General features: G+C 66.2%; 204 protein-coding genes, 8 tRNA genes, 3 rRNA genes and 3 riboswitches (2 of these 218 only partly in view). Of the genes, 62 read left to right on the top strand and 153 right to left on the bottom strand.

The window, feature by feature from the left end; all coding sequences use genetic code 11:
* Window positions 1-532: the 5' portion of a c-type cytochrome gene (locus WS51_RS12345; protein ID WP_059505751.1), read on the bottom strand. The gene continues 122 nt to the left of window position 1, outside the view; only the first 532 of its 654 coding nucleotides appear in the window; the start codon lies at window positions 530-532; its stop codon lies off the left edge, out of view.
* A 218-nt stretch (window positions 533-750) separates the two neighbouring features.
* Here WS51_RS12345 and yihA point away from each other — a divergent pair, with 218 nt between their 5' ends.
* On the top strand, window positions 751-1,410 hold the full coding sequence (gene yihA / locus WS51_RS12340) for a ribosome biogenesis GTP-binding protein YihA/YsxC (protein WP_059505749.1): 660 nt from the start codon (window positions 751-753) through the stop codon (window positions 1,408-1,410).
* Between the two features lie 253 nt (window positions 1,411-1,663).
* Window positions 1,664-2,662 (top strand): porphobilinogen synthase, encoded by a 999-nt coding sequence (gene hemB, locus WS51_RS12335; RefSeq protein ID WP_059505746.1) that lies wholly within the window; start codon window positions 1,664-1,666, stop codon window positions 2,660-2,662.
* A 112-nt stretch (window positions 2,663-2,774) separates the two neighbouring features.
* Here hemB and dsbD read toward each other — a convergent pair whose 3' ends face one another.
* The 55 genes from dsbD to WS51_RS12055 all read right to left on the bottom strand — a co-directional run bounded on the left by dsbD (window position 2,775) and on the right by WS51_RS12055 (window position 49,510).
* On the bottom strand, window positions 2,775-4,622 hold the full coding sequence (gene dsbD, locus WS51_RS12330) for a protein-disulfide reductase DsbD (protein WP_059505744.1): 1,848 nt from the start codon (window positions 4,620-4,622) through the stop codon (window positions 2,775-2,777).
* On the bottom strand, window positions 4,615-4,941 hold the full coding sequence (cutA, locus tag WS51_RS12325) for a divalent-cation tolerance protein CutA (protein ID WP_069229257.1): 327 nt from the start codon (window positions 4,939-4,941) through the stop codon (window positions 4,615-4,617). The genes dsbD and cutA overlap by 8 nt, the downstream gene beginning before the upstream one ends.
* Before the next feature lie 207 nt (window positions 4,942-5,148).
* The gene (gene rplQ / locus WS51_RS12320; RefSeq protein WP_006477175.1) at window positions 5,149-5,544 is read right to left on the bottom strand and encodes a 50S ribosomal protein L17; all 396 of its coding nucleotides are present in this window, start codon (window positions 5,542-5,544) and stop codon (window positions 5,149-5,151) included.
* Between the two features lie 136 nt (window positions 5,545-5,680).
* Entirely contained in the window at window positions 5,681-6,658 is a 978-nt protein-coding gene (locus WS51_RS12315) for a DNA-directed RNA polymerase subunit alpha (protein WP_006477176.1), read from the bottom strand.
* A 124-nt stretch (window positions 6,659-6,782) separates the two neighbouring features.
* The gene (gene rpsD / locus WS51_RS12310; RefSeq protein ID WP_059448622.1) at window positions 6,783-7,406 is read right to left on the bottom strand and encodes a 30S ribosomal protein S4; all 624 of its coding nucleotides are present in this window, start codon (window positions 7,404-7,406) and stop codon (window positions 6,783-6,785) included.
* Between the two features lie 154 nt (window positions 7,407-7,560).
* Entirely contained in the window at window positions 7,561-7,962 is a 402-nt protein-coding gene (rpsK, locus tag WS51_RS12305) for a 30S ribosomal protein S11 (RefSeq protein WP_004197937.1), read from the bottom strand.
* 28 nt (window positions 7,963-7,990) lie between these two features.
* Window positions 7,991-8,356 (bottom strand): 30S ribosomal protein S13, encoded by a 366-nt coding sequence (gene rpsM / locus WS51_RS12300; RefSeq protein WP_039323572.1) that lies wholly within the window; start codon window positions 8,354-8,356, stop codon window positions 7,991-7,993.
* A gap of 38 nt (window positions 8,357-8,394) precedes the next feature.
* A complete protein-coding gene (rpmJ, locus tag WS51_RS12295; protein ID WP_004199844.1) occupies window positions 8,395-8,511 on the bottom strand; it encodes a 50S ribosomal protein L36 in 117 nt (38 codons plus the stop codon).
* 20 nt (window positions 8,512-8,531) lie between these two features.
* Window positions 8,532-8,750 (bottom strand): translation initiation factor IF-1, encoded by a 219-nt coding sequence (gene infA, locus WS51_RS12290; RefSeq protein ID WP_004521905.1) that lies wholly within the window; start codon window positions 8,748-8,750, stop codon window positions 8,532-8,534.
* Window positions 8,751-8,759: 9 nt separating this feature from the next.
* A complete protein-coding gene (gene secY, locus WS51_RS12285; protein ID WP_006400642.1) occupies window positions 8,760-10,109 on the bottom strand; it encodes a preprotein translocase subunit SecY in 1,350 nt (449 codons plus the stop codon).
* 42 nt (window positions 10,110-10,151) lie between these two features.
* Entirely contained in the window at window positions 10,152-10,586 is a 435-nt protein-coding gene (rplO, locus tag WS51_RS12280) for a 50S ribosomal protein L15 (protein WP_006482880.1), read from the bottom strand.
* A 26-nt stretch (window positions 10,587-10,612) separates the two neighbouring features.
* Window positions 10,613-10,795: a 50S ribosomal protein L30 gene (rpmD, locus tag WS51_RS12275; RefSeq protein WP_006400644.1), complete on the bottom strand. Its 183-nt coding sequence runs from the start codon at window positions 10,793-10,795 to the stop codon at window positions 10,613-10,615.
* Between the two features lie 15 nt (window positions 10,796-10,810).
* The gene (gene rpsE, locus WS51_RS12270; protein WP_006752931.1) at window positions 10,811-11,329 is read right to left on the bottom strand and encodes a 30S ribosomal protein S5; all 519 of its coding nucleotides are present in this window, start codon (window positions 11,327-11,329) and stop codon (window positions 10,811-10,813) included.
* A gap of 14 nt (window positions 11,330-11,343) precedes the next feature.
* Window positions 11,344-11,709, bottom strand: coding sequence for a 50S ribosomal protein L18 (rplR, locus tag WS51_RS12265; RefSeq protein WP_006477183.1), 366 nt, complete (start codon window positions 11,707-11,709; stop codon window positions 11,344-11,346).
* A 12-nt stretch (window positions 11,710-11,721) separates the two neighbouring features.
* On the bottom strand, window positions 11,722-12,252 hold the full coding sequence (gene rplF / locus WS51_RS12260; protein ID WP_006758786.1) for a 50S ribosomal protein L6: 531 nt from the start codon (window positions 12,250-12,252) through the stop codon (window positions 11,722-11,724).
* Window positions 12,253-12,270: 18 nt separating this feature from the next.
* Entirely contained in the window at window positions 12,271-12,666 is a 396-nt protein-coding gene (rpsH, locus tag WS51_RS12255; RefSeq protein ID WP_006477185.1) for a 30S ribosomal protein S8, read from the bottom strand.
* Between the two features lie 14 nt (window positions 12,667-12,680).
* Entirely contained in the window at window positions 12,681-12,986 is a 306-nt protein-coding gene (rpsN, locus tag WS51_RS12250; RefSeq protein WP_006482884.1) for a 30S ribosomal protein S14, read from the bottom strand.
* Window positions 12,987-12,993: 7 nt separating this feature from the next.
* Window positions 12,994-13,533, bottom strand: coding sequence for a 50S ribosomal protein L5 (rplE, locus tag WS51_RS12245; protein ID WP_006482882.1), 540 nt, complete (start codon window positions 13,531-13,533; stop codon window positions 12,994-12,996).
* A gap of 16 nt (window positions 13,534-13,549) precedes the next feature.
* Window positions 13,550-13,858, bottom strand: coding sequence for a 50S ribosomal protein L24 (gene rplX / locus WS51_RS12240; protein ID WP_006477187.1), 309 nt, complete (start codon window positions 13,856-13,858; stop codon window positions 13,550-13,552).
* Window positions 13,859-13,867: 9 nt separating this feature from the next.
* On the bottom strand, window positions 13,868-14,236 hold the full coding sequence (gene rplN, locus WS51_RS12235; protein ID WP_006752929.1) for a 50S ribosomal protein L14: 369 nt from the start codon (window positions 14,234-14,236) through the stop codon (window positions 13,868-13,870).
* A gap of 309 nt (window positions 14,237-14,545) precedes the next feature.
* Complete coding sequence (rpsQ, locus tag WS51_RS12230) at window positions 14,546-14,818, bottom strand: 30S ribosomal protein S17 (protein WP_006752928.1); 273 nt, start codon at window positions 14,816-14,818, stop codon at window positions 14,546-14,548.
* Window positions 14,815-15,009, bottom strand: a complete 195-nt coding sequence (gene rpmC / locus WS51_RS12225; protein WP_006400652.1) for a 50S ribosomal protein L29 — start codon at window positions 15,007-15,009, stop codon at window positions 14,815-14,817. The genes rpsQ and rpmC overlap by 4 nt, the downstream gene beginning before the upstream one ends.
* A gap of 9 nt (window positions 15,010-15,018) precedes the next feature.
* Complete coding sequence (gene rplP / locus WS51_RS12220; protein WP_040143049.1) at window positions 15,019-15,435, bottom strand: 50S ribosomal protein L16; 417 nt, start codon at window positions 15,433-15,435, stop codon at window positions 15,019-15,021.
* 2 nt (window positions 15,436-15,437) lie between these two features.
* Window positions 15,438-16,238, bottom strand: coding sequence for a 30S ribosomal protein S3 (rpsC, locus tag WS51_RS12215; protein ID WP_006482899.1), 801 nt, complete (start codon window positions 16,236-16,238; stop codon window positions 15,438-15,440).
* Window positions 16,239-16,249: 11 nt separating this feature from the next.
* Window positions 16,250-16,579: a 50S ribosomal protein L22 gene (gene rplV / locus WS51_RS12210; protein ID WP_004199272.1), complete on the bottom strand. Its 330-nt coding sequence runs from the start codon at window positions 16,577-16,579 to the stop codon at window positions 16,250-16,252.
* A gap of 12 nt (window positions 16,580-16,591) precedes the next feature.
* On the bottom strand, window positions 16,592-16,867 hold the full coding sequence (gene rpsS / locus WS51_RS12205) for a 30S ribosomal protein S19 (RefSeq protein ID WP_004199273.1): 276 nt from the start codon (window positions 16,865-16,867) through the stop codon (window positions 16,592-16,594).
* A 10-nt stretch (window positions 16,868-16,877) separates the two neighbouring features.
* On the bottom strand, window positions 16,878-17,705 hold the full coding sequence (gene rplB / locus WS51_RS12200) for a 50S ribosomal protein L2 (RefSeq protein WP_040143048.1): 828 nt from the start codon (window positions 17,703-17,705) through the stop codon (window positions 16,878-16,880).
* A gap of 2 nt (window positions 17,706-17,707) precedes the next feature.
* Window positions 17,708-18,022: a 50S ribosomal protein L23 gene (gene rplW / locus WS51_RS12195; protein ID WP_004199275.1), complete on the bottom strand. Its 315-nt coding sequence runs from the start codon at window positions 18,020-18,022 to the stop codon at window positions 17,708-17,710.
* A complete protein-coding gene (gene rplD, locus WS51_RS12190; RefSeq protein ID WP_040143046.1) occupies window positions 18,019-18,639 on the bottom strand; it encodes a 50S ribosomal protein L4 in 621 nt (206 codons plus the stop codon). The genes rplW and rplD overlap by 4 nt, the downstream gene beginning before the upstream one ends.
* Window positions 18,639-19,289 carry a 50S ribosomal protein L3 gene (gene rplC, locus WS51_RS12185; RefSeq protein ID WP_006752926.1) on the bottom strand — a complete coding sequence of 217 codons (651 nt, stop codon included), beginning with the start codon at window positions 19,287-19,289 and terminating at the stop codon, window positions 18,639-18,641. The genes rplD and rplC overlap by 1 nt, the downstream gene beginning before the upstream one ends.
* 178 nt (window positions 19,290-19,467) lie before the next feature.
* Complete coding sequence (gene rpsJ / locus WS51_RS12180; protein WP_004199280.1) at window positions 19,468-19,779, bottom strand: 30S ribosomal protein S10; 312 nt, start codon at window positions 19,777-19,779, stop codon at window positions 19,468-19,470.
* A 285-nt stretch (window positions 19,780-20,064) separates the two neighbouring features.
* On the bottom strand, window positions 20,065-21,255 hold the full coding sequence (gene tuf, locus WS51_RS12175) for an elongation factor Tu (RefSeq protein WP_034209732.1): 1,191 nt from the start codon (window positions 21,253-21,255) through the stop codon (window positions 20,065-20,067).
* Window positions 21,256-21,296: 41 nt separating this feature from the next.
* A complete protein-coding gene (gene fusA / locus WS51_RS12170; RefSeq protein WP_059448623.1) occupies window positions 21,297-23,399 on the bottom strand; it encodes an elongation factor G in 2,103 nt (700 codons plus the stop codon).
* A gap of 123 nt (window positions 23,400-23,522) precedes the next feature.
* Window positions 23,523-23,993 (bottom strand): 30S ribosomal protein S7, encoded by a 471-nt coding sequence (gene rpsG / locus WS51_RS12165; RefSeq protein WP_034209730.1) that lies wholly within the window; start codon window positions 23,991-23,993, stop codon window positions 23,523-23,525.
* 172 nt (window positions 23,994-24,165) lie between these two features.
* Entirely contained in the window at window positions 24,166-24,546 is a 381-nt protein-coding gene (gene rpsL, locus WS51_RS12160; RefSeq protein ID WP_006400662.1) for a 30S ribosomal protein S12, read from the bottom strand.
* 237 nt (window positions 24,547-24,783) lie between these two features.
* On the bottom strand, window positions 24,784-26,631 hold the full coding sequence (gene recQ / locus WS51_RS12155) for a DNA helicase RecQ (RefSeq protein ID WP_059505742.1): 1,848 nt from the start codon (window positions 26,629-26,631) through the stop codon (window positions 24,784-24,786).
* 244 nt (window positions 26,632-26,875) lie between these two features.
* Entirely contained in the window at window positions 26,876-31,117 is a 4,242-nt protein-coding gene (gene rpoC / locus WS51_RS12150) for a DNA-directed RNA polymerase subunit beta' (protein ID WP_059448625.1), read from the bottom strand.
* Between the two features lie 21 nt (window positions 31,118-31,138).
* The gene (rpoB, locus tag WS51_RS12145) at window positions 31,139-35,245 is read right to left on the bottom strand and encodes a DNA-directed RNA polymerase subunit beta (protein ID WP_059448626.1); all 4,107 of its coding nucleotides are present in this window, start codon (window positions 35,243-35,245) and stop codon (window positions 31,139-31,141) included.
* 377 nt (window positions 35,246-35,622) lie between these two features.
* The gene (gene rplL / locus WS51_RS12140; protein ID WP_021161757.1) at window positions 35,623-35,997 is read right to left on the bottom strand and encodes a 50S ribosomal protein L7/L12; all 375 of its coding nucleotides are present in this window, start codon (window positions 35,995-35,997) and stop codon (window positions 35,623-35,625) included.
* A gap of 63 nt (window positions 35,998-36,060) precedes the next feature.
* Complete coding sequence (gene rplJ / locus WS51_RS12135; protein WP_059448627.1) at window positions 36,061-36,558, bottom strand: 50S ribosomal protein L10; 498 nt, start codon at window positions 36,556-36,558, stop codon at window positions 36,061-36,063.
* A 308-nt stretch (window positions 36,559-36,866) separates the two neighbouring features.
* Window positions 36,867-37,565, bottom strand: a complete 699-nt coding sequence (gene rplA / locus WS51_RS12130; RefSeq protein ID WP_040143027.1) for a 50S ribosomal protein L1 — start codon at window positions 37,563-37,565, stop codon at window positions 36,867-36,869.
* A complete protein-coding gene (gene rplK / locus WS51_RS12125) occupies window positions 37,566-37,997 on the bottom strand; it encodes a 50S ribosomal protein L11 (protein ID WP_006400671.1) in 432 nt (143 codons plus the stop codon).
* Window positions 37,998-38,137: 140 nt separating this feature from the next.
* Window positions 38,138-38,695 carry a transcription termination/antitermination protein NusG gene (nusG, locus tag WS51_RS12120; RefSeq protein ID WP_006400672.1) on the bottom strand — a complete coding sequence of 186 codons (558 nt, stop codon included), beginning with the start codon at window positions 38,693-38,695 and terminating at the stop codon, window positions 38,138-38,140.
* 1 nt (window position 38,696) lies between these two features.
* Window positions 38,697-39,077 carry a preprotein translocase subunit SecE gene (gene secE, locus WS51_RS12115; protein WP_006482892.1) on the bottom strand — a complete coding sequence of 127 codons (381 nt, stop codon included), beginning with the start codon at window positions 39,075-39,077 and terminating at the stop codon, window positions 38,697-38,699.
* Between the two features lie 42 nt (window positions 39,078-39,119).
* Window positions 39,120-39,195 (bottom strand) — tRNA-Trp (locus WS51_RS12110).
* A 59-nt stretch (window positions 39,196-39,254) separates the two neighbouring features.
* A complete protein-coding gene (gene tuf, locus WS51_RS12105; RefSeq protein ID WP_034209732.1) occupies window positions 39,255-40,445 on the bottom strand; it encodes an elongation factor Tu in 1,191 nt (396 codons plus the stop codon).
* 65 nt (window positions 40,446-40,510) lie between these two features.
* Window positions 40,511-40,585 (bottom strand) — tRNA-Thr (locus WS51_RS12100).
* 25 nt (window positions 40,586-40,610) lie between these two features.
* A tRNA-Gly gene (locus WS51_RS12095) sits at window positions 40,611-40,684 on the bottom strand.
* A gap of 43 nt (window positions 40,685-40,727) precedes the next feature.
* Window positions 40,728-40,813: transfer RNA gene (locus tag WS51_RS12090), tRNA-Tyr, on the bottom strand.
* Between the two features lie 1,594 nt (window positions 40,814-42,407).
* Window positions 42,408-42,520: ribosomal RNA gene (gene rrf / locus WS51_RS12085) — 5S ribosomal RNA — on the bottom strand.
* A 133-nt stretch (window positions 42,521-42,653) separates the two neighbouring features.
* A 23S ribosomal RNA gene (locus tag WS51_RS12080) occupies window positions 42,654-45,534 on the bottom strand.
* A 354-nt stretch (window positions 45,535-45,888) separates the two neighbouring features.
* A tRNA-Ala gene (locus tag WS51_RS12075) sits at window positions 45,889-45,964 on the bottom strand.
* Window positions 45,965-46,004: 40 nt separating this feature from the next.
* A tRNA-Ile gene (locus WS51_RS12070) sits at window positions 46,005-46,081 on the bottom strand.
* 63 nt (window positions 46,082-46,144) lie between these two features.
* Window positions 46,145-47,677: ribosomal RNA gene (locus WS51_RS12065) — 16S ribosomal RNA — on the bottom strand.
* Together the 16S, 23S and 5S rRNA genes with 2 tRNA genes alongside form the textbook arrangement of a ribosomal RNA operon.
* A gap of 567 nt (window positions 47,678-48,244) precedes the next feature.
* Window positions 48,245-49,510, bottom strand: a complete 1,266-nt coding sequence (locus tag WS51_RS12055; protein WP_069229256.1) for an SGNH/GDSL hydrolase family protein — start codon at window positions 49,508-49,510, stop codon at window positions 48,245-48,247.
* 197 nt (window positions 49,511-49,707) lie between these two features.
* On the opposite strand from WS51_RS12055, the gene paaA reads away from it, so the two are divergent.
* From paaA to WS51_RS12015, 8 genes are all read left to right on the top strand, one after another.
* Window positions 49,708-50,706 carry a 1,2-phenylacetyl-CoA epoxidase subunit PaaA gene (gene paaA, locus WS51_RS12050; protein ID WP_059505400.1) on the top strand — a complete coding sequence of 333 codons (999 nt, stop codon included), beginning with the start codon at window positions 49,708-49,710 and terminating at the stop codon, window positions 50,704-50,706.
* 36 nt (window positions 50,707-50,742) lie between these two features.
* Window positions 50,743-51,027: a 1,2-phenylacetyl-CoA epoxidase subunit PaaB gene (gene paaB, locus WS51_RS32085; RefSeq protein WP_006752453.1), complete on the top strand. Its 285-nt coding sequence runs from the start codon at window positions 50,743-50,745 to the stop codon at window positions 51,025-51,027.
* Between the two features lie 10 nt (window positions 51,028-51,037).
* Window positions 51,038-51,841, top strand: coding sequence for a 1,2-phenylacetyl-CoA epoxidase subunit PaaC (gene paaC, locus WS51_RS12040; protein WP_069229255.1), 804 nt, complete (start codon window positions 51,038-51,040; stop codon window positions 51,839-51,841).
* A gap of 23 nt (window positions 51,842-51,864) precedes the next feature.
* A complete protein-coding gene (gene paaD / locus WS51_RS12035; protein ID WP_069229254.1) occupies window positions 51,865-52,428 on the top strand; it encodes a 1,2-phenylacetyl-CoA epoxidase subunit PaaD in 564 nt (187 codons plus the stop codon).
* A 5-nt stretch (window positions 52,429-52,433) separates the two neighbouring features.
* Window positions 52,434-53,522: a 1,2-phenylacetyl-CoA epoxidase subunit PaaE gene (gene paaE, locus WS51_RS12030; RefSeq protein ID WP_069229253.1), complete on the top strand. Its 1,089-nt coding sequence runs from the start codon at window positions 52,434-52,436 to the stop codon at window positions 53,520-53,522.
* Window positions 53,523-53,651: 129 nt separating this feature from the next.
* On the top strand, window positions 53,652-54,467 hold the full coding sequence (locus WS51_RS12025; RefSeq protein ID WP_059505413.1) for a DUF1835 domain-containing protein: 816 nt from the start codon (window positions 53,652-53,654) through the stop codon (window positions 54,465-54,467).
* Between the two features lie 23 nt (window positions 54,468-54,490).
* Window positions 54,491-55,096, top strand: coding sequence for a TetR/AcrR family transcriptional regulator (locus WS51_RS12020; protein ID WP_059452683.1), 606 nt, complete (start codon window positions 54,491-54,493; stop codon window positions 55,094-55,096).
* 234 nt (window positions 55,097-55,330) lie between these two features.
* Window positions 55,331-55,978: a GNAT family N-acetyltransferase gene (locus WS51_RS12015; RefSeq protein WP_059452682.1), complete on the top strand. Its 648-nt coding sequence runs from the start codon at window positions 55,331-55,333 to the stop codon at window positions 55,976-55,978.
* Between the two features lie 67 nt (window positions 55,979-56,045).
* Here WS51_RS12015 and WS51_RS12010 read toward each other — a convergent pair whose 3' ends face one another.
* The gene (locus WS51_RS12010; protein ID WP_011655746.1) at window positions 56,046-56,570 is read right to left on the bottom strand and encodes an Lrp/AsnC family transcriptional regulator; all 525 of its coding nucleotides are present in this window, start codon (window positions 56,568-56,570) and stop codon (window positions 56,046-56,048) included.
* A gap of 213 nt (window positions 56,571-56,783) precedes the next feature.
* Here WS51_RS12010 and hppD point away from each other — a divergent pair, with 213 nt between their 5' ends.
* A complete protein-coding gene (gene hppD, locus WS51_RS12005) occupies window positions 56,784-57,881 on the top strand; it encodes a 4-hydroxyphenylpyruvate dioxygenase (protein ID WP_059546504.1) in 1,098 nt (365 codons plus the stop codon).
* Between the two features lie 150 nt (window positions 57,882-58,031).
* On the opposite strand, the gene WS51_RS12000 is transcribed toward hppD, so the two are convergent.
* Entirely contained in the window at window positions 58,032-58,226 is a 195-nt protein-coding gene (locus WS51_RS12000; protein ID WP_059452680.1) for a hypothetical protein, read from the bottom strand.
* Window positions 58,227-58,545: 319 nt separating this feature from the next.
* On the opposite strand from WS51_RS12000, the gene WS51_RS11995 reads away from it, so the two are divergent.
* Window positions 58,546-62,136 (top strand): indolepyruvate ferredoxin oxidoreductase family protein, encoded by a 3,591-nt coding sequence (locus WS51_RS11995; RefSeq protein ID WP_069229252.1) that lies wholly within the window; start codon window positions 58,546-58,548, stop codon window positions 62,134-62,136.
* 140 nt (window positions 62,137-62,276) lie between these two features.
* Here the strand turns inward: WS51_RS11995 and WS51_RS11990 are convergent, their stop codons facing one another.
* Window positions 62,277-64,547, bottom strand: coding sequence for an NADP-dependent malic enzyme (locus WS51_RS11990; RefSeq protein WP_059452678.1), 2,271 nt, complete (start codon window positions 64,545-64,547; stop codon window positions 62,277-62,279).
* A 459-nt stretch (window positions 64,548-65,006) separates the two neighbouring features.
* On the opposite strand from WS51_RS11990, the gene WS51_RS11985 reads away from it, so the two are divergent.
* The 7 genes from WS51_RS11985 (at window position 65,007) to WS51_RS11955 (ending at window position 72,590) form a co-directional block, all read left to right on the top strand.
* Window positions 65,007-65,693, top strand: a complete 687-nt coding sequence (locus WS51_RS11985; protein WP_006752465.1) for an orotate phosphoribosyltransferase — start codon at window positions 65,007-65,009, stop codon at window positions 65,691-65,693.
* A 240-nt stretch (window positions 65,694-65,933) separates the two neighbouring features.
* The gene (locus tag WS51_RS11980) at window positions 65,934-66,536 is read left to right on the top strand and encodes a YbhB/YbcL family Raf kinase inhibitor-like protein (RefSeq protein ID WP_059452677.1); all 603 of its coding nucleotides are present in this window, start codon (window positions 65,934-65,936) and stop codon (window positions 66,534-66,536) included.
* Window positions 66,537-66,792: 256 nt separating this feature from the next.
* Window positions 66,793-67,365: a flavodoxin family protein gene (locus WS51_RS11975; protein WP_059452676.1), complete on the top strand. Its 573-nt coding sequence runs from the start codon at window positions 66,793-66,795 to the stop codon at window positions 67,363-67,365.
* A gap of 186 nt (window positions 67,366-67,551) precedes the next feature.
* Window positions 67,552-68,502: an N-acetyl-gamma-glutamyl-phosphate reductase gene (gene argC / locus WS51_RS11970; RefSeq protein ID WP_060330411.1), complete on the top strand. Its 951-nt coding sequence runs from the start codon at window positions 67,552-67,554 to the stop codon at window positions 68,500-68,502.
* A gap of 425 nt (window positions 68,503-68,927) precedes the next feature.
* On the top strand, window positions 68,928-70,337 hold the full coding sequence (locus WS51_RS11965) for a DUF2957 domain-containing protein (protein ID WP_069229251.1): 1,410 nt from the start codon (window positions 68,928-68,930) through the stop codon (window positions 70,335-70,337).
* A 155-nt stretch (window positions 70,338-70,492) separates the two neighbouring features.
* Window positions 70,493-71,734, top strand: coding sequence for a DUF2957 domain-containing protein (locus WS51_RS11960; RefSeq protein WP_059452673.1), 1,242 nt, complete (start codon window positions 70,493-70,495; stop codon window positions 71,732-71,734).
* 16 nt (window positions 71,735-71,750) lie between these two features.
* Window positions 71,751-72,590, top strand: coding sequence for an OmpW/AlkL family protein (locus WS51_RS11955; RefSeq protein WP_059546503.1), 840 nt, complete (start codon window positions 71,751-71,753; stop codon window positions 72,588-72,590).
* Window positions 72,591-72,794: 204 nt separating this feature from the next.
* Here WS51_RS11955 and WS51_RS11950 read toward each other — a convergent pair whose 3' ends face one another.
* Window positions 72,795-73,715 (bottom strand): LysR family transcriptional regulator, encoded by a 921-nt coding sequence (locus tag WS51_RS11950; protein WP_059546501.1) that lies wholly within the window; start codon window positions 73,713-73,715, stop codon window positions 72,795-72,797.
* A gap of 99 nt (window positions 73,716-73,814) precedes the next feature.
* Here WS51_RS11950 and WS51_RS11945 point away from each other — a divergent pair, with 99 nt between their 5' ends.
* The gene (locus WS51_RS11945; RefSeq protein ID WP_069229250.1) at window positions 73,815-75,092 is read left to right on the top strand and encodes an MFS transporter; all 1,278 of its coding nucleotides are present in this window, start codon (window positions 73,815-73,817) and stop codon (window positions 75,090-75,092) included.
* A gap of 416 nt (window positions 75,093-75,508) precedes the next feature.
* Here WS51_RS11945 and WS51_RS11940 read toward each other — a convergent pair whose 3' ends face one another.
* Both WS51_RS11940 and WS51_RS11935 read right to left on the bottom strand, forming a co-directional pair.
* Window positions 75,509-76,150 (bottom strand): LysE family translocator, encoded by a 642-nt coding sequence (locus tag WS51_RS11940; protein WP_069229249.1) that lies wholly within the window; start codon window positions 76,148-76,150, stop codon window positions 75,509-75,511.
* 71 nt (window positions 76,151-76,221) lie between these two features.
* On the bottom strand, window positions 76,222-77,091 hold the full coding sequence (locus WS51_RS11935; protein ID WP_059771950.1) for an NAD(P)-dependent oxidoreductase: 870 nt from the start codon (window positions 77,089-77,091) through the stop codon (window positions 76,222-76,224).
* 96 nt (window positions 77,092-77,187) lie between these two features.
* Here WS51_RS11935 and WS51_RS11930 point away from each other — a divergent pair, with 96 nt between their 5' ends.
* Entirely contained in the window at window positions 77,188-77,955 is a 768-nt protein-coding gene (locus WS51_RS11930) for a Mut7-C RNAse domain-containing protein (protein WP_069229248.1), read from the top strand.
* Between the two features lie 78 nt (window positions 77,956-78,033).
* Here WS51_RS11930 and WS51_RS11925 read toward each other — a convergent pair whose 3' ends face one another.
* Complete coding sequence (locus WS51_RS11925; protein ID WP_059505436.1) at window positions 78,034-78,267, bottom strand: hypothetical protein; 234 nt, start codon at window positions 78,265-78,267, stop codon at window positions 78,034-78,036.
* Window positions 78,268-78,635: 368 nt separating this feature from the next.
* Here WS51_RS11925 and WS51_RS11920 point away from each other — a divergent pair, with 368 nt between their 5' ends.
* The 4 genes from WS51_RS11920 to WS51_RS11905 are packed head-to-tail and all read left to right on the top strand — an operon-like array spanning window position 78,636 to window position 82,900.
* Window positions 78,636-79,841, top strand: a complete 1,206-nt coding sequence (locus tag WS51_RS11920) for an efflux RND transporter periplasmic adaptor subunit (protein WP_059791987.1) — start codon at window positions 78,636-78,638, stop codon at window positions 79,839-79,841.
* Between the two features lie 10 nt (window positions 79,842-79,851).
* Window positions 79,852-80,550 (top strand): ABC transporter ATP-binding protein, encoded by a 699-nt coding sequence (locus WS51_RS11915; RefSeq protein WP_069229973.1) that lies wholly within the window; start codon window positions 79,852-79,854, stop codon window positions 80,548-80,550.
* 18 nt (window positions 80,551-80,568) lie between these two features.
* A complete protein-coding gene (locus WS51_RS11910) occupies window positions 80,569-81,723 on the top strand; it encodes an ABC transporter permease (protein ID WP_059505441.1) in 1,155 nt (384 codons plus the stop codon).
* A 10-nt stretch (window positions 81,724-81,733) separates the two neighbouring features.
* Complete coding sequence (locus tag WS51_RS11905; protein ID WP_059771958.1) at window positions 81,734-82,900, top strand: ABC transporter permease; 1,167 nt, start codon at window positions 81,734-81,736, stop codon at window positions 82,898-82,900.
* Window positions 82,901-82,913: 13 nt separating this feature from the next.
* Here the strand turns inward: WS51_RS11905 and WS51_RS11900 are convergent, their stop codons facing one another.
* The 3 genes from WS51_RS11900 to WS51_RS11890 form a co-directional block, all read right to left on the bottom strand.
* Window positions 82,914-84,251 (bottom strand): carotenoid oxygenase family protein, encoded by a 1,338-nt coding sequence (locus WS51_RS11900; RefSeq protein ID WP_060361359.1) that lies wholly within the window; start codon window positions 84,249-84,251, stop codon window positions 82,914-82,916.
* Between the two features lie 16 nt (window positions 84,252-84,267).
* Complete coding sequence (locus tag WS51_RS11895) at window positions 84,268-84,894, bottom strand: DUF2239 family protein (protein ID WP_069229247.1); 627 nt, start codon at window positions 84,892-84,894, stop codon at window positions 84,268-84,270.
* Window positions 84,895-85,031: 137 nt separating this feature from the next.
* Window positions 85,032-85,754, bottom strand: a complete 723-nt coding sequence (locus WS51_RS11890; protein ID WP_069229246.1) for a glutathione S-transferase family protein — start codon at window positions 85,752-85,754, stop codon at window positions 85,032-85,034.
* 104 nt (window positions 85,755-85,858) lie between these two features.
* On the opposite strand from WS51_RS11890, the gene WS51_RS11885 reads away from it, so the two are divergent.
* The 3 genes from WS51_RS11885 (at window position 85,859) to WS51_RS11875 (ending at window position 89,790) form a co-directional block, all read left to right on the top strand.
* Entirely contained in the window at window positions 85,859-86,767 is a 909-nt protein-coding gene (locus tag WS51_RS11885; RefSeq protein ID WP_230974069.1) for a LysR family transcriptional regulator, read from the top strand.
* A gap of 222 nt (window positions 86,768-86,989) precedes the next feature.
* Window positions 86,990-88,330, top strand: coding sequence for an MFS transporter (locus WS51_RS11880; protein ID WP_059546488.1), 1,341 nt, complete (start codon window positions 86,990-86,992; stop codon window positions 88,328-88,330).
* 62 nt (window positions 88,331-88,392) lie between these two features.
* Complete coding sequence (locus WS51_RS11875) at window positions 88,393-89,790, top strand: enolase C-terminal domain-like protein (RefSeq protein ID WP_069229245.1); 1,398 nt, start codon at window positions 88,393-88,395, stop codon at window positions 89,788-89,790.
* A gap of 69 nt (window positions 89,791-89,859) precedes the next feature.
* Here WS51_RS11875 and WS51_RS11870 read toward each other — a convergent pair.
* The 5 genes from WS51_RS11870 to WS51_RS11850 form a co-directional block, all read right to left on the bottom strand.
* Window positions 89,860-89,935: transfer RNA gene (locus WS51_RS11870), tRNA-Ala, on the bottom strand.
* Window positions 89,936-90,001: 66 nt separating this feature from the next.
* Window positions 90,002-90,361 (bottom strand): c-type cytochrome, encoded by a 360-nt coding sequence (locus WS51_RS11865; protein ID WP_059505456.1) that lies wholly within the window; start codon window positions 90,359-90,361, stop codon window positions 90,002-90,004.
* Window positions 90,358-91,155 (bottom strand): BON domain-containing protein, encoded by a 798-nt coding sequence (locus tag WS51_RS11860; RefSeq protein WP_059452657.1) that lies wholly within the window; start codon window positions 91,153-91,155, stop codon window positions 90,358-90,360. Before WS51_RS11860 ends, WS51_RS11865 begins: the two co-directional genes overlap by 4 nt.
* A 17-nt stretch (window positions 91,156-91,172) precedes the next feature.
* Window positions 91,173-91,757, bottom strand: coding sequence for an SIS domain-containing protein (locus WS51_RS11855; protein WP_059452656.1), 585 nt, complete (start codon window positions 91,755-91,757; stop codon window positions 91,173-91,175).
* A gap of 128 nt (window positions 91,758-91,885) precedes the next feature.
* On the bottom strand, window positions 91,886-92,314 hold the full coding sequence (locus WS51_RS11850) for a YraN family protein (protein ID WP_230943577.1): 429 nt from the start codon (window positions 92,312-92,314) through the stop codon (window positions 91,886-91,888).
* Window positions 92,315-92,360: 46 nt separating this feature from the next.
* On the opposite strand from WS51_RS11850, the gene rsmI reads away from it, so the two are divergent.
* Entirely contained in the window at window positions 92,361-93,239 is an 879-nt protein-coding gene (gene rsmI / locus WS51_RS11845) for a 16S rRNA (cytidine(1402)-2'-O)-methyltransferase (RefSeq protein WP_069229244.1), read from the top strand.
* A 94-nt stretch (window positions 93,240-93,333) separates the two neighbouring features.
* Here the strand turns inward: rsmI and WS51_RS11840 are convergent, their stop codons facing one another.
* The gene (locus WS51_RS11840) at window positions 93,334-93,945 is read right to left on the bottom strand and encodes a septal ring lytic transglycosylase RlpA family protein (protein WP_059452653.1); all 612 of its coding nucleotides are present in this window, start codon (window positions 93,943-93,945) and stop codon (window positions 93,334-93,336) included.
* A 659-nt stretch (window positions 93,946-94,604) separates the two neighbouring features.
* Between WS51_RS11840 and WS51_RS11835 the strand changes: the two genes are divergently transcribed.
* From WS51_RS11835 to WS51_RS11825, 3 genes are all read left to right on the top strand, one after another.
* Window positions 94,605-95,249, top strand: coding sequence for an MBL fold metallo-hydrolase (locus WS51_RS11835; RefSeq protein ID WP_059452652.1), 645 nt, complete (start codon window positions 94,605-94,607; stop codon window positions 95,247-95,249).
* On the top strand, window positions 95,246-95,905 hold the full coding sequence (locus WS51_RS11830) for a 3'-5' exonuclease family protein (protein WP_059452651.1): 660 nt from the start codon (window positions 95,246-95,248) through the stop codon (window positions 95,903-95,905). Before WS51_RS11835 ends, WS51_RS11830 begins: the two co-directional genes overlap by 4 nt.
* A 79-nt stretch (window positions 95,906-95,984) precedes the next feature.
* Entirely contained in the window at window positions 95,985-96,455 is a 471-nt protein-coding gene (locus WS51_RS11825) for an Lrp/AsnC family transcriptional regulator (protein ID WP_006477376.1), read from the top strand.
* Between the two features lie 33 nt (window positions 96,456-96,488).
* On the opposite strand, the gene WS51_RS11820 is transcribed toward WS51_RS11825, so the two are convergent.
* The 3 genes from WS51_RS11820 to WS51_RS11810 form a co-directional block, all read right to left on the bottom strand.
* Window positions 96,489-97,646 (bottom strand): cation diffusion facilitator family transporter, encoded by a 1,158-nt coding sequence (locus WS51_RS11820; protein ID WP_069229243.1) that lies wholly within the window; start codon window positions 97,644-97,646, stop codon window positions 96,489-96,491.
* A 237-nt stretch (window positions 97,647-97,883) separates the two neighbouring features.
* Window positions 97,884-98,177, bottom strand: coding sequence for an H-NS histone family protein (locus tag WS51_RS11815; RefSeq protein ID WP_006491875.1), 294 nt, complete (start codon window positions 98,175-98,177; stop codon window positions 97,884-97,886).
* A 353-nt stretch (window positions 98,178-98,530) separates the two neighbouring features.
* Entirely contained in the window at window positions 98,531-99,190 is a 660-nt protein-coding gene (locus WS51_RS11810) for a HugZ family pyridoxamine 5'-phosphate oxidase (protein WP_059505464.1), read from the bottom strand.
* 223 nt (window positions 99,191-99,413) lie between these two features.
* Here WS51_RS11810 and WS51_RS11805 point away from each other — a divergent pair, with 223 nt between their 5' ends.
* On the top strand, window positions 99,414-100,628 hold the full coding sequence (locus tag WS51_RS11805) for an MFS transporter (RefSeq protein ID WP_059505466.1): 1,215 nt from the start codon (window positions 99,414-99,416) through the stop codon (window positions 100,626-100,628).
* 101 nt (window positions 100,629-100,729) lie between these two features.
* Here the strand turns inward: WS51_RS11805 and WS51_RS11800 are convergent, their stop codons facing one another.
* Window positions 100,730-101,872, bottom strand: a complete 1,143-nt coding sequence (locus WS51_RS11800) for a branched-chain amino acid ABC transporter substrate-binding protein (protein WP_059546474.1) — start codon at window positions 101,870-101,872, stop codon at window positions 100,730-100,732.
* 419 nt (window positions 101,873-102,291) lie between these two features.
* A complete protein-coding gene (locus WS51_RS11795; RefSeq protein WP_069229242.1) occupies window positions 102,292-103,371 on the bottom strand; it encodes an NAD(P)H-dependent flavin oxidoreductase in 1,080 nt (359 codons plus the stop codon).
* 278 nt (window positions 103,372-103,649) lie between these two features.
* Between WS51_RS11795 and WS51_RS11790 the strand changes: the two genes are divergently transcribed.
* Complete coding sequence (locus tag WS51_RS11790) at window positions 103,650-104,342, top strand: dienelactone hydrolase family protein (protein WP_059505470.1); 693 nt, start codon at window positions 103,650-103,652, stop codon at window positions 104,340-104,342.
* Window positions 104,343-104,422: 80 nt separating this feature from the next.
* Complete coding sequence (locus WS51_RS11785; protein ID WP_059771993.1) at window positions 104,423-105,901, top strand: amidase; 1,479 nt, start codon at window positions 104,423-104,425, stop codon at window positions 105,899-105,901.
* Between the two features lie 85 nt (window positions 105,902-105,986).
* On the opposite strand, the gene metF is transcribed toward WS51_RS11785, so the two are convergent.
* The 25 genes from metF to flhD all read right to left on the bottom strand — a co-directional run bounded on the left by metF (window position 105,987) and on the right by flhD (window position 131,791).
* Entirely contained in the window at window positions 105,987-106,817 is an 831-nt protein-coding gene (gene metF, locus WS51_RS11780; protein ID WP_059465093.1) for a methylenetetrahydrofolate reductase [NAD(P)H], read from the bottom strand.
* Between the two features lie 24 nt (window positions 106,818-106,841).
* Window positions 106,842-107,195: a phage holin family protein gene (locus tag WS51_RS11775; protein WP_006477367.1), complete on the bottom strand. Its 354-nt coding sequence runs from the start codon at window positions 107,193-107,195 to the stop codon at window positions 106,842-106,844.
* Window positions 107,196-107,365: 170 nt separating this feature from the next.
* Window positions 107,366-108,784 (bottom strand): adenosylhomocysteinase, encoded by a 1,419-nt coding sequence (gene ahcY, locus WS51_RS11770; RefSeq protein ID WP_059452642.1) that lies wholly within the window; start codon window positions 108,782-108,784, stop codon window positions 107,366-107,368.
* A 34-nt stretch (window positions 108,785-108,818) separates the two neighbouring features.
* A riboswitch (S-adenosyl-L-homocysteine riboswitch) is annotated at window positions 108,819-108,934 on the bottom strand.
* Between the two features lie 77 nt (window positions 108,935-109,011).
* A complete protein-coding gene (locus WS51_RS11765; RefSeq protein ID WP_059452641.1) occupies window positions 109,012-109,746 on the bottom strand; it encodes an RNA polymerase sigma factor FliA in 735 nt (244 codons plus the stop codon).
* A gap of 22 nt (window positions 109,747-109,768) precedes the next feature.
* Window positions 109,769-110,578, bottom strand: coding sequence for a MinD/ParA family ATP-binding protein (locus WS51_RS11760; RefSeq protein WP_059505476.1), 810 nt, complete (start codon window positions 110,576-110,578; stop codon window positions 109,769-109,771).
* Window positions 110,571-112,346, bottom strand: a complete 1,776-nt coding sequence (flhF, locus tag WS51_RS11755; protein WP_069229241.1) for a flagellar biosynthesis protein FlhF — start codon at window positions 112,344-112,346, stop codon at window positions 110,571-110,573. Before flhF ends, WS51_RS11760 begins: the two co-directional genes overlap by 8 nt.
* Window positions 112,343-114,445, bottom strand: a complete 2,103-nt coding sequence (flhA, locus tag WS51_RS11750; RefSeq protein WP_069229240.1) for a flagellar biosynthesis protein FlhA — start codon at window positions 114,443-114,445, stop codon at window positions 112,343-112,345. Before flhA ends, flhF begins: the two co-directional genes overlap by 4 nt.
* Complete coding sequence (gene flhB, locus WS51_RS11745) at window positions 114,442-115,641, bottom strand: flagellar biosynthesis protein FlhB (protein WP_069229239.1); 1,200 nt, start codon at window positions 115,639-115,641, stop codon at window positions 114,442-114,444. The genes flhA and flhB overlap by 4 nt, the downstream gene beginning before the upstream one ends.
* A gap of 333 nt (window positions 115,642-115,974) precedes the next feature.
* Window positions 115,975-116,355: a DUF805 domain-containing protein gene (locus WS51_RS11740; protein WP_059452636.1), complete on the bottom strand. Its 381-nt coding sequence runs from the start codon at window positions 116,353-116,355 to the stop codon at window positions 115,975-115,977.
* A 361-nt stretch (window positions 116,356-116,716) separates the two neighbouring features.
* The gene (locus tag WS51_RS11735) at window positions 116,717-117,214 is read right to left on the bottom strand and encodes a VOC family protein (RefSeq protein WP_059539844.1); all 498 of its coding nucleotides are present in this window, start codon (window positions 117,212-117,214) and stop codon (window positions 116,717-116,719) included.
* A 165-nt stretch (window positions 117,215-117,379) separates the two neighbouring features.
* A complete protein-coding gene (locus WS51_RS11730; protein WP_069229238.1) occupies window positions 117,380-118,633 on the bottom strand; it encodes a DUF3443 domain-containing protein in 1,254 nt (417 codons plus the stop codon).
* A gap of 16 nt (window positions 118,634-118,649) precedes the next feature.
* On the bottom strand, window positions 118,650-119,153 hold the full coding sequence (locus WS51_RS11725; RefSeq protein WP_059505484.1) for a DUF2844 domain-containing protein: 504 nt from the start codon (window positions 119,151-119,153) through the stop codon (window positions 118,650-118,652).
* A 257-nt stretch (window positions 119,154-119,410) separates the two neighbouring features.
* Window positions 119,411-120,142, bottom strand: coding sequence for a protein phosphatase CheZ (gene cheZ / locus WS51_RS11720; RefSeq protein WP_059452632.1), 732 nt, complete (start codon window positions 120,140-120,142; stop codon window positions 119,411-119,413).
* A 1-nt stretch (window position 120,143) separates the two neighbouring features.
* Window positions 120,144-120,539: a chemotaxis response regulator CheY gene (cheY, locus tag WS51_RS11715; RefSeq protein WP_006754880.1), complete on the bottom strand. Its 396-nt coding sequence runs from the start codon at window positions 120,537-120,539 to the stop codon at window positions 120,144-120,146.
* A gap of 67 nt (window positions 120,540-120,606) precedes the next feature.
* Entirely contained in the window at window positions 120,607-121,698 is a 1,092-nt protein-coding gene (locus WS51_RS11710; protein WP_059452631.1) for a protein-glutamate methylesterase/protein-glutamine glutaminase, read from the bottom strand.
* A complete protein-coding gene (gene cheD / locus WS51_RS11705; RefSeq protein WP_059452630.1) occupies window positions 121,695-122,441 on the bottom strand; it encodes a chemoreceptor glutamine deamidase CheD in 747 nt (248 codons plus the stop codon). The genes WS51_RS11710 and cheD overlap by 4 nt, the downstream gene beginning before the upstream one ends.
* Window positions 122,438-123,424, bottom strand: coding sequence for a CheR family methyltransferase (locus tag WS51_RS11700; protein WP_059772005.1), 987 nt, complete (start codon window positions 123,422-123,424; stop codon window positions 122,438-122,440). The genes cheD and WS51_RS11700 overlap by 4 nt, the downstream gene beginning before the upstream one ends.
* Before the next feature lie 3 nt (window positions 123,425-123,427).
* Window positions 123,428-125,389 (bottom strand): methyl-accepting chemotaxis protein, encoded by a 1,962-nt coding sequence (locus tag WS51_RS11695; protein ID WP_069229237.1) that lies wholly within the window; start codon window positions 125,387-125,389, stop codon window positions 123,428-123,430.
* A gap of 37 nt (window positions 125,390-125,426) precedes the next feature.
* Window positions 125,427-125,942: a chemotaxis protein CheW gene (gene cheW / locus WS51_RS11690; RefSeq protein ID WP_031397017.1), complete on the bottom strand. Its 516-nt coding sequence runs from the start codon at window positions 125,940-125,942 to the stop codon at window positions 125,427-125,429.
* A 48-nt stretch (window positions 125,943-125,990) separates the two neighbouring features.
* Complete coding sequence (gene cheA / locus WS51_RS11685; RefSeq protein ID WP_069229236.1) at window positions 125,991-128,231, bottom strand: chemotaxis protein CheA; 2,241 nt, start codon at window positions 128,229-128,231, stop codon at window positions 125,991-125,993.
* A gap of 33 nt (window positions 128,232-128,264) precedes the next feature.
* Window positions 128,265-128,642: a response regulator gene (locus WS51_RS11680; RefSeq protein WP_059452626.1), complete on the bottom strand. Its 378-nt coding sequence runs from the start codon at window positions 128,640-128,642 to the stop codon at window positions 128,265-128,267.
* A gap of 107 nt (window positions 128,643-128,749) precedes the next feature.
* Entirely contained in the window at window positions 128,750-129,769 is a 1,020-nt protein-coding gene (gene motB, locus WS51_RS11675; protein WP_059505493.1) for a flagellar motor protein MotB, read from the bottom strand.
* Between the two features lie 13 nt (window positions 129,770-129,782).
* Window positions 129,783-130,643: a flagellar motor stator protein MotA gene (motA, locus tag WS51_RS11670; protein WP_059452624.1), complete on the bottom strand. Its 861-nt coding sequence runs from the start codon at window positions 130,641-130,643 to the stop codon at window positions 129,783-129,785.
* Between the two features lie 179 nt (window positions 130,644-130,822).
* Entirely contained in the window at window positions 130,823-131,377 is a 555-nt protein-coding gene (flhC, locus tag WS51_RS11665; protein ID WP_059452623.1) for a flagellar transcriptional regulator FlhC, read from the bottom strand.
* Window positions 131,378-131,470: 93 nt separating this feature from the next.
* Complete coding sequence (gene flhD / locus WS51_RS11660) at window positions 131,471-131,791, bottom strand: flagellar transcriptional regulator FlhD (protein WP_034193026.1); 321 nt, start codon at window positions 131,789-131,791, stop codon at window positions 131,471-131,473.
* A gap of 39 nt (window positions 131,792-131,830) precedes the next feature.
* On the opposite strand from flhD, the gene WS51_RS32080 reads away from it, so the two are divergent.
* Window positions 131,831-132,226, top strand: a complete 396-nt coding sequence (locus tag WS51_RS32080; protein ID WP_155773592.1) for a hypothetical protein — start codon at window positions 131,831-131,833, stop codon at window positions 132,224-132,226.
* 229 nt (window positions 132,227-132,455) lie between these two features.
* Complete coding sequence (locus WS51_RS11655; RefSeq protein ID WP_059505495.1) at window positions 132,456-133,520, top strand: glycosyltransferase family 4 protein; 1,065 nt, start codon at window positions 132,456-132,458, stop codon at window positions 133,518-133,520.
* Between the two features lie 108 nt (window positions 133,521-133,628).
* Here the strand turns inward: WS51_RS11655 and WS51_RS11650 are convergent, their stop codons facing one another.
* The gene (locus WS51_RS11650) at window positions 133,629-133,925 is read right to left on the bottom strand and encodes an H-NS histone family protein (protein WP_059452621.1); all 297 of its coding nucleotides are present in this window, start codon (window positions 133,923-133,925) and stop codon (window positions 133,629-133,631) included.
* 297 nt (window positions 133,926-134,222) lie between these two features.
* Here WS51_RS11650 and aqpZ point away from each other — a divergent pair, with 297 nt between their 5' ends.
* Window positions 134,223-134,963, top strand: a complete 741-nt coding sequence (aqpZ, locus tag WS51_RS11645; protein ID WP_069229235.1) for an aquaporin Z — start codon at window positions 134,223-134,225, stop codon at window positions 134,961-134,963.
* A 156-nt stretch (window positions 134,964-135,119) separates the two neighbouring features.
* On the opposite strand, the gene WS51_RS11640 is transcribed toward aqpZ, so the two are convergent.
* Window positions 135,120-135,953, bottom strand: a complete 834-nt coding sequence (locus WS51_RS11640) for a Cof-type HAD-IIB family hydrolase (protein WP_059505497.1) — start codon at window positions 135,951-135,953, stop codon at window positions 135,120-135,122.
* Window positions 135,954-136,107: 154 nt separating this feature from the next.
* Entirely contained in the window at window positions 136,108-136,989 is an 882-nt protein-coding gene (locus tag WS51_RS11635; RefSeq protein ID WP_069229234.1) for a glucosamine kinase nucleotide-binding domain-containing protein, read from the bottom strand.
* Between the two features lie 141 nt (window positions 136,990-137,130).
* Here WS51_RS11635 and WS51_RS11630 point away from each other — a divergent pair, with 141 nt between their 5' ends.
* Window positions 137,131-137,736, top strand: coding sequence for a DNA-3-methyladenine glycosylase I (locus tag WS51_RS11630; protein ID WP_059452617.1), 606 nt, complete (start codon window positions 137,131-137,133; stop codon window positions 137,734-137,736).
* A gap of 343 nt (window positions 137,737-138,079) precedes the next feature.
* Here the strand turns inward: WS51_RS11630 and rpsU are convergent, their stop codons facing one another.
* Window positions 138,080-138,292 (bottom strand): 30S ribosomal protein S21, encoded by a 213-nt coding sequence (rpsU, locus tag WS51_RS11620; protein ID WP_006401410.1) that lies wholly within the window; start codon window positions 138,290-138,292, stop codon window positions 138,080-138,082.
* A 548-nt stretch (window positions 138,293-138,840) separates the two neighbouring features.
* Between rpsU and WS51_RS11615 the strand changes: the two genes are divergently transcribed.
* The 3 genes from WS51_RS11615 (at window position 138,841) to WS51_RS11605 (ending at window position 141,617) form a co-directional block, all read left to right on the top strand.
* Window positions 138,841-139,659, top strand: a complete 819-nt coding sequence (locus tag WS51_RS11615; protein ID WP_059452616.1) for a flagellin domain-containing protein — start codon at window positions 138,841-138,843, stop codon at window positions 139,657-139,659.
* 184 nt (window positions 139,660-139,843) lie between these two features.
* Window positions 139,844-141,277 carry a flagellar filament capping protein FliD gene (fliD, locus tag WS51_RS11610; RefSeq protein WP_059505502.1) on the top strand — a complete coding sequence of 478 codons (1,434 nt, stop codon included), beginning with the start codon at window positions 139,844-139,846 and terminating at the stop codon, window positions 141,275-141,277.
* A 40-nt stretch (window positions 141,278-141,317) separates the two neighbouring features.
* Window positions 141,318-141,617, top strand: a complete 300-nt coding sequence (locus WS51_RS11605; protein WP_069229232.1) for a flagellar protein FliT — start codon at window positions 141,318-141,320, stop codon at window positions 141,615-141,617.
* A 166-nt stretch (window positions 141,618-141,783) separates the two neighbouring features.
* Here the strand turns inward: WS51_RS11605 and WS51_RS11600 are convergent, their stop codons facing one another.
* The 4 genes from WS51_RS11600 to WS51_RS11585 form a co-directional block, all read right to left on the bottom strand.
* Entirely contained in the window at window positions 141,784-144,273 is a 2,490-nt protein-coding gene (locus WS51_RS11600; RefSeq protein ID WP_069229972.1) for a tetratricopeptide repeat protein, read from the bottom strand.
* Between the two features lie 56 nt (window positions 144,274-144,329).
* Entirely contained in the window at window positions 144,330-146,840 is a 2,511-nt protein-coding gene (locus tag WS51_RS11595) for a tetratricopeptide repeat protein (RefSeq protein WP_069229971.1), read from the bottom strand.
* Between the two features lie 44 nt (window positions 146,841-146,884).
* Window positions 146,885-148,717 (bottom strand): O-linked N-acetylglucosamine transferase, SPINDLY family protein, encoded by a 1,833-nt coding sequence (locus tag WS51_RS11590; protein WP_069229231.1) that lies wholly within the window; start codon window positions 148,715-148,717, stop codon window positions 146,885-146,887.
* 548 nt (window positions 148,718-149,265) lie between these two features.
* A tRNA-Arg gene (locus WS51_RS11585) sits at window positions 149,266-149,341 on the bottom strand.
* Window positions 149,342-149,594: 253 nt separating this feature from the next.
* Between WS51_RS11585 and WS51_RS11580 the strand changes: the two genes are divergently transcribed.
* On the top strand, window positions 149,595-150,494 hold the full coding sequence (locus WS51_RS11580) for a c-type cytochrome (RefSeq protein ID WP_059546431.1): 900 nt from the start codon (window positions 149,595-149,597) through the stop codon (window positions 150,492-150,494).
* Between the two features lie 88 nt (window positions 150,495-150,582).
* On the opposite strand, the gene WS51_RS11575 is transcribed toward WS51_RS11580, so the two are convergent.
* Window positions 150,583-152,670: a UvrD-helicase domain-containing protein gene (locus WS51_RS11575; protein ID WP_059452610.1), complete on the bottom strand. Its 2,088-nt coding sequence runs from the start codon at window positions 152,668-152,670 to the stop codon at window positions 150,583-150,585.
* 390 nt (window positions 152,671-153,060) lie between these two features.
* Here WS51_RS11575 and WS51_RS11570 point away from each other — a divergent pair, with 390 nt between their 5' ends.
* On the top strand, window positions 153,061-154,500 hold the full coding sequence (locus WS51_RS11570) for a glycosyltransferase family 2 protein (protein ID WP_059452609.1): 1,440 nt from the start codon (window positions 153,061-153,063) through the stop codon (window positions 154,498-154,500).
* Between the two features lie 106 nt (window positions 154,501-154,606).
* Window positions 154,607-155,401 (top strand): FkbM family methyltransferase, encoded by a 795-nt coding sequence (locus tag WS51_RS11565; protein WP_059505520.1) that lies wholly within the window; start codon window positions 154,607-154,609, stop codon window positions 155,399-155,401.
* Window positions 155,402-155,422: 21 nt separating this feature from the next.
* Here the strand turns inward: WS51_RS11565 and WS51_RS11560 are convergent, their stop codons facing one another.
* On the bottom strand, window positions 155,423-156,130 hold the full coding sequence (locus tag WS51_RS11560; RefSeq protein ID WP_069229230.1) for an SGNH/GDSL hydrolase family protein: 708 nt from the start codon (window positions 156,128-156,130) through the stop codon (window positions 155,423-155,425).
* Between the two features lie 239 nt (window positions 156,131-156,369).
* Between WS51_RS11560 and WS51_RS11555 the strand changes: the two genes are divergently transcribed.
* The 7 genes from WS51_RS11555 to WS51_RS11525 all read left to right on the top strand — a co-directional run bounded on the left by WS51_RS11555 (window position 156,370) and on the right by WS51_RS11525 (window position 165,807).
* Complete coding sequence (locus WS51_RS11555; protein ID WP_060128228.1) at window positions 156,370-157,422, top strand: oxidoreductase; 1,053 nt, start codon at window positions 156,370-156,372, stop codon at window positions 157,420-157,422.
* 213 nt (window positions 157,423-157,635) lie between these two features.
* On the top strand, window positions 157,636-158,001 hold the full coding sequence (locus WS51_RS11550; protein ID WP_059452605.1) for a hypothetical protein: 366 nt from the start codon (window positions 157,636-157,638) through the stop codon (window positions 157,999-158,001).
* A gap of 121 nt (window positions 158,002-158,122) precedes the next feature.
* A riboswitch (glycine riboswitch) is annotated at window positions 158,123-158,233 on the top strand.
* A 32-nt stretch (window positions 158,234-158,265) separates the two neighbouring features.
* Window positions 158,266-158,399, top strand: a riboswitch (glycine riboswitch).
* 84 nt (window positions 158,400-158,483) lie between these two features.
* Complete coding sequence (gene gcvT, locus WS51_RS11545; protein ID WP_069229229.1) at window positions 158,484-159,602, top strand: glycine cleavage system aminomethyltransferase GcvT; 1,119 nt, start codon at window positions 158,484-158,486, stop codon at window positions 159,600-159,602.
* A 127-nt stretch (window positions 159,603-159,729) separates the two neighbouring features.
* On the top strand, window positions 159,730-160,110 hold the full coding sequence (gene gcvH, locus WS51_RS11540; protein ID WP_059505529.1) for a glycine cleavage system protein GcvH: 381 nt from the start codon (window positions 159,730-159,732) through the stop codon (window positions 160,108-160,110).
* Window positions 160,111-160,171: 61 nt separating this feature from the next.
* Window positions 160,172-163,099, top strand: a complete 2,928-nt coding sequence (gcvP, locus tag WS51_RS11535) for an aminomethyl-transferring glycine dehydrogenase (RefSeq protein ID WP_069229228.1) — start codon at window positions 160,172-160,174, stop codon at window positions 163,097-163,099.
* A gap of 152 nt (window positions 163,100-163,251) precedes the next feature.
* Window positions 163,252-164,388, top strand: coding sequence for an alginate lyase family protein (locus tag WS51_RS11530; RefSeq protein WP_059452601.1), 1,137 nt, complete (start codon window positions 163,252-163,254; stop codon window positions 164,386-164,388).
* Window positions 164,389-164,418: 30 nt separating this feature from the next.
* Complete coding sequence (locus WS51_RS11525) at window positions 164,419-165,807, top strand: L-serine ammonia-lyase (RefSeq protein ID WP_059465050.1); 1,389 nt, start codon at window positions 164,419-164,421, stop codon at window positions 165,805-165,807.
* Between the two features lie 66 nt (window positions 165,808-165,873).
* On the opposite strand, the gene WS51_RS11520 is transcribed toward WS51_RS11525, so the two are convergent.
* Window positions 165,874-166,275 (bottom strand): type II toxin-antitoxin system VapC family toxin, encoded by a 402-nt coding sequence (locus WS51_RS11520; protein ID WP_059505538.1) that lies wholly within the window; start codon window positions 166,273-166,275, stop codon window positions 165,874-165,876.
* Window positions 166,275-166,511 carry a type II toxin-antitoxin system VapB family antitoxin gene (vapB, locus tag WS51_RS11515; protein ID WP_059792083.1) on the bottom strand — a complete coding sequence of 79 codons (237 nt, stop codon included), beginning with the start codon at window positions 166,509-166,511 and terminating at the stop codon, window positions 166,275-166,277. The genes WS51_RS11520 and vapB overlap by 1 nt, the downstream gene beginning before the upstream one ends.
* Window positions 166,512-166,830: 319 nt before the next feature.
* Here vapB and WS51_RS11510 point away from each other — a divergent pair, with 319 nt between their 5' ends.
* The gene (locus WS51_RS11510; RefSeq protein ID WP_060339582.1) at window positions 166,831-168,534 is read left to right on the top strand and encodes a thiamine pyrophosphate-binding protein; all 1,704 of its coding nucleotides are present in this window, start codon (window positions 166,831-166,833) and stop codon (window positions 168,532-168,534) included.
* Window positions 168,531-169,625: a glycosyltransferase family protein gene (locus WS51_RS11505; protein ID WP_069229227.1), complete on the top strand. Its 1,095-nt coding sequence runs from the start codon at window positions 168,531-168,533 to the stop codon at window positions 169,623-169,625. Before WS51_RS11510 ends, WS51_RS11505 begins: the two co-directional genes overlap by 4 nt.
* A 59-nt stretch (window positions 169,626-169,684) precedes the next feature.
* Here the strand turns inward: WS51_RS11505 and WS51_RS11500 are convergent, their stop codons facing one another.
* The 3 genes from WS51_RS11500 to exaC form a co-directional block, all read right to left on the bottom strand.
* Window positions 169,685-170,719: a helix-turn-helix domain-containing protein gene (locus WS51_RS11500; RefSeq protein ID WP_059452597.1), complete on the bottom strand. Its 1,035-nt coding sequence runs from the start codon at window positions 170,717-170,719 to the stop codon at window positions 169,685-169,687.
* Window positions 170,720-170,904: 185 nt separating this feature from the next.
* A complete protein-coding gene (locus WS51_RS11495) occupies window positions 170,905-171,447 on the bottom strand; it encodes a hypothetical protein (RefSeq protein ID WP_059505545.1) in 543 nt (180 codons plus the stop codon).
* Window positions 171,448-171,761: 314 nt separating this feature from the next.
* On the bottom strand, window positions 171,762-173,288 hold the full coding sequence (gene exaC, locus WS51_RS11490) for an acetaldehyde dehydrogenase ExaC (protein ID WP_059505548.1): 1,527 nt from the start codon (window positions 173,286-173,288) through the stop codon (window positions 171,762-171,764).
* A 317-nt stretch (window positions 173,289-173,605) separates the two neighbouring features.
* On the opposite strand from exaC, the gene WS51_RS11485 reads away from it, so the two are divergent.
* Window positions 173,606-174,034, top strand: coding sequence for a pyridoxamine 5'-phosphate oxidase family protein (locus WS51_RS11485; protein WP_059505550.1), 429 nt, complete (start codon window positions 173,606-173,608; stop codon window positions 174,032-174,034).
* A 256-nt stretch (window positions 174,035-174,290) separates the two neighbouring features.
* Here WS51_RS11485 and WS51_RS11480 read toward each other — a convergent pair whose 3' ends face one another.
* Window positions 174,291-175,898 carry an MFS transporter gene (locus WS51_RS11480; protein ID WP_069229226.1) on the bottom strand — a complete coding sequence of 536 codons (1,608 nt, stop codon included), beginning with the start codon at window positions 175,896-175,898 and terminating at the stop codon, window positions 174,291-174,293.
* 154 nt (window positions 175,899-176,052) lie between these two features.
* Here WS51_RS11480 and WS51_RS11475 point away from each other — a divergent pair, with 154 nt between their 5' ends.
* A complete protein-coding gene (locus tag WS51_RS11475) occupies window positions 176,053-176,937 on the top strand; it encodes a LysR family transcriptional regulator (RefSeq protein WP_069229225.1) in 885 nt (294 codons plus the stop codon).
* Window positions 176,938-176,949: 12 nt separating this feature from the next.
* Here the strand turns inward: WS51_RS11475 and eutC are convergent, their stop codons facing one another.
* From eutC to WS51_RS11455, 4 genes are all read right to left on the bottom strand, one after another.
* Window positions 176,950-177,741: an ethanolamine ammonia-lyase subunit EutC gene (gene eutC, locus WS51_RS11470; RefSeq protein WP_059452591.1), complete on the bottom strand. Its 792-nt coding sequence runs from the start codon at window positions 177,739-177,741 to the stop codon at window positions 176,950-176,952.
* Complete coding sequence (locus tag WS51_RS11465) at window positions 177,738-179,135, bottom strand: ethanolamine ammonia-lyase subunit EutB (RefSeq protein ID WP_059452590.1); 1,398 nt, start codon at window positions 179,133-179,135, stop codon at window positions 177,738-177,740. Before WS51_RS11465 ends, eutC begins: the two co-directional genes overlap by 4 nt.
* A 106-nt stretch (window positions 179,136-179,241) precedes the next feature.
* Window positions 179,242-180,654 (bottom strand): ethanolamine permease, encoded by a 1,413-nt coding sequence (gene eat, locus WS51_RS11460; RefSeq protein WP_059505558.1) that lies wholly within the window; start codon window positions 180,652-180,654, stop codon window positions 179,242-179,244.
* Window positions 180,655-180,847: 193 nt separating this feature from the next.
* Window positions 180,848-182,320, bottom strand: a complete 1,473-nt coding sequence (locus WS51_RS11455; RefSeq protein ID WP_069229224.1) for a mechanosensitive ion channel — start codon at window positions 182,318-182,320, stop codon at window positions 180,848-180,850.
* A 274-nt stretch (window positions 182,321-182,594) separates the two neighbouring features.
* On the opposite strand from WS51_RS11455, the gene WS51_RS11450 reads away from it, so the two are divergent.
* A complete protein-coding gene (locus WS51_RS11450) occupies window positions 182,595-183,473 on the top strand; it encodes an AraC family transcriptional regulator (protein ID WP_069229223.1) in 879 nt (292 codons plus the stop codon).
* A gap of 123 nt (window positions 183,474-183,596) precedes the next feature.
* Here WS51_RS11450 and WS51_RS11445 read toward each other — a convergent pair whose 3' ends face one another.
* Both WS51_RS11445 and WS51_RS11440 read right to left on the bottom strand, forming a co-directional pair.
* Entirely contained in the window at window positions 183,597-183,947 is a 351-nt protein-coding gene (locus WS51_RS11445; protein WP_069229222.1) for a zinc ribbon domain-containing protein, read from the bottom strand.
* Window positions 183,948-183,957: 10 nt separating this feature from the next.
* Window positions 183,958-186,525: a heavy metal translocating P-type ATPase gene (locus WS51_RS11440; protein WP_069229221.1), complete on the bottom strand. Its 2,568-nt coding sequence runs from the start codon at window positions 186,523-186,525 to the stop codon at window positions 183,958-183,960.
* Between the two features lie 81 nt (window positions 186,526-186,606).
* Between WS51_RS11440 and cadR the strand changes: the two genes are divergently transcribed.
* Together cadR and WS51_RS11430 are read left to right on the top strand one after the other, a co-directional pair.
* Complete coding sequence (gene cadR, locus WS51_RS11435) at window positions 186,607-187,038, top strand: Cd(II)/Pb(II)-responsive transcriptional regulator (RefSeq protein ID WP_059505566.1); 432 nt, start codon at window positions 186,607-186,609, stop codon at window positions 187,036-187,038.
* Window positions 187,039-187,106: 68 nt separating this feature from the next.
* The gene (locus WS51_RS11430; RefSeq protein ID WP_059505568.1) at window positions 187,107-187,679 is read left to right on the top strand and encodes a PadR family transcriptional regulator; all 573 of its coding nucleotides are present in this window, start codon (window positions 187,107-187,109) and stop codon (window positions 187,677-187,679) included.
* 25 nt (window positions 187,680-187,704) lie between these two features.
* Here WS51_RS11430 and WS51_RS11425 read toward each other — a convergent pair whose 3' ends face one another.
* From WS51_RS11425 to WS51_RS11410, 4 genes are all read right to left on the bottom strand, one after another.
* Window positions 187,705-189,132 (bottom strand): FAD-binding oxidoreductase, encoded by a 1,428-nt coding sequence (locus WS51_RS11425; RefSeq protein ID WP_069229970.1) that lies wholly within the window; start codon window positions 189,130-189,132, stop codon window positions 187,705-187,707.
* Window positions 189,133-189,160: 28 nt separating this feature from the next.
* The gene (locus WS51_RS11420) at window positions 189,161-189,949 is read right to left on the bottom strand and encodes an ABC transporter substrate-binding protein (RefSeq protein ID WP_059452582.1); all 789 of its coding nucleotides are present in this window, start codon (window positions 189,947-189,949) and stop codon (window positions 189,161-189,163) included.
* 114 nt (window positions 189,950-190,063) lie between these two features.
* Window positions 190,064-191,218, bottom strand: a complete 1,155-nt coding sequence (locus tag WS51_RS11415; RefSeq protein WP_069229220.1) for a pyridoxal phosphate-dependent aminotransferase — start codon at window positions 191,216-191,218, stop codon at window positions 190,064-190,066.
* A gap of 265 nt (window positions 191,219-191,483) precedes the next feature.
* Window positions 191,484-192,152, bottom strand: a complete 669-nt coding sequence (locus WS51_RS11410; protein ID WP_069229219.1) for a TetR/AcrR family transcriptional regulator — start codon at window positions 192,150-192,152, stop codon at window positions 191,484-191,486.
* A 73-nt stretch (window positions 192,153-192,225) separates the two neighbouring features.
* Here WS51_RS11410 and WS51_RS11405 point away from each other — a divergent pair, with 73 nt between their 5' ends.
* Together WS51_RS11405 and WS51_RS11400 are read left to right on the top strand one after the other, a co-directional pair.
* The gene (locus tag WS51_RS11405; protein WP_069229969.1) at window positions 192,226-193,878 is read left to right on the top strand and encodes an acyl-CoA dehydrogenase family protein; all 1,653 of its coding nucleotides are present in this window, start codon (window positions 192,226-192,228) and stop codon (window positions 193,876-193,878) included.
* Between the two features lie 28 nt (window positions 193,879-193,906).
* Entirely contained in the window at window positions 193,907-195,415 is a 1,509-nt protein-coding gene (locus tag WS51_RS11400) for a class I adenylate-forming enzyme family protein (RefSeq protein WP_069229218.1), read from the top strand.
* Between the two features lie 97 nt (window positions 195,416-195,512).
* On the opposite strand, the gene WS51_RS11395 is transcribed toward WS51_RS11400, so the two are convergent.
* From WS51_RS11395 to hemE, 4 genes are all read right to left on the bottom strand, one after another.
* A complete protein-coding gene (locus WS51_RS11395) occupies window positions 195,513-196,652 on the bottom strand; it encodes a branched-chain amino acid ABC transporter substrate-binding protein (RefSeq protein WP_059452578.1) in 1,140 nt (379 codons plus the stop codon).
* An 84-nt stretch (window positions 196,653-196,736) separates the two neighbouring features.
* The gene (putA, locus tag WS51_RS11390) at window positions 196,737-200,669 is read right to left on the bottom strand and encodes a trifunctional transcriptional regulator/proline dehydrogenase/L-glutamate gamma-semialdehyde dehydrogenase (RefSeq protein WP_059452577.1); all 3,933 of its coding nucleotides are present in this window, start codon (window positions 200,667-200,669) and stop codon (window positions 196,737-196,739) included.
* Window positions 200,670-201,063: 394 nt separating this feature from the next.
* Window positions 201,064-203,325 carry a primosomal protein N' gene (locus WS51_RS11385; RefSeq protein ID WP_069229217.1) on the bottom strand — a complete coding sequence of 754 codons (2,262 nt, stop codon included), beginning with the start codon at window positions 203,323-203,325 and terminating at the stop codon, window positions 201,064-201,066.
* Between the two features lie 448 nt (window positions 203,326-203,773).
* Entirely contained in the window at window positions 203,774-204,868 is a 1,095-nt protein-coding gene (hemE, locus tag WS51_RS11380) for a uroporphyrinogen decarboxylase (RefSeq protein ID WP_059772067.1), read from the bottom strand.
* Between the two features lie 149 nt (window positions 204,869-205,017).
* Between hemE and WS51_RS11375 the strand changes: the two genes are divergently transcribed.
* On the top strand, window positions 205,018-205,824 hold the full coding sequence (locus WS51_RS11375; protein WP_069229216.1) for a transporter substrate-binding domain-containing protein: 807 nt from the start codon (window positions 205,018-205,020) through the stop codon (window positions 205,822-205,824).
* Between the two features lie 691 nt (window positions 205,825-206,515).
* Here the strand turns inward: WS51_RS11375 and WS51_RS11370 are convergent.
* The 21 genes from WS51_RS11370 to WS51_RS11270 form a co-directional block, all read right to left on the bottom strand.
* On the bottom strand, window positions 206,516-208,243 hold the full coding sequence (locus tag WS51_RS11370) for an AMP-binding protein (RefSeq protein ID WP_069229215.1): 1,728 nt from the start codon (window positions 208,241-208,243) through the stop codon (window positions 206,516-206,518).
* A gap of 258 nt (window positions 208,244-208,501) precedes the next feature.
* Window positions 208,502-208,927, bottom strand: a complete 426-nt coding sequence (locus WS51_RS11365) for a F0F1 ATP synthase subunit epsilon (protein WP_006477288.1) — start codon at window positions 208,925-208,927, stop codon at window positions 208,502-208,504.
* Window positions 208,928-209,046: 119 nt separating this feature from the next.
* Window positions 209,047-210,441 carry a F0F1 ATP synthase subunit beta gene (atpD, locus tag WS51_RS11360; RefSeq protein ID WP_011882816.1) on the bottom strand — a complete coding sequence of 465 codons (1,395 nt, stop codon included), beginning with the start codon at window positions 210,439-210,441 and terminating at the stop codon, window positions 209,047-209,049.
* A gap of 66 nt (window positions 210,442-210,507) precedes the next feature.
* Window positions 210,508-211,383: a F0F1 ATP synthase subunit gamma gene (gene atpG, locus WS51_RS11355; RefSeq protein ID WP_059452572.1), complete on the bottom strand. Its 876-nt coding sequence runs from the start codon at window positions 211,381-211,383 to the stop codon at window positions 210,508-210,510.
* A 69-nt stretch (window positions 211,384-211,452) separates the two neighbouring features.
* On the bottom strand, window positions 211,453-212,994 hold the full coding sequence (gene atpA, locus WS51_RS11350; protein ID WP_059452571.1) for a F0F1 ATP synthase subunit alpha: 1,542 nt from the start codon (window positions 212,992-212,994) through the stop codon (window positions 211,453-211,455).
* A 44-nt stretch (window positions 212,995-213,038) separates the two neighbouring features.
* Window positions 213,039-213,578 carry a F0F1 ATP synthase subunit delta gene (locus WS51_RS11345; RefSeq protein ID WP_059505582.1) on the bottom strand — a complete coding sequence of 180 codons (540 nt, stop codon included), beginning with the start codon at window positions 213,576-213,578 and terminating at the stop codon, window positions 213,039-213,041.
* 2 nt (window positions 213,579-213,580) lie between these two features.
* Window positions 213,581-214,051: a F0F1 ATP synthase subunit B gene (locus tag WS51_RS11340; protein WP_006477283.1), complete on the bottom strand. Its 471-nt coding sequence runs from the start codon at window positions 214,049-214,051 to the stop codon at window positions 213,581-213,583.
* 129 nt (window positions 214,052-214,180) lie between these two features.
* On the bottom strand, window positions 214,181-214,450 hold the full coding sequence (gene atpE, locus WS51_RS11335) for a F0F1 ATP synthase subunit C (protein WP_006482730.1): 270 nt from the start codon (window positions 214,448-214,450) through the stop codon (window positions 214,181-214,183).
* 75 nt (window positions 214,451-214,525) lie between these two features.
* Window positions 214,526-215,377: a F0F1 ATP synthase subunit A gene (atpB, locus tag WS51_RS11330; RefSeq protein WP_059452569.1), complete on the bottom strand. Its 852-nt coding sequence runs from the start codon at window positions 215,375-215,377 to the stop codon at window positions 214,526-214,528.
* A gap of 110 nt (window positions 215,378-215,487) precedes the next feature.
* On the bottom strand, window positions 215,488-216,012 hold the full coding sequence (locus WS51_RS11325; protein WP_059505635.1) for an ATP synthase subunit I: 525 nt from the start codon (window positions 216,010-216,012) through the stop codon (window positions 215,488-215,490).
* Between the two features lie 556 nt (window positions 216,013-216,568).
* Window positions 216,569-217,699: an SLC13 family permease gene (locus WS51_RS11320; RefSeq protein ID WP_059546379.1), complete on the bottom strand. Its 1,131-nt coding sequence runs from the start codon at window positions 217,697-217,699 to the stop codon at window positions 216,569-216,571.
* 13 nt (window positions 217,700-217,712) lie between these two features.
* On the bottom strand, window positions 217,713-218,606 hold the full coding sequence (locus WS51_RS11315) for a ParB/RepB/Spo0J family partition protein (RefSeq protein ID WP_059452566.1): 894 nt from the start codon (window positions 218,604-218,606) through the stop codon (window positions 217,713-217,715).
* A 31-nt stretch (window positions 218,607-218,637) separates the two neighbouring features.
* A complete protein-coding gene (locus WS51_RS11310; RefSeq protein ID WP_069229214.1) occupies window positions 218,638-219,417 on the bottom strand; it encodes a ParA family protein in 780 nt (259 codons plus the stop codon).
* 51 nt (window positions 219,418-219,468) lie between these two features.
* Complete coding sequence (gene rsmG / locus WS51_RS11305; protein ID WP_069229213.1) at window positions 219,469-220,155, bottom strand: 16S rRNA (guanine(527)-N(7))-methyltransferase RsmG; 687 nt, start codon at window positions 220,153-220,155, stop codon at window positions 219,469-219,471.
* Window positions 220,152-222,122 carry a tRNA uridine-5-carboxymethylaminomethyl(34) synthesis enzyme MnmG gene (mnmG, locus tag WS51_RS11300; RefSeq protein WP_060128256.1) on the bottom strand — a complete coding sequence of 657 codons (1,971 nt, stop codon included), beginning with the start codon at window positions 222,120-222,122 and terminating at the stop codon, window positions 220,152-220,154. Before mnmG ends, rsmG begins: the two co-directional genes overlap by 4 nt.
* 477 nt (window positions 222,123-222,599) lie before the next feature.
* A complete protein-coding gene (locus WS51_RS11295) occupies window positions 222,600-223,355 on the bottom strand; it encodes an ABC transporter ATP-binding protein (protein WP_059505592.1) in 756 nt (251 codons plus the stop codon).
* Complete coding sequence (locus tag WS51_RS11290) at window positions 223,355-225,139, bottom strand: branched-chain amino acid ABC transporter ATP-binding protein/permease (RefSeq protein ID WP_060022185.1); 1,785 nt, start codon at window positions 225,137-225,139, stop codon at window positions 223,355-223,357. Before WS51_RS11290 ends, WS51_RS11295 begins: the two co-directional genes overlap by 1 nt.
* A gap of 4 nt (window positions 225,140-225,143) precedes the next feature.
* Complete coding sequence (locus WS51_RS11285) at window positions 225,144-226,199, bottom strand: branched-chain amino acid ABC transporter permease (protein WP_059452560.1); 1,056 nt, start codon at window positions 226,197-226,199, stop codon at window positions 225,144-225,146.
* Between the two features lie 201 nt (window positions 226,200-226,400).
* A complete protein-coding gene (locus WS51_RS11280) occupies window positions 226,401-227,558 on the bottom strand; it encodes an ABC transporter substrate-binding protein (RefSeq protein ID WP_059452559.1) in 1,158 nt (385 codons plus the stop codon).
* A gap of 1,117 nt (window positions 227,559-228,675) precedes the next feature.
* Window positions 228,676-229,650 carry a branched-chain amino acid ABC transporter permease gene (locus WS51_RS11275; RefSeq protein ID WP_069229967.1) on the bottom strand — a complete coding sequence of 325 codons (975 nt, stop codon included), beginning with the start codon at window positions 229,648-229,650 and terminating at the stop codon, window positions 228,676-228,678.
* A protein-coding gene (locus WS51_RS11270; protein WP_059465975.1) for a branched-chain amino acid ABC transporter permease crosses the window boundary here: on the bottom strand, window positions 229,650-229,933 show its end. 601 nt of this gene lie beyond the right edge of the window; 284 of the gene's 885 nt are visible here — the last part of the coding sequence; its start codon lies beyond the right edge, outside the window — the gene reads right to left on this strand; its stop codon occupies window positions 229,650-229,652. The genes WS51_RS11275 and WS51_RS11270 overlap by 1 nt, the downstream gene beginning before the upstream one ends.

Raw genomic sequence — 229,933 nt, 5'->3', positions numbered from 1 at the left:
ACTGGGCAACCGTGTAATCGGCCCACTGCCCCGACAGACGCGGGTACTGCACCGGAATTCCCTGTCCCGTCGGCCCGTGGCAGCTCGCGCAGGCGGGCACTCCCTTTTCCGCGATGCCGCCGCGATAGATCTTCTGGCCGATCGGCACGGTCGCCGCATCGCGCGCGGTGCCGAGCTTCGTCGTCTGCGACCCGTAATACGCGGCGACGTTGCGCATGTCGTCCGCGCTCAACGCGCTCGCGAACCCGACCATCACCGGATTGGTCCGCGCCGGCCCCTTCGCGCCCGGCTGGGTCTTGAAGTCGTTCAACTGCTTGACCAGATATTCGGGATGCTGGCCGGCGAGCTTCGGGAAACTGCCCGATGCACTGTTGCCGTCGGCACCGTGGCACGACGCGCAAACTTGCCCGGCGATCGCCTTGCCGCGGTCGAGATCCGGCTTTGCCGCATCTGCCGCGTTTGCCTCCGCTACGAAACCTACGAACCCTGCTGCAACCTGAAGCACCATCAGAGACTTGCACAGTCGATTCATTCGCACACCCTGTTTCGTCTTGTGGGAATTTGAGGTTCTGCAAAAAACGACGTCGACCAGTCTACCGCAGAAGCTGCATAAAAGCGCGAGGCAGGCGCCTGCAGCCCGTCGGCAAAACCGGCGTATTGTACAATATCGCGCTGAAAGCTCCCGCGCCTATCGGGGCTACCCCGCCTCCACCAAGCGGCTCACGCCGCCCCGTCCCTCCGGTTTTCCCCATGGCCTTTTTGCTCCATCAAGCCCGCTTCTACACGACCGTCAACCATCTGCGCGACCTGCCGCCGACGGTTCAGCCGGAAATCGCGTTCGCGGGCCGCTCGAATGCCGGCAAATCGACGGCGATCAACGTGCTGTGCAACCAGAAGCGGCTCGCCTTCGCGTCGAAGACGCCCGGCCGCACCCAGCACATCAACTACTTCTCCGTCGGCCCGGCCGCCGAGCCCGTCGCGAACCTCGTCGACCTGCCCGGCTACGGCTACGCGGAAGTGCCGGGGGCCGCGAAGGCCCACTGGGAAATGCTGCTGTCGTCCTATCTCGCGACGCGTTCGCAGCTGTGCGGGCTGATCCTGATGATGGATTCGCGCCGCCCGCTGACCGACCTCGATCGCCGGATGATCGAGTGGTTCGCGCCGACCGGCAAGCCGATCCATACGCTGCTGACGAAGTGCGACAAATTGACGCGCCAGGAAAGCATCAACGCGCTGCGCAACACGCAGAAAGGCCTCGACGCGTATCGCGACCAGGGCGTGAAGGGCAAGCTGACGGTCCAGCTGTTCTCGGCGCTGAAGCGCACGGGGCTCGACGAGGCTCATGAACTGATCGAGAGCTGGGTGCGGCCGTCCGCCGCCGACGAAAAAGGCGAGCCTGTAGCACAATGAGCGGGCAACGCGCGGCCCGGATCGGCCGTGCGCACCTGGCGGTATCTGTCGATTCGGCCGGCTCATAAAAAAACCCGCCGTCGAACGGCGGGTCAAACAGCCTAATCGAATAACGACAGGCACCCGCTCAGGGAGGAGAAGCGGGGAGTTGCACGCGACGCGTGCCGCTCGATCGCTATCATATACCAACGATCTCGAAAATGACCTAAGGGTTCCGTAAGGTTCTTCTTGCCCTGATTTCTGCCAAATCGCCATGAGCTTCCATCCGCTTCATCGTCCGCGCCGGATGCGCCGCGACGACTTCTCCCGCCGCCTGATGCGCGAAAACCGCCTGACCACCGACGACCTGATCTATCCGGTGTTCGTCGTCGATGGCACCAACGAACGCCAGGCCGTCCCGTCGATGCCCGGCGTCGAGCGCGTATCGGTCGATCTGCTGATGCATGTCGCCGAGCAATGCGTCGAACTCGGCGTGCCCGTGCTGTCGCTGTTCCCGGCCATCGAGCCGTCGCTTAAGACGCCTGACGGTCGCGAAGCGGCCAATCCGGAAGGCGTGATCCCGCGCGCCGTGCGCGAACTGAAGAAGCGCTTCCCCGAACTCGGCGTGCTGACCGACGTGGCGCTCGATCCGTACACGAGCCACGGCCAGGATGGCGTGCTCGACGAAAACGGCTACGTGATCAACGACGAGACGATCGAGATCCTGGTCGACCAGGCGCGCGCGCAGGCGGAAGCCGGCGTCGACATCGTCGCGCCGTCGGACATGATGGACGGCCGCATCGGCGCGGTCCGCGAAATGCTGGAAAGCGACGGTCATATCCACACGCGCATCATGGCCTATTCGGCCAAGTTCGCGTCGGCGTTCTACGGTCCGTTCCGCGATGCGGTCGGCTCGGCATCCAATCTGGGCAAGGGCAACAAGATGACCTACCAGATGGATCCGGCGAACAGCGACGAAGCGTTGCGCGAAGTACGCCTCGATATCGACGAAGGCGCCGACATGGTGATGGTCAAACCCGGCATGCCGTATCTCGACATCGTGCGCCGCGTGAAGGACGAGTTCCGGTTCCCGACCTATGTGTACCAGGTGAGCGGCGAATACGCGATGCTGAAGGCCGCCGCGATGAACGGCTGGCTCGACCACGACAAGGTCGTGCTCGAATCGCTGCTCGCATTCAAGCGCGCAGGCGCCGACGGTGTCCTCACCTACTTCGCGCTCGATGCTGCCCGTCTGCTGAAAGCGCAGCGCTGAGTCGCACGAAGGCGAGCGTCAACAAAAACGGCGGGACACTTCATCGGTGTCCCGCCGTTTTGCATTTGCTCGTCCGCAAGGTGCAGCGAGCGCGCAGTTGCGCGGGCGCGCGTTACACCGTCGGCACCGCCGCGCGATCGAGGCTGCGCAGGAACGTGTCGGCCGCCTGATAGCCGACCACGCGGCCGATTTCGTTGCCGTTGCGATCGAAGAAGATGATGCCCGGCGGCCCGAAGAGGTTGAAGCGCTTGAGCAGCGCCTGGTCGTCCGGATTGTTCGCGGTGACATCCGCGCGCACCAGGTGAAGCTGCGCGAGCCGCGCCTGCACGCGCGAATCGGTGAACGTCAGATGCTCCATTTCCTTGCAGCTCACGCACCAGTCCGCGTAGAAGTCGAGCATCACCGGCCGGCTCGATGTCTTCAGCAGCGCGTCGAGTTCACCGCTGGAACGCACCGACGCGAAAGCGGGGCCCGCCTGTGTCGAAGCCGCGCTCGCTGCCGATGCATCGCCCGACGCAACGGTGCGCGCCGCGAGTACGGCGAGCGGCTTCACGGGGTCGTTGGAGCCCGCCGCGAGCCCGACGAGCAGCGTGGCTGCCCAGATCGCGAGCGCCGCACCGAGGCCGCGACCGAGACGGCGCCAGATCGACGCGGCGCCTGCATGCGGCGTGAACAGGCCGAGCGCCGCAGCCGCGACGAGCAGCCACAACGCGGCGAGCACCATCTTGAGCCCGCCCGCGAGTACCGGCCACACGATCCACAGCGCGGCCGCGAGCAGCACGATGCCGAAGAACACCTTCACGCCATCCATCCATGCGCCCGCGCGCGGCAGCACCGTGCCGGCACCGATGCCGACGACGAGCAGCGGCACGCCGAGCCCGAGCCCCATCGCGAACAGCGCGGCGCCGCCGAGCCACGCATTGCCGGTGTGCGCGATGAACGCGAGCACCGCGAACAGCGGTGCCGTCATGCATGCACCGACGACCAGCGCCGACAACGCGCCCATCGCGGCGACCGCGACGAAGTGACCGCCCTGCCGCGCGCGCGACGCTTCGGCCGCACCGTTCTGCCAGCGCTCGGGCAGTGCGATGTCCTTGCCGGAAATCAGCGACACCGCGAATGCCGTGAGCAGCACGCCGAACGCGCCGAGCACCCACGGATTCTGCAGCCACGCGCCGAGGCTCTGGCCGACCAGCGCCGCCGCGATGCCCAGCACCGTATAGACGAGCGCCATGCCGACCACGTACGTCAGCGACAGCGCAAAGCCGCGCGCATGCGTCGCCCGCGTACCCTGCCCGATGATGATCGCTGACACGATCGGAATCATCGGATACGAACAGGGCAGCAGACTCAGCACGACGCCCGCGACGAAATACAGCGCGACGATCGTGAAGAAGCCGTGCCCCTCGAGCAGCGACTGCGCGAAATCCGCGCTCGTGACCTTGTCGAACCAGGTATCCGCGGCCGGTGCGCCGCCGGCCGGCGCTGCCGCGCCCAGCGCCGCGCCGTCGACCTTCACGACATGCTCCGCGGGCGGATAGCAGATCCCTTCGTCGGCGCATCCCTGCGACGTTACGGCAAGCTCGAACGGCCCCGCGGCCTGCTTGACCGGCACATGAATCACGACCTCGTCGCGATAGGTCTCGACTTCCTTCTGGAACGTCTGGTCGAACTTGACGTGACCGGCCGGAAACTGCGGATCGCCGAGCGTCGCCTGCCCACCCTTCACCGCGAACGCGAACCGCTCGCGGTACAGGTAATAGCCATTGGCGACCTTGAAGCGGACGTCGACCTGCCCCGGCGCTTCGCTCGCGCTGAACTTGAATGCGACCGACGGATCGAGAAAATCGTCCGCCGCGCGCGCGGCCGACAGGCCGCCCAGCATCAACATGAACGACAACACGACTGCGAGGACCCGCAGCGCGCGCACGCGTACGGAAAGCGCCATACCGTTAAACATGAAATAGACGTTGAGTTTCGTTCGTCACCCACTGGCCGTACGCGGCCGAAGCCGTCGCCTGCCACGAGACGACTTCCGGCGTCTCGTACGGATGATGCGCGAGAATAAATCGCTCCAGTTCGAGCGAGCGCACGGGGCTCGTCTTGAACAGCAACTGGATCTCGTCGGCCGTTTCGACCTTGCCCTGCCAGTGGTAGCGCGACTTGATCGCACCGAGTTCGGACACGCACGCGGCAAGCCGCGCATCGAGCGCGCCGTGGGCGAGCGCCGCGGCCGTCGCCGCGTCCGGCACCGTCGTGAGCATCAATACCACCACCATACGTGCCCTCCTAGCTGGTTTTTATCGGCTTGCGGCGCCACGAATTGCCCATCCAAGGCCCCCGCCGACAGTTCCGTATCGTAGCGCAGCCCGCGCGACACTGCCGGCGCCCGGCTGCGACAATCGATCGCAGCCCGAAGCGCGACAAAAACAAAAAGGGCCAAGCAATTGCTCGGCCCTCTTCAGATGCTGCTGCGTACTAGAAGCTTACTCGGCTTCTTGCACGTTTTCCGTTTCGTCGACTTCCGGACGATCGAGCAGTTCGACCAGTGCCATCGGTGCGTTGTCGCCCACGCGGAAGCCGAACTTCAGCACGCGCAGGTAGCCGCCCGGACGGTTCGCGAAACGCGGACCGAGCACGTCGAACAGCTTCGCCACCGAGTCACGATCGCGCAGGCGGTTGAACGCCAGGCGACGGTTTGCCAGCGACGGCTTCTTGCCGAGCGTGATCAGCGGCTCGACGACTTTACGGAGTTCCTTCGCCTTCGGCAGCGTCGTCTTGATGACTTCGTGCTCGATCAGCGAGTTGGACATGTTACGGAGCATAGCCAGACGGTGGCTGCTCGTGCGGTTCAGTTTCCGCAGACCATGACGATGGCGCATTTCAGTTTCCTTGATTCAAAGTTTTGATCCAGCTCTTCTATCGCACCGCTGAGGTGCACGGGCCGGTAACGAAAAAAGCAAGATGCGGATTTTAAAGGAAAATCCGCATCTTTGCCAACTACAGCAACACTCGGGCTTACTTGTCGAGACCAGCCGGCGGCCAGTTTTCGAGCTTCATGCCCAGCGTGAGACCGCGCGAAGCGAGCACTTCCTTGATCTCGTTGAGCGACTTGCGACCGAGGTTCGGCGTCTTCAGCAGCTCGTTTTCCGTGCGCTGGATCAGGTCGCCGATGTAGTAGATGTTCTCGGCCTTCAGGCAGTTCGCCGAACGAACCGTCAGCTCGAGATCGTCCACCGGACGCAGCAGGATCGGATCGATCTGCGGTGCGCGCGACGGTGCCTCTGCGGCCGTTTCCGTGCCTTCCAGAGCCGCGAACACGGACAGCTGGTCGACCAGGATGCGGGCCGATTGACGGATCGCCTCTTCCGGGGTGATCACGCCGCTCGTCTCGATGTTCATCACGAGCTTGTCGAGGTCGGTACGCTGCTCGACACGGGCGCTTTCAACTGCATAGCTCACGCGGCGAACCGGCGAGAACGATGCGTCGAGAACGATGCGGCCGATGATCTTGGCCGTGTCTTCGCCATAGCGACGGACGTTGCCCGGCACGTAGCCGCGACCCTTTTCGATCTTGATCTGAACGTCGAGCTTGCCGCCCTTCGACAGGTGTGCGATCACGTGATTAGGGTTGATGACTTCGCAATCGTGCGCCAGCTCGATATCGCCGGCCGTGACGACGCCTTCGCCTTCCTTGCGCAGGGTCACCGTCACTTCGTCACGGTTGTGCAGCTTGAACACCACACCCTTCAGGTTCAGCAGCAGGTTGACGACGTCCTCTTGCACGCCATCGAGCGTCGAATACTCGTGCACCACGCCCGCGATCGTGACTTCGGTCGGCGCGTAGCCAACCATCGACGACAGCAGCACGCGGCGAAGCGCATTGCCCAAGGTGTGGCCGTAACCGCGTTCGAACGGTTCCATGACCACCCTCGCGTGGTTCTCGCCAAGCGATTCCACGGCGATGATCTTGGGTTTCAGCAAACTGGTTTGCATGGGCTTTCCTTTTCAATACCCTCGGCTCGTTACACCGATAAGGCTGACCGGTAACAACCAGAAAATAAACAGCCGAGGCCCCTCCTTGCATAACGCAATCGGGGTACCTCGGCCGTCAATCGGATTAACGCGAATACAATTCGACGATCAGGCTTTCGTTGATGTCGCCTGCGATGTCGGCGCGTTCCGGCATTTGCTTGAACGTGCCTTCGAACTTCTTCGCATCGACTGCAACCCAGCTCGGCATGCCGCCTTGCTCGGCCAGCGACAGCGCTTCGACGATACGCGCCTGCTTCTTCGCCTTTTCGCGGATCGCGATGACGTCACCCGCCTTCACTTGCTGCGACGGCACGTTCGCGACGACGCCGTTCACGGTGATCGACTTGTGGCTCACCAGCTGACGCGCTTCAGCGCGGGTCGAGCCGAAGCCCATGCGATACACGACGTTGTCGAGACGCGACTCGAGCAGTTGCAGCAGGTTTTCACCCGTGTTGCCCTTGCGGCGGTCGGCTTCGGCGAAGTAGCGGCGGAACTGACGCTCCAGGACGCCGTAGATACGCTTGACCTTTTGCTTTTCGCGCAGCTGCGTACCATAGTCGGACGTACGTGCGCCCGAGGTACGGCCGTGCTGACCCGGCTTGCTGTCGAGCTTGCACTTGTCGGCGAGCGAGCGGCGCGCGCTCTTCAGGAACAGGTCGGTGCCTTCACGGCGGGACAGCTTGGCCTTAGGGCCGATATAACGTGCCACTTTGCATTCCTTTATCAATCAGTCACGCGGATCGAAATCCGCGCTAGTTCGCGCCCTTTGGGGCGAACGGTGGGCTTAGTCAATCAAAAAAGCAACGCCCGTCGACGCTGCGCGGCGACAGGCAATGCGCCAGCACGGACGTGCCAGCACATTCTTAGATACGACGGCGCTTCGGCGGACGGCAGCCGTTGTGCGGAATCGGGGTGACATCCGAAATCGCGGTGATCTTGATGCCGAGGCCATGCAGTGCGCGCACTGCCGACTCACGACCCGGGCCCGGGCCCTTGATCCGCACTTCCAGATTCTTCACGCCGTATTCCATCGCCACACGACCGGCCGACTCAGCAGCAACCTGAGCAGCGAACGGCGTCGACTTGCGCGAGCCCTTGAAGCCCTGGCCGCCCGACGTCGCCCATGCCAGTGCATTGCCCTGGCGATCGGTGATCGTGATGATCGTGTTGTTGAACGACGCGTGAACGTGAACCACGCCTTCAGCGACGTTCTTCTTAACCTTCTTGCGAACGCGTTGCGCCGCGGTGTTCGAAGCCTTAGCCATTACGTTTTCCTGTAACTGTCAGTTCCGCTTACTTCTTCAGCGCTTGCGCTGCACGACGCGGACCCTTGCGGGTACGTGCGTTCGTACGCGTACGCTGACCGCGCATCGGCAGGCCCTTGCGATGACGAACACCACGGTAGCAACCGAGGTCCATCAGGCGCTTGATGTTCATCGTCACTTCACGGCGCAGATCGCCTTCGACGATGAACTTGCCCACTTCTTCACGCAGCTTTTCGAGGTCTGCGTCGGTCAGGTCCTTGACCTTCTTCGAGAATTCCACGCCAGCTGCCGTGCAGATGCTGCGCGAGCGCGTGCGGCCGATACCGAAGATTGCCGTCAGGCCGATCTCGGTATGCTGGTGATTCGGGATGTTAACCCCTGCGATACGAGCCATTGTTTTTCCTCAAACAAAAAGCGCAAACAAACGCGCGGTCAGCCTTGGCGCTGCTTGTGGCGCGGATCCGAGCTGCAGATCACGCGAACGACGCCTTTGCGCTTGATGATCTTGCAATTGCGGCAAATGCGCTTAACCGATGCCATCACTTTCATGATAATACCCTTTTTTCAAATCACTTCGCCCGGAACACGATCCGCGCACGAGACAGATCGTAAGGCGTCAATTCAACCGTCACCTTGTCGCCCGGCAGGATGCGGATGTAGTGCATCCGCATCTTCCCGGAGATATGCCCCAACACGACATGGCCGTTTTCCAGCTTCACGCGGAAGGTCGCATTCGGGAGGTTTTCGATCACCTCACCCTGCATCTGGATTACATCGTCTTTGGCCATAGTCCTTAATTAACGCATTGGGATGTTGCCGCCCTTGAAGTTTGCCTTCTTGAGCAGCGACTCATACTGTTGCGACATAACGTACGACTGCACCTGCGCCATGAAGTCCATCGTGACGACGACAATGATCAGCAGCGACGTTCCACCAAAATAAAACGGCACGTTCCAGCGCAGCACCAGGAATTCCGGCAGCAGACACACGAAGACGATGTAGATCGCACCGGCCAGCGTCAGACGCGTGAGGATGCGGTCGATATATCGCGCGGTCTGATCGCCCGGACGAATGCCCGGAACAAACGCACCGCTCTTCTTCAGGTTGTCCGCGGTTTCCCTGCTGTTGAACACCAGTGCGGTGTAGAAGAAGCAGAAAAACACGATCGCCAGCGTGTACAGCAGCACATACACCGGCTGGCCCGGCTTCAGCGCCTCCGCGACGTTATGCAACGTGTTGGAGATCCAGCTTCCCGACGGCTGACCTGTGCTGAACCAGCCGAGAATCGTGGCCGGGAACAGGATGATCGACGATGCGAAGATCGGCGGAATCACGCCCGACATGTTCAGCTTCAGCGGCAAATGCGACGACTGGCCACCGTAGATCTTGTTGCCGACCTGGCGCTTCGCGTAGTTCACGAGGATCTTGCGCTGACCGCGTTCGATGAACACGACCAGGTAAGTCACCGCGGCAATCAGAACGACGATGATGATCGCCGAAATGATGCTCATCGAACCCGTACGCACCAGCTCGAACAGCCCACCGACGGCATTCGGGAACCCTGCTGCGATCCCGCCGAAGATGATGATCGAGATGCCGTTGCCCAGACCACGCTCGGTGATCTGCTCACCCAGCCACATCAGGAACATCGTGCCGGTAACCAGCGTCACGACCGTCGTCAGCCGGAACAGCATGCCGGGGTCGATCACGAGGCCCGGCTGGTTTTCCAGCGCAGCCGCGATACCGAACGCCTGGAAGGTCGCGAGCACCACGGTGAAATACCGCGTGTACTGCGTGATCTTCCGTTGCCCTGCCTGCCCTTCCTTCTTCAGCGCCTCGAGCTGCGGCGAGACGATCGCCAGCAGCTGCATGATGATCGACGCCGAGATGTACGGCATGATCCCCAGCGCAAAGATCGTGAAGCGGGAAAGCGCGCCACCCGAGAACATGTTGAACATGCCCAGGATGCCGCCCGCCTGACTCTGGAACAGCTTCGCCAGTTGATCCGGATCGATGCCCGGCACGGGGATGTGCGCGCCGATGCGATAGACGATCAGCGCCAGGAGCAGGAACATCGCTCGCCGGCGCAGATCGCCGAATTTCGCCGTGCTTCGACCGGGTTTTGCAAGACTCGGGCTGTTAGCCAAGTACCTTCTCCGATGAATGCAAGTAACGACGCGCTACGCGTGTCACTCGGCGAACGAACCGCCAGCCGCTTCGATCGCAGCGCGCGCACCCTTGGTGGCGCCCAGGCCCTTCACGACGATCTTGCGCTTCAGTTCGCCCGTCGCGATGATCTTCGCGCTCTTCGTCAGCTCGCCGACCAGGCCGGCTTGCTTCAGTGCGAGCAGATCGATCTCGTCGACCGGCAGCTTCTCGAGGTCGCCCAGACGCACTTCACCGACGAATTCCTTCGTCAGCGACGTGAAGCCGCGCTTCGGCAGACGACGTTGCAGCGGCATCTGACCGCCTTCGAAACCGACTTTGTGGAAGCCGCCCGAACGCGATTTCTGACCCTTGTGACCACGGCCAGCCGTCTTGCCGAGGCCCGAACCGATGCCGCGGCCGACGCGACGCTTGGCGTGCTTTGCACCAGCGGCCGGCTTCAGGTTATTCAATTCCATATCAACTCCTTGATCCGTAGGGCCGCTTACGCGATGACCTTAACGAGGTACGAGACCTTGTTGATCATGCCGCGGACCGCCGGCGTATCCTGCAGCTCGCTAACCGAGTTGAGTCGGCGCAGGCCCAGGCCACGCACGGTCGCACGGTGCGATTCGCGGGTCCCGATCAGGCTCTTGACGAGCTGAACCTTGACAGTTTTTTCAGACATGGTGACCACCCGGGCTTAGCCCAAAATATCTTCGACGGACTTGCCGCGCTTCGCCGCGATGTCTGCCGGGGTCGACTGCTTGCGCAGACCGTCCAGCGTGGCGCGAACGAGGTTGTACGGGTTCGTCGAACCGTGGCTCTTTGCCACGACGTTCTGAACGCCCATCACGTCGAACACTGCGCGCATCGGGCCGCCGGCGATCACGCCCGTACCTGCCTTCGCCGGAGCGAGGAGAACAGCGGATGCGCCATGCTTGCCGTGCACTTCGTGCTGCAGCGTGCCGTTCTTGAGCGGCACCTTGAACATGTTGCGGCGAGCTTGTTCCATTGCCTTCTGGACAGCGACCGGCACTTCCTTCGCCTTGCCCTTGCCCATACCGATGCGGCCATCACCGTCGCCGACCACGGTCAGTGCGGCGAAGCCGAGAATACGGCCACCCTTCACGACCTTGGTCACGCGGTTGACCGAAATCATCTTTTCGCGAAGGCCGTCGTCGCGCTCGTCAGCCTGAACTTTCGCTTGCATCTTTGCCATGACGAATTCCTTCCTTAGAACTTGAGCCCAGCTTCGCGAGCTGCCTCAGCCAGCGCCTTGACGCGGCCATGGTAGCGGAAGCCCGAGCGGTCGAAGGCGACGGATTCGATGCCGGCAGCCTTTGCCTTCTCGGCAATACGCTTGCCGATCAGCGTCGCGGCATTAACGTTGCCGCCCTTGCCCGACTTGTCGGCCAGTTCAGCGCGCACTTCTGCTTCGAGCGTCGACGCGCTGGCGAGCACCTTGGTGCCGCAGGGCGAGAACACTTGAGCGTAGATGTGCGTGTTCGTGCGATGCACGGCGAGACGCGCGACCTGCAGCTCAGCGATCTTGATACGCGTCTGGCGAGCGCGGCGCAGGCGAGATTGAGTCTTATCCATGATTGCGCACCCTTACTTCTTCTTCGTTTCTTTGAGGATCACAACCTCGTCGGAATAGCGCACGCCCTTGCCCTTGTACGGCTCCGGCGGACGGTAACCGCGGACTTCCGCAGCCACTTGACCGACTTGTTGCTTGTTGATCCCCTTGATCACGATTTCGGTTTGCGTCGGGGTTTCAGCCTTGACGCCTTCCGGCATCTGGTGCACCACCGGGTGCGAGAAACCCAGCGACAGGTTCAGCTTGTCGCCTTGCGCTTGCGCACGATAACCGACGCCAACCAGCGTCAGCTTGCGCTCGAAACCCTTGGTCACGCCGTGCACGGCATTCGCGATGATCGCGCGCATCGTGCCCGACAGTGCGTTTGCTTCGCGGCTTTCGTCGACCGGCGACAGATTCAGCGTGCCGTCGTTGTTCGCCACGTTCACGAGCGGATTGATCGCTTGCGTGATGGTGCCCAGCGGGCCCTTGACGGTGATCGCACCGTCGGCCAGCTTGACTTCCGCGCCTTGCAGCGCGATCGGGCTCTTACCTACTCGAGACATGTTTCTCTCTCCTCGGCTTTAAGCGACGTAGCAGATGACTTCGCCGCCGACGCCGGTAGCGCGCGCCTTGCGGTCGGTCATCACGCCCTTCGGCGTCGACACGATTGCCACGCCCAGGCCATTCATGACCTGCGGAATGTCGTTACGGCCGCGGTACACGCGCAGACCAGGCTTCGACACGCGCTCGAGGCGTTCGATGACCGGGCGACCTGCGTAGTACTTCAGCGCGATATTCAGTTCGGACTTCGCACCTTCCGCCTTGACGGCGAAATCGTCGATATAACCTTCGTCCTTCAGGACTTGCGCGATTGCAACCTTGACCTTCGACGAGGGCATCGCGACCGATACCTTCTCGACCATCTGCGCGTTGCGGATGCGAGTCAGCATATCGGCGATAGGATCACTCATGCTCATTTACGTTTCTCCTATTACCAGCTCGCCTTGGTCAGGCCAGGAATCTCGCCACGGAATGCGATTTCACGAATCTTGTTACGCGCGAGGCCGAATTTACGGAACGTGCCACGCGGACGGCCCGTGATCGCGCAGCGGTTACGCTGGCGGGTCGGGTTTGCGTTGCGGGGCAGTTGCTGCAGCTCAAGGCGTGCTTCGTAGCGCTCTTCTTCCGACTTGCTTTGGTCTTCGACGATCGCCTTCAGCGCTTCGCGCTTTGCTGCGAACTTCGCGACCAGGCGGGCGCGCTTCTTTTCACGTTCGATCAGTGCCAGTTTAGCCACGGTAACCTCAGTTTCTGAACGGGAACTTGAAGCTGGCGAGCAGAGCCTTTGCTTCGTCGTCGGTCTTCGCAGTCGTCGTGATGCTGATGTTCAGCCCACGCAGTGCGTCGATCTTGTCGTAGTCGATTTCGGGGAAAATGATCTGCTCTTTCACACCGATGTTGTAGTTGCCGCGGCCATCGAAAGCACGGCCCGACACACCGCGGAAGTCACGCACGCGGGGCAGGGCAACGGTCACGAAACGGTCGAGGAATTCGTACATCGCACGGCCGCGCAGCGTCACCATCGCGCCGATCGGGTAGCCCTGGCGGATCTTGAAGCCTGCGATTGCCTTGCGTGCCTTCGTGACGACCGGCTTCTGACCAGCGATCTTCGTGAGGTCGCCAACGGCGTTCTCGATGATCTTCTTGTCAGCGATCGCTTCGCCAAGACCCATGTTCAGCGTGATCTTGGTGATGCGCGGCACTTCCATGACCGACTTGTAACCGAACTTCTCGATCAGGCCGGGCACAACCTTTTCTTTGTAAAACTCTTGAAAACGAGCCATTTTTTACTCCGCTGCGTCAGGCGCTCAGTACGGCACCGGTCGTCTTCAGGAAGCGAACCTTCTTGCCTTCCTCGACCTTGATGCCAACACGCGACGCCTTGCCATTCGCGTCGACCAGTGCGACGTTCGAAATATGCAGGGGCATCGTCTTCGCTTCCACGCCGCCCGTCGTACCCTTCATCGGGTTCGGCTTCACATGCTTCTTGACGAGGTTGATACCTTCAACCGTCACATGTTCTGCACCGACAGCCAGCACGACGCCGCGCTTGCCCTTGTCCTTGCCAGTGACGACGATAACTTCGTCACCTTTGCGAATCTTGTTCATCGCGACTCCTTACAGCACTTCCGGCGCCAGCGAAACGATCTTCATGAATCGTTCGCTACGCAGCTCACGCGTCACCGGCCCGAAGATACGGGTGCCGATCGGCTCAAGCTTGTTGTTCAAAAGCACAGCGGCGTTGCCGTCGAACTTGATCAGCGAGCCGTCTTGACGGCGAACGCCCTTGGCGGTGCGGACCACCACGGCGTTGTAGATTTCGCCTTTCTTCACGCGCCCGCGCGGCGTTGCTTCTTTGACGGTCACCTTGATGATGTCGCCAATGCCGGCATAACGACGCTTCGAGCCGCCGAGCACCTTGATGCACATGACTTCACGCGCACCCGTGTTGTCGGCTACTTCGAGCCGAGATTCGGTCTGGATCATGGTTTGTCTTTCCCAACTTAATCCGGATGCACCACCATGATGCATTCGGTCAGTCTTGGTCCCGTCAGCCAATCGGCTGCTTGGGTTGGAACAGCAGCGACGGCAAACGAAACCCGCCATCGCAATTCGGTGAATCTTTCGGACAGGCTGGCGCCAGTCCGCTTCCCCCACCAACTTCGCCCGCGACGGGGCTCCCATAAAGAGGGAAGACCGGGATTATAACAAATAATCCCGGTCACGCAAGCAAAAACTTTGCGATTTCAAGCACTTCGTGGAGAAGTGCCTGTTACTGCCTACTGCTCTGCCCGCTTAGATGACGCGAGCTGCTTCGACGAGGCGCGACACCGTCCAGGCCTTCGTCTTCGAAACAGGACGAGTTTCCTGGATTTCGACGAGATCGCCTTCGTTGCAGGTGTTCGCTTCATCATGCGCGTGGTACTTCTTCGAGCGCACGACATACTTGCCGTAGATCGGGTGCTTGACGCGGTGCTCGATCAGCACGGTGACGGTCTTGTCCATCTTGTTGCTGACGACCCGACCGACCAGCGTCCGCTTCAGCGAGGTTTTCACGCTATCGTTCATTTCTGGTTCGCCTTCTGAGTCATGACGGTCCGCACACGTGCGATGTCGCGACGAACCTTCTTCAGCTGGCTCGTGTTCGTGAGCTGCTGGGTCGCGAGTTGCATGCGCAGGCCGAATTGCGCCTTCAGCAGGTCCGCCAGCTCCTTGTTGAGCGCGGCCTGGTCTTTCTGGAGAAGTTCGGAAGCCTTCATGTTTTCTCCTTAGGCGCCGAGCTGGCGCACGATGAACGTCGTCTTCAGCGGCAGCTTCGCTGCGGCCAGACGGAACGCTTCGCGTGCCAGTTCTTCGGATACGCCGTCCATTTCATAGAGCATCTTGCCCGGCTGGATTTCGGCGACGTAGTACTCCGGGTTACCCTTACCGTTACCCATACGCACTTCTGCCGGCTTTTGCGAAATCGGCTTGTCCGGGAAGATACGGATCCAGATACGGCCGCCACGCTTGATGTGACGCGTCATTGCACGACGCGCCGCTTCGATTTGACGTGCGGTCAAACGACCGCGACCGATCGCCTTCAGGCCGAATTCACCGAACGACACGGCGTTGCCGCGCGTCGCCTTGCCGGTGTTACGACCCTTCTGCTCTTTGCGATACTTCCTGCGTTTCGGTTGCAGCATCGTTATTCTCCAGTCTTGCCGTCTTCCGGCTTGCCGGCGCCACGGCGCGGTGCGCCACGACGAGCACCCGGAGCGCCGCCTTCGCCGTCACGGCGCGGACGACGGTCGCCCGGACGCGCATTGCGACGCGGACGCTTGTCTTCGGCTACTTCTTCGACCACCGGCGCGTCATTGCGGCCGAGCGTGTCGCCCTTGTACACCCACACCTTGACACCGATGATCCCGTAGGTCGTCTTCGCTTCCGAGGTCGCGTAGTCGATGTCGGCACGCAGCGTGTGAAGGGGCACGCGACCTTCGCGATACCACTCCGTACGTGCGATTTCGATACCGTTCAGACGGCCTGCGCTCATGATCTTGATGCCCTGGGCACCCAGACGCATCGCGTTCTGCATCGCACGCTTCATCGCGCGACGGAACATGATCCGGCGCTCGAGCTGTTGCGTGATCGAGTCAGCGATCAGTTGCGCATCGGTTTCCGGCTTGCGGATTTCTTCGATGTTGACGTGAACCGGCACGCCCATGCGGCGTTGCAGTTCCGTCTTCAGCTGTTCGATATCCTCGCCCTTCTTGCCGATGACGACGCCCGGACGCGAGCTGTAAATCGTGATGCGCGCGTTCTTTGCCGGACGCTCGATGACGACCCGACCGACCGAAGCGTTCTTCAGCTTCTTCTTCAGGTACTCACGAACACCGATGTCTTCCTGCAGCATCGCCGCGAAATTGTTGTTGTTCGCGTACCAACGCGAAGCCCAATTGCGGCTGACAGCCAGGCGGAAGCCAGTCGGATGAATTTTCTGTCCCATCGTATGGCTCCTTAATTCCCGACCGTCACAGTGATGTGACAGGATTGCTTCTCGATGCGGTTACCGCGGCCCTTGGCGCGCGCGGTGAAACGCTTGAGCGATGCAGCCTTGTCGACGTAGATGCTCTTGATCTTGAGCTCGTCGATATCAGCGCCTTCGTTGTGCTCCGCATTCGCGATTGCCGACAGCACAACCTTCTTCACGATGCCAGCCGCCTTCTTCGGCGAGAACGTCAGAACGTTCAGCGCCTTGTCGACCGGCAAACCGCGGATCTGGTCAGCCACAAGGCGCGTTTTTTGCGCCGAGATGCGGGCACCGCGATGAATTGCTTTCACTTCCATCTTGATTGCCCCTTATTTCTTGGCCTTCTTGTCGGCTGCGTGACCCTTGAACGTACGGGTCAGTGCGAACTCGCCAAGCTTGTGGCCGACCATGTTTTCCGAGATGTACACCGGAACGTGTTGACGGCCGTTGTGAACAGCGATCGTCAGGCCGATGAAATCCGGCAGAATCGTCGAGCGACGCGACCAGGTCTTGATCGGCTTTTTGTCGCGCGAAGCTGCAGCCGCCTCAACTTTCTTCAGCAAATGGGCGTCGCAGAACGGACCTTTTTTAACAGAACGTGCCATTGCCTACTCCTTAACGCTTGTGACGGCGCTGGACGATCATCGTCGTCGTGCGCTTGTTGCTGCGGGTGCGGTAACCCTTGGCCGGCGTACCCCACGGGCTCACCGGATCGCGACCTGCAGCCGTCTTGCCCTCACCACCACCGTGCGGGTGATCAACCGGGTTCATCGCAACGCCACGCACCGTCGGGCGGATACCGCGCCAGCGGTTCGCGCCAGCCTTGCCGATCTGGCGCAGGCTATGCTCTTCGTTGCCGACTTCACCGATCGTTGCACGGCACTCGATGTGCACGCGGCGGATTTCGCCCGAACGCAGACGAACCTGCGCGTAGACGCCTTCACGTGCGAGCAGCATGGCCGACGTGCCAGCCGAACGCGCCATTTGCGCGCCCTTGCCCGGCAGCATCTCGATGCAGTGGATCGTCGTACCGACCGGAATGTTGCGGATCGGCAGCGTGTTGCCTGCACGGATCGGCGCTTCCGAACCCGACATCAGCTGTTGGCCGACGGTCAGGCCCTTCGGGGCGATGATGTAGCGACGCTCGCCGTCTGCGTAGAGCACCAGCGCGATGTTCGCGCTGCGGTTCGGGTCGTACTCGAGACGCTCGACCTTTGCCGGGATGCCATCCTTCGTGCGACGGAAATCGACGATACGATAGTGATGCTTGTGACCACCGCCCTTGTGACGGGTGGTGATGCGACCGTTGTTGTTACGGCCGGCGGTCGAGCTCTGCGAGTCGAGCAGTGCCGCGTACGGCTTGCCCTGGTGCAGATTCTTGTTGACCACCTTGACCATCGCGCGGCGACCCGGCGAAGTCGGTTTAACTTTCACGATTGCCATGATTACTTGGCCTCCGCTTCAAAGTTGATTTCCTGGCCGGGCTTCAGGCAAACGTACGCCTTCTTCACGTCCTTGCGGCGGCCCATCGAACGGCCGAAGCGCTTTTGCTTGCCCTTCTGAACCAGCACGTTGACCGAATCAACTTCAACCTTGAACAGCAGCTCGACAGCCGCCTTCACTTCCTGCTTCGTGGCATCCGGTGCGACTTCGAACACGACTTGCTCGTTCTTGTCGGCAACCAGCGTCGCCTTCTCGGAAATCACCGGTGCGAGCAGGACCTGCATCAAACGATGATCGTTCTTGCGAATCTCGCTCATGACAGCAACTCCTCGATCTGGGCGACCGCAGCCTTCGTGACCAGCACTTTCTTGAAGTAGATCAGCGACAGCGGGTCAGCGTAGCGCGGCTCGACAATCGCCACGTGCGGCAGGTTGCGCGAAGCCAGGTACAGGTTCTCGTCGACCGTGTCCGTGATGATCAGAACGGAGTCGAGACCCATGGTCTTGAATTTGTCGGCCAGCAGCTTGGTCTTCGGTGCTTCGAGGACGATGTCTTCGACGACCGACAGACGGCCTTCACGGGCCAGCTGCGAGAAGATCGAGCAGAGACCTGCGCGATGCATCTTCTTGTTGACCTTGTGCGAGAAGTTTTCTTCCGGCGAGTTCGGGAAGATGCGACCACCGCCACGCCACAGCGGGCTCGACGACATACCGGCACGAGCACGGCCCGTACCCTTCTGACGCCACGGCTTCTTGGTGGTGTGCTTGACTTGCTCGCGGTCCTTCTGTGCGCGGTTACCCTGGCGAGCATTCGCCTGGTACGCGACGACGACCTGGTGGATCAGCGCTTCGTTGTAGTCACGACCGAACACGACGTCCGACGCGTTGACCACTGCACCTTCCTGACCATTTTCGTTCAGGAGCTTGAGTTCCATTATTTCGCCCCCTTGGTCTTGACGGCCGGCGTCACGAAAACCTTGCCGCCCTTCGCGCCCGGAATCGCACCCTTGACGAGCAGCAGCTTGCGCTCTGCGTCGATACGCGCGATTTCGAGGTTCTGCACCGTCACCGTAACGTCACCGAGGTGACCCGTCATGCGCTTACCCGGGAAAACGCGACCCGGATCCTGCGCCATACCGATCGAGCCCGGCACGTTGTGCGAGCGCGAGTTACCGTGGGTGGCACGGCCGGAGGAGAAGTTGTAACGCTTGATCGTACCAGCGTAGCCCTTACCGATCGACACGCCTTGCACGTCGACCTTCTGGCCCACTTCGAAAAGATCTGCACCGACCACGGCGCCATTCGACAGCTCGGCTGCCTTGGCCGCGTCAATGCGGAATTCCTTGAGGATTTCACCGGCTTCGACACCGGCTTTGGCGAGATGACCTGCCAGCGGCTTCGTCACGCGCGATGCGCGGCGGGAGCCGAATGCAACCTGCACGGCCGTGTAGCCGTCGGTTTCAACAGTCTTGATCTGCGTCACGCGGTTGTCCGACACGTCCAGCACGGTGACGGGAATCGAATCCCCTTCAGCCGTGAAGATACGGGTCATGCCAACCTTGCGACCTACGAGTCCAAGGCTCATCATTTTCTCCATTCCCGACTGCGATTGGTCGGGGCTGATTTACAAAATGCCGGGCACGCAAGGCCCAACTTTTTTACGCGAATACGCGAAAAGCCAAGCAGTATAGCCCGACTTCTCGATTTCCGCAAGCAATACAATGACTTAGCGCCACCCGACAAGCCGGACGGCGCCGAAAGCCTTACTGCAGCTTGATTTCCACGTCGACGCCAGCCGGCAGGTCGAGCTTCATCAGCGCGTCAACCGTCTTGTCGGTCGGATCGACGATGTCCATCAGGCGCTGGTGGGTACGGATTTCGAGCTGATCGCGCGACGTCTTGTTGACGTGCGGCGAACGCAGGATGTCAAAACGCTGGATGCGCGTCGGCAGCGGCACCGGGCCACGGACGATTGCGCCAGTCCGCTTCGCGGTATCGACGATTTCGGCAGCCGATTGATCGATCAGACGATAGTCGAAAGCCTTCAGGCGAATGCGGATTTTCTGTTGCTGCATGACGATTCCTTGAAAAGAGCGAGGCGATGTTGCATCGCCGGACACTAAAAGAACGCGAAACCTGTTGCCTGCGGGGAGCGAGGCACCAGCTTCCGAACGGTACTTCCACTGCTAAGCCCGCGATTCTACACGAAAAATCGGAGTGGTGGCGGGTGTTTGTCAATGCAGCAACGTGCACACCACAAAGAAAAACCGGGTGCCAGATCAAACTGGACACCCGGTTTCGACGGTACGACTACTTACCGTGGAATCGCGGACCCCGGAGGAGCCCGCGGATCGTCGATGTTACTCGATGATCTTGGCGACGACGCCGGCGCCGACGGTACGGCCACCTTCGCGGATTGCGAAGCGCAGACCTTCTTCCATCGCGATCGGAGCGATCAGCTTCACCGTGATCGACACGTTGTCGCCCGGCATCACCATTTCCTTGTCCTTCGGCAGCTCGATCGAGCCCGTCACGTCCGTCGTACGGAAGTAGAACTGCGGACGGTAGTTGTTGAAGAACGGCGTGTGACGGCCGCCTTCGTCCTTGCTCAGCACGTACACTTCAGCCGTGAAGTGCGTGTGCGGCGTGATCGAACCCGGCTTCGCCAGAACCTGGCCACGCTCCACGTCTTCACGCTTCGTGCCGCGCAGCAGGATACCCACGTTGTCGCCTGCCTGACCTTGGTCCAGCAGCTTGCGGAACATTTCAACGCCCGTGCAGGTCGTCTTCACCGTCGGCTTGATACCGACGATTTCGATTTCCTCGCCGACCTTGATGATGCCGCGCTCGACACGACCCGTCACCACCGTACCGCGGCCCGAGATCGAGAACACGTCTTCCACCGGCATCAGGAACGCGCCGTCAACCGCACGCTCCGGCGTCGGGATGTACGTGTCCAGTGCGTCTGCCAGGTTCATGATCGCCACTTCGCCCAGCTCGCCCGTGTCGCCTTCCAGCGCCAGCTTTGCCGAACCCTTCACGATCGGCGTGTCGTCGCCCGGGAAGTCGTACTTCGACAGCAGTTCGCGAACTTCCATCTCGACCAGCTCGAGCAGTTCAGCGTCGTCCACCATGTCGCACTTGTTCAGGAACACGATGATGTACGGAACGCCAACCTGACGCGCCAGCAGGATGTGCTCACGCGTTTGCGGCATCGGGCCGTCTGCTGCCGAGCAAACCAGGATCGCGCCGTCCATCTGTGCCGCGCCCGTGATCATGTTCTTCACGTAGTCAGCGTGGCCCGGGCAGTCGACGTGCGCGTAGTGGCGGTTTGCCGTTTCGTACTCGACGTGTGCCGTGTTGATCGTGATGCCGCGCGCCTTTTCTTCCGGTGCCGCGTCGATCTGGTCGTACGCCTTCGCTTCGCCGCCGAACTTCTTCGTCAGAACCGTCGTGATCGCTGCCGTCAGCGTCGTCTTGCCGTGGTCGACGTGACCAATCGTACCAACGTTGACGTGCGGCTTGGTCCGCTCAAACTTTTCTTTTGCCATGATTCTCTTCTTTCAAAAAATATCGGTTGGTAGCTACAGATTTACTTCGACTTCGCGCTGATGATCGCTTCAGCAACGTTGCGCGGAGCTTCAGCGTAGTGCTTGAACTCCATCGTGTACGTTGCACGACCTTGCGTCAGCGAACGCAGCGACGTCGAGTAACCGAACATTTCCGACAGCGGCACTTCGGCGCGAACGATCTTGCCGCCGCCGACCATGTCTTCCATGCCCTGGACGATGCCGCGACGGCCCGACAGGTCGCCCATCACGTTGCCCATGTAGTCTTCCGGCGTCTCGACTTCGACAGCCATCATCGGCTCGAGGACGACCGGGTTCGCCTTGCGCATCGCTTCCTTGAACGCCATCGAACCGGCCATGCGGAACGCGTTTTCGTTCGAGTCGACGTCGTGGTACGAACCGAACGTCAGGTGAACCTTCACGTCGACGACCGGGAAGCCAGCCAGCACGCCCGACTTCAGCGTGTCCTGGATACCCTTGTCGACCGCCGGGATGTATTCACGCGGAATCACACCACCCTTGATCTCGTCGAAGAACTCGTAGCCCTTGCCCTGCTCGTTCGGCTCCAGCGTGATGACCGCGTGACCGTACTGGCCGCGACCACCCGACTGCTTGACGAACTTGCCGTCGACGTCCTTCGCCGTCGAACGGATCGTTTCGCGGTATGCAACCTGCGGCTTGCCGACGGTCGCTTCCACGCCGAACTCACGCTTCATCCGGTCGACCAGAATTTCGAGGTGGAGCTCGCCCATGCCCGAAATGATGGTCTGGCCCGACTCTTCGTCGGTCTGCACGCGGAACGACGGGTCTTCCTGCGCCAGGCGGTTCAGCGCGAGGCCCATCTTTTCCTGGTCAGCCTTGGTCTTCGGCTCGACAGCCTGCGAAATCACCGGCTCCGGGAACACCATGCGCTCGAGCACGATCGGGTGTGCCGGATCGCACAGCGTGTCGCCCGTGGTCGCTTCCTTCAGGCCGACCGCAGCAGCGATGTCGCCTGCACGGACTTCCTTGATTTCTTCACGCTGGTTCGCGTGCATCTGCAGAATACGACCGAGGCGTTCCTTCTTGCCCTTGGTCGAGTTCAGCAGCGTGTCGCCCGAGTTGACGACGCCCGAGTACACACGGAAGAAGATCAGCTGGCCGACGAACGGGTCGGTCATGATCTTGAACGCGAGCGACGAGAACTTCTCGTCGTCCGACGCCTTGCGCTCGGCTTCTGCGCCATCTTCGAGCTCGCCCTTGACCGGCGGGATGTCGACCGGCGACGGCAGGAAGTCGATCACGGCGTCGAGCATGCGCTGCACGCCCTTGTTCTTGAACGCGGTACCGCACAGCATCGGCTGGATTTCGCACGCGATCGTACGGTCGCGCAGCGCCTTGACGATGTCGGCTTCCGGCAGATCGCCTTCTTCCAGGTACTTGTTCATCAGGTCTTCGCTGGCTTCAGCAGCCGCTTCGACCATCTTTTCGCGCCATTCCTTGCAGGTGTCCGCGAGCTCGGCCGGGATGTCGACGTAGTCGAACTTCGTGCCTTGCGACGCTTCGTCCCAAATGATCGCCTTCATCTTGATCAGGTCGACCACGCCCTTGAAGTTTTCTTCCGAGCCGATCGGCACCACGACCGGAACCGGGTTCGCCTTCAGGCGCAGACGGAGCTGGTCGTAGACCTTGAAGAAGTTCGCGCCGGTACGGTCCATCTTGTTGACGAACGCGAGACGGGGCACCTTGTACTTGTTAGCCTGGCGCCACACCGTTTCCGACTGCGGCTGCACGCCGCCCACTGCGCAGTACACCATGCACGCGCCGTCGAGCACGCGCATCGAGCGTTCCACTTCGATCGTGAAGTCGACGTGGCCCGGGGTGTCGATGATGTTGATGCGGTGTTCCGGATAGTTGCCGCCCATGCCCTTCCAGAAGGCCGTGGTAGCAGCGGACGTGATCGTGATGCCACGCTCTTGTTCCTGCTCCATCCAGTCCATCGTTGCTGCGCCGTCGTGGACTTCACCGATCTTGTGGTTCACACCGGTGTAAAACAGAATGCGCTCGGTCGTCGTCGTCTTGCCGGCGTCGATGTGAGCGCTAATACCGATATTGCGGTAGCGCTCGATAGGAGTCTTGCGAGCCACTTTGATCCTCTACTGGGATAACACGATGCAGCCCTGCTGCATCATGCTTCAACACAAACGGGCGAGGCGCCTGAAAAGCGCACCCGCCCGGAATTTATTTCCGCAAACAGCCCAGCCAGGCGCTTAGAAACGGAAATGCGAGAACGCGCGGTTGGCTTCTGCCATGCGGTGAACTTCATCGCGCTTCTTCATCGCGCCGCCACGGCCTTCGGCCGCTTCGGTGAGTTCGCCTGCCAGACGCAGAGCCATCGACTTCTCGCTGCGCTTCTTCGCAGCCTCACGCAGCCAGCGCATCGCCAATGCCATACGACGCGACGGGCGCACTTCGACCGGAACCTGATAGTTGGCACCACCAACGCGACGGCTCTTCACTTCGACCACCGGCTTCACGTTGTTGAGCGCAACGGTGAACACTTCCAGCGGGTCCTTGCCACCCTTGGTCTGGATTTGTTCGAATGCGCCATAAACGATGCGTTCTGCGACCGACTTCTTGCCGGACAGCATCAGCATGTTCATGAACTTGGCTACATCAACGTTGCCGAACTTCGGATCCGGCAACACTTCCCGCTTGGGGACTTCGCGACGACGCGGCATGATTCTTCCTTTACCTGTTCAGTTGGAGCTGCAACCAGCTCCGCGGCCACCAACAAACCCGATCACATCTTCACGACTAACCAGCTTGGCCGGGTGACCACTTACTCGACAGCACCGGCAATCCGGCACTCCCGCCTTGACCGCCCTGCGGCGATCCCTGATCAAAAACTGCTTACTTGGCAGCCTTTGCACGCTTCGCGCCGTACTTCGAGCGCGCTTGCTTACGGTCCTTGACGCCCTGGGTATCCAGCGAGCCGCGAACCATGTGGTAACGCACACCCGGCAAGTCCTTCACACGGCCGCCGCGGATCAGCACAACCGAGTGTTCCTGCAGGTTGTGGCCTTCACCGCCGATGTACGAAATCACTTCGAAGCCGTTCGTCAGACGAACCTTGGCAACCTTACGGAGTGCCGAGTTCGGCTTCTTCGGCGTCGTCGTGTACACACGGGTGCACACGCCGCGACGCTGGGGGCAGTCCTGCAGGGCCGGGCTCTTGCTCTTCGTCGTTTCCGACTGACGGCCTTTGCGAACCAGTTGGTTGATGGTTGGCATTGTTTATTCCTGAAATTGAACAAAATCTGCACATCGATTTCGGGCAAAGCGAGAATCGACGCACAGTTGACTTCCGAACCGGCGATACGGGCACGAACCTGCGAACAAACTTCGACGCGACTCGGCCCACCGAATACCGGAACCCAGCATGATATTCCGGAAATGCCAACTAAGTCAACGGCTTGCGTGATCCGCCAGCCGCGCGGGCGGTTTACCGGAAGGGTCGGAACAGCTGTGTCATGCCGATTCGACGACGTCGATGATCTCGTCGCCGAAGCGTTCGAGCTTGCGTACGCCCATGCCGGGGATATGGCGCAGGTCGTCGATCGTCTCCGGCGCGTTGCGTGCGATTTCGGCCAGCGTCGCATCGTGGAAGATCACGTAGGCCGGCACGCCGTCGGATTTCGCGGTTTCCGCGCGCCACGCGCGCAGCGCGTCCCAGCGTGCGCGCTCGCGCGTGCCCATGCCGGCCGTCGGGTCGACCCGCGTGCCGCTGCGGCTCGACGACTGGCGCGTGCGCTGCGGCTTCACGTAGCGGCGCAGCGTGACCTTCTCCTCGTTCTTCAGCACCGGCTTCGCGGCCTCGGTCAGCATCAGCGCGCCGAAGCCGCCATGGTCGACCGCCAGGTAGCCATACGCGACGAGTTGCCGGAAAATCGCGCGCCACTCGGGCTCCGACAGCGATGCGCCGATCCCGAACGTACTGAGCTGGTCGTGGCCGCGCTGCAGCACCTTCTCGGTGCGGCCGCCGCGCAGGATTTCGATCAGATGACTCGACCCGAAATTGAAACCGCTGGCTCGCTGCGCGCGGAATACGCAGGACAGCGCCATCTGCGCCTCCCGCGTCGCGTCCCACGAATCGGGCGGCTCGAGGCACGTGTCGCAGTTGCCGCACGGCTGGCTCGCCTCGCCGAAGTAGTTCAGAAGCCGCACACGCCGGCACGAGATCGTCTCGCACAGCCCGAGCAGCGCATCGAGCTTCGACGTCTGCACGCGTTTGTGCGCATCGTCCGCGTCGGATTCGTCGATCATCTTGCGCTGCTGGACGACGTCGCCGAGCCCGTACGCCATCCATGCGTTCGCCGGCATCCCGTCGCGGCCCGCCCGGCCGGTTTCCTGGTAGTAGCCTTCCACGCTCTTCGGCAAATCAAGGTGCGCGACGAAGCGCACGTCCGGCTTGTCGATGCCCATGCCGAACGCGATGGTCGCGCACATCACGATGCCTTCCTCGCGCTGGAACATCTCCTGGTGCTTCTGCCGCACCTCGAACTCCATCCCCGCGTGGTACGGCAGCGCACGCACGCCCTGAGCCTTCAGCCATTCGGCCGTTTCCTCGACCTTGCGGCGCGACAGGCAGTAGACGACGCCCGCATCGGTCGTGCCGTCCGCGTTCGTGTGCTCCGCGCGGATGAAGTCGAGCAGCTGCGCGCGTGCGTTGTCCTTCTCGACGATCCGGTAACGGATGTTCGGCCGGTCGAAGCTCGAGATGAACACTCGCGCATCGTCGAGCGCGAGACGATGGATGATCTCGTCGCGCGTGATCGCGTCGGCGGTGGCCGTGAGCGCGATGCGCGGCACCGACGGGAAGCGCTCGTGCAGCACCGACAGCTGGATGTATTCGGGACGGAAGTCGTGCCCCCATTGCGACACGCAATGCGCCTCGTCGATCGCGAACAGACCGATCTTCGCGCGCTCGAGCAGCTCGAGGAAGCGCCCGGTCATCAGCCGTTCGGGCGCGACGTACAGCAGGTCGATCTCGCCCTCGCGCAGCGCGCGCTCGGTCGCCGCGGCCTCGGCGCCCGACAGCGTCGAGTTCAGATAGGCCGCGCGCACGCCGACTTCGCTGAGCGCGGCGACCTGGTCCTGCATCAGCGCGATCAGCGGCGACACCACGATGCCGGCGCCGTGCCCGGCTTCGCGCCGCAGCAGCGCCGGAATCTGGTAGCACAGCGACTTGCCGCCGCCCGTCGGCATCAGCACGAGGCAATCGCCGCCGCCGGCGACGTGTTCGACGATCTCGCCCTGCTGGCCGCGAAATGCGGAGTAACCGAAGACTTCGTCGAGGATTTCGAGGGCGCGGGACATGAATGATGAGAACGAGGACGGCAGAACGATGACCGCGATTTTAACAACCCGCTCGCGCAACGCGCGGCGAATCGTGCAACGTTGGCCAATCGAACAGGGTTCGCGCGCGCGCATGACGGGCCTGCGCAAGCGTGCGGCAAGCCCGTCATGCACGTGAACGACGGACAAAAAAAACCGCCCGGCGAACCGGGCGGTTTCGATGACAGCGAATACGCAGCACAAGGCGGCTCGCGCCGCCCCGCGCTTATTCGGCTGCCGGGTGTTGCGGCTCTTCCGCGGGCGCGCTCGGCGTGCCGAAGTCGAATGCCTCTTCCGCTGCGATCTGGTCGAAACGCTCGCGATCGGACATCTCCTTCGCCTTGCGTGCCTTGTGGAACGCGAGACCCGTACCGGCCGGAATCAAACGGCCGACGATCACGTTTTCCTTCAGGCCGCGCAGATCGTCGCGCTTGCCCATGATCGCCGCTTCGGTCAGCACGCGGGTCGTTTCCTGGAACGATGCCGCCGAGATGAACGAGTCGGTCGACAGCGACGCCTTCGTGATACCGAGGAGCACGTTGTCGTACGACGCCGGGCGCTTGCCTTCGGCGATCATGCGGTCGTTCTCGTCCAGCATGTCGGAGCGCTCGACCTGTTCGCCCGGGATGAAGCGCGTATCACCGTTGTCGGTGATCTGCACACGACGCAGCATCTGGCGAACGATCACCTCGATGTGCTTGTCGTTGATCTTCACGCCCTGCAGACGATACACGTCCTGCACTTCGTCGACGATGTAGCGCGACAGCGCCTCGATACCCTGCAGACGCAGGATGTCGTGCGGATCGGCCGGGCCGTCCACGATCATTTCGCCCTTGTTGACGACCTGAGCATCGTGGACCAGCACCTGCTTTTCCTTCGCGATCAGGAACTCGTGCTGATTGCCTTCGAGGTCCGTGATGACGAGACGCTGCTTGCCCTTCGTGTCCTTGCCGAACGACGTCGTGCCGGTGACTTCCGCGAGAATGCCGGCATCCTTCGGCGAACGCGCTTCGAACAGTTCCGCCACCCGCGGCAGACCGCCGGTAATGTCACGCGTCTTCTGCGCTTCGGTCGGGATACGTGCGAGCACTTCACCCACCTGCACCTGCTGGCCGTCCTTCACGGTGATCAGTGCGCCGACCTGGAAGCCGATCTGCACCGCGTGTTCCGTGCCCGGGATCTTCACTTCGTCGCCGTTCGCGTCGAGCAGCTTCACCTGCGGACGCACGCTCTTCGAAGCTTGCGAACCGCGACGCTTCACGTCGATCACGACCAGCGTCGACAGGCCGGTCACGTCGTCGATCTGCTTCGCGACGGTCACGCCTTCCTCGACGTTCTCGAACTTCACCGTACCACCGTACTCGGTGATGATCGGACGCGTCATCGGATCCCACGTCGCCAGCTGCGTGCCGGCCTTGATCGCCGCGCCGTCGAGCTGCAGCAGCGTCGCGCCGTACGGGATCTTGTGACGTTCGCGCTCGCGGCCGATATCGTCGGTGATCAGCGCCTCGCCCGAACGCGAAATGACGATCTGCTCGCCCTTCGCGTTGGTGACGTAACGCATCGTCGCCGTGAAGCGCACGATACCGTTGCTCTTCGCTTCGACCGACGACGCCACTGCCGCACGCGATGCCGCACCACCGATGTGGAACGTACGCATCGTCAGCTGCGTGCCCGGTTCACCGATCGACTGTGCAGCGATCACGCCGACTGCTTCGCCGACGTTCACGAGCGAGCCGCGGCCAAGGTCACGGCCGTAGCAGGCCGCGCACAGACCGTAACGCGTTTCGCAGGTCAGCGGCGTGCGCACGCGCACTTCGTCGATGCCGAGGCGTTCGATTTCCTCGACCGCCGTTTCGTCGAGCAGCGTGCCCGATTCGTACAGCGTTTCCTGCGTTTCCGGGTTCACGACGTCCGCGACCGCGACGCGGCCGAGGATACGGTCGCGCAGTGCCTCGACGACTTCACCGCCTTCGACCAGCGCCTTCATCGCCACGCCGTTCGACGTGCCGCAATCGTCCTCGACCACCACCAGATCCTGCGTGACGTCGACCAGACGACGCGTCAGGTAACCCGAGTTTGCCGTCTTCAGTGCCGTATCAGCCAGACCCTTACGTGCGCCGTGGGTCGAGATGAAGTACTGCAACACGTTCAGGCCTTCGCGGAAGTTCGCGGTAATCGGCGTCTCGATAATCGAGCCGTCCGGCTTCGCCATCAGGCCTCGCATACCGGCCAGCTGACGAATCTGCACCGCCGAACCCCGGGCGCCCGAGTCGGCCATCATGTAGATCGAGTTGAACGACTCCTGGCGCGTCTCGTTGCCGTCGCGGTCGATCACCGGCTCCGTCGACAGCTGCTCCATCATCGCCTTGCCGACCGCTTCCGACGTTGCCGACCAGATGTCGACCACGTTGTTGTAGCGTTCCTGCGCGGTGACGAGACCCGACATGTACTGGCGGTCGTACTCCTTCACCTTCTTCGCGGCGTCGCCGACGATCGTTTCCTTCTGCGGCGGCACGAGCATGTCGTCCACGCAGATCGAAATGCCGGCACGCGTCGCCAGACGGAAACCCGACTGCATCAGCTGATCGGCGAACACGACCGTCGCACGCAGACCGCACTTGCGGAACGCGGTGTTGATCAGGCGCGAGATTTCCTTCTTCTTCAGCGGCTTGTTCAGCACCGAGAACGGCAGGCCGTGCGGCAGGATCTCCGACAGGATCGCGCGACCGACGGTCGTCGCGTACAGCGTGATCTTCGGCACGAATTCCGGTGCGCCTTCCGACGTGTCTTCGTTGCGGACCATTTCGGTGATCCGCACGTTGACGCGCGATGCCAGCTCGACTTCCTTGTTCTCGTACGCGCGGATCACTTCCGACACGCCGGTGAACGTCAGGCCTTCGCCCTTGCCGTTGATCGCTTCGCGGGTCGCGTAGTACAGACCCAGCACGATATCCTGCGACGGCACGATCGACGGATCGCCGTTGGCCGGGAACAGCACGTTGTTCGACGCCAGCATCAGCGTGCGCGCTTCCATCTGCGCTTCGAGCGACAGCGGCACGTGAACGGCCATCTGGTCACCGTCGAAGTCGGCGTTGAATGCCGCGCAGACGAGCGGGTGCAGCTGGATCGCCTTGCCTTCGATCAGCACCGGCTCGAACGCCTGGATACCGAGACGGTGCAGCGTCGGCGCACGGTTCAGCATCACCGGGTGCTCGCGGATCACCTCTTCGAGGATGTCCCACACCACCGGCGTCTGGTTCTCGACTTCCTTCTTCGCAGCCTTGATGGTCGTCGCGACGCCCATCACTTCCAGCTTGTTGAAGATGAACGGCTTGAACAGTTCCAGCGCCATCAGCTTCGGCAGACCGCACTGGTGCAGCTTCAGCGTCGGGCCGACCACGATGACCGAACGGCCCGAGTAGTCGACGCGCTTGCCCAGCAGGTTCTGACGGAAACGACCGCCCTTGCCCTTGATCATGTCGGCGAGCGACTTCAGCGGACGCTTGTTCGCGCCCGTCATCGCCTTGCCGCGACGACCGTTGTCGAGCAGCGAGTCGACGGCTTCCTGCAGCATCCGCTTTTCGTTGCGGACGATGATCTCAGGCGCCTTCAGCTCGAGCAGACGCTTCAACCGGTTGTTACGGTTGATCACGCGGCGATACAGGTCGTTCAGGTCCGACGTCGCGAAACGGCCGCCGTCCAGCGGCACGAGCGGACGCAGTTCCGGCGGCAGCACCGGCAGCACTTCGAGGATCATCCACTCGGGCTTGATGCCCGAGCGCTGGAATGCCTCGAGGACCTTCAGGCGCTTCGCGTACTTCTTGATCTTCGCTTCCGAGCCGGTGTTCTTCAGCTCGGTGCGCAGCGTCTCGACCTGCTCGTCGATGTTGATCGCGCGCAGCAGTTCACGCACGCCTTCCGCGCCCATCTCGGCACGGAATTCGTCGCCGTATTCCTCGACCTTGTTGTAGTAATCCTCTTCGGTCATGATCTGCCGCGCCTTCAGCGGCGTCATGCCCGGTTCGATCACCACGTACGCTTCGAAGTACAGCACGCGTTCGATGTCGCGCAGCGTCATGTCGAGCACCATGCCCAGACGCGACGGCAGCGACTTCAGGAACCAGATGTGCGCGACCGGCGAGGCCAGCTCGATGTGGCCCATCCGTTCGCGACGCACCTTCGCCAGCGTCACTTCGACGCCGCACTTCTCGCAGATCACGCCGCGGTGCTTCAGACGCTTGTACTTGCCGCACAGGCACTCGTAGTCCTTGATCGGCCCGAAGATCTTCGCGCAGAACAGACCATCGCGTTCCGGCTTGAACGTACGGTAGTTGATGGTCTCCGGCTTCTTCACTTCACCGAACGACCACGAACGGATCTTGTCCGGCGAGGCCAGACCGATCTTGATCGCGTCGAAAACTTCTTCCTGTTGGACTTGCTTGAATAGATCGAGCAGAGCTTTCATTGCCTTCTCTCCGTAGTCCGATTAATTGCGGTCGAGATCGATGTCGATACCGAGCGAGCGGATTTCCTTCACGAGCACGTTGAAGGATTCCGGCATGCCTGCATCGATCACGTGATCGCCCTTGACGAGGTTTTCGTACACCTTCGTCCGGCCGGTCACGTCGTCCGACTTCACCGTCAGCATTTCCTGCAGCACGTAGGACGCGCCGTACGCTTCGAGTGCCCACACTTCCATTTCACCGAAACGCTGACCACCGAACTGCGCCTTACCACCCAGCGGCTGCTGCGTGACGAGCGAGTACGGGCCGGTCGAACGCGCGTGCATCTTGTCGTCGACCAGGTGGTGCAGCTTCAGGTAGTGCATGTAGCCGAGCGTCACGCGACGTTCGAACGGCTCGCCCGTGCGGCCGTCGTACAGGCGGACCTGGTTCTTCGACGGGTTCATGTCGAGCTGCTGCGCGATGTCGTCCGGGAACGCGAGGTCGAGCATCTTGCCCATTTCTTCCTCGGTCGCACCGTCGAACACCGGCGTCGCGAACGGCACGCCTTCGCGCAGGTTCTTCGCGAGTTCGAGGATCTCGTCGTCGGTGAAGCTTTCCAGATCTTCCTGGCGACCCGACTCGTTGTAGATCTTCGTCAGGAACACGCGCAGTTCCTCGATCTTCGCCTGGCGCTGCAGCATTTCGCCGATACGCCAGCCGAGGCCCTTCGCGGCCCAGCCGAGGTGCACTTCCAGAACCTGACCCACGTTCATCCGCGACGGCACGCCGAGCGGGTTCAGCACGACGTCTGCCGGACGGCCGTCGGCCATGTACGGCATGTCTTCGATCGGGACGATCTTCGACACGACACCCTTGTTACCGTGACGGCCTGCCATCTTGTCGCCAGGCTGCAGGCGGCGCTTCACCGCAAGGTACACCTTGACCATCTTCAGCACGCCCGGCGGCAGTTCGTCGCCTTGCGTGAGCTTCTTGCGCTTCTCTTCGAACGCCAGATCGAACTGGTGACGCTTTTCTTCGATCGAGTTCTTGATCGCTTCGAGCGATGCCGCTGCTTCGTCGTCCGCGAGGCGGATGTCGAACCAGTGGTAGTGGTCGAGGTCTTCCAGGTAAGCCTGGTCGATCTTCGTGCCCTTCGCGAGCTTCTTCGGACCGCCGTTCGCGACCTTGCCCACGAGCATGCGTGCCAGACGCTGGAACGCGTCGCCTTCCACGATGCGCAGCTGGTCGTTCAGGTCGAGACGGTAGCGCTTCAGTTCGTCGTCGATGATCTGTTGCGCACGCTTGTCGCGCTGGATGCCTTCACGCGTGAACACCTGGACGTCGATCACGGTGCCGCTCATGCCCGACGGCACGCGCAGCGACGTATCCTTCACGTCCGAAGCCTTCTCGCCGAAGATCGCGCGCAGCAGCTTCTCTTCCGGCGTCAGCTGGGTCTCGCCCTTCGGCGTGACCTTGCCGACCAGCACGTCGCCCGCTTCGACTTCCGCACCGATGTACACGATGCCCGATTCGTCGAGACGGCCGAGCTGGACTTCCGCCAGGTTCGAGATGTCGCGCGTGATTTCTTCCGGCCCGAGCTTCGTGTCGCGTGCAACGACGTTCAGCTCTTCGATGTGGATCGACGTGTAGCGATCGTCGGCCACGACCTTCTCCGAGATCAGGATCGAGTCCTCGAAGTTGTAGCCGTTCCACGGCATGAACGCGATCAGCATGTTCTGGCCGAGCGCGAGCTCGCCCAGGTCCGTCGATGCGCCGTCGGCCAGCACGTCGCCGCGCGAGACCTTGTCGCCCATCTTCACGATCGGACGCTGGTTGATGTTCGTGTTCTGGTTCGAACGCGTGTACTTGATCAGGTTGTAGATGTCGACACCGACTTCACCTGCGACCGCTTCGTCGTCGTTCACGCGGATCACGATACGGCCTGCGTCGACATAGTCGACGACGCCGCCGCGGAACGCCTGAACCGTCGTGCCCGAGTCGACCGCGCAGGTGCGCTCGATGCCCGTACCGACGACCGGCTTTTCCGGACGCAGACACGGCACGGCCTGACGCTGCATGTTCGAGCCCATCAGTGCACGGTTCGCGTCGTCGTGCTCGAGGAACGGGATCAGCGAAGCTGCAACCGACACGATCTGCGACGGCGCGACGTCCATGTACTGGATGCGGTCCGGCGTGACCATCATCGTTTCGCCGGCTTCACGCGACGACACGAGTTCGTCGATCAGTCGGCCGTCTTCGTCGATCGCGGCGTTCGCCTGGGCGATCATGTAGCGGCCTTCCTCGATCGCCGACAGGTAGTCGATCTGGTCGGTCACCTTGCCGTCCACGACCTTGCGGTACGGCGTCTCGAGGAAGCCGTACTCGTTCAGGTGCGCGTACAGTGCGAGCGAGTTGATCAGACCGATGTTCGGACCTTCCGGCGTTTCGATCGGGCACACGCGGCCATAGTGGGTCGGGTGCACGTCACGAACTTCGAAGCCTGCGCGTTCGCGCGTCAGACCGCCCGGGCCCAGTGCGGAAACGCGGCGCTTGTGCGTGATTTCCGACAGCGGGTTGGTCTGGTCCATGAACTGCGACAGCTGCGACGAACCGAAGAACTCGCGGATCGCCGACGAAATCGGCTTCGAGTTGATCAGGTCGTGCGGCATCAGGTTTTCGCTTTCGGCCTGGCCGAGGCGTTCCTTGACCGCGCGCTCGACACGCACGAGACCTGCGCGGAACTGGTTTTCCGCCAGTTCGCCGACGCAACGCACGCGACGGTTGCCGAGGTGGTCGATGTCGTCCACTTCGCCCTTGCCGTTGCGCAGCTCGACGAGGATCTTGATCGTCGCGAGGATGTCGTCGTCCTGCAGCGTCATCGGGCCGACGATCTCGTCACGGCCGACGCGGCGGTTGAACTTCATGCGGCCGACCTTCGACAGGTCGTACGCTTCTTCGCTGTAGAACAGACGGTTGAACAGCGCCTCGACCGCTTCTTCGGTCGGCGGCTCGCCCGGACGCATCATGCGGTAGATCGCGATGCGCGCGGCCGTCTTGTCGGTCGTTTCGTCGACACGCAGCGTCGACGAGATGTACGGGCCCTGGTCCAGATCGTTCGTGTAGAGCGTCTGGATTTCCTTGATGCCCGCTTCGCGCAGCTTCTCGAGCACGCTTTCGGTGATTTCGTCGTTCGCGGTCGCGATCACTTCGCCGGTGTCGCCGTCGACGACGTTCTTCGCCAGCACGCGGCCGAGCAGATAGTCTTCCGGCACCGAGATGAACTTGGTCTTCGCGGCTTCGAGGTCGCGAATGTGCTTCGCGTTGATCCGCTTGTCCTTCTGGACGATGACCTTGCCGTCGCGATCCGTGATGTCGAAGCGCGCGACTTCACCACGCAGGCGCTCGGGCACGAACTCGAGTTGCGCGCCTTCGTCCATCAGCGTGAAGTTGTCGAACACGAAGAAGTTCGCGAGGATCTGTTCCGGCGTGAGGCCAATGGCCTTCAGCAGGATCGTGACCGGCATCTTGCGGCGACGGTCGACGCGGAAGTACAGGATGTCCTTCGGATCGAATTCGAAGTCGAGCCACGAGCCGCGGTACGGAATGATCCGTGCCGAGAACAGCAGCTTGCCCGAGCTGTGCGTCTTGCCCTTGTCGTGTTCGAAGAACACGCCCGGCGAACGGTGCAGCTGCGAGACGATGACACGCTCGGTGCCGTTGATGACGAACGAGCCCGTCGGCGTCATGAGCGGAATTTCGCCCATGTACACTTCCTGCTCCTTCACTTCCTTGACGACCGGCTTGTTCGGCGATTCCTTGTCGAGGATGACGAGGCGGACCTTCGCGCGCAGCGCGGAGCAGTACGTCAGGCCACGCTGCTGGCATTCCTTGATGTTGAATGCCGGCGCGGACAACGCATAGCTCACGAACTCGAGGCGCGCGAAGCCGTTGTGCGAAACAATGGGAAATACCGATGTGAATGCGGCTTGCAAACCTTCAGGCTTGCGTTGCGTACCAGGCACATCGGCTTGCAGAAACGTGCTGAATGATTCAAGCTGGGTGGCCAGCAAGAACGGAACTTGGTGAACGATGGGGCGCTTCGCGAAACTCTTGCGAATGCGCTTCTTCTCGGTGAAGGAATATTGCATACGATCTCCGAATCACGGCGGGTGCTGTCGAGGCGGGATACCTGGACGTTTCGAACCCGAGTGTTCACCGACTGAGACCCGATGGCCGCCCGATGGCTTGAACGAGCCGAGAAGCTTGGTGGTTGGCCGCTACCAACCGCTGGCTGACGGCAGCGGATGCCTGTGTTGCCCGCTACCCGACCAAACTTGCCTTCTGCAGTCGCTTCAGAAGACAAAGAGAAACGCCAGTCGTGACCATTGATTACGATCAGGCGGTTTTCTTTGGCCTCTGGGGCCGGTTATTCGGGCTCCCGAATGAGTGCCAGAATAACGTCCCCACAAAGCACAAAAAGGCCGGCGGTGAAAATACCGCCAGCCTTCGCACAGCGCGTCGAAACTTACTTGACTTCGACCTTCGCGCCAGCTTCTTCCAGCTTCTTCTTGGCTTCTTCAGCAGCAGCCTTGTCGACGCCTTCCTTGACAGCCTTCGGTGCGCCGTCAACGACGTCCTTCGCTTCCTTCAGGCCCAGGCCCGTCAGTTCGCGAACTGCCTTGATGACTGCAACCTTGTTGCTGCCTGCTTCAGCCAGAACGACCGTGAATTCGGTCTTCTCTTCTGCAGCAGCAGCAGCGCCGCCGCCTGCCGGGCCAGCGACTGCCACTGCAGCTGCCGACACGCCAAACTTCTCTTCGAACGCCTTGACCAGTTCGTTCAGTTCCAGAACGGTCATCCCTTCGACTGCTGCCAGGATGTCTTCTTTTGCGATTGCCATTTGAAATACTCCTAAATTGAATTCGGATACAGCCAGCGATCAGTGACGCTGATGCACGCTCGATTACGCAGCTTCCGCTTGCTTCTTCTCGGCCAGCGCGGCAAGAGCACGCGCGAAGCCCGAAACAGGCGCTTGCATAACGAACAGCAGCTTCGAGAGCAGTTCTTCACGGCTCGGGATGCTTGCCAGCGCTTGCACGCCAGCCTTGTCCATCACCTTGCCATCGAACGAACCAGCCTTGATGACCAACTTGTCATTGCTCTTGCTGAAGTCGTTGACGACCTTGGCAGCAGCAATTGCATCTTCCGAGATGCCGTAGATCAGGGGGCCAGTCATCTGCTCTGCCAGCGGAGCAAAAGGCGTACCTTCAACAGCGCGACGCGCCAGCGTGTTCTTCAACACGCGCAGGTAAACCTGTTGCTCGCGCGCTTTCGCGCGCAGCTTGGTCAGATCGCCAACCGCAATTCCACGATACTCAGCCAGCACAACGGTCTGGGCCTTCGCGACTTGCGCGGCAACCTCAGCGACGACGGCTTGCTTGTCTTCTCTATTAAGCGGCACGGTTAGCCTCCAGAAACGATACGTTCGGCGCGGCCGGCATGGCCGAAACCTCACGTACCTCGTTCAACAACGGCGTCCGACCTCGTTAGGAGTATTTCCACCTCACGCCGTGAATCGCTTCACGACCTGCGGCTTCACCACTGCAAAACTTTTTCGGGTTCGCCATCTGCGTTGGCTTGAATTAAGGGATCGCCTGCCCGCTGCGTCCCACCAACGGTCTTTGATAACCGGTTGCCCGCCATGCTGCACGAACAACCGCCCAAAGCCCATGTAGACCGCTTCGCGAACGAAGCGGCCCGAATACTTGCTTACTGCGCTGCCAGCGTAGCCTGGTCGACACGCACGCCGACACCCATCGTGCTCGACAGTGCGATCTTGCGCAGGTAGACGCCCTTGCTCGTTGCCGGCTTGGCCTTCTGCAGCGCTTCGATCAGTGCCGACAGGTTCGAACGCAGTGCGTCTGCTTCGAACGATGCACGGCCGATGGTCGCGTGGATGATACCGGCCTTGTCGACACGGAATTGCACCTGACCAGCCTTCGCGTTCTTGACTGCAGTCGCGACGTCCGGCGTGACCGTGCCGACCTTCGGGTTCGGCATCAGGCCGCGCGGGCCGAGGATCTGACCGAGCGTACCGACGATACGCATCGTGTCCGGCGAAGCGATCACGATGTCGAAGTCCATCTGGCCAGCCTTGATCTGCTCAGCCAGGTCTTCCATACCGACGATTTCCGCGCCTGCTGCACGAGCCTGCTCGGCCTTGTCGCCTTGTGCGAACACGGCAACGCGAACCGACTTGCCCGTACCTGCCGGCAGAACGACCGAACCACGAACGACCTGGTCCGACTTCTTCGCATCGATGCCGAGCTGGACTGCGACGTCGATCGACTCGTTGAACTTCGCGCTCGCGCATTCCTTCACGAGTGCCAGTGCGTCTTCGATCGCGTACAGCTTCTGACGGTCGACCTTGGCGGCAAATGCCTGACGGCGCTTGGAGATCTTAGCCATTTACACGCCCTCCACAGTGATGCCCATCGAGCGTGCGCTACCAGCGATGGTGCGAACGGCTGCGTCCAGATCAGCTGCCGTAAGGTCCGGCATCTTGGTCTTCGCGATTTCTTCGGCTTGAGCGCGCGTGATCGAACCGACCTTGTCGGTGTGCGGCTTGCTCGAGCCCTTGTCCACCTTCGCCGCCTTCTTGATCAGGACGGTCGCCGGCGGCGTCTTCATCACGAACGTGAAGCTCTTGTCAGCGTATGCCGTGATGACCACCGGCACCGGCAGACCCGGCTCCATGCCTTGAGTCTGCGCGTTGAACGCCTTGCAGAACTCCATGATGTTCAGGCCGCGCTGGCCCAGTGCCGGACCGACCGGCGGCGACGGGTTGGCTTTACCTGCAGGAATCTGCAGCTTGATAAAGCCGACAATCTTCTTTGCCATTTGTAAACCTCGTTGGAACGCCAGACGGCGTTCGGTGAGTGATAACGCGCGTTCGCCGCTGGCTACTGACGCTCCTCAACGGCCATAACGCGAGCCGTAAGCGCGAAGGTGGGCAGCCGAGGCTGCCCACCGAATCGGGATCAAACTTTTTCGACCTGACCGAACTCGAGTTCGACCGGGGTAGAGCGGCCAAAGATGGTGACCGACACACGCACGCGCGATTTTTCGTAGTTGACTTCCTCGACGGTGCCGTTGAAGTCCGTGAACGGACCTTCCTTGACACGCACCATCTCGCCAACTTCGAACAGGGTCTTCGGGCGCGGCTTCTCGACGCCTTCCTGCATCTGCGACATGATCTTTTCGACTTCCTTCGGGGAAATCGGGGTCGGGCGGTTACGCGCACCGCCGACGAAACCGGTGACCTTCGCGGTGTTCTTCACGAGGTGCCACGTTTCGTCCGTCATCTCCATCTCCACCAGCACGTAGCCGGGGAAGAAACGACGCTCGGTTACTGCCTTGTGGCCGCCTTTGACTTCGACCACTTCTTCGGTCGGGACCAGGATCTGACCGAATTTATCCTGCATGCCAGCACGTTCGATGCGCTCCTGAAGCGCGCGTTGCACGCTCTTCTCCATACCGGAGTAGGCGTGCACGACGTACCAACGCTTTCCGCTCGGGGATGCCGGAGTATCGCTCATATCATTTCCAACCCAGAATCGCCGAGAAAATCACCCATTCGATCGATTTGTCACTCAACCAGAGGAAAATCGCCATCACGAGCACGAAACCGAACACGACGAGTGTGGTTTGCGTTGCTTCCTTGCGGGTGGGCCAAACGACCTTGCGGACTTCCTTGTACGAATCCTTGGCAAACGCGATGAGGCTCTTGCCAGGTGCGGACATCAGACCGACGGCCACGCCGGCGATGATACCTACCGCCAATGCGGCACCGCGGACATACCACTGCTGGTTGGCCAGCCAGAAGAAGCCCACGAATCCGGCCAAGACCAGCAATACGCCCAGGGCCAGCATCAGCTTATCGCCGGAGGTATTTACAGTTTCGACGGATGGATTCGCCATAACACCTTAAAACAAATGCCACGTGGGACACGTGGCGATTTTTGGCAGGGGCAGAGGGAATCGAACCCCCAACCTTCGGTTTTGGAGACCGACGCTCTGCCAGTTGAGCTATACCCCTAAACCATGTTGGGGCCGGCTGCTGCCAGCCCCAAAACTGTCGATCAACGAATAACTGGCTTACTCGATGATCTTGGCGACGACGCCGGCGCCGACGGTACGACCACCTTCGCGGATTGCGAAGCGCAGACCTTCTTCCATCGCGATCGGAGCGATCAGCTTCACCGTGATCGACACGTTGTCGCCCGGCATCACCATTTCCTTGTCCTTCGGCAGCTCGATCGAGCCCGTCACGTCCGTCGTACGGAAGTAGAACTGCGGACGGTAGTTGTTGAAGAACGGCGTGTGACGGCCGCCTTCGTCCTTGCTCAGCACGTACACTTCAGCCGTGAAGTGCGTGTGCGGCGTGATCGAACCCGGCTTCGCCAGAACCTGGCCACGCTCCACGTCTTCACGCTTCGTGCCGCGCAGCAGGATACCCACGTTGTCGCCTGCCTGACCTTGGTCCAGCAGCTTGCGGAACATTTCAACGCCCGTGCAGGTCGTCTTCACCGTCGGCTTGATACCGACGATTTCGATTTCCTCGCCGACCTTGATGATGCCGCGCTCGACACGACCCGTCACCACCGTACCGCGGCCCGAGATCGAGAACACGTCTTCCACCGGCATCAGGAACGCGCCGTCAACCGCACGCTCCGGCGTCGGGATGTACGTGTCCAGTGCGTCTGCCAGGTTCATGATCGCCACTTCGCCCAGCTCGCCCGTGTCGCCCTCCAGCGCCAGCTTTGCCGAACCCTTCACGATCGGCGTGTCGTCGCCCGGGAAGTCGTACTTCGACAGCAGTTCGCGAACTTCCATCTCGACCAGCTCGAGCAGTTCAGCGTCGTCCACCATGTCGCACTTGTTCAGGAACACGATGATGTACGGAACGCCAACCTGACGTGCCAGCAGGATGTGCTCACGCGTTTGCGGCATCGGGCCGTCTGCTGCCGAGCAAACCAGGATCGCGCCGTCCATCTGTGCCGCGCCCGTGATCATGTTCTTCACGTAGTCAGCGTGGCCCGGGCAGTCGACGTGTGCGTAGTGGCGGTTTGCCGTTTCGTACTCGACGTGTGCCGTGTTGATCGTGATGCCGCGCGCCTTTTCTTCCGGTGCCGCGTCGATCTGGTCGTACGCCTTCGCTTCGCCGCCGAACTTCTTCGTCAGAACCGTCGTGATCGCTGCCGTCAGCGTCGTCTTGCCGTGGTCGACGTGACCAATCGTACCAACGTTGACGTGCGGCTTGGTCCGCTCAAACTTTTCCTTGGCCATTTTCAACTCCCGAAAGGAATTTCACATGTTGCGCCGCGCGCAAACAGACACTGACTTTTTACTGCTGGTGCCCATGGGCAGGATCGAACTGCCGACCTCTCCCTTACCAAGGGAGTGCTCTACCACTGAGCCACATGGGCGCTATTACGCTTCAACTACACGGACTGGAGCGGGTGAAGGGAATCGAACCCTCGTCGTAAGCTTGGAAGGCTTCTGCTCTACCATTGAGCTACACCCGCACGGGCCACTAACGATTCCTTACCGCTCTCTGCGCTGATGTTCTGGTGGAGGAGGTTGGATTCGAACCAACGTAGGCGTAAGCCAACAGATTTACAGTCTGCCCCCTTTAGCCACTCGGGCACCCCTCCGTAGAGAACTGACGATTATGGGGGTGCATCGCACTGTTGTCAAGCACATCCCGAAGATTATTTTCATTCTCTTCCAGCGCACCTGAGCGATTCACCCGACGCCCACACCCGCCCGGCTAAGGCAAGTACAGGAGGATTGCCTATCGGCATCCACATCTTCGTCAGCCCCCGCTTTCAGCGTCGATTTGCATCTTTGCTGAAAACGAAAGACCGCCATCATACGGCCTCCCGAGCATAATGCCAAGCGGGTAGACGCAAAAAATCCGCAATTTCCATGCCGAGCGGAATTTATGGAGCCTGCGGCACATGCCCGGGCCGCCCGAATTGATCACAGGCGACGCGCCCGTACGTCGCCAAGGCGGGGGCAGCCGGGACGGAGGCAAGGACGTCCGGCACACTGACGCCGGATTACCGACTTAGCGCCGCCGCTCACCTCCTCCACAGCGAACGTGAATCCGCGCTGAACGGGCCGCATGTCGGAGGAACAACGCGGCGATCGGATGTGTGGTCCGGATCCTCGGCAGGAGCCTGGCCAGACTCTTGTGTCGATCGCCTTGCACAACAATTCGGCGCAATAGCTGCTGCATCGCTGAAAGTTCGCCGCGACAGCGATGCGCACGCGATGTGGCCGTCAGGACGTCGAGGCGAGCCGAGCTTTGGCGTCCGGCCCGGATGGTCTCATCGTCTCGCCAGCTGGCATCACAAGGTGCGTCGATAGGCGTTCATCCCGATACGTAGGCAACTGCTTCCACTGCCTTAACGCGCCCTGGCATTGTCGCGATGTAGGCGGCGGCGAAGCATCGGGCGTCGACGATCGGTTCTTGTGTCGACATTGAACGATGTCCTCGCGATGCCTCTTGCGGATCAAGCACTAGCGAGACTATCGCTCGACACGGGCACCTCAACATCGGTCCCTCGGGCCTGGTGATACTCATGTTGAATCGAGGCCGAGGCCGGCTTTGGCTCCACCGATTTATATCGGCGAGCATTCCGCACTGGACAGCGACACATGCGCATCACTGTCGACCGGCATCGATCGGACGGCGGTATGCCTTCGTGCCGGCAGGCAGGGTCGCGGCTGTTTGGCGGCCACAGCGCATTCACTCACCGACAAACCTGTGCGTTCGAGGACGGCTAGGTGGCGTCCGATAGAGACCACGGAGTGGGTCTTCTGAGGCGACAAGCAGGCAACCCGGGCCTCCCTCCGACACCACGGCGGCTGGCGTCTGCGGAAGGTACTACGGAACTTTCGACAGCCATTCGAGCGCCAACCGGACACGCTCGTCTGGCGTCGAACCGCCTTGGATTTCCCGATCAGGTCAGCCGGTCAAACACCGGCAAACTGGCGCCTCGAACAGAGTCACCGGCATTCAACGAAAAAGTGCCCTGACGAAGGCTTTTGTCGAGGCGGTACGAGCCGTCAGTGTGGCCGGAAATGCAGCGATTAAGGCGGGGATGGGTTCGGGATGATGAAGCGGGGATCAGGGTGCGCCGCTCGAGCGACACGTGGGGAGGTTTGGTTACCTCCGCGTGCATTTGCGCCGCTCAAATGCAAAAACCCCCGCCTTTCGGGCGGGGGTTTCTGGCTTAGGGAGCCTGACGATTACCTACTTTCACACGGGAATCCGCACTATCATCGGCGTAGAGTCGTTTCACGGTCCTGTTCGGGATGGGAAGGGGTGGGACCGACTCGCTATGGTCATCAGGCAAAGGGGGTTGTCCTGCTGGCATGGCCAACAGAACCAATCCTGGAAGAAGCAGTAATCTTGAGTTGTGTGTATCACACACGAGAATCCAACTTGTCCGACGCGCTCATCTTGGCGCGAGACAGACTTGTTATAGGATCAAGCCTTACGGGCAATTAGTATCGGTTAGCTGAACGCATTACTGCGCTTACACACCCGACCTATCAACGTCCTGGTCTCGAACGACCCTTCAAGGGGATCTAGTCCCCGGGGATATCTCATCTTAAGGCGAGTTTCCCGCTTAGATGCTTTCAGCGGTTATCTCTTCCGAACATAGCTACCCGGCGATGCCACTGGCGTGACAACCGGTACACCAGAGGTTCGTCCACTCCGGTCCTCTCGTACTAGGAGCAGCCCCCTTCAAATATCCAACGCCCACGGCAGATAGGGACCAAACTGTCTCACGACGTTTTAAACCCAGCTCACGTACCTCTTTAAATGGCGAACAGCCATACCCTTGGGACCGGCTACAGCCCCAGGATGAGATGAGCCGACATCGAGGTGCCAAACACCGCCGTCGATATGAACTCTTGGGCGGTATCAGCCTGTTATCCCCAGAGTACCTTTTATCCGTTGAGCGATGGCCCTTCCATACAGAACCACCGGATCACTATGACCTGCTTTCGCACCTGCTCGACTTGTCGGTCTCGCAGTTAAGCACGCTTATGCCATTGCACTATCAGCACGATTTCCGACCGTACCTAGCGTACCTTCGTACTCCTCCGTTACGCTTTGGGAGGAGACCGCCCCAGTCAAACTGCCTACCATGCACTGTCCCCGACCCGGATCACGGGCCAAGGTTAGAACCTCAAACAAACCAGGGTGGTATTTCAAGGACGGCTCCACCGAAACTAGCGTTCCGGTTTCATAGCCTCCCACCTATCCTACACAGATCGGTTCAAAGTCCAATGCAAAGCTACAGTAAAGGTTCATGGGGTCTTTCCGTCTAGCCGCGGGTAGATTGCATCATCACAAACACTTCAACTTCGCTGAGTCTCGGGAGGAGACAGTGTGGCCATCGTTACGCCATTCGTGCAGGTCGGAACTTACCCGACAAGGAATTTCGCTACCTTAGGACCGTTATAGTTACGGCCGCCGTTTACCGGGACTTCAATCAAGAGCTTGCACCCCATCATTTAATCTTCCGGCACCGGGCAGGCGTCACACCCTATACGTCCACTTTCGTGTTTGCAGAGTGCTGTGTTTTTATTAAACAGTCGCAGCCACCAGTTTATTGCAACCCCTTCACCCTCCTGGCGCAGGCCAGTCAAGCTACAAGGGCGTACCTTATCCCGAAGTTACGGTACCAATTTGCCGAGTTCCTTCTCCCGAGTTCTCTCAAGCGCCTTAGAATACTCATCTCGCCCACCTGTGTCGGTTTGCGGTACGGTCATCGTTAGACTGAAGCTTAGAGGCTTTTCTTGGAACCACTTCCAATTGCTTCGCTCCCGAGGGAGCTCGCGCCACACCCTTGAATTACGCGCCCGGATTTGCCTAAGCGCCTTCTCCAATGCAGCGACCGGGACTTCCAACACCCGGACAACCTTCCGCGATCCGTCCCCCCATCGCATCTAACGACGGTGCAGGAATATTGACCTGCTTCCCATCAGCTACGCATTTCTGCCTCGCCTTAGGGGCCGACTCACCCTACGCCGATGAACGTTGCGTAGGAAACCTTGGGCTTACGGCGAGGGGGCCTTTCACCCCCTTTATCGCTACTCATGTCAGCATTCGCACTTCCGATACCTCCAGCACCCTTTACAAGGCACCTTCGCAGGCTTACGGAACGCTCTCCTACCATGCGTGCAAGCACGCATCCGCAGCTTCGGTATATAGCTTAGCCCCGTTACATCTTCCGCGCAGGACGACTCGATCAGTGAGCTATTACGCTTTCTTTAAAGGGTGGCTGCTTCTAAGCCAACCTCCTGACTGTTTTAGCCTTCCCACTTCGTTTCCCACTTAGCTATATTTGGGGACCTTAGCTGGCGGTCTGGGTTGTTTCCCTCTTGACACCGGACGTTAGCACCCGATGTCTGTCTCCCGTGATTGCACTCTTCGGTATTCGGAGTTTGCTATGGCGGGGTAATCTGCAATAGACCCCCCAACCATGACAGTGCTCTACCCCCGAAGGTGAGACACGAGGCACTACCTAAATAGTTTTCGGAGAGAACCAGCTATTTCCAGGTTTGTTTAGCCTTTCACCCCTATCCACAGCTCATCCCCTAACTTTTCAACGTTAGTGGGTTCGGACCTCCAGTACGTGTTACCGCACCTTCATCCTGGCCATGGATAGATCACCTGGTTTCGGGTCTACGCCCAGCAACTGAACGCCCTATTCGGACTCGCTTTCGCTACGCCTGCCCTATACGGTTAAGCTTGCTACTGAACGTAAGTCGCTGACCCATTATACAAAAGGTACGCCGTCACCCCTTACGAGGCTCCGACTGTTTGTATGCATGCGGTTTCAGGATCTATTTCACTCCCCTCCCGGGGTTCTTTTCGCCTTTCCCTCACGGTACTGGTTCACTATCGGTCGATCACGAGTATTTAGCCTTGGAGGATGGTCCCCCCATCTTCAGACAGGATTTCACGTGTCCCGCCCTACTTGTCGCACACCTAGTTCTTTCATACTGTTTTCGCCTACAGGGCTATCACCTGCTATGGCCGCACTTTCCAGAGCGTTCGGCTAACAATACAAATAAAGAGTGCAAGGCTCATCCCATTTCGCTCGCCACTACTTTGGGAATCTCGGTTGATTTCTTTTCCTGCGGTTACTTAGATGTTTCAGTTCACCGCGTTCGCTTCGCATGGCCTATGTATTCAGCCATGGATACTCCATACGGAGTGGGTTTCCCCATTCGGACATCTACGGATCAAAGCTTGTTTGCCAGCTCCCCGTAGCTTTTCGCAGGCTACCGCGTCCTTCATCGCCTGTGATCGCCAAGGCATCCACCACATGCACTTGTTCGCTTGACCCTATAACGAGTCTGTCTCATCGACAGTCGCTACAGGTTGAGTTCTCGCGTTGTGCCGTATTCCAATTGAGTCGAACAATGAAGTTCGAATCATCTTGAGATACATCGATACAATCACAACCCGGATAGTTTCCACGTCCATCTCAAAGACGCTTCCGCTATCCAAATTACTTACTTCTTCCAGATTGTTAAAGAACGACAGCCGATATGGTGTTACTCATATCACTCTGACTGGCTCAATCGCCAATGGGTAAGATTCGATTCGTTCTCTCGAACCCAATCAAACATTATCCATTGGGGCTCCCTTCGGGAGTGAGATGCTCGTAAGCGCTAAAGCGCTAACGATCATCGCAATTGGTGGAGGCAGACGGGATCGAACCGACGACCCCCTGCTTGCAAAGCAGGTGCTCTCCCAGCTGAGCTATGCCCCCATTGAGTACAGATACCCTCAGGTGTACTACCGCCAGACAATGGTGGGTCTGGTTGGATTCGAACCAACGACCCCCGCCTTATCAAGACGGTGCTCTAACCGACTGAGCTACAGACCCCTGAGTCTGTCTTTAATTTACAGCCGATAAGCGTGAGCGCTCAACTTTGCGAGATAGCTCTGGAAAGGAGGTGATCCAGCCGCACCTTCCGATACGGCTACCTTGTTACGACTTCACCCCAGTCATGAATCCTACCGTGGTGACCGTCCTCCTTGCGGTTAGACTAGCCACTTCTGGTAAAACCCACTCCCATGGTGTGACGGGCGGTGTGTACAAGACCCGGGAACGTATTCACCGCGGCATGCTGATCCGCGATTACTAGCGATTCCAGCTTCATGCACTCGAGTTGCAGAGTGCAATCCGGACTACGATCGGTTTTCTGGGATTAGCTCCCCCTCGCGGGTTGGCAACCCTCTGTTCCGACCATTGTATGACGTGTGAAGCCCTACCCATAAGGGCCATGAGGACTTGACGTCATCCCCACCTTCCTCCGGTTTGTCACCGGCAGTCTCCTTAGAGTGCTCTTGCGTAGCAACTAAGGACAAGGGTTGCGCTCGTTGCGGGACTTAACCCAACATCTCACGACACGAGCTGACGACAGCCATGCAGCACCTGTGCGCCGGTTCTCTTTCGAGCACTCCCGCCTCTCAGCAGGATTCCGACCATGTCAAGGGTAGGTAAGGTTTTTCGCGTTGCATCGAATTAATCCACATCATCCACCGCTTGTGCGGGTCCCCGTCAATTCCTTTGAGTTTTAATCTTGCGACCGTACTCCCCAGGCGGTCAACTTCACGCGTTAGCTACGTTACTAAGGAAATGAATCCCCAACAACTAGTTGACATCGTTTAGGGCGTGGACTACCAGGGTATCTAATCCTGTTTGCTCCCCACGCTTTCGTGCATGAGCGTCAGTATTGGCCCAGGGGGCTGCCTTCGCCATCGGTATTCCTCCACATCTCTACGCATTTCACTGCTACACGTGGAATTCTACCCCCCTCTGCCATACTCTAGCCTGCCAGTCACCAATGCAGTTCCCAGGTTGAGCCCGGGGATTTCACATCGGTCTTAGCAAACCGCCTGCGCACGCTTTACGCCCAGTAATTCCGATTAACGCTTGCACCCTACGTATTACCGCGGCTGCTGGCACGTAGTTAGCCGGTGCTTATTCTTCCGGTACCGTCATCCCCCGACTGTATTAGAGCCAAGGATTTCTTTCCGGACAAAAGTGCTTTACAACCCGAAGGCCTTCTTCACACACGCGGCATTGCTGGATCAGGCTTTCGCCCATTGTCCAAAATTCCCCACTGCTGCCTCCCGTAGGAGTCTGGGCCGTGTCTCAGTCCCAGTGTGGCTGGTCGTCCTCTCAGACCAGCTACTGATCGTCGCCTTGGTAGGCCTTTACCCCACCAACTAGCTAATCAGCCATCGGCCAACCCTATAGCGCGAGGCCCGAAGGTCCCCCGCTTTCATCCGTAGATCGTATGCGGTATTAATCCGGCTTTCGCCGGGCTATCCCCCACTACAGGACATGTTCCGATGTATTACTCACCCGTTCGCCACTCGCCACCAGGTGCAAGCACCCGTGCTGCCGTTCGACTTGCATGTGTAAGGCATGCCGCCAGCGTTCAATCTGAGCCAGGATCAAACTCTTCAGTTCAAACCTGTTACTGTTTTCGGTTCTTTCGAACCGGTCGCTCACTCAAAGCTGACAGGAATATGAATCACTTCATAAACCTGACTTACTTTAGTGTGAGACTCTTGATACTTTTGCTATCTGATCCGAGGATCAGCTCGCCGCCATCAAGCGCCCACACTTATCGGCTGTTAATTTTTAAAGAGCATTTCTGCGGGAAACCTGGAGTTTCCCAGCAGCGCTGCGTTTTCAGCAGCAGAGAAGCGAGATTATGAACCGCGTTTCTCGGTTCGTCAACAACTTTTTGAACTGCTTCGTTGCGACGACCGGGGTTCAACTTCGTGTGCGCCGGCGGCTCTACAGCCAGCCCAACCGCACCGCTTCCCTTCTTCCTCCGCGCCGCGTTACCGTTAGCGCGAAAGAGGCGTGATTCTATGCACCCGCCCCCGTCTCCGCAAGCCCTTTGTGAAAATATTTTGAGAAGCCCCCGTGCGCTTCCGCGCACGCGGGCTTCGGGTCCGAAGGGCCACGCGCCGCCTGCCATATCGGCGAAGCTCGCCGTTCACCGCTCACCCTATATATAGGGTGATGTCACTTGCCGCCGACCGCGGCCTGCAGCCGCTCCAACGGCACTGCATCGGCCATGGCCGTGTAACCCGCGTCACTCGGATGAATGCCGTCGCCACTGTCATACCGGCGCTGCAGCACACTCGGGCGAGCCGGGTCGCGCAACACCGCGTCGAAGTCCACCACGCCGTCGAACCCGCCGCCGCTCCGGATCCACCGGTTTACCTCGAGCCGGATCGCCTCGCGCCCCGCCGGCAACGCCGCAGGCGTGAGCGTCGCGCCAAAGATCTTCACGCCCCGACGATGTGCTGCGTCGATCAAGCCGCGATAGCCGTCGATCAACGACGCGGCCGTGACCTGCGTATGCGGGCTGTCGCAATCGAGCCCGGCATGCGGCGGCATCGCCGCGAAGTTGATGTCGTTGATGCCGATCAGCACGATCGCCGCCTTCACCCCCGCACGCGAGAGCGCATCGCGCTCGAACCGCGACGCCAGCGACGTGCCATAGCATGCCGAATCGCTCAGCAGCCGATTGCCACTGATTCCGAGATTCACGACGCCGAGCGAATCCGAACCCGTGGCGGCCAGCCGGCGCGCCAGCGCATCGGGCCAACGACGGTTGCGGTTCAGGCTCGAGCGCAACCCGTCGGTGATCGAGTCCCCGATCGCGGCGACACTCGCCCGCGCGGCGCCTGCCTCGACAGCCAGTTCCGTCACCCACGCATACTGGGTAAAGCGCGTACGGAAGGCGCCTGCGCCCGGATCCTTCACATGATCACCCGGCACCGATACGTAATTGAGCTGGTTCGACACGCGGTGCCACACGGTCATCCGCTGATTCGCACCCATCCGCAGGCTGATCGCGTACGGCTGCCCGGCCGTTACATCGATCGCCGCGGCGTCGCTTTCGAGTTCCTCGCCCGGAGCGAGCGTCACCGACGTCTTGCCGCCAAAGCGCACGGCAACGCCCGTCGCGCCGGCAAGCGCCGCGCCGTCACCCGCGCGCGCGAGACCGGCTGCCTCGATCACCAGCGGCGCGCGACCGTAGGCGTTGCTGACACGAATCCGCACGCCACGGCCGGAAACCGTCGGATAGACGATCTGCCGAACGGTTCGCCCGGCCACGTCGGGCGCGCGGTAGAGCGGCGGCGGCGCAGCCAGGTCCGGAATCGGCTGCAACGCGGTTGCCCACGCGGCAACCCACCCGGCCGGTGCGGCCGAGGCCGCGAGCGGCGTCAGGAAAACGGATGCGCCCAGCACGGCCGCGACGAAACAGCTTCGAAATGACATCGGCGAAATCCTCATCGGAAAGCGGGCATTGTGCCGCAGAAGCCGCGCGCCTCGCGCACCCGGGGCCCGCATGACCGCCGATCGCACCGCATACCCACGTTTACCCCAGTCCCGATGCAAATCCGCAAGAAATTTATTAACCGACCGGTCGGTTGGTTTATACTTCGCACACATTCAACCGGACGAGATCCTCCGCCATGTACACGCAATCCCTCGACATCCCCGGCAACGTCGCACCGCTCGACGCCGCAGCCGAGTCGCCCGAGCAGGCGCGGTTCGACGCGGTCATGGCCGCGGACGGCAAGATCGAACCGCAGGACTGGATGCCCGACGCCTATCGCAAGACGCTGGTGCGCCAGATTTCGCAGCACGCACACTCGGAAGTCGTCGGCATGCTGCCGGAAGGCAACTGGATCTCGCGTGCGCCGAGCCTGAAGCGCAAGGCGATCCTGCTCGCGAAAGTCCAGGACGAAGCCGGCCACGGCCTCTATCTATATAGCGCGGCCGAAACGCTCGGCGTATCGCGCGATGCGCTGATCGACGCGCTGCACGCCGGCAAGGCGAAATACTCGAGCATCTTCAACTACCCGACGCCGACCTGGGCCGACGTCGGCGTGATCGGCTGGCTGGTGGACGGCGCCGCGATCATGAACCAGATCCCGCTGTGCCGCTGCACGTACGGCCCGTACGCGCGCGCGATGATCCGCGTGTGCAAGGAAGAGTCGTTCCATCAGCGCCAGGGCTTCGATGCACTGCTGACGATGATGAAGGGCACCGACGCGCAGCGCGCGATGGTCCAGCAGGCGGTTAACCGCTGGTGGTGGCCGGTGCTGATGATGTTCGGCCCGAGCGACGCCGATTCGGTCCACAGCAATCAGTCCGCGAAATGGGGCATCAAGCGGATCTCGAACGACGACCTGCGCCAGAAATTCGTCGACGCGACGGTCGATCAGGCGAAGGTGCTCGGCGTGACGCTGCCCGACCCGGACCTGAAATGGAACGAGGCACGCGGCCACTACGACTACGGCGCGATCGACTGGAACGAATTCTGGCGCGTCGTCAACGGCGACGGCCCGTGCAACAAGGAACGCCTCGCGACTCGCGTGAAGGCGCACGACGACGGCGCCTGGGTGCGCGAAGCCGCGCTCGCGCACGAAGCAAAGCGCCGCGCCCGCGCCGAACAGCACGCCGCCTGAGCGGCAACCATCGAATACAGGATTCAGGAGAGAGTGATGAACAAGGAATGGCCGATCTGGGAAGTGTTCGTGCGCAGCAAGCAGGGCCTCGACCACAAGCATTGCGGCAGCCTGCACGCCGCGGACGCATCGATGGCGCTGCGCATGGCGCGCGACGTCTACACGCGCCGCCAGGAAGGCGTGAGCATCTGGGTGGTGCCGTCGTCGGCGATCACCGCGTCGGATCCGGCCGAGAAGGCCGAGCTGTTCGAACCGGCGGGCGACAAGATTTACCGTCATCCGACGTTCTACACGCTGCCCGACGAAGTCAACCACATGTAACGCCCGCGCCATGACGATCACGCCCGAACACCTCTCCTACGTGCTGCGCCTCGCGGACAACGCACTGATCCTCGGTCAGCGCAACGCCGAATGGTGCGGCCACGGCCCGATCCTCGAGGAAGACATCGCGCTCACCAACATGAGCCTCGACCTCATCGGCCAGGCCCGCATGCTGTATACGCACGCAGCCGAACTCGACCGCCAGCTGAACGGCGCGGCGAAGACGGAAGACGACTACGCATACTTCCGCACCGAGCGCGAGTTCGCGAACTTCACGCTCGCCGAGCTGCCGCATTACGGCCCGATCGCCGGCACCGCGCACGCCGACAAGGACTACGCGGTGACGATCGTGCGCAATTTCCTCTACGCGACGCTGATGCTGCACGTGTGGACCGCGCTCGAATCGTCGACGGACGCACAACTCGCCGCGATCGCCGCGAAATCGGTGAAGGAAACCCGCTATCACGTGCAGCACGCGCGCGAATGGCTCGTGCGCCTCGGCGACGGCACCGACGAATCGCATCGCCGCGCGCAGGCCGCGCTCGACTACCTGATCCCGTACACGCGTGAATTCTTCGCGGCCGACGTGATCGACGATGCCGTCGCGGCGGCGGGCATCGCTCCGGCGCCGGCTTCGCTCGAAGCCGCATGGCGCGCGGACGTGGACGATGCGCTCGCCGAAGCAACGCTCGCGTTGCCGGCCCCCGTGCAGCACGTGACGACCGGCAAGCAGGGCGAGCACTCCGAGCATATGGGTTACCTGCTCGCGGAAATGCAGAGCCTCGCGCGTCAGCATCCTGGCGCGAGCTGGTAACCGGCCACACAACGGAGCTCACGATGTCCGCCCAGATCGACGCCTCGACCAACGCCGCGCCTGTCGCGCACCGCGACGATCCCGTGCTCGCGCGCGCATGGGACGTGCTCGAAGCCGTGCCCGATCCCGAAATCCCGGTCGTATCGATCCGCGAGCTGGGCATCCTGCGCGACGTGCGCCGCGCGGACGACGGCCTGCTCGAAGTCGTGATCACGCCGACCTACTCCGGCTGCCCGGCGATGTCGCAGATCGCCGAGGACATCGCCGCGGCGATGCAGGCCGCCCAGCTGCCGCCGCACCGGATCGAGACGGTGCTCGCACCGGCCTGGACGACCGACTGGATCACGCAGGAAGCGCGCGACAAGCTGCGCGCGTACGGCATCGCGCCGCCCGTCGGCCAGTGCGGCAGCACCGCGCCCCGGGAAAATGTCGTGCGATTCGTGCCGCGCCCCGTCGCGGCGCCCGTGTGCCCGCGCTGCGGCTCGGCCAATACCGAGCGGCTCGCGCAATTCGCGTCCACGGCCTGCAAGGCGCTGTATCGCTGCGTCGACTGCCGCGAACCCTTCGACTACTTCAAACCTTACTGACTGATATGGCGACCCCGCAATTTCACTCGCTGCGTATCCGCGACGTGCGGCCCGAGACCGCCGACGCCGTCACCGTCTCCTTCGACGTGCCGCCGGAGCTGCGCGACGCGTACCGCTTCACGCAGGGCCAGTTCGTCACGCTGAAGACCCACATCGACGGCGAGGAAACGCGCCGCTCGTACTCGATCTGCGTCGGCACGACCGACTACGACCGCGACGGCGAACTGCGCATCGGCATCAAGCGCGTACGCGGCGGCCGTTTCTCGAACTTCGCGTTCGACACGCTGAAGCCGGGACATACGATCGACGTGATGACGCCGGACGGCCGCTTCTTCACGCACCTGAACGCCGATCACGGCAAACAGTACGTCGCGTTCTCGGGCGGCTCGGGCATCACGCCGGTGCTCGCGATCGTGAAGACGACGCTCGAACTGGAACCGCGCAGCACGTTCACGCTGATCTACGGCAACCGCAGCGTCGACGCGATCATGTTCGCCGAGGAGCTCGAGGACCTGAAGAACCGCTACATGAACCGCTTCGTCCTGTATCACGTGCTGTCGGACGACCAGCAGGACGTCGAGCTGTTCAACGGCGTGCTCGACCAGGCGAAATGCGCGGAATTCCTCGCCACGCTGACGCCGGCCGACGCGATCGACGAAGCGTTCATCTGCGGCCCCGCGCCGATGATGGACGCCGCCGAAGCCGCGCTGAAGGCGGCCGGCGTGCCGCAGGCGAAGGTGCATGTCGAGCGGTTCGGCACGCCGCTGCCGCAGGCGGGCGCGCCCGTCGTCGAAATTACCGAACAGACGCCGGCCGCCGATCTCGAGATCATGCTCGACGGCAAGAAGCGCAAGCTGCGCCTGCCGTACGAAGGCGTGAGCCTGCTCGACGTCGGCCTGCGCGCGGGCCTCGCGCTGCCGTATGCGTGCAAGGGCGGCGTGTGCTGCACGTGCCGTGCGAAGGTGCTCGAAGGCGAAGTCCGGATGGAGAAGAACTACACGCTCGAGGAGCGGGAAGTGCAGGACGGCTTCGTGCTCACGTGCCAGTGCCACCCGATCAGCGACAAGGTCGTCGTGAGCTTCGACGAGCGTTGAGCGGCGTCGCACCGGCGCGGCGCGCCGGTTTCTCGTCGTCACACATCTCGCTTACACTAGGGGCCGCCGGCCGGCTGGACGTCGCAACGTCCGCCGGTCCGGCGGTTTTCTTTTGTTGATGACAGGCCGATGAGTACCATTCACGTGATTCAGGGCGGCACCGCCGCCGCGTCGCTGCGCGAGGCCCTCGCGCAAGCCGGACGCGACGAGCGCGTCGTCGGATTGCTCGACGATCTCGCGGTCGGGCCGCTGAAGGGCGCCGACGAGACGCCCGACACGCGCGCCGCCTTCTGGCACCGCGTGCTCGGCGACCAGATTCCCGACTGGAACGCGGAGATCGAAGCTGAATTCGCCCGCCTCGAGCAGCTCGTGATGGATACGGACCAGGTGGTCGTCTGGCACGCACCGAGCGTCGGCGACAAACTGCTGTTGCGCCGCGTCGCCTATCACCTGCGCAACGTGCCGCAACGGCTGAACGAGGTGCGGTTGTCGGCCGCTGACCTCGACGCCGCGCAGCGCGCGGCGCTGACCCGCGCCGACCAGGCGTGTTCGACCGGCATGTTCTCGCCCGCGGCGCTCGCCCGCAAACGGCCGATGGCCGCGCCGGTCTCGGTGCTGCGCATCGGTCGCCTCGCGCTCGAATGGCAGGAGGCGAAACACCTGAACGCCGAGCTGCGCTACTGGGTCAGCAACACGATCAAGAGCGGCCATTACGCGGACCTCGACGCGCTGATCGTCGCGCATGCGAAACCCGGCTGGCAGCCCGCGCGACGCGTCGTCGGCGGCATCATGGCCGGCGCCGATCGCGGCGGGCTGTTCGTCAGCGACTCCATCGCCTGGTGGCGCTGCCGCGAACTCGCGGCTGCCGGCCGGCTCGAGTTGCAGGACGATGCGCCGGCCGCCCTTTCTTCCACGCAGATGCGCGCGGCAGCCGCGCCGCACTGACGCTACAACTTTCGCATTCGACCATGGCCCGTACCCGAGCGCCCGACCACGAATCCCAGCGCGAGCAGATCCTCGATCTCGCCGCCGAAAAATTCGCGCAGACGAGCTATCCGAGCACGTCGATGTCCGATCTCGCAACCGCGAGCGGCACGTCGAAGGCACGTCTGTATCACTATTACGAGAGCAAGGAAGCGATCCTGTTCGACCTGCTCGACCGCTACACGAAGCGGTTGATGCTGATCATCGCCGAGGTCGAAGGCGCGAGCCAGCGGCGCGGCCTCAGCGAGCGCGACGCGTTCGCCGAACTGGTGCGCGCGTTCCTCGCCGAGTACGAGACGTCGCACAGTCGCCATGTCGCGCTGCTCAACGACGTGAAGTATCTGGAGGATGCACAGCGCGAAATCATCCTCGACCGCCAGCGCGACATCGTCGCGGCATTCGCGCGCCAGCTCGCGCGCGCGTATCCGGACCGGATCTCGAAGGAAAACCAGACGTCGGTCACGATGATGGTGTTCGGGATGATCAACTGGACGTTCACATGGCTCAAGCCGGGCGGCCGCCTCGGCTACCGCGACTTCGCCGAACAGGTGATCGACCTGATGGAACACGGGCTGTCCGCGGGCCGTTGATTGCCGCGCAGCAGCATGCGTTGCGTGGCCGGCACACTGCGACTGGCGGCCGCGCATTTCATATGATGAATTTTAAATCCGTTAAAAATCAAATAGATACAGGATTAACTAAGCGGATTTAGAATTCCTCCTCAGCACAAATAACGTCAAATACGGGTTTTCCCCAACCCCGCTCGGGTAAAATGCGCTGCATTGCACAAGCAGTTGGTGCAGCCACACACTGAGGAACCCACGATGAACACGCAACCCAACCGCCGTGCCGATGCTGTCGCGCACGCCGGGACTGCGCCGGTTCTCGTCAGGGAACTGGCTTCCAAAGACCGTGAGCAAATGCTCACCCACTTTCTCTCGCTCAACGAAGAGGATCGCCTGCTGCGCTTCGGCCAGATGGTGCCCGACCACGTGATCGAGAACTATGTCCGTACGATCGACTTCGGTCGCGACACGGTATTCGGCGTGTTCGACCATGCGCTCGAGCTGATCGGCGTCGGCCATCTGGCGTATCTGCCGGCCGAAGGCGACAAGCGGACGGCCGAATTCGGCGTGTCGGTGCTCGAAAGCGCGCGCGGCCGCGGCGTCGGCTCGAAACTGTTCGAGCGCGCGGCGATCCGCAGCCGCAACACCCGCGTGACGATGCTGTACATGCATTGCCTGTCGCGCAACGCGACGATGATGCACATCGCGAAGAAGTCCGGGATGCGCATCGAATATGCATACGGCGAAGCCGATGCGTACCTGTCGCTGCCGCCGGCCGACCACTCGACGATCCTCGCCGAGATGCTGCAGGAACAGGCCGCGGTATTCGACTATGCGCTCAAGCGCCAGGCGCACCGCACGTCGAAGTTCATCGCATCGCTGATGCCCGCCGCGCTGACGGCGTAACATCGGCCGACCGGGTTGCCCCGCGGGGCAGCCCGCCCTCCCTTCCCCTGCCTCCCCGCGCCACGCGCTAACGCACCGACCGGATCGGCAACGCCGTCGTCTCCTTGAAGCACTCGAGCGAGAAGCTCGTCTTCACGTCGATCACCGACGGATGGTGCAGCAGATGCTCCTGCACGAAGCGGGAGAAGTGCGCCATATCCTCGACCTGCACGCGCAGCAGGTAATCCATGTCGCCCGTCATCGCATGGCACGCGACCACTTCCGGCCAGGTCTGCACGGCCGCGCGGAACAGCTCCGCGTGGGTCGCACCGGCGCGCGCCGACGTCTCGTCGGCACGGACCGGCGCGAGGCCGCCGCGCTTCTCGAGCCGCACGCTCACGTACGCGAGCAGGTCGAGGCCGAGCTTCTGCGGATCGAGCAGCGCGACGTAGCCGGTGATCACGCCGATCTCCTCGAGCCGGCGGATCCGCCGCAGGCACGGGCTCGGCGACAGGTTCACGCGCTCGGCGATCTCCTGGTTCGACAGGCGGCCGTTCTCCTGAAGAATCGCGAGAATCCGCCGGTCGATGGCATCCAATTCGGCTTGCGCCATCTTCTGCCCTCCAATGATGGTTCTGAGACTGGAAATTGCGCCATCGTAGGCATGGACGATTAACTTCGCAAGTTTCCGCTCGCGCTCGCCCGCTACACTCTGTCGCACGTACCGATTCGCGGCGTACGCCGATGCGCGCGCCGCGTTCGACATCGAACCGGGCCGCGCACGCGCACGTCGCGCCGGCCGATCGCCCCGCACAGGAGACACGACATGCAGATCCCCAACTGGGACAACCCCGTCGGCACCGACGGCTTCGAATTCATCGAATACACCGCTCCGGATCCGAAAGCGCTCGGACAACTGTTCGAACGGATGGGTTTCACCGCGATCGCGCGCCATCGCCACAAGGACGTGACGGTCTACCGCCAGGGCGACATCAACTTCATCATCAACGCCGAACCCGATTCGTTCGCGCAACGCTTCGCGCGCCTGCACGGCCCGTCGATCTGCGCGATCGCGTTCCGCGTGCAGGACGCCGCGAAGGCATACAAGCACGCGCTGGAACTCGGCGCCTGGGGTTTCGACAACAAGACGGGCCCGATGGAGCTGAACATCCCGGCGATCAAGGGCATTGGCGATTCGCTGATCTACTTCGTCGACCGCTGGCGCGGCAAGAACGGCGCGCAGCCGGGCGCGATCGGCGACATCAGCATCTACGACGTCGATTTCGAGCCGATCGCCGGCGCGAACCCGAACCCGGTCGGCCATGGCCTCACCTACATCGACCACCTGACGCATAACGTGCATCGCGGCCGCATGCAGGAATGGGCCGAGTTCTACGAGCGGCTGTTCAACTTCCGCGAAGTGCGCTACTTCGACATCGAAGGCAAGGTGACGGGCGTGAAGTCGAAGGCGATGACGTCGCCGTGCGGCAAGATCCGGATCCCGATCAACGAGGAAGGCTCGGACACGGCCGGCCAGATCCAGGAATACCTCGACGCGTACCACGGCGAAGGCATCCAGCACATCGCGCTCGGCACGAACGACATCTACGGCGCGGTCGACGGCCTGCGCGACAAGGGCGTGAAGCTGCTCGACACGATCGACACGTATTACGAGCTGGTCGACCGCCGCGTGCCGAACCACGGCGAATCGCTGGAAGAACTGAAGAAGCGCAAGATCCTGATCGACGGCGCCCGTGACGACCTGCTGCTGCAGATCTTCACCGAGAACCAGATCGGCCCGATCTTCTTCGAGATCATCCAGCGCAAGGGCAACCAGGGCTTCGGCGAAGGCAACTTCAAGGCGCTGTTCGAATCGATCGAACTCGACCAGATCCGCCGCGGCGTGGTCCAGGACAAGGCCTGACGCTGACGGACGGCCGCGCAGCGGCCGGCAGACGGCGCCCGGGTCGGAACGAGCGCCGGCGGCACATGAAAAAAGGGCGGGAATCCTGCGATTCCCGCCCTTTTGGCGTTTTGCATCGTTGCGGCGCGGCCCGGCGGCCGCGCGAACGGATCAACGCACGTTCGCCTTCGACACGACGACGCGTGCGGCCGCCGGTTGCGCGTCGGCGTCCTGGGCCGGCGCGATCTGGCGCATCTGCGCGCCGGCTGCCGCCAGTGCGCTCGCGCCTTGCGCGTGCACCGGGCCGGTCATCGCGAAAAACGCGGCGGACACGATCAGGAAACTCTGGATATGACGTGTGTTCATTGCACCTCCTTTAAAACTGCCGGCGCCTCCCCGGTTGCGTCGAAACGGGCCGACGCGGCCGGGCACCTCCGGCAGGCCGACAAGATTAACGGCATTTGTACGAAGATGGAGCCGGCTTTACATGCTTTTACATGATGTAACGCATTGACCCGCGGGATTTCGTCGCCGCGTCGCTGCGTGTCGAACGATGGGCGGCGGGTTTATCCCAGTGCTACCATCACTCAAAACCGGCCAATATGCCGGCCACTGCCGACACGTCCACAAGACGTCGACGCAATCGAAGTTTTGGTGATCCCAAACTGGGTGGAGGAGACAGTTAATGAATGCCCCGCTAGACGCAGACCAACGCGCGTCGCTCGAAGCCGCGCTGAAGTCCGTCACGCTTGACGACAAATACACGCTCGAACGCGGCCGCGCGTACATGAGCGGCATCCAGGCGCTCGTGCGGCTGCCGATGCTCCAGCAGGAACGCGACCGCGCCGCCGGCCTCAACACGGCCGGCTTCATTTCGGGCTATCGCGGCTCGCCGCTCGGCGGCCTCGACCTGTCGCTGTGGAAGGCCAAGCAGCACCTCGCCGCCCATCAGATCGTCTTCCAGCCCGGTCTCAACGAAGATCTCGCCGCCACCGCCGTGTGGGGGTCGCAACAGGTGAACCTGTATCCCGGCGCGAAATACGACGGTGTGTTCGGCATGTGGTACGGCAAGGGCCCGGGCGTCGACCGCACCGGCGACGTCTTCAAGCACGCGAACTCGGCCGGTTCGTCGAAGCACGGCGGCGTGCTCGTGCTCGCCGGCGACGACCACGCGGCGAAATCGTCGACCCTCGCGCACCAGTCCGAACACATCTTCAAGGCCTGCGGGCTGCCGGTGCTGTTCCCGTCGAACGTGCAGGAATATCTCGACTTCGGCCTGCACGGCTGGGCGATGAGCCGCTACTCGGGCCTGTGGGTGGCCCTCAAGTGCGTGACGGACGTGGTCGAATCGTCGGCATCGGTCGACATCGACCCGCATCGCACCGAGATCGTGCTGCCGACCGACTTCATCCTCCCCGAAGGCGGCCTGAACATCCGCTGGCCGGATCCGCCGCTCGTCCAGGAAGCGCGGCTGCTCGATTACAAGTGGTACGCGGCGCTCGCCTATGCGCGCGCGAACAAGCTCGACCGGATCGAGATCGACTCGCCGAATGCGCGCTTCGGGATCATGACGGGCGGCAAGGCCTACCTCGACGTGCGCCAGGCGCTGACGGACCTCGGCCTCGACGACGAAACCTGCGCGCGGATCGGCATCCGCCTGTACAAGGTCGGCTGCGTGTGGCCGCTCGAGGCGCAGGGCGCGCAGGCATTCGCGCGCGGCCTCGACGAAATCCTGGTCGTCGAGGAAAAGCGCCAGATCCTCGAATACGCGATCAAGGAAGAACTGTACAACTGGCCCGATGCGCAGCGCCCGCGCGTATTCGGCAAGTTCGACGAGAAGGACGGCGCCGGCGGCGAATGGTCGGTGCCGATGGGCAACTGGCTGCTGCCCGCGCACTACGAACTGTCGCCCGCGATCATCGCGAAGGCGATCGCGACGCGCCTCGAGAAGTTCGAGCTGCCGTCCGACGTGCGCGCGCGCATCGCCGCGCGGCTCGCGGTGATCAACGCGAAGGAAATGGCACTCGCGAAGCCGCACGTGCAGACCGAGCGCAAGCCGTGGTTCTGCTCGGGCTGCCCGCACAACACGTCGACCAACGTGCCGGAAGGCTCGCGCGCGATCGCCGGGATCGGCTGCCACTACATGACGGTGTGGATGGACCGCAACACGAGCACCTTCAGCCAGATGGGCGGCGAAGGCGTGCCGTGGATCGGCCAGGCGCCGTTCACGGACGAAAAGCACGTGTTCGCGAACCTCGGCGACGGCACCTATTTCCACTCGGGCCTGCTGGCGGTGCGCGCGGCGATCTCGTCGAAGGCGAACATCACCTACAAGATCCTCTACAACGACGCGGTCGCGATGACCGGCGGCCAGCCGGTCGACGGCGTGCTGACGGTGCCGCAGATCACCCACCAGCTCGCGTCCGAAGGCGCGAAGAAGATCGTGATCGTCACCGACGAACCGGAGAAGTACGACAGCCAGAAGGCGCTGCTCGCGCCGGGCGTGACGATCCATCACCGCGACCAGCTCGACGACGTGCAGCGCGAGCTGCGCGAGATCGAAGGCACGACGATCCTGATCTACGACCAGACCTGCGCGACCGAGAAGCGCCGCCGCCGCAAGCGCGGCACGTATCCGGACCCGGCCAAGCGTGTCGTGATCAACGACGCGGTGTGCGAAGGCTGCGGCGACTGCTCGGTGAAGTCAAACTGCCTGTCGGTCGAGCCGCTCGAAACCGAATTCGGCACGAAGCGCCAGATCAACCAGTCGAGCTGCAACAAGGACTTCTCGTGCGTGAAGGGCTTCTGCCCGAGCTTCGTCACGGTCGAAGGCGGCCAGCTGAAGAAGCCGAAGGCCGTGTCGGTGGACGGCGGCGCGCTGCCGCCGATTCCGGAGCCGACGCTGCCGGCGATCGACCGTGCATACGGCGTGCTGGTCACCGGCGTGGGCGGCACGGGCGTCGTCACGATCGGCGCGCTGCTCGGGATGGCCGCGCACCTGGAGAACAAGGGCGTGACCGTGCTCGACGTGACGGGCCTCGCGCAAAAGGGCGGCGCGGTGATGAGCCACGTGCAGATCTCGCACGCGCCGACCGACATCCACGCGACGCGAATCGCGATGGGCGAAGCCGACCTCGTGATCGGCTGCGACGCGATCGTCACGGCCGGCGACGAATGCACGTCGCGGATGCGGCACGATACGACGCGCGTGGTCGTCAACAGCGCGCAGACGCCGACCGCCGAATTCATCAAGAACCCGAACTGGGCGTTCCCGGGTCTGTCCGCCGAGAACGACATCCGCGCGGCGGCGGGCGCGGCCGTCGACTTCATCGACGCGAACCGCTTCGCGGTCGCGCTGCTCGGCGATGCGATCTACACGAACCCGTTCGTGCTCGGCTACGCGTGGCAGAAGGGCTGGCTGCCGCTCACGCTCGCGTCGCTCGAACGCGCGATCGAGCTGAACGCGGTGTCGGTCGAGAAGAACCGCGCGGCGTTCGACTGGGGCCGCCGCGCGGCGCATGACCTCGCGAGCGTGAAGCAGGCCGCGGCCGGCGACGCACGGCCCGCGCAGGGCGCAACGGTGATCTCGCTGCACACGAAGAAGGCGGTCGATGCGTTGATCGCGAAGCGCGTGGACTTCCTCACCGCGTACCAGAATGCCGCGTATGCATCGCGCTATGCCGCCTTCGTCGACAAGGTGCGGGCAGCCGAGCGCGCGCTGGCGGACGGCGATGCGGCGCAGGAACCGCTGACCGAAGCGGTCGCGCGCAACCTGTTCAAGCTGATGGCGTACAAGGACGAATACGAGGTCGCGCGGCTGCAGTCCGATCCGGCGTTTCTCGCGCGCCTGTCGTCGCAGTTCGAAGGCGACTGGAAACTGAAGTTCCACCTTGCGCCGCCGCTGTTCGCGAAGAAGGACGCGCACGGCCATCTCGTGAAGAAGGCGTACGGCCCGTGGATGATGTCGGCGTTCCGCTTGCTCGCGAAGGCGAAGTTCCTGCGCGGCACGGGCCTCGACCCGTTCGGCCGCACCGAGGAGCGCCGCACCGAGCGCGCGCTGATCGGCGAGTACGAAGCGCTGATCGACGAAGTGCTGGCCAGGCTGAACGCGGCCAACCGCCCGCTCGCGCTCGAACTCGCGGCGCTGCCGGACGGCATTCGCGGCTACGGCCACGTGAAGGAGAACAACCTGCGCGCGGTTCGCCAGAAGTGGAACTCGCTGCTCGCGAAGTGGCGCTCGCCGACGGGCGGGCAGTCGCACCAGCAGGTCGCGTAACGGCGCGCGGCGGGCGTTCGCGGGTGCGACGCTCGCCGGCGCGCACCCGGCGGTTCACAAAAAAAACGCCACGGAACGCAGGGTTCCGTGGCGTTTTTGTTTGCGCCGCGCGTGAAGCGCGGCACACGCGCATCGCGAACTTACTTCGTGTTCGCGTTCGCGGCGGCTACCGCCGTCATGTTGATGATCCGGCGCACGGTCGCCGCCGGCGTCAGGATGTGGACCGGCTTCGCCGCGCCGAGCAGCAGCGGGCCGACCGTCACGCCTTCGCCGCCGACCATCTTCAGCAGGTTGTACGCGATGTTCGCCGCTTCGACGTTCGGCATGATCAGCAGGTTCGCTTCGCCCGACAGCGTCGTGCCCGGGAATGCGGCCTTGCGGACCGCTTCCGACAGCGCCGCGTCGCCGTGCATTTCGCCGTCGACCTCGAGGTTCGGCGCACGCTCGCTGATCAGCTTGCGCGCTTCGGCCATGCGGCGCGACGACGCCGACGGCGCGCTGCCGAAGTTCGAGTTCGACAGCAGCGCGGCCTTCGGCACGATGCCGAAGCGCTCGATCTCGGCGGCTGCCTGGATCGTCATGTCGGCGAGCTGTTCGGCGCTCGGCAGCTCGTTCACGTACGTGTCGCACAGGAACAGGTTGCGGCCCGGCAGCATCAGGAGGTTCATCGCCGCGAAATGCTCGGCGCCCTTCGCACGGCCGAGCACCTGCTCGATGAACTTCAGGTGCGTGTGGTACGTGTCGATCATCCCGCAGATCATCCCGTCCGCATCGCCCAGGTGCACGAGCATCGCGCCGATCAGCGTGTTGAACTTGCGCAGCGCGGCCTTCGCGACTTCCGGCGTCACGCCGTCGCGCGCGCCGATCTCGTGGTACGCCTGCCAGTAGCGGTGGTAGCGCGTGTCGTCTTCCGGATTCACGATCTCGAAATCGACGCCGGCCTTCAGCTTCGAGCCGATCTTCGCGAGGCGCATCTCGACGACCGACGGACGGCCGACGATGATCGGCTTCGCGATCTTTTCCAGCAGCACGAACTGCGCGGCGCGCAGCACGCGCTCGTCCTCGCCCTCGGCGAACACGATGCGCGCCTGCTTCTTCTTCGCGGTCGCGAACACCGGGCGCATCACCATGCCGGTACGGTAGACGGTCGCGCCGAGCTGCTCGCGGTATGCGTCCATGTCCTGGATCGGGCGCGTGGCGACGCCCGAATCCATCGCGGCCTGCGCGACGGCCGGCGCGATCTTGATGATCAGGCGCGGGTCGAACGGCTTCGGAATCAGGTACTCCGGCCCGAACTCGAGCGAGTGGCCTTCATACGCCTTCGCGACTTCCTCGCTCTGGTCGGTTTCCTCGGCCAGCTCGGCGATCGCGCGCACGCACGCGAGCTTCATTTCTTCCGTGATCGTCGTCGCGCCGACGTCGAGCGCGCCGCGGAAGATGAACGGGAAGCACAGCACGTTGTTGACCTGGTTCGGGTAGTCCGAACGGCCGGTCGCGACGATCGCGTCCGGGCGCACGGCCTTCGCGTCTTCCGGGCGGATTTCCGGTTCCGGGTTCGCGAGCGCCAGGATCAGCGGGCGCTCGCCCATCGTCTTGACCATGTCCTGCTTCAGCACGCCCGCGCTCGAGCAGCCGAGGAACACGTCCGCGCCGACGATCGCGTCGGCGAGCGTGCGCGCGTCGGTGGTCGCCGCGTAGCGCTGCTTCGACGGGTCGAGGTTGCCGCGCCCTTCGTAGATCACGCCCTTCGAATCGGCGACCAGGATGTTCGACTTCGTGAGGCCCAGGTTCACCAGCAGGTCCAGGCACGCGATCGCCGCCGCGCCCGCGCCCGAGCACACGAGCTTCACTTCGGACAGCTTCTTGCCGACCACCTTCAGGCCGTTCAGGATCGCGGCCGACGCGATGATCGCGGTGCCGTGCTGGTCGTCGTGGAAGACGGGGATCTTCATGCGCTCGCGCAGCTTCTGCTCGATGTAGAAGCATTCCGGCGCCTTGATGTCCTCGAGGTTGATGCCGCCGAGCGTCGGCTCGAGCATCGCGATCGCCTCGACCAGCTTGTCGGGGTCGGACTCCGACAGTTCGATGTCGAACACGTCGATACCCGCGAACTTCTTGAACAGGCAGCCCTTGCCTTCCATCACCGGCTTCGCGGCCAGCGGGCCGATGTTGCCGAGGCCCAGCACGGCCGTGCCGTTCGTGATGACGCCGACGAGGTTGCCGCGCGACGTGTACTTCTGCGCGTCGAGCGGATCGGCGTGGATCGCCTCGCACGCGGCGGCGACGCCCGGCGAGTATGCGAGCGACAGATCGAGCTGGTTCGACAGCGGCTTGGTCGGGGTGACCGAAATCTTGCCGGGTTTCGGGTTCAGGTGATAAGCGAGAGCGGCCTGCTTCAGTTGTTCGTCCATGATTGACCTGCGAGAGACATGCGAAATTTTGACGGTTCAGTACACAGCACCTTGGGCCGCGTCTGCTTGAATCGAAGGGGTGGTCGACTGCGAGACGGCACGCAGCGCGCCGGGTCGGCACGCCATCGAACCTTGGCGGATGGCAAGAGGAAAGTACAAAGTACTGAACGATTTCTAAGGGTCGCCTAGTGTACACCCCCTAAATGGCCTTCGTTGGTGCAGCGCCGCATCCTCCGCATCAGCGGCGCATGGTCGCGCCCCGCTTGTTTCGCCGGTGGTGAGCCGCGCGCCGAACCTGCGCGATTTCCGCCGAAAACCGGCCTGAATCGGGTAAAATAGCCGGCTACGCGCGCAGCGATGCGATTGGCCCGCCGATCGCACCCCGGCCCCTCGGGCAGGTTCCCCTTGCTGCGCCACCGGGCCCGCGCCCGCTCTTCGCTCATCACCCAAGGAATGCCCATGACAGGCTACGATCGTCAGTCGATCTCGGATACGACCGCCAAAATCCTGCTCGAAGTGCAGGCGGTGCACTTCAATGCCGAAAAACCGTTCATCTTCACGTCCGGCTGGGCAAGCCCCGTCTACATCGACTGCCGCAAGCTGATCTCGTATCCGCGCGTGCGCCGCGCGCTGATGGAGATGGCGGAAACGACGATCATGCGCGATGTCGGCTTCGAGCAGATCGACTCGGTGGCGGGTGGCGAGACGGCCGGCATCCCGTTCGCGGCATGGCTCGCGGACCGGATGATGGTGCCGATGCAGTACGTGCGCAAGAAGCCGAAGGGTTTCGGCCGCAACGCGCAGATCGAGGGCCATCTGGAAGAAGGCTCGCGCGTGCTGCTGGTGGAAGACCTGACGACCGACAGCCGCAGCAAGATCAACTTCGTCAATGCGCTGCGCACCGCGGGCGCGACGGTGAACCACTGCTTCGTGCTGTTCCACTACAACATCTTCAAGGAAAGCGTGTCGGTCCTGAAGGACATCGACGTCGACCTGCACGCGCTGGCGACCTGGTGGGACGTGCTGCGCGTCGCGAAGGCGTCGGGCTACTTCGAGACCAAGACGCTCGACGAAGTCGAGAAGTTCCTGCACGCGCCGGCCGAGTGGTCGGCCGCGCACGGCGGCGCGACGGCCCCGAAGGAATAATGCCGAGCCGGCACGCAGCCGGCACCCTGGCCAAAGAAAACCGCTCGCCTGACCGCGAGCGGTTTTTTTTCGTCCGCCGATCCGCGCCGGGGGCCGGCCCGAATCGCGGGCCCACGCGTGCATCGCTCATCGAACCCTAATGCTAGACTTGATCCATCGCCGCCATCAGCTGCGCAGGCAACACACAACGCCAACAATGCCGGGAGCATCGACCGGCCCACGTGACGGGAGAAGCGCCATATGCGTGTGGATCGCCGGATCTCTTCGCCTGCGTCCCCGGGTCGCCCTTCGCCGTTCATCGCCGCCCTTGCCTGCGCCGCCGCGTGCGTCGCGTTCGCCGTCCCGCCCGCGCGCGCGGAAGGCCCGTTCACGCTGTCGAGCAACGATCTGACGCCCGGCGGGCGCGTCGGCGCCGCGAACGTGTTCGACCGCGGCGACTGCAAGGGCGAGAACCGTTCGCCGCAGCTCAGCTGGCGCAACCCGCCGCCCGGCACGCGCGGCTACGCGATCACGATCTTCGATCCCGATGCGCCAGGGCACGGCTGGTGGCACTGGGCCGTCGCCACCATTCCCGCGAGCGTCACGAGCCTGCCGGCCGACGCGAGCGCGTCGGGCTTCCTGCGCCGGATCGGCGCGAGCGAGGCGCGCAACGACTTCGGAATCGACGGCTACGGCGGCCCGTGCCCGCCGCCCGGCAAGCCGCATCGCTACGTGATCACCGTCTATGCGCTGAAGGGCACGGAGCTGCGCGTCGCGCAAGGGCGCCCCGCACCGATGTTCGAACACGAGATCGGCACGCTGGCGATCGGCACCGCACGGCTCACGGTCACGTACGGACAGTAAGCGCTCGTGCGCTGCCGCCTGCTCCCGTTGCGCCCGTTGCGCCCGTTACTCCCGTTGCGCGTGCCTGCGTGCCGCGATCGCCCGCGCGCGAGTTTGCGCGTGCTGCCTGCATGCTTTTCTCCCGTCATTTCGGCTTGCTAGACTCGGCGGCACCGGTCGCGGCATCCCGCCGCGCATCCGTCGCGCCGCCCGACCGCGGCGCGTGACGCGGCAGGCCGCGGCGCCCGCCGTGTCGCCCTCTTCCGGAGAACGCTTCATGTCGAATATCGTCATCGTCTATCACAGCGGCTACGGTCACACGCAGAAACTCGCCGAGGCCGTCCATACCGGCGCGCAGGACGCCGGTGCCACCGCACGCCTGATCGCCGTCGGCGAACTGGACGACGCAGGCTGGGCCGCGCTCGACGCGGCGGACGCGATCGTCTTCGGCGCGCCGACCTACATGGGCGGCCCGTCCGCGCAGTTCAAGCAGTTCGCCGACGCCACGTCGAAACCGTGGTTCACGCAGAAATGGAAGGACAAGATCGCCGCGGGTTTCACGAACTCCGCGACGATGAACGGCGACAAGTTCTCGACGATTCAGTATTTCGTCACGCTGGCGATGCAACATGGGATGGTGTGGGTCGGCACGGGCATGATGCCGGCCAACTCGAAGGCGGCCACGCGCAACGACATCAACTACGTCGGCGGCTTCACGGGCCTGCTCGCGCAGTCGCCGGCGGATGCGACGCCCGACGAGGGCCCGCTGCCCGGCGACCTCGAGACCGCGAAGGCGTTCGGCCGGCGCGTCGCCGAAGCGACTGCCCGCTGGCTGGCCGGCGGCCGCTGAACGTGCCCGCGAGCCCGCCCGCTCGCCACTGGTCGCGCGGCGATGCGGTGCCGGCTCGCATCAAAGGGACACAAGACGGCCCGCGGGCCGTCTTTTTTCGCCCCGCGCGGTGCAGGCCCGCCGGATGACGTCTTAAAATGGCGGTTTCAGGGCGCCGCGGCTCCCGTGTCATTCAGCGAGAACGAAATGAGCACCAAAGTTTTTGTCGACGGCCAGGAAGGTACGACCGGCCTCAAGATCTTCGAATACCTGTCGGCGCGCAACGACATCGAGATCCTGCGCATCGATGAAGCGAAGCGCAAGGACGTCGACGAGCGCCGCCGCCTGATCAACGCATCGGACGTCACGTTCCTGTGCCTGCCGGACGTCGCATCGCGCGAATCGGCATCGCTGGTCGACAATCCGGACACGACGCTGATCGACGCGAGCACCGCGTTCCGCACGAATGCCGACTGGGCATACGGCCTGCCGGAACTGACCCGCGCGCAGCGCGAGAAGATTCGCACGTCGAAGCGCATCGCCGTGCCGGGCTGCCATGCGTCGGCGTTCGTGCTCGCGATGCGTCCGCTGGTGGATGCCGGCATCGTCGCGCCGACCTTCTCCGCGCACAGCTACTCGATCACCGGCTACAGCGGCGGCGGCAAGTCGATGATCGCCGAATACGAAAGCGCGGCGCCGGGCGGCAAGCTCGCGAGCCCGCGTCCGTACGCGCTCGCGCTCGCGCACAAGCATCTGCCGGAAATGGCCGCGCACACCGGCCTCGCGCATGCACCGGTCTTCACGCCGATCGTCGGCCCGTTCCTGAAGGGTCTGGCGGTGACGACCTACTTCTCGCCCGAACAGCTCGCGAAACGCGCGACGCCGCAGGACGTGCAGCGCGTGTTCGCCGAGTACTACGCGGACGAGCCGTTCGTGCGCGTCGCGCCGTTCAACGCGGAGGCGAACCTCGACAGCGGCTTCTTCGACGTGCAGGCGAACAACGACACGAACCGCGTCGACCTGTTCGTGTTCGGCAACGAAGAGCGCTTCGTCACGGTCGCGCGCCTCGACAACCTGGGCAAGGGTGCATCGGGCGCCGCGATCCAGTGCATGAACATCAACATCGGCGCGGCCGAAGATACCGGCCTCAAGCGCTGATCCTTCTCGCATCGGATGCAAGCCGGCCGCTGGCCGGCTTTTTATTTACCCATATCAGGCAATATATAAAATCCGGTTTACGCATTTACAAATATTTACAAGCTTTCCATTGCGCGATTACCGGCAATTAATTTGCCTCCCCTTATCCAGTCAATCCCGAATAGGGATAAACCGGATATCGCCGCTTTAAACGCTGCCGTTATACGCGGGAAGGCCTGCAGAGCCGCCCGTGCGTGGCAGACGCGCCACTTCGGCAGCACTGCAGGAGCCTTCGCGCGTTTTAATTCTTACTGAAATCCGTATCCTGCAAGGATTCATCGCGTGCGCGTTGTTTCAATCGTCTTTTTTAGACGAGTTCATCAATTGACAGCAAAAATCCAGACGGCCACATTAGCTCGCACAATTAAACGATTGGAGACAGCGGCATGTCGCACGCCTTATCGAAGGGGGTGGCAACGGCCTTTGCCATCGCCCCTTTCCTGATTGCCTGTGGTGGGGGAGACGGCGGCGCGCCCGCGCCGATCGAAGCCCCTCAATGTTCCGGATCGAGCTGCGGCACGCAAGGGCCGCCGCCGTCGCAGCCGATCAACGGCGCGCTCTGCCCGGCCGACGCCGACATCGTGAAGAGCACCTACCTCGGCGGCGCCGGTAGCGGCGAGATCGTGAGCGTCAACATCGACGCGGTCGCGATGACGTACACGCTCAAGTGGCTCGAGTCGCCGATTCCGCTCGCGACCGGCACGGTCACGCCGAGCCGCGCCGGCACCACGATCACCGGCAAGGTCGTTCACCCGCCGACCGGCACGCTGCCAACCGCGGAGCAGACGCGCTGCGCGTTCGTGCTCACGCCGGGTTCGGGCACGGCATCGAACGGCTCGACCTACTCGACGGCCGCCGACTTCAACCAGGCGAACCCGCCGATGCTGCTGGTCGGCATGGGCGTCGCGGGCGGCGGCATCCCCGGCGCGACGGTTCAGTACGACGGGCTGACGATCATCCCCGGCGTGATCCGGAACGTCGGCCAGGTGCCGAACCGTCACTTCGACTTCTATCCGTTCCTCGGCTTCGCGAACACGACGACCGACCTCACGAAGCTGCCGGGCACGTACAACGCGCTGATCTACCACCTCGTGCCGTCGGGCAACTACGCGACGAAGGGCACGAATTCGAGCGAGACGTTCGACGCGAACGGCGCATGCACGTCGACGAATGCCGGCGGCTGCCAGACGACCGGCGATCCGTGGACGGTGAACGCGACCGGCGGCTACCTCAACAGCGCGAAGGCGCCGCAGACGCTGCCGCAGACGCAGTTGCCGATCGTCGGCGCGACCGGCAAGTCGGCCACCGCGCACATGGTGATCGGCCAGCTCAACGGCGCGACCGTGCCGGTGATCGTGCGCACGGGCAACGTGAACCTCGGCACGCCGCCGCTGCACACCGATGCGCAGGTCGACGACGAATCGGGCATCGCGGTGCTCGGCGCGGCGAGCGTGATCCAGTCGGGCGCGATCGACGGCGGCTACGCGGGCGCGGATTCGAACTTCAAGTACACGGCAGCGCTGATCCGCGGCAGCAACGCGTCGTTCATCAACCCGACCACGCAGGCGGAGGAAGACGGCTTCACGCTCGACTACGGTCAGACGACGCCGGGCCTGCTGAACACGACGACGATTCCGAAGAGCGGCACGGCCGCATCGGGCGTGGTGATCGCGACGGGCGGCCTGTACGCGGCGCTGATCCAGGGCACGGTGAACGGCGGCGTCACGCCGACGTCGGCGAACTCGAGCACGTCGTCGACGCCGTACTTCGGCGTGGGCGCGCAGATCAGCAAGTAACGATCGGGGACGCGGCGGCGGCCGGTGCGCCGCCGCGTAAAGCAGGGAAGGCACGAAACGACGGCGCCCGGCACGGCGCCCGCAGCACGAGCACAAGCAACAGAAGCGGCCGACAGGGAGCCGGCCGCCCGACAAGACAAAACTGGAGGAGCAACATGAAGCGCAACCTCGTTCTGGCGGCGGCCCTTGCCGCCCCCCTTCTTTCCGCATGCGGCGGCGGCAGCGACAATCCGCCCCCGCTCGTCGAAGACCGGCTCTGCCCCGCGACGCTCGACTACAACACGGTGTTTACCGGCGGCGCGGGCAGCGGCGAACTGGCCAAGGTCCAGCTCGATACGACCAAGATGACCTGGCAGGTGACCTATGTCGAATCGGCGGTTCCGCAAAAGACCGGCACCGTCACGCCGACCCGCGCGGGCACCGTCGACAGCGGCACGCTCACGCAGGAAACGCTTTTGCCGACCAACAAGCTGAACCAGTGCGCATTCCGGCTGAACGGCGCGAGCCTCGACGCGTCGCGTCCGGCGCGCATCTTCGTCGGCTTCGGCGTCGCGGGCGGCACGATTCCCGGCAAGGAGATCCAGTTCGACGGCGTGCTCGGCCAGGCCGCGGTGCCCGACACGAAATTCCCGTACTACCCGTTCATCGGCTTCTCGTCGATCGAAACCGACATCACGAAGGTCGCGGGCACGTACAGCCATATCGGCTTCGGTGAAGTGCCGTCGCAGAAATTCGCGCCGGCATCGATCGATGCCAAGGTGACGATCAACGCGGACGGCACGTGGACCAAGTGCGACACGACCGGCCAGTTCGCCGGCGGCGCGTGCGTGCAGCAGGGCACGAACTTCGTGCAGTCGGCCGACGGCAGCGGCGCGTTCCAGTCGAACAACTACGCGAGCCAGTTGAAGCCGACGCTGTCGGCGACGCCGCAAGGCAAGGGCTTCATGATCGTCGGCAAGCTGCGCAACCAGCTGGTGCCGATCCTCGTGCGCACCGGTGTCGCGAACCCGAACCCGACGCCCGACAGCAACGGCGTGCCGGGCCTGACCGCCGACGACGAATCGAGCATCTCGATCCTCGCGCCGCAGACGGCCATCGCGGCCGGCTCGCAGAACGGCGAATACATCGGGGTCGACAGCCAGTTCGACTATCGCACCACCGCGCTGATCAACAACCAGGCCACGCTGCTCGATCCGTTCCAGCCGTCGCAGGCGTCGCTCGCGACCGCGCTCGATCTGGACTACACGCAGAAGGTGCCGGGCACGGTCACGACGATCCATACGGGCTCGGGCAGCACGTCGCCGACCGGCAAGTTCATCTTCACGGGTGGCGTGTTCGGTTTCCTCGACAACGCGGGTTCGACGCCGTATTTCACGATCGGCGCGTTCGTCCAGTAAGCGGAGGCAGGCCGTGATGAAGAAGACCCTTCTTTGCGCGGCGGCCGGCGCCGCCGCCGCCGCCCTGGCGCCGCTTGCGGCCCACGCGCAAAGCGCCGGCAGCAACGTCGTCACGCTGGGCTGGTTCCACGTGATGCCGCAGCAAAGCAGCACGCCGATGACGACCAACGTCGCGCCGACGCCGATCAACACGCCGCTGCGGCTGCCGCCGTCGTTCACGTCGCCGGGCACCGGGCTGCACACCAGCGGCGCGGATACCGTCGGCCTGACGGTCAGCCACTTCCTGACCGATCACATCGCGGTCACGTCGGTGGCCGGCGTGCCGCCGGTGTTCAAGGTGTCGGGCCAGGGCACGATCAAGCCGCCCGGCCCGGCCGGCGCGCTCGGCACGCAGAACATCGGCCTGGCGTCGGTGAACCCGATCGTGAAGAGCGTGCGGCAGTGGAGCCCGGCGGCGATCCTGCAGTACTACTTCGGAGCGGCGAATGCGAAGTTCCGGCCGTTCCTCGGTCTTGGCGTGTCGTACAACTGGTTCAGCGACCTGCAGCTCAACACGAACTTCATCAAGCAGACGCAGGACAACCTCGGCGCGATTCTCGCGGCCGGTGCGGGCAAGCCGGGCACGACATCGGTGGAAGCGAAGGCGTCGTCGTCATGGCAGCCGGTGTTCAACGCGGGCCTGCAGTACAACATGACCGAGCATTTCGGGCTGGTGGCGTCGGTGACCTACATTCCGCTGAAGACCACGTCCACGGTGACGATCAAGGCGGCGGACGGCACGGTGCTCGCCGAGTCGAAGTCCGAGCTGAAGGCCGACCCGATCATCAGCTACGTCGGGATGACCTACAAGTTCTGACGCCGGCGACGGAGGACGGACAGTGGACGAACGGATAGCCCGTGCAGAAAACGCGGGCAAAAAAAAGCCCGCCTAAGTGGCGGGCTGAATCCATATCAGAGGAGACATGGAGGAGACAGGTGTAACTATAGCGAATCGGTTTCCGCATTGCAACATTTCCGTAGAGAAAATCAGGATTTTCCCTCGAATGCGCACTCTAGAGCGCTAGTCGTCATCCGACCCCAGCACGTTCTCGCGGTCGAGCACCTCTCCCAGCGCATCGCGCAGCAGCGCGACCGGCCGCGTCAGGCGGCCCGGCAGCGTGCCGTGCACGATCCACACGTTGATCCGCGTCTCGAGCCCCGCCGTTTCCACCACCCTCAGCGCATCGCGATGCGCGCTGCGCGCAAGCGCATTCGGCGGCGCGATGCCGATGCCTGCGCCGCGCGCGACGAGCGACAGCTGCAATTCCGAGCCGAACGCCTCGACCGCGACGTCGAACGGCAGGCCGGCCGCGCCGAGCGCGCGGCTCAGCGCCGAGCGCATCCCGCAGCCGTCCTGGCTCAGCACCCACGGAAAACCCGACAACACGTCGAGCGTCAGCGGCCCGTCCGGTAGCGGAAAGTCGCGCGCCGCGACGAGCACCGTCGGCTGCGTGCCGAGCAGCGTGGCCGTGAGCGTGTCGGGCAGCGCCGCGCTGGCCGGGACCATGACCGTCGCGACGTCGAGCGCGCCGCGCTCGATGCCTTGCACGAGCGCCGGCGACCAGCCGGCCGTCACACGCAGCGTCAGCCGCGGAAAGGCGTCACGCAACCTGTCGATCGGCCGCTCGAGCGCCAGCTCGGACAGGAACGGCGGCACGCCGATCCGCAGTTCGCCCGAGGGCTCGCTGTCGGGCGCGCCTGCCGCCATCAATTCGTCGACCGCGACCAGCACGTTGCGCGCGAGCGCGTAGACATCGCGCCCGGCAGCCGTCGGCTTCAGCGGCTTGCTCTGCCGGTCGAGCAGCGGCATGCCGAGCAGCGTTTCGAGGTTCTGCACGCGGCGCGTCAGGCCCGGCTGCGTCAGATGAAGTTTCGCGGCGGCCGCGACCATCGAGCCGCTGTCGACCACCGCGACGAACGCCTGGAGATCACGCGTATTCAAAGCAATCTCGCATAATCATGTTAGACATATTTCAATTGTCGCATAAACATCGCACACCTACGATGGGGATTCCTTCGTTCGACATCCAGGCTTCCGACGATGAATTGCCCTGCACATTCCTGCCCCGCCGCCGAGCGCCCCGTGCTCGGCGCACCGCCCGCGCTCAGCGCGGGCATGACGCTCTTCTTCGCCGCCACCGTCGGCGTGATCGTGATGGACCTGTTCGCCGCGCAGCCGCTGACCGGCCCGATCAGCGCCGATCTGCGGTTGCCGCCGGGCCTCGCGGGCCTCGTCGCGATGCTGCCGCAGCTCGGGTATGCAGCGGGCCTCGTGCTGCTGGTGCCGCTCGTCGACCTGCTCGAGAACCGCCGTCTGATCGTCGTGACGCTCGTCGCGTGCGCGGCCGCGCTTGCGCTGCCCGCGTTCACGCGCTCCGGCACCGTCTTCCTGCTCGCGACGCTGGCCGCGGGCGCCGCGTCGAGCGTGATCCAGATGCTGGTGCCGATGGCTGCGTCGATGGCGCCCGAAGCGCAGCGCGGGCGAGCGGTCGGCAACGTGATGAGCGGATTGATGCTCGGCATCCTGCTGTCGCGGCCGCTCGCCAGCCTGATCGCCGGCACGGCCGGCTGGCGCGCGTTCTACGCGCTGGCCGCGCTCGCGAACGCGGCGATCGCGGCGGTGCTCGCGCTGCGCCTGCCGCCGCGCGTGCCGCCGACGTCGGCCGGCTATCGCGCGCTGCTCGCGTCGATGGGCCGCCTGCTCGCCGACGAACCGGTGCTGCGCCGACATGCGCTGTCGGCGGCGCTCGCGATGGCGGCATTCAGTGCGTTCTGGACCGCCATCGGGCTGCGGCTCGCGCAGCCGCCGTTCGGCCTCGACCTGCACGGCGTCGCGCTGTTCGCGTTCGCCGGCGCGAGCGGTGCGATCGTCACGCCGCTCGCCGGCCGCGCGGGCGATCGCGGCCACGGCCCGGTCGCGCAGCGCATCGCGCACGTGACGATGCTCGCCGCGCTCACCGTGCTCGGCATCGCCGGCGCCGGCTGGTTCGGTTTCGATGCGCATGCGCACCGCGACGTTGCGCTGGCGCTTCTCGCCGGCGGCGCTGCGCTGCTGGACGCGGGCGTGATCGTCGACCAGACGATCGGCCGCCGGGAAATCAATCTGCTGAACCCGGCCGCGCGCGGACGTCTGAACGGGCTGTTCGTCGGGTTGTTCTTCGTCGGCGGCGCGCTAGGCGCGGCGCTCGCGGGCAGCGCATGGGCGTGGGGCGGGTGGCGTGCCGTGTGCGGCGTCGGCTTCGCGTTCGCGGGCGCGGCCACCGCGTTCGGCTTGTCGGCCAGCCGCCGTGCCGGCGCCACCGCGTGGCCGCGTGCGTGATCCGGGCGTGACCGGTCCCGGATGCGAAAAAGCCTCGCCGTCTGGCGGGGCGAGGTCAGCCGGGCGCAACCGGGCGCGGATACCAATAGAGCCACCGGCTGGCTGGCTGCGCGCGCGATTCAAGCGTGACCGGCGCGGGATGCGAAAAGGCCTCGCCCGCAGGCGGGGCCGCGGCGAGCCTGCTGCAACCGGGCGCGGATGCGAACATCCCCCGCCGTCTGGCCGGCCGCGCGCGTGATTCAAGCGCAATCGGCCGGATGCGAACAGACCCCGCCGTGTAGCTGGCCGCGCTCGGGAGCGGAGCGTAACCGCAGCGCGACGTGAAAACGCCCCGCCCTCTGACGAGGCGCGGGGCGTGCGGCAACCCGTGGCGGCCGTGGCGGCCGCGGCGACCTCAGCGGCCGCCGAGACAAAAATCAGTGACGGACCAGCGCCATCATCGCACCGAAACCAACGAAGATGCCGCCCGTCAGCCGGTTGAAGATCTTCGCGACGCTCTGGCTCTTCAGTGTCGCGCCGATGCGCGTGCCGAACGACGCGTAGACGAGATACCAGCTGACCTCGATCACCGCGAACGTGATGACGAGGATGCCGAACTGCGGCAGCGTCGGCTCGGACGCGTTGATGAACTGCGGCAGCAGCGCGGCCGCGAACAGGATCGCCTTCGGGTTGCTGCCCGCGACCAGGAAACCGTTGCGAAACAGCGCCCCGCGCGATGCCGACGTGACCTGGCGCGACACGGCATCGACGTCGGCCGCAGCCTGCTCGTCGTCGACCCGCGCGCGCCACGCCTTCACGCCGAGATAGATCAGGTAGGCCGCGCCCGCGAAGCGCAACGTGTTGAACATCGCCGGCCATGCCTCGAGCACGGCACCGAGGCCCGCCGCCGACACCGACAGCATCAGCACCAGCGCGGCGAGACAACCGGCCATCGTCCACGCCGAACGCCGCAGCTCGTGCCGCGCGCCGTGCGTCATCACGAGCAGCATGTTCGGCCCCGGAATCGCCGACACGACGAACACCGTCGCCACGAAAAGCCACCACGTATGCAGGTTCATCACCACCCCGACCGAAAGAGAAACGAAACGTCGATTATGCCGCGCATGCGGCGCGTCTGTCCCGCGCCGGCTCAGCGTCCCGCGCGCCGCAGCGCGACTTCGCCGAGCACCGCGAAATCCTGCTCGCCCCCGCCGTGCGCGAGCGCATCGAGCAGGCTGTCGCGCACGACGCTCGCCACCGGCAGCGGGACCGACGCGGCGTCGCCGGCCTGCAGCGCGAGCCGCACGTCCTTCAGCCCGAGGCGCGCCTTGAAACGCGCGGGTTCGTAGCTGCGCTCGGCGATCATTGCGCCGTAGCCTGAGTAGACCGGCCCCGGGAACACGCTGTTCGTGATCACGTCGAGGAAATCGCGCATCGCGACGCCGTGCGCGCCGAGCAGCGCGGACGCCTCGCCGAGCGTCTCGATCGCCGAGGCGAGCGTGAAATTCGCCGCGATCTTCGCGACGTTCGCATGCTGCGGCAGCGAGCCGAACCGCCAGGTCTTCTGGCCGATCGCGTCGAACAGCGGCTGCACGCGGTCGATCGCCTCGGCCGGGCCGCCGGCCATGATCGTCAGGCGCGCGGCGGCGGCGACGTCCGGGCGCCCCATCACGGGCGCGGCGACGTACGCGAGGCCGCGCGACGCATGCGCGTGCGCGAGCGACTCGGCGAGCGCGACCGACACGGTCGCCATGTTCACGTGAATCAGGCCGCGCGGCGCCTGCTCGAGCAGCGCGTCGTCGAATACTTCGCGCGCGGCCGCGTCGTCGGCGAGCATCGAGAACACGGCATCGCCGCGAAACGCGTCGGCCGGCGTCGCCACGATCTGTGCGCCGAGCGCGGCAAGCGGCTCGGCGCGCTCGCGCGACCGGTTCCAGACCCGCACGGCGTGCCCCGCCTTCAGCAGGTTCGTCGCGATCGCCTGCCCCATTTCGCCCAGTCCGATAAATCCGAGATCCATTTCCCGCTCCTTCGACTCGTGAAGCGGGGAGTTAAACACAGATGGCGGCGGCCTGCAGGCCCGGCAGCCGGGCGGGCGCGGTGCGATACTGCGCGCATGGCGACCGCGACCTTCCGCTTCCACGGCGAACTGAACGCGTTTCTCGCTCGTCCCCGGCGAGAACGCGCGTTCTCGCATGCGTTTTCGGCCGACGCGACGCTCAAGCACGCGATCGAGGCGCTCGGCGTTCCGCATACGGAGATCGGCCGACTTTGGGTGAACGGCGCGCCGTCCGCCCTCGACCGGCCGCTCGGCGACGGTGACCGCGTCGACATCCATCCGCAGCGCGCGCAGCCGTCGGCCGCGCCTGCGCTGCCGCAACCGGACCGCTGGCGCTTCGTCGCCGACGCGCACCTCGGCGGCCTTGCGCAGCTGCTGCGCCTGGCCGGCTTCGACACCTGCTACGACAATCACTACCGCGACGACGAACTCGTCGAGCTCGCGTCCCGCGAAGACCGGATCGTGCTGACGCGCGACCGCGAGCTCCTGAAGCGCCGCGCGGTCGTGCGCGGCTGCTACCTGCATGCACAGCAGCCGGACGCGCAATTGCGCGAGCTGTTCGTGCGGCTCGATCTCGCGCCGCACATGCGGCCGTTCCGGCTATGCCTGCGCTGCAACGCGCCGCTGCACGCGCTCGACGCGGCGGACGCCGCACCGCGCGTGCCGGCCGGTGTCCGGCAGCGGCACCGGCGCTTTGCCGCATGCGACGTGTGCCGGCGGGTGTTCTGGGAGGGATCGCACTGGCGGCGCATGCGCGCGGTGGTCGATGCGATGTGCGCGCCGCCGCCCGGTGCCCCCGACGTTCCGGACGTGGCCGACGCCTGAAAAAACAAAACCCCGCAGGCCGAAGCGTGCGGGGTTTCACGACGGGCGGCCGGCAGCGCCGGCCCCGGCGAAGCGTGCTTAGTTCTGCGCGCCTGCGTCGTTCGTGCCAGCTGCCGATGCAGCCGCAGCCTTCGCCTGGCCCTTCTTCGAGCCGTGGTGCTTCAGCTGGTGCTTCGGCTTGCTGTGATCCTTCTTCATCGGTGCGGAAGCGGGAGCCATTGCGTCGGCTGCCGGCGCCGACGCCTGTGCGAATGCCGAAACCGATGCGAGAGCGAATGCTGCGGTCATGATCGAAGCGAGCGTCTTCTTCATTGTTCTTCCTTTAGCGGAGAAAAAGTCAAACGTACCGGTAAGAGATGCGAGGCATCCGCATCGGAACATCAGCCGCGCCGGGTCGCCGGTCGCCGCCGGACGGGCCGGCTGTCGCCATTCCGCGTCGGCAAATGCTGATGCACTGGCTCCATAACGCCGCTCCCGCACGACGAGTTGACATGCGGCTTGCATCCTTCGGGTTTCCCCGGGGGCGCCGGTTTCGGGCCCGCGCGACGCGCCGCCCGGCATGCGGCGATCATCCGGCGAACCGGCTCTCGCGCGCGTCGCGGCGACGCTATACTGGCCTCCTTCCGTCCCCAACCGGACGCGGCCGGTTCCGAGACCGCCGCCGTCGCAAGGCGCCCAAATTGCCCGATCACAATCTGGACAAACTGAAAATCGACCGGCGTCCGATCGCGCCCGCGCCACGCCGGCGCCGGTGGGTCCGCATTGCGGTCGCAGCCGCGCTCGTCATCGCCGCGATCGTCGCCGTGCTGGCGCTCACCGGCCGCCCGACGGTCGACACGACCGCCGTCACGTCCGCCTACCCGTACCAGAACGACACCCAGCTCAACGCGACCGGCTACGTCGTGCCGCAGCGCAAGGCCGCGGTCGCGTCGAAGGGCCAGGGGCGCGTCGAATGGCTCGGCGTTCTGGAAGGCACGCGCGTGAAGAAGGACGAGATCATCGCGCGGCTCGAAAGCCGCGACGTGCAGGCGTCGCTGGCGCAAGCGCGCGCGCAGGTGCAGGTCTCCCGCGCGAACCTCGGCGTCGCGCAGGCGGAGCTGAAGGACGCCGAAATCGCGCTGCGCCGCACTGCCGCGCTCGCGCCGAAGGGCGCGGTGCCGGCCGCGCAACTCGACATCGACACGGCCCGCGTGAACAAGGCGCGCGCGTCGGTCAACAGCGACGAGGCCGCGATCGCATCCGCCGAAGCCAATGCGCAGGCCGCGCAGGTCGCGGTCGACCAGACGGTGATCCGCGCGCCATTCGACGGCATCGTGCTGGCAAAGCACGCGAACGTCGGCGACAACATCACGCCGTTCTCGTCCGCGTCCGACAGCAAGGGCGCGGTCGTGACGATCGCCGACATGGACACGCTCGAAGTCGAGGCAGACGTGGCCGAATCGAACATCGCGAAGATCCGCACGGAGCAGCCGTGCGAGATCCAGCTCGACGCGCTGCCCGACATGCGCTTCGCGGGCCGCGTGTCGCGCATCGTGCCGACCGTCGACCGCTCGAAGGCGACGGTGCTCGTGAAGGTGCGCTTCGTCGACCGCGACGAGCGCGTGCTGCCCGACATGAGCGCGAAGATCGCGTTCCTGTCGAAGCCCGCGTCGCCGCAGGACCGGCAGCCGGTGACCGCCGTGCAGGCGAGCGCGGTGGTCGAGCGCGACGGCCGGCCGGTCGTGTTCGTCGTGAATGACGACACCGTGCACGCCGTGCCGGTGACGCGAGGCGCGCGGATCGGCGAGCTCGTCGCGATCCGCGGCGTGAAGCCCGGCGACACGGTCGTGCTCGCGCCGGGCGCGAAACTGCAGGACGGCGCGAAAGTGGCCGTCGCGAAGAAGTAGCGTGGCGCGCGTGAACGACGCCGCGCCGCCGCTCGTCGAGCTCAGCCACGTCGCGAAGTCGTACCGGCGCGGCAACCAGGTCGTGCCGGTGCTGACCGACATCACGCTCGACATCGGCGAAGGCGACTTCGTCGCGCTGATGGGGCCGTCGGGTTCGGGCAAAAGCACGCTGCTCAACCTCGTTGCCGGCATCGACCGGCCCGACAGCGGCGAGCTGCGCGTGGGCGGCCTCGACATCTCGCGGCTCGAGGAAGCGCAACTGGCCGAATGGCGCGCGGCGAACGTCGGCTTCATCTTCCAGTTCTACAACCTGATGCCCGTGCTCACCGCGTTCGAGAACGTCGAGCTGCCGCTGATGCTCACGCACCTGTCGCGCCGCGAACGCCGCGAGCGCGTCGAGCTGGTGCTCGACATGGTGAATCTCGGCGACCGCACGAGCCATTACCCGTCCGAGCTGTCGGGCGGCCAGCAGCAGCGCGTCGCGATCGCGCGCGCGTTGATCACCGATCCGGCGCTGATCGTCGCCGACGAACCGACCGGCGACCTCGACCGCGCATCGGCCACCGACGTGCTCGCGATGCTGCAGCGGATGAACGCCGAGCTCGGCAAGACGATCATCATGGTGACCCACGATGCGCACGCGGCTGCCGCCGCGCGCTCGCTCGTGCATCTGGAAAAAGGGGAGCTGATCGGTGGGCACGCCGTCTGACGGACAGGAGCGCGCGCGATGTACGTGCTGAAGCTGATCGCGCGCAATGCGCTGCGGCACCGGCTGCGCACGCTGCTGACCGTGCTCGGGCTGACCATCGCGGTGCTGGCGTTCGGGCTGCTGCACACCGTCGTCGACGCGTGGTACGCGGGCGCGGCCGCCGCCTCCAGCGGCCGGCTCGTCACGCGCAACGCGATCTCGCTCGTGTTCCCGCTGCCCGTCAGCTACGAGAACCGGATCCGCGGCGTCGACGGCGTGACCGCCGTGGTGCGCTCGAACTGGTTCGGCGGCATCTACCGCGACCCGAAGAACTTCTTCGCGAGCTTCGCGGTGTCGGAGAACTATCTCGACCTGTATCCGGAATTCATCCTGCCGGCGCAGCAGCGCGCCGACTACGACCGCGACCGGCGCGGCTGCCTCGTCGGGCGCCAGCTCGCGACGCAGTTCGGCTTCAAGGTCGGCGACGTGATTCCGCTGAAAGGCACGATCTATCCGGGCACGTGGGACTTCGTCGTGCGCGGCATCCTCGACGGCCGCGACGACTCGACGATCACGCGCCAGCTCGTGTTCCACTGGGACTACCTGAACGAGACGGTGCGCAAGCGCACGCCGAAGCAGGCCGACCAGGTCGGCGTGTTCGTGCTCGGCGTCGCGAATCCGGACGACGGCGCCGCGATTGCGCGCAACGTCGACGCGGTGTTCAGGAACTCGCTCGCCGAAACGCTGACCGAGACCGAGCAGGCGTTCCAGCTCGGCTTCGTCGCGATGTCGAACCAGATCATCGCGGCGATCCGCGTCGTGTCATTCGTGGTGATCCTGATCATCCTGGCCGTGATGGCCAACGCGATGGCGATGAGCGCGCGCGAACGCACCGCCGAATACGCGACGCTCAAGGCGCTCGGCTTCGGCCCCGGCTTTCTCGCGCTGATCGTGTTCGGCGAATCGGTCGTGATCGCGGTGGCGGGCGGCGGGCTCGGGATGCTCGCGACGCCGCCGGCCGCCAGCATCTTCAAGCAGGCCGCCGGCGGCATCTTCCCGGTCTTCAAGGTGTCGACCGAAACGATGGCGCTGCAGGCCGCGTGCTCGGTCGCGGTCGGCCTCGCGGCCGCGCTCGTGCCGGCGTGGCAGGCGGCGCGCGTGCGCGTGGTCGAAGGCCTGCGGGCGATCGGGTAGGCGGCCGCCGATGACGATTCCGCTCACCTACATCGCGCGCAACCTGTGGACGCGCCGGCTCACCACCGCGCTCACCGCGGGCGGGATGGCGCTGGTGATCTTCGTATTCGCGACCGTGCAGATGCTCGACGCCGGTCTCACGCAGACGCTCGTGTCGACCGGCGAAGCGGACAACGTCGTGGTGATCCGCAAGGGCGCGGAAACCGAGATCCAGAGCGCGATCGACCACCAGCAAGCCAACGCGCTCGAGATGCATCCGGCCGTGGCGCTCGGCCCCGACGGCCGGCCACGGGTGTCGAAGGAAGCCGTCGTGCTGATCTCGCTCGTGAAGACGTCGAGCGGCAAGCCGTCGAACGTCGTGATCCGCGGCGTGTCGCCGGCCGGCCTCGCGCTGCGCCCGCGCGTGAAGCTGGTGGCCGGTCGCCCGTTCGCGCCGGGCTCGTCGGAGATCGTCGTCGGCAGCGCGATCGCGAAAGGCTTCAGCGGCACGCAGCTCGGCGACCGCCTGCATTTCGCGCAGCGCGACTGGACCGTCGTCGGCATCTTCGACGCGGGCGGCAGCGGCTTCGATTCGGAGATCTGGGGCGACGTCGACCAGCTGATGCAGTCGTTCCGGCGCACCAGCTATTCGTCGATGGTGCTGCGCATCCCGAGCGCCGACGGCTTCGCGCGGTTCAAGGCCGACATCGACGTCGACCCGCGGCTGACCGACGAAGCGAAGCGCGAGCAGACGTTTTACGGCGACCAGTCGAAGGCGCTGTCGACCTTCATCAACATCCTCGGCATCACGCTGTCGACGATCTTCTCGATCGCCGCGATGATCGGCGCGATGATCACGATGTACGCATCGGTCGCGAACCGCACCGCCGAGATCGGCACGCTGCGCGCGCTCGGCTTCAAGCGCGCGAACGTGCTCGCCGCGTTCCTGCTGGAGGCGCTGCTGCTCGGCTTCGTCGGCGGCGTCGCCGGGCTCGCGTGCGCGTCGTTGATGGAGTTCGCGTCGTTCTCGACCACCAACTTCCAGACTTTCTCCGACCTCTCGTTCCGCTTTGTGCTGACGCCCGCGATCGTCGCGAAGACGCTGCTGTTCTCGCTCGTGATGGGCCTTGTCGGCGGCTTCCTGCCGGCGATGCGCGCCGCGCGGCTGAACATCGTCGACGCGCTGCGCGCGCAGTGACGCGCGCGGCCGGTCACGCGCGGCGCTCGCGCGGCACCCAGGCGCCGTGGAATCCGGCCGGCACGCGGCGCGGCAGGTGCACCGTCGCGACCGGCGCCGCGTCGATCGCGCGCGCATCGAGGATCACGACATCGCTCGTATCGGTGGCCGCGCGATAGACCAACACCAGCAGCCAGCCGTCGTCCTCGTCGGTGCCGCCCGGGCGCGGCACGAACACCGGCTCGCCGTTCTGGTCGCCGGCCGGCACCGCGTAACGGGTCGTCGTGCCGCGCACGTGGTCGAAACGCATCACGCCGCGCATCTCGGCGTTGTTCGGTTGCTCGACCGAATACAGGTAGCGGTACGGGCGGCCCGTCCGGCTTTCGTTGATGCGCGGCAGCTCGATGCCGCCGTCGGCGAGCGGCCCCTCGTCGATCAGCCCGTTCGCGGTATCGATCACGTAGCGCCACAGCTCGCCGACCGGGTTGTCGGCGAAGCGGCCCGTGCGCGCGTCGAGCCGCAGGAACCACGGATAGCGCACCGCATCGAGCACGATGCACGACGCGTCGCAGTCGTACGCGTTCACGACGTGCTGGATGAAGCACGGCTCGATGCCGAACCAGTGCACATCGCCGCCGTGACGCGGGATCACGCCGATCCGCGCGTCGCGATCGTCGTGCCAGCGCAGCGGCATCCGGTGCCCCTGTTTCAGCATCGCGAAGTCGTAGCCGACGTTCAGGTCGAGCAGCAGGCTGCGCGTCTCGGTGATCGCGAGGTCGTGCATCATCGACGGCGCGCGCAGGTCGACGGCGAGGTCGACGCGCTGCACGCCGTGCGCATCCGCGACGCCGTAGCGCAGCCACGGCGTGCGCCAGTCCGCGCGAAACAGGATCAGCTCGCCCGTCACCGGGTCGACCTTCGGATGCGCGGTCATCGCGCCGTCGAATGCGGGATGCCGCGCGGGCGCACCGAACGTGTCGAGCGCGGCCGTGATCGCGAGCGGCGCGCCGCCTTCGGCCAGCGCGAGCAATTCGCCGGCGTGCTGCACGACGTTTACGTTCGGGTTCGTGTCGGGCAGGTGCGGCGCCTGTTTCGGCGCGTGCACATTGGCCCAGCGGCGCGTGCGCGCCCAGCGGTTCCGGTAGCCGGCCGCGCGGCCGCGTTCGAATGCGATCGCGTGCAGCATCGCCGCTTCGGGCCACCACGACAGCACGTCGTTGCCGTCGAAACGGCCGCCCGGCGGGTTCGGGCCGTTGCGCAGCAACGTGCCGTCGAGTTCGGGCGGGATCGTGCCCGTCACGCGCAGGTCGACGACGTCGATTTCGTCGGCGACCGGCGCGATCGCGCCGCGGTTCAGATCGAAGGTCGTCATCGCGCCGTGTGCTCCGTCAGCAGTCTTCGGTCGACGGCGGCAGATCGCCGCGCGCCAGCGCGAGCGCATGGTCGCGCACGTCGTCCGGCCAGCCGGCGATCAGCTCGGCCATCCGCGCGAGGTCGTTCGCATACAGCGCACGCGCGGCCTCCTCGAAATTCGGCAGATCGCCCGCAAGCGCGGACATGAAGTGGTACGCGCGCGTTTGTGCGTCGCGACGCCGGTCGGCCGCCGCGTGCGTGCGCCGTGCGTCCTCCACCAGCTTGCGCAGCGCGACGGACGCGCCGCCCGGCTGCGCGGCGAGCCAGTCCCAGTGGCGCGGCAGCAACGTGACCTCGCGCGATACCACGCCGAGCTTCGGACGGCCGCGGCCGCGTTGTTCGGCCGTGCCCGCCGACTCGCCGACCGGCGCGGATGCGTCGCGTGGCACCGGCGCGTAACGCGCGCGGATATCGTCCGCCGTGCCGCGCAGGTCGAGGTCGATCGCGCGGCCCGTCGTGTCGTCGAAGATCGCGATCGTGCCGGACATCGTGTCGCCGTACGCCTGCCGGATCGCGACCGCGACCGTCGCGAGCGAGCCCGACGCGACGCGCCGATGGCCGTCGAATGCCGTACAGGAAGGAATCAAGGTGGAAAGCGTCATCGTGGCCGCCCATGGGCAGAAATCGGAATGGCGCTATTTTTATCCGGGTATAAATTGATTGTCAATATCGCCCGGGTAAAAATCGCCGATTCCAAGCCCTTCGCGGACGACCGCATCGCTCGGTCGTCCTGCCCGATTCAGGCCGGCGTCGCCGTCACGCGTGCGCTGGCGAGCGCGTCTTCGAGCGACACATGCCCGTGGAACGCCTGCGATGCCGGCAGCGGCAGGTCTTCCTCGATCGCATGCGCGAACTGCACGCCGGCGTCGTCCGCGAGCCGCGCACGCAGCGCGGCGATGCGCGCGAACGCATCGCGCTCGAACACCGCGTGATAGTCGGCCCACCGGGCGATCCCGGCAAAATACGCGTCGGCGAGCGTGCGCCGCGCGCCGAGCAGCCACGGACCGTCGCCGCGCGCGAGCAGCGCTTCGAGATGACGATGCGCATTCAGCACCTTGCGGCGGCCATATGCCTGCAGTGCGTCCTTCTCCGCGCCTTCGGTGCCGTGCTCGTACACGTACCAGAGCGCACCGAACGCACTGAAGAACGTCGTGTTCAGCCACGCGAGCATCCGGTTCAGCTGGTCGAAATCCGCGCTGCCCTGCCGGAACGCGAGGCCGCTGTCGAGCGCATGCGCGCCGATATGACCGAGGATCGCGACGCTTTCGGTCAGCACGTCGCCGTTCGCGGTCACGAACGCCGGCGTCTCGGCGGCCGGGTTCAGCGCGCAGAACGCATCGCTCTTCACGAGGCCGGGCATCGTGATGCGCGACAGCCGGTACGGCTGGCCGGCCCATTCGAGCGCGACGATCGAGCCGAACGAGCAACCCGCCGGAACGCCGTAGAGAAGGATCGGGGACATGATGGTTTCACTGAAGTTGATCGAGCGATCATGCTCCCACGACGAACGATGATGCAGTAGCCGCTAGAATCGAAACCCGTCGTTTCTTCTGGTGGACGCTGACAGTGAACTTGAACGATCTGTATCTCTTCGTGCAGGCGGTCGACGCGGGAAGCATGTCGGCGGCCGCACGCCGCCTCGACCTGCCGAAATCGACGGTCAGCAAGCGGGTGGCCGAGCTCGAGCGCACGCTCGGCGCGCGGCTCGTGCATCGCACGTCGCGCAGCTTCCGGCTGACGCCGGTCGGCACCGAGTTCTTCGAGCATGCGCGCGCGGCGGTGATCGAGGCCGAAAGCGCACGCGACGCGGTGTTGCGGCAGGCGGCCGAACCGGCCGGCGTGGTGCGGATCACGAGTTCGGTGCCGGTCGCGCAGCACATCCTCGCACCGTGCCTGCCGGCGCTGGCGATCGCGCATCCGAAGCTGCTGCTGCAAATTCATGCGAGCGACCGGCTCGTCGACATCGCGCAGGAAGGCTTCGATATCGCGGTACGCAGCCATTTCGCGCCGCTGCCCGATTCCGCGCTCGTGCAACGGCCGCTGGCCACGTCGCCGATCGTCGCCGTCGCATCGCCGGCCTATCTCGCGCGCGCCGGCACACCGGACGTGCCGGCCGATCTCGCACGGCACGACGGACTTCATCCGGACCAGCAGCCGTGGCGGCTGCAGCGCGATGGCGAAACCGTCGACGTCGCGCCGCGCATCCGGCTGCTGGCCGATGAATCGACGCTGCTGTTGCAGGCCGCAACGGCCGGCCTCGGAATCGCGTGCCTGCCCGACTGGATCGCCGGCGCCGCGCTCGCATCGGGCGCGCTGGTGCGCGTGCTGCCCGGCTGGCGGGCCGGCACCGTCACGACGACGTTGCTGATGCCGCACCGGCGCGGCCAATTGCCCGGCGTGCGTGCCGCCGTCGAGTTTCTCGCGCAACACGTGGCGGCCCATCACGGCGCAGGCGCGAACGACACGCGTGCGTAAAGGCGTCCCTCGACGCGGCCTTCTCCGCCAACCGATTCAATTCCTGAATCGATCAAGTCAGCAATTGGCATGAAAGCGCGATTTTCGCCATGACAGAATGGGCCGGACGCCCTGCCTCGCTGCATCGGCGTCCGGCCACGGCCGGCAGCACCGCCACGACAAAACGCGCGCACCTACGCGCAGCCGCACGACGGCACCTTCCGCCCTTCGGAGGAGACAGTCATGAATCCGCTTCACGCATTGCCGGCGTCCGCATCGGCAACGGCCCGGCGCACCCGCGTGCGCTGGCTCGTGCTGACCGTGCTGTTCGCGGTCACGACGATCAACTACGCGGATCGCGCGGCGATCGCGATCGCGGGCCCGGCGCTTGCGCGCGCGATGCACCTGAGCCACGTGCAGATGGGCTTCATCTTCTCGGCGTTCGGCTGGTCGTACGTGATCGCGCAACTGCCGGGCGGCTGGCTGCTCGACCGCTTCGGGTCGCGCATCGTCTATGCGTTCAGCATCTTCTTCTGGTCGCTGTTCACGCTGCTCCAGGGCGGCATCGGCTTCTTCGGCGGCGCGGCCGCGTTCGCGCTGCTGTTCGGGTTGCGCTTTCTGGTCGGCGCGGCCGAGGCGCCGTCGTTCCCGGCCAACAGCCGGATCGTCTCCGCATGGTTTCCGGCCGCGGAGCGCGGCACCGCGTCGGCGATCTTCAATGCGGCCCAGTACGCGGCGACCGTCGTGTTCGCGCCGGTGATGGGCTGGCTCGTGCACGCGTACGGGTGGCAGTCGGTATTCGCGGTGATGGGCGTGCTCGGCTTCGCGTTCGTGCTGGTGTGGAACCGCACGATGTACGACCCGAAGGCGCACCCGCGCATCAACGGCGCGGAGCTCGACTACCTCGCCGAAGGCGGTGCGCTCGTCAACATCGACCAGGCGACGGGCGCGCGCGACGGCGGCCCGTCGATGCGCCACGTGAAGGCGCTGCTGAGGAACCGGATGCTCGTCGGCGTGTACGTCGCGCAGTACTGCATCAACGCCCTCACCTATTTCTTCATCACGTGGTTTCCCGTCTATCTCGTGCAGGCGCGCGGGATGTCGATCCTCAACGCGGGGCTCGTCGCGTCGATCCCGGCCGTGTGCGGGTTCCTCGGCGGGATTCTCGGCGGCATCGTGTCCGACGCGCTGCTCAAGCACGGCCAGTCGCTGTCGGTCGCGCGCAAGGTGCCGATCGTGATCGGCATGCTGCTGTCGATGTCGATGATCGTCTGCAACTACACCGATTCGCACGTGCTCGTCGTGCTGTTCATGGCGCTGTCGTTCTTCGGCAAAGGGCTCGGCGCGCTCGGCTGGGCCGTCAACGCGGACACCGCGCCGCGCCAGATCGCCGGGCTGAGCGGCGCGCTGCTCAACACGTGCGGCAATCTTTCCAGCATCACGACGCCGATCGCGATCGGCTACATCGTCGACCGCAGCGGCTCGTTCAACGGCGCGCTGGTGTACGTCGTCGCGCACGCGCTCGTCGCCGTGATCTGCTACCTGTTCGTCGTCGGCGAGATCCGCCGCGTCGAGCTGAACTGAACCGCGCGGGCCGCGCCGGCGCGTCCGGCGGCCCGTGCATGACCGGAACCAGGAGCGAACCGATGTCCGAATCCCGCCGTGCCGGCACGCCGCGCGTCACGCGCATGCAGGTGATCCCCGTCGCCGGCCGCGACAGCATGCTGCTGAACCTGTGCGGCGCGCACGCGCCGTATTTCACGCGCAACCTCGTGATCCTCGACGACAGCAGCGGCCACACGGGCGTCGGCGAAGTGCCCGGCGGCGAAGGCATCCGCCACGCGCTCGAACGGATGGCCGATCTGGTGGTCGGCCAGTCGATCGGTCATTACCAGGCAACGCTCAACGCGGTGCGCGCGGCGCTGTCCGGCACCGGTGCGGCGGCCGGACGCACGATCCGGCACGAGGTGACGTCGGCCGGGGAGGCGGCCGTGCTGCGCCAGCCGCACGAGATCAACCTGCGGCTCGACAACGTGATCACCGCGATCGAGGCCGCGCTGCTGGACCTGCTCGGCCAGCATCTCGACGTGCCGGTCGCGGCGCTGCTCGGCGAGGGCCAGCAGCGCGACGCGGTGCCGATGCTCGCGTACCTGTTCTACATCGGCGAGCGGCGCCGCACCGACCTGCCGTATCGCGACGAGACGCACGCGGCCGATCCGTGGTTCCGGCTGCGCAACGAAGCCGCGCTCACGCCGGCCGCGATCGCGCAGCAGGCCGAGGCGGCCGTCGAGCGCTACGGCTTTGCCGATTTCAAGCTGAAGGGCGGCGTGATGGCCGGCGCGGATGAGATGGAAGCGATCGCGGCGATCAAGACGCGCTTTCCCGACGCGCGCGCGACGCTCGACCCGAACGGCGCGTGGTCGCTCGATGAAGCCGTCGCGCTGTGCCGCGGGCAAGGTCATCTGCTCGCGTACGCGGAGGATCCGTGCGGCCCGGAAGCCGGCTACTCGGGCCGCGAGACGATGGCCGAATTCAGGCGAGCCACCGGCATCCCGACGGCGACCAACATGATCGCGACCGACTGGCGGCAGATGGATCACGCGGTGCGGCTGCAAGCCGTCGACATTCCGCTCGCCGATCCGCACTTCTGGACAATGCAGGGTTCGGTGCGGCTTGCGCAGTTGTGCCGCGACTGGGGACTCACCTGGGGTTCGCATTCGAACAACCACTTCGACGTGTCGCTGGCGATGTTCACGCACGCGGCGGCGGCGGCGCCCGGCACGATCACCGCGATCGATACGCACTGGATCTGGCAGGAAGGCGACGCGCGGCTCACGCGCGAGCCGCTCGAGATCGTCGGCGGACGGGTGAGCGTGCCCGAGCGGCCGGGGCTCGGGATCGAACTCGACATGGCGCAGGTCGAGGCCGCCCATGCGCTTTACGAACAAGTCGGCGGCACGGCGCGCGACGACGCGATGGCGATGCGGTATCTCGTGCCGGGCTGGACGTACGATCCGAAGCGGCCGAGTTTCGGGCGCAGGTGATCGCGGCGGCGCGGGCTCGCGGAAAAGCAAAAAGGGCCCGGTCTTGCGACCGAGCCCTTCGAAGTTCGTTGGTGGAGCGGAGGAGGATCGAACTCCCGACCTTCGCATTGCGAACGCGACGCTCTCCCAGCTGAGCTACCGCCCCAACAGTCGACCATCATACACATGCATTTCCGCGCTTGGCAATAGGGGATCCGTCACCCCCGACGCGTCACTTTGACGGCGCGCCGGCCAGCACCCATTCGACCACGGAACGCAGGTCCGCGTCGCTCATGCGCGGATGGGCCGGCATCGGAATCGCGCCCCAGACGCCGGAGCCGCCGTCCTTCACCTTCTTCGACAGCTTCGCGACGGCCTGCGGATCGGACTTGTAGCGGGCCGCTATGTCCTTGAACGACGGACCGACGAGCTTGCGATCGACTGCGTGACAGCCCATGCACGCGTTGCCGCGCGCGACCTTGAGACCGTCGCCGACGTCCGCCCGCGCCGTGCCGAGCGCACCGGCCGCGAGTGCCGCGACTGCGGCGCCCTGCACCATCCATTGCCTGATCTTCATTTGCGTCGACTTCATTGCGGCGTGGCCTTCGGGTTGCCCGGATGCACGCTCGACGAATTCGAGATCGGCGCCGGCGGTTGCAACGGCGTGGACTGGACCGACGCATCGGGCACCGCGCCGACGGTCGCGGCATCCGCGGGCGCGGCGGCGGCCGGTGCGCCGGACGCCCCGCTCGGCGTCGCGGCCTGCAATGCCTGCGCGTCCGCCGGCTGGATGTACTGGAACACCTTCACGACCTTCTCGACGCCGGGCACCTGGCTCGCCGCCTCGGCGCCGCGATTGCCTTCGTCGACCGTCACAAGTCCCATCAGGTAGACGTTGCCGCGCTCGCTGACGACCTTGTAGTAGTTGGCCGACAGCCCCTTCGTCGCGATCAGCTCGGACTTCACGCGCCCTTCGAGGTACGAGTCGTTCGCGCGCGACGACAGCGACGACGCCGGCTCGACCGACAGCTCGTTGACGATGCCGTTCACGTTGTTGATGCCGCGCACGATTTCCTCCGCGCGCTGCTTGGATGCGTTGTTCGGCACTTCGCCCGTCAGCAGCACGCGGCGGTTGAACACCGTCACGTTCACGTGCGACTGATCCGGCAGCCCGTTGTTGATCTGCGTGAGCGACTTGACCTGGATCTCGCGATCCTCCGTCTGCGCGCCGAGCGTGCGGCGATCGGTCGCGATCAGCGCGCCGCCGCCGGCAGCCGCCCCCAGCACGCCGAGCACGCAGCCCTGCAGCGACATCGCGAGGCCCGCCGTCAGCGCGGCGAGCAACGTGGTTCTGACGAGCGTCTGTTTGACGCGGCTTTGATTCATCGACGGCTCTCCTTCGTTCAATCCTCACCCAGCAGCATCGCGTCGATGCCGTCGCACAGGCAGTGGATGGTCAGCAGATGGACTTCGTGGACGCGTGCCGCGCGCGAGGCGGGCACGCTGATCGGAATATCGGTGTCGGACAGCGCGGCCGCCACGGCGCGGCCATCGCCGCCCGTCAGCGCGACGACGGTCATCTCGCGCTCGTGCGCCTCGTCGATTGCGGCCAGCACACGCGGCGACGCGCCGCTCGCGTCGAGCACCAGCAGGATGTCGCCGGTCTGCCCGAGCACACGCACCTGCTGCGCGAACAGCTGATCGGCGGCCGCTGCCCCCGTGAGACCGCCCTGCGACGCATCGGTGGCCAGCGCGATCGCGGGCAAGCCCGGACGCTCGCGCTCGAAACCGCCGACGAGCGACACGGCGAGGTAATGCGCTGCGGCGGCCGACGGGCCATCTCCGCATGCGACGATCTTGTTGCCGTTCGCCAGCGCGGCGAACATCGCGTCGACCGCGGCCGCGATCGGCAGCGACAGCGCATCGGCCGCTTCGGCGTGAAGCGCGGCGCTGTCGCGGAAATGTTGCTGAATACGTTCGACTGACATCGATTCCTGGTGAACTGGGCGCGCACGGCTCGCAGCGCGCAACGTCATGGGTGCGGCGAGTTTACCGCACTCCGGTACCCTCCCCGGCGGTATGACGAGAACTCTTTACATCTCGTCACAGCTCGCGGCTACGCATCGTCGGCACGAAATGCATCGCGCAGCCACTCGAGCCGGCCGGCCTCGAATGCGATCACGTCGAATCGACATGCGGCCCCCGCGCCGTGCCGCGCCCAGAAATGGAGCGCGGCAGCGAGCAGGCGCCGCCGCTTGCGCCAGCCGACGCTCGCGGCCGCGCCGCCATGCCGGGCGCTGCGCCGCGCGCGCACCTCGACGAATACGAGCGTGCCGTCGGGCGAGCGCATTACGAGATCGAGTTCGCCGCCGCGCATCGTCACGTTCGCCGCGACGAACGCGAGACCACGGCGCTCCAGGAACTGCCGCGCGCGCTGCTCGAACGTCGCGCCAATCGATCTGGATCGCGCCGTGCCGGAAAAGTTGCCTGCGCCGGCCGGCGAACCGTGCTCGTTGCCCGGCGCAACCGGCGCCGCGTGGCACAATGCCGTCCTTGTTCCGCTTGCGCCGCGATTGCGCGCATTGCCTGCCATGACTGCCCTCCTCGAACTCGCGCAAACGCAGCACTACCCGGACGCCGCGCTCTACGTGGTCGCGACGCCGATCGGCAACACCGCCGACATCACGCTGCGCGCGCTGCACGTGCTCGGCCTCGCCGACCGCATCGCGGCCGAAGACACCCGCAACACGGGCCAGCTGCTGGCCCGCTACGGGATCTCGAAACCGCTCGTCGCCGTGCACGAACACAACGAGCGCGAAGCCGCGCTACGCGTGATCGAACTGCTGCGCGCCGGCGAACGCGTCGCGTACGTGTCGGACGCCGGCACGCCCGGCATTTCGGACCCCGGCGCGCGGCTCGTCGATGCCGTGCGCGCGGCCGGCTTCCCGGTGATTCCGCTGCCGGGCGCGAGCGCGGCCGTGACCGCGCTGAGCGTGGCGGGCGACTGGGCCGGCGCGTTCACGTTCGCGGGCTTCCTGCCGCCGAAGCCGAAGCAGCGTGCGAGCGCGCTGCAGGCGCTCGCGCGGCACCCGTACGCGCTGGTGTTCTACGAAGCGCCGCACCGGATCGCGGATACCGTCGCCGCCATCGCCGACGCGTTCGGCCCGGCACGCCGGCTGCTGATCGCACGCGAGCTCACCAAGCTACACGAGCAACTGTTCCAGGGCACCCTGGCCGAAGGACAGAGCTGGCTCGCCGGCGATGCGAACCGGCAGCGCGGCGAGTTCGTTCTGGTCGTCGAAGGCGCACCGGCCGACGGCGGCGACGCCGACGACACCGCGCACGACGCGCTGCTCAAGCTGCTGCTGGAAGAAGTGCCCGTGAAGAGCGCGGCGAAGCTCGCGGCCGCGCTGACGGGCGCATCGCGCAACGCGCTGTATGCGCGCGCGCTGGCACTGAAGGAAGGCTGACACGCAAGCGCGGCGACTTCCGCCGCGCGGCTCGCGGAAACGAAAAAGGGCTGCCCGAGGGCAGCCCTTTTGCATAAGCGGACGAACCGCCGCGTTACTTCGACGACAGCGACGCGAACATCTCGTCGCGTGCCTCGCGCGCTTCCTGCGGCGACAGCCCTTCGATCTTCACGCGGCCCGTGCCGGCATGCACGAGGCCGATCATCTTGGCGGCCGCATACGACAGGTCGAGCACGCGGCCACGCTTGAACGGCCCGCGATCGTTGACCTTCACGACGACCCACTTGCCGGTCGACGCGTTGGTTACCTTGATGTACGACGACAGCGGCAGCGTGCGGTGCGCGGCGGTCAGCGCATTCATGTTGAAGCGCTCGCCGTTCGCGGTGCGGCGGCCGTGGAAGTCACGGCCATACCACGACGCCCGGCCGGTCTGACGGAAGTCGGACACGTCCTTGCCGTCGATCGGCTCGGCGTCCGCCAGCGACGACTTCTTCGCGTCCTTGCTGTCGGCCGCCGGCATCGAGGCCAGCGCGGAATCGAAATTCAGTTGCTGCTTGTCGTCGTCCGCTTTCGCGGCAGCGGCCGTCTTGTTGACCGCGTTCTTCTGGTTGGCGCTGCTGGTGGTCTGGCTGGGTGGCACCGCACAGCCCGTCAGCGCAAAAAATAATGCAATGGTCCCGAATCGAGTCGGAAAACGAAAGTTCATCGACGTGTCGCCTTCTGGTTCGGGCCGCACCGATACAACGCTGCTCAACAACGCAGATACGCGGCCCGGACGGCAAATGCGTGCACGCCCCGCTCGGATCACCCGAGCAGGCGGCTAGCATGGGCGCGGCTTCGTCTCTGCCGCAACCGTCCTGATTAGTTTTCACGTCTGGCGCAACCTGTCCCCGGCAGCCTGACCAGACCCCACATGCCGCCATCGAACATGGCTTTCACGTTCGCGCGCGTCGCATACAGCCAACGCACAGGAACGGCGGCACAGGCCTCATCCGGCGGCGCGGCAGCAGGGCCGCAGACGGGCGCGCAGCACCCGGCCGGACAAGACGTGAGCACCGAATGCTCGGTGCTGGATACACCGCCGGGCTCCCCGGCGGTCGATGCTTGACGGTGAATCCGCGCCCTGTTTTAACGGGGCCGAAACACCAGCGAATTGCGTGAAATTCACGCGCAATGGGCGGCATTATACATAAACCAAAAGCCCGTCTCGAAAAGCGCCCCGTCCGGACCATTGATTCTCACTATGGCCGTAACAATCGGAATGCTCCGGGATTGCCCGGAGCCGCGCGTCCGAGGCCGCTGCGCTGCACCGGCAGGCAGCCCGCGCGACCGGTACAATCGGTCCTTTTAGCCGCCGGTGCCTCCATGAAAGTCACGCTCATTCCGGTCACGCCGTTCCAGCAGAACTGCTCGCTGCTCGTCTGCGAAAAGACCGGTCGCGCCGCCGTCGTCGATCCGGGCGGCGACATCGAACGGATCGAACAGGAGATCGCGCGGCAGAACGTGCAGGTCGAGAAGGTGCTGCTCACGCACGGCCACGTCGATCACTGCGCGGGCGCGAAGGCGCTCGCGACGCACTACGGCGTGCCGATCGTCGGACCGCAGGAAGACGAGCGGTTCTGGATCGAGCAACTGCCGATGCAGAGCCAGCGCTTCGGCTTCCCGGCCGCCGAGGCGTTCGAGCCCGACCATTGGCTGAACGACGGCGACACCGTGCAGTTCGGCGACGAGACGCTCGAGGTCTATCACTGCCCGGGCCACACGCCCGGCCACGTCGTGTTCTTCAGCCGCGCCCATCGTGTCGCGATCGTCGGCGACGTGCTGTTCGCCGGCTCGATCGGCCGCACCGATTTCCCGCGCGGCAATCACGCGGACCTCGTGCGCTCGATCAAGGAGAAGCTGTGGCCGCTCGGCGACGACGTGACGTTCGTGCCGGGCCACGGCCCGGTGTCGACCTTCGGCGACGAGCGCCGCACGAATCCATTCGTGTCCGACAAGGTGTTCGGATGAACCAGACCGCCATCCCCGAAATCTATGTCAGCACCGACGTCGAGGCCGACGGCCCGATTCCCGGCCCGCATTCGATGCTGAGCTTCGCGTCGGCCGCCTATACCGAGGACAAGCAGCTGATCGCGACGTTCTCGGCGAATCTCGAGACGCTGCCGGGCGCGCAGGCCCATCCGGTGCAGGAAGCGTGGTGGAAGACGGAACCGGAAGCCTGGGCCGCGTGCCGGCGCGACCTGCAGGCGCCCGAGGCCGCGCTCGTCGCGTACGTCGAGTGGGTCGAGGCGCTGCCCGGCAAGCCGGTGTTCGTCGCGATGCCGGCCGGCTTCGATTTCACGTTCATGTTCTGGTACATGATGCGTTTCGCCGGACGCTGCCCGTTCTCGTGGTCGGCGCTCGACATCAAGACGCTCGCGTTCGCGATGACGGGCCTGCCGTACCGCAAGGCGATCAAGCCGCGCTTTCCGAAGCACTGGTTCGACGATCATCCGCACACGCACGTCGCGCTCGACGACGCGATCGAGCAAGGCGCGCTGTTCTGCAACATGCTCGCCGACCTGCGCCGCCAGCAGGCCGCGCTCGCGGGCCTCGCGGTGGGCGACACCGATCGGTCGGAGCAGGCAGGGGCGGGACAAAATCCCACGGATCCGCGTGCAAATTAGCGAATCTCGCTCAGCGACGCGCCGCCAGATTGCCTTTCCTTTCCCGGCCCTCTAACATTCAGCGTGTTGTAGCTGCCGCATGGAGGCGCAGGTGACGCTCGATTCCTTTTCGCAAAAAATCCTTCGCCTGTTGCAGCTCGACGCGCGCCGTTCCGTGCAGGAAATCTCCGACCAGGTCGGCCTGTCGAGCACGCCGTGCTGGCGCCGCATCAAGGACATGGAACAGTCCGGCGTGATCCAGCGCTACACCGCGCTGCTCGATCGCGAGAAGCTCGGCCTGCACGTGTGCGCGCTCGCGCACGTGCACCTGACCCGCCACAACGAAGGCGGCGTCGAGCAATTCGAGCGCGAGATCGCGACCTGCCCGGAAGTCACCGAGTGTTACAGCACGACGGGCGAGGCCGATTACATCCTCAAGATCGTCGCGCCCGACATCAAGGCCTACGACGTCTTCCTGCACGAACGGATCTTCAAGATCCCGGCCGTGTCGCAGGTGCGCACGAGCGTCGTGCTGCGCGAAATCAAGTTCGACACGCAACTGCCGCTGTAACGCGCGGCTCGCGATCGCACTCGCGGGCGCCGCTCAGGCCTGCGCGGGCAGCCCGCGCGTGAAGCCGATCCGACGCGCGCCGAACTGCCGCTTCAGCGTGTCGACGTCGAGCCGGCCGGCCAGCGCCGCGTCGGTATCGTCGGGGCCGGCGTCGAGCGTCACATCGATCTCGAGCCCGGTGCTCAGGTAGTGCAGGTTGATCGCGGCCGGGTGCAGCCCGCGTTGCGCGAGCGCGGCCTCGAGCCGCGCGGCGATCTCCGCGCGCGGCGGCAGCGCGAGCGCCGGACGGCGCGCCGTGTCGTTCTCCGGGTCGACGTGGATCAGCGCGTCGAGCACGCGCGGGTCGCGCAGCACGCGCGCACGTGCGCTTTCCGCGATGTAATGGCCTTCGGACACGGAGATCATCGGATCGACGAGGATGTGCGCGTCGACGAGCGCCGCATCGCCCATCTTGCGCGTGCGCAGGTCGTGCACGTCGCGCACGCCCGGCGTCGCCGCGAGCAGCGCGCGGATCTCGGCCGTGTCGGCGGTGTCGAGCGCGCGATCGGACAGATCCTGAAGCGCGTCGTAACCGAACGTCCAGCCCATGCGGGCAACCATGAAACCGACGATCGCCGCGGCGATCGGGTCGAGCAGACGCACGCCCGCGAGACTGCCGACGATGCCGATCGCGACGACGAGCGACGAAGCGGCGTCGGAGCGCGCATGCCACGCGTTCGCGACCAGCATCGCCGAACGCACGCGCCGCGCCTCGCGCAGCATGTAGCGGAACAGCGCCTCTTTCGACACGAGCACGGTCAGCGCGACGATCAACGCGGAAAAATGGACGGCCGGGATGTTTTCGAGATTCACGAGACGGTCGCCGGCCCGCCAGAGCATGCCGATGCCGACCGCGATCAGGATCGCGCCGAGAAACAGCGAAGCGACGGTCTCGTAGCGGCTGTGTCCGTAATTGTGATCGGCATCCGGCGACGCACCGCTATGGCGATTCGCCACCAGTACGACAAAATCCGAGATCAAATCGGAAATCGAATGGATGCCATCGGCGATCAATGCCTGCGAATGCGCAACCACGCCGACGACGATCTGAAACGTCGCAAGCACCACATTCAGCACAATACTGACGAGGGTGCTCTTGCGCGCGACCGCGTGCTTATCCGCGCTTTGCGCGTCGTCGGAAAACGTAGACATGAAATACGAGATATCGGTTGGGATACGGAATTCTATCAAACGACGTCCGTCCGATATTCCAGTAACACAAAATTTTCCATTCAAATCAACCGCTTATGCGAACCGGTCGTATTTTCATTCACGCCCCGCTGATGACGTTTTCATGACAAAAAGCATACATTCAGGTGTCGAAATGCAAAGAGCCGCGCTCCTTGACGGATGCGCGGCTCTTTTTGAGGCGTCGACTTAAACGATCGTTTAAATCGCAAACTGTTCGCGGTTCTTGCCTGCGATCCAGCGCGGCGGCTTGCCGCGGCCCGACCACGTCGCGCCCGTTTCCGGATCGCGGTATTTGGCGGCCACGCCTGCGCGCGGACGACCGACCTTGCCTGCCTTCGCGCGGCTGAGGCCGAGTTCGGCGAGCGAAAAGCCGTAGTCGGCAATTTTCTGCTTCACGTCATTCAGCACTTCGGCGTATTCGCGCGACTTCGCTTCTTCGATTTGCTTCTCCAGCTTCTCCCGCTGGGCCAGCAGGTCCTTGTAAGAAGACATAGTTTCCCTTTCTATATGACCAATGGCACCGGTCTGCAGCCGGCTCACCATTCATGAATATTTGTGCCTCGGATTTTCGAAGGCAGAGATTAGCACAAAAAAGATTTGATAGAAGCGAGATTCATGAAAATCCCGAGGCCGATTGTGATTCAAACATGTCATTTTGACCGGCCACGGCCTTTTCTCAAATTTTCTCGTGCTTGCATAGAGATTAGGACATTACCGATCCGGTAATCGGCCTATCAATCTACGCAATTACCCTGCATAGCGAAAATCAAAGCTTTCATACGACGACAAGTTTGCAAAAATCGCACAGCGCGGGACGCGCGACGGACAAAATCTTATCGGCGACGTCATGTGACATTCCGCGCGCTCGCCATCAATCGCTCGCGCAGCGCGCCGGCGTCGGCCGGCATCGGCTCGAACGGCGTGCGCACGCGGCGGCCGTCGCAACGCCAGTCGGCGCCGTGGCGATCGACGCCGAGCAACTCGAGCCCGTCGCGGCGCGCATCGCTCGAGTCGTACGCGTTCCACAACGCCCGTTCGTCGTCGAACGAGAGCGGCGCCAGCGCATCGAGGCCGGTGCCGTCTACCCAGCCCATCCGGCCGAATCCGCCGATATAGCGCAGCCGCTCGATGTCGAGCGCCCAGAACGTGAAATCGCCGAGCGCCAGGTAGCGCGCGGCATCGGGTTCGTAGCGCGTGTAACGCGCGGCGACATGCGGATCGTCGCCGAGCGGCACGAAGCGGCCGAGCAGCGTCGCGCGCTCGGCGTTCAGCACGTCGCCGTCCGGCGCGTCGACGACGAGGAATCCCGCGCGCGGATCGGCGATCAGGTTGCGCGTGTGCTCGGCCAGGCCGCTCACGAGAATCACGGGGCGATGATTCGCATCGGGCGCGAACGGTACGACGGTCGGATACGGAAAGCCTTGCGGATCGCGCGCGTGGGTCGCGAGCGTGCCGAGCGCGCAGCGGTGCAGCAGATGCACGGCAAGGACGGGATCGATGTTCACGGTGACTCCTGCGGTCGGAAAGCCTGGGCGGCAACGGTGGCGATGACGCGCCGCGCTGGAACGTTTCGGGCACGCCGCCTGCGCATCGATGTTACTCGCGGCGGCGGCGCGTCGGGCATCGGCCGGATGGCCAGTGCGCCGGCAAGATCGTAAGCGGTTCGATAGAATCGGACCCATCCGACGGGCGCGACGCGCCCGCGCATCGTCCATTCAAGAGCGCTCCGTGTCCGAAACCTCCTCCCGATCCTCGTCCGACTTCGCCGCGCCGCCCGACGCGCATCGCATGCTGGCCTTGCCGGTCCGCCAGCGCGCACGCACGGCCACGATGGCACTGTTCTTCATCGCCGGCATGATGTACGCGTCGTGGGGCGTGCACGTGCCGACCGTGCGCGACCGGTTCGCCTTGAGCCCGGGCCTGTTGTCGATCGCGCTGTTCGCGGTCGCGGGCGGCTCGATCGCCGCGATGCTGACGATCGCGCGCTGGATCGCGCGCGTCGGCTCGCGCACCGCGTGCCTCGCGGGCGGGCTCGTGATGTCCGCATGCGCGGCGCTGATCCTCGTCGTGCCCGATTACTGGATGCTGCTCGTCGTGCTCGCGCTGTTCGGCTTCTCGATGGCGACGCTCGACGTTGCGATGAACGCGGAGGCGAGCGCGGTCGAGATCGCGCTCGGCAAGCCGATCATGTCGTCGCTGCACGGGATGTTCAGTATCGGCGGGATGTCGGGAGCCGCGGCCGGCGGCGCGTTGCTGTCGGCCGGGATGGCGCCGGCCGTGCATCTCGCGCTGGCGGCGGCCGTCAGCGCGGCGGTGCTGCTCGCCGCGAGCCCGGCCGTGCTGCCGCACGTCCCGCATCACGAACACGCGCACGGCGGCGGCAACCGCTGGCGCTCGCCCGCGCTCTGGATGCTCGGCGGCATCGCACTGATCGCGCTGATCGCCGAAGGTGCGATGTACGACTGGGCGACGGTCTACATGCGCGACGTCGTCGCGGCGAGCCCCGCGCTCGCGAGCGCCGCGTATGCCGCATTCTCCGGCGGAATGGCCGTCGCGCGATTCGCGGGCGACGCGGTGCGCGCGCGTTTCGGCGCGCCGCAGCTCGTGTTCGCGAGCGCGTCGCTCGCGTGCGCCGGGATGATCGGCGCGCTGCTGCTGCCGAACCCGATCGCCGTGCTGACGGGCTTCACGCTGATGGGCCTCGGCCTTGCGAACATGATGCCCGTGCTGTTCGCCGCCGCCGCGCGCGTGAAGGGCATCCACGCGGCCGAAGGTCTCGCGCACGTGGCCGGGCTGGCGTACTTCGGACTGCTGTTCGGTCCGGTCGTGATCGGCGCCGTCGCCCAGGCCGTGAACCTCACCGTCGGCCTGTCGGTCGTCGCGCTGTGCGCGGCACTCGTCGCGGCCGTCGCGCCGAAGGTGCTCGCGCACCTGAAGATCTGAGCGCGCGGCAGCCGCACCGCCCGCTGCGAGATCGCCAAAAAGAAAGGCGCGCCTGCGTTGCCGCAGGCGCGCCTTCACCCCTCTGTCGACCGCTTTTCAGCTTACATCTTCACTTCGTCGAGCAGCGTCTTCTTGCCGCTCTTGTAGTTGTACAGCGAAATCACGCCGTGCTGCAGGTCGCCCTTCGAGTCGAAGGTCGTCGTGCCGATCACGCCCGTGTACTTCGTTGCCGGCATCGCCGCGAGGATCTTCGCCGGGTCGGTCGAGTTCGCGCGCTTCATCGCGTCGGCGATGATGTACACGGCGTCATACGTGAACGGTGCGTAGATCTGGATCGGCTGGCCGAAACGCTTCTCGTACTTGGCCTTGAACGCTGCGCCGCCCGGCATCTTCTCGAGCGAAGCACCGGCTTCCGAGCACACGATGTTGTCGGTCGCGTCGCCGGCCAGGTCGGCCAGCTTCTCCGTGCACACGCCGTCGCCCGCGAAGATCTTCGCGCGCAGGCCGAGCTGCTTCGCCTGTTTCGCGAACGGGCCGCCGGTGGCGTCCATGCCGCCGTACATGATCGCGTCCGGGTTCTCGCCCTTGATCTTCGTCAGGATCGCGCGGAAGTCGACAGCCTTGTCGTTGGTCGCGTCGTGCGACATCACCTTCAGGCCGAGCGCCTTGGCCTTCTTCTCGAATTCGTTCGCGAGACCCTGGCCGTAAGCGGTCGAATCGTCGACCACCGCAACGCTCTTGATGCCCTTCGAATGCGCGTAGTCGGCCAGTGCCGGGCCTTGCTGCGCGTCCGTCGCGACCACGCGGTACGTGGTCTTGAAGCCTTGCTGCGTGTAGGCCGGGTTGGTCGCCGACGGCGAGATCTGCACGATGCCCGCATCGCTGTAGATCTTCGAAGCCGGGATCGACGTGCCCGAGTTCAGGTGGCCGACCACCGCGACGACCTTGTCGTCGACGAGCTTCTGCGCAACCTGCGTGGCCTGCCGCGGGTCGGCCGCGTCATCCTGCGGGTCGAGTTGCAGCGTGATCTTCTGGCCGCCGACCGTGAGACCCTTCGCGTTGATTTCCTCGACTGCGAGACGCGCGCCGTTTTCGTTGTCCTTGCCCAGGTGTGCAATGCCGCCCGTCAACGGCGCGACGTGGCCGATCTTGACGACTTGATCGGCGGACGCGTTGCTTGCAGCTGCAGCACACAGCATCGCCGCTGCGGTGATCGGCAACAGCTTTTGCATCTTGATATTCATGTAAGTCTCCAGTTTCGGTCCCAATAAACGCCATCGCCCGGTGCCCCGCTGCCATCCCTGTGTTTGCATTCACTGGACGATTCGCCGGTTGCATCGTTTATGCACTTGGCCTCAAGCACGTAGGGAAACAGCCGCTTGTAGCGGCCGCCCGCCCGTACTTGCGCGCAAGTGTAGGTGATCAAATTAATTTGTGGGACTTTTTTGGGGTAGTGGTAACACTACCGATACGGGCGCATTGGAATGAACACTCGGATATCGCTGCAAGGCCCGCCAGATAAGGGTTTCCGCTAATTTCCGACGGCCGGATGAAAGGTTGATTCAAATCATTCCGCGTCATTTCGATTCGGTATTTTGTGCGCGGGATCATTGAATGAAACGCGCGTGACAACACGCGCGTTTCTCGCTTCGATGCGAACCGCTCAGGCGGCCATTGCACGCCATTCGGCGTCGAGCGCGTCGACGAGTTGCGACGTCGTCAGCGCGGCCGCGCGCCGCCGCGCGAGCGGTGCGCCCTGCCCGGCCCACAGCGACAGGTAGTCGCCGTCGTTCGCGCGCGCAGCGGCCTGGCGCAGCGGCTGGGTCAGCGCGTTCTGCACCGGATACGGCGCGACGTCGGCCGCGCGTTCGCCGAGCCGCATCATCAACGTGTTGCGCAGTCCGCGCGCATGGCGGCCCGTGATCGCGCGCGTGACCCGCGTCGACGTATCGGCGCTCTCGCGCAACCGCGCTTTCCAGTCCGCCGCGCTCGCGCTTTCCGCACACGTGATGAACGCGGTGCCGAGCTGTGCGGCCTGCGCGCCGAGTGCGAGCGCGGCGGCGATCCCGCGGCCGTCCATGATGCCGCCGGCGGCGAGCACGGGCAGCCCCGTGGCATCGACGAGCTGCGGCACCAGCGCGAACGTGCCAATCAGCGCATCGTCGGCGGAGCCGATGAAGGTACCGCGATGGCCGCCGGCTTCGGCGCCCTGCGCGGACAACGCGTCGGCGCCGGCCGCCTGCCACGCGAGCCCTTCGGCGACGTGCGTCGCGGTGCCGATTACGTAGGTGCCGGCGGCCTTCAGGCGCGCGACGTCGGCCGCATCGAGCACGCCGAACGTGAAGCTCGCGACCGGCACGCGCAGCGCGACGAGCGCGTCGAATTGCGCGCGGAAATCGGGCGCGTAGCGCGCGGGCGCGGTGCCGGGCGGCAACCCGAGCGTCGCGTTCAACGGATCGATCGCGGCGAGCGCGCGTGCGACGGTCGCCGCGTCGGGCGCGGCCTCGGACAACACGAACAGGTTCACGGCGAACGGACGCGAGGTCGCCGCGCGAATCGCCGCGACTTCGGCCGCGAGTCGATCCGGCTCGAACGCGCCGGCGCCGAGACTGCCGAGCGCGCCGGCATTGGATGCGGCCGCGACCATCGCGGCCGTGGTCGCGCCGACCATCGGCGCCTGCACGAGCGGCAGGCGCAAGCCGAAGCGTTCGGAAAACGGAGTGGACAATGCACGGGCTGACATGGCGAATCCTTCGATGACGATGCGCGAAAGCGCTTTGTAAAGGCCTGCACGTCGACTCTATCGAAGCGGCGCGTCGCCGAAAAATGAATAATCGAGATCGAAACGATCGCTGCGCGAGAAGCAGTTCGCGACGCGGCTTCGACACGGCGTCGACGCGCGCCCATCCGCCAGGCGCGCCGCTTGCACGCTGCAGCGCGGCAGGATTGATGGCACACTAGGCCGCCCGTTTTTCCATCCGCGGCGCGCATGCCGCGCGCCCGTTTGCCAGGAGTTTCAACGTGACTGCCCAATGGATCGACATCCCGACCGGTAACGACACCTTCGGCGGCTATCTCGCGCTGCCCAAGCGCGGCAAGGGCCCCGCCGTCATCATCATCCAGGAGATCTTCGGCGTGAACTCGCACATCCGTGCGGTCGCGGACCAATACGCGGCCGACGGCTTCGTCGCGCTCGCGCCGGACGTGTTCTGGCGCACGCAGCCGCGCGTCGAGCTGACCTACGAAGGCGCCGATCGCGACAAGGGCATCGAGCTGATGAAGAAGACCGACGTCGGTCTCGCGGTCGCGGACATCGGCGCGGCCGCCGACGCGTTGCGCGCGCGCCCCGAAGTCGCCGGCAAGGTGGCCGCGATCGGCTACTGCTTCGGCGGCCAGCTCGCATACCGCGCGGCCGCGGCCGCCAAGGTCGATGCGGCAGTCGCCTATTACGGCGGCGGCATCCAGAATGCGCTCGACCTCGCCGGCAAGATCACGCAGCCGATCCTGTTCCACTACGCGGAGAACGACCACGGCATTCCGCTCGACGCCGTCGAGCAGGTGAAGGCCGCGTTCGCGGGCCGCCAGAACGCGTCGTTCCATCTGTATCCGGGCGCCGAACACGGCTTCAACTGCACCGATCGCGCGTCGTACAATCAGCGCGCGTCGGCGCTCGCGCACGGCCGCACGCTGACGTTCCTCGCCGAGCACGTGTAACGGTCCGGCAGCGGGCCCGGCGCGCCGGGCCCGCGTTATCCTCCTTTCATCGCCACGCGTCACAACCGGGGGTGACTGCGATGCACTCGGACTATCTCGCGCACGACGCGATCGGGCTTGCGACACTCGTGCGCGAGCGCCACGCGAGCCCGCGCGAACTGCTCGACGCCGCGATCGGCCAGGCCGAAGCGGTGAACGGCGCGATCAACGCGATCGTCCTGCAGGACTACGACGATGCGCGCAAGCGGGCGGAATCGGCCGCCGATACCGGCACCGACGCGCCATTCGCCGGCGTCCCGTATCTCGTCAAGGATCTCGGCGCGGCGGTCGCCGGGCTGCCGTTGTCGATGGGCAGCCGCCACTATCGCTACTTCGTCCCCGCCGACGATTCGCCGGTGATCGCGCGCAGCCGCGCGGCGGGACTCAACGTGTTCGGCAAGACCAACACGTCCGAAATCGGGCAGATGCCGTACACCGAACCCGAACTGTTCGGCGCGTGCCGCAATCCGTGGAACCTCGATCACACGCCCGGCGGCTCGAGCGGCGGCGCGGCCGCGGCCGTCGCGGCCGGCATCGTGCCGCTCGCGCATGCATCCGACGGCGGCGGCTCGATCCGGATTCCGGCGTCGTGCTGCGGGCTGTTCGGGCTGAAGCCGAGCCGCAACCCGGTGCTGGTCGACCTGCCGTCGAACGGCGAGCTGGTCGTCCAGCATGCGGTTTCGCGCAGCGTGCGCGACAGCGCGCTGCTGCTCGACGTGACGACCGGCCAGACGCTGCCGCCCGGTGCGCCCGGCACCTTTCTGGGCGCGCTCGACACACCGCCCGGTCCGCTGCGCATCGGCCTCGTCGTCGATCCGATGCTCGCGCCGGCGCTCTCCGACGACACGCGCGCGGCGCTCGACGACGCGGCCGCGCTCGTCGAATCGCTCGGCCATCACGTCGAGCCGGCGACGCTGAACATCGACTACGCACGCGCGGCGGAAACCTTTCTCACGCTGTGGGCGACGATCGCCGAGGAGATGGTGCTCGGTGCGCGCGCGCTGACCGGGCGCACGCCGAAGCGCGCGGAGTTCGAACCGGCGACGTGGGCGATGGCCGTCGTCGGCCGGCGCATCGCCCGCGCGCGCCTGCCGGACGTGCTCGAATGGCAGCGCCAGCTCACCGTGCAGGTCGCGGGCCTCGTGTCGCGCTACGACGCGATCCTGTGCGCGACGCTCGCGGGGCCGCCGGTGAAAATCGGCGAGCTGCGGCCGACACCGCTCGAAGCCGTGCAGATGAAGCTGCTCGGCGCGCTGCCCGTCAAGCCGCTGCTGCGCGAAATGCTCGCGAAGGCGTCGGAGCAGGCGTTCGCGTGGGCGGGCTGCACCGAGCTGTTCAACCTGACGGGCCAGCCGGCGATGTCGGTGCCGCTCTACTGGAACGCGCGCGGCCTGCCGATCGGCGTGCAGTTCGTCGCGCGCCACGCCGACGAGGCGTTGTTGCTGAAACTCGCGCGCCAGCTCGAACAGGCGCGGCCGTGGTTCGACCGCCGCCCGCCGCTGATGCAGGCGCGGCGCTGATACCCGGCACGGCCGCCGCAAGCGAAAAAAAAGCCTCGCCGGTTTTGCCGGCGAGGCTTTTGCGCATGCAACCGCGCGATGGCGCTTACATCGTGAGCCGTTCGCAGATGGTCCGCGTCGCGGCCGCCGCGTTCAGCGTATAGAAGTGCAGACCCGGCACACCCGCGTCGATCAGGCGCTGGCACAGGCTCGTGACGACGTCCGCGCCGAACGCGCGGATCGCGTCGCGATCGTCGCCGAAGCTCTCGAGCCGGCGCGCGACCCAGCGCGGCACTTCCGCGCCGCACATTTCCGAGAAACGCATCAGCTGCGAGAAGTTCGTGATCGGCATGATGCCCGGCACGATCGGCACGTCCACCCCCAGCTTGCGCGCGTCGTCGACGAAGCGGAAATACGCGTCGGCGTTGAAGAAGTACTGCGTGATCGCGGAATTCGCGCCGGCTTTCACCTTGCGCGCGAAGTTCTCGAGATCGGCCTTCGGCGAGCGCGATTGCGGGTGGTATTCCGGATAGCCGGCGACTTCGATGTGGAACCAGTCGCCATGCTCGGCACGGATGAAGCTGACGAGCTCGGACGCATAGCGCAGCTCGCCGACCTCGCCCATCCCCGACGGCAGGTCGCCGCGCAGCGCGACGATGTGCCGGATGCCGTGCGAGCGATACTGGTCGAGGATCGCGCGCAGGTTGTCGCGCGACGAGCCGATGCACGACAGGTGCGGCGCGGCCTCGAGGCCGTCCTTCTGCATGTCGAGCACGGTATCGAGCGTGCCCTGCTGCGTCGAGCCGCCGGCGCCGAACGTCACGGAGACGAACTTCGGCTTCAGCGGCAGCAGCTGCGCACGCGTGGCGCGCAGCTTCTCGACGCCGTCCGCCGTCTTCGGCGGGAAGAATTCAAACGAGAGTTCGATCGATTTCATGATTCGCAAGAATGGGCACGGCCGTCAGCCGATGTCGCGCTGCCCGAAGATCAGCGCGGACAGCAGCCACGACACGATGCTGTACAGGATCGAACCGAAGAACGCCGACCAGAAGCCCGACACCTCGAAACCCTTCAGCAGCGACGACGCGAACCAGAAGCACAACGCGTTCACGACGAGGATGAACACCCCGAGCGTGACGATCGTGACCGGCAGCGTCAGCAGGATCAGCACCGGACGAATCACCGTGTTGATCAGGCCGAGCACGACCGCGATGATCAGCGCGGTGCCGAAGCTCTTGATGTGGATCGACGGCACGAGGTACGTGATGATCAGCAGCGCGAGGGCGTTGATGACCCAGGTGAGGATGACGCTCATGGAGGGCTCCGGTTCGGTTGTCGATCTGGTCGGTCAGTGGCCGCCGCGGGCCGTCCCGCGCGCTCCGCGCGGCGGCGGACAGCGCGCGACGGCCGGCGCTCCGGCACCGTGCCGCCGCGCCGCGCACGCCCGCTGCTGCGGGGCGCACGCGGCACGGCGGCGCCGGTGCATCAGTAGCGGTAGTGGTTCGGCTTGAACGGGCCGTCCTTCTGCACGCCGATGTACGCGGCCTGCTCGTCCGACAGCACGGACAGGTTCGCGCCGATGCGCGCGAGGTGCAGGCGCGCGACCTTTTCATCGAGGTGCTTCGGCAGCACGTACACCTTATTCTCGTACTGGTCGCCGCGCGTGAAGAGTTCGATCTGCGCGAGCGTCTGGTTCGCGAACGAGTTCGACATCACGAACGACGGGTGGCCGGTCGCGCAGCCGAGGTTCACGAGGCGGCCTTCGGCCAGCAGGATGATGCGCTTGCCGTCCGGGAAGATGATGTGGTCGACCTGCGGCTTGATGTTTTCCCACTGGTACTGGCGGGTCGACGCGACGTCGATTTCCGAGTCGAAGTGGCCGATGTTGCAGACGATCGCGTTGTGGCGCATCGCCTTCATGTGATCGTGGTTGATCACGTGGTAGTTGCCGGTCGCCGTCACGAAGATGTCGGCCTTGTCGGCCGCGTATTCCATCGTCACGACGCGGTAGCCTTCCATCGCCGCCTGCAGCGCGCAGATCGGATCGATTTCCGTGACCCACACGGTCGCGCCGAGGCCGCGCAGCGATTGCGCGCAGCCCTTGCCCACGTCGCCGTAGCCCGCGACGACCGCGACCTTGCCCGCGATCATCACGTCGGTCGCGCGCTTGATGCCGTCGACGAGCGACTCGCGGCAGCCGTACAGGTTGTCGAACTTCGACTTCGTGACCGAGTCGTTGACGTTGAACGCCGGGAACGGCAGGCGGCCGTCCTTTTCCATCTGGTACAGGCGGTGCACGCCGGTCGTGGTTTCCTCGGTCACGCCCTTGATGTGCGCGAGGCGCGTCGAGTACCAGGTCGGGTCGGCGTCGAGGTGCTTCGCGATCGACTTGAAGAGCGCGACTTCTTCCTCGTTGGTCGGCTTCGCGATCACCGAACGGTCCTTCTCGGCCTTCGCGCCGAGGATCAGCAGCAGTGTTGCGTCGCCGCCGTCGTCCAGGATCATGTTCGCGAATTCGCCGTTCGGCCATTCGAAGATGCGGTGCGAGAACTCCCAGTATTCGTCGAGCGACTCGCCCTTGAACGCGAACACCGGCGTGCCGGCTTCGACGATCGCGGCGGCGGCGTGGTCCTGCGTCGAGAAGATGTTGCACGATGCCCAGCGAACGTCCGCGCCGAGCGCCTTCAGCGTCTCGATCAGCACGCCGGTCTGGATCGTCATGTGGAGCGAACCGGCGATGCGCGCGCCCTTCAGCGGCTGCTGCGCCTTGTATTCGTCGCGGATCTGCACGAGGCCCGGCATTTCGGTCTCGGCGATGTTCAGTTCCTTGCGGCCCCAGCCGGCAAGCGCCATGTCGGCGACGACGTAATCCTGGGAAACCTTGGAATCGATAATGGCGTTCATCACGCCCTCCTTTCTAAAAAAGTTCTAGAAATTGGTGACGTGAGCGCCGTTCAGGAAGCGGGCCGGCGCGCATGGTGCCGCGCGGCTGCTTGGTGAAGCTTTCCGAGCCTGGCGGACGCAGGATGGTCCGTCGCAACGCTCCTCGGGAAGCGGGAGCGATTGTAGCAAATCGGCGCGGGAAATGCGCGCCGCGCGCGGCATCGGCGCGCGCGGGCGTCATGAAAGGGTCAGTTCTCCGCGCCGACCCACGCCTGTTCGCGCAGTCGCGCGCGCAGCCGCGCGACGGCCTGGCTGTGCAGCTGGCACACGCGCGACTCGCTCACCTCGAGCACCGCGCCGATCTCGCGCAGGTTCAGCCCGCGCTCGTAGTACAGCGACATCAGCAGCTTTTCGCGCTCGGGCAGCCGCTCGATCGCTTCGACGAGCGCCTCGCGCAGGTGTTCGTCGAGCAGCGACGACAACGGATCGGCGTGATCGACGCGATAGCGGTCGAGGAACGGCTCGTCGTCGGCCGCGCGATCGAAATCCTCGTAATAGATGAGCTGGCTGCCGTGCAGGTCCTGCAGCATCCCCTGGTATTCGTCGAGCGGCATCTTCAGGTGCTGCGCGATCTCGGTCTCGCTCGCGGAGCGGCCGAGCTGCTGCTCGACCTGATGCACCGCGTACTCGACCTCGCGCGACGTCTTGCGCAGGCTGCGCGGCAGCCAGTCGTTGCTGCGCAGCTCGTCGAGCATCGCGCCGCGGATGCGCTGCGTCGCGTACGTCTCGAACTGCGCGCCCTGGTCTTCCTTGTAGCGGCCGGCCGCGTCCATCAGGCCGATCATGCCGGCCTGGATCAGGTCGTCGAGATCGACGCTCGCCGGCATCTTCGCGACGAGCTGCAGCCCCAGGCGCCGCACGAGCGGCGCGTATTGCGCGAGCACGTCGGCCTGGGTCATCTTTCCTTGAGCGTTGTACATCATGGCTCTCTCCTTCCGGTGGCGCTCACGCGGCGTGTGCCGCACCCGCCTCGTACGACGGCTTGCCGCCCGCATGCACGGCGCGGCCGGCGCCCGGGCGCGGGCGCATCGGCCAGTACAGCAGGTCGGCGGCAATCTGCCGGTAATCGCGTGCGGCGGCCGACGACGGGAACGCGTCGACCGCGGTATGCATCAGGTCGCGCGCATGCTCGACGAGCGGATCGGCGCTCACGCAGCCGGCATCGGCGATCGACACCGTCAGGTAGCGGCTCGCAACGCCCGCGAGGTTGTCGAATGCGGTCCTGGCGTCGGCGTGGCTCCCGACGTGATTGGTCAGCACGCGGAACTGCGCGACCGCGTGCGCGAAATGCAGGCGCTTCATGCACGCGTAAGCTTCGGTGATCGCCTGCGCGGCGACCCGCGTGACGATCAGCACGTCGTGCGCCTCGCGCGCGAGCGCGGAGAACGTGCCGTCGGCACCGAGCTGCGCGTCGACCAGCACGATGTCGGCCTGGCCGTCGATGAAGTCGCTCAGTTGCGAATCGCTGTAGCCGTCGCGCGGAGCCGCGCACAGGCCGAAGCCCGCGGCGACGCGCGTGCGTTCGCCGTCGCGCAGCCACGCGCCCGCGAGCGTCGCCGCGGCCGAATGCACGTCGGCGCGCTCGTCGACGACGAGCACGTCCTTGCCGAGCGCGGTCAGCGCGGCCGCGACGTTGACGACGGTCGTCGTGCAGCCGACGCCGACCGGCCCGCCCGTCACCGCGACGATGCGCGACGCGCGCCCGGCGAGCAGGCGCCGCAGCCCTTCGGCCTGGTCGATGATCCGTTTATCCAAATCGCACCTCGTGCAGCTCGGCGGTGGAACGTGCGGTCAGTGCGGAAAGCAGCGTCGGCATGTCCTCGTCTTGCGGCACGAAGGGCGAGCCGTCGCGCGGCACACAGAACGCGCTTTTCAGCAGGAAGCGGGTCGATGCGACGTACAGGTTTTCCGGCACCTTCTGGCCGGTCGACACGTAGTGGACCGGCAGCTTGTAGCGGATCACCGTGTCGAGCACGCCGCCGAGGTGGGTCGCCTCGTCGAGCTTGGTCAGGATGCAGCCGGCCAGGTCCGGATATTCGGCCGCACTGCGGTACGCCTGGACGACCTCGTTGAGCGTGTCGCCGTGGCTCGTCGCGTTGAGCAGCAACAGGCGCTGCACCGGCGCGTTCGCGCCGTGCAGCATCGCGATCTGGTCGGACAGCGCGCGGTCGCGCTGGCTCATGCCGATCGTGTCGATCAGCACGATGTGCTTGTTGCGCAGCTCGGACAGCGCAAGCTCCAGATCGCCCGCGTCCTTCACCGCGTGCACGGGCACGCCGAGGATCTTGCCGAAGATGCGCAGCTGCTCGTGGCCGCCGATCCGGTAGCTGTCGGTGGTCAAGAGCGCGACCTTGCTCGCGCCGAAGCGCATCACGCAGCGCGCGGCGAGCTTCGCGGTGGTGGTCGTCTTGCCGACACCGGTCGGGCCCATCAGCGCGAACACGCCGCCGCGCTCCATCAGCGCGTCTTCGCTCTCGAGCACCGGCAGGTTCGCCGCGAGCACCGACTGCGCCCATTCGGCGGCCTGCTCGAAGGTCTGCGCGCCGTCGCCGGACGGCAGGTTGTCGACCAGCATGCGCACCAGCTGCGCGGAGAAGCCGGCCGAGAACAGGTGTCTGGTCAGCGCGCCGTGCACCGGGCTGCGGCGCTGGCGGTCGTGCCACATCAGGCTGTCGAACTGCTCCTCCATCATCCCGCGCATCGCGCCGAGCTCGTGCATCACGGTGTCGTTGACGATGCTCTCGATGCGCGTCTTCACCGCGTCGGCCACCGCGGCGGCCGCTTCCGCGGACAGGCGCGTGCGTTCGGCCGGCTTCGCGGCGCCCGCTTCGCCGTGGCGAACCGTGGCGGCGGCAGCGGACGGCATCCGGCGTTCGGCGTCGCGCACGATGTCGCGCGCCCAGCCGGCCGGCGTGGCCGGTGCGGCGTCCTGCGGCGTGCGGGCCGGCGACGGCGGCGCGGCCGGTACGGCCTGCGCGCGGGCGATCAGCGCTTCGCGCTGCTGGGTCAGGCGCTTCGCGTGCTCGACGAGCCACGGCGCGGGTTCGGATGCCGCGGCCGGTGCGGCGGCAGCCGCTGCGTCGGCGGCAGTGGCAGCCCCGGCCGGCGCCGGCGATGCCGTGTCCGCGGCGTGCGCATCGGCGTCGAAAGCGGCCTGCCGGCTTGCCGGCTCCGTCGCTTCGGCACTCGCGCCGAACACCGACGAGAACACGTCGGGCAGGCCGCCTTCGCCCGCCGCATACGGGTTGACGGCCGGGCGCACGGGCGCGGCAGCGGGGCGCGACACGATACCCGGGACGGCCGCTGCCGGCACGGATTCCGGCGCGCGCGGCGCGAGGGTGCGCGCGCGGGCGGCGGCCGGCGGTGCGACCGCAGCGAGATCCGAGTCGGCGAGTGCGACGATTTCGACGCTGCCGTCATCGAGCGTGCGATTCGACAGCACGACGGCGTCGGCACCCAGTGCCTCGCGCACGAGACGAAGCGCGTCGCGGCTGGTCGCGCCGGTGAATTTGCGAATGTTCAAGCGGAACCCCCGATGACGTTAACGACTTTGATCGTGCGTGTGTCCGGCACTTCGGCATACGACAGCACTTTCAGTTGCGGCAGGCTGCGGCGCAGGAAACGCGCGAGCATCGCGCGCAGCGCGTGCTGCACCAGCAGCACCGGCGGCAGCCCGAGATTCTGTTGACGCAGCATCGCCTGTTGCGTGCCGGTCAGAAGGTTGTGCGCGAGGCCGGGCTCGAGGCCCGGGTTCGCGCCGGTGGCGAGCGCCTGCGACAGCACGCGCTCGAGATTCGAATCGAGGCCCATCACCTGCATCTCGCCCGAGCCCGGATACCACTGCTGCGTGATCGCGCGGCCGAGCGACAGCCGCACCGCGGCGGTGATCTCGTACGCGTCGCCGCGGCCCGCGTGTTCGGACACGGCCTCGAGGATCGTGCGCATGTCGCGGATCGGCACGCCTTCCTCGAGCAGGTTCTGCAGCACTTTCTGCAGCGTGGTGAGCGAGATCGTCTTCGGCACGAGATCCTCGACGAGCGACGGCGCATCCTTGCCGGTGCGCTCGACCAGCGCCTGCACTTCCTGGCGGCCGAGCAGCTCGGCCGCGTGCTGGACGACCAGATGGTTCAGATGCGTCGCGACGACCGTGCTCGCATCGACGACCGTGTAGCCGTACACCTGCGCCTGCTCGCGCATCGCGACGTCGATCCACACGGCAGGCAGCCCGAACGCCGGATCCTGCGTCGCGGCGCCCGGCAGCGCGGCCGTCACCTGGCCCGGGTTGATCGCGAGCCACTGGCCCGGGAACACTTCGCCCGCGCCGATCTCGACGCCCTTCAGCGCGATCCGGTACGCGTTCGGCCGCAGCTCGAGGTTGTCGCGGATATGGATCACCGGCGGCAGGAAACCGATCTCCTGCGCGAATTTCTTGCGGATGCTCTTGATGCGCTTGAGCAGTTCGCCGTCGCTGTTCTTGTCGACGAGCGGAATCAGCCGGTAGCCGACTTCGAGGCCGAGCGGATCGATCAGCTGCACGTCGTCCCAGGTCGCCTCGTGCGCGTCGCCCGGCAGCGCGGCGGGCGGTGCGATCTCGGTCACGTCGCCGGCCGCCGCGCGGGCCGCCGCGCGGCGCGTCTGCGTGCGGGCCAGCCAGATCGCGCCGCCGCCGAGCGCGAGGAACGCGAAATGCGGCATGCCCGGGATCAGGCCCATCAGCACGATGATCGCGCCGGTGATCGTCAGCACGCGCGGGTTCGTGAACAGCTGGCCGGTGATCTGCGTGCCGATGTCCTCGTCGGTCGCGACGCGCGACACGATCACGCCGGCCGCCGTCGAGATCACGAGCGATGGGATCTGCGCGACGAGACCGTCGCCGATCGTCAGCAGCGTGTAGTTGGTGCCGGCCGCGGCGAACGACATGTCGTGCTGCACCATCCCGACGATCAGCCCGCCGATCACGTTGATCGCCATGATGATCAGGCCGGCGATCGCGTCGCCGCGCACGAACTTCGACGCGCCGTCCATCGACCCGTAGAACTCGGCTTCCTGCGATACGGCGAGGCGCCGCTTGCGCGCCTGTTCCTCGTTGATGAGGCCGGCGTTCAGGTCGGCGTCGATCGCCATCTGCTTGCCGGGCATCGCGTCGAGCGTGAAGCGCGCGGACACTTCCGCGATCCGCCCCGCGCCCTTCGTGATCACCATGAAGTTGATGATCATCAGGATCACGAACACGACGATGCCGACCGCGAAGTTGCCGCCGACGAGGAAGTGGCCGAACGCCTCGATCACCTGGCCGGCCGCGTCGGGGCCGGTGTGGCCTTCGAGCAGCACGACGCGCGTCGACGCGACGTTCAGCGACAGGCGCAGGAGCGTCGAGAACAGCAGCACGCTCGGGAACGCCGCGAAGTCGAGCGGCTTCATCGTGTACATGCTGACGAGCAGCACCATCACCGACAGCGCGATGTTGAACGTGAACAGCAGATCCAGCAGCAGCGGCGGCAGCGGCAGGATCATCATCCCCAGGATCATGCAGATGAGGATCGGGCCCGCGAGCGCACGCAGGTTGGTGCCGGCGAACGGATTCTGGCGCTTGGCGAACAGGCCGGTGGTCGGGGGGCTCATGCTGCGTTTCCTTGCTTGCCGAGCGTGTCTTCGGCTTCCTCGCGCTCGTCGTCGGCCGCGACCGACGACCCCTTGTCGAGTTCGGCCGGCACGTCGAGATCGACCGGCGCGGCCGGGAAGGCACCGCCTTCCGAACGGAACCGCCGCAGCTGATAGACCCACGCGAGCACTTCGGCGACGGCCGAATACAGCGAGCCGGGAATCTCGCGTTCGAGTTCGACGTTGTGATACAGCGCACGCGCGAGCGGCGGCGCTTCGAGCAGCGGCACGCTGTGCTCGGCCGCGAGTTCGCGGATGCGCGCGGCGACGAGGTTCACGCCCTTCGCGACGACCTTCGGCGCGCGCATCTCGCCATCCGTGTACTGCAGCGCGACGGCGAAGTGCGTCGGGTTCGTGACGACCACGTCGGCCTTCGGCACGGCGGCCATCATCCGGCGCCGCGCGATCGCGCGCTGCTGCTGGCGGATGCGGCCCTTCACGTGCGGATCGCCTTCGTTCTCGCGATGCTCGCGCTTCACTTCTTCCTTCGTCATGCGCAACTTCTTGTTGTACTGCCAGAGTTGGTAAGGCACATCGAGCGCGGCGACCACCAGCATCCCGGCGACCGTCGTGCCGCAGCACACGGCGACCAGGTGCATCGCATCGGCCAGCGCCGAGCCGAGCGGCTGGGTCGCGAGGCCGAGCAGCTCGTCCTTGCTGCGCCAGATCGCGATCCCGCCGATCCCGCCGACGACGATCGTCTTCGCGAGCGACATCCCGAGCTGGATCGGCCCCTGGATCGAGAACATCCGGCCGAGGCCCGCGATCGGGTTCAGGCGGTCGAATTTGAGCTCGAAGGTCTTCTGCGAGATCAGCCAGCCGCCGAGCGCCATCGGCGCGAGCAGCGCCGCCAGCCCGGTGAGCGCGAGAAGCGGCAGCAGCGCGGCGAGACCTTCGACGCTCGCGCTGCCGGCCGCCGACAGCATCCGGTGCGTGTCGAACGCGGTCGCGCGGTCGAACGCGAACGCGCCGCGCAGCATCGTCTGCAGATGGGCGCCCGACGGACCCGCGAGCAGCCACGCGCCGTAGAACCCGGCCGCGAGCAGCGCGAACGAAGCCAGTTCGCGCGAACGCGCGACCTGCCCCTCCTCGCGCGCCTTCTCACGGCGCCTCGGAGTGGCGGCTTCGGTTCTGTCGAGATCGCTCTCGTCTGCCACGGGGCCTCCAGTCGGGTACGGCGAAATGCCGCTTTCCAGTGACACCGATTATTCATGCGCGCGTCAAACGCCGATCGGTCGAGCAAAGCCGGGAAAGGGGGGTATTTCGGAGAATCGGGCGAGCCGGTGCGACGGGCGGTCGCGGGCAGGCGCGGCGCGCCGGGAGGCGGCGGGAACCGCGTTCGGACGAAGGCGCGGTGAAGCGGATGAAGCGGGTGAAGCGGATGAACTGGTGAAGCGGGTGAACGGGTGAAGCGGGGAATCGACGCAGCCGTGAAGCGGTCGTCGGCCCGCCCCCGGCGCGACGGCGTCGCGCGCGGGGGCGGGCGGCGCTCAGATCGCCGGAATCGGATCGAGGCCGAAACGGTTCGGGCCGTTGGTGCCGCGCGAGCACATCCACACGAGCAGCAGGATCCCGCCGACGATCGGAACGAACCCGACCAGCAGGAACCAGCCCGAGCGGCCCGTGTCGTGCAGGCGGCGGACGGTGACCGCGAGGCTCGGCAGCACCAGCGCCAGCGACACGACGGCCGCGACGATCAGCAGCAGCAGCGACAGCGCGCTCGCATCGCGCCCCGCCATGGTGATCACCTGGCAGACGATCGACACGACGCCGGTAAGCAGCGCGAAATACCAGTATTCGGCACGGCGCGCGCGGCCCTCGAATTTCGCGTATTGATTGAATGCGGAACGAACAGCCTCGGTGAAATTCATTTTATTGCCCTCATGTTTTATATCGGCGACCCTGGATACGACGCGGGCATTATAAATTTTAATTTCCGGGCATTGCATCTCTTTTCGTGCGCCGGCCGGCTCGCATGCGGCCTCTCATAGCACTGGCGCGGCTTCAGCGGCGGCAGACCATTTCGCCGGCGGGTACGTCACGCGATTTTTATAATCGCATCACTCCAGCATAAAGCCGCACCATATAATCCATAGCTTGATTACACCAGCATGAAACGCGCCACGATCGATAATCGAATCGATCGTTCGGCACGCATTTACCCCAGCCGGCGGGAATATCGCCGGGCGTCGCGCGCCCGTCGAGATCGGCGTGGCCCGGCAGCCGCTCGCGCTAGCCTGCCGCCGCCTGCTCGAGCACGTGGAGATCGAGCTTCTTCATCTTCATCACCTGCGCCATGACACGTTCGGCGCGTGCCGGATCGCCCGCCATCAGCTCGGGCATCTGCACGGGCACCACCTGCCACGACACGCCGAAGCGGTCGCGCAGCCAGCCGCACTGCTGCGCACGCTCGTCGCCGCCTTCGGTCAGTGCTGCCCAGTAACGGTCGATCTCCTGCTGGTCGCGGCAGTTGACGACGAACGACACGGCCGGCGTAAGCGGAAACGCCGGGCCGCCGTTCAGCGCGAGAAACGCCTGCCCGTCCAGTTCGAACGACACCGTCATCACCGCGCCCTCCGCCTGCCCGGACGCCTGCGCCCCGGATTTGCCGTAGCGGGCGACGTGCAGGATGCGCGCATCATCGAATACCGACACGTAGAAGCGGGCGGCCGCCTCGGCGTCGTGGTCGAACCACAGAAACGGCGTGATGCGTTGAATACGCTGGCTCATGGCGCTGTCTCCTCGATGTCGTGCCGGCACCGGTGCCGGTCTTATATCGTAGGCGCTATGCCGGCACGCTGCGGCCGCCCGGCGCGTAGTGCGTCGCCGACGGCACACGCAAAAAAAAGGGGGCGATCGCTCGCCCCCTTTCCCGCTGCCGCCGTTCGGGCGCGATCAGAACGCGACGTAAGGCTGCGCGCCGCCGCTGCCGGTGCGGTCCATTCCGAAGTAGATCGTCTTGCCGTAGAAGTGCGGCATGCCGATGTCGAGCCAGCCGGCCGCGCCGAACGGGCCGGCGATGTCGTTGAACGCGAACGTCGACGGATTCGCGAACAGCGCATCGGCATTCGCGACCGGCATCGACACGCCGCCCGACACACCGTTCTTGCCGGTCAGCGTCGCCGTATAGGTGGTCGTCGACGACGGGCAGTAGAACTGCGTGTTGGTCGAGCAGGCCTTCTGCGTCGAATCGTTGAAGAAGTACGCGTTCGAGCCCGTATCGAAGAACGCGGTCACGCTGCCGCCGAGGAACGTCGCATCGACGTCGCCCGTCGTCGTCGACGTCAGCACCGTCGACGCGCCGAGCGCGTTGTTGCTCTGCGTATTGATCCCGAACGTGAGCAGGCCCGTCGCGCTGCCCTGCCCGCTGTTCGAGATGTTCGGCATCTGCACGATCACGCCGTTGTTGTCGGTCGCGAAGCGATGGACCGGGTTGGCCACCTGCTGCGCGACCGGCACCAGCGCCACCGCGCAGCTGGAATTGCCGTTCGGGCATGCGTAATAGTTGTTCGACGTCGCCGACGTCGAGGTCGCGCAGGCCGTGCCGCAATCAACCGGCGCCGGCCCGATGCCGAGGATGCCGTTCGCGCCGAGGTCGCTGGCCGTGTTGGCCGACGTCCGGGCGCCATTGTTCGAGCACGAACCCGGCACGTTGCTCGTGCCGAGATCGCCGATGATCTGCACCGGCAGCGAGCTCGCCTGCTCGGTGCCGATCGACAGGTCGACGGTCCGCACGGAGCCCCACGTGAAGCTCGACACGAACTTGCCGCACTCGGCCACCGGCGCGCCGCCGGCGGTCGTTTGCGGCAGGTTGTTCAACACGCCCGACGACAGCGCGCTGCTGACCAGCCGCAGCCCGTACGATGCCGTATCGACCAGCACGTTGTTGACCACCTGGCAGTTCGACGTGCCCGGCACGCAGATCTTCACGTTGACGGTCGGGATGTTGATCACGTGCGCGACGCCGGTGCCGACCGTGATCACGGCCGTGTTCGCGGTATTGCCGTCGGAGACGCTGGAGCCGCCGCCATTGCTGGCGCCCCCGCCGTTGTTGTCGTCGCCGCCGCCGCAGGCGGTCACGAGCATGGCCGTCGCGGCCGCGACGCTCAGCAGGCCGAGCCAGCGCTTGAAGGTACGAGGAATTCGCAAGATCGCTCTCCCGCTGTCACTGGATGTCGTTGCCGGTCAGCCCGGCAGGCAGCGCCGTCGGCAGCCATGCCTGGCCCGCGAAGGCGCCCATGTGGCCGCCCGTGCGGATCACGAGGCCGCTCGTATCGACGGACACGGGCGCGCGCCAGCCGCGCGCCGCATGCGCGACCTGGACGCCGGCGGTGTACTGCGGGAAATAGCTGCCGAGCAGCGACTCGAGGTCCGGCATGCTCGGCCCGCGCCACGCGAGGCCGAACACGGTGCCCGCCGCGCTCGTGTATTCGTGGATGACGGTGCCCGACCCGAGCGTGATCTCGCGCACGGTATAGGCGGCCGCGTTCGCCTGCGCGCCGTCGGCGGAGCGCATCGCGCGCTGCAGCGCGCGCACCGTGGCGGCGCGATCGTCCGCCGGCGGCGACATCGGCGCGCCGCCCAGTTCGGCCTGTGCGTGGACGGCCCACAGCACACCCATTGCGGCCGTCGCGTGCGCGGCGGCCCAGCCCAAGCGTTTCAGCTTCACGTTCCCCCCCAAGGGACTGGCTTCGTTGCCGGCGGCGCCGCCATCAGGCGCTACGCCGCGGGCAAACAAATCAAAGTCTTAAGAATGACGCTTCGTTGCTGCTGACGCGTAGTATGCCTGCGGAGTGTGTCGCAGTGTCAATTCCGCGTTGCGTGACGCACCGCAGCATGCCGCGCGGCACAACCCGGGCATGGGGGAAAGCCATGCGCACCGGGCCGCTCCGCGATCGGGAGCGACGTCGATGCGATGGCGCGGGATCAGAAGCCGAGGCTCGCGAGCAGGTCGTCGACCTGCGCCTGGTCCTGCACGACGTCGGACTTGCCTTCCGGCGCGATCTGCGGCCCGTTCAGCAGCGACTCGGGGCTGCCGGTCGCGCTGATCTGCTCGGCCGCGAGCGCGGCCGCGGTCGCCGCGAACTGCTCGCGCCGCTCGGGCGCGATGTTCTCGACGAGCACGGTGAGCAGTTGCTGCTCGATCAGGTAGACCATGTCCATGATCTTCTTGATCACCTGCCCGGTCAGGTCCTGGAAATCCTGCGCGAGCATGATCTCGAGCAGTTGCGCGCTGGTCGCCGACGCCGCCTCCGGCAGCGTGCGCAGGAACGTGCGCGTGTCGTCCATCAGCTCGCGCACTTCCGCGTGCTCGATCGGCGCCGCATACCACTGCGCCCAGCGCGCGTCGAGCGCCTCGGCCTCGTTCTGGATGCGCTCCTGCATCGGCTTGGCGACCTCGATCGCGTTCAGCACGCGCTCGGCCGCCTGCTCGGTCATCGTCGCGACGTAGCGCAGCCGGTCGCGCGCATCGGGCACGGCTTCCGCCGCGCGCTCGACATGCTTGTCGAGCCCGAGCTCGCGCATCGAATCGCGCAGCGTGCGCGTGACGTGGCCGATGCGCGCGAGGATCCGGTCGCTCGCGTAATCGGCGCCTTCGGCATGGCCGTCGGCGTTGATTGCCGCGCCGGCAAGCGCCGCATGGATCGGCTCGTTCACGTCAGCTCCCGGCCTTGGCCATCTTGTCGATGATCTTGTTCAGCTTCTCGTCGAGCGTCGCGGCCGTGAACGGCTTCACGACGTAGCCGCTCGCGCCTGCCTGCGCGGCCGCGATGATGTTCTCCTTCTTCGACTCGGCCGTGACCATCAGCACCGGCAGGTGCGTGAGCGTCGCGTCCGCGCGAATTTCCTTCAGCATCGCGAGGCCGTCGAGGTTCGGCATGTTCCAGTCGGAAATCACGAAGTCGAAGCCGCCGCCGCGCAGGCGCGCGAGGCCGGCCGCGCCGTCCTCGGCTTCGTCGACGTTCGTGTAGCCCAGTTCCTTGAGCAGGTTGCGGACGATCCGGCGCATCGTCGGGAAGTCGTCCACCACCAGGATTTTCATGCTCTTGTCCATCGTCGTTCCTTTGCAGATTCGTTACCGTCGGGGCCCGCAGCATCGCACGTGCCCCGTGACATTTCATTCAGACGCGCTGTACGCGGTCGCCCATCGTCGCCAGTCGCGCCATCACGCGCCGGCTCATCTCGGAGAGCGGCGCGACCTCGTCCGCGCCGCCGAGCGCGATCGCCTCGCGCGGCATCCCGAACACGATGCAGCTCGCCTCGTCCTGCGCGAACGTGTGGGCGCCCGCGCGCTTCATGTCGAGCAGCCCGGCCGCGCCGTCGCGGCCCATCCCCGTGAGGATCACGCCGATCGCGTTCTTGCCCGCGTGCTGCGCCGCCGAGCGGAACAGCACGTCGACCGACGGCCGGTGGCGGTTCACCGGCGGCTCGTCGGACAGCTGCGCGATGTAGTTCGCGCCGCTGCGCGCGAGCAGCAGGTGCGCATGGCCCGGCGCGATGTACGCATGGCCCGGCAGCACGCGCTCGCCGTGCTCGGCTTCCTTCACCGCGATCCGGCACAGGCCGTTCAGCCGCTGCGCGAAGGATTTCGTGAAGCCGGGCGGCATGTGCTGCGCGATCAGCACCGCCGGCGCGTCCGGCGGCAGCGGCGTCAGCACCTCGCGGATCGCCTCGGTGCCGCCCGTGGACGCGCCGATGATGATCAGCTTCTCGGTACTGACGAGCGGGTTGTTGACCATCGGCGCGGCGCTCTGGCCGCTCGCCGCGCGCACGGCGGCCTGCGGTTGCGGCGCCTGGCGCACGCGCGCGCGCGAGGCCGCGCGGATCTTGTCCGCGAGCTTTTCCGCGTAGTCGAGCATGCCGTCGCGAATCCCGACGCGCGGCTTCGTGACGAAATCGACCGCGCCGAGTTCGAGCGCGCGCAGCGTGATCTCGGAGCCGCGCTCGGTCAGCGACGACACCATCACGACCGGCATCGGGCGCAGGCGCATCAGCTTCTCGAGGAAGTCGAGCCCGTCCATGCGCGGCATTTCGACGTCCAGCGTCAGGACGTCCGGGTTGTGCTGCTTGATGAGTTCGCGCGCGACGAGCGGATCGGGCGCGGTCGCGCACACTTCCATGTCGGGCTGGCTGTTGATGATCTCCGTCATCAGGCTGCGGATCAGCGCCGAATCGTCGACGCACAACACTTTGATCTTCTGCACTGCGGTCATGCCTCCTGCTTTCTCGAAAGGTTGGCCGCATACGGGCTGCCGGCCTTCGTGTTCGTCGTCTGCGCGCCCGCGCCGCCGCGCGCGCCGAACAGCTCGATGCGCGGGCGGGCCGGCGGCGGCGCGGCCGGCCGTTTCGCGGCGAACAGCTCGACGTGCGCGCGCTGCCGCTCGGCGCGCAGGCGGTCGGCCTCGCGCGCGAGCGCGGCTTCGCGCTCGGTCACGCCCGGCACCTGCAACCGCAGCTTCTTCACCATCGCGCGGCCGGTGCGCGGCATGAACGCAACCTTGCGCGGGTGCACGCCCTGCAAATCCTCCGCGGTGATGCGGATGCGTTCGAGCGCGAGATAGCGGCGCACGAAATCCGCGTTGCGGTCGCCGATGTTGATGGTCGTCATTCCCGCCAGCACCGCCGCACCGCCGAACACCTTCGCCTCGAAGCGCTCGCGGCGCCCGCCGGCCTTGATCAGTTCGTTGATGAGCACTTCCATCGCGTACGCGCCGTAGCGCATCGACTCCGACGCGGCCGCGCCGGCATCGGCACCGTCGTCGGGCAGCATGAAGTGATTCATCCCGCCGATGCCCGCGAACGGGTCGTGCAGGCATGCGGCGACGCACGAGCCGAGCACGGTCATCAGCACCATGTCCTCGGCCGTCGTGTAGAACTCGTTCGGCAGCAGCTTCACGCCCGGGCGTTCGAAGTGGTTGTCGAAGTAGCGATTGGTCGCGATCGGCAGGCCGCTCATCCGCGTTCTCCATACGCGGGGGCGGCGCCCGCGGCACGCGCATGGGCGCGCGGCGGCACCGGCGCGGCCGGCGCGGCGGCGCGCGGGCGCACGCCCGGCGCGGCATCGCGCGTCAGCTCGTACACCGTCTGCCCGCGCAGCCGGAACGCCTGCGACACGTACGTGAAATTCTCCGAATGCCCGGCGAACAGCAGGCCGCCCGGCTTCACGAGCGGCTCGAAGCGCGACAGCACCTGCCCCTGCGTCGGCTTGTCGAAATAGATCATCACGTTGCGGCAGAAGATCGCATCGAACGGTTTCGCGATCCCGTAGTCGGCATCGGTCAGGTTCAGCTGCTCGAAGCGGATCATCGCGCGCAGCTCCGGGCGCACCTTCACGCGGCCGGCCTGCGCGCCCGTGCCTTTCAGGAAGAAGCGCTTGAGCCGCTCGGGGCTCAGATGCTTGACCTGGTCGTACGTGTAGATGCCGGCCTCGGCCTTCGCGAGCACCTGCGTGTCGAGGTCGGTCGCGAGAATCGATGCGCCGCGCGCGGCCGATTCGCCGAGCGCCTCGATCAGCGTGATCGCGATCGAGTAAGGCTCCTCGCCGGTCGACGCCGCCGAGCACCACACCGACACGGGCGCCGGGCGCCCCTTCACGAAGTCGGCCAGGATCGGGAAATGGTGCGACTCGCGGAAAAAGGCGGTCAGGTTCGTCGTCAGCGCGTTGGTGAACGCTTCCCACTCGAGCGGATCGTCCTCCTGCTCGAGCAGGTCGAGGTAGTCGCGGAACGTGTCGAGGCCGCGTGCGCGCAGCCGGCGTGCAAGCCGGCTGTACGCCATGTCGCGCTTGTGCTCGGACAGCGAAATGCCCGCGCGTCGATGAATCAGCGCGCGGATGCGTGCGAAATCCGCGCCGGTGAACGCGAAGTCGCGCCCGGGCTCGCCCGCGCGGGGCGAGGCGTCGGGTGCATCGGATCGAAACGGTGCGCGCGCGGACGGCATGGCTTAGAAAGTCTCCCAGTCGTCGTCGGACGTGCCGGCCGCCGCCATCGCCGGCTTCTCGCCGTTCAGCGCGGGGCGCACCAGTGCGGGCTTCTCGGCAGGCTTCGGCGCCGGTGCGGCGGCCGCCTTCGCGAGACGCGGGCCGTAGCCGCCGGCGGCCGGTGCTTCCTTCGATGCGCGTGCGGCAGCGGCGTCCGGCGCGCGCTTCGCGTCCTGGCCGGCGTGGCCGGCAGCCGGTGCCGGTGCCGGCGCATGCGCTGCCGGCGCGGCGCGACGGGCCGGCTGCGCGGCGGGCTGCGGTGCCGGCAGGGCGGCCGGCGAGGTTTCGTGACGGTGCGCCGCCGGCAACGCCGGCGCCGATGCGTGCGCGGCCGGTTGCGCGGCAGGGCGCGCCGGCGCGAGCGCGATGCCGCCCGCGACGCGCCACGCCGACACGACCGCCTTCATCTGGCGCGTCTGCTCCTCGAGCGATGCGGCTGCCGCCGCGGCCTGCTCGACGAGCGCCGCGTTCTGCTGCGTGACCGAATCCATCTGGCCGACCGCGCGATTGACCTGCTCGATGCCGGTCGACTGCTCGTCCGACGCGGCGCTGATCTCGCCCATGATGTCGGTCACGCGGCGCACGGCCTGCACGATCTCGTCCATCGTCGAGCCGGCGCGCGCGACGAGCGCCGAGCCGCTTTCGACCTTCTCGGCCGAGTCGCCGATCAGCTGCTTGATTTCCTTCGCGGCGCTCGCGCTGCGCTGCGCCAGCGAGCGCACTTCGCCCGCGACCACCGCGAAGCCTCGGCCCTGCTCGCCCGCGCGCGCGGCTTCGACCGCCGCGTTCAGCGCGAGGATGTTGGTCTGGAACGCGATGCCTTCGATCGTGCCGATGATGTCGACGACCTTGCCCGAGCTCGCCGCGATGTCCTGCATCGTCGACACGACCTGGCCGACGACCTCGCCGCCCTGCATCGCGATGTCCGACGCGTTCACCGCGAGCTGGCTCGCCTGCCGCGCGTTCTCCGCGTTCTGCCGCACGGTGCCGGTCAGCTGCTCCATGCTCGATGCGGTTTCCTGCAGCGACGCGGCCTGTTCCTCGGTGCGCTGCGACAGGTCGGTGTTGCCGGTCGAAATCTCGCGCGCGCCGACGTCGATCGACTCGGTGCCGCGATGCACGGCCTGCACCATCGCCGTCACGGCGTCCTGCATCCGCTTGATGCCGCCGAACAGGCGGCCGATCTCGTTGGTGCTGAACACGTTCACCGGCTGCGTGAGATCGCCGCCCGCGATGCGCTCGAAGTGCGCGATCGCGTCCTCGAGCGGCTTCACGATCAACCCGCGCAGCGCGAAGCGGATCGCGATCACGACGACGAACGCGACCGCGATGCCGGCCGCGATCAGCGCGACCATCAGCGAGATCTGCGATTGCGTCGCGGTCTGGCGTTCTTCCGCGCGCTTCTGCAGCGATGCGATCACGCCCGCCGCCGTCTGGTCGAACGCGACGAACATCGGGCTGATCTTCGTGTCGGCAATCGCGTGGTACGCCGCCATGTCGCCCGCGCGCGCCGCGGCAAATTCGGGCTCGGCGCCTTCCTTCACGATCGTCGTGTAGCGCGCGGTGAGCTCGTCGACGAGCGCCTGCTCGACGCCGAGCTTCGGCAACGCCTGGAACGCCTGCCAGTTCTGGTTCGACTTCGCGAACAGCTCCTGCGCGCGGTCGAGCACCTTCGCCGCATCGGCCGAATTGCCGGCTTCGGTCAGCGTGCGGAAGCGGTCGAGCGCGACACGGGCGCGCAGCAGGTGCGCGGCCGTGTCGTCGAGCGTGTGAATCGCCGGCAGGTCGACGTGCGCGATCTCGTCGAGCGAACGGCTCGCGTGATTGAGCGCGTAAAGGCCGAGCCCGCCGACGGCGGCGGCCAGCGCCACGAGGATGAGTCCGACCGCCGTGAGCGTCGTGCGGATCGACCAGTTATGCAACATTGCAGATTCTCCCGAAATTCCTGCGCGCGCGGCGCGCTTACCCGCCGAGCGTCTCGATCAGCGCCATTTCCCGGCTCGACATCAGCTTCTCGATGTCCATCAGGATCAGCATCCGGCCGTCGACCGTGCCGAGGCCCGTCAGGTACTCGGTGGTCAGCGTCGCGCCGAATTCCGGCGCCGGCATGATCTGGTCGGTCTGCAGCGTCAGCACGTCCGACACGCCGTCGACCACCATCCCGACCACGCGGTTCGACACGTTCAGGATGATCACGACGGTCTGGTGGTCGTACTCGACGCGGCCCAGATGGAACTTGATCCGCATGTCGACGATCGGCACGATGATCCCGCGCAGGTTGATCACGCCCTTGATGAAGTCCGGCGCGTTCGCGATGCGCGTGACGCTGTCGTAGCCACGGATTTCCTGCACCTTCAGGATGTCGATCCCGTATTCCTCGTCGCCGAGCGTGAAGACGAGGAACTCCTGGCCCGTCGCATCGCCCTGCTCCGCGTCGCGGCGGCTGGTTGCCGCGTTCGCCGCGGCCGGATTGATCATTTGGACTTCAGCAGACACGTTTGCCCCCAATCGGTTGAATGGCGAAAGTCAGAAGATCGCGAGCTCGGCGCCGGCTCGGGCGCCGTGCGTCGCACGGGTTTCACGGTTCAGCGCCGCGACGTCGACGATCAGTGCGACGCTGCCGTCGCCGAGGATGGTCGCCGCCGAGATGCCGTGCACCTTGCGGTAGTTCGTTTCGAGGTTCTTCACGACCACCTGCTGCTGGCCGACGAGCTCGTCGATCAGCATCGCGAAGCGGCGCCCCTCGGTTTCCATGATCGTGACGATGCCCTGGGTCGGGTCGGTGCGCGCGTCCTCGACCGAGAACACTTCGTGCAGCGCGACCAGCGGCAGGTATTCGCCGCGCACGCGCACCACGCGCTCGCCGTTGCCGACCGTGTAGATGTCGTCGTTCGACGGTTGCAGCGACTCCATCACGAAGTTCAGCGGCAGGATGAAGATCTCCGTGCCGACCTTCACCGACATCCCGTCGAGGATCGCGAGCGTGAGCGGCAGCACGATCCGCGTGGTCGTGCCGCGGCCGGCCTGCGACGAGATCTCGACGTGGCCGCCCATCGACTGGATGTTGCGCTTCACGACGTCCATCCCGACGCCGCGGCCCGACACGTCGGTCACCGTCTCGGCCGTCGAGAAGCCCGGCGCGAAGATCAGCTGCCAGACTTCGTCGTCGCTGATGTTGTCGGGGATCTGCATGCCCTGCTTGGCGGCCTTCGCGAGAATCCGTTCGCGGTTCAGGCCGCCGCCGTCGTCGCTGACCTCGATCACGATGTTGCCGCCGTGATGCGCGGCCGACAGCACGAGCTGGCCGACCGCGTCCTTGCCCGCGGCGATGCGCTTGTCGACGGTCTCGATCCCGTGGTCGAGGCTGTTGCGCACGAGGTGCGTGAGCGGGTCGATGATCCGCTCGATGAGGCTCTTGTCGAGCTCGGTCGCCTGACCGAACGTGACGAGCTCGACCTGCTTGCCGAGCTTGCCGGCCAGGTCGCGCACGAGGCGCGGGAAGCGGCTGAACACGTAGTCCATCGGCATCATGCGGATCGACATCACCGCTTCCTGCAGGTCGCGCGCGTTGCGCTCGAGCTGCGCCATCCCGTTGAACAGGCGGTCGTGCAGCGCCGGATCGAACGCGCTCGCCGTTTCCGCGAGCATCGCCTGCGTGATCACGAGCTCGCCGACCAGGTTGATCAGCTGGTCGACCTTCTCGACGCCGACGCGGATCGAGCTGCCTTCGGCACCCGATGCGGCAGCCGCCGGGCGCGGGCGCTTGTCGTCGTGGTGCGCGGCGGCCTGCGCAGCCGACGCGGCAGGTTCCGCGTGCGGTTGCGCGGCGGCTTGCGGCGCCGGTTGCGCCGGCGCTTGCGGTGCGGCGGCGGCGGCCGGTGCGGCACCGGCGGCTTGTGCGAATACCTCGACGCGCGCGGCCGGCTCCGGCGCGGCGGCCGGTTCGGGCGCGGCCGTCGCGACGGCGGGCGCCGCCGGTGCGGCCGGCGCGGTCCCGCGCGCGATGCGGATCTGGCTGTCGTCGATCACGAAGCAGCACACGGCGACGATGTCGTCGGACGGCACGTCCGATTCGAGCCACAGCGTCAGGTCGGCACCCGCTTCCTCGCGGGCGACGATCCGGCCGAGATTGCCGAGTTCTTCGGTCAGCAGCGCCTGGTCCTTCGCGTCGACGCCTGCGAGCGTGATCTTCAGGTGCGGGCCGCCCGCGCCGGCGTCCTCTGCCGGATGCGCAGCCGCGACGGCCTGTTCGACCACGTGATCGGGCGCGCGATCGCCAGCGGCAGGCGCCGGCGCCGGTGCGGCCGCCTCGGCCGGCACGGCGGTTGCTGCCGGCACGGCCTGCGCGGCATCCGCCGCCGCGGCCACGCCGCCGCCGCTTTCTGCCTTCAGGCGTTCGAGCTTCGCGCAGATCGTCGCGGCAGCCGCCGCATCCGGTTCCGCGCTCGCGCGATAGTCGGCCAGCTGGTCGGACAACACGTCCTTGGTCTCGAGGAACGCGTCGACCATTTCCTTGGTCAGCGTCAGCTCGTGGTTGCGCGCGCGGTCGAGCAGCGACTCCAGGATGTGGGTCGTCTCGGTCAGCGCGGAAAAACCGAAGGTCGCCGCGCCGCCCTTGATCGAATGCGCGGCGCGGAAGATCGCGGCCAGGTCCTCGGGGTCGGGCGAGCCGACGTCGAGGTTCAGCAGCAGCTGCTCCATCTGCGCGAGCAACTCGTCCGCTTCGTCGAAAAAGGTCTGGTAGAACTGCGTGATGTCGAGAGTCATGCCCGGTCACCGGTTGGATACGTCGCGTTCATGTCAGGAGGCGGTCTGCTCGGACAGCGTCGCGACCAGGTCGACCAGCACGGCCGGGTCGATCGGCTTCTCGATCCAGCCCGTCGCGCCCGCGTCGCGCGCGGCGTCCTTGAAGGCATCGCTGCCTTCGGTCGTCAGCACGAGGATCGGCGTCTCTGCGTAGGCCGTCAGCTTGCGCAGCGCGGCGATCACCTCCAGCCCGCTCTTGCGCGGCATGTTCTGGTCGGTCAGCACCAGGTCGTACGGCACGGTGGCCGCCAGGTCGAAGCCGGCTTCGCCGTCCGGCGCCACCGTCACGTCGTAGCCGGCCTGCGCGAGCGTCGCGTGCAGCAGCGCGCGCATCGTCGCGGAGTCGTCGATGGCGAGAATGGTGCGGATCATGCCGGCCTCCGCAGGTCCGCTCCGGAATGGCTGACGGCCCCGTCGGGGGGCAGCGGACGAAGTGGGCGTGAGGGTTGTTTCATGCGTGTCCCGGAATCTTGGAAGCGTCAGGGTTTCGGCGCCACGGCGACGGCGCTCGCGAGCGCCGGTCGCGCGGCCGGCGCCGGGCCGCCGAGCTGCTGGGCCAGCAGCTTCGAGCCCGCCGCGTCGGCCGACAGCGTCGTGGTCGTCGCGTCGTCGCGCATCAGCGCATCTTCGGATTTGCGGTTCAGCACGATCACGCTGATCCGGCGGTTTTCCGGATCGAGCGGATCGGCCTTGTTCAGGTTCTGCGTCGACGCGAGGCCGAGCACGCGCAGCACCTTCGCCTCGTCCATGCCGCCCGCGATCAGCTCGCGGCGCGACGCGTTCGCGCGGTCGGCCGACAGCTCCCAGTTGCTGTAGCCGCCTTCGCCGCCCGCGTACGGCACCGCGTCGGTGTGGCCCTGGACGATGATCCGGTTCGGCACGTCGTTCAGCGTCTTGCCGATCTCGCGCAGGATGTCGCGCATGTACGGCTCGACGTGATCGCTCGACATCGCGAACATCGGCCGCTTCTGCGTATCGACGATCTCGATGCGCAGCCCCATCAGCGTCGAATCGATGCGGATCTGCTGCTTGAACTGGCGCAGCGTCGGGTTCGCCTCGATCGCCGCCATCAGCTTGATCTGCAGGTCGTGCAGGCGCGTCTGCTCGAGCCGGTCCTGCGCGCCCTGCGCCTGCGAGCGCGTCTTGTCGTCGCCGGCCTTCGCGACACGGTCGGCGAGGTTGGTCGTGCCGTCGGTGCGGCGCAGCGTGCCGGCATCGACGCTCGACAGGTCGCGGCCGCCGCCGTTGATGATGCTCGAGTCCTGCGAGCTGCGGTCGCCGCTGCCGAACAGCGCGGCCTTCAGCGGCGTGTTGAAGTACTCGGCGATGCCCTTCAGCTGCACCGGCGTGACCGAGCTCAGCAGCCACATCAGCAGGAAGAACGCCATCATCGCGGTCATGAAGTCCGCATACGCGAGCTTCCATGCGCCGCCGTGGTGGCCCTTCTTCTGCGGGGCCACCCGTTTGACGACGATCGCGCGATCCTTGTTCTTGCTCATCGAACGCTCCGCGTCACTTCGCCTTCACGCGGCGTACGTGCTCTTCGAGCTCGGTAAACGACGGCCGCTCGGTCGAGAACAGCACCTTGCGGCCGAACTCGACCGCGATCGCCGGCGCATAGCCGTTCAGGCTCGCGAGGATCGTCACCTTGATGCACTGGAACATCTTGGTCGACTCGGCCACGCGCTGCTCGGCGAGGCTCGCGAGCGGGCCGATCAGCCCGTACGACAGCAGGATCCCGAGGAACGTGCCGACCAGCGCCTGCGCGATCATCGCGCCGAGCACCGCGGGCGGCTTGTCGGCGGAGGCCATCGTGTGCACGACGCCCATCACGGCCGCGACGATCCCGAATGCCGGCATCGCGTCGCCGACGCGCATCAGCGCGTGCGCCGGGCCCTCGCCTTCCGCGTGGTGCGTCTCGATCTCCTCGTCCATCAGGCTCTCGATCTCGAACGCGTTCATGTTGCCGCCCACCATCAGACGCAGGTAGTCGGTCAGGAATTCGACGATGTGGCGATCGGCGAGGATCTTCGGGTATTGCGTGAAGATCGGGCTCTTGTCCGGATCGTCGATGTCGGCCTCGAGGGTCAGCGTGCCTTCCTTGCGCGCCTTCGCGAGCAGCACGTACAGGAGCGCCATCAGTTCCATGTAGACGTCCTTCGTGTACTTCGAGCCCTTGAAGAGCGTCGGCAGCACGCGCAGCGTCCCCTTGATGGTCTTCATGCCGTTGCCGAGGATGAACGCGCCGACGCCCGCGCCCGCGATCATCAGGATCTCGACCGGCTGGATCAATGCGCCCAGATGCCCGCCTGCCAGCGCATAACCGCCGAAGACGGACAACAGCGTCACGAGTGTTCCCACGATAATCAGCACTGCCTGTCCCTCACGAATGACCGGCGGGGAGACCGCCGTTAATCAGGTTTACGGCAGTCGGCAGGAAAACTTTCGCGGCCGCGCCACGGCGGCACGGCGGTGTTTACCAGCAAGCCCCGGCCGGTTCGCGCGGCGGGCGGCAACCATCCGGCTACCGCTCGCGCCCCGCCGGGCGGCGCTCAGGCCGCGGCGGCGGACAGCTCGGCGCGCGCGGCGGCGGCCTTGCGGGTCTTGCCTGCGCGCGACGGCGGCTGGCAAAGGCCGCACACGAAACCTTGATGCGGATCATGCGCATGCGCGACGAAGTGGCCGCCGCAGCGCGTGCACGGAGTCATCTGCAGCATCCCCGAGTCGAAGAAGCGCACCAGCGTCCACGCGCGCGTGAGGCTCAGCGCAGCCTCGTCGCCGGACAGGTTCACGTGCTCCAGATACAGCCGGTACGCCTTCACGATCGACTGGATCGGCTCGCAACGGCCGTGGTCCTGCATGAACCGGTAGATGTTGTAGAACAGCGACGAGTGGATGTTCGGCTGCCACGTCATGAACCAGTCGGTCGAGAACGGCAGCATCCCCTTCGGCGGCGACGCACCCTTGAGCTCCTTGTACAGCTTGATCAGGCGATCGCGCGACAGGCTCGTCTCCGCCTCCAGCAGCTGCAGGCGGGCGCCCAGTTCGATCAGTTCGATGGCGAGGGTGATTTCCTTCACCTCGATCACGACGCTTTTGCTTGCCATGGTGAATAACCGTCCGCTGACGTTGTTCGAATGAGTGGCCAATACGTCGCCTGCCGGCGCGGCGCGCCGGGACGAACGCAAGGCGGGAAGTGATCAGCGGACGCTTTCGACCGGCTGCCCGGCCATCAGGATGGCCGAATGCGCGTGCGTGACGACATCGCTGCGCCCCTTGTCGGCGAGCGACGACAGCAACGCGTGATCGTCGAAGCGGAAGCGGCACAGCATCTGGTTCGACGCGGCGAGCTTCACGGTCTGGGCGAGCGTGAGGTTCGCGAGCACGTCGGCCAGTTCCTCGGACACGCCCATGCGGAACATGCCCATCGCTTTGTCTTCCCGCAGCAGGCGCTGCGCGAGGAGGAGGTACGACAGGTTGACCTCTTTGATCTCACTGAGCATTTCGCTGGTGGCGCTCATGATTCCCCCGTTAAGAGCTTTGCTTTGGCCTTTCATGTTATGAAAACGTTTGCTCGATCAGGCCCCGTTGGGCGCACCGTCGGCACGTTTATAGTCTTACAGGGCGAATTTTGGTCAAACGGCATTTATGCCGGTATCAGCGAAGTGGCGTATGCCGCGCAGGATTTGTCTGTAAACCGTGTAGGAATTTTTCCGACAAAGCGAATTGAAAGGGAACAAACGGCGGGGCGAATGATGCGCGAATTCGTCGACGATGCGCTTGCGCATGGGAAGAATCCGGCTGAGGGCGTCCCGGCAAGGCTGCCGGGAAATGAATCGGTAAAAATTATAGTGGTTTTTCACGATAGCGCAACAATTCTCGTTGCCATATCGCTTTGCGTTTCCGCACCCTTTTTATCGGGGTTTTCGCGTATTTCACGGTGTAACAAGCCTTAAGTGTTTGAAAAAACACTCGAACCCCCGAAGGCGATATCGATAATGGACTCCAATGGGCGGTGGCTGTAGCCGCGCCGGCCCGCCCCGCAGCTTGCCGCCCGCCTTCCGCGCACCGCGCGCCGGACGGGCCACGTACCGCACAGCGCGTGCGTCGGCGAGTTCCGCAACCTTGCATCGGACCAGCGTGCGCACCAGAGCGCCCCGCGCTGGTCGACACCGGAGAACGCCCATGCGTATTGCCCAGATCGCGCCGCTTTACGAAGCTGTCCCGCCGAAACTCTATGGCGGCACCGAGCGTGTCGTGTCCTACCTCACCGAGGCGCTCGTCGAGCTCGGCCACGACGTGACGCTGTTCGCGAGCGGCGACTCGGTCACGTCCGCCCGTCTCGAGGCGGCATGGCCGCGCGCACTGCGGCTCGACCCGTCGATTCGCGATTCGATGGCGCCCCATATGCGCCTGATCGAGCAGGTCGCCCGTGTCGCGCACGAATTCGACGTGCTGCACTTCCATCTCGACTACCTGCCGTTCTCGCTGATGTCGCGCCTCGATACGCCGTACGTGACGACGCTGCACGGCCGCCTCGACCTGCCGGAGCTGCAGCCGGTATTCGACGCATTCCCGGACGCGCCGGTCGTGTCGATCTCGAACAACCAGCGCAAGCCACTGCCGCAGGCCGCGTGGGCCGGCACCGTGTATCACGGGCTGCCCGACACGCTGCTCACGCCGCAACCGGACGTGAAGCCCGAATATCTCGCGTTCCTCGGCCGGATCTGTCCCGAAAAGCGGGTCGACACCGCGATCCGGATCGCCGCGCAAAGCGGGCTGCCGCTGAAGATCGCCGCGAAGGTCGACAAGGCCGACGCCGACTACTTCAAGGAAGTGATCGAACCGCTGCTGGGCGAGGCGCACGTCGAATTCATCGGCGAGATCAACGAGGCGCAGAAGCCCGCGTTCCTGTCGGGCGCGAAGGCGCTGCTGTTCCCGATCGACTGGCCGGAGCCGTTCGGGCTGGTGATGATCGAGGCGATGGCCTGCGGCACGCCGGTCGTCGCGTTCAACCGCGGCTCGGTGCCGGAAGTGATCGAGGACGGCATGACCGGCTTCATCGTCGAGGACGTGCAGGGCGCGGTGGGTGCGCTGCACCGGATCGACAGCCTGTCGCGCGACGCGATCCGCGCACGTTTCGAGACGCGCTTCAGCGCGAAAGCGATGGCGCGGCGTTATGTCGAAACTTACGAATCGCTTTGCACGGCGGCAAAACGGCCGGTGCTGCGTCAGGTCGCGGGCGCGTGACGCTGAAATTCGTCAGGAAATATCGGGCAAAATTTGCGCTGAAATCGGCGTGAAAATCCCGAACACGCGAAAGAGCCGCATCGTCGATGCGGCTCTTTCTTTTTGCGGTCATTCGATCAGGAAACGGTCGCGGTTTTTCCCGACGATCCAATTCGGCGGCTTGCCGCGCCCGCTCCAGGTTGCGCCCGACTTCGGATCGCGGTATTTCGGGGGCAGCGGTGCCTTTTTCGGCGGACGGCCGCGCCGCGCTCGCTCCGCGAAGCCCAGGTCCTCGGCCGTCAGGCCATATTCGGCAATCATTCGCTGGACATCGGCGATCACCGCCGCCACTTCCTGGCGACGCACGTCATCCGCCTGGGCCTGCAACTCGGCGATCTGCGCCTTGAGTTTCGCGTATTGAGACATTTTTCGACTCCCCTTTTCCATGATGCGGCTCCGGCGAGTCCGGCCGGAACACCAACATCCGTTACGTCATCGTACTGCCGCCCTGCGCTTCGAAATTAATGCCGTCATCTTTAACCGATTCGTCGATATCGAGAATGCGGACTTATTCTAATAAAAGCCATTCGCCGCTCATTCAAATTTAACAATCGTTGACCCTCTCGAGGCCGATTCATTTCCTATAATCCAGACCAATTCGGGCGTCGGAATAAATCATCCGGCCGTCCGTTTGTCTTCAACCCACTTGAACGAGGTCCTTACATGAATCTTTCTCAGCGTCTGGCTGCAGAGGTATTCGGCACGTTCTGGCTGGTGCTCGGCGGGTGCGGAAGCGCCGTGCTGGCCGCCGCCTTTCCGGGCCTCGGCATCGGCTTTGCCGGCGTCGCGCTTGCCTTCGGCCTGACCGTGCTGACGATGGCATTCGCGATCGGCCATATTTCGGGCTGCCATCTGAATCCGGCGGTGAGCGTCGGTCTGACGGTTGCCGGCCGCTTCCCGGCGCGCGATCTCGCGCCGTACATCGTTGCGCAGGTGGTCGGCGCCACGCTGGGTGCATTCGTGCTGTACCTGATCGCGACCGGCAAGCCCGGCTTCGACGTCGTCGGCAGCGGCTTCGCGACGAACGGCTTCGGCGAGCGCTCGCCCGGCCACTACTCGCTCGGCGCGGCGTTCATCTGCGAAGTCGTGATGACGGGCTTCTTCCTGTTCGTGATTCTCGGCGCCACCGACAAGCGCGCGCCGGCCGGCTTCGCGCCGATCGCGATCGGCCTGTGCCTCACGTTGATTCACCTGATCTCGATCCCGGTCACCAACACATCGGTGAACCCGGCTCGCTCGACCGGCACCGCGCTGTTCGTCGGCGGCGACGCGATCGGTCAGTTGTGGCTGTTCTGGGTCGCGCCGATCATCGGTGCGGCCATCGCAGGGATCGTCTACCCGCTGATCGCCGGGCGCGACGATGCTGTCTCCCTGCTGCCCGCATCCGCTCGCACCAGCGAATAAACACTACGGGGTCGCGCGAGCAGAGCAGCGAGCCTCACGCTGTCGAACAACATCGAGGCAGGTAATTTGGACGGGCGCCGCTGGCGCCCGTTTTTCATGGCCGCTCGTCTTGGCCGCTCGTCTTGGCCGCTCGTCTTGGCCGCTCATCTTGGCCGCTCAGGAAGCGGCGACGCCGTCGAGGGTGTCCTCGAGCGCGAACAGCGTGCGCAGGTGACGGGCGACGCCCGCGTCGAAGTTGTTGCCGATCCGCGGGATATGCGGCAGTTGCGCGATCAGGTCGGGGTTCGCGTTGTTCATCATGAACGCGTGGCCGGCCGTTTCGAGCAGGTCGATGTCGTTCATGTTGTCGCCGAAGGCGATGCAGTGGCCGGCATCGACGCCGAGCCGCGCGAGCACCGCACGCAGCGCGCGGCCCTTCGACACGTTGGCGGTCATCACCTCCAGACAGTCCGGCAGCGAGTACGTGACGTACAGCGCGTCGCCGTACCGCACGCGCATCTGCTCGGCGACCACCGCCAGATCGGCCGGCTCGCCGATGTACAGCACCTTAGCGATATCGGCGCCGTCGTGCGCGGTCATGTCGATCACGTCGTAGCGGAATCCCGAATCCTGGTGGAATTCGAGCAGGTGCGGCGCGTCGCGATCGATCAGCCAGCCGCGATCGGTGAACAGGTTGACGATCACCCGCCCGTGCGCGCCCGTCACCTCCGGCTGCACGAGGCCGCGCACGATTGCGGGATCGATGTCCTGCGCGTGGATCGCCGTGTCGTCCGGCGCATGCACACGCGCGCCGTTCGACGTGATCAGGTAAGGCCGGATGCCCAGCACGTCGCGGATACCGGCGACGTCAGCGTAGTGGCGCCCCGTCGCGATCACGAACTGCAGGCCGTCGCGGTCGAGCCGGCGGACGGTTTCGATCGTGTACGGGTCGAGCTGGTGGTCGCTGTTCAGCAGAGTGCCGTCGAGATCGGTGGCGATGACTTTGTACATGGGACGGGGAATGACGCGCAGGACGCTGCGGAACCGCCATTTTAACGTCGTGCACCGGGAGCCGCCGGACGGTTAGCGACCGGCACGGGTTTCGGGCTGCGCGACCGGCACAGCCGGCCCGGCCTGCCCGCCGCACACCGGCCGTCCGGACCACTCACTCCGCTTGCGTCGCCGCCAACGCCTGCAGCGCGAGCCGCAACGCGCCGTGCGCGGAATCGTCGAGCGGCGCGCGCAGCCGGGCCGCGTGGCGCGCCGGCACGGCCGGCGCCAGCGCGTCGGCGAGCCCGCCGCACAGCGCGACCGGCAGCGCCTGTGCAGGATCGAGCGCGTCGATCATCTTGCCGATCTCGTCGCCGGCCTGCGCGATCAGCGCTGCAGCGCAAGGATGGTCGCGGTGCGCGAACACGATCGGCGCGAGGCGCGCGTAGATCGTCTGGTTCGCATCGCACGACCACTGGACGAGCGCATCGCGATCGTGCGCGCCCGTTTCCGCGAGCAGCGCGTAGGCAAACGCGTCGCGCGGCGCCCGGCCGTCCAGCGCCTGCTGCGCGTAGGCCAGCGCGCGCATGCCGAGCCACGCGCCGCTCGCCTCGTCGCCGGACGGAAAGCCGAAGCCGCCCGCGATCCGGCAATCGCCCGCCGCGTCGAGCGCCGCGGCGATGCTGCCGGTGCCGAGCGCGACGATGAGGCCCGGTGCGCCGCCGTGCGCGCCGACGACGGTCGTATACGCGTCGCTCTCGATCGCGAGCGCGCCGAGCGGCGCCTGCGCACGGAACGCGGCGAGCCACGCGGCATTGTTGACGCCCGCGAGCCCGCAGCCGAGCGCGCATTGCGACCAGTCGAAAGCGAGCCCCGCCCGTGCGAAGGCATCGGCACAGGCCGCGCCGATCGATGCCCACGCGCGCTCGATGCCGAGGCCGAGCCCCGACGGGCCGCCGCGCCCCTGCGCGAGCTCGCGCCCGTGCCGGTCGGCCAGTACCGCGCGGGTGCCGGTGCCGCCGCCGTCGATGCCGATCGCGAAAAGTAATGCCGTCATGCGTTGATCCTGCTGATTCGAACAGGCGCCAAGCTTAACCGGATCGGCGCCGCGCGCCCATCTGCCGTTCGGCCGGCTATGCCGAGAATGGCCGTTCCGCTATGCTGGCACGATCGAATCGACACTGGAACGAGGCGGACGATGTCGCAGCGGTGCAACTGGGTAAAGACGGAAGCGGATGCTCACTATCACGATACCGAGTGGGGCGTGCCGTCGCATGACGATCGTCACTTGTTCGAAATGCTGATTCTGGAAGGCGCGCAGGCGGGGCTGTCCTGGTCGACGATCCTGAACAAGCGCGCCGGCTATCGCGAGGCGTTCGCCGAGTTCGATGTCGACGCGGTCGCGCGCTTCACGCCGAAGCGCATCGAGAAACTGCTCGAAAATCCCGGCATCGTGCGCAATCGGGCGAAGGTGGAATCCGCGGTCACCAATGCGCGGGCCGTGCAGCGCATTCGGGACGACCACGGGTCGCTCGCGCAGTTCCTGTGGTCGTTCGTCGACCACACGCCGGTGCAGAACGCGTGGCAGTCGTATCGCGACGCGCCCGCATCGACGGCCCAGTCGGATGCGCTCAGCAAGGCGCTGAAGGAATACGGCTGCAAGTTCGTCGGCTCGACGATCTGCTACGCGCTGATGCAGGCAACCGGGATGGTCAACGACCACGAGACCGGCTGTCCGTGCCACGCCAGATGCGCGGCGCTCGGCGGCAAGCAGCAGCCGGCGGGGCGCCGCAAGGCAGGCTGACGGCGCGAAACCCGCTCCGCGCGCCGGGCGGCCGCGTTCGGCACGTCATCGGGTCATGCGCGGCCCGGCGCGCACGCGCTGCGCTTTTCTCTTCATTCTTCACGCACGCGCCGCCGCCGTCACGCCGCTGCCGAACGTCGCGATGACGACTCCGGAGCGCACCCGGCCGCGGCGCCCCGAAGCCCCCCCGCAAGCCATCGAAACCGCCGCGTCGCGCTCAGCGGCCGCTGCGCCAGCGCTTGAATCCGAGACCGATGCCCGTTTCCCGGCGCCGAAAAGCAAAACGGCGGAGCGGCTTCTTTCGAAGCCCGCTCCGCCGTTTCGCGGCGAACCGTAGATGCTCTTAGTGGAGCTTCTTCGGCAGCATCTGGCTGCGCAGACGCTTGTGCAGGCGCTTGACGGCTGCTGCCTTCTTGCGCTTGCGGACTGCGGTCGGCTTTTCGTAGGACTGGCGTTCGCGCAGTTCAGCGATCAGGCCATTTTTTTCGATAGCACGGCGAAAGCGGCGAATCGCCACTTCGAACGGCTCGTTTTCTTTCAGAAGAATCGTCGTCATGTCGTTCCTAAATTGCTTAAACGGTCAAAAACGTAGCGGCCAAGCGCCACGCACCGGCCATCCGGGCGTCCCCACAACAGGCGAAACGAGCGGAAATACGGCCTCGGAGGCCGGAAAAGAGAGGCACAAAGCACCGCGAGTACGCTTCACAAGCCGCGTGCAGCGCCGCGTTTGACTGCCAGCAAGAGTGCCGGGACGGCACAGGCTTGACAGAAAATCTCAATTCAGCCCGCCATCATATCAGGAAATCACAGACAAAACCATCCTTTTGTCGCTTCCGGTTCGCCGCCCCGCGCGGCGCGGTCGCCCACACCGTCGAACGAGGCCGTCGCGCAACCCGGCCAAAATCGCTGCCAGCCACGCCGGGCGCGGACTTCGCGGCAGCGGCATGCTTCCGTCCCGATTTTCCTCACGCATCCCTCTAAAGTTTTCGCCGGGTGCCGCCGTCAACCAGGAAAGGCGGGCAGCGCCACTCGCGATAAAGCGCAACGCCGAAAACGAACCTGATCCCTGTCTGTACTCAGGCATTTTCCAAAACGAGGAAGCAAATGCTGAACATCAACACCAACATCCTTTCGCTGTCGACGCAGACGAACCTGTCGGGCTCGCAAAACGCGCTGTCGCAAGCGATCAACCGCCTGTCGTCGGGCAAGCGAGTGAACAGCGCGGCAGACGACGCAGCGGGCCTCGCAATCGCGACGACCCAGACGGCCGCGATCAACGCGCTGAACCAGGGCGTGTCGAACGCGAACAACGGCATCTCGATGGTCCAGACGACGGCCGGCGCGCTCCAGTCGATCGTCGACAACCTGCAGCGTATCCGCCAGCTGGCAGTTGAAGCAGGCGACGGCTCGCTCGACTCCAACGCACGTGCAAACCTGCAATCGGAAGTCTCGACCCGCCTGACGGAAATCTCGCGCGTCGCAACGCAAACGACGTTCAACGGCCAGTCGGTCCTGCAAGGCCTGAGCACGGTCAGCTTCCAGATCGGCGCGGTCAACGGCCAGACGATCGCCGCTGACTTCGGCACGCAAAGCTGGGACTCGGCCAACCTCGGCCTGTCCGCGCTGACGGTTTCGAGCGTCACCGATTCGCAAGCTGCGATGGGCTCGATCGATGCAGTGCTGACGAAGGTCAACACGTTCCAGGCAACGCTCGGCGCAACGCAGAACACGTTCCAGTCGGCGATCACGAACACGCAGACGCAGTCGACCAACATGTCGGCAGCCCGTTCGCAGATCACCGACGCGGACTTCGCGACGGAAACGGCGAACCTGAGCAAGGCGCAAGTGCTCCAGCAAGCAGGCATCTCGGTGCTGGCACAGGCGAACTCGCTGCCGCAGCAAGTCCTGAAGCTCCTGGGTTAATACCCCACGACCGGCGGCGCGCGTCTCGCGACGCGCCGTCCGCCGGCACGGGCGCCGCGACCTGGGTCCGGCGCCCGCGCCTTTTCATCGCGCACCCGGGAGGCTGGCCTCCCGTTGCGCGCTTGTTCGACACCGACGCGCGATTCGCCCGACACTGCCCGGCGACGCGGACCGGAGCCCCCGAATGACCTCGACGACTACCACCACCACGTCCTCCAGCGACCTGAACACCGCGCTCCAGCAGGCTGCGCAGTCCATCATCAGCGGCTCGACGAAGTCGTCGCTCGACGTCAATTCGCTCGTCTCGGCGCTCGTCACCGCGAAGACCGCCGCGCAATCGACCGCGCTCGCGAACAAGCAGACCTCCGACAACACCGAACTGTCCGCGATCGGGCAGATCAAGTCGCAGCTCGCGGCGCTGCAGACCGCGCTGCAGGGCCTCACCGACGGCACGGCGCTGTCGGCGCTGACCGCGACGGCGAGCGGCTCCGGCCTCACCGCCACCACCGCGAGCGGCGCGGCCGCCGGCACGTACGCGGTGAAGGTCAATGCCGTCGCGACCGCCAACTCGATTTCGTCGCCGGCGATCACGTCGGCCGATACCATCGGCAGCGGCACGCTGACCGTCGGCGTCGGCACCGGCTCGATGCAGGTGTCGGTCTCGTCGACCGATACGCTCGCGACGATCGCCGCGAACATCAACAAGGCCTCGAACAACCCGGGCGTGACCGCCACGGTGATCAATGCGTCCGACGGCCAGCACCTGGTGCTCTCGTCGAACAACACCGGCGCGGCGAACACGGTGTCGATCACCGCCGGCGCCGGCCTGAACAGCAAGCTCGACTCGACCCAGTCGACCTACAACACGGTGACGCCCGCCGCGGACGCGAACATCACGATCGCCGGCAGCACCGTGACGAGCGCGACCAACCAGATCTCCAACGCGCTGACGGGCGTCACGCTGAACCTGACGGCAGCGGCGGTCAACACGACGCAGACGCTCACGATCGCGCAGGACACGACCGGCATCACGACGGCGATCAACAATTTCGCGAAGGCGTACTCGACCTTCGTCACGACGGCATCGAGCCTGTCGTCGTACACGACCTCGTCGTCGGGCTCGACGGCCGGCCCGCTGCTCGGCGACGCGATGCTGAACTCGATCACGAACGGCCTCGCGACCGCGCTCAGCGGCGGCGTCACGACGGGCGGCAAGACCTACAGCCTGTCGTCGATCGGCATCAACCTGAACACCGACGGCACGCTGACGGTCGACAGCACGAAGCTGCAGACCGCGCTCACGACCAACGGCTCGGCCGTCTCCGCGATCTTCAACTCGACGAACGGCGTCGGGGTCGCGCTGAACAACTTCGCGAATTCGTACTCGCAGACGGGCGGGCTGATCGACCAGCGCACGGCCTCGCTGAACAAGGACCTGTCGAACCTGCAGGATCAGGCGACGCAACTGAAGAACTACCAGACCGCGCTCACGGCCCAGTACAACGCGCAGTTCACCGCGCTCAACACGCTGATGACGCAGATGCAGAACAACCAGCAGTACCTGACGCAGCTGTTCGGCGGGTCGAACAGCGCCGGCACGCTCGCCACCAACAAGTGACGGACCGGCATCCGGCCGCCGCCCACGAGGACATCCCGCCATGGAACATACTTCGCTGACACGCGCGCTGGCGCTCACGCACGCGCTCGCGGACGCCGTCTCGCACGACGCATGGGAGCGCGCCGCCGAACTCGTCAACGAGCGCGCCGCGCTGCTGATGTCGCTCGACGCGGACCAGACGCCCGATGCACTCGCGATCATCCGCGAGATCCAGCGGCTCGATGCGCACATCACCGAACTGGCGATGGCCGGCCGCGAGCGATTGATGACGAATCACCGGGCGGCGATGCAGCGCATCGACGCGGCGTCGCGTTATCAGTCCACCGGCATGCTCGGCTGAGCCGCACTAGCGCCGAACCAACGAACGAGAACAACAACGACGCCCGCGAGGGCGCTCTCCTCGAAGAGCCGCAGCGATGCGGCTTCTTTTTTTGGTGCGTCCGAACCGCACCGCACCGCGATACCCGGCGGCGCGGCGCGCGGGCGGGAGCGGCTGGGCGCCGCCGTTACCGCACTGGCGAGTCTTCCGGCGTGCCGGCGAGCCATGCGTCCCACATGCCGTGAAACGCATCCTCCAGGTGGCGGGCGAACCGCTTCGCGTCGCCGAGCGGCGAACGCTGCATCTGCTGGCGCAACCCGGCGCGCATTGCCGCGAGCTCGCCGCGATCGCGGGAGAACGCGACGGCCTTCGCGATGTAGTCCGCTTCGTCGCTTGCGATCCAGTCGCCGAGCCCGGCCGCATGCAGCAGGCTCTCGCAGATGTGCGTGACGAACCGCTCGCCTTTCATCCCGAGCACCGGCACGCCCATCCACAGCGACTCGGCCGTCGTCGTGCCGCCCGGATACGGGAACGGGCTGAGCATCACGTCCGCGCGGTTGTACGCAGCGAAGTACGCGTCGCGCGACGAGCCCTGCTCGAGGATCAGCCGGTCGGCGCCGATGCCGTGCGCCGCGAAACGCGCACGCGTTGCATCGCAGATGTCCTCGACCGCGAGTTCGTACGCCTTGAGCAGCAGCTTCGCGCCCGGCACGGCATGCAGCAGCCGCGACCAGACGCGCACCACGTCGTCGGTCACCTTCACCAGCTTGCCGAAGCAGCCGAACGTGATGTGCCCGTTGCGCAGCATCGGCAGCGGGCCGACCTGCACGTCGTGCGGCGGCGGCGTGAAACACAGGTAGCTGTCGGGCAGCCGCCACGGCCGCTCGACGAAGTGCGCTTCCTCGGCGACCGGCAGCACGTGCGCATCGCCGAGGAAATAGTCCATCTCCGCGATACCGGTCGACGCGAAAAAGCCGAGCCAGCTCACCTGGATCGGTGCCGGCTTCCACGCGAAGGCCGGCAGCCGGTTGTGCGCCGTATGCCCGGCCAGATCGACGAGCACGTCGATGCGCTCGTCGTGGATGCGCCGGGCCGTCTGCTCCGTGCCGAGATCCGTGATGCGATGCCAGCCGTCGAAATGCGGCTTCAGCCGCGCGGTGTAGTCGTCCTCGGTGTCGAAGGTCGTGAACGCGACCAGTTCGACGCGCGACCGATCGAGATGCGCGACGACGCTTTCGAGAAAGATGCCGACCGGGTGCCGCCGGAAATCGCCCGACACGAATCCGACACGCAACCTGCGCCCGTTCAACGGCGCCGGCTGGTGCCGCCACGGCTTCGCGTGCATCGACATGCGCGCGCCGAATACGCGCGCATCCGCCAGATACGCGTCGGGATCGAAGTCGGTCTGGCCCGCGAGGCAGAACAGCAGCGACGTGTAGGTGCCCGGATTGTCGGGATCGCACTCCAGCGCGCGGCGATAGCACTTGATCGCCGCTTCGACGTCGCCGGTCTTGCGCAGCACGTCCGCGAGATGCGCATGCCGGCGCGCGGTGCCCGGTTCCAGCGCCACGGCGGCTTGCGCGCTTTCCAGCGCCTCATGGACGCGTCGCGCCTGGCACAGCGCGATCGACAGGTTCTGGTGAATGTCCGCCGAATCCGGATCGAATTCGAGCGCGTGCCGGTACTGCACGATCGCGTCGTCGACACGGTCCAGCCAGTAATACGCGTGGGCCAGGTTCACGTAGCCCTCCGCGCGGCGCGGATCGAGCTCGATGGCCCGCTTGCCGGCCTCGACGGATTCCTCGATCCGGTTCTGGCTCTTCAGCGCCCGGCTCAGGTTCAGGTGTGCATCGACGTCGCCGCCGGACAGCTCGATTACCCGTCCGAAATGCACGATCGCTTCGTCGTTGCGGCCCGCTTCGCGCAGCGCGCTGCCCAGACAATTGTGGACTTGCGGATCCAGCGGATCGAGTTCGACCGCGCGGCGCAGCGTCGCGATGGATTCGTCGAGGTCGCCGCGCGCGAGCAGCGCGGTGCCGAGATTGCCGTGCACGATCGCCCGGCCCGGATTCAGCGCGACGGCTGCGCGATAGCTGTCCACCGCCGCGTCGAACTTGCGCTGCGTCGTCAGCACGTTGCCGAGGTTGTTGTACGCGTCCGCGTAGCGCGGGTCGTGTTCGATCGCCTTGCCGTATGCGAGCACCGCCGCATCCGACTGGCCGAGATCCTTCAGCGCGTTGCCCAGGTTGTTGTACGCCTGCGCGTAGTCCGGCCGCAACGCGATCGCCTGCGCGCAGTGCTGCATCGACGCATCCGGCTGCCGCGCCTCGCGCAACGCGTCGCCCAGGTTGTTGTGCGCTTCCGCGTAATCCGGCTGCCGACGCACCGCTTCGCGGTACTGCGCGATCGCGTCGTCGAGCCGGCCGCGCTCGCGCAGCGCGTTACCCAGGTTGTTGTGATAGATCGCGCTCGGATACGCGTCGATCGAGCGGCGCATCAGCGCGATACCTTCATCCGGCTGCCCTGCCTGACAGGTCAGCAGCCCGAGGAAATGCAGCGCGTCCGGATGCGCGGGCTCGCGCGCGAGCAGCTGCTCGTAGCCCGCCTTCGCGTCGCCCAGCCGGCCCGCCTGGTGATGCGCCAGTGCGGCGCCGAGAATGTCCGTGGTCTGTTGCATATCGTCGTTGCGTCGTTGCGTCGTTTCGTCGTTCGCGCGCCGCCCTGCCGGGCGGCTCAATTCCGTTCGTCGCCTGCGGCCACCCGCTCGTCGGCGCCGGCGTTGGTCCGGTCCATCCACATTCCGTAAAACGCGTCCTCGAGATGTTTCGCGAAGCGCGGCGCATCGCACAGCGGCGACGCGAGCAGCCGCGCCCGCAACGCCTGCCGCAGCGCGTCGAGCCGCTCGGGATCGGCCGCGGCGGCCACCGCCTTCGCGACGTAATCGTCTTCGTCGCGCGCGATCCAGTCGGCCAGCCCGGCCGTCTGCAGCACGCTCTCGCAGATGTGCGTGACGAACCGCTCGCCCTTCATCCCGAGCACCGGCACGCCCATCCACAGCGACTCGGCCGTCGTCGTGCCGCCCGGATACGGAAACGGGCTCAACATCATGTCGACGCGGCGATAGGCCGTCAGGTAATCGGTGCGCGGCGAGCGGCCTTCCATCACCAGCCGGCTCGCGTCGATTCCGTTGCGCGCGAACCGCTCGGCCGTCCGGCGCAGCGCACGCTCGCCGTCGAGCTCGCCCGCCTTCAGGAACAGCCGCGCGCCCGGTACCGCGGCAAGCACCCGCGACCACACGCGCACGACCGCATCGTTCATCTTCCCGAGCTTGCCGAAATAGCCGAACGTCATCGCACCGTTCTCGCGTTGCGGCAACGGGCCGACGTCGAGCGCCGGATGCGGCGGCGTGAAGCACAGATAGCTGTCGGGCAGCCGCCACGGCCGCTCGACGAAATGCGCTTCCTCGCCCGGCGGCAGCACGTGCCGGTCGCCCAGCACGTAGTCGATCGCGCGCAGCCCCGTCGACGCGAAGAAGCCGATCCACGTGACCTGCACCGGCGCGGGCTTCCACGCGAACACGCCAAGCCGGTTTTGCGCCGTGTGGCCCGACAGGTCGACGAGGACGTCGATGCCGTCCGCGCGGATCCGCTGCGCGGCCTGCTCGTCCGACAGCTCGAGCAGTGGATGCCACGCGTCGAAGTGCGGCTTCAGGCGCGCGGTCGTGTCGTCTTCCGCCGCCGACGTCGGATACGCGATCAATTCGAGCCGGTGTCGATCGAGATGCGCCAGCACGCCTTCGAGGAAAATGCCGACCGGATGCGTCACCAGGTCGCCCGACACCCAGCCGATGCGCAACCGTCGGTTCGACGCACGCACGCTGGTGTCGATATGCGCGAACGGCCGCGCATCGGCTTCGACGTATTCGCCGAAACGGCGCGCCGCCCGGCGCGTCTCCTGCTGGTCGATCGACGGATGCGTGGCGAGCGCGAAGATCAGCCGGTCGTGCAGGACCGGGTTCGTCACGTCGAGCTCGACCGCGCGGCGGTAATGCGCGAGCTCACCGTCCACATCGCCGAGCATGCCCAGCACGTCGCCGAGCGTCATGTGCGCGGGCGCGGCGCGGTCGTTCAATGCGAGCGCCGCGCGCGCGTGATGCAGCGCGTCGTCGGCGCGGTTCTGCTTCAACAACACCATCGCGCAGCGATGATGCGCGTCGATGTCGTTCGCATCGAGGTCGGTCGCGGCGCGGTAGCACATGACGGATGCGTCGTACTTGCCCAGATCGTGATACATGTCGCCGAGCATGCGATAGGCGGGACCGTGATCGGGCGCCAGTTCGAGCGCGCGCGTCATGCACTCGGCCGCACGCGCCGTCTGCCGCCGGCGGTACAGCACCTCGGCAAGGCCCGCGTGCGCGTCGGCGCGCAACGGCGACAGTTGCGCGGCGCGTTCGAACTGTGCGATCGCCGCGTCGGCCTGCCCCGCGTCGCGCAACGCGGCACCGAGATCGACACGCGCCTGCGCGTCGGCAGGCGCCAGTTCGACGAGACGGTGCAAGCTCGCTATTGCCTCGTCGCGGTCGCCTCGCGCGAGCAGCGCGGCACCGAGATTGCGGTGCCCGATCGGGTTCTGGGGGGCCAGCGCGACGGCCGCGCGATAGCTGTTCACCGCCGCGTCGAACTTGCGCTGCGTCGTCAGCACGTTGCCGAGGTTGTTGTACGCGTCCGCGTAGCGCGGGTCGTGTTCGATCGCCTTGCCGTACGCGAGCACCGCCGCGTCCGACTGGCCGAGATCCTTCAGCGCATTGCCCAGGTTGTTGTACGCCTGCGCGTAGTCCGGCCGCAACGCGATCGCCTGCGCGCAGTGCTGCATCGACGCATCCGGCTGCCGCGCCTCGCGCAGCGCGTCGCCCAGGTTGTTGTGCGCTTCCGCGTAATCCGGCTGCCGACGCACCGCTTCGCGGTACTGCGCGATCGCGTCGTCGAGCCGGCCGCGCTCGCGCAGCGCGTTACCCAGGTTGTTGTGATAGATCGCGCTCGGATACGCGTCGATCGAGCGGCGCATCAGTGCAATGCCTTCATCCGGCTGCCCTGCCTGACAGGTCAGCAGCCCGAGGAAATGCAGCGCGTCCGGATGCGCGGGCTCGCGTGCGAGCAGCTGCTCGTAGCCCGCCTTCGCGTCGCCCAGCCGGCCTGCCTGGTGATGCGCCAGTGCGGCGCCGAGAATGTCCGTGGTCTGTTGCATGTCGTCGTTGCGTTGCGTCGTTCGCGCGCGGTTCGGTCGATCGGTCAGTCGTGCGGGCGGGCGACATCGCCGGCCCGGTCCGCGCGACGGGCCCACATTCCGTGAAATGCGTCCTCGAGGTGCCGTGCGAAGCGCGGCGCGTTGCACAGCGGCGATGCGATCAACTGCATGCGCAGGCCGGTCCGCAGCAGCCGCAGTTGCGCCGGATCGGTCGCGAACGCCGCGGCCTTCGCGACGTAGTCGTCTTCGTCGCGCGCGATCCAGTCGGACAGGCCGACCGTGTGCAGCAGGCTTTCGCAGATGTGCGTGACGAACCGGTCACCCCGGATGCCGAGCACGGGCACGCCCATCCACAGCGCATCGGCGGTCGTCGTGCCGCCCGAATACGGAAACGGGCTGAGCATCACGTCGACGCGACGGTACGACGCCAGGTATTCGCCGCGCGGCGCATTCGGCTCGAGCAGCAGCCGCGCCGGATCGATGCCGTGCTGCGCGAACCGCTCGCGCGTGCGGCGCACCGCATACGCGCCGGCCAGCTCGCTCGCCTTGAGCAGCAGCCGCGACCGGGGCACCGCCGCGAGCACCCGCGACCACACGCGCACGACCGTGTCGCTCATCTTGCCGAGCTTGCCGAAATAGCCGAACGTCACCGCGCCGCCCGCCAGTTGCGGCAGCGGGCCGGGCACGATCGCATCGCGCGGCGGCGTGTAGCACAGGTAGCTGTCGGGCAGCCGCCACGGCCGCTCGACGAAATGCGCTTCCTCTTCGGGCGGCAGCACATGGCGGTCACCCAGCACGTAATCGATCGCGTCCAGCCCGGTGGTCGCGACATAGCCGATCCACGAAACCTGCACCGGCGCCGGTTTCCACGCGAACAGCGCGAGCCGGTTGAAGATCGTGTGGCCCGCCGCGTCGACCAGGATGTCGATCGCATCGTCGCGAATTCGCCGGGCCGCGGCCTCGTCGCTCAGCGCGGCGAGGCTCGTCCAGCCGGCGAACAACGGGCGCAGCCGCTGCGTCAGGTCGTCCTCGACGTCGCGGGTCGGATATGCGACGAACACGACGCGCGTGCGATCGGTCGCGCGCAGCACGCTTTCGAGGAAATAGCCGACCGGGTGATGCTTCAGGTCACCCGATACGATGCCGACCCGCAGCGGTCTCGCGCCGTCACTGGTCGGCCACGAGCGGTACGGCACCGCGCGCGCGGCCGCCTGTGCGCCGTAGCGCCGCGCGGCATCGAAATGAACCTGCGGCGCGGCGGCCGCGCTGTAATTCAACGCGAACAGCAGGTTGTCGTGCGGCTCGAGAAGGTCCGGCCGCAACGCGATCGCGGCGCGGTAGCCATCGAGCGCGGCCTCCAGTTCGCCCGCATCGAGCATCGCGTTCGCGAGATTGTTGTACGCCTGCGCGTGGTCGGGCCGCAGCCGGATCGCCGTGCCCAGCGCCTCCACCGCGCCTTCGCAATCCTTCAGCGCGCGCAACGCGTTGCCGAGGTTGTTGTACGTATCGGCATTGTCCGGTTGCAGCGCAAGCGCCTGCCGGAAACACTCGGCGGCCGCCGCGGGCCGATTGTGGGCGGCCATCACGGTGCCCAGGTTGTAGTAATAGCGTGCCTGCGGATCGCGCCGGATCGCGTCCGCGATCGCCGCGACCGCGCCGTCGAAATCGCCGCGGCGAAACGCGAGCAGTCCTTGCACGTGCAGCGCGTCGGCGCGTTCGGGTTCGCGTTGCAGGGCCTGCCGGCATAGGCGCGCGGCGGCATCGAGCCGGCCTGCGTCGTAATGTTCGAGCGCGCATGCCAGCAGTGCCTCGACTGGCGTGTCCGCGCCGGACAGGCCGTCGGACGGGTGTCCGCGTTCGAGCAGGTGTTCGTTCATAGGCCGGGCTTCCGCTGGGTCCGCTGGGTCTGCGATAGGCATGGATGACGAGCCAGCCGCCCGGGCGATAGCCCCGGACGATGCCCGGACGGCGCTTCAGGCGTGCGGCAGCCGGCGCCCGTGCCGTCAGGCCGGCGGCGCCGGTCGCTTGAGAGGCGGGCGCGGACACGCCGGCGTATCAGCGCCGACGGCAGGAAACTCGCGGATATTGTCGCGACGTTCGCGGGGTTTCGAAGGGTCGATCAGTCGAGCAAAACACCCGTAATTCGTTGCATCGGGGGAGAAGACGGGGGGCGCTTGGATGCAGGACTGACCGGGTCTTGGTCGTTCGTGCCCGGGCGGTTCGTGGCGGCGCGAGAGTCCGCGCGATGCGCGGGCGGCCGCCGCGATCGACGCTTGGCGTTGTCGCTGCGTTGGCGTCTCGCATAACGGTCCGGCGGCAAAACGGCGCGGGAAAGCCATGCGGACGCGAACGAATGCGCGATGCGACGCTTCAGGGAATTTGGGGAAATGGATTGAAGAAATTCAGCGCCTGGAATCAGGCATTTTGGCGCGCCCGGCTGGGATCGAACCAGCAACCCCTGCCTTCGGAGGGCAGTACTCTATCCATTGAGCTACGGGCGCGTGTGACAGTGAAACGACCCCAATAAACCGGCCGCCCACCATTGGCAAGACGGCAAGGATACCCGGTTTCCCATGAAGCGTCCACCTTGCCCGCAGAATCCCCGTCAGTCCCCCAATTCGTGCGGGTAAACACGCGCCTTCGCGCCGCTCGCCGTGATGTAAACGTTCCGTCTATAATCGTCCGTGCTTCATTGGACTGCCATTTTGCCGTTGCACCGCGCTCACAATTCCTATTCATGGAGACGAGGCAAGCATGAGCGAAGCACCCCACGAATCTCCCGTCAAAACCCCCGGGCAGCTGATTGCCGTCGTCATCGCATCATTCGCGATTCCGATCGCCCTGATCGTCCTGTTTGCCACCTACGCCAACCATGCGTTCCGTTCGGGCGCAGGCACGGACGCGCTGTCGGACGAACAGGTCGCCGCGCGGATTGCCCCGATCGCGAAGGTCGAGGTGAAGGACGCCAACGCGCCCCGCACGTACAAGACCGGCGAGGAAGTCTACAAGGCCGTGTGCGTGACCTGTCACGGCACGGGCGCCGCCGGCGCGCCGAAGTTCGGCAACAAGGACGACTGGGCGCCGCGCATCTCGCAGGGCTTCGACACGCTGCTGAAGACGGCGCTGTCCGGCAAGGGCGCGATGCCGCCGCGCGGCGGCACGAGCCCCGACGACGTCAGCGACTATGAAATCGCGCGCGCGATCGTCTACATGGCCAACAACGACGGCGCGAACTTCCCCGAACCGGCTGCCCCGGCCGCCAATGCGGCACCGGCGGCGAGCGGCGCGGCGGGTGCGGCAGGCGCATCGGGCGCCGATGCATCGAACGCGCAGGCCGCCGCCGCGATGGCCGCGATCGCCGCGATTCCGAAGGCCGGCGAAAAGCCCGCGGCCGCGCCGACCAGCGCCGACGCCGCATCGGCCGGCAAGGCGCTGTACACGCAGGTCTGCCAGGCGTGTCACGCGGCCGGCGTGCTCGGCGCGCCGAAGTTCGGCAGCAAGGAGGATTGGGCGCCGCGCCTGAAGGATTCGATGGATACCGTCTACAACTACGCGCTGCACGGCAAGGGCGCGATGCCGCCGAAGGGCGGGTCGAACGCGTCCGACGCCGACGTGAAGGCGGCCGTCGACTACATGGTCAACGCCTCGAAGTAACGCCTGCCGTCCAGAAAAAACCCCCGCGGCGCACGCGCATCGCGGGGGTTTTTCTTTGCCGGGACGGCCATGCCGGCCGCCGCGCACGTCACTTCTGCAACAGCGCCTTCAGGCTAGCGAGCCGGTCCTTCGGCGTCATCGGCGCTTCCTCCGGCGTCGGCGGCGGCGCGTCGTCGAGACCCATCTCGGGGATGAAGCGCGACGGTTCGCACACGACCGTCTCGCGCGCCCGCTTGCGCTTCTTGCACCAGTTCAGATGCAGGCTGCGCTGCGCACGCGTGATCGCGACGTACATCAGCCGGCGCTCCTCCTCGATCCGCTCGTTGTCGATCGGGCCGTCGTCCTCGCTGCTGCCGCGATGCGGCATGATCCCTTCCTCGACGCCCACCAGGAACACGTGCGGATACTCGAGCCCCTTCGACGCATGGACGGTCGACAACCGCACCGCGTCCGGATCCTCGTCCTTGCCTTCGAGCATCGACATCAGCGCGACCGTCTGGATCAGGCCGAGCAGGTTCTTGCCGGTGTCAGCCAGGCCGTCCGCGTTGTGGAAACCGTCGGCCTCGCCGTCGACGGCTTCCGTCTCGGGCTTGGTGCCCTTGCGCTTCAGCCATTCGAGGAATTCGAGCACGTTCTGCCACTTCGACTGCGCCTGCCGCTCGTCGAACGCGTCGTACAGGTAGGCCTCGTAGTGGATGGCCTCCATCATGTCGTCGAGCACGACGGTGGCGGGCTCCTTGTCCGCGCGATCGGTCAGGCGCTGGATGAAGTCGCAGAACATCCGCAGCGGCTCGATCTGCCGCGCCGACAGCCGCGCTTCGATCCCGCCCATGTACACGGCCTCGAACAGCGACACCTTCGCCTGGCCCGCGAACGAGCCGAGCGCTTCCAGCGTCGTGTTGCCGATCCCGCGGCGCGGCGTCGTGACGGCGCGGATGAACGCGGGATCGTCGTCGGCGTTCGCGATCAGGCGCAGGTACGCGCACAGGTCCTTGATCTCGGCCTTGTCGAAGAACGACTGGCCGCCCGACAGCACGTACGGAATCCGCTCGCGCCGCAGCACCTGCTCGAAGATCCGCGCCTGGAAGTTGCCGCGATACAGGATCGCGTAATCGCGGAACTGCGTGCGCCGCTCGAACTTGTGCGCGGACAGCCGGAACACGACCGATTCGGCTTCGTGCTCTTCGTCGTTGCACGCCGTGACGGTGATCGAATCGCCCATCCCGTGCTCGGACCACAGCTTCTTCTCGAACAGCTTCGGGTTGTTCGCGATCACGTTGTTCGCGGCGGTGAGGATTCGCACCGTCGACCGGTAGTTCTGCTCGAGCTTGATCACGTGCAGCTTCGGGAAATCCTTGCCGAGCTGCGCGAGGTTCTCGAGCGTCGCGCCGCGCCAGCCGTAGATCGCCTGATCGTCGTCGCCCACCGCGGTGAACGCGGCGCGCGGGCCGGCGAGCAGCTTCAGCAACTCGTACTGGCACGCGTTGGTGTCCTGGTATTCGTCGATCAGCAGGTAGCGCAGCTTGTTCTGCCAGCGGTCGCGCACCTGCTCGTTCTTCGCGAACAGCTCGGCCGGCAGGCGGATCAGGTCGTCGAAGTCGACCGCCTGGTACGCGTGCAGCGTCGCGACGTAATTGCGGTAGACCAGCGCCGCCTGGTGCTCGTCCTCGTTGGCCGCGATCGTCATCGCCTCCTCGGGCATGATCAGGCCGTTCTTCCACAGCGAAATCGTGCTCTGGATCTTGCGGATCAGGCCCTTGTCCGTGGTGCCGATCTGCTCCTGGATCATCCCGAAGCAGTCGTCCGAATCCATGATCGAGAACTGCGGCTTCAGGCCGACGTGCTCGGCCTCCTGACGCAGGATCTGCACGCCGAGCGAGTGGAACGTGCACACGGTGAGCTGATTGACCGGCACCTTGCGGCCTTCCTTGCCTGGCGTGGTGAGCGTTTTGCCCTCCAGCAGCTTCGACACGCGCTCGCGCATTTCGGCGGCGGCCTTGTTCGTGAACGTGACGGCCGCGATGTGGCGCGGCTCGAAACCTTTCGCTTCGATCAGGTGCGCGATCTTCTGCGTGATCACGCGGGTCTTGCCGCTGCCCGCGCCGGCGAGCACGAGGCAGGGACCGTCGAGGTAGCGCACCGCTTCGTTCTGAGCGGGGTTGAGGCCTGCGGACATGATGACGGATGATGTTGCGGTTGACGGCGGAACGCCGGGAGGATGCCGCGCGCGGCAGGCCTGGATTGCAGGCGGACACGCGGGGCAGGACGCGCATGTTAACACGTCGGCGGCGGCCGGCGGCCGACGATGCCGCCGGGCGGAGACCCGCGGCGCGGGCAGGCTTCGCGCCCCTTTTTCCGAGCGCTTTCCTGCTTCCCTCCCCGCTTCCTTTCTCGGCGCGCGGCGCGCGCGCGGCCCATGCCGCCGGACGCCCGCCGAACATTCGAACAGGCAGCAAATCTCCCCTCTGTTTGGTCCATGGCCGCGCGGCCCCCGGCGGCAACATACGCGAAACGTCGGCGAGTACGCGCCGACGCCCTTCATTCGCCGTCATCGACTTCCGCCGCCATGAATGACACCGTCATCGCCGCTCCCGTCTCCGAGGCCGAGCTGGCCCGCGCCGCCGCGCTTCACGCCGCCGGCTCGCTGCTGGACGCGGAGCAGGCCTACCGCCAGATCCTGCAAGCCCACCCCGAACACGCCGATTCGCACCTCCGTCTCGCGACGGTGCTCGAACAGCTCGACCGGCGCGACGCCGCGTTGCGGCATTTCCGGGCCGCGGTGGCGACCGAGCCGTCGCAGCGGCGCTACTGGATCGCGTGCATCGACGCGCTGACGCGCGACAACCAGATGGATGCGGCGCGCGCATTGGTCGCGCAGGCGCGCACGCACGGCATCGACGCGCTGTCGCTCGAACTCGCGGCGGCCGATGCGCCGTCGGCCTCCGCCGACGAGCTGGCGGCCGTTCTCTCCGAATTCATGAACACGCTCGCGGCGCTGCTCGACAAGCGGCAATTCGCGCAGGCCGAAGGCATCGCGACCCAGTTGACCGAATGGATGCCGGACGTCGGCCTCGGCTGGCGGGCGCTGGCCGTCACGCTGGTTCAGCAGGAGCGCCACGCGCAAGCCCTCGCGCCGATGCGCAAGGCCGCCGCGCTGATGCCCGACGACGCCGACACGCGCCAGGACCTCGCGGAGCTCGAGGCGCACGTGATGCAATCCGCGCCCGCGCCGCAGCCGGTCGCGATGCCGCTGGTGCCGAACGCGACGCTCTGCACGACGCTGCCGGGCAGCCGCCAGTTCCGCCATTTCGCCGGCGGGCTGGTCGCCACGGTGCCGGTGCTGATCCCGACGTTCAACAATCCGACCTATACGCGCCGGATGGTCGCCCAGCTGAAGGCGCGCGGCCTGCGCAACATCGTGATCGTCGACAACGCATCGAGCGCGCCCGACATGCTCGCGTTCCTGGAAAGCGTGCAGGACGACGCGACCGTCGTGCGCCTCGATCGCAACGCGGGCCCGCGCGACGTGTTCCTGTCGGACGCGAACTACGCGCGCCTGCCGGACCTCTTCTGCGTGACCGATCCGGACCTCGAACTGAACGACGCGCTGCCGCCCGAATTCCTGTTCGAGCTGATCGACGCGACCGAAGCATTCCAGACCGGCAAGGCCGGCTTCGCGCTCGACATCTCGCAACCGGAGCTGATGAAGGAAACGACGCTCTTCTGCGGCGACCGCCAATACACGACGCTCGAATGGGAGGCGAATTTCTGGCGCCACCAGATCGGCAGCACGGCGGGCGGCGACCCGATCTACAACGCGCCGATCGATACGACGTTCGCCGTCTACAACAAGCGCTACTTCCGCCGCGACTCGCATCTCTGCGGCGTGCGGTTCGCGGGCCGCTACACCTGCAAGCACATCCCCTGGTACAAGGAGACCGGCCTGACGGACGCGGAGGAGCAGTACTACCGCGAACACCAGAAGTGGTCGAACTACCTGGCCTGACACGCGGGGGCGGCGGCGCGCGTCCGCGCGTCGCCGCGCGATGCACGCACGCCGCCCTCTTCGTCCCCTTCGTCTTCTTCGCCCGACAACCCTGACATCACGCGCCATGCTACCCAGAGTCAACCTCGTCAAGACCGACCACGCCGATTACCTGCTGTTCGCGACCCGGGACGCGATTTCGGCGAATCTCTATTACAACGGCTCCTGGGACGCGTCGCTGCTGACCATCAGCCAGATGTTCTACGCGAACGAGGAAGCGCCGCTGGTCCTCGACATCGGCGCGAATCTCGGCGCGTACGCGGTGCCGGTCGCCAAGAGCATCGCCGCGCAGGGCGGCATGGTCTACGCGTTCGAGCCGCAGCGCATCGTCTATTACCAGCTGTGCGGCAACGTGTTCCTGAACCGGCTCGAGAACGTGCACGCGTTCAACGTCGCGATCGGCAACCAGGACGGCATCATCCCGCTGCCCGCGATCGACTATTCGCGCTCGATCAACATCGGCGGCTTCTCGCTCGACGAGCAGTTCAACATGCGCCGCAATTCGGTCGAGACCGTCGCGAGCCAGCAGCCGAGCGACGTGCCGATCGCCCGCCTCGACACGCTGAACTTCCCGAAGTCGCCCTCGCTGATCAAGATCGACGTCGAAGGGCTCGAGCTCGACGTGCTCAAGGGCGGCACGGCGTTTCTCGAACGGCACGGCTTCCCGCCGCTGCTGCTCGAGGCCTGGAACCTCGAATGGTTCTCGGAAAAGCGCGCCGCGCTGCTCGACTATCTGAAGACGCTCGGCTACACCTGGTTCGCGATGGGCGACGAGCTCGTCGCGCAGCATCCGTCGTTCGCGCGGCAGGTGAGCTTCGAGACGGGCACCGACGGCGTGATCCGCATGAACCGCACCCGCTGACGATTCGCTCGCGGCGCGCCGTCACGCGCCAAGGCGCTGCCTGAGCGCGTCGGCGGCCTGTGCGGCCCAGGCGGCGCACGCCGCCGCGCCGGGATGAAAGCCGTCCGCCGCCATCAGGTGCGGCTCGAGCGGCAGCGCGACGCACAGGAACGTACAGCGCGGCTGCGTCGCGGCCCACTCGGCGAGCGTCGCGTTGAGCCGCCTCGCGCGCAGGCCGAGATACCAGGCAAGAGGCTGCGGCAGCGCCGGAAAGCGCTCGATCGGCGGCACCGCCGACAGGATCACGTGCGCAACCCCGAACCGCGCGGCGAGCAGGTCGACGAGCGCCGCCTGCGCGGCGCGCCAGCGCGCCGGCGACACGCCGCCCGTCACGTCGTTCACGCCGAGCGACGTGACCGCCGCATCGAACGGCCGCGCCGGCTCGGCGGCAAGCCAGTCGACCAGCTCCTCGGCGGTCAGCCCGGTGCGCGCCAGCAATGTCCAGCTCACGCGGTGCGATGCCGCAAGCGCGCGGGCGAGCTGCCCCGACAGCGCGTCGCGCTGCGACGCGATACCGACGCCCGCGGCAGCCGAATCCCCCAGCACCAGCACGCGCAGCGGCGGGCCTTCGCCGGCCGTGCCGTTGCGCGGGCCCGCCGCCTCGGCAAGCCGTGGCGTGACGCGGCGCACGCGCCGCCCCTGCAACAGCAGCAACGGGCCCAGCGCGGCGGTGGCAAGCGGATATCCCATGGTTTCGATCCGGTAACGAGGCAAGCAGGCGACGCGCGACACGCGTCGAAACGGCTCCCATTGTGTCGGATTCGCGCACCGGTCGGCACATGGCCGGCCATTCGGTCAGGGTCGCGCGCACCGGTTCCCTGACCGTTCGGCCAACGCCCGCTCGCGCGCGTGCCGCCGTGCCACAATAGCCGTCCGCGCGGCCGGTGGCCGCAGCGCTTTGCTCCCTTCGTACGCAGCCAAGGATTGCCATGTCGTCATTGCTCAGGATTGGTTTGATGGGTTTCGGTTTCGCCGGTGCGACGTTCCACGCGCCCGTGATAGCCGCGAGCGGTCGCACCGAGATCGCCGCGATCGCGACGGGGCAGCCCGATCGCGCGCGCGCCGCGTATCCGGGCGCACGCATCGTCCCCGATCTCGACACGCTGCTCGCCCTCGACGACATCGACTGCGTGGTGATCGCCACGCCGAACGACACGCACTTCACGCTCGCGCGCCAGGTGCTCGAAGCCGGCCGCCACGTCGTCGTCGACAAACCCGTCACGCTCACGGCCGACGAAGCACTCGCGCTCGCGCGGCTCGCGAACGCGCGCAGCCGCCTGTTCGCGCCGTTCCACAATCGCCGCTGGGACGGCGACTTCCTCACCGTGCGGCGCATCGTCGAATCCGGCGAACTCGGCCGGCTCACGTATTTCGCGTCGCACTTCGACCGCTTCCGGCCGACCCCGCGCACGCGCTGGCGCGAGGAGCCCGCTCGCGGCGGCGGCCTGCTGCTCGACCTCGGCCCGCACCTGATCGACCAGGCGCTCGCGCTGTTCGGGCTGCCGGAAACGGTCAGCGCCACGGTCAAGACGCGCCGCGACAACGGCACGGCGCCCGATTTCGTGCATCTGCTGCTCGGCTATCCGGACAAGGACGTCGCGCTGCACGCGAGCGCGCTTTCGGCGATCGAGCCCGCGCGCTTCACGCTGCACGGCACGCGCGGCAGCTACCAAAAGTTCGGGCTCGACACGCAGGAAGACCAGTTGAAGGCCGGCCTCACGCCGGACCACGTCGAGTTCGGCGGCGGTAACCCGCCCGGCGTGCTGCGCGTGCTCGACGGCGAAGTCGAGGTCGAGCGGCCGGTGCCGACGCTCGATGGCCAGTACGCGGAGTTCTATCGCGCGCTCGCCGCGTCGGTCCACGACGGCGCGGCGTTCCCCGTCACGCCGCAGGATGCCGTCGACGTGATGACGATCATCGAGCTCGCCGCGCAAAGCGAGCACGATGGCCGCCGGGTACCATTCGTGCGCCGCACCGTCTGACGGCCCCCCGGCCGGGTCGGTGCCGCCCCGGCCTCGGCCGCCCCGCGCGCCGCGCCAGCGGCCGCCAGCGCCCGGCAGCGGCACGCGTCAGCCGCCGCGACCGGCGATCCCGAACATTCCGTTACAAATGGTGCGGGAACGAAAGTCAGCGCTCGCCCGGTCTGATGCGTTTCTCAAAAAGTCGATCCGACACCAAACCGTCAGGAGAATGTGATGCAACGGTTGATTCGCGCAGCGGCATGCTGCGTCCTGGTTTCCTCGCTCGCGGCCTGTATCGTGCAGCCGCAGCGACCGGCCCGACAGGCACCCCCGCCCCCGCGGCCGAATCCGCAGGTCGTCGCGAACGACCGTCTGCAGGAGGTCCAGGGCCGGATCGACAACCTGCACCGCCGGATCGACGCTCGCGTCAACGGCGGCTACTACCCGCCGCCGTACGGCGCGCAGCTGCACCACCGGCTCGACGTGATCCGCCAGGAAGCGAACGACATGTCGGCGCAGCACAACGGCGGCCTGTCCGGCGACGAGCAGCGCGTGCTGAACCAGGAACTCGACACGGCCGCGCGCGCGATCGGCGAGTAATACCGGCCATGCCGGCGCCCGCCGCGCCGGCGGAAGCGGCGGCGATCCCGCGCCGCCGCTTGTCGCGAAGCGACATTCTTTTGCGCAAATTGACAATGCCCACCCGCTCGCGTACAGTCGCCCGCACGCGTCGGGAGAGCGTGTGACCGCGTAGTTCGCTATCAGCAACGCCGGTTGCGCCGCCGAAGGGGCACACCCGCAAACTCTCAGGCAAAAGGACCGACCGCGTCGGGGATTCCCGTCCGCGCTTCGCGCGGACCGCACTCCCCGCACTCTGGAGAGCGGCAGTAGCCCGTTGCGCAGATGCAGCGCGGGCAGGCTGCCCACCGAAGGGGCGCGCGTTCGCCGGCTCGTGGCCGCGGCGCAATCTCTCAGGTATCGAGGACAGAGGGGCATGTATCGCATCGCTCGCAGGCCCATGGCCGCGACGGTCGGCACATGGCCGTTCTGACCCGCGCGCAAGCGCCTTGCCTGAGGCCTCGATGACTGCACTGAATCAAACCCCGCTCAACGCCGCGCACCGCGCGCTCAATGCCCGCATGGTCGACTTCGGCGGCTGGGACATGCCCGTCAACTACGGCTCGCAGATCGAAGAACACGAAGCCGTGCGCACCGACGCCGGCATGTTCGACGTGTCGCACATGTGCGTCGTCGACTTCACCGGCAGCCGCGTGCGCGCGTTCTTCGAACACGCGATCGCCAACAACGTCGGCAAGCTCAAGACGGCCGGCAAGGCGCTCTACTCGTGCCTGCTCAATCCGCAGGGCGGCGTCGTCGACGACCTGATCGTCTATTACTTCACCGAAGAATTCTTCCGCGTCGTCGTCAACGCTGGCACGGCCGAGAAGGACATCGCGTGGTTCAACCAGCTCAACGAACAAGGCGGCTACGGCCTGACCATCGCGCCGCGCCGCGATTTCGCGATCGTCGCCGTGCAGGGCCCGAACGCCCGTGAAAAGGTCTGGAAGACGGTGCCCGCCGCACGTGCCGCGACCAGCGAACTGAAGCCGTTCAATGCCGCGCAGGTCGCCGGCACGCCGTTCGGCGATCTCACCGTCGCGCGCACCGGCTACACCGGCGAGGACGGCTTCGAAGTGATCGTCCCGGCCGTGCACGTCGAGGCGCTGTGGAACGCGCTGCAGCAAAACGGCGTGCGCCCGTGCGGGCTCGGCGCGCGCGACACGCTGCGTCTCGAGGCCGGCATGAACCTGTACGGCCAGGACATGGACGACACGGTATCCCCGCTCGACGCGGGCCTCGCGTGGACGGTCGACCTGTCCGCGCCGCGCGAGTTCGTCGGCCGCGCCGCGCTAGAGCGCGACGGCTCGCGCGCCGCGTTCGTCGGCCTGATTCTCCAGAAGGAAAACGGCAAGGCGGGCGGCGTGCTGCGCGCCCATCAGAAGGTCGTCACGCCGCACGGCGAAGGCGAGATCACGAGCGGCACGTTCTCGCCGTCGATGCAGGAATCGATCGCGTTCGCGCGCGTGCCGACGGCCGTCCAGATCGGCGACATCGTTCATGTGCAGATTCGAGACAAGCAACTTCCCGCGCGCGTGGTAAAACTGCCGTTCGTGCGCAACGGCAAGGTCCTCGCTGCGTAACGATCGGGAGGCGACCGGGAGGCCGCTTCCCGGGAAGCCGGGAAATGGCGCCCGGCGCAACCACACCCGGCGCGCCCCGGCGGCGCGCCAAGCATAACGAACACACCCTTTTATCCAGGAGCATCCGATGAGCAACGTCCCGGCCGATCTGAAGTACACCGACGAACACGAGTGGATCCGCACCGAAGCAGACGGCACGCTGACGGTCGGCATCACCGATCACGCGCAGAGCACGCTCGGCGACATCGTCTTCCTCGAACTGCCGCAAGTCGGCAAGTCGGTGAACGCGGGCGACGCCGTCGGCGTCGTCGAATCGGTGAAGGCGGCATCCGACATCTACTCGCCGGTGTCCGGCGAAGTCATCGCCATCAACGAAGAAGCCGCCGACTCGCCGGAAGCAGTCAACAGCGACGCATACGGCACGTGGCTCTTCAAGATCAAGCTCGCGGCCGGCGCATCGACCGACAAGCTGATCGACGCCGACGCGTACAGCAAGCTGATCGACTAATTTTCCCTACCCGAACCGCGCGCGGCCGCCCAGGCGGCCCGCGCGGGACCAGAGTCACGCCATGAAGCTCGAACACCCGGACCGCCTGATGAACCGCACGCCCCTCTCGCTCGCCGCGCTCGAAACGCACGACGCGTTCGCAGAACGCCACATCGGCCCCGATGCCGCCAGCCAGCAGGCCATGCTCGACACGCTCGGCTTCGCGTCGCGCGCCGCCCTGATCGACGCCGTGATCCCGGCCTCGATCCGCCGCGCCGAACCGCTGCCGCTCGGCCCGTTCGCGCAACCGAAGAGCGAGGCCGAAGCCCTCGCCGCGCTGCGCGCGCTCGCGGACAAGAACCAGGTGTTCCGCTCGTATATCGGCCAGGGCTATTACGACTCGCACACGCCGGCCGTGATCCTGCGCAACGTGCTCGAAAACCCGGCGTGGTACACGGCCTACACGCCGTACCAGCCCGAAATTTCCCAGGGGCGCCTCGAGGCGCTCCTGAACTTCCAGCAGATGGTCGCCGACCTGACGGGCCTCGCGATCTCGAACGCGTCGCTGCTCGACGAAGCAACGGCTGCGGCCGAAGCGATGACGCTGCTGCAGCGCACCGGCAAGCCGGCGTCGAACGTGTTCTACGTCGCCGACGACGTGCTGCCGCAAACCCTCGAAGTGGTCCGCACGCGCGCGCTGCCGATCGGCATCGAGGTCAAGACGGGCCCGGCGGCCGACGCCGCGCAGGCCAACGCGTTCGGCGTGCTGCTCCAGTACCCGGGCGTGAACGGCGACGTGCGCGACTACCGCGCGCTCACCGAAGCAATCCACGCGGCCGGCGGCCATGTCGTCGTCGCGGCCGACCTGCTCGCGCTGACCGTGCTGACGCCGCCCGGCGAATGGGGCGCGGACGTCGCGGTCGGCAACACGCAGCGCTTCGGCGTGCCGATGGGCTTCGGCGGCCCGCACGCCGCGTACATGGCCGTGCGTGACGAATTCAAGCGCCAGATGCCGGGCCGCCTCGTCGGCGTGACCGTCGACGCGCAGGGCAAGCCCGCGCTGCGTCTCGCGCTGCAGACCCGCGAACAGCACATTCGCCGCGAGAAGGCGACGTCGAACGTGTGTACCGCGCAGGCGCTGCTCGCGATCATGGCCAGCATGTACGCGGTCTATCACGGCCCGCACGGCCTGAAGACGATCGCGCTGCGCGTGAACCGCATCGCGGCGCTGCTCGCCGCCGGCGTGAAGCAGCTCGGCTTCGCGACCGTCAACGACACGTTCTTCGACACGCTGACGATCGAAACCGGCGCGCACACCGCGCAGGTCCACGAGTTCGCGAAGAGCAAGCGCATCAACCTGCGCCGCGTGAGCGACACGCAAGTCGGCGTGTCGGTCGACGAAACGACGACCCGCGACGATCTCGCCGACCTGCTCGCCGTGTTCGCGCAGGCCGCGGGCGGCACGGCGCCGTCCGTCGACGCGCTGGACGCGGGCCTCGGCGGCGCCGCGGCGCTGCCGGCCGGCCTCGAACGCACGAGCGCGTACCTCACGCACCACGTGTTCAACCGCCACCATTCCGAAACGGAAATGCTGCGCTACCTGCGCAGCCTGTCGGACAAGGATCTCGCGCTCGACCGCTCGATGATCCCGCTCGGCTCGTGCACGATGAAGCTGAACGCGACGTCGGAAATGCTGCCGGTCACGTGGCCAGAATTCGGCCGCATCCATCCGCTCGCGCCGGCCGAGCAGACCGTCGGCTACCGCGAGATGATCGACCAGCTCGAGCAGATGCTCGTCGCGGCCACCGGCTACGCGGCCGTGTCGCTGCAGCCGAACGCCGGCTCGCAAGGCGAATACGCGGGCCTGCTGATCATCCACGCGTATCACGCGTCGCGCGGCGAAGCGCATCGCGACGTGTGCCTGATCCCCGCATCCGCGCACGGCACGAACCCGGCATCCGCGCACATGGCCGGCATGAAGGTCGTGGTCGTCGCATGCGACGCGCAGGGCAACGTCGACATCGCCGACCTGAAGGCGAAGGCCGAGCAGCACGCGAACGACCTCGCGGCGATCATGATCACGTATCCGTCGACGCACGGCGTGTTTGAGCAGAACGTGCGCGAAATCTGCGAGATCGTGCACGCGCACGGCGGCCAGGTGTACGTCGACGGCGCGAACATGAACGCGATGGTCGGTCTGACCGCGCCGGGCCAGTTCGGCGGCGACGTGTCGCACCTGAACCTGCACAAGACGTTCTGCATCCCGCACGGCGGCGGCGGCCCGGGCGTCGGCCCGGTCGCGGTCGGCGCGCACCTCGCGAAGTTCCTGCCGAACCAGCGTTCGACTGGCTATGCACGCGGCGAAGACGGCATCGGCGCGGTGTCGGCCGCGCCGTATGGCTCGGCGTCGATCCTGCCGATCTCGTGGATGTACATCGCGATGATGGGCGCGAAGAACCTGACGGCTGCCACCGAAACCGCGATCCTCAACGCGAACTACATCGCGAAGCGTCTCGCGCCGCACTACCCGGTGCTGTATTCGGGCCCGGGCGGGCTGGTCGCGCACGAGTGCATTCTCGACCTGCGTCCGCTCAAGGAAACCAGCGGCATCAGCGTCGACGACGTCGCGAAGCGCCTGATGGACTACGGCTTCCACGCGCCGACGATGAGCTTCCCGGTGCCTGGCACGCTGATGGTCGAGCCGACCGAATCGGAATCGCAGGAAGAACTCGACCGCTTCATCGCCGCGATGATCGCGATCCGCGAGGAAATCCGCGCGGTCGAGGAAGGCCGCGCCGATCGCGAGGACAACCCGCTGCGCCATGCGCCGCACACTGCGGCCGTCGTCACCGCGAACGAATGGCCGCACGCGTACTCGCGCGAGCAGGCCGCGTACCCGGTCGCATCGCTCGGCACGAACAAGTACTGGCCGCCGGTCGGCCGTGCGGACAACGCGTACGGCGACCGCAACCTGTTCTGCTCGTGCGTGCCGGTGTCGGAATACGCATAACGCGCGCCACGCATCGGAGTCCGGCCATGACCACACCGCACGCAACCGCCGGTTGCGTGCGGTTTTTGCGTGCGCCGCCCGTCCGATCGATTCACGTTTGCCCGCCAATCCGGCTAACATCACACGCGATCAAGCCAATCAAGGAGTTCCGCATGGTGCGTCCGATGTTTCCGGGCCATGGTGCAACGCACGCGCAGCCGCGCACGCGCCGCTTCGTGCCGCTGCTCGTCGCGTCGCTGTCGCTTGCCGCAGCCGGTCTCGGCACGGCGGGCTGCGCGCGTGCGGCGATGAATTTCTGCGCGGCGCCCGCGCTGCAGGCGAGCGAGACGACGCAGGCGGAGCCCGGCGTGCAGGCGCTGATCCGCAGCGTCGACGCGCGCATCGGCGAGCAGCCGAAGGCGATGGCGCGCGTGCACACCGAGGGCACGCTGCCGCACGAAGGCATCTACGACCAGAGCGCCGAAGCGCTGAAGGACATGGAACTGATGCGCGACGCCGCGCTGGCGTGGCGCGTGACGAACGCGCCGCGCTATCTGCAGCTCGTCGACCGTTTCCTGTCCGCGTGGGTCTCCACCTATCAGCCGAGCTTCAATCCGATCGACGAGACGCGCTTCGACAGCCTGATCGTCGCGTACGACATGACGGCGAGCGCGCTGCCGGTCAAGACCCGCAACGCGACGGCGGCGTTCATCGCGAAGCTCGGCGCCGGTTACGTCGCGCAGATCGACGCGCAGAAGCGGCCGCTCGCCGGCACGTGGCGCAACAACTGGCAGAGCCACCGGATCAAGCTGATCGCGCTGTCCGCGTTCACGCTCGGCGATCGCAAGATGATGAATGCCGCGCAGCGGCTGTTCGTCGAGCATCTTGCCGACAACATCGGCCCGGACGGCAAGACCTGGGATTTCGAGGAACGCGACGCGCTGCACTACGCGGTGTACGACCTGCAGCCGCTCGTGACGGCCGCGCTCGCCGCGCGCCGCTTCAACCGCAACTGGCTGCGCGAGCGCGGCGCGAACGGCGCGACGCTCGCGGCCGCGCTCGACTGGCTCGTGCCGTACGCGCTCGGCGAAAAAACGCACGAGGAATTCGTGAATTCGCCGGTGCCGTTCGACGCGAAGCGCCGCGAGGCCGGCTTGCCCGGCTACACGGGGCAGTGGGACCCGAAAAACGCCACCGAACTCTTTCATCTGGCCGCGCGGCTCGACGGGCGCTATGCCCGCGTCGCGCGGCAGCTCTCCCCCATGCCGCCCGCATGGCTGGCCGCGTGCCTGCCATTGCAGGCGCGATAGCACTATTCTCAAAGCAAGGCAGGAATCGAAATGGCAGTCAGCGTGTTTGACCTCTTCAAGATCGGCATCGGCCCGTCCAGCTCGCACACGGTCGGACCGATGCGCGCGGCGCTGATGTTCGTCCAGGGCCTCGAGCGCGACGGCTTGCTCGACGCGACGGCCAACGTGAAGGTCGAGTTGTACGGCTCGCTCGGCGCCACCGGCAAGGGCCACGGCACCGACCGCGGCGTGATGCTCGGCCTGCTCGGCGACGCGCCCGACACCGTCGATCCCGACACGATCGACGCGCGACTGGAAGATGTCCGCAAGACGAAGCAGCTCGCGCTGCTCGGCACGCACCCGGTGCCGTTCGTGCTGAAGGAGAACATCGCGTTCTACCGGCAGGCGCTGCCCGAGCACCCGAACGGGATGAAGCTGCGCGCGTCCGACGCGAGCGGCAACGTGCTGGTCGAGCGCACTTACCTGTCGGTCGGCGGCGGTTTCGTCGTGACGGCCGGCGCGCCGAACACGAAAGTGCTGAGCGCGGCCGAGCAGATGACGCATCCGTTCCGCACCGGCGCGGAGCTGCTCGCGCTGACCGAGTCGACCGGCAAGTCGATCGCGCAGCTGATGTGGGAAAACGAGCGCGCGTGGCACACCGAGGAAGAGACACGCGACGGCCTGCTGAAGATCTGGGCCGTGATGCAGTCGTGCGTGTCGCGCGGCTGCGGGATCGGCAATCCGGACGCCGACGGCAACCTGCCCGGCCCGTTCCAGGTGAAGCGCCGCGCACCGCAGCTGTATCGCGCCCTGACCGGCCACCCGGAGCGCGCGCTGCAGGATCCACTGTCGATGGTCGACTGGATCAACCTGTATGCGATCGCGGTCAACGAGGAAAACGCGGCCGGCGGCCGCGTCGTCACCGCGCCGACCAACGGCGCGGCCGGCATCATTCCCGCCGTGCTGCATTACTACACGCGCTTCACGCCGGGCGCGAACGAACAGGGCGTGATCGACTTCCTGCTCACGGCCGCCGCGATCGGCATCCTGTACAAGCTCAACGCGTCGATTTCGGGTGCGGAAGTGGGTTGCCAGGGCGAAGTGGGCGTCGCATGCTCGATGGCGGCCGGCGCGCTCGCGGCCGTGCTCGGCGGCACGCCGCGCCAGGTCGAGAACGCGGCCGAGATCGGGATGGAGCACAACCTCGGCCTCACCTGCGACCCGGTCGGCGGGATGGTGCAGATTCCGTGCATCGAGCGCAACGCGATGGCGTCGGTGAAGGCCGTCAATGCGGCGCGCATGGCGCTGCGCGGCGACGGCTCGCATTATGTGTCGCTCGACTCGGTGATCAAGACGATGCGCGAGACGGGCGCCGACATGAAGACGAAGTACAAGGAAACGTCGCGCGGTGGGCTCGCGGTGAATATCGTCGAGTGCTGATGCCGGATCCGGCGGGGATGCGGGCGAATCGATATCCCGCATGACCGCCGGACGCAACCGCCGCCATCAATCGTTCAGCCAGTTCTCCAGCCGCAGCCCGGGATAGCCGACGAAATCGCGCTCGTTGTTGGTCACGAGGACAACATCGAGCGACACCGCATGTGCGGCAATCAGTTTGTCGAGGTGGTCCTTCTTCCGCTCGCGGGTTGCCTCGCGAACCGGACCGTACGCTTGCGCGGCCGCCGCGTCGAACGCAGCGACAGGGATATCGTCGACCAGCGCGGCAAGATTGCGCCGCTCCCGCGCGGGGCTCGCGCATGCGGCAACGCCGTACTCGAGCTCGGCGTACGTGATCGCCGACATCACGACGTCCCCCGTGTAGCACTGCGCAAATCGCCTCGCGACCGCCTCGGGCTGATTCCTCATCAGATAAATGCACATGTTGGTGTCCAGCATGTAGCGCGGCATCACAATCCCTCGCGTTCGGCCTGTTCGTGATCGCCACGCCCTTCTGCCATGAACTCCGGCCCGAATTGCGCGAACTTTTCGAGTACGTGAGTCAACGGCCGCCGGGCCGGACGGATACGGATCTCGTCGCCGACCCGCTCGATTTCCAGGTCGATATCGGTGCGCTCATAGGCAAGGTCGGCAGGAATTCGCACCGCCTGCGAGTTGCCATTCCGAAATACCCTCGTGGTATGCATATCGATCTCCGTCCGGATGTACATTGGATGTACATTATACGACTCGATCTGCGATGTAAATCCCTGTGTGTACATAACCACCTCCCGGTGACGTCCCGCGCGATCGCTGCTTCCCCCGTCGAAGCAGGAACCCGCGTTCGATATTCGTAGCGCTCACTTTCCCCCGCCGGGAGCCCACAAACAAGCCGGCCATCCGGCCAACCGCAAGCCGGTCGCGGGCTCGATTCGCCGCGTTCCGGCACTTTTCGCGTGCCGGCGCACCGGCGCCCGGCCGACAGGCGTAAGCTGTACGTCCCGCTACCCAGGGAGACGGCAGCCCATGTCGCATTCCAAGGATCTCGAGCCGCGCGCCACCACCGGCGCGCGACTGCTCGTCGATGCGTTGCTCGCCAATCACGTCGAACGCGTGTTCTGCGTGCCGGGCGAGAGCTTTCTCGCCGTACTCGATGCGCTGGCGGACGACACCGCGCGCATCCAGACGGTCGTCTGCCGCCACGAGGCGGCCGCCGCGAACATGGCGGAGGCGGTCGGCAAGCTGACCGGCCGACCCGGCATCGCGTTCGTCACGCGCGGCCCCGGCGCGACCCACGCGTCGATCGGCGTGCACACCGCGTTCCAGGATTCGACGCCGATGATCCTGTTCGTCGGCCAGTGCGCGCGCGAGCACCTCGACCGCGAAGCCTTCCAGGAAATCGACTACCGCCGGATGTTCGGCCAGATGGCGAAATGGGTCGCGCAGATCGACGACCCGCGCCGCATTCCCGAATACCTGAGTCATGCATTCCACGTCGCGATGTCCGGCCGGCCCGGCCCGGTCGTGCTCGCGCTGCCGGAGGACGTGCTGTCCGACGCGTGCGCGGCGCAACCGGTCGTGCCGGCCGCGAAGCGCGTCGCGGCGTCGCCGTCGGCCGCGCAGGTCGACGAGCTGCGCGAACGGCTCGCACGCGCCGAACGGCCGTTCGCGATCGTCGGCGGCAGCGGCTGGACGCCCGAGGCCTGCGCGAACCTGCGCATCTTCGCCGAGCGCTGGCAGCTGCCGGTCGCGTGTGCTTTCCGCTACCAGGACACCTTCGACAACGCGCACCCGAACTATGCGGGCGACGTCGGTCTCGGGATCAATCCCGCGCTCGGCAAGCGGATCCGCGACGCGGACCTGCTGCTCGTGCTCGGCCCGCGCCTGGGCGAAGCGACGACCGGCGGCTACACGCTGCTCGACATCCCGAAGACGCGCCAGACGCTGATCCACGTGCACCAGGGCGCGGACGAACTCGGCCGCGTGTACGCGGCCGACCTGCCGATCGTGTCGGGGATGCCGGAGATCGCGGCGCCGCTCGCCGCGCTCGACCCGCCGGCACATCCCGCATGGGCCGGCACGGCCGCCGATGCGCATCGCGCCTACCTCGAATGGCATGCGCCGCTGCCGATGCCCGGCGACGTCCAGCTCGGCGACGTGATGGTGCAGTTGCGAGAGCGCCTGCCGCACGACGCAATCCTGACCAACGGCGCCGGCAACTATGCGATCTGGCTGCATCGTCACTTCGCGTACCGGCACTTCCGCTCGCAGCTCGCGCCGACCAGCGGCGCGATGGGCTACGGGCTGCCGGCCGCGCTCGCCGCGAAGTCGCTGTATCCGTCGCGAGCGGTGGTCGCGCTCGCCGGCGACGGCTGCTTCATGATGGCCGGCAACGAGCTCGCGACCGCGATGCAGTATGGGCTGAACATCATCGCGATCGTCGTCAACAACGGGCATTTCGGCACGATCCGCATGCATCAGGAGCGCAACTATCCGGGCCGCGTGCACGGCACCGGGCTCACGAATCCCGATTTCGCCGCGTATGCGCGCGCATTCGGCGCGCATGGCGAGACGGTCGAGCGCACCGCCGACTTCGCGCCGGCACTCGAGCGCGCACTGACCTGCGGGCTGCCGGCGCTGATCGAGATCCGGATCCCGCAAGACGCCAGCACGCCGGCCGCGACGCTCGAGCAGATCCGCGAGCAGGGCCGTCGCGCGCGCGGCGCATGACCGCGGAGCTGCGCACCGCCGTGGCCGGCTTCGCGCTGTCGCGCGACGACGCGCTCACCCATCCCGGCACGCTGCTCGCGCCCGACGGCACGCTCGTCGCGCCGTACGACCTCGAGCACGGCAGCGGCCCGGCTGACGGTCATGTGGCGGCCGCGCCCGCGCTCGGGCTGCTGCACGGCGTCCACCGACCGTTCCGGCTCGACTACGACCGCGTGTCGGACGTGCACGTGATCAACGGAATGGGCGTCACGCTCGGCGACTCGGTGATCGGGCTGACCGCGCTCGCCGCGCTGCGCGCGATGCATCCCGGCTTGCGCTTCACGCTGTACCGGCCGGCGCGCGCACCGCGCTACGTCGACGCGCTGTATGCGCTCGCCGCCGACGTCGTCGCGCCGTCGCGTGCGTTGCCGTACGCAGCCGATGCACTGCCGGCGCACGCGCCATGCATCGATCTCGGCAATCATCTGTACTGGCCCGCATTCGCGCGGCAGCCGATGATCGACTTCTTCCTCGACGCGCTCGGCGCCGATCCGGCCACGGTGCCGGCCGCCGCGAAGCGCAACCGCTGGCTCGCGCGGCTGCTGCTGCCGGCGCTGCCGCCCGAATGGCGGCGGCCGTACGTGCTGTTCTGCCCGAACGCGAGCACCGCGGTGCGCAGCGTGCCGCCGGCGCTTCTCGCGACGTTCGTCGAGCAGCTCGCTCGGCGTTACGGGCTACCGGTCGTCGGCTTCGGCCCGGTCGCGCATCCGGCCTACGTCGACGTGAGCCGCGACGCGGCCGATACGGCCCGCTTCATTGCCTGGGTCAAGGGGGCGAGCGTGCTGTTCGCGCCCGATACGTCGGCGCTGCATCTCGCCGACGGCTTCGACGTGCCGACGCTGGGCTGTTTCACGACGATCGGGCCGGCGCTGCGCGTGCGCGACTATCCGCACTGCGTGCCGGTGGTGCTCGACGTGCCGGGTGAATTGCACGGACTGCACCGCAGCGAGCGACTGGGCGATCTCGCGGCGGTCGAAGCCGCTTACCGGGCGATCGACTGGGATGCCGTGCCGTGGCCTGCGCCGCGCGACGCGGCGGCTGCATCCGGATAGACAACGACGATCGCCCGCAAGATCGGGCGTGCAGCGGCGGCCACGCGCCGCCGCCCGGCTCACCCGGCCGCCACCGTCACCGCGCGCTCGCGCAGCGTCTCCGACGGCCGCTTGCCGAACAGCCGCCGGTAGTCGGTCGCGAACTGGCTCAGGTGCCAGAAGCCCCACGCCTCCGCAACGTCCTGCACCGAGCCGGCCGCCCGGCCGCACAGATCGCGCCGCGCGCCGTTCAACCGCAGCGTGCGCAGGTAGGTCGCGGGGGCCATGCCGAGCACGTCCTGGAAGCAGTACTGCAGCGTGCGCCGGCTCACGTGCAGTTGTTCGCACAGCTCGGGCACGCCGACCGGACGCGTGCGGTGCGCGAGCACGTAGTCGCGCGCCTGCTCGACGATCCAGCGCCGGGTCGACGGTGCGCCGCCGGCGCCATCGTCGGCCGGTTGCGCGCATGCATCGAACAGCGCGGCCAGCACCTCGGCCTGCAGCTCGTCGCGCTGCGCGTCGGGCAACGGGCCGCCCACCGCCGCCGCGCCGTCGAGCCGGCGGCCAAGCAGCGCGCACAGGCGCGCGAGCCGCGTATCGCCGGCCTGGATCACGCGCTGCGTGAACAGCCGCTCGTCGAGCGCGCGGCGTTCGACTTCCTCCGCGTAGCGGCGCAGCACGTCGCCGCGCACGACGACGCCGTAGATCGAGAACTGCGCGGGCGTCAGCAGTTCGAATTCGACGTTGCCGGGCCGGAACGCGAGCGCACCGGGCCCGATGCGGCACGCATCGACGCGCGCGGTGCCGTCGCCGGCGAGCGGGATGCCGAACCAGTACGCATCGCCGCGCACCTCGCATGCCTGGCGCAGCAGGTGGCTGGTCGATTCGCGAAACAGCTTCATCGTGTCGAGCGGCAGCTCGGTCAGCGTGCCGACGAAGCGGCCGGCCGCGAGCTGGTCGTAGGTCTGTCGCCAGCCGATCAGGTTGCGCGCCTGCTCGTCGGCGTCGTGCGCGACGCTGACCACGGCCTGGCCGGCGAGCGCGTCGTCGCCCTGCGCGCTGCACCGCGTGTCCTCGGCCGTCGGCTCGGCCTTGTTCTCCACTCGTTGACCCATCGTGTTCTCCTCACCTGCCCGGAACCGCGTCCCACACGCAAGTCCCGTGCCGAACCGCGCGGTCCGGCGACAAGCCCGTCATTGCACGCCGTGCGGCCGCCGCGCGCCATGAGGGCGCACCCGGAGGCGGCATGCCACGCACCGCGCGAGTGCGGCATGCGCGGCGCGGGCGATCCCGCGACGCGCTACGCGCCCGGCCGCAGCCGCACGACCCGCGTGCCGCAGTTGCCGTATGCCTGCGCGACCGCCAGTTCGACGATCGGGCTGCCGGACGGCCACGGCGCGGCATCCGCCGTCGGCAGATCGGCGCGCAACGTCGCGCGGCCGTTGATCCGGTAGCGGATGCCGCGCACGAAATCGATGAACAACAGCCCGACGCCGCTGCCGTCGCAGGCGAACGGATCGATCCGGTTGCCGTCGCCGTGCGTGGGCAGCGCGAAGCGCAGCGTCTTCGTGTCGATCACGCGCACGACCGGCCACAGATCGCCGTTCGCGTCGCGCATGCCCTGCACGATGTCGCACGTCACGCGCGCCGGGCCGCCGTGCGTCGTGCCGACGAACATGAACGGCTGCGATTCGACGAACTGGCGCACGCCGATGCTCAGCCGCGTCGTGACGACGTCGCTCATGCGCTCGGCTTCGTCGGCGACGCCGAACCGGTGTTGCGCGTCGAGCTCGCCCGCGTGGAACACCGGGTGACGCGGATAGGAACGGGGCGGATCTGCCATGCTGGTTTCCGTCGGGATCACAGTCACGCGCGACGGCCCGGGGCCGCTACCGGAGCGGGCCGCCCGCGACGCGCGGGCCGACGCCGCGTTATCGAATGACGAAAGGCGCAATGAGCGACGTGCCGCACGCGTCGGCCGAAGGCACGCTACCGGGCCGCGAACATCGCCCGACGGCACGGCAACCATCGCCCGGCCGTCGAACGTTGCACGCGCAATCCGGCCAAGGATGCGCCGCCGTCCGGCACCGGCCACCAAACCGGGCGGCGTTGCACTGCCGCCCGGCCGGTGCCGGCACGTCGCCTCCGCGCCGGCGATCAGAAGAACCCGAGCGCCTCGGCCTGGTAGCTGACCAGCAGGCATTTCGTCTGCTGATAGTTCGACAGCGCCATCTTGTGCGTCTCGCGACCGATGCCCGACTGCTTGTAGCCGCCGAATGCCGCATGCGCCGGATACAGGTGATAGCAGTTGGTCCACACGCGGCCGGCCTCGATCTCGCGGCCCATCCGGTACGCGCGCGTACCGTTGCGCGTCCACACGCCCGCGCCGAGCCCGTAGAACGTGTCGTTCGCGAGTTCGATCGCTTCCTGCTCGTCCTTGAACGTCATCACCGACGCGACCGGCCCGAAGATCTCCTCCTGGAACACGCGCATCTTGTTGTTGCCGAGCAGCATCGTCGGCTTCACGTAGTAGCCCGTGCCGAGTTCGGCCGCCGGCGCCGTGCGCTCGCCGCCCGTCAGGCATTGCGCGCCTTCGTCGCGGCCGATGTCGATGTACGACAGGATCTTGTCGAGCTGCTGCTGCGACGCCTGCGCGCCGATCATCGTCTGCAGGTCGAGCGGGTGGCCGGCCTTGATGCGCTCGACGCGCGCGACGGCCTTCTCGATGAAGCGTTCGTAGATCGATTCCTGGATCAGGATCCGCGACGGGCACGTGCACACCTCGCCCTGGTTCAGCGCGAACATCGCGAGGCCTTCGAGCGCCTTGTCGAGGAACGCATCGTCCTGGTCGAGCACGTCGGCGAAGAAGATGTTCGGGCTCTTGCCGCCCAGTTCGACCGTCGACGGGATCAGGCTCTCGGCCGCGTTGCGCAGGATGTGCTTGCCGACCGGCGTCGAGCCGGTGAACGCGATCTTCGCGATGCGCTTGCTGGTCGCGAGCGCCTCGCCCGCTTCCTTGCCGAAGCCGTTGACGATGTTGATCGTGCCGGCCGGGAACAGGTCGCCGATCAGCTCCATCAACACCAGCACCGACGCGGGCGTCTGCTCGGCCGGCTTCATCACGACGCAGCAGCCGGCCGCGAGCGCCGGCGCGAGCTTCCATGCGGCCATCAGCAGCGGGAAGTTCCACGGAATGATCTGGCCGACGACGCCGAGCGGCTCGTGGAAGTGATACGCGACGGTGTTGTCGTCGATCTCGGAAATGCCGCCTTCCTGCGCGCGGATGCAGCCGGCGAAATAGCGGAAGTGGTCGATCGCGAGCGGCAGGTCGGCCGCCATCGTTTCGCGCAGCGGCTTGCCGTTGTCGATCGTCTCGGCCACCGCGAGCAGCTTCAGGTTCTTTTCCATCCGGTCGGCGGCGGCGAGCAGCAGGTTCGCGCGCTCGGCGACCGACGTCTTGCCCCACTTGCGGCGCGCGGCATGCGCGGCGTCGAGCGCGGCCTCGATGTCGTCGGCGCCCGAACGCGGCACGCGGCAGAACGGCTTGCCGTTGATCGGCGACACGTTCTCGAAATACTCGCCCTTCACCGGCGCAACCCACTTGCCGCCGATGTAATTGTCGTACTGCTGACGGTACGGATATTCGACGTCGAGGCCCAGTTGTTTCAGGTCAAACGGGTTCATACATGTCTCCTGTTCATCGTGCTTGTGTGAATACAGCGCCGGTTGGATCGCGCTGCACGGTTTACGCAACATGCGTGCCAAACCGGCCGATGACGGAACGGGAGCGGTGCGTCCGGCCGCCCGCCGCGGGCGGCGCCGGCGCATGCAAAACGAGTGTGCCGATTCTGAACACCGCGACGGCACAGCCGCGGCGGCGGGTGTTCTGATTTTCCACAGCGTGCTCGCGCGCGCGTCGCCGCGCGCCGCGCCCGCCGCATGGCATGTCGCTTGCGTGCGGTACGCGGATCCGCACGCACCGGCCATGCGCCGACCGAACCATGAACGACCCGGGCCCACTCGGCGACGATGCCGTCGCGTTCATCCATGAACAGGCATTCCTGATCGTCGCGACCGCGAACGCCGCGGGCGACAGCGACTGCTCGTATCGCGGCCGGCAGCCGCGCGCGGACGGTTCGTTCGAGCCGCTCGTCGACCTGCCCGATCGCCGCACGCTCGTGCTGCCCGACTTCGCGGGCAACAACCTGTTCAACACGATCGGCAACCTGCTCGTGAATCCGGCGATCGCGCTGCTGTTCGTCGATTTCGTGCGGCAGACGACGTGGCTCGTGCAAGGGCGCGCGTCGATCGATGAAGATGCCGGCAGTCGCGCGCACCTGTGGCCCGATGCGCTGCGCTATGTGGTCGTCGATGTGGAAAGCGCGCATGCGCGGACCGATGCGGGGTTGCCGCCGCTCGTGCTGGCGTGATGCGCATGCGCCGCACGATGCCGGCGTCCTCGATGTGGGAAGTGCGCATGCGCGGACCGATGCGGGGTTACCGCCGCTCGTGCTGGCGTGATGCGCGTGCGCCGCACGATGCCGGTGTCGCAGCAATACGGGCGCGCATCGCCCGGTAACGCGCTGCGAGCGCTTGTGCCCGCCTGATGCGTCGACCGGGTCGGCGCAACTCGAGCACGCCGGCGCCATGCGCGAGGCACGCGTGCCCGGCAACGCAACGCTCCACTCACCGCCCGCCTGCCTCCGCGCAAGCCGGTTCGGACCGGCTGTGCGCGGGCGCGTCGGGAGGCGCACATTCACCGTCGCCGCCACCCGCTTCCGGCACAACCGGCCTCGCACCGAGAAACGCGAACACCACCGCCGCGCACAGCACCGTGACGACGGCAAGCCCGATCAGCAGCCGATCGAACGCGTGTGCATAGCTCGCGAGCAGCGCCGTGCGCTCGACACCCGGCAACACGGCGGCCGCGCCGGCGAGATCGCCCGTCGCGAGCCGCGCGGCCGCACGCAACGCCGCGTCGGACGTGCCCGCCGCCGCGTGCCGCAAATCGGCGTGCACGAGCGTGGCCAGCACCGCGCCGACGATCGCAAGCGCGATCCCTTCGCCTGCCACGCGGGTCGTGCTGAAGATGCCCGTCGCCATCCCCGCGCGCTCCTTCGGCACGACGCTGACCGACAGTCCGTCCATCAGCCCCCACGGCATGCCGGCGCCGACGCCGATCGCGAGCATCGGCGCGATCGCCTGCGGCCCGGCGCCGCCGCGCAGCGCGACGCCCAGCCACACGAGGCCCGCCGCCGCGAGCAGCAGCCCGAGCCCCGAGATCACGCCGGCCGATAGCCAGCGCGTGAGCGTCGCCGCGACGAGCGGCACGACGAGCATCGGCGCGGAGATCGCGAGCATCAGCCAGCCTGCGTCGATTTCGCTGAAACCATCGATGCCGATGAAGCGCAGCGGCAGCACGACGAGCAGCACGATATAGCAGCAGCAGGTCGACACCGGCAGCACCTGCACGCCGACGAAGCGCGCAATCCGGAACAGCGACAGATCGAGCATGGGGCGCGCGACGTGCGTCTCGATCGCGACGAACGCGCACGCACCGAACGCCGCGCCCGCGAGCAGCGCGACGACGAGCGGGTGCGTCCAGCCGCGCGCGGGCGCCTCGATCACGCCGAACGTGAACAGCGTCAGCGCGACGGTGAAGGCGGCCGTGCCCGGCCAGTCGAGCCCGGTCGCGTGCGGATCGCGCGACTCGTGCATGCGCGGCAGCCCGAACGCGAGCGACAACGCACCGGCCGCCGCGCCCGTGACGAAGATCGCGCGCCGGCCGTAGTGCGCGATCAGCGCGCCGGCCAGCACGGGCCCGAACGCGAGCCCGATCCCGAACGTCGTGCCGAGCAGGCTGAACGCGCGGGTGCGCGCCGCGCCGTCGAACTCCTGCGCGAGCGCGGCCGTGCCGCCCGCCAGCGCCGCGGCCGCCGCGAGCCCCTGCGCGGCGCGCAGCAGGTCGACCGCGAGCATCGACGGCGCGAATGCGAGCGCCACCGACATCAGCGTGAAGCCGCCGACACCGATCGCGAACACGCGCTTGCGACCGAACTGGTCGGCCAGCGCGCCGGCCGCCATCAGGAAACTGCCGAACGCGAGCATGAACGCATTGGTGATCCAGTTCATCGCGACCGGGCCGCCGTGCAGGTCGCGGCCGATCGCGGGCGTCGCGACCGCGCCGCCCGAAAACGACAGCGGCAGCGCGACGGCGGCCATGCAGACGGCGGCCAGCACCCACGCGCGCCGGCGCGCCGACGTGGCTAAAGCGGCTGAAAACGGGTGATCCATCATCGCTCCTCGAAAAGCCGGCGCGGATGCGCCTCACGAGCGATCAAGGATAATTTCGATTCAATGATCGAAAAACGACGTAAAGCTCCGCATATAGCGGACTAAAATTCTTCAATCTCCTGCTTCCCATCCACCCGCTCGCTCGCCTACGTCGATGGAAAACCTGAACGGCATCGCCGCCTTCGTCCGCACCGCCGAAGCGCTGAGCTTCGTCGCCGCCGGCCGCGCGCTCGGCATCTCGGCCTCCGCGGTCGGCAAGACGATCGCGCGGCTCGAGCAGTCGCTCGGCGTGCGTCTGTTCAACCGCACGACGCGACGCGTCACGCTCACCGACGAAGGGCGCCATTTCTACGAACGCTGCCAGCGGATCCTCGAGGATTTTCGTGATGCGGAGGCGACGGTGACGGCCTCCGCGCAGCGCCCGCGCGGCAAGCTGCGCGTGAGCCTGCCGGTGATCGGTTACCGGTTCCTGCTGCCGGTGCTCCCGGAATTCAGGCAGCGCTATCCGGACGTCGAGCTCGACCTGGATTTCAACGACCGGATGGTCGATGTCGTCGAAGGCGGCTTCGACGCGGTGATCCGCAGCGGCCCGCTGTCGGATTCGAGCCTGATGTCGCGGCGGCTCGGCCCGTTCGCGTTCGTGCTGTGCGCGACGCCCGCGTATCTCGCGCAGGCCGGCACGCCGCGGGTGCCGCACGATCTCGAAACGCACGATTGCGTGCGCTACTGTTTCCCGACCACCGGCAAGCTGCAGGACTGGGCGCTCGCCGCCGACGACGGCACGCCGCTGAAGCTGCGCACCGCGATGACCTGCAACAACATGGAAGCGCTGCGCGGCGCGGTGATGGCGGGGCTCGGCATCGGCTACATGCCCGACTTCCTCGCGCGCGACGCGCTCGAGAGCGGCGCGCTCGTCACCGTGCTCGACGACTACCGGATCGCGCCGGGGCAGTTCTCGATCGTGTGGCCGTCGAGCCGGCAGTTGTCGCCGAAGCTGCGCGTGTTCGTCGACTTCCTGTGCGAGCGGCTGTTCAAGTAGACGGGCGCCCCGTCACGCGGCGCCGATCCGCTCCGCTTGCGCGTCGGGCAGCAGCGCGTCGCTGTCGTCCTTCAGGCCGACACCCGTCAGCTTGAGCCTGCGCGCGTGCGTCATCAGGTAATGCAGCTTGTGCGCGGCGGCGGCATGCGGCAGCCCTTCGGGCCGCACGTTCGAGATGCAGTTGCGCAACGCGTCGTGGCAGCCGACCTTCGGCGCCCAGGTCAGGTACACGCCGAGGCTGTCCGGCGAGCTGAGCCCCGGCCGTTCGCCGATCAGCATCGCGACGACCTGCGCGCGCAGCAGCTCGCCGATCTCGTCGCCGAGCGCGACGCGCGCCTGGGTCGCGACTACCACCGGGCCGACTCGCCAGCCGTCCGCGTCCAGGCGCGGCCGCATCGCCTGCAGCAACGGCAGCGCCTGCTTCGCGGCCGCGAACGCCGAGAGCCCGTCGCCGACCACGAACACGACGTCCGGCGCGTCGTCGAGGGCCGCGCCGTAGCCGGCCAGCAGCGCGCGTCCGTCATCGGACAGCTTGCGGCCCAGGTCGGGCCGGCGCAGGTAATGCTGGCGGTCGGGCGCCGCACTCTGCACGCCGAGCGTCGCGAAGCCGGCCGCGTCGATCTCGCGGCGCAGCGCATCGGCGTCGAGCGGCTGATGAACCGCATCGCGCGCCTGCGCGTGCGACAGGTTGAATGCGAGCAGCGGCGCGGTCGGCAGGCTGCTGCCCGCGCGGCCGAGCGCGATCCGTGCGTTCGTGAACGACTTCAGCTGCGCCCACGGATTCTTCTCGACGGCGTCGCTCATGCGGAAATCCCCATCCAGTCGTTCGCGCCCGCGAGCAGCGGCACGCGCGCGTTCGCGGCGCGCAGCGCGCCGTGTGCGTCGGCGATTTCCATCGTCTCCAGCCACTCCTCGAACTCGGGCGCGCGGCGCAGGCCGAGCACCTCGCGCACGTAGAGCTGATCGTGAAACGACGTGCTCTGGTAGTTGAGCATCACGTCGTCGGCGCCCGGAATGCCCATGATGAAGTTGATGCCGGCAGCGCCCAGCAGCGTCAGCAGCGTGTCCATGTCGTCCTGGTCGGCTTCCGCGTGATTCGTGTAACAGATGTCGCAGCCCATCGGCACGCCGAGCAGCTTGCCGCAGAAGTGATCCTCGAGCCCCGCGCGAATGATCTGCTTGCCGTCGTACAGGTATTCCGGCCCGATGAAGCCGACCACCGTGTTCACGAGGAACGGATCGAACTTGCGCGCGACCGCATACGCGCGCACCTCGCAGGTCTGCTGGTCGACGCCGAAATGCGCGTTCGCCGACAGCGCGCTGCCCTGCCCCGTCTCGAAGTACATCAGGTTGTTGCCGACGGTGCCGCGCCCGAGCGACAACGCGGCCTCGCGCGCCTCGCCGAGCAGCGCGAGCGAGATCCCGAAGCTCGCGTTCGCCTTCTCCGTGCCGGCGATCGACTGGAACACCAGGTCGACCGGCGCGCCCTTCTCGATCGCCGCGATCGTGTTGGTCACGTGCGTGAGCACGCACGACTGCGTCGGCACGCCGTAGCGCTCGCGGAACCCGTCGATCATCGCGAGCAGCTTCACGATCGCCGCGAGGCTGTCGGTCGCCGGGTTGATGCCGATCATCGCATCGCCGCAGCCGTACATCAGCCCGTCGAGCATCGACGCGGCGATGCCCTTCACGTCGTCGGTCGGGTGGTTCGGCTGCAGGCGCACCGACATCCGGCCGGGCAGCCCGACCGTGTTGCGAAAGCGCGTGACGACGCGGCGCTTCCTCGCGGCCGCGATCAGGTCCTGGTTGCGCATCAGCTTCGACACGGCCGCCACCATCTCGGGCGTGAGGCCCGGCGCGATCCGCTCGAGCGCGGCGCCGTCGGCCGCGGGCGACAGCAGCCAGTTGCGGAAGTCGCCGACGGTGAGATGCGAGATTTCCGCGAACGCGGCCGCATCGTGATCGTCGAGAATCAGGCGCGTGACCTCGTCGTGCTCGTACGGAATCACCGCTTCGTTCAGGAACGCCTTCAGCGGCACGCCCGCGAGCGCGATCTTCGCGGCGACGCGCTCCTCCTCGCTCGCCGCCGCGACGCCGGCGAGCTGGTCGCCGGAGCGCAGCGGGCTCGCCTTCGCGAGCAGCGTCTTCAGGTCCGCGAAGCGGTACGTTCGCGGGCCGATCGTCTCCGTATAGGACATCGTTCGAATCTCCTTGCCAGTCCTTGCCTTGCGAAACGCCGACGGCGCGCCCGTTTCACGGGGCGCGCCGGATGCCGTCACCAGCGGCCGTTCGGGTGAGCCATCGTCATTCCTCCAGCAGCACGTCGGCCGGTGCGCTCGCGCGCTGCGCACGGGTCGCGAGGAAATACGCGTAGCCGAGCGCGAGGAACGCGATGAACACCATCGCCACCAGCCCGTTGAAGTACACCATCGTCCCGAGGCAAATCAGCGCCGCGACGATCGCGAATGCCGGGAAGAACGGATACAGCGGCGCGCGGAACGGCCGCGCCATGTTCGGCTGCGAACGGCGCAGCTTGAACAGCGCCGCCATGCTTACGATATACATCACGATCGCGCCGAACACCGACATCGTCACGATGTTCGCGGTGAGCGTCTGGCCGCCGAACTGGATCAGCTCGTCGCTGTAGATCGCCGCGATCCCGACCACGCCGCCCGCGAGAATCGCGCGATGCGGCGTCTTGAAGCGCGGATGCACCTTGCCGAGCCACTCCGGCAGGTAGCCTTCGCGGGCCAGCGCGAAGATCTGGCGCGAATAGCCGAGGATGATCCCGTGGAACGATGCGACGAGGCCGAACAGCCCGAGCCACACGAGCATGTGCATCCAGCCGCTGTTCGCGCCGACGATGTATTTCATCGCCTGCGGCAGCGGGTCGTTGATGTTCGCGAGCTTGGTCCAGTCGCCCGCGCCGCCGGCGAACACCATCACGCCGACGGCCAGCGCGACGAGCGTCAGGATGCCGGCCACGTACGCGATCGGGATCGAGCGCTTCGGGTTCTTCGCCTCCTCGGCGGCCATCGCGACGCCCTCGATCGCGAGGAAGAACCAGATCGCGAACGGGATCGCCGCGAACATCCCGTGGAATGCGCCGACGCTGAAATGATCAGCGCCCGACCAGCCGCCCTTCATGAAATTGCTCCACGCGAAGCCCGGCGACACGACGCCCATGAACACCAGCAGCTCGAAGATCGCGAACAGCGTGACGACCAGCTCGAACGTCGCGGCGATCTGCACGCCGACGATGTTCAGCGCCATGAACACGAGATACGCGCCCATTGCCGCGTGTTTCGGTTCGAGCCCCGGAAACTGCACGTGCAGGTATGCGCCGATCGCGAGCGCGATCGCGGGCGGCGCGAACACGAATTCGACGAGGGTCGCCGCGCCGGCGAGATAGCCGCCCGCCGGGCCGAACGCGCGGCGCGCATACGCGAACGGGCCGCCCGCGTGCGGGATCGACGTCGTCAGCTCGGTGAAGCTGAAGATGAAGGTGGTGTACATCGCCGCGACGAACAGCGCGGTGACGACGAAACCCAGCGTGCCGGCACTCGCCCAGCCGTAGCTCCAGCCGAAGTATTCGCCTGAAATCACGAGGCCGACCGCGATGCCCCACAGTTGCCAGGTCCCGAGCGTCTGCTGCAGCGCGGGCTGGCCGGACGACTTGGCGCCGGCGGCGGGCCGGCCATTCGACTCTGCTTTCATCGGATTCTCCTGAAAGGCGCCGGCCTGCCGGGCCCGCGCGACTGAGAATCGATGCTAGAGAGTCATTAAACGACGTGTTATCGAAATTCGGCAAAGATGACGGCTGACGTTTCGCTGACGGCAACGCCGCCGCCCGCCACGCTTTTCCCGCGCGCGCTGCCCGGCCGCCCGACGCGGCCGGACGACCGACGCGTTACTGGCCCGACTGGCCGCCGCCGCGCTGGTTGAACCAGCGGTCGAGCAGCTTGCCTGCCGCTTCGCGGCCGCCGAGGCCGAACGAAAGCGCGACCGCCACCGCGATCGCGCCGAGCACGAGGCCGAACGCGAGCTGCACGATCTCGTTGGCGATGCCCATCGCACGCAGGCCCATCGCGAATACCAGGCCGAGGATCGCGAATTGCGCGATGCGCGCGAACAGCACGCTGTGCTCGCGGTCGGCCTGCTCGATCACGCGGCGCGCGAGGCCCGCGAGCCACACGCCGATCACGAGGATCACGCCGCCCATCAGCACGTGGCCGCCGAATTCGATGAACAGCGTGACGACGTCGCGCACCTGCGTGAAGCCGAGCCGGTTCGCGGCTTCCACCGACGCGAACAGCATCGCGAAGAACACGATCAGCCGCGCGACCAGCACCGACGGCTGAAGGATCCCCGAGAACACGCGCTCGACGCCGAGCACGGCCGGCAGACCGTCGACGCCGGCGGCCTCCAGCAGCTTCTGCGCGAGCGACGCGACGAAGCGCGCGAAGTAGAACGTGACGAGCACGATCACGATCGCCGCGACGATGTCCGGCACCGCGCCGAGGAACTGGTTCAGCATGTTGGTCGCGGGAATCGAGATCGCGTCGATCTTCAGCGCGTCGAGCGCGGAGATCAGCGTCGGCACGAACACGAACACGTAGACGATCGTGCCGACCAGGCTCGACACGCGCACCGGCGTCGGGCTGTCGATGCCTTGCGTGAGGCGATCGGCGCCGGCGGCGACGAGCAGGTTCGTCACGAGGCCGCGCAACACGCGCGCGACGATCCAGCCGACGAAGCCGATCACGGCGGCCGCGAACAGGTTCGGCACGATCGCGAGCAGCTTGTCGACCATGCCCTGCACCGGCGACAGCAGGCCGGACAGCGCGAACGACGCGAGAATCGCCGGCAGGAACATCAGGATCACGAGCCAGAACAGCACGTCACCGAGATAGCCGCTCATCGGCTGCATGCCCGCGCTTTCGGACAGCTTGTCGTCGACCTTGCTCGCCTTCAGCGCGCGGTTCGCGAGGCTGCGCAACAGCGATGCGATCAGCCACGCGATCAGCGTCAGCGCCGCGCCGCCGATCAGGTTCGGCAGGTAGTTGACGATGTGGGTGACGAGCAGCGAGAACGGATTGGACACCGCGTACAGGTTGAGCACGTTGAAGATGCCCACGGCGGTCACGAGCAGCACGAGCCAGAACAGGCCGCCGGCGATGATCCGTTCGACGCACGCGCCCTGGCCGGTGCTTTCGTTGATGCGCTGATCGACCTTCAGCGCGCTGAGCAACCGGAGCGCGCCGGCCCGCACCGCCACGGCGATCAGCCAGCCGATCACCAGGATACCGATCGCCCCGGCGATCTTCGGCAGGTATCCGCCTAGCGTGGTCTGCAGCGACGTGATGAAGCTGGAAGCATCCATTTCTTCTTCTCCCGAAAACGTGGCGTTGCGATTGAACATCGACGAACTACCTGCGTACTTCGAAAAGCGTGCGTTGCCGTCCGAGCAACTTACCCGAGAAAAATGACGCGATCACCCGATTTCACCGTCTTTAACTTTAGACACAGATCGACGGGAACGAGACCCAATTTCGTCGAAATAAAAAGGGCCGGAAGTTTGCGCGCTACGCATCTCCGCAAGATTTATCAAACGGCGGCGTGCTACCGTGACGTCGACTCTTGCCCGGGACGCACGCATGACCGTCGACACCAGAATCGAAACGCCCGCGTGGGCCCGCTATGCGGCACGCATCGCCCGCGTGCACGACTACATCCTCACGCATCTCGACGACACGCTCGACCTGAACCGGCTCGCCGAAATCGCGTGCCTGTCGCCGTATCACTGGCAGCGCGTCTATCGCGCGCTGTACGGCGAGTCGATCGTGCTGACGGTGCGGCGGATGCGGATCGTGCGCGCATCCGAGGATCTCGCGTGCACGACGCTGCCGCTCGACGCGATTGCGCGGCGCGCCGGCTACGGCTCGACGCACGCGTTCGCCCGTGCATTTCGCGATGCTTACGGCGTGCCGCCCGCGCAGCACCGGCGCGCCGGCGTTCACCGGCCGATCTATCCGTTACAGCGAGGAGAGGAAGACATGTTCAAGCATGAAGTCGAGATCCGGCGGCTGCCGGAACTGCGCGGCTATGCGGTGCCGCATATCGGCGCGTACCTGAAGGTCGGCGACGCATTCGCGCAGATCGGCGCATGGGCCGGGCGGCACGGGCTGATCGGCCCCGGCGCGAGGATGATCGGAATCTTTTACGACGATCCCGATACGACGCCCGACGCGCAATTGCGCGCGAAAGCGTGCATCGTGCCGGCCGATAGCGCGCCGGACGTCGAGCCGGCGCCGCCCGTGGAACGCATGACGCTCGCCGGTGGCGAGTACGCGGTGTTGCTGCATACCGGCCCCTATGCGGACCTGAAGACGGCCTATCAGTGGCTGTACGGCGACTGGCTGCGGCGCTCGGGCCGCGAAGCCGCCGATGCGCCGCCGTTCGAGCTGTATCTGAATACGCCGATGGATGCGGCGCCCGCCGACCTGCGCACCGAAATCCATTTGCCGCTGCGTTGAGCGGTGTTTTTCGGCGCGCGGGCTGCGCGCCCGCGCGTCGTGGCTTGCGACGCCTGTTGCAGGCGCCGTGCGGTACCGTGGGGGAACGGCCGTTATGCCGGCAACGCGGCCGGCGACCAAGCGTTACGCCGCCTGCGTCCCGCAGCCGGGACAAAAGCGTGCGTCGGTGGCCAGCGCTGCGTGGCACCGGCTGCACGCCTTGCCGCGCTGCGATGCCCCGCACTGCGCGCAGAATCGCGCATCCACCGCGTTGATCGCGCCGCACCCCGCGCACGCGAGCTGGCGCAGCGGCATGTTGCCGCTCGGGCTGCTCTGCCCGTCCGCCGATGGCGGCCAGCCCCAGCCGTAACGGTCGTGGCCGCCGTGGCCGTCGCGTTGCTGCCCGCCGTGATGGCTGCCTTTGCCATGGCCGCTGCCGTGACCGCCTCCGTGACCGCCGCCGTGGCCGCCCAGAATCCGTTTCAGAAAGCCCATCGCCCGCTCCTCATCGCTTCGCCGCCGCGCCGTCGAACACGCCCGTCTTCGACAACAGCCGCAAGCCGTTGCCGACGACGATCAGGCTCGCGCCGGCATCGGCGAACACGGCCATCCACATCGTGCCGAGCCCCGCGACCGTGAGGCCGAGGAACACGATCTTCACGCCGAGCGCGAACCCGATGTTCTGCACCAGCACGCGGTGCGTCGCGCGCGACAGCCGCACGAACGCCGGGATCTTGCGCAGGTCGTCGTCCATCAGCGCGACGTCGGCCGTCTCGATCGCCGTGTCGGTGCCCATCGCGCCCATCGCGAAGCCGATGTCGGCGCGCGCAAGCGCCGGTGCGTCGTTGATGCCGTCGCCGACCATCCCGACCGCGCCCGCGCCGCCCGCCGACAGCTCCTCGACCGCCGCCAGCTTGTCCTCGGGCAACTGGTTGCCGCGCGCATCGTCGATGCCGGCCTGCCGCGCGATCGCCTGCGCGGTGTGCGGGTTGTCGCCGGTCAGCATCGCGGTGCGGATGCCGAGCGCGTGCAGATCGGCGATCGCCGCGCGGCTGGTGTCCTTGATCGTGTCGGCCACCGCGAAGATGCCGAGCACGCGCGTGTCGTCGATCAGCATCACGACGCTCTTGCCCTGCCGCTCGAGCGCGTCGAGCTTCGCCTCCAGCGCCGGCGAGCAGCGTTCGAGCTCCTCGACGAGCCGATGGTTGCCGAGCCAGTAGCGCGCACCGTCGATCGTGCCGCGCACGCCGCGCCCCACGAGTGCTTCGAAGTCCTCTACATCGGCGAATGCTGCCGTCTTCGCATCGCGCGCCGCGGCGGCGATCGCCTGCGACACCGGGTGATCCGAGCGCGCCGCGAGGCTCGCGCCGAGGTGACGCACGCGCGCCGCGTCGACGTCCGTCGCATGCACGTCGAAGTCGGTCTGCACCGGCTTGCCGTGCGTGATCGTGCCGGTCTTGTCGAGCGCGAGCCACGCGAGCTTGCGGCCTTCCTCCAGATATACGCCGCCCTTCACGAGAATCCCGCGCCGCGCCGCGGCCGCGAGCCCCGACACGATCGTCACCGGTGTCGAGATCACCAGCGCGCACGGGCACGCGATCACGAGCAGCACCAGCGCGCGATAGATCCAGTCGTGCCACGCGCCGCCCGTTACGAGCGGCGGCGCCACCGCGACCAGCAACGCGACCGCGAACACGATCGGCGTGTACACGCGCGCAAACTTATCGACGAAGCGCTGCGTCGGCGCCTTCGCGCCCTGCGCCTGCTCGACCGCGTGGATGATCCGCGCGAGCGTCGAGTTGGCGGCGACCGCCGTCACGCGATAGTCGAACGAACCCGCTTCGTTGATCGTGCCCGCGTACACCGCGTCGCCGGCCGTCTTGTCGACCGGCAGGCTCTCGCCGGTGATCGGCGCCTGGTTCACCGTCGAGCGGCCCGCGACGACCTCGCCGTCCAGCCCGATCCGCTCGCCCGGCTTCACGCGCACGATCGCGCCAAGCGCGACCCGCGCGGCCTCGATCGTGCGCCACGTGCCGTCGGCGTCCTGCACCGTCGCGGTGTCCGGCGCGAGTTGCATCAGGCCCTGGATCGCGTTGCGCGCGCGATCGAGCGACTTCGCCTCGATCAGCTCCGCGATCGTGAACAGCACCATCACCATCGCGGCTTCCGGCCACTGGCCGATCGCCATCGCGCCCGTCACCGCGATGCTCATCAGCGCGTTGATGTTCAGGTTGCCGTTGCGGATCGCGATCCAGCCCTTCCTGTAGGTGGTCAGCCCGCATGCGAGCACCGCCGCGAGCGCCAGCGACGCCGACAGCCACACCGGCAGGCCGGCCCAGCTGACGGCCTCGGACGCGATCGCGGCGACGCCGGCCAGCGCGAGCGGCCACCACGGCTTCGCGGGCGGCGGCGCGACGGGCGCGGCCGGTGCGTCGGCCGACGCGGCCTCCGGCGTCATCCCGAGCGTGCGGATCGCGGCTTCGATCGCCGGCTGCGCGCCGGGCACGTGTTCGACGCTCAGCATCCGCTGCATCAGGTTGAATTCGAGCGCGGACACCTGCTGCATCGCGCCGAGCTTCTTGCGGATCAGCGTTTCCTCGGTCGGGCAGTCCATCTGCATGATCCGGAACGCCGAGCGCACGTGACCCGATGCGGTCGAGCGCGAGGCAGGCAACGGCGCGAGCGTCAGCGCGGCCGGCGCGCAGCAGGCGCCGGCCGCGTGGTCGTGGTGGTGGTCGTGGTCGTGGTCGTGGTCGTGACCGGCATGGTCATGCGGCGCGTGGTCGCGCGAGCATGCCGCGCCGTGCTCATGTGCGCCGCCGTGCGCGTGGCCGGCATGGTCGCCGTGATCGTCGCGCGTGGCGCGCGCCGAAGCGTGATCATGGTCATGATCGTGACCGCATGCCTGCGGCTGCGCGCGATGCGCCGCCGCTTCGCCATGCGCGTGCTCGCCGACCGCCGGCGCCGCGTCGGCAACGGTCGCCGCCTGCGTGTCGCACGCGTCGGCGCAGCACGCATCGGCGCCGCCGGCATCGCGGTGTCGTGGGTCGGGGGTACGCTGGGCGTCGGTCATGACAACCTCCTCTATGGCTTGACGGTGTAGAGTTAACACCCTGAAGCCACTACAAGGTCAACCCTTGCAAAGGAGAAAGCCATGAAGATCGGCGAACTGGCCAAGGCGGCCCGCTGCACGCCCGAAACGATCCGCTTCTACGAGAAGGAAGGGCTGATGCCGGACGCGGAGCGCACCGATTCGAACTACCGCAACTACACCGACGTGCACGTCGAGCGGCTGCGCTTCATCCGCAACTGCCGCGCGCTCGACATGGCGCACGACGAAATCCGCACGCTGCTGCAGCTCACGGACACGCCGGCCGACCCGTGCGATTCGGTCAACGCGCTGCTCGACGAGCACATCGGCCACGTCGACGCGCGCCTCGCCGAACTGACGCATCTGCGCGACCAGCTCACCGAATTACGGCGCCAGTGCGTCGGCGAACACTCGGTCGAGGACTGCGGCATCGTCCACGGTCTGACGACGATGGAGACCGTCGCGCCGGCCGCGAAGCGCTCGCACCTCGGCTGAAACCCTTGTGGAATATGATGGTCTAGTTGATACTAGTTATATTCTGACTAGACATAATCAAACTATTCATGGCAACAAGCCGCCCGTCTCCGCTCGCGCTCGCGGTCCTCGCGACGCTCACCGAGACGCCCATGCATCCGTACGGGATGCTCCAGCAGTTGAAGGCCCGCGGCTATGACGAAGTCGTCAACGTCCGGCAGCGCACGAGCCTCTACCAGACGATCGACCGGCTGCTGCGCGACGGGCTGATCGCCGTGCACGACACCGAGCGCGACGGCGCGTTTCCCGAACGCACGCTATACACGCTGACCGAAGCCGGGCACACGGCCGGGCAGGCGTGGCTGCATGCACTGCTCGCCGAGCCCGCGCGCGAGTTTCCGGCGTTCGGCGCCGGCCTCGCATTCCTGCCGCTGCTCGACGCCGACGATGCACGCCAGCAACTCGAGCGCCGCATCGCCGCGCTCGAGGCCGAACGCGAGCGTCTGGAGTCGCTGCGCAACGCCGCGCAGAACGACCAGGTGCCGCGCCTGTTCCTGTTGCAGAACGAGCATGCGCTCGTGCTGCTCAACGCGGAGCTCGACTGGGCGCGCAGCATCGTCGAACACCTGAAGATCGGCGCACTGCGCTGGGTCGACGGCTGACGCGCCCGCCGTCGGCTCGCGCCGATCAAAGCACCTTGCCGGGATTGAGTACGCCGGCGGGATCGAGCGCCGCCTTCAGGCGCCGCATCAAGCCGATTTCCGCTTCGCTGCGCGTATGCGCGAGATACGCGCGCTTGAGCATGCCGATGCCGTGCTCCGCCGACACCGAGCCGCCCATGTCCCGCACGACCGCGTACACGCAGCGATCGATCGCGTCGGCGTCCGCGTCGCGCATGCCGGCGAGCGATACGCCGATATGCACGTTGCCGTCGCCGACGTGGCCGAAGAACAGGCAAACGATATCGGGCCACGCCGCACGCAACGCCGCCTCGCAGCGCTCGGCGAACAGGCCGAGCTCGCCCGTCGGCAGGCTCACGTCGAAGTTCACCAGATGCGGCAGCGCATCGATCGCGAGGCCTTCGCGCAGCGTCCAGAGGTCGCGCGCCTGCCGCTCGGACGTCGCGAGCGCCGCATCGTCGACGAGCCCCGCGTCGATCGCCGCCTCGAGGCCGGTTTCCAGCGCGTGGCGCGCATCGCCGCCCGGTGCGCTCGTCGCGCACTCGATCAGCACCGCGAAGCCGCCGTCGCCCGCGAACGGCGCGACGACGCCGGGCGTGTGGCCCGCGACGTAATCGTAGAAGGCCGGCCACATCGCTTCGAAACTGACGATTTCGGGCAGCGCGCGCAGGCGGTTCCACAACGCGACGACGGCGTCGTAGCCATGCACGCGGCAGAGCGCGGTGGCGGGCGCGGCCAGCTTCGGATGCAGCCGCAGCACGGCACGCGTGACGATGCCGAGCGTGCCTTCGCTGCCGATGAACAGGTGCTTCAGGTCGTAGCCCGCGTTGTTCTTCAGCATCCGGTTCATCGACGATACGACGGTGCCGTCGGCGAGCACGGCCTCGAGGCCGAGCACCTGCTCGCGCATCATTCCGTAGCGGATCGCGCGCGTGCCGCCCGCGTTGGTCGCCAGCATGCCGCCGATCTGGCACGAACCGCGAGCGCCGAGATCGACGCCGAACGTGAAACCCGCCGCCTCCGCCGCCTCCTGCACCGTCTGGAGCGGCGTCCCGGCGCGCACCGTCATCGTGCCCGCCGCCGCGTCGATCGCCTCGACACCTGCGAAACGCTCCATCGACAGCACGACCTCGCCGCCCAGTGCGACCGCGCCGCGCGCGAGCCCGGTGAGGCCGCCCTGCGGCACGACCGGCTGCCCGAGCCGCGTGCACAGCGCGAGCGTGCGCGACACGTCGTCGACGCTGCGCGGGCGCACCAGCGCGCGCGGCCGCACACCGGCCGGCTGGTTGTACGCGGTGAAGTAGCGCGGATCGATCTCGGCCGCCCGCGTGACCAGCGCGTCGCCCAGGGCGGCGACGAGCGCCGCCTCGAGCGCGTCGTCCGTCGGCAGCGCCGCAGCGTGGCCGCCCGTCGCTGCGGCGGCCTGTGCGCTCATAGCCTGGCTCTGCATCGCGCGCGTCCGCTTACTTCGCGGAGATGTCGATATCGCCGAAGTACTTCTGGCCGAGCGACTTCACCGTGCCGTCCGCCTTCAGCTTGTCGATGGCGGCATCGAGTTTCGCCTTCAACGCGTCGTCGCCCTTGCGCAGGCCGAACGCGATCCCGCTGCCGAGAATGCGGTCGTCGCGCACGGGCTGGCCGGCGAATGCGAAACCCTTGCCGTCCGGGCGCGACAGGAAACCGCGCTGGCCAGCCGGCGCGAGCACCAGCGTTGCGTCGAGGCGGCCCGCCACGAGGTCCGCATACGCCTGGTTCTGATCCTGGTACGCGACGACCGACACGCCGGCCGGCTCCCAGTGCGCCTTCGCGTAGGTTTCCTGGATCGATGCCTGCAGCACGCCGACACGTTTGCCTTTCAGCGATTCCGGCGTCGGCAGCAGGCCGCTGCCGGTGCGCGCGATCAGCTGCGTCGGCACGCGATAGATGATCGTCGTGAAGTCGATCGCCTGGCGCCGCTGCTCGGTCGCGTTCATCGCCGAGTTGATCGCGTCGAACTTGCGGCCCTTCAGTGCGGGAATCAGCCCGTCGAACGACGTCTCGACCCACTTGCACGACAGCTTCGCGGTCTGGCAGACGGCGTTGCCGACGTCGATGTCGAAGCCCTGCAGATCGCCGTTGGGCGCCTTCGACTCGAACGGCGGGTATTGCGCCTCGAGGCCGAAACGCAGCGTCTGCCCGTCGGCGAGCGCCGCGCCGGAACCGAGCGCGCACGCGAATGCGAACGCGAGCTTGAGGGTGTGTGCATGCTTCATCGTGATCTCCTGGCTTGTCGGCCGGCGCCGCGCGTTCGCACGTGCCCCGGTTCCGTCGTTGACTTTCCGTGCGACGTACACGTCGCGTGCTTGGGGTGCGGGCCGCGCCCGCGGTTACAGCGAACGCAACCGCCGCGCGCCTTCGATCAGCGTCGCGTCGTCCTTCGAGAAACTGAGCCGGATCACGCCCGCGTCGGTGCCGTCGGTGTAGAACGCCGACAGCGGGATCGTCGCGACGCGCGCATCGCGGATCAGGCGCAGCACGAAGTCGCTGTCGCGCTCGTCCGAGAAGTGGCGGAACCGCGCGAGCATGAAGAACGAGCCTTCGCTCGACAGCAGCTCGAAGCGCGATCCGGCCAGCTCGCGCACGAGCAGGTCGCGCTTGACCTGGTAGAACGCCGACAGGCCGAGATAGCTTTCCGGCCGCGCGAGGATTTCCGCGAACGCGATCTGCATCGGCGTATCGGCCGAGAAGACCATGAACTGGTGCACCTTGCGGATCTCGTCCATCAGTTCGGCCGGCGCGATGCAATGGCCGACCCGCCAGCCCGTCACGTGGAACGACTTGCCGAACGACGACACGATCACGCTGCGCGCGGCGAGCTCGCGGTGACGCGCGACGCTCTGATGCTGCGCGCCGTCGAACACGACATACTCGTAGACCTCGTCCGACAGAACGACGATGTCGGTATTGCGCGTGAGCTGCGCGAGCCGTTCGAGATCGTCGGCGGAGAACACCGTCGCGGTCGGGTTGTGCGGCGTGTTCACGATGATCATCCGCGTGCGCGGTGTGATCGCCGCGGCCACCTCGTCCCAGTTCACGCGGAAATGCTCGGGCGACAGCTTGATCGCGACCGGCGTCGCGCCCTGCAGCCGCACGATCGGCGCATAGCTGTCGAACGACGGCTCGAAATAGATCACTTCGTCGCCCGGATGCACGAGCGCGCTGATGCTCGCGTAAAGGCCCTCGCTCGCGCTCGCGATCACCGTGATCTCGGTGCCCGGGTCGTAGCGCGTGCCGTACAGCGCCTCCGTCTTCTCCGCGAGACGTTCGCGCAGCAACGCGACGCCGGCCATCGGCGCGTACTGGTTGTGGCCGTCGCGCATCGCGCGCGCGACGCCGTCGACGAGCGCCGGATCGGGCGCGAAATTCGGCGCGCCCTGCGACAGGTTCAGTGCATCGTGCTGCGCGGCGAGCTGGCCGATCACCGTGAAGATCGTCGTCCCGACGTCCGGCAGTTTCGAACGGGGCGTGGTGGCGCTTCGCATGACTCCTCCTTCATATGTCTTTCGCGCCGGCCCGCGTGACGCGTGCGGCCCGGCTCATGACGCATGATTTAGCTCGAGCCAATAAGGGCGGACAACCGAAAGTTCGTCATGGCGGCCATGCATTTTTCTCATGGGGAGTCATGCGCGAGGCTCGATGTCGCGGCCATCTGGCCGGCCATGCATGCGCTTCAGGAATTTCCGCCGGGCCGCTTCACACGCGGGCCCGGCTTGCACCGGCCGCCCGGACGCACGGCCACGCCGCGCGTCATGCGCCGGCGCTCCCCAGATAGGCGCGCAGCACGGCCTGCAGCTCGCCGCGCAGCGCGGCGAAGTCGAGCGCGGGCCCGAGCGTGAGCAGCGCCTGCGACACGCCGCCGTAGCACACCGCATGCGCCATCCGCGCGACACCGTCGAGCCGCGCGGCCGGCGGCGGATCGCTGCACTGTGCAAGCGCGTCGCGCCACAACGCGACATACGCGTCGTAATGGCGGCGGTACGCGCCGAGCGGCGACACCTGCCGCTCCAGCGCGAAGAACGCGCTCCACGCCGCGGCGTCGGCGGCGATCGCATCGACCTGCAGGTCGACGAGCGCGGCCGCGAGCTCGGTACGCGGCACGCCGCGCAGCCGCTGCGCCGCGTCGCGCAGCCGGTCGGCCAGCGCGAGCACGCGCCGGTGGATGCACAGCGCGGCGAGGCTCTGCTTGTCGCCGAAGTATTCGTAGAAGGTGCCCACGCTCACGCCCGCGACGGCCGCGATCTCGCGGATCGTCGCCTTCGCGTAGCCGCGCTCGAGCAAAAGCTGAACGAATGCCTGCTGGAGCGCATCGGACGTGGCCTGCGCGCGCGACTGGCGCGGCCGGCGGCGCAACGCGGGCGCGGGTTGCGCCGCCGGCTGGCCGGGCGGCGCCGGAACCTGAACATGTCGCGGCGGCATATTTGCTACTCTGAAATTCAGCGGAAACGTGTTTGAACGGCAGACCGCGAAGCACGAGACCGGAGACAGCCCGATGACCGAATCGACCCATGCCGTCACGAACCAGTTCGACGAACTGGTCGACTATAACCTCTTCGCCACCGACGTCGCGCTGCGCGAGGCGTTGGTGCGCGCGGGCGCCGGCTGGGCCATGCCGCAGCTCGACGCGTACGGCGCGCGGCTCGGCAGCGCAGACACCGCGCGGCTCGCCGACGAAGCCAACCGTCACACGCCGGAACTGAACGCGTTCGACCGGCGCGGCCGGCGCATCGACCGCGTCGACTTCCATCCGGCATGGCACACGCTGCTCGGCATGTACCGCAACGAAGGCTTCGTGTCGCTCGCGTTCCGCGATCCGCGCCCCGGCCGCTGGGCCGCGACCGCCGCCGCCTTCTATCTGCACGGCCAGATCGAGGCCGGCACGCTGTGCCCGGCGACGATGACGCAAGCCGCGATTCCGGTGCTGCAGAAGGAACCCGCGCTGTGGGAGCTGCTGCGCGACAAGCTTTACAGCGACGACTACGATCCGCGCGACGTGCCGCTCGCCGGCAAGCGCTCGATCTGGTTCGGCATGGGCATGACCGAGAAGCAGGGCGGCTCCGACGTGCGCGCGAACACGACGCTGGCGAGCGCCGTCGGCGCGGGCGGACGCGGCGGCGAATACCTGCTGCGCGGCCACAAGTGGTTTTTCTCTGCGCCAATGTGCGACGCGCACCTGGTCGTCGCGCGCACCGAAGCCGGCAGCCCGTCGTGCTTCTACGTGCCGCGCTGGCGGCCCGACGGAACGAAGAACGCGGTCGAGATCCAGCGATTGAAGAACAAGGTCGGCAACCGCAGCAACTCGAGCAGCGAGATCGAGTTGAACGACGCGTGGGGCATCATGCTCGGCGACGAAGGCCGCGGCATTCCGACCATCATCGAGATGGCCACGTACACGCGCCTGAACTGCGTGCTCGGCAGCGCGGCGATGCTGCGCCAGGGCGTCGTGCAGGCGATCGCGTACACGCGCCAGCGCCATGCGTTCGGCCGCGCGCTCGCCGAGCAGCCGCTGATGCGCACCGTGCTCGCCGATCTCGCGCTCGAAAGCGAGGCCGCGCTCGCGCTCGCGATGCGTCTCGCCGACGCGTTCGAGCGCGACGACTCGCCGCGCGAACGCGCGTGGAAGCGGATCGTCACGCCCGCCGCGAAATTCTGGGTCTGCAAGCGCGCGGTCGAGCTGACCGGCGAGGTGATGGAAGTGTTCGGCGGCAACGGCTACGTCGACGACGGCCCGATCGCGCGGCTGTTCCGCGAGGCGCCGGTGAACTCGATCTGGGAAGGCTCCGGCAACGTGATGTGCGTTGACGTGTTGCGCGCGGTGTCGCGCGAGCCCGACGCGGCCGCGGCGCTGTTCGCCGAACTGACCGAGCTCGGCGCGGGCGAACCGCGCATCCGCGCGGCGCTCGAGACGCTGCGCGCGATGCTCGCGGCACCGGCCGATACGCTCGAGGCGTCGGCCCGCGTGTTCGCGCAACGGCTCGCGCTCATCGCGCAGGCATGCCTGCTGCGGCGCGACGCGCCCGCGGCCGTCGCCGACGCGTTCATCGCGACGCGGCTGGCCGCGCCCGACTGGGGCCGCATCGCGGGCGGCTTCGATCCGCATGCGCTCGACGTCGCCGCGCTGCTGCAGCGCGCCTACCCGGCCTGACGCCGTACGCCATTGCTCAGGAGCCCCGATGAACCTCGTCGCCGCCCTCGATCGCGCCGCCCGTGCGACGCCCGACAAGCCGTTCCTCATCAGCGAATCCGAGACGATCACCTATGGCGCCGCGCGCGAGCGCTCGCATCGCGCGGCCGCGGTACTGAGCGCGCTGGGCGTGACTGCCGGCGATCGCGTGGCCGCGATGTGCTTCAACACACCGGCCTTCATCGACCTGATGTTCGGCGCGTGGCGGCTCGGCGCGGCGTTCGTGCCGATCAACCACAAGCTGCAGGCGCCGGAAGTCGACTACCTGCTCGAACACAGCCGCAGCAAGGTGCTGCTGTTCGACGTGACGCTCGCGCCGGTGATCGAACGCATCGTGCACCCGGCGCGGCAGCTCGTGACGGAAGGCGAACTCGACGGCGTGCCGGGCTTCGACACGATGTGCGCGGCAATGGACGGGCTCGCGGGCATCGAGCCCGCCGACGGCGACGTCGCGCAGATTCTCTACACGTCGGGCACGACCGGCCGCCCGAAGGGCTGCGTGCACAGCCATCGCACGGTGACGTTCGCGGCGATGTCGGCGGCGCTCGCGATCGGCATCGGCCGCAACGAGCGCACGCTGATGGCGATGCCGATCTGGCATTCGTCGCCGCTGAACAACTGGTTCGGCGGCACGCTGGTCGCGGGCGGCACCGTCGTGCTGCTGCGCGAATATCATCCGCTGCGCTTCCTGCAGACGATCGAGCGCGAGCGCATCACGCTGTATTTCGGTGCGCCGGTGTCGTACACGCTGCCGCTCGACAAGATCGACGGCTTCGGCGCATTCGACCTGTCGAGCGTGCGCGCATGGCTGTATGGCGGCGGCCCGATCGGCGCCGCGCAGGCCGAACGGCTCGCGCGCGCGTACCACAGCAACGCGTTCTTCCAGGTGTATGGGATGACGGAGACGGGCCCGGCCGGCACGACGCTGTACCCGGACGAGCAGATCGCGAAGGCCGGTTCGATCGGCCGGCACGGCGGTCCGGGCGTCGACCTGCGCGTGGTGCGGATCGACGGCGCCGACGCGCAGCCCGGCGAAACCGGCGAGATCTGGCTGAAGACCGACAGCATGATGCTCGGCTATCTCGATGACGCGGCCGCCACGCGCGCCGCGTTCTCGCCCGACGGCTGGTACCGCAGCGGCGACATTGCGCGAATCGATCAGGATGGCTATCTGTTCATCGTCGACCGGCTGAAGGACATGATCGTGACCGGCGGCGAAAACGTCTATTCGAAGGAAGTGGAAGACGTGCTGGGCACGCACCCGGACATCGCCGAGGCGGCGGTCGTCGGCGTCCCGCATCCCGAGTGGGGCGAGACGGTCGTCGCGCATGTCGTGATGCGCGCGAACGCGGCACCCGGCGCGGATGCGCTGCGCGCGTTCTGCGGCGAGCGGCTCGCCGCGTACAAGGTCCCGCGCGAGTTCAGGTTCGCGCAGGCGCTGCCGCGCACGCCGACCGGCAAGCTGCAGAAGTTCCTGCTGCGCAACCGGCTCGACTAGCGGCCCGACAAAAAAGCCACCGGACCGAATGGTGCGGTGGCCTGCGCACGCATGCCGGGCGACGCAGCGTTGCCGCCGCCCGCGACACGCGCGATGCTTATTTGCCGCCGATGCTCTTCAGCGGCTTCCACTCGCCCTTCTCGACCTTGTACATCGTGATGCCGCCGTTCTTCAGGTCGCCCTTCGCGTCATACGCGACGTGCGTCGACGTGACACCGGCCATGTCGGTCTTCGCGAGCACCGGCAGGTACTTCGCCGGATCGGTCGAATCGGCCTTCTTCATCGCGTTGAGCATCGCCATCGCGCCGTCGTACGCGTACGGCGAGTACGTCTGCACGTCTTCGCCGAAACGCTTCTTGTACTTGTCGGCGTAAGCCTTGCCGCCCGGCATTTCTTCCAGCGGCAGGCCTGCCAGCGATGCGATCGTGCCGTCGGCCGCGTTGCCCGCGATCTTCAGGAACGTCGGCGTCTTCACCATTTCGCCGCTCATCAGCGGCGCGGTGATGCCGAGCGCCTTCATCTGCTTGACCATCGGCGCGGCCTGCGAATCCGCGCCGCCGTAGTAGATGAGGTCCGGCTTCGCGGACTTCAGCTTGGTCAGGATCGCCTTGAAGTCGACGGCCTTGTCGTTCGTGAACTCGCGGTCCACGATCGTCGCGCCGCCGGCCTTCGCGGCCTTCTCGAACTGGTCGGCGAGACCCTGGCCGTAGGCCGTGCGGTCGTCGACGATCGCGATCTTCTTCATGCCGAGATCCTTCGACGCGAACGTGCCCGCCACCGAGCCCTGCTGCGTGTCGGACGTCATCATGCGGAAGGTCGTCTTGTAGCCTTGCTGCGTGTATTCCGGCGCGGTCGCCATCGCGATTTCCGGAATGCCGGCGTTCGCGTAGATGCGCGAGGCCGGAATCGTCGTGCCCGAGTTGAAGTGGCCGAGCATGCCCTTGATGCCGTCGTCGACGAGCTTCTGCGCAACCGTCGTGCCGGTGCGCGGGTCAGCCTGGTCGTCCTGCGTGCTCAGCACGAACTTCACCGGCTTGCCGCCGATCTTCGGGTTCGTCGCGTTGAAGTCTTCCAGCGCGAGCACGATCCCGTTCTGCATATCCTTGCCGTAGTGCGCCTGGGCGCCCGTCATCGGCCCTGCGTAACCGATCTTCACGTCGTCAGCATGGGCCGTCCCCGCAAGCGACATGACGGCGACGAACGTCGCGCCTGCCAGCTTTTTCATCGTGTGTTGCATAGCATCTCCTTGGTACCAGGGTAAATGGAGCGGCTTCGGGATCGCCTGGCCGCTTCCTTTGTTTGATCCGAACGGCAAGGATGGTCAGCCGATCGTCATCAAATTCGCATTGCCGCCTGCCGCGGCCGTGTTCACGCTCACCGAGCGCTCGGTCAGCAGGCGTTCGAGCGCGTAGTCTTCCGCATCGCCGTTCTCGAACGCGCCCGCCGATACGCCCTGCACCGACACGATCGGGCCCGGCCGCTGCGCGACGTCCTTCACGAGCGTCTGCAGTTCGTCGCTGTCGCCTTCGAACAGCACCGCGTCGAACGGCGCGTCGGCCTGCTTGCGCACGGCCGCATGCGCCTTCAGCGCGGCCGGCAGCGCGGCCACCAGCGCCTCGCCCGCCGTGCCGGCGAACAGCGCGCGGTTGCCCGTCGCCAGCACCGCCGCGAACTGCGCGCGCGCGCCGCCCGGCGTGGCCGCGACACACAGCACCGTGCCGCGCGGGCCGAGTGTATACGTGTTTCGCTCGCCCGTCGGGCCGGTGAGCACGGCGGTCGCACCGGCCGGCACCTGCGCGAGATAGCCGTCGCAGCGTGCGGCCAGCGCCGGCTCGCGTTGCTCGATCAGCCAGTCGCGCAGCGCGGTGAGCGCCGCCGCCGGGTTGCCGCGCGCGTCGCCGTCGGCGGCGCCGTCCGCGACCAGCGACTGCGCGAGCGAACGCGGCAGGCCTGACGGACGCGTCGCGAGCAGGCGCTGCAGGTACAGCGCGCCACCGGCCTTCGGGCCCGTGCCCGACAGCCCTTCGCCGCCGAACGGCTGCACGCCGACCACCGCGCCGATCACGTTGCGGTTCACGTAGATGTTGCCGACGTGCGCGTTCGAGATCACGTGCGCGATCGTCTCGTCGATCCGCGTGTGGATGCCAAGCGTCAGCCCGTAGCCCGTCGCGCGGATCTGCTCGAGCAGCTTGTCGAGCTGGTTGCGGCGATAGCGCACGACGTGCAGCACCGGGCCGAACACTTCGCGCTTCAACTCGTCGATGCTGCCGATCTCGATCAGCGTCGGCGGCACGAACGTGCCGTGCGCGCAGGCTTCCGGCGACGGCAGCTGCGTGACGGCATGGCCCTTCTCCTTCATCGCCGCGACGTGCGCGTCGATCGTCTGCTTCGCTTCCGCGTCGATCACCGGGCCGACGTCGGTCGACAGCCGGTCCGGGTTGCCGAGCGACAGCTCGTGCATCGCGCCCTTGAGCATCGTCAGCGTGCGGTCCGCGACGTCGTCCTGCAGACACAGAACGCGCAGCGCCGAGCACCGTTGACCGGCCGAGTCGAACGACGACTGCAGCACGTCCGCGACGACCTGCTCCGCGAGCGCCGACGAGTCGACGATCATCGCGTTCTGGCCGCCCGTCTCCGCGATCAGCGGAATCGGCTTGCCGTCCGGATCGAGACGCGCGGACAGCGTCTTGTTGATCAGGCGCGCAACTTCGGTCGACCCGGTGAACATCACCGCGCGCGTGCGCGGATCGGCAACCAGCGCCGCGCCGACGGTCTCGCCGGTGCCCGGCAGCAGCTGCACCGCGCCGGCCGGCACGCCGGCCTCGCGCAGCAGGCGCACGGCCTGCGCGGCGATCAGCGGCGTCTGCTCGGCCGGCTTCGCGAGCACCGTGTTGCCGGCCGCGAGCGCGGCAGCCACCTGGCCCATGAAGATCGCGAGCGGGAAGTTCCACGGGCTGATACAGACCACCGGGCCGAGCGGGCGGTGCGTGTCGTTCGAGAATTCGCCGCGGATCTGCGCCGCGTAGTAGCGCAGGAAGTCGACGGCTTCGCGGATTTCGGCGATCGCGTTCGGCAGCGACTTGCCGGCTTCGCGCACGATCAGGCCCATCAGCGTGTGCATCTGCGCTTCGAGCAGGTCGGCCGCGCGCACCAGGCAGTCGGCGCGCGCATCGACCGGCGTCGCCTGCCAGATCGGCGCGGCAGCCACCGCGTGCGCGAGCGCCGCGCTCACGTGTTCGGCCGTCGCTTCGCTGACGGTGCCGACCAGGTCGCGCAGGTCGGCCGGGTTGCGCACGTCGCGCGCCGGAGCATCGGCGAGCGCGTCGTCGGCGAGCATCGGTGCCGCGCGCCACGGATGGTGCGCGCTCGCGAGCAGCGCGGACGACAGCGACGCGAGACGGTGTTCGTTCGACAGGTCGAGACCCATCGAATTCGGACGCTCGTCGCCGTACAGGTTGCGCGGCAGCGGAATCTTCGCGTGCGGCGCGCCGAGCGGCACGACCTTCGACGCTTCATCGACCGGATCGGCGACCAGCTCCTTCACCGACACCGTCTTGTCGGCGATGCGGTTCACGAACGACGTGTTCGCGCCGTTTTCCAGCAGACGGCGCACCAGGTAGGCGAGCAGCGTTTCGTGCGTGCCGACCGGCGCGTACACGCGGCACGGCCGGTTCAGCTTGTCGCGGCCCGTGACTTCCTCGTACAGCGGCTCGCCCATCCCGTGCAGGCACTGGAATTCGTACTGGCCCGGGTAGTAGTTCTGGCCGGCCAGGTGATAGATCGCGGCCAGCGTGTACGCGTTGTGCGTCGCGAACTGCGGATAGACGGCGTCCGGCGCCGCGAGCAGCTTCTTCGCGCACGCGAGGTACGACACGTCCGTGTAGATCTTGCGCGTGTACACCGGATAGCCTTCGAGGCCGTCGACTTGCGCGCGCTTGATTTCGGTATCCCAGTACGCGCCCTTGACGAGGCGGATCATCAGGCGGTGACGGCTGCGGCGCGCGAGGTCGATCAGGTAGTCGATCACGAACGGGCAGCGCTTCTGGTAGCCCTGCACGACGAAGCCGATGCCGTTCCAGCCCGCGAGTTCCGGATCGAAGCACAGCGCCTCGAGCAGGTCGAGCGACAGTTCGAGACGGTCCGCTTCTTCAGCGTCGATGTTCAGGCCGATGTCGTAGCGGCGCGCGAGCAGCGCCAGCGCTCGCACGCGCGGCAGCAGTTCGCTCATCGTGCGGTCCTGCTGCGAGCGCGAGTAGCGCGCGTGCAGCGCCGACAGCTTGATCGAGATGCCCGGCCCTTCATAGATGCCGCGCCCGCCGGCGGCCTTGCCGATCGCGTGGATCGCCTGTTCGTACGATGCGTAGTAGCGCTGCGCGTCCTCTTCGGTCGTCGCCGCTTCGCCGAGCATGTCGTACGAGTAGCGGAAGCCGCGCGCTTCGTACTTGCGGCTGTTCGCCAGTGCTTCGGAAATCGTCTCGCCGGTGACGAACTGCTCGCCCATCAGGCGCATCGCCATGTCGACGCCCTTGCGGATCAGCGGCTCGCCGCCGCGGCCGATCAGGCGCGTGAGCGCCGACGACAGGCCCGCTTCGCTGTTGGTCGTCACGAGCTTGCCGGTGATCATGAGCCCCCAGGTCGCCGCGTTCACGAACAGCGACGGCGCGTGGCCGACGTGCGAACGCCAGTCGCCCTTGCTGATCTTGTCGCGGATCAGCGCATCGCGCGTCGCGCGATCGGGAATGCGCAGCAGCGCTTCGGCCAGGCACATCAGCGCGACGCCTTCCTGGCTCGACAGCGAGAACTCGTGGATGAGCCCTTCGACGCCGCCGCCCGAGCTCTTCTCGCGCAGCGCCTCGACGAGCTGCGTCGCGAGCGCCTGCACGTCGGCCTGCAGGTTCGCCGGCAGGCGCGCCTGGCCCAGCAGGAACGGCACGCATTCCGGCTCGGGACGGCGATACGCGGCCGTGATGGCCGCGCGCAGCACCGATTGCGGCTGCACGTTCTGCGCGAACTCGAGGAACGGATGCGGCGAGTTGTCGTCGTCGCCGTCCGTCGCCTGCCCGTCGGCGAGCTCCGTCACGCCGCTGTTGCCCGACAGCTCGGGCGGCAGCTGGCCGTGCTCGATCCGCTCGAGATACGCGAAGATCGCCTGCTTGATCAGCCAGTGGGGAGTGCGCTCGAGACGCGCTGCCGCGTCTTTCAGGCGCGAGCGGAGGAGGTCGTCGACTTTGACGCCTAGAGTCGTGCTTGCCATGGTGGGTTCGTGCGCCGGTGCGAGCCCGGCCAATGTGGTGTGAGAGGATGCGCGAAATCCTACGGCACGCAATAAAAAGGTGCAACCAAATTGATGGATTGGTTGCACCCTCAAGTTATTCAATATAATCAGCCACTTATGAGGTTGCAACCTAGGGGTTGCCCGTGGTCCGCTGATCGGTGTTTTCCCTGAGCGGGGCAAGTTGGCGCGCGTGGGTAGCCCTCGGCGTGCACCACCGAGGGGAAAAGCGGGTTGCACTGTGCGTGGCGGAAGGTCGTGCGGGCGGCGTCGAACCGATCGACAGTAAGGATCGCGCAGGTGGTCGGCGGATCCAGGTGGCTCCGGGGTGGCTCTGGGTCATCGGCGTGCGGCACGGCGGCCGCGCACGCCGCGCTCAGATATCGAGCGGGTCGACCTCGACGCTCCACCGCAGCACACCCTTCAGCGCACGCAGCGCCGGCTGCCATGCGCGCAGCGCATGCTGCAGCGCCGCCCGCGACGCGCTTTCGAGCAGCAACTGCGCGCGGTGGACGTTGGCCACCTTCACGATCGTCATCGGCACCGCGTCGTAGACGGTCACGCGATCGGCGCCCGGCAGCCCCGGCAACGCGGCGGCGGCCTGCAACAGGAACGCGAGCGCCGCATCGAGCGTGCGTCCTTCGGCGCGCAGCAGCGCCTGGTAGACGAACGGCGGCAGGTGCGCGTCGCGGCGCTCGCCGAGCGTCGAATTCGCGAAACCGACGTAATCCTGCCGGCCGAGCGCGTGATACAGCGCGTGACGCGGATAGCGCGTCTGCACGAGCACCTCGCCCGGCAGTCCGGCGCGCCCCGCACGGCCGCTCACCTGCATCAGCTGCGCGAACAGCCGCTCGCTCGCGCGGAAGTCGTGCGAAAACAGCGCGGTGTCGGCATTGAGCACGCCGACGAGCGACACGCGCTGGAAGTCGTGCCCCTTCGCGATCATCTGCGTGCCGACCAGGATGTCGACCTCGCCGGCATGCACGTCCGAGAACAGCGCCTGCGCACTGCCCTTGCGCCGCGTGCTGTCCGCATCGATCCGCAGGATGCGCGCGCCTGGCACGGCCTCGGCGAGCGCCTCCTCGATGCGTTGCGTGCCGCGCCCGAGCGGCGCGATGTCGACGTTCCCGCATTCGGGGCACGAGCGCGGGATGCGCGCTTCCCAGCCGCAGTGATGGCAGCGCAGCGCATGCTCGGGCTTGTGCAGCACGACATAGGCGCTGCAACGCGGGCAACCGGCGACCCAGCCGCACGCGTCGCACGCGAGTTGCGGCGCGTAGCCGCGCCGGTTCAGGAACACGAGGCTCTGTTCGCCGCGCTCCAGCCGCGCCTTCAACGCCGCGACGAGCGGCCCCGACAGCCCGCCCATCGACGCGCGCCCGCGGCGCCGCTCCTCTTCGAGATCGATCAGCCGAACGGTCGGCAGCGTCGCGTCGGCCACCGCGCGGCGCGACAGCGTGAGCCGCGTGTAACGGCCCTGCTCGGCTTGCCACCAACTCTCGAGCGACGGCGTCGCCGAACCGAGCACGACCGGAATGCCGAGATGCTTCGCGCGCCACACGGCCAGATCGCGCGCCGAATAGCGCAACCCTTCCTGCTGCTTGTACGCAGGCTCGTGCTCCTCGTCGACGACGATCAGCGCGAGCGTCGGCAGCGATGCGAGCACCGCGAGCCGCGTGCCGAGCACGATCCGCGCACGGCCCGTGTGCGCGGCGAGCCAGTTGCGCGCCCGCTCGCCCTCGGCGAGCCCGCTGTGCAGCGTGACGATCGCGTCGTCGGCGAGCGTGCCCGCGAAACGGGCGCGGAACGCGGCCTCGAACTGCGGCGTCAGGTTGATTTCGGGCACGAGCACCAGCGCCTGCGCATCGGGCCGCGCATCGAGCAGCGCGGCGAGCGCATGCAGATAAACCTCGGTCTTGCCGCTGCCGGTCACGCCATGCAGCAGGAACGGCGCGAAACCGCGTGCGGCACGGATCGCGTCGAGCGCCTCCGCCTGCTGGTCGGTGAGCGCCGGCGGCACAGCTCGTCCACTGGTTGTCGACAGGTTATCCACAGCTTTGGGCACAGGCGCGTCGGTCCAGCCGATTTCCTCGATGGCGACCCAGCCGCGCGCGGCCCAGTCGTCGAGCGTGGCCACTGCCTTCGGATGCAAGACGCGCGCATCGGGCAACGTCAGCGAATCGGTGTCGGCGAGCGCCTGCGCGAGCCGCCGCAGTGCGGCCCCGCGCGCGGGCAACGCGTCGGGCAGCGCCGCGCGCCCGGTTTCGGTCAGCCGATAACGCACCTCGGGCGCCAGCAGCCGGCCCCAGCGCTGCGCGTCGCGCAGCGCCTGCGGCAGCGCCGGCAGCGCGACTTCGCCGCGGCCGCGCTGGTAATAGTCGGCCGCGAACGACACGAGCGCGAGCCAATCCGGCGCGAGCGGCGGCAGCTCGGTGCAGATCGCATCGACCGCCCGCAACCGGGACGGCGGCACATCGGTGTGAGTCGTTACTTCGCAGACGAGGCCGACGACCTGGCGCTTGCCGAACGGCACCTGCACCAGGGTGCCGGGCTCGGGCGCCGGCTGGACGTCGCAGCGGTAGTCGAACAGGGTGGCGAGCGGATGGTCGAGGGCGACCCGCAGGTAGGTGCCGTCCATCACCGCGCTCCGGCGACAGCGCGACGCGCACCGGCGGCTTGCACCCGGGCCCGCGCCACGGTGGCGAACTTAAAGTAAAACTTCAGATTCGGCGCTAAGTTTTGGATTCGCATTAGGAATCGCCGTATACCCTGACCAGCCTGTGGATAACTTTGTTGAGAACTCGGCGCTCAACAGCCGCGAAGCGCGCGGGGCCGTGCTTTCCGCCGTTTTCGGGCGCCGTCGGCCGCGCCCCGCGAAGCCTTATTCCATAAGGCTGCTATTCAAATTACGGAACCATAGCGAGACAATTCGACCGATACGGGGCTCTACCGCGCTGCAACGTGGAAAATGTGTATAAGTCAAGTCTTGACAAGCCTTGAATCGGCATCCGGTGCGGGGTTGCGTCCTGTTTAGTATCGGCAGCGAAACGCGGCCACCCCGCAGTGCAGCATGACGGCACTTGCGCTCAGCCCGCCGCTCCGCTACGGATCCTGCGGCTGTGGGTGTGCACTTCGTCGACGAGTTCGGCAACGTGGTCCGGCGACGTGAACTGCGAAATGCCGTGGCCGAGGTTGAATACATGCCCCGGATGATTGCCGTAGCTGTCGAGCACCGCGCGCGCCTGCTCGCGCACCGCGGCCGGCGGTGCAAACAGGATCGTCGGATCGAGGTTGCCCTGCAGCGCGACTTGCCCGGCCACGCGTTCGCGCGCGGCGCCGAGGTTGACCGTCCAGTCGAGGCCGACCGCGTCGACGCCGGTCGCCGCGATTTCCTCGAGCCACAGGCCGCCGCCCTTCGTGAACGTGATCACCGGCACGCGCTCGCCGTCGTGCTCGCGCTTCAGCTGCGCGACCACGCGGCGAATGTAGTCGAGCGAGAAGCGCTGGTACGCGCCGTCGGCCAGCGCGCCACCCCACGTATCGAAGATCATCACGGCTTGCGCGCCGGCTTCGATCTGCGCGTTCAGGTACGCGGCCACGGCCTGCGCGTTCACGTCGAGGATCCGGTGCATCAAGTCGGGGCGCGAATACGCCATCGACTTCACCGTGCGGAAATCGTCCGACCCGCCGCCTTCGACCATGTAGCACGCGAGCGTCCACGGGCTGCCCGAGAAGCCGATCAGCGGCACGCGCTGGCGGCCCTGGCCGTCGGTCAGCGCGCGACGGATTTCGCGCACGGCGCCCGTCACGTAGCCGAGCGTTTCCTCGATGTCCGGCACCGCGAGCTTCGCGACATCGGCTTCCGTGCGCACCGGATGCGCGAACTTCGGCCCTTCGCCGACCTGGAAGTCGAGGCCGAGACCCATCGCGTCGGGAATCGTCAGGATGTCCGAGAAAAGGATCGCGGCATCGAGCGGGAAGCGCTCGAGCGGCTGCAGCGTCACTTCCGTCGCGTAGTCGGGATTCTTCGCGAGACCGAGGAAGCTGCCGGCGCGCGCGCGCGTCGCGTTGTACTCGGGCAGATAGCGGCCGGCCTGGCGCATCAGCCAGATCGGCGTGTAGTCGGTCGGCTCGCGCAGAAGCGCACGCAGGAAGGTGTCGTTGAGCAGGGTATGGGCCACGGTAGGAGCGACGATGCGAAGGCAAAGCGGCATTTTACCGGAGCGCGGCCGCGCGGCCGCGTATGCCGATGCGATGGCGGCCATATGACGCGCGCGATGGCTCCGTTATGATCGGACGCTGATATCGAACCGAACGAAGGAGGAGACCGATGAAGACATTCGCCACGCTGGCCACGATCACCGCAGCCATGCTCTGCTGCGCCGCCGCGCAAGCGCAGGGCACGACCACGACGGCTGCCCCGACCGCGGCCGCCGGCTCGCGGCTCGACGACGTGGTCGCGCGCGGCACGCTGCGCGTGTGCGCGACGGGCGACTACAAGCCGTATTCGTACTACCGGACGGATGGCCGCTTCGAGGGCATCGACATCGACATGGCCGAATCGCTCGCGAAATCGCTCGGCGTGAAGGCCGAGTTCGTGAAGACGAGCTGGTCGAACCTCACCAACGACTTCGTCGCGAAGTGCGATGTCGCGGTGGGCGGCGTGTCGACGACGCTCGAGCGCCAGAAGCGCGTGTTCTTCACGCAGCCGTACGTGGTCGACGGCAAGACGCCGATCGTCCGCTGCACGGACGCCGACAAATATCAGACCGTCGCGCAGATCGACCGGCCCGAGACGCGCGTGATCGTCAACCCCGGCGGCACCAACGAGCGCTTCGCGAAGCAGTTCTTCACGCACGCGAACGTGAGCGTCTATCCGGACAACGTGACGATCTTCAAGCAGATCCTCGCGGGCAAGGCCGACGTGATGGTGACGGATGCATCCGAGACGCTGCTGCAGCAAAAGCTGAATCCGGGCCTGTGCTCCGTGCATCCCGACAAGCCGTTCCAGTTCGGCGAAAAGGCGTACATGGTGCCGCGCGGCGACGTCGTGTTCCAGCAATACGTCGATCAATGGCTGCATCTGGCGCTATCGTCCGGCGAATACCAGGCGATCTCAGACAAGTGGCTGAAGTAAGCACGAGCGAACGCACAACCGGCGGCCGATAACGGCACGGCCCCGGTTGCCGACGCGAGCCGGCGCCCCGCCGTTACACCTCGGCGATGCGTCCGGCCGGCGTGAAATCGCGAAAACCGGCCGAATGGCCGACTATCGCGGGTGCCAATCACGTTTCAAAATCTTTCCGACGAATGAATCGCCATACGCGCCATCTGCCGAACGATGCACATTCCGGCGTGTAAATCGGCAATTCATCGGCGTCGATACGCATGAAAAACGCATTATGCGCACCCGATGAAAACTCTGCGGAATAGATGGGTAAATATGACCTTTTTCAGGACCCCGAAAACAGCAAAAAATCCCGGAAAGCCTTATCTGGCGGGCGTTACAACCTGAAACACTTTGTTACCGCGACGGGTGATTAATTCGCCCACAATGGCCTCAACGGTTTCAACACGGATGCGGTCTCGTGTGCCAAGTGTGAGCGGACGCGAAGCGCTGCGAGCCAGTCGGTCACGTACCGAAGCCCTTCCGAGGGGCATCCCTGTTGGAGTCGTTTCCGGCCCCCGCCGGACTCGGTTTCATCTTTGGTCTCCTCGCGCTAACCCCGTAGCGTGTGGTTTTTAGCGGGCTAATAAGCCCGCTTTTTTTCGTCCATCGAAAACGCAGCGGCCCGAAGGCCACCGCGTTTGTCCCGCCGCCGCACCGCTCACGCGGTCTTCTGCACGGCGAGCTTCAGTTCCTCGATCATCCGTTCGCGCATCACGAACTTCTGCACCTTGCCCGTCACGGTCATCGGCAACTCGTCGACGAAGCGAATGTAGCGCGGAATCTTGTAGTGCGCGATCTGGCCGTTGCAGAACGCGCGCACGTCGTCCTCCGTCATCTGCTCGCCCGCGCGCAGCACGATCCACGCGCACAGCTCCTCGCCGTATTTCGCATCGGGCACGCCGAACACCTGCGCGCTCTGAATCTTCGGATGCCTGAACAGGAATTCCTCGATCTCGCGCGGATACACGTTCTCGCCACCGCGAATCACCATGTCCTTCAGCCGGCCGACGATGTTGCAGTAGCCGTCGGCGTCGAGCGTCGCGAGGTCGCCCGTATGCATCCACCCGTCGACCAGCACCTCGCGCGTCTTCGCATCGTCGTCCCAGTAGCCGAGCATCACCGAATAACCCTTCGTGCACAGCTCGCCCGTCGCGCCGACCGGCACGATCTCGCCGTTCGGGTCGACGATCTTCACCTCCAGGTGCGGCTGGATGCGGCCGACCGTCGTCGTGCGCTTCTCGAGCGGGTCGTCGGTCGAGCTCTGGAACGACACGGGGCTCGTCTCCGTCATGCCGTACGCGATCGTGATCTCGGACAAATGCATCTGCGACACGACGCGCTTCATCGTCTCGATGGGGCACGGCGAGCCGGCCATGATGCCGGTGCGCAGCGTCGACAGGTCGAATTTCGCGAAGTCCGGATGATCGAGTTCCGCGATGAACATCGTCGGCACGCCGTGCAGCGCGGTGCAGCGTTCCTCGGCGACGGCCGCGAGCGTCGCGACCGGATCGAACGCCTCGCCGGGGAAGACCATCGCCGCCCCCTTCGACACGCACGCGAGCACGGCGAGCACCATCCCGAAGCAGTGATACAGCGGCACCGGGATGCAAAGCGAATCCTGCTCGCTGAACCGCATCGCCATCGCGATCGAGCGCGCGTTGTTGACGACGTTGCGGTGCGTGAGCGTCGCGCCCTTCGGGCTGCCGGTCGTGCCGCTGGTGAACTGGATGTTGATCGGATCGCTGGCCGCGAGCGTCGCGCCGATCGCGTCGAGCCGCGCGACATCGAGCGTGTCGCGGCCGCGCGCCATCACGTCCGCGAAGCGGAGCATGCCGGCCGGCGCGACGTCGCCCATCGACACGACCGTGCGCAGGCTCGGCACGCGCGCCGCGTGCAGGTCGCCCGGTGTCGCATTCGCGAGCTCCGGCGCGATGGTCTGCAGCATCTCGACGTACGCGGACGTCTTGAAGCGCTCGGCCGCGATCACGGCCTTGCAGCCGACCTTGTTCAGCGCGTATTCGAGCTCCGCGAGCCGGTAGGCCGGGTTGATATTGACGAGGATGGCGCCGATGCGCGCGGTCGCGAACTGCGTGAGCAGCCATTCGCTGCGGTTCGGCGACCAGATGCCGACGCAGTCGCCCTTCACGATCCCGAGCGCGGCGAGGCCCGCCGCAAGCACGTCGATCTCGTGCGCGAACGTGCGCCAGTCCCAACGAATGCCTTGCTCGCGGAACACGACAGCAGGACGCTCGGGAAAGCGGGCCGCCGTGTCGAGCAGGAACCGGCTGATCGTCGCGTCGGATAACGGCACGTCGGTCGCGCCGCGCACGTACGACAGTCCGTTTTCGGGCGCGATCAGCGCCCCCTTGCCAAGGTCTGCTGCCATCGATGTCTCCGTCCGTTTTTGTCTGATCGGCCTGGCACGCGGCCGACGCGCGCCGGCTCCGCCACGATCGCGGCGGACTGCCTGTTCGCCGATGATGCCGCGCGCTGCTGACGCCACTCTGACATCAAATCGCGGCGGGCGGATGAAATAGCACGACCGGACGATACGGATTCGTGGCCGCACGAAACAGACGAATACGACGGACGAAAAAAAAGCAGCCCGAAGGCTGCTTTCTTTCGCGGGATACGCGCGCGCGGCTCAGTGCCGGCTGCGAATCTTCGCCAGACGCTGGATCGCCTCGAGCTGCGCCATCGCGGTCGCGAGCTCGGATTGCGCCTTTGCGAGGTCGAGGTCCGACTTCGCGTTCTGCAGCGTTTCCTCGGCACGCTTGCGCGCTTCCTCGGCTTTCGCCGCGTCGAGGTCCTTGCCGCGGATCGCGGTATCGGCGAGCACCGTCACGGCGCCCGGCTGCACTTCGAGAATGCCGCCTGCGACGAACACGAATTCGTCGTTGCCGCCCTCGACTTCGATGCGCACCGCACCCGGACGAATCCGGGTGATGAGCGGCGTGTGGCCCGGCAGAATGCCCAGCTCACCCGTTTCGCCCGGCAGCGCGACGAATTTCGCCTCGCCCGAGAAGATCTGCTCTTCCGCGCTGACGACGTCTACTTTGATGGTTGCCATATCGACTCCAATCTCATCCACGGGTTGAGCGTATTGCGGCCGGCGCGGGCGGCCGGAATGAAGTCATCGCTGACTTGTAGCTCCGGCCGGCGCACGCCGGCTTGCGACTCACTCAAGCCTTACTGGATCTTCTTGGCCTTTTCGAAGGCTTCGTCGATCGTGCCGACCATGTAGAACGCCTGTTCCGGCAGGTGGTCGCACTCGCCGTCGACGATCATCTTGAAGCCACGGATCGTTTCCTTCAGCGGCACGTACTTGCCCGGCGAGCCCGTGAACACTTCAGCGACGTGGAACGGCTGCGACAGGAAACGCTGGATCTTACGCGCACGTGCGACCGACAGCTTGTCTTCCGGCGACAGTTCGTCCATGCCCAGAATCGCGATGATGTCGCGCAGTTCCTTGTAGCGCTGCAGCGTCTGCTGAACGCGACGGGTGATCGTGTAGTGCTCTTCACCGATCACGTTCGGGTCGATCTGGCGCGACGTCGAGTCGAGCGGGTCGACCGCCGGGTAGATACCCAGCGAAGCGATGTCACGCGACAGAACGACGGTTGCGTCCAGGTGGCCGAAGGTGGTTGCCGGCGACGGGTCGGTCAAGTCGTCCGCAGGGACGTACACGGCCTGAACCGACGTAATCGAGCCCTTCTTGGTCGACGTGATGCGTTCCTGCAGCTTGCCCATTTCTTCAGCCAGCGTCGGCTGATAGCCCACTGCCGACGGCATACGGCCGAGCAGTGCCGACACTTCGGTACCGGCCAGCGTGAAACGGTAGATGTTGTCGACGAAGAACAGCACGTCGAGGCCTTCGTCACGGAAGTGCTCGGCCATCGTCAGGCCGGTCAGCGCGACGCGCAGACGGTTGCCCGGCGGCTCGTTCATCTGGCCGTACACCAGCGCGACCTTGTCGAGAACGTTCGAGTCCTTCATTTCGTGGTAGAAGTCGTTCCCTTCACGGGTACGCTCGCCCACGCCCGCGAACACGGAGTAACCGCCGTGTTCCTTCGCGATGTTGTTGATGAGCTCCATCATGTTGACGGTCTTGCCCACGCCAGCACCGCCGAACAGGCCGACCTTGCCGCCCTTCGCGAACGGGCAAATCAGGTCGATGACCTTGATACCCGTTTCGAGCAGTTCGGTCGACGGCGACAGTTCGTCGAACGCCGGAGCCTTCTGGTGGATCGAACGCGTATGTTCGCTTTCGATCGGACCGGCTTCGTCGATCGGACGGCCGAGCACGTCCATGATACGACCGAGGGTCGGCTTGCCGACCGGCACCGAAATCGGCTTCGCCGTGTTCTTCACGGTCAGGCCGCGGCGCAGGCCGTCGGATGCACCCAGACAAATGGTACGGACCACGCCGTCGCCCAGCTGCTGCTGGACTTCGAGCGTCAGTTCCGAGCCATCGAGAATGAGCGCGTCGTAGATCTTCGGCATGCTGTCGCGCGGGAATTCCACGTCGATAACGGCGCCGATGCACTGTACGATCTTGCCTTCTACCAAAGCAGCAGTACTCATCGCTTTTCCTTTAAATACCTGATTCTTTACTCGCGCAAAGGCGCAGTTGTCGTCCCGGGCGCGCGCTTAAACAGCGGCTGCGCCGCCGACGATCTCCGACAGTTCTTTCGTAATCGCGGCCTGGCGGCTCTTGTTGTATACGAGCTGCAGTTCGCTGATCACCGTCTTCGCGTTGTCGGACGCGGCCTTCATCGCGACCATCCGCGCCGATTGCTCGGACGCCATGTTCTCCGCGACGGCCTGGTACACCAGCGCCTCGACGTAACGCACGAGCAGTTCGTCGACGACTGCCTGCGCGTCCGGCTCGTAGATGTAGTCCCACGACGTGGCCGGCGTACCGTCATCGGCATCGAAGTGGTCCGACGACAGCGGCAGCAGCTGCTCGATCACGGCTTCCTGCTTCATCGTGTTGACGAAGCGCGTGTAAGCGATATAGACCGCCGACAGCTTGCCTTCCGAGTACAGATCGAGCTGCGTCTTCACGGCGCCGATCAGCTTGTCCAGATGCGGGGTGTCGCCGAGGTGCACGACCTGCGACATCACCTTCGCGCCGAAGCGGTTCAGGAACCCGAGGCCCTTGCCGCCGATCGCGGTGGCTTCGACCTTCTGGCCCTTCTCTTCCAGCTCCTTGAACTTCTGCACCGTCGCACGCAGCACGTTGGTGTTCAGACCGCCGCAAAGACCCTTGTCCGTCGTGACGAGGATGATGCCGGCCGTCTTCGCGCCGTCGTTTGCCACCATGAACGGGTGGCGGTACTCCGGGTTCGCGCGGCTCATGTGCGCGGCGATGGCACGGACCTTGTCCGCGTACGGACGAGCGGCGCGCATGCGTTCCTGCGCGCGGCGCATCTTCGATGCGGCCACCATCTCCATCGCCTTCGTGATCTTGCGCGTGTTCTGCACGCTCTTGATCTTGCCGCGAATTTCCTTCATTCCAGCCATAGCTTGCTCCTTGACCGAAGCGGCGCGGGCGCATCAGCACCCGCGCGGCCTCAGTGTGTCACTCGCGGATCAATAGGCACCCGACTTCTTGAAGGATTCGATCGCCGCGCGCAGCGCGCCTTCGTCGTCCTTCGAGAGATCCTTGGTGTCTTCGATGCGCTTGATGAGGTCAGCGTGGCTGGTCTTCAGGTTGTCGCGCAGGCCCTTCTCGAACGACAGCACTTGCTTCACGTCGAGGTCGTCGAGGTAGCCGTTGTTCGCGGCGTACAGCGACACGGCCAGTTCCCACACCTGCAGCGGCTGGTACTGCGGCTGCTTCAGCAGTTCCGTCACGCGGCGGCCGCGCTCGAGCTGCTTGCGGGTCGCTTCGTCGAGGTCCGATGCGAACTGCGCGAATGCCGCCAGTTCACGGTACTGCGCGAGGTCGGTACGGATACCGCCCGACAGCTTCTTCACGACCTTCGTCTGAGCGGCGCCACCGACTCGCGACACCGACACGCCGGCGTTGATTGCCGGGCGGATGCCTGCGTTGAACAGGTCGGTTTCCAGGAAGATCTGGCCGTCGGTAATCGAGATCACGTTCGTCGGAACGAATGCGGTCACGTCGCCAGCCTGCGTTTCGATGACCGGCAGTGCCGTCAGCGAGCCGCTCTTGCCCTTCACTTCGCCGTTCGTGAACTTCTCGACGTACTCTTCCGACACGCGAGCCGCGCGCTCGAGCAGACGCGAGTGCAGATAGAACACGTCGCCCGGATATGCTTCACGGCCCGGCGGACGGCGCAGCAGCAGCGAGATCTGACGGTATGCCCAGGCTTGCTTGGTCAAGTCGTCATAGATGATCAGCGCGTCCTGGCCGCGATCGCGGAAGTATTCGCCCATCGTGCAGCCGGCGTACGGTGCGAGGTACTGCATCGCAGCCGAGTCCGAAGCCGAAGCGGCGACGACGATCGTGTATTCGAGCGCGCCCGTTTCTTCGAGCTTGCGCACCACGTTCATGATCGACGAAGCCTTCTGGCCGATCGCGACGTAGATACAGATCAGGTCCTTGCCCTTCTGGTTGATGATCGCGTCGAGCGCCACCGCGGTCTTGCCGCACTGACGGTCGCCGATGATCAGCTCACGCTGGCCACGGCCGATCGGCACCATCGCGTCGATCGACTTGATGCCCGTCTGCACCGGCTGCGACACCGACTTACGCCAGATCACGCCCGGGGCGATCTTTTCGATCGCGTCGGTCAGCTTCGCGTTGACCGGGCCCTTGCCGTCGATCGGGTTGCCGAGCGCGTCGACCACGCGGCCGACGAGTTCCGGACCAACCGGGACTTCCAGAATGCGGCCCGTCGTCTTGACGACGTCGCCTTCCGAGATGTGTTCGTATTCGCCGAGAATCACCGCGCCGACCGAGTCGCGCTCGAGGTTCAGCGCGAGGCCGAACGTGTTGCCCGGAAACTCGAGCATTTCGCCCTGCATCACGTCCGACAGGCCGTGGATGCGCACGATACCGTCGGTCACGGAGATCACGGTGCCCTGGTTGCGAACGTCTGCGCTCGCTTCAAGGCCCTGGATCCGGCTCTTGATCAGCTCGCTGATCTCAGAGGGATTGAGTTGCATTATTCGCTCCTGATAGTCAATTCTGTTGCGTGCCGGCGTGGCGCTCAGGCGGTCAAGGCAGCCTGCATCGATGCGAGGCGCGCGCGAACCGAGGTGTCGAGCACTTCGTCGCCGACCGTCACGCGCACGCCGCCGATCAGCGACGAATCGACTTCGACCGTCGGCTTCAGCTTGCGCTTGAACTTGCGTTCGAGGCCAGCGACGAGACTTTCGAGATCCGCGCCGTTCAGCGGGAACGCGCTCACGATCTCGGCGTCGGCTGCACCTTCACGTTCGTTCTTGAGCGCCTCGAACTGCTCGGCGATTTCCGGCAGCAGCGCGATGCGATGATTGTCGACCAGCATCTGCACGAAGTTCTTCGCTTCGGCGCCGGCCGCGAGCGGCGACTTCACCGCAGCAAGCAGCAGCTCGGCCACTTGCGTGCGCGTCACCTTCGGGCTCGACGCGACCGACAGCACTTCCGGCAGACGCGCAACCTGGGCCAGCTCTTGCACGAGCGTGGACCAGGCGGCGATGTCACCTCCCTCGGCCACGCGGAACAGCGCTTCTGCGTAAGGGCGGGCGATGGTTGCAAGTTCGGCCATGATCAGAGCTCGGCTTTCAGTTGATTCAGCAGTTGGGCGTGGGCCGTTTGATCGACTTCGCGCTTCAGGATCTGCTCGGCGCCCTTCACGGCCAGCGCGGCGACTTCGCCACGCAGCGCTTCGCGCGCCTTCACGATTTGCTGTTCTGCTTCCGCTTTCGCCTGGGCGACGATGCGGGCGGCTTCAGCCTGGGCGTTGGCCTTGATTTCCTCGGCGACCGCCTGTGCACGCTTTTCGGCGTCGGCGATGCGCTGCTGGCCGTCGTTGCGGGCCTGCGCGAGTTCCTGGTCCACGCGCTTGTGCGCTGCGTCGAGTTCCGCCTTGCCCTTCTCCGCGGCGGCGAGGCCGTCGGCGATCTTCTTCGAACGTTCGTCGAGGGCGTTGATCAACGGCGGCCACACGAATTTCATCGTGAACCACGCGAGGACCAGGAACACGACCATTTGCGCAAACAGAGTTGCGTTGAGATTCACGGTGTTTCCTTATCTGCTATTCCGGAAAAATGAAACGGTAAGGCGCTCATCGAGTTGCATTCGATCAGCGCCCCAAGTCTCCGTTCCGCCCTGCGCCGGCTTGCGCCGGGCGCATATTTCCGAGGAACCTTAGCCTGCGAGCTTCGACAGGAGCGGGTTCGCGAACGCGAACAGCATTGCGACACCAACGCCGATCAGGAATGCAGCGTCGATCAGGCCGGCCAGCAGGAACATCTTCGTTTGCAGCGGGTTGATGAGTTCCGGCTGACGTGCGCAGGCTTCGATGTACTTGCCACCCATCAGCGCGATACCGATACAGGCGCCGATTGCACCCAGGCCGATGATGATGCCGATACCGATGGCGGTCAGACCCTGGATGTTGGCGATGTAAGCTTGCATGATCACTCCTTTGTGAAAAGACTTGGAACTGAGATTTAAAAAACTAAAACGGAAACTCTTTTTTGCACGCCGCGCTTAGTGCTTGTCGTGCGCCTGGCCGAGATACACCAGCGTCAGCATCATGAAAATGAATGCCTGCAACAGAACAATCAGGATGTGGAAGATTGCCCAGACGCTACCCGCGATCACGTGACCAACGAAGCCGAGGAACGTTGCGTCGCCACCGAAGCTCCACATGCTGCCGAGCAGGGCGATCAACAGGAACAACAGCTCACCCGCGTACATGTTGCCGAACAGCCGCATGCCGAGCGAAACGGTCTTTGCGAGATATTCGACGATGTTCAACGCGAGGTTCGGGATCCACAGCAGCGGGTGTGCGCCGAACGGAGCCGACAGCAGCTCGTGCACAAAGCCGCCCGCGCCCTTGATCTTGATGCTGTAGTAGATCATCAGGACGAACACGCCGAGCGCGATGCCGAGCGTGCCGTTCAGGTCGGCCGTCGGGACGATGCGATGGTGGGAAATCACGTCCGACAGACCGAGCAGGCCGATGATGCGGCCCGGCAGGTCGACGGGGAGGAAGTCGAGGGAGTTCATCAGCGCGACCCACACGAAGACCGTGAGGGCGAGCGGAGCGATGAACGCGCGGTTGCCGTGGACGATGGCCTTCGATTGATCTTCGACCATTTCGACGAGCATCTCGATCGCGCACTGGAAACGGCCCGGCACGCCCGAGGTCGCCTTGCGGGCGGCCAGACGCAGCAGGACGATCGTCACGATGCCGCACACGATCGACCAGAACAGCGTGTCGAGGTTCCAGACGTGGATATCGAAAATCGACGTCTGATGCGAGGTGGAGAAATTCTGCAAGTGGTGCGCAATGTACTCGGACGGATCCGGACTGCGCGTGCCTTCGCTAGCTGCCATATCGTTAATGCCACCCAAATTGTCGAAAATCGTTTTGCCCCGTTCCGCAATACGCTATTGCGGGAACGGGCCGGTGCGGTTCGTTGTCGAAACCGCACGCTGCTTGTTGCTTACCGCCAGGCCAGCGCGATCCAGTACGTCTTCAGCACGACGAGGTAGGTGACGAGGAGTGCCGGCCAGTGCACGCCGGCATAGCCGTACGCCACCGCGGCGAACATCCCGATCGTCACGCCGAGCTTCAGGGCTTCGCCCATCACCCAGCTCATCACGGTGGCCGAACCACCTGCCTTCAGTCGTGCCACGAACAACGCGCTTGGCACCCAGCCGATCGCCCCGCCCAGAAACGCGGATTGCGCAGCGGCGCCCGGCGACTTCGAAAACAGCCACCACGCCAGCGTTGCAACCAGGGACAAGACCACCTGCGCGATCACCACCTTGTAGGGGGTCACGCGCGACGGCTTGCTCACGTTCGGACCGAACAGCCTCTCGGCTTCCGTCCGCGTGAGCGGAACGATGTTGTTATCTTGCTGCTCGGCATCCCAGTCTTCATCGGACTCGCGCCGTTCGCCGGCCGCTGAAGCGGTGCGTTGCGCTCGGGGACCATCGTGCCTGTCGTTCGGCGCCTGACCCGCCATCGCAATCTTCCGCAAAATCCTTGAACCCGGCCCCAAGCTTTCCGAAAGCTTTCAGGGGTGCCTAGCTAACAAATCCGGGCGATTGTAAGCGATAGTTGCAGGTGATTCAAGGCTTTAGACGCGACAAAAACCTGCGTAAAACGACGCCTCATCATGTGAAAAACGCGCGCAGCGACGACGTACGATGACAGTTGTAAGGTCGGTTTTTTGCACCGGTATTTCCTGCCCGAAAACGTGCGGTGCCGACCCAGCGACATGAGCGCGACGTCTGGTGCGGGTGCCACCGGCGCGGCGCGATCGCGACAGGAATTCTGCTGTGACGCGATCATGCGAAATGCCCCGGCGCCGCAATGCATGACCAAGGGAAATGCTGTGACCATCGCGGCTGGCGCGATACGGGGAAATACGCTCGAACCGAGCGCGCCGACGCGTGCAATCAGTTGTTGCGCCACCACAGTCGAGCGACTGTGGTGGCGCAACACTTATCAACAGGCCCGAACTCACAACGAGCAGGAACGCTGTGCGCGCCCGTCGCGAGGCTTGCAGTACGCATCGCTCAGCCGTGAACGAGCAGCCACGCGCCCAACGCCGCGCTCACCAGCGCGAACGGAATCGACACGAGGTGAAACGGCAGCCACATGCGCGGCTCCTTCGCGAGTCGCACCGCGATCAGGTTCGCGAGCGAACCGATCGCGAAGCCGAAGCCGCCCACCGATACGCCGAACGCGAGCGCCCGCCAGTCGTGCGTGAATTCCGACAGCAGAATCGCCGCCGGCACGTTGCTGATTCCCTGTGACACAATCGCGCCCGCCGCGAACACACGCAGCGGTGAATCGAGATGGGTTCGCGCGATCGCATCGTGGACGACCGGCAGCGCGGCCGCGCTGCGCAGCACGACGAACATCAGCACGAAAATCAGCAGCAGCAGCCAGTCGATCTTCAGGACTGCGTCACGCCTCGCCACCAGCAGCGCGATCACCACGCCCACCAGGCCCGGCAAGGGATTATGTGCGTCGGCGAGCAGCACGAACGCACCGAACAACACCGCCGCGAGCAGCGCATGCAGACGCTGTACGGGAACGGTCTCGACGTCTCCCGACAGATCCAGCGGCTTCGCGCGAAACGCGCACGCCGTCAGCACGAGAAGCAGCGCCATCAACGCCAGTGCAAGCGGCCCGAGCGCGACGACGAAGCGGCCGAACGACACGCCGCTCAATTGCCACAGGAACAGGTTCTGGGGATTGCCGAGCGGCGTCGCGACGGAGCCCGCATTGACGGCCAGCGCGACGACGATCACGAGCCGCCGGAACGGCAACGGCGTCAACGTGCGCAGCGATACCATCAGCGGCACGACGACGAACAGCGCGACATCGTTGGTGAGCCACATCGCGAGTGCCGCCGCGAACACGACGAGCAGCATCGCAAGCCCGCGCTCGGAATGCACGTGATGCACGATGCGATGCGCGAGCCACATCAGGCATCCGGACAGTTCGAGTGCCTTGGTCAGCATCAGCAGTCCGGCGAGCGTCGCGACGGTCTGCCAGTCGACGAGAGCCGTCAGCGCGGCAATTGGTTGTGGACGCAACCATTGAAGAACAATCAGCGCAAGCGCCAGCACCGTCAGTACGGGCTCCTGCAAAAGCCAGCCAAGCCACCGGCGCGGCGCCGGCGCGCCCGTGTTTTCCATCGGTCGCGCCTCGTTATTCTTCGGTCGCGACGTTGCCGCGCAAGCGCGCAAGAATGCCCTCGAGCGCATCGAGGTTACCGAAGTCGATCATCACCTGCCCTCGCCCACGGCGGCCGAGCTTGATCTTCACATTCGATGCGAGCAGGTCGGACAGCTCTTCCTCGAGACGGCGCGTGTCGCGGCCGCCGTCGTCCTTCGCGCGCGCCTTCACCGCCGGCGCTTCCTTCGTCGTATGCGCGACCAGCTTCTCGGTCTCGCGCACCGACATGCGCTTGTTGACGACCTGGTGCGCGAGCGTGATCTGCGTCGCGGCATCGACCGCAAGCAGCGCGCGCGCATGACCCATGTCGAGATCGCCGGCCAGCAGCATCGTCTGCACCGGCGCTGCGAGGTTCAGCAAACGCAGCAGGTTCGATACCGCACTGCGCGAGCGGCCGACCGATTCGGCTGCCTGCTCGTGCGTGAAACCGAACTCGTCGAGCAGGCGCTGGATACCGTGCGCCTCTTCCAGCGGATTCAGATCCTCGCGCTGAATGTTCTCGATCAGCGCCATCGCGGCGGCGGCCTGGTCGGACACGTCCTTCACGAGCACCGGCACTTCTTCGAGGCCGGCCAGTCGCGCCGCGCGGAAACGCCGCTCACCCGCGATGATTTCGTATTTGTCAGACGAAATAGGTCGTACCAGGATCGGCTGCATCACGCCTTGTGCGCGAATGCTGGCCGCCAGCTCCTGCAGACTGCCTTCGTCCATCCGCGTGCGCGGCTGGTACTTGCCGGCCTGCAGCTTGCCGAGCGCGAGCGTGTTCGGTGCGCCTTCGATCTTCACCGCTTCGGTGATGTCCGCACTGCCGCCGAGCAGCGCCTCGAGGCCACGTCCCAAGCCCTTCTTCTTTGGTACCGCGTTCATGTCTTTCTTCCTCGCTTCGCTCATGTCCGGATCACGACACCTCGAACGCGCGCACGCGATCGATCATCTCGGCACCGAACTGGAGATACGCCTGCGCACCACGCGAGTTACGGTCGAATACGACGCCCGGCAACCCGTAACTCGGCGCTTCCGCCAAGCGCACGTTGCGCGGAATCACCGCGTCGAACACCTTGTCGCCGAAGTGCGCTTTCAGTTGATCGGAGACTTGCTGCTGCAGCGTGATGCGCGGATCGAACATCACGCGCAGCAAGCCGATGATCTTCAGGTCGCGATTCATGTTCGCGTGAACCTGCTTGATCGTATTGACGAGATCGGACAATCCTTCCAGCGCGAAGTATTCGCATTGCATCGGGATCACGACGCCATGCGCCGCACACAGCCCGTTCAGCGTCAGCAGCGACAGTGTCGGCGGGCAATCGATCAATACGAAGTCGTAGTCGTCGGCCACGTGTTCGAGCGCAGCCTTCAACCGTCGCTCGCGATTATCGATGCTGATCAGCTCGATCTCGGCACCGGACAGTTCACGGTTGGCCGGCAGCACGTCGTACGTGACGCCTTCCGGACGCACGCGCGCCTCCGTGACCGATACGCCGTCGACCAACACTTCGTACACGGTCGACTCGCAGGCAGCCTTGTCGATCCCGCTGCCCATCGTCGCGTTGCCCTGCGGGTCGAGATCGATCAGCAGGACACGTTGCTCCTGCGCTGCAAGGCTTGCGGCGAGATTGACCGATGTCGTCGTCTTGCCGACGCCCCCCTTCTGGTTCGCAACGCAGAAGATCTTTGCCATCGTTGGTGTGTTCCCTTTACCTTCAAACAAACGGCGCGCTACCGCACGCCTTCAATTCGCCTCGTCGACGGCGACCTCGATCAGATGCCGTTCGGCATCGAGCATCGGCACAGCCAGCCGCATCGTCTGCTTTACGCGACTGCCCTCCGGCAGGCGTGCAATTTCGTCGTCCGGGTGGACACCCTTCATTGCCCAGATCGACCCGCCGGGCGCGACGAGATGTCGAGCAAGTTTAACGAAGTCGGATAGATCCGCGAAAGCGCGGGATACGATCATGTCGAACTTTTCCGGCACTTCGACACCCGGCTGCAGCGATTCGACACGCCCGGTGACGACAGACAGATTCGCGAGCTTCAGCTCGGCGCGCATCTGCGTCTGGAACGCAGACTTCTTGTGCACGATGTCGTTTAGCGTGACCTGCCAGTCCGGCTGGACGATCGCCAGCACGATCCCGGGCAGCCCGCCGCCCGATCCCACGTCGAGCACGCGCGCCGATGCACGGCCGCGCAGATGCGGAACGATGGAGAGCGAATCGAGAATGTGCTGGATCAGCATCTGCTTCGGGTCGCGGATCGCGGTCAGGTTGTAGACCGCGTTCCACTTGCCGAGCAGCGCGACATAGTCGAGCAGCTGGTTGCGTTGTGTATCCGTCAATGCAATGTCGAGCGCGGCTGCGCCATCGACCAGCATCTGTTCCAGTACGTCCCGATTAACCGCCGGCGCGCGACGCGCCGTCATTGTTGCGTCGGGACGGTGCCGCCCCCCTGTTCCGCCACCTCTGCTGCGGTACCGTTACGACGACCAAGGCCGCGCCGCTTCAGGTGCACCATCAGCAGCGAGATCGCAGCCGGCGTGACGCCCGAGATACGCGATGCCTGCCCGATCGTTTCCGGGCGGAACTCGTTGAGCTTCTGACTCACTTCGAAGGACAGGCCGCGCACCTCGCGATAGTCGATACCGTCCGGCAGGCGCGTGTTCTCGTTCGCATCGTTGCGCTCGATCTCGCTGGCCTGACGCTCGATATAGCCCTGATATTTGATGCCGATCTCGACCTGTTCCTTGATCTGTTCGAGCAACACCGGATCGTCGGCCAGCGCCTCTGCCGGCGCGCATTCGCCGCCCTTCAGCCCGCACACACCGTCGTAGCTGATCCCCGGGCGGCGCAGCAGCTCGGCGAGGCTGTACTCGTGATCGATCGGCTTGCCGAGCAACGCGGTCGCCTCTTCGGGCGGCAGCGTCTTCGGCGTGACCCACGTCGACTTCAGCCGTTCGGTTTCACGTGAAACAGCGTCGCGCTTCCGGCTGAACGCGTCCCACCGCACGTCGTCGACGAGGCCCAGTTCGCGGCCGATTTCGGTCAGGCGCATGTCCGCATTGTCTTCACGCAGGCTCAGACGGTACTCGGCACGGCTGGTGAACATCCGGTACGGCTCCGCCACGCCACGCGTGACGAGGTCGTCGACCAGCACGCCCAGGTAGGCCTGGTCGCGGCGCGGGCACCACGCGTCCTTTTCCTGCACGTAGCGGCCTGCATTCAGACCAGCCAGCAGCCCTTGTGCGGCTGCTTCTTCGTAGCCGGTGGTGCCGTTGATCTGGCCCGCAAAGAACAGCCCGTTGATCGCCTTCGTTTCGAGCGACGCCTTCAGCGCGCGCGGGTCGAAATAGTCGTATTCGATCGCGTAGCCGGGACGCAGGATGTGCGCGTTCTCGAGGCCGCGCATCGAGTGCACAAGTTCGAGCTGCACGTCGAACGGCAGGCTCGTCGAAATCCCGTTCGGGTAGAACTCGTTGGTCGTCAGCCCTTCCGGCTCGAGGAAGATCTGATGCGATTCCTTCGATGCGAACCGGTGGATCTTGTCCTCGATCGACGGGCAATAACGCGGGCCGACGCCTTCGATCACGCCTGTATACATCGGCGAACGGTCGAGGCCGCCGCGAATGATGTCGTGCGTGCGCTCGTTCGTGTGCGTAACCCAGCACGGCAGCTGCTGCGGATGCTGCTCCGCACGGCCCAGGAACGAGAACACGGGGATCGGATCGAGGTCACCCGGCTGCTCGTCCAGCTTCGAGAAGTCGATCGAGCGGCCATCGATGCGCGGCGGCGTACCGGTCTTCAGGCGGCCCTGCGGCAGCTTCAGCTCCTTCAGGCGAGCCGACAGCGACACGGCGGCCGGATCGCCCGCGCGACCGCCCGTGTAATTGTTCAGGCCGACGTGGATCTTGCCGTCGAGGAACGTACCGGCCGTCAGCACGACCGCCCGCGCGCGGAAGCGGATGCCGATCTGCGTGACGGCGCCGACCACGCGGTCGCCTTCGACCATCAGGTCGTCGACGGCCTGCTGAAACAACCACAGGTTCGGCTGGTTCTCGAGCCGGCGACGGATTGCGGCCTTGTACAGGATGCGGTCGGCCTGCGCACGCGTCGCACGCACGGCCGGGCCTTTCGACGAGTTGAGGATCCGGAACTGAATACCGCTCTCGTCCGTCGCGGCGGCCATCGCGCCGCCGAGCGCATCGACTTCCTTGACCAGATGGCCCTTGCCAATGCCGCCGATCGACGGATTGCAGCTCATCTGGCCGAGCGTTTCGATGTTATGGGTCAACAGCAGCGTCTTCGCACCCATACGGGCCGATGCCAACGCGGCTTCCGTGCCGGCGTGCCCGCCACCGACGACGATGACGTCAAATTCTGTGGGAAAAAGCATGGTGGATTCCGCGCGCAGGACTGCGCACGAACCTATCTGAGAAATGTATGGGCCGAATTATAGCGGGTTCGCTTTTCACCCGAAGGCCGTCCGAATGGTAGGGCCGGTTCATTTGGTCGATTTCTTCGGCCAACCGGCCGAGCTTTGCGGTGTCACGTGCTTCGGTGGCGCCGCCGCGACCTCGCACACTGCCAGGCTGTGCGCAATCGCGCAGCCGCCAGCGGTTCGCCAGCGCAGCTATTGCTTGCACCATCACAGCATTTTCGATCGAGCTTCCTGTGCTTATCCCCTGTGCCGTTTGGGTCGTGTCCATCGAGCACTGTCACTTACCAGCCGCTCTCGTCACAGGGATTCCGCTTGTTGCCCCGGCACTTGTCCCCACGCCTGATTCACCGACGCATCGCCCTCTTTCGGAAAACAAAAACGGCGTGTTTCACGTGAAACACGCCGCCCGTTCCCTGCCGACCGCCCGAACCATCAAGCCGTTTTCTTCGCCAACCCCAGGTATGTTTCGATCACTCGCGGGTTCTGTGCCAGTTCGGCCGCCGGCCCTTCCAGCGCGAACTCTCCCGTCTCCAACACATAGCCGTAGTCCGAGATCTGCAGTGCCGCGCGAGCGTTCTGCTCGATCAACAGCGTCGCGACGCCTGTGCCGCGTAACGCGCTGATGATATGAAAAATCTCCTTCACGATCAGCGGTGCCAGCCCGAGGCTGGGCTCGTCGAGCATCAGCAGATCCGGTTTGCCCATCAGCGCGCGGCCCACCGCCAGCATTTGCCGCTCTCCTCCCGACAGCGTCCCGGCCGCCTGCTTGCGGCGCTCCTTGAGCCGCGGAAACAGCTCAAACACGTGGTCGAGCTGGTCGAGGAAATTCGACTCGCCTGCCAGCTTGCGGCGATACGCGCCCAGCACGAGGTTATCCTCGACCGTCATCGTGCTGAACAGCTCGCGCTTTTCCGGTACGAGGCACATCCCGCGCGCGACACGCTGTTCGACCGGCAGCGCGCCCACGTCGTTGCCGCGGTATACGACGGCCCCCGACGCATGCCCGGTCACCGGCAATGCGCCCATGATTGCGTTCAGCAGCGTCGATTTGCCGGCCCCGTTCGGGCCGATCACGCTGACGATCTGCCCGGCGCCGACCTTGATCGCCGCTCCGTGCAGCGCCTCTACCTTCCCGTATCGCACCGCCAGGCCGCGCACGTCGAGAATCGGCATCGTCGTCTCCGCCATCATTCCACCCCGCCCAGATATGCTTCGAGCACCGCAGGATCCTGCTGCACGTCCTGCGGCAGTCCTTCCGCGATCCGCGTGCCGAATTCCATCACCACCAGCCGGTCGGTGAGATTCATCACGAAATCCATGTCATGTTCCACGAGCAACACGCTCATACCTTCCGCTTTCAGACGCCGCAGCAGCTGCGCGAGCTGCTGCTTCTCCTGGTAGCGCAGCCCGGCGGCCGGTTCATCGAGCAGCAGCAGCGTCGGATCGCAGCACAGCGCGCGCGCGATTTCGAGAATCCGCTGCTGACCGAGCGCGAGGCTGCCCGCTTCGTCGTACATGTGCGTCTCCAGCCCGACGCGGCGGATCTGCCGTGCCGCCTCGGCCAGCAGTTGCGCTTCCTCATGCGCGTTGAGCCGCGCGATGCTGCGCCACACGCCCGTATGGCCGCGCAGGTGCGCGCCGATCGCGACGTTCTCGAGCACCGTCATCGTCGGCAACAGCTTCACGTGCTGGAACGTCCGGCCGATTCCGCGCCGGACGATCTGGCGCGACGTGAGCCCGTTAATTCGCTCGCCGCGGAACGTGATCGTGCCACCGGTCGGCTGCAGCACGCCGGTCACGAGGTTGAACGTGGTCGACTTGCCGGCACCGTTCGGGCCGATCAGCCCGATGATCTGCCCCGCTTTCACGTCGAAGCTGACATCGTTGACGGCCACCAGCCCGCCGAACTGCTTGCGCGCGTTGTCGACGACGAGCAGCGGCTCGCCCGCCACCGGCTTCGCGCGCTGCGGCAGCGGGTCGGCATGGTCGGGCGCATGGGCGCGCGGCCCGCGCGGGAACAGCTTCGCGACGAACGGCCACACGCCCTGGCGCGCGTACTGCAGCAGCAGCACCATCAGCACGCCGAACACGATGATCTCGAAGTTGCCCTCCGAGCCGAGCAGCTTCGGCAACAGCGTCTGCAGATAATCCTGCAGCACGGTCAGGATCGCCGCCCCGAGCACCGCGCCCCACACATGCGATACGCCGCCGACCACGGCCATGAACAGGAATTCGATGCCGTGGTTCAAGCCGAACGGGGTCGGGTTCACCGCGCGCTGCAGATGCGCGTACAGAAAGCCCGATACCGCAGCCAGAACGGCGGCGTAAACGAAGATCACGACACGCATCCACGCGGTGTTGACGCCCATCGCCTCGGCCATCACGCCGCCGCCGCGCAATGCGCGGATCGCGCGGCCCGGCCGGCTGTTGAGCAGGTTCTGCACCGACACGATCGCGGCCAGCACGACGGCCCAGATCAGGAAGTACAGGCTGCGGCCGCTTCCGAGCTCGATGCCGAACAGGTTCAGTGCCGGAATCCCGTTGATCCCGTCGTACTTGCCGAGCACTTCGAGATTGCCGAACAGGTAGAACAACGCGAGGCCCCATGCGATCGTGCCGAGCGGCAGGAAGTGCCCGGACAGGCGCATCGTGACCGCGCCGAGCACGAGCGCGACCAGCGCCGTTAGCGCGACGCCGACGATCAGCGCGAGCCATGGCGACACACCGTAGCGCGTCGTCAGGAATGCGGTCGCATACGCGCCGATGCCGACGAACGCGGCCTGTCCGAAGCTCGTCATCCCGCCGACGCCCGTCAGCAGCACGAGCCCGATCGCGACGATCGCGTAGAGGCCGATGTAGTTCAGCAGCGTGATCCAGTATTCGGGCACCTGCAGCGCGCCGGGCAGCACCGGCAGCGCGAACAGCACCACGAGAAACACCCAGAAGGTCTTGTTGCGGACGATCGTCTTCATCGCTTTACTCCTCTTCCTCTTCCGCGTGCGGAGTCGCGAAACTGCGCCACAGCAGCACCGGGATGATCAGCGTGAACACGATCACTTCCTTGTACGCGCTCGCCCAGAACGACGAATACGATTCGAGCACGCCCACCAGCAGCGAGCCGGCGGCCGCGAGGGGATAGCTGACCAGCCCGCCGATGATCGCGCCGACGAAACCCTTCAGGCCGATCAGGAAGCCGGAGTCGTAATAGATCGTCGTCAGCGGACCGACGAGGATCCCGGACAGCACGCCGAGCCCGGCCGCCAGCGTGAACGCCAGGCGCCCCGCTTCGGTCGTGCCGATGCCGACGAGCCGCGCGCCGAGCCGGTTCACCGACGTCGCGCGCAGCGCCTTGCCGGCGATCGTGCGGCCGAAGTACACGTACAGCGCAGCGATCAGCACCAGCGCGGTCACGACCACCAGAATGCTCTGTACCGACACGGTCATGCTGCCGACCGACAGCGACGTGTCCGCGAAGCCGGTGGTGCGCGAGCCTTCGGCGCCGAACATCACCAGCCCGAGGCCAACCATCGCGAAATGGACGGCGACGGACACGATCAGCAGCAGCAGCGTCGTGCCTTCGGCGATCGGCTGATAGACGAGCCGGTAGACGAACGGCCCCATCGGCACGACGATCGCGAGCGTCAGCGCGATCTGCGCGAGCATCGGCATTGGCTGCGCGGCAACGCTGCGCGTGATCGCGAACACCGCGAGCGGCAGCAATACGTAGCGGCTGCCGAGCGTGGCGAGCGTGCGGCCGAGCTGATGACGGCGTTCGCGATGGCGGATCAACCCGCCGACTTCCAGCAGGAAGCATGCGATGCCCATCACGAACAGCAGCCAGCAGGTGGCGGGGAATTTCTGCGCCTGCAACGCCGCAAGCGTGAGCGCACCATAGGCGACGAATTCGCCCTGGGGAATGAAGATCACCCGCGTGACGGAAAACACCAGCACGAGCGCCAGCGACAGCAATGCATAAATGGCGCCGGTCGTGATGCCGTCTTGCGCGAGGATCGCCGCAATCGAGAGATCCATACGTTTCGTGTGTCGAGAATGCTGCGGAGAAACGAAAGACGGGAATGACCGCGGCGCACGCGCGGCAAGATCGGCGCGTCGGGCGCGACGCGGCGGGCCCCGGTGATTCGATGCGGCAGCGGAACGGCCCGGCAGGCCCGCGCCGCTGCCCACGGCGGGCACGGCGCCGTTCGCGCCGCACCCGCCGGTTTCATGTGGTGCTTACTCGGCCTGCAGCTTCCACTTGCCGTCGACGATCTGCACCATCACGCGCGCACGCGTGTCGAAGCCGTTGTGATCGGTCGGCGTCGTGTTGATCACGCCATGCGACACGGGCAGGTCCTTCACGCTCTCGAGCGACGCGCGCAGCGCCTCGCGGAACGCCTCGGTGCCCGGCTGGCCCTTCTTCAGCGCCTCGGGAATCGCACGCTGCAGCAACAGCCCCGCATCCCACGCGTGGCCGCCGAAGGTCGACAGCGAGCCCGCGCCGTACGCCTTCTCGTACGCGGCCTTGTAGCCGAGCGCCGGCTTCTTCACCGGATTCGAATCGGGCAGCTGGTCGGTCACGAGCACCGGGCCGGCCGGCAGGATCTCGCCTTCGCAATCCTTGCCGCACACGCGCAGGAAGTCGTTGTTCGCGACGCCGTGCGTCTGATACACCTTGCCCTTGTAGCCACGCTCCTTCAGCGTCTTGGCAGGCAGCGCGGCCGGCGTGCCGGACCCGGCGATCAGCACCGCATCGGGATTCGCGCCCATCAGCTTGAGCACCTGCCCCATCACCGACGCGTCGGTGCGGTTATAGCGTTCGTTCGACACGAGCTTCAGCCCGTTCTTCTCCGCCGCCGCGCTGAACGTCTTGTACCAGCTGTCGCCATACGCATCGGCGAAGCCGATGAAGCCGACCGTCTTCACGCCGTGCTTGGCCATGTAGCCGGCGATCGCATCGGCCATCAGCTGGTCGTTCTGCGGCACCTTGAACATCCACGCGCGCTTCGCGTCCATCGGCGAGATGATCTGCGCGCTCGCCGCGAGCGAGATCGTCGGCGTCTTGCCCTGCGACACCGGGTCGAGCATCGCGAGCGAGTTCGGCGTGACGGACGAACCGATGATCGCGTCCACGTGATCCTCGTCGATCAGCTTGCGCACGTTCTGCACCGCGCGGCTCGTGTCGGACGCATCGTCGAGCACGATGTACTGGACGCTCTTGCCCGCGATTTCCTTCGGCAGCAGCGCGATCGTGTTCTTTTCCGGAATCCCGAGCGAGGCGGCCGGCCCGGTGGCCGACAGCGTCACACCGATCTTCACCTGCGCCGACGCCGTGGCCGCCGCGCACACGAGGCCCGCGGCAAGCAGACCCTCCATCCATCGATTCATCTTCATTTACGTTGTCTCCAAACGCTGCTCGAAAAATCCGCGGGTCGCTCGGGCGGCTCCCGGTCCTCAAACAAGTTAATAATTTAACTATCTCGCCGTACCGCGCCTACGCTCGTTTTCCCGTGAAACGCCGCGCCGCCATCCAGCCCCGGCGATACCGCGCGTGCGCGTCGCGGCGCATGCCGAAACGGCCCTACGCCCGCCACGATGCGCGGCGGCAATGTCGTCAGGATGAATGAAACGGAGAAATGCGGCGTTGCGCGACACGCGATCGATGCGGACGCAACGATCGCCGGCAGGTCGGCCGGCCCGGCCGGGCTCGGCTCCGCAAGCGGGCAATGCGGGATCGAAAAATCGGCCGTTCATGCGAACGCGAACGAGAGACCGGATGCCGACGCAACGACCGTGGGCGCCGTCGTGCCGGCAAACCGCACCGGAACGCGCATGCCGGCCGCAGGACGGCTCGTGAGCGCCGACGCATACGCGGGCATCCCCGACTCCGCACGAGCGGCGCCAGCCGCCTCTCGCACCGCGATCCATCGTCCCGCGCTTCTCATCCAACCGCACTCCCTCTTCTGCATTTTGCTTGTAGGAGAACTGCCGACCGTTTTCCCGACCGCACGGTCGGCGAAAGCTGAGTGTAACGGACGCTTTTTACGCACGCCAACCGGGTAAGCCCGGACGGCAATGCACGCGCGTGCGCGCCAGCGGCAATCGACCAGCGGAAAGGATGAAAACGGCGAAGACGCGATAAGCGCGGTTGAGGCGGCGCAGAATGCTGACGGCACTCACTCGTTGCACCAGCAACGGAAATTCGCGCACCAAATGAAAAAGCGCTGTTGGATTCCGTCCAACAGCGCTTTGGGGTCCGGGCACTTTGTGCCTCGATTGTCTCCTCGTTCTCCACCTGCAAATTCGTTTCGCGGTGCATCAGAACTGAGACGAAGATTAAAGGACCTTTCACCCTGCGACAACTTAGCATTTACCCCTATGGTGCATCGCCGCACGAAAATGGGGCACCAGTGTTGCCGCGCGGCACCGGCCTGAGGCCATCGAAACGCCGTTCCCGGCCGCGGCGGATGGTGCTTCGCATCAACCCGCCGCACCGGCCGCCGCCATGCGATCAGGACGGCCTGAGCGTCTTGACCCGCGCGACCATCTCGCCGACGATCCCGCGCCGGAACGCAAGCACGCATGCGATGAAGATGAGGCCCGTGACGATCGTCGCCGACTCGCCCAGCGAGTGGAACCAGCCGATGCCGGTCGCCGATGCGAGCCATTCGCCGATGTCGCCGAGCCGGTCCTCCAGCGCGACGATCAGCGCCGCGCCGAGCAACGGCCCGAACAGCGTGCCCATCCCGCCGACGAGCGTCATCAGCACGACGAGGCCCGACATCGTCCAGTACGCGTCGGACAGCGTTTCGAAACCGAGCACCAGCACCTTCAGCGAACCCGCCAGGCCCGCGAGCCCGGCCGACAGGATGAACGCGAGCAGCTTGAAGCGGTCGGTGTCGTAGCCGAGCGAGATCGCGCGCGCCTCGTTCTCCTTGATCGCGACGAGCACCTGGCCGAACGGCGAATGCACGATCCGCACGATGAACGCGCAGGCCGCGACGATCACCGCGAGCACGACGTAGTAGAGCGCGACGTCGTTCGACATGTCGACGAGCCCGAACAAATGCCCGCGCGGCACGCCCTGCAGGCCATCCTCGCCGTGCGTGAACGGCGCCTGCAGGTAGATGAAATAGACCATCTGCGCGAACGCGAGCGTGATCATCGCGAAGTAGATGCCCTGCCGGCGAATGGCGAACAGGCCCACGACCAGCCCGAGCAGCGTCGCGGCGAACGTGCCCGCGAGCACGCCGAGCTCCGGCGTGAAGCCGAGCGTCTGGATCGCATAGCCGGTCGTGTAGCCGGCGGTCGCGAGGAACATCGCATGGCCGAACGACAGCAGCCCCGTATAGCCGATCAGCAGGTTGAACGCGGCCGCGAACAACGCGAACGTGAGCACCTTCATCACGAACACCGGATACGCGCCGATGAACGGCGCGACGAGCAGTGCGGCGAGCAGCGCGCCGTAGAGCACTTTTCTCTGCATCATTTTTCCTTGCCGAACAGGCCCGCCGGGCGGATCAGCAGCACGATCGCCATGATCACGAACACGACCGTGGCCGATGCTTCCGGATAGAACACGCGCGTGAAGCCCTCGATCACGCCGAGCAGCAGCCCGGTGATGATCGAGCCGAGGATCGAGCCCATCCCGCCGATCACGACCACCGCGAACACGGTGATAATCATCGGCTGCCCCATCAGCGGCGACACCTGGATTACCGGCGCCGCGAGCACGCCCGCGAACGCGGCGAGCGCGACGCCGAAGCCGT

The organism is Burkholderia territorii, from assembly GCF_001718335.1.
GTDB classification, from domain to species: domain Bacteria; phylum Pseudomonadota; class Gammaproteobacteria; order Burkholderiales; family Burkholderiaceae; genus Burkholderia; species Burkholderia territorii.
This window is presented reverse-complemented; position numbering and strand designations above follow the sequence as displayed.

What these genes read in the sequence shown, in the direction of transcription:
- yihA (WP_059505749.1), top strand. Translation starts at nt 751, where the DNA reads ATGGCCTTTTTGCTCCATCAAGCCCGCTTCTACACGACCGTCAACCAT.
- hemB (WP_059505746.1), top strand. Translation starts at nt 1,664, where the DNA reads ATGAGCTTCCATCCGCTTCATCGTCCGCGCCGGATGCGCCGCGACGAC.
- dsbD (WP_059505744.1), bottom strand. Translation starts at nt 4,622, where the DNA reads ATGTTTAACGGTATGGCGCTTTCCGTACGCGTGCGCGCGCTGCGGGTC.
- cutA (WP_069229257.1), bottom strand. Translation starts at nt 4,941, where the DNA reads ATGGTGGTGGTATTGATGCTCACGACGGTGCCGGACGCGGCGACGGCC.
- rplQ (WP_006477175.1), bottom strand. Translation starts at nt 5,544, where the DNA reads ATGCGCCATCGTCATGGTCTGCGGAAACTGAACCGCACGAGCAGCCAC.
- WS51_RS12315 (WP_006477176.1), bottom strand. Translation starts at nt 6,658, where the DNA reads ATGCAAACCAGTTTGCTGAAACCCAAGATCATCGCCGTGGAATCGCTT.
- rpsK (WP_004197937.1), bottom strand. Translation starts at nt 7,962, where the DNA reads ATGGCTAAGGCTTCGAACACCGCGGCGCAACGCGTTCGCAAGAAGGTT.
- rpsM (WP_039323572.1), bottom strand. Translation starts at nt 8,356, where the DNA reads ATGGCTCGTATCGCAGGGGTTAACATCCCGAATCACCAGCATACCGAG.
- rpmJ (WP_004199844.1), bottom strand. Translation starts at nt 8,511, where the DNA reads ATGAAAGTGATGGCATCGGTTAAGCGCATTTGCCGCAATTGCAAGATC.
- infA (WP_004521905.1), bottom strand. Translation starts at nt 8,750, where the DNA reads ATGGCCAAAGACGATGTAATCCAGATGCAGGGTGAGGTGATCGAAAAC.
- rplO (WP_006482880.1), bottom strand. Translation starts at nt 10,586, where the DNA reads ATGGAATTGAATAACCTGAAGCCGGCCGCTGGTGCAAAGCACGCCAAG.
- rpmD (WP_006400644.1), bottom strand. Translation starts at nt 10,795, where the DNA reads ATGTCTGAAAAAACTGTCAAGGTTCAGCTCGTCAAGAGCCTGATCGGG.
- rpsE (WP_006752931.1), bottom strand. Translation starts at nt 11,329, where the DNA reads ATGGCAAAGATGCAAGCGAAAGTTCAGGCTGACGAGCGCGACGACGGC.
- rplR (WP_006477183.1), bottom strand. Translation starts at nt 11,709, where the DNA reads ATGGATAAGACTCAATCTCGCCTGCGCCGCGCTCGCCAGACGCGTATC.
- rplF (WP_006758786.1), bottom strand. Translation starts at nt 12,252, where the DNA reads ATGTCTCGAGTAGGTAAGAGCCCGATCGCGCTGCAAGGCGCGGAAGTC.
- rpsH (WP_006477185.1), bottom strand. Translation starts at nt 12,666, where the DNA reads ATGAGCATGAGTGATCCTATCGCCGATATGCTGACTCGCATCCGCAAC.
- rplE (WP_006482882.1), bottom strand. Translation starts at nt 13,533, where the DNA reads ATGGCTCGTTTTCAAGAGTTTTACAAAGAAAAGGTTGTGCCCGGCCTG.
- rplX (WP_006477187.1), bottom strand. Translation starts at nt 13,858, where the DNA reads ATGAACAAGATTCGCAAAGGTGACGAAGTTATCGTCGTCACTGGCAAG.
- rplN (WP_006752929.1), bottom strand. Translation starts at nt 14,236, where the DNA reads ATGATCCAGACCGAATCTCGGCTCGAAGTAGCCGACAACACGGGTGCG.
- rpsQ (WP_006752928.1), bottom strand. Translation starts at nt 14,818, where the DNA reads ATGAACGATAGCGTGAAAACCTCGCTGAAGCGGACGCTGGTCGGTCGG.
- rpmC (WP_006400652.1), bottom strand. Translation starts at nt 15,009, where the DNA reads ATGAAGGCTTCCGAACTTCTCCAGAAAGACCAGGCCGCGCTCAACAAG.
- rplP (WP_040143049.1), bottom strand. Translation starts at nt 15,435, where the DNA reads ATGCTGCAACCGAAACGCAGGAAGTATCGCAAAGAGCAGAAGGGTCGT.
- rpsC (WP_006482899.1), bottom strand. Translation starts at nt 16,238, where the DNA reads ATGGGACAGAAAATTCATCCGACTGGCTTCCGCCTGGCTGTCAGCCGC.
- rplV (WP_004199272.1), bottom strand. Translation starts at nt 16,579, where the DNA reads ATGGAAGTGAAAGCAATTCATCGCGGTGCCCGCATCTCGGCGCAAAAA.
- rpsS (WP_004199273.1), bottom strand. Translation starts at nt 16,867, where the DNA reads ATGGCACGTTCTGTTAAAAAAGGTCCGTTCTGCGACGCCCATTTGCTG.
- rplB (WP_040143048.1), bottom strand. Translation starts at nt 17,705, where the DNA reads ATGGCAATCGTGAAAGTTAAACCGACTTCGCCGGGTCGCCGCGCGATG.
- rplW (WP_004199275.1), bottom strand. Translation starts at nt 18,022, where the DNA reads ATGAGCGAGATTCGCAAGAACGATCATCGTTTGATGCAGGTCCTGCTC.
- rplD (WP_040143046.1), bottom strand. Translation starts at nt 18,639, where the DNA reads ATGGAACTCAAGCTCCTGAACGAAAATGGTCAGGAAGGTGCAGTGGTC.
- rplC (WP_006752926.1), bottom strand. Translation starts at nt 19,289, where the DNA reads ATGAGCCTTGGACTCGTAGGTCGCAAGGTTGGCATGACCCGTATCTTC.
- rpsJ (WP_004199280.1), bottom strand. Translation starts at nt 19,779, where the DNA reads ATGCAGCAACAGAAAATCCGCATTCGCCTGAAGGCTTTCGACTATCGT.
- tuf (WP_034209732.1), bottom strand. Translation starts at nt 21,255, where the DNA reads ATGGCAAAAGAAAAGTTTGAGCGGACCAAGCCGCACGTCAACGTTGGT.
- rpsG (WP_034209730.1), bottom strand. Translation starts at nt 23,993, where the DNA reads ATGCCGCGTCGTCGCGAAGTCCCCAAGCGGGAAGTGTTGCCGGATCCG.
- rpsL (WP_006400662.1), bottom strand. Translation starts at nt 24,546, where the DNA reads ATGCCAACCATCAACCAACTGGTTCGCAAAGGCCGTCAGTCGGAAACG.
- recQ (WP_059505742.1), bottom strand. Translation starts at nt 26,631, where the DNA reads ATGTCCCGCGCCCTCGAAATCCTCGACGAAGTCTTCGGTTACTCCGCA.
- rpoC (WP_059448625.1), bottom strand. Translation starts at nt 31,117, where the DNA reads ATGAAAGCTCTGCTCGATCTATTCAAGCAAGTCCAACAGGAAGAAGTT.
- rpoB (WP_059448626.1), bottom strand. Translation starts at nt 35,245, where the DNA reads ATGCAATATTCCTTCACCGAGAAGAAGCGCATTCGCAAGAGTTTCGCG.
- rplL (WP_021161757.1), bottom strand. Translation starts at nt 35,997, where the DNA reads ATGGCAATCGCAAAAGAAGACATCCTGGCAGCAGTCGAAGGGATGACC.
- rplA (WP_040143027.1), bottom strand. Translation starts at nt 37,565, where the DNA reads ATGGCTAAGATCTCCAAGCGCCGTCAGGCATTTGCCGCCAAGGTCGAC.
- rplK (WP_006400671.1), bottom strand. Translation starts at nt 37,997, where the DNA reads ATGGCAAAGAAGATTGTCGGCTTTATCAAGCTGCAGATTCCTGCAGGT.
- nusG (WP_006400672.1), bottom strand. Translation starts at nt 38,695, where the DNA reads ATGAGCGATACTCCGGCATCCCCGAGCGGAAAGCGTTGGTACGTCGTG.
- secE (WP_006482892.1), bottom strand. Translation starts at nt 39,077, where the DNA reads ATGGCGAATCCATCCGTCGAAACTGTAAATACCTCCGGCGATAAGCTG.
- tuf (WP_034209732.1), bottom strand. Translation starts at nt 40,445, where the DNA reads ATGGCCAAGGAAAAGTTTGAGCGGACCAAGCCGCACGTCAACGTTGGT.
- WS51_RS12055 (WP_069229256.1), bottom strand. Translation starts at nt 49,510, where the DNA reads ATGTCATTTCGAAGCTGTTTCGTCGCGGCCGTGCTGGGCGCATCCGTT.
- paaA (WP_059505400.1), top strand. Translation starts at nt 49,708, where the DNA reads ATGTACACGCAATCCCTCGACATCCCCGGCAACGTCGCACCGCTCGAC.
- paaB (WP_006752453.1), top strand. Translation starts at nt 50,743, where the DNA reads ATGAACAAGGAATGGCCGATCTGGGAAGTGTTCGTGCGCAGCAAGCAG.
- paaC (WP_069229255.1), top strand. Translation starts at nt 51,038, where the DNA reads ATGACGATCACGCCCGAACACCTCTCCTACGTGCTGCGCCTCGCGGAC.
- paaD (WP_069229254.1), top strand. Translation starts at nt 51,865, where the DNA reads ATGTCCGCCCAGATCGACGCCTCGACCAACGCCGCGCCTGTCGCGCAC.
- paaE (WP_069229253.1), top strand. Translation starts at nt 52,434, where the DNA reads ATGGCGACCCCGCAATTTCACTCGCTGCGTATCCGCGACGTGCGGCCC.
- WS51_RS12025 (WP_059505413.1), top strand. Translation starts at nt 53,652, where the DNA reads ATGAGTACCATTCACGTGATTCAGGGCGGCACCGCCGCCGCGTCGCTG.
- WS51_RS12020 (WP_059452683.1), top strand. Translation starts at nt 54,491, where the DNA reads ATGGCCCGTACCCGAGCGCCCGACCACGAATCCCAGCGCGAGCAGATC.
- WS51_RS12015 (WP_059452682.1), top strand. Translation starts at nt 55,331, where the DNA reads ATGAACACGCAACCCAACCGCCGTGCCGATGCTGTCGCGCACGCCGGG.
- WS51_RS12010 (WP_011655746.1), bottom strand. Translation starts at nt 56,570, where the DNA reads ATGGCGCAAGCCGAATTGGATGCCATCGACCGGCGGATTCTCGCGATT.
- hppD (WP_059546504.1), top strand. Translation starts at nt 56,784, where the DNA reads ATGCAGATCCCCAACTGGGACAACCCCGTCGGCACCGACGGCTTCGAA.
- WS51_RS12000 (WP_059452680.1), bottom strand. Translation starts at nt 58,226, where the DNA reads ATGAACACACGTCATATCCAGAGTTTCCTGATCGTGTCCGCCGCGTTT.
- WS51_RS11995 (WP_069229252.1), top strand. Translation starts at nt 58,546, where the DNA reads ATGAATGCCCCGCTAGACGCAGACCAACGCGCGTCGCTCGAAGCCGCG.
- WS51_RS11990 (WP_059452678.1), bottom strand. Translation starts at nt 64,547, where the DNA reads ATGGACGAACAACTGAAGCAGGCCGCTCTCGCTTATCACCTGAACCCG.
- WS51_RS11985 (WP_006752465.1), top strand. Translation starts at nt 65,007, where the DNA reads ATGACAGGCTACGATCGTCAGTCGATCTCGGATACGACCGCCAAAATC.
- WS51_RS11980 (WP_059452677.1), top strand. Translation starts at nt 65,934, where the DNA reads ATGCGTGTGGATCGCCGGATCTCTTCGCCTGCGTCCCCGGGTCGCCCT.
- WS51_RS11975 (WP_059452676.1), top strand. Translation starts at nt 66,793, where the DNA reads ATGTCGAATATCGTCATCGTCTATCACAGCGGCTACGGTCACACGCAG.
- argC (WP_060330411.1), top strand. Translation starts at nt 67,552, where the DNA reads ATGAGCACCAAAGTTTTTGTCGACGGCCAGGAAGGTACGACCGGCCTC.
- WS51_RS11965 (WP_069229251.1), top strand. Translation starts at nt 68,928, where the DNA reads ATGTCGCACGCCTTATCGAAGGGGGTGGCAACGGCCTTTGCCATCGCC.
- WS51_RS11960 (WP_059452673.1), top strand. Translation starts at nt 70,493, where the DNA reads ATGAAGCGCAACCTCGTTCTGGCGGCGGCCCTTGCCGCCCCCCTTCTT.
- WS51_RS11955 (WP_059546503.1), top strand. Translation starts at nt 71,751, where the DNA reads ATGAAGAAGACCCTTCTTTGCGCGGCGGCCGGCGCCGCCGCCGCCGCC.
- WS51_RS11945 (WP_069229250.1), top strand. Translation starts at nt 73,815, where the DNA reads ATGAATTGCCCTGCACATTCCTGCCCCGCCGCCGAGCGCCCCGTGCTC.
- WS51_RS11940 (WP_069229249.1), bottom strand. Translation starts at nt 76,150, where the DNA reads ATGAACCTGCATACGTGGTGGCTTTTCGTGGCGACGGTGTTCGTCGTG.
- WS51_RS11935 (WP_059771950.1), bottom strand. Translation starts at nt 77,091, where the DNA reads ATGGATCTCGGATTTATCGGACTGGGCGAAATGGGGCAGGCGATCGCG.
- WS51_RS11930 (WP_069229248.1), top strand. Translation starts at nt 77,188, where the DNA reads ATGGCGACCGCGACCTTCCGCTTCCACGGCGAACTGAACGCGTTTCTC.
- WS51_RS11925 (WP_059505436.1), bottom strand. Translation starts at nt 78,267, where the DNA reads ATGAAGAAGACGCTCGCTTCGATCATGACCGCAGCATTCGCTCTCGCA.
- WS51_RS11910 (WP_059505441.1), top strand. Translation starts at nt 80,569, where the DNA reads ATGTACGTGCTGAAGCTGATCGCGCGCAATGCGCTGCGGCACCGGCTG.
- WS51_RS11905 (WP_059771958.1), top strand. Translation starts at nt 81,734, where the DNA reads ATGACGATTCCGCTCACCTACATCGCGCGCAACCTGTGGACGCGCCGG.
- WS51_RS11900 (WP_060361359.1), bottom strand. Translation starts at nt 84,251, where the DNA reads ATGACGACCTTCGATCTGAACCGCGGCGCGATCGCGCCGGTCGCCGAC.
- WS51_RS11895 (WP_069229247.1), bottom strand. Translation starts at nt 84,894, where the DNA reads ATGACGCTTTCCACCTTGATTCCTTCCTGTACGGCATTCGACGGCCAT.
- WS51_RS11890 (WP_069229246.1), bottom strand. Translation starts at nt 85,754, where the DNA reads ATGTCCCCGATCCTTCTCTACGGCGTTCCGGCGGGTTGCTCGTTCGGC.
- WS51_RS11880 (WP_059546488.1), top strand. Translation starts at nt 86,990, where the DNA reads ATGAATCCGCTTCACGCATTGCCGGCGTCCGCATCGGCAACGGCCCGG.
- WS51_RS11875 (WP_069229245.1), top strand. Translation starts at nt 88,393, where the DNA reads ATGTCCGAATCCCGCCGTGCCGGCACGCCGCGCGTCACGCGCATGCAG.
- WS51_RS11865 (WP_059505456.1), bottom strand. Translation starts at nt 90,361, where the DNA reads ATGAAGTCGACGCAAATGAAGATCAGGCAATGGATGGTGCAGGGCGCC.
- WS51_RS11860 (WP_059452657.1), bottom strand. Translation starts at nt 91,155, where the DNA reads ATGAATCAAAGCCGCGTCAAACAGACGCTCGTCAGAACCACGTTGCTC.
- WS51_RS11855 (WP_059452656.1), bottom strand. Translation starts at nt 91,757, where the DNA reads ATGTCAGTCGAACGTATTCAGCAACATTTCCGCGACAGCGCCGCGCTT.
- rsmI (WP_069229244.1), top strand. Translation starts at nt 92,361, where the DNA reads ATGACTGCCCTCCTCGAACTCGCGCAAACGCAGCACTACCCGGACGCC.
- WS51_RS11840 (WP_059452653.1), bottom strand. Translation starts at nt 93,945, where the DNA reads ATGAACTTTCGTTTTCCGACTCGATTCGGGACCATTGCATTATTTTTT.
- WS51_RS11835 (WP_059452652.1), top strand. Translation starts at nt 94,605, where the DNA reads ATGAAAGTCACGCTCATTCCGGTCACGCCGTTCCAGCAGAACTGCTCG.
- WS51_RS11830 (WP_059452651.1), top strand. Translation starts at nt 95,246, where the DNA reads ATGAACCAGACCGCCATCCCCGAAATCTATGTCAGCACCGACGTCGAG.
- WS51_RS11825 (WP_006477376.1), top strand. Translation starts at nt 95,985, where the DNA reads ATGGAGGCGCAGGTGACGCTCGATTCCTTTTCGCAAAAAATCCTTCGC.
- WS51_RS11820 (WP_069229243.1), bottom strand. Translation starts at nt 97,646, where the DNA reads ATGTCTACGTTTTCCGACGACGCGCAAAGCGCGGATAAGCACGCGGTC.
- WS51_RS11815 (WP_006491875.1), bottom strand. Translation starts at nt 98,177, where the DNA reads ATGTCTTCTTACAAGGACCTGCTGGCCCAGCGGGAGAAGCTGGAGAAG.
- WS51_RS11800 (WP_059546474.1), bottom strand. Translation starts at nt 101,872, where the DNA reads ATGAATATCAAGATGCAAAAGCTGTTGCCGATCACCGCAGCGGCGATG.
- WS51_RS11795 (WP_069229242.1), bottom strand. Translation starts at nt 103,371, where the DNA reads ATGTCAGCCCGTGCATTGTCCACTCCGTTTTCCGAACGCTTCGGCTTG.
- WS51_RS11785 (WP_059771993.1), top strand. Translation starts at nt 104,423, where the DNA reads ATGCACTCGGACTATCTCGCGCACGACGCGATCGGGCTTGCGACACTC.
- metF (WP_059465093.1), bottom strand. Translation starts at nt 106,817, where the DNA reads ATGAAATCGATCGAACTCTCGTTTGAATTCTTCCCGCCGAAGACGGCG.
- WS51_RS11775 (WP_006477367.1), bottom strand. Translation starts at nt 107,195, where the DNA reads ATGAGCGTCATCCTCACCTGGGTCATCAACGCCCTCGCGCTGCTGATC.
- ahcY (WP_059452642.1), bottom strand. Translation starts at nt 108,784, where the DNA reads ATGAACGCCATTATCGATTCCAAGGTTTCCCAGGATTACGTCGTCGCC.
- WS51_RS11765 (WP_059452641.1), bottom strand. Translation starts at nt 109,746, where the DNA reads ATGATGTACAACGCTCAAGGAAAGATGACCCAGGCCGACGTGCTCGCG.
- flhA (WP_069229240.1), bottom strand. Translation starts at nt 114,445, where the DNA reads ATGAGCCCCCCGACCACCGGCCTGTTCGCCAAGCGCCAGAATCCGTTC.
- WS51_RS11740 (WP_059452636.1), bottom strand. Translation starts at nt 116,355, where the DNA reads ATGAATTTCACCGAGGCTGTTCGTTCCGCATTCAATCAATACGCGAAA.
- WS51_RS11735 (WP_059539844.1), bottom strand. Translation starts at nt 117,214, where the DNA reads ATGAGCCAGCGTATTCAACGCATCACGCCGTTTCTGTGGTTCGACCAC.
- cheY (WP_006754880.1), bottom strand. Translation starts at nt 120,539, where the DNA reads ATGGACAAGAGCATGAAAATCCTGGTGGTGGACGACTTCCCGACGATG.
- WS51_RS11710 (WP_059452631.1), bottom strand. Translation starts at nt 121,698, where the DNA reads ATGACCGCAGTGCAGAAGATCAAAGTGTTGTGCGTCGACGATTCGGCG.
- cheD (WP_059452630.1), bottom strand. Translation starts at nt 122,441, where the DNA reads ATGAGCGGCCTGCCGATCGCGACCAATCGCTACTTCGACAACCACTTC.
- WS51_RS11700 (WP_059772005.1), bottom strand. Translation starts at nt 123,424, where the DNA reads ATGCCGTCCGCGCGCGCACCGTTTCGATCCGATGCACCCGACGCCTCG.
- WS51_RS11695 (WP_069229237.1), bottom strand. Translation starts at nt 125,389, where the DNA reads ATGTTGCATAACTGGTCGATCCGCACGACGCTCACGGCGGTCGGACTC.
- cheW (WP_031397017.1), bottom strand. Translation starts at nt 125,942, where the DNA reads ATGATCAATCCGGCCGCGGCGAACGCGGCAACCAGCCGCCGCGACGCG.
- cheA (WP_069229236.1), bottom strand. Translation starts at nt 128,231, where the DNA reads ATGACTCTCGACATCACGCAGTTCTACCAGACCTTTTTCGACGAAGCG.
- WS51_RS11680 (WP_059452626.1), bottom strand. Translation starts at nt 128,642, where the DNA reads ATGATCCGCACCATTCTCGCCATCGACGACTCCGCGACGATGCGCGCG.
- motB (WP_059505493.1), bottom strand. Translation starts at nt 129,769, where the DNA reads ATGAGCAAGAACAAGGATCGCGCGATCGTCGTCAAACGGGTGGCCCCG.
- flhC (WP_059452623.1), bottom strand. Translation starts at nt 131,377, where the DNA reads ATGGCAAGCAAAAGCGTCGTGATCGAGGTGAAGGAAATCACCCTCGCC.
- flhD (WP_034193026.1), bottom strand. Translation starts at nt 131,791, where the DNA reads ATGAGCGCCACCAGCGAAATGCTCAGTGAGATCAAAGAGGTCAACCTG.
- WS51_RS32080 (WP_155773592.1), top strand. Translation starts at nt 131,831, where the DNA reads ATGAAAACGTTTGCTCGATCAGGCCCCGTTGGGCGCACCGTCGGCACG.
- WS51_RS11655 (WP_059505495.1), top strand. Translation starts at nt 132,456, where the DNA reads ATGCGTATTGCCCAGATCGCGCCGCTTTACGAAGCTGTCCCGCCGAAA.
- WS51_RS11650 (WP_059452621.1), bottom strand. Translation starts at nt 133,925, where the DNA reads ATGTCTCAATACGCGAAACTCAAGGCGCAGATCGCCGAGTTGCAGGCC.
- aqpZ (WP_069229235.1), top strand. Translation starts at nt 134,223, where the DNA reads ATGAATCTTTCTCAGCGTCTGGCTGCAGAGGTATTCGGCACGTTCTGG.
- WS51_RS11640 (WP_059505497.1), bottom strand. Translation starts at nt 135,953, where the DNA reads ATGTACAAAGTCATCGCCACCGATCTCGACGGCACTCTGCTGAACAGC.
- WS51_RS11635 (WP_069229234.1), bottom strand. Translation starts at nt 136,989, where the DNA reads ATGACGGCATTACTTTTCGCGATCGGCATCGACGGCGGCGGCACCGGC.
- WS51_RS11630 (WP_059452617.1), top strand. Translation starts at nt 137,131, where the DNA reads ATGTCGCAGCGGTGCAACTGGGTAAAGACGGAAGCGGATGCTCACTAT.
- rpsU (WP_006401410.1), bottom strand. Translation starts at nt 138,292, where the DNA reads ATGACGACGATTCTTCTGAAAGAAAACGAGCCGTTCGAAGTGGCGATT.
- WS51_RS11615 (WP_059452616.1), top strand. Translation starts at nt 138,841, where the DNA reads ATGCTGAACATCAACACCAACATCCTTTCGCTGTCGACGCAGACGAAC.
- fliD (WP_059505502.1), top strand. Translation starts at nt 139,844, where the DNA reads ATGACCTCGACGACTACCACCACCACGTCCTCCAGCGACCTGAACACC.
- WS51_RS11605 (WP_069229232.1), top strand. Translation starts at nt 141,318, where the DNA reads ATGGAACATACTTCGCTGACACGCGCGCTGGCGCTCACGCACGCGCTC.
- WS51_RS11600 (WP_069229972.1), bottom strand. Translation starts at nt 144,273, where the DNA reads ATGCAACAGACCACGGACATTCTCGGCGCCGCACTGGCGCATCACCAG.
- WS51_RS11595 (WP_069229971.1), bottom strand. Translation starts at nt 146,840, where the DNA reads ATGCAACAGACCACGGACATTCTCGGCGCCGCACTGGCGCATCACCAG.
- WS51_RS11590 (WP_069229231.1), bottom strand. Translation starts at nt 148,717, where the DNA reads ATGAACGAACACCTGCTCGAACGCGGACACCCGTCCGACGGCCTGTCC.
- WS51_RS11580 (WP_059546431.1), top strand. Translation starts at nt 149,595, where the DNA reads ATGAGCGAAGCACCCCACGAATCTCCCGTCAAAACCCCCGGGCAGCTG.
- WS51_RS11575 (WP_059452610.1), bottom strand. Translation starts at nt 152,670, where the DNA reads ATGTCCGCAGGCCTCAACCCCGCTCAGAACGAAGCGGTGCGCTACCTC.
- WS51_RS11570 (WP_059452609.1), top strand. Translation starts at nt 153,061, where the DNA reads ATGAATGACACCGTCATCGCCGCTCCCGTCTCCGAGGCCGAGCTGGCC.
- WS51_RS11565 (WP_059505520.1), top strand. Translation starts at nt 154,607, where the DNA reads ATGCTACCCAGAGTCAACCTCGTCAAGACCGACCACGCCGATTACCTG.
- WS51_RS11560 (WP_069229230.1), bottom strand. Translation starts at nt 156,130, where the DNA reads ATGGGATATCCGCTTGCCACCGCCGCGCTGGGCCCGTTGCTGCTGTTG.
- WS51_RS11555 (WP_060128228.1), top strand. Translation starts at nt 156,370, where the DNA reads ATGTCGTCATTGCTCAGGATTGGTTTGATGGGTTTCGGTTTCGCCGGT.
- WS51_RS11550 (WP_059452605.1), top strand. Translation starts at nt 157,636, where the DNA reads ATGCAACGGTTGATTCGCGCAGCGGCATGCTGCGTCCTGGTTTCCTCG.
- gcvT (WP_069229229.1), top strand. Translation starts at nt 158,484, where the DNA reads ATGACTGCACTGAATCAAACCCCGCTCAACGCCGCGCACCGCGCGCTC.
- gcvH (WP_059505529.1), top strand. Translation starts at nt 159,730, where the DNA reads ATGAGCAACGTCCCGGCCGATCTGAAGTACACCGACGAACACGAGTGG.
- gcvP (WP_069229228.1), top strand. Translation starts at nt 160,172, where the DNA reads ATGAAGCTCGAACACCCGGACCGCCTGATGAACCGCACGCCCCTCTCG.
- WS51_RS11530 (WP_059452601.1), top strand. Translation starts at nt 163,252, where the DNA reads ATGGTGCGTCCGATGTTTCCGGGCCATGGTGCAACGCACGCGCAGCCG.
- WS51_RS11525 (WP_059465050.1), top strand. Translation starts at nt 164,419, where the DNA reads ATGGCAGTCAGCGTGTTTGACCTCTTCAAGATCGGCATCGGCCCGTCC.
- WS51_RS11520 (WP_059505538.1), bottom strand. Translation starts at nt 166,275, where the DNA reads ATGCCGCGCTACATGCTGGACACCAACATGTGCATTTATCTGATGAGG.
- vapB (WP_059792083.1), bottom strand. Translation starts at nt 166,511, where the DNA reads ATGCATACCACGAGGGTATTTCGGAATGGCAACTCGCAGGCGGTGCGA.
- WS51_RS11510 (WP_060339582.1), top strand. Translation starts at nt 166,831, where the DNA reads ATGTCGCATTCCAAGGATCTCGAGCCGCGCGCCACCACCGGCGCGCGA.
- WS51_RS11505 (WP_069229227.1), top strand. Translation starts at nt 168,531, where the DNA reads ATGACCGCGGAGCTGCGCACCGCCGTGGCCGGCTTCGCGCTGTCGCGC.
- WS51_RS11500 (WP_059452597.1), bottom strand. Translation starts at nt 170,719, where the DNA reads ATGGGTCAACGAGTGGAGAACAAGGCCGAGCCGACGGCCGAGGACACG.
- WS51_RS11495 (WP_059505545.1), bottom strand. Translation starts at nt 171,447, where the DNA reads ATGGCAGATCCGCCCCGTTCCTATCCGCGTCACCCGGTGTTCCACGCG.
- exaC (WP_059505548.1), bottom strand. Translation starts at nt 173,288, where the DNA reads ATGAACCCGTTTGACCTGAAACAACTGGGCCTCGACGTCGAATATCCG.
- WS51_RS11485 (WP_059505550.1), top strand. Translation starts at nt 173,606, where the DNA reads ATGAACGACCCGGGCCCACTCGGCGACGATGCCGTCGCGTTCATCCAT.
- WS51_RS11480 (WP_069229226.1), bottom strand. Translation starts at nt 175,898, where the DNA reads ATGGATCACCCGTTTTCAGCCGCTTTAGCCACGTCGGCGCGCCGGCGC.
- WS51_RS11475 (WP_069229225.1), top strand. Translation starts at nt 176,053, where the DNA reads ATGGAAAACCTGAACGGCATCGCCGCCTTCGTCCGCACCGCCGAAGCG.
- eutC (WP_059452591.1), bottom strand. Translation starts at nt 177,741, where the DNA reads ATGAGCGACGCCGTCGAGAAGAATCCGTGGGCGCAGCTGAAGTCGTTC.
- WS51_RS11465 (WP_059452590.1), bottom strand. Translation starts at nt 179,135, where the DNA reads ATGTCCTATACGGAGACGATCGGCCCGCGAACGTACCGCTTCGCGGAC.
- eat (WP_059505558.1), bottom strand. Translation starts at nt 180,654, where the DNA reads ATGAAAGCAGAGTCGAATGGCCGGCCCGCCGCCGGCGCCAAGTCGTCC.
- WS51_RS11455 (WP_069229224.1), bottom strand. Translation starts at nt 182,320, where the DNA reads ATGGATGCTTCCAGCTTCATCACGTCGCTGCAGACCACGCTAGGCGGA.
- WS51_RS11450 (WP_069229223.1), top strand. Translation starts at nt 182,595, where the DNA reads ATGACCGTCGACACCAGAATCGAAACGCCCGCGTGGGCCCGCTATGCG.
- WS51_RS11445 (WP_069229222.1), bottom strand. Translation starts at nt 183,947, where the DNA reads ATGGGCTTTCTGAAACGGATTCTGGGCGGCCACGGCGGCGGTCACGGA.
- WS51_RS11440 (WP_069229221.1), bottom strand. Translation starts at nt 186,525, where the DNA reads ATGACCGACGCCCAGCGTACCCCCGACCCACGACACCGCGATGCCGGC.
- cadR (WP_059505566.1), top strand. Translation starts at nt 186,607, where the DNA reads ATGAAGATCGGCGAACTGGCCAAGGCGGCCCGCTGCACGCCCGAAACG.
- WS51_RS11430 (WP_059505568.1), top strand. Translation starts at nt 187,107, where the DNA reads ATGGCAACAAGCCGCCCGTCTCCGCTCGCGCTCGCGGTCCTCGCGACG.
- WS51_RS11425 (WP_069229970.1), bottom strand. Translation starts at nt 189,132, where the DNA reads ATGAGCGCACAGGCCGCCGCAGCGACGGGCGGCCACGCTGCGGCGCTG.
- WS51_RS11420 (WP_059452582.1), bottom strand. Translation starts at nt 189,949, where the DNA reads ATGAAGCATGCACACACCCTCAAGCTCGCGTTCGCATTCGCGTGCGCG.
- WS51_RS11415 (WP_069229220.1), bottom strand. Translation starts at nt 191,218, where the DNA reads ATGCGAAGCGCCACCACGCCCCGTTCGAAACTGCCGGACGTCGGGACG.
- WS51_RS11410 (WP_069229219.1), bottom strand. Translation starts at nt 192,152, where the DNA reads ATGCCGCCGCGACATGTTCAGGTTCCGGCGCCGCCCGGCCAGCCGGCG.
- WS51_RS11405 (WP_069229969.1), top strand. Translation starts at nt 192,226, where the DNA reads ATGACCGAATCGACCCATGCCGTCACGAACCAGTTCGACGAACTGGTC.
- WS51_RS11400 (WP_069229218.1), top strand. Translation starts at nt 193,907, where the DNA reads ATGAACCTCGTCGCCGCCCTCGATCGCGCCGCCCGTGCGACGCCCGAC.
- WS51_RS11395 (WP_059452578.1), bottom strand. Translation starts at nt 196,652, where the DNA reads ATGCAACACACGATGAAAAAGCTGGCAGGCGCGACGTTCGTCGCCGTC.
- putA (WP_059452577.1), bottom strand. Translation starts at nt 200,669, where the DNA reads ATGGCAAGCACGACTCTAGGCGTCAAAGTCGACGACCTCCTCCGCTCG.
- WS51_RS11385 (WP_069229217.1), bottom strand. Translation starts at nt 203,325, where the DNA reads ATGGACGGCACCTACCTGCGGGTCGCCCTCGACCATCCGCTCGCCACC.
- WS51_RS11375 (WP_069229216.1), top strand. Translation starts at nt 205,018, where the DNA reads ATGAAGACATTCGCCACGCTGGCCACGATCACCGCAGCCATGCTCTGC.
- WS51_RS11370 (WP_069229215.1), bottom strand. Translation starts at nt 208,243, where the DNA reads ATGGCAGCAGACCTTGGCAAGGGGGCGCTGATCGCGCCCGAAAACGGA.
- WS51_RS11365 (WP_006477288.1), bottom strand. Translation starts at nt 208,927, where the DNA reads ATGGCAACCATCAAAGTAGACGTCGTCAGCGCGGAAGAGCAGATCTTC.
- atpD (WP_011882816.1), bottom strand. Translation starts at nt 210,441, where the DNA reads ATGAGTACTGCTGCTTTGGTAGAAGGCAAGATCGTACAGTGCATCGGC.
- atpG (WP_059452572.1), bottom strand. Translation starts at nt 211,383, where the DNA reads ATGGCTGGAATGAAGGAAATTCGCGGCAAGATCAAGAGCGTGCAGAAC.
- atpA (WP_059452571.1), bottom strand. Translation starts at nt 212,994, where the DNA reads ATGCAACTCAATCCCTCTGAGATCAGCGAGCTGATCAAGAGCCGGATC.
- WS51_RS11345 (WP_059505582.1), bottom strand. Translation starts at nt 213,578, where the DNA reads ATGGCCGAACTTGCAACCATCGCCCGCCCTTACGCAGAAGCGCTGTTC.
- atpE (WP_006482730.1), bottom strand. Translation starts at nt 214,450, where the DNA reads ATGCAAGCTTACATCGCCAACATCCAGGGTCTGACCGCCATCGGTATC.
- atpB (WP_059452569.1), bottom strand. Translation starts at nt 215,377, where the DNA reads ATGGCAGCTAGCGAAGGCACGCGCAGTCCGGATCCGTCCGAGTACATT.
- WS51_RS11325 (WP_059505635.1), bottom strand. Translation starts at nt 216,012, where the DNA reads ATGGCGGGTCAGGCGCCGAACGACAGGCACGATGGTCCCCGAGCGCAA.
- WS51_RS11320 (WP_059546379.1), bottom strand. Translation starts at nt 217,699, where the DNA reads ATGGAAAACACGGGCGCGCCGGCGCCGCGCCGGTGGCTTGGCTGGCTT.
- WS51_RS11315 (WP_059452566.1), bottom strand. Translation starts at nt 218,606, where the DNA reads ATGAACGCGGTACCAAAGAAGAAGGGCTTGGGACGTGGCCTCGAGGCG.
- WS51_RS11310 (WP_069229214.1), bottom strand. Translation starts at nt 219,417, where the DNA reads ATGGCAAAGATCTTCTGCGTTGCGAACCAGAAGGGGGGCGTCGGCAAG.
- rsmG (WP_069229213.1), bottom strand. Translation starts at nt 220,155, where the DNA reads ATGACGGCGCGTCGCGCGCCGGCGGTTAATCGGGACGTACTGGAACAG.
- mnmG (WP_060128256.1), bottom strand. Translation starts at nt 222,122, where the DNA reads ATGCTTTTTCCCACAGAATTTGACGTCATCGTCGTCGGTGGCGGGCAC.
- WS51_RS11295 (WP_059505592.1), bottom strand. Translation starts at nt 223,355, where the DNA reads ATGGCGGAGACGACGATGCCGATTCTCGACGTGCGCGGCCTGGCGGTG.
- WS51_RS11290 (WP_060022185.1), bottom strand. Translation starts at nt 225,139, where the DNA reads ATGAAGACGATCGTCCGCAACAAGACCTTCTGGGTGTTTCTCGTGGTG.
- WS51_RS11285 (WP_059452560.1), bottom strand. Translation starts at nt 226,199, where the DNA reads ATGGATCTCTCGATTGCGGCGATCCTCGCGCAAGACGGCATCACGACC.
- WS51_RS11280 (WP_059452559.1), bottom strand. Translation starts at nt 227,558, where the DNA reads ATGAAGATGAATCGATGGATGGAGGGTCTGCTTGCCGCGGGCCTCGTG.
- WS51_RS11275 (WP_069229967.1), bottom strand. Translation starts at nt 229,650, where the DNA reads ATGCAGAGAAAAGTGCTCTACGGCGCGCTGCTCGCCGCACTGCTCGTC.